We start from the raw sequence: 221,431 nt of genomic DNA, 5'->3' as shown, positions 1-221,431 counted from the left end.
CTGCTGGAACAGCCGGAGTTCGCCGCACTGTCGGCAGCTTGGTACTGGTGGGATCGAGGGCTTAACGAGTTGGCCGACGCCGGCCTGTTCGACCGCATTACGCGGGTGATCAATGGCGGCACCAACGGCCAGGTCGAGCGCCGTGAGTTTTGGGCGGCGGCCAAGGGGGTGCTATGTCCGTCCTCGATCTGATCCCCGCGCCGGTGCGCCCGTGGGCGGTAGCCCTGGTGCTGCTGTTGGTTGCCGGTGTCTCTGCTGCTGGTGCTTGGCAGGTTCAGAAATGGCGTTACGGGAAGCTACAGGCGAATCAGGCGATGCTCTCTGCCGAGAGTGCCGAGGCTCGCGCTAATGCCGCGCTGGCGGCCTTGGAGGTTGAGCAGGGCAAGCGCCTGGCCCTTGAGGCGAAGCTAAAAACCAATGATGACACCCATTACAAGGAACTGTCCGATGCAAAAAAAGGCCAGCAACGCCTGTCTGATCGCCTTGCCACTGCTGATGTCCGGTTGTCAGTCCTACTCGCCACCGGTCCCGGATGCTCGAGCGGTAACGGGTTGCCAGCCGCTGCCAGCGCCGGCAGCGTGGTTCATGGAGGCGCGCGAGCCGAACTTGACCCAGCGCATGCTCAGCGAATTGTCGCTATCACCGGTGACGGCGACCAAGGATTGATCGCGCTGGCGGCGTGTCAGGCATACGCCAAAGAAGTCTCAACACCGAAGTAAAAAAGAGCGGCCGGGGTGGATGCGTCAACATCCAACCCGGCCGCCGTCCCTGCAGATTGTCCCTGCAAGTCCAGCCAAGGCTCTCGCTTCGTGCACAAAGCGCGGCGAGCCTAGCACCTGTTCATCCATACAGTAAAGGTCTTGCTTTTTATGTCTACACCCATCATCCCTTGGATGGGCGGCAAACGCCGCCTGGCCGACCGCCTCATCCCACTTTTTCCGCCTCACGAATGCTACGTCGAAGTCTTTGCCGGCGGTGCTGCGCTGTACTTCATGCGACCCCAGGCCGCGCCCGTGGAAGTCCTCAACGACATCAACGGCGACCTGGTGACGCTGTACCGCGTCGTGCAGAACCACCTGGAAGAGTTCGTGCGCCAATTCAAATGGGCGCTGAGCTCGCGGCAGGTGTTCGAGTGGCAGAAGATGACCCGCCCCGAAACCCTCACCGACATCCAGCGCGCCGCACGATTTTTCTACCTGCAGCACCATGCTTTTGCTGGCAAGGTCACAGAGCAGTCCTTCGGCACACGAACCACGGCCCCGGCCATCAACCTGCTGCGGATCGAGGAAAACCTCTCGGCCGCCTGGCAGCGCCTGTCTGGCACCTACGTTGAAAACCTGCCCTGGCTTGAATGTGCGGAACGCTACGACCGTGCCCACACCTTCCACTACATGGACCCGCCTTACTGGCAAACCGCCGGCTATGGTGTGGACTTTCCGTTTGAGAATTACGAGCGGATGGCCGACTTCATGCGGCGTTGCAAAGGTAAGGTGATGGTCAGCATCAACGACCACCCGGATATCCGGCGCGTGTTCGAAGGCTTCCACTTCGAGACCTTGGATATCCGATACACCACTACGAATCAGCGGCAAGGGAGGGCTGAGATTAGTGGTGAACTGGTGATCATGAACTGGAAGCCAGCAGACCTAGGTGGATTGTTCTAAGTCTTCAGTGATGGTGTACGTGGTCTACGCTCAGTGACTGTGGTTGAAGAAAACCACAGCCACTGTTAATAGGAGCGTCAAATGCCAGCGAACAAACGTGGGAGAGATTCAGGGAATGGGCAGTTCATACCGGTCGAAGAAGCAAAACGCCGGCCGAAAACAACAACCGTGGAGACAATACCTCCACCAAATAAGCCGAAGAAAAAGTAGCTTGCTTGATTAGCTGCCAGACGTGACATCTAGAGGTGGTTGCGCCTATGGGAGTAAACAGGAGTCAAAGAAACAAAGGCCTGCATTGCTGCGAGCCTTTGTTTTTGGCGGTTCAGGAACCCATCCCACCGCTAACGCCTTACCTGTCTTTCTTTTTATTAAGGGCAGTTTCTTCAGATTTTCGGAAATATTCAGTGGTTGGGGGTGGAGGAGGGGGGGGCGTATTATTGTTGTTCTGAGGTTTTTTTTCGTCAGTCATTTTGAGAGCTCCTGATAGGTTGCCATTATTGCTACCAAACCTATACACCATGCGCTATATACAAGTTCATTATAGGCTAGTTCAAGGTCGCGAGACTTTTTATTGATTGCTTTTGTTAGCTTTTCTAAGGTGTCAATGTAACAGTTATAGATATGTTTGGTTTGTGCTTCGGAATCAACCTCGATGAGGTATTCGGTAGTTTGCCGTCCTTGCGGTATTGTTGGGCAATCTCCGATCCGTAAGGCTAACAATGCATGCCCCCAAGAGCAGGTAATGCAAAAGGCACTGGATATGTATGCAGTGATTATGAGGTGGCTTAAAGGCGTGCTTATAATAAAAAGTGCACCGTTTTTCATTCCTGCGACAGCGGTAAGTGTAGCAATAACAATAGATACGGCCGTCAGGAATTTGGAGCACTTATTTTCGAAATGATCGAAGCGGGATTGTTCTTCACTGTAGCGGTCCTTCAAGTACTCTAATGCTACTTTCATATTTTTCTGAGCCAGTATTTTTTATGGAGAAGTCCGCCTCTGGCCTAAGCCGAGGCGGATTCACCTGAGCGCCAACTATGGAAGGTTGTCGAAACGGTCTCGCAGAAACTCATAAGCGTGATAAACACGGCTTAGGTTCACTATAAGAGACCATGTGCGTCGAAAAAATCGATGCATCGGACTACTCCTAGTTGAGCCTTACCTCCAATGCACGTACCGGAACATGTGCATTTTCGGGAACAGTCGAGCGCTCCCTGTGAGGCGGCAAGTTAATGGCCCTCTGAGCTGGTCCGGCACGGGATCCTACTCCGTGTCAGAGGGGATTCAAACGCTGCACCAAGGACCTGACTCAGGCCAATTCTCTGCGTGCCATTAAGGTAATACTTCAAAAGCTGTGACAGGAAAAAGCACTTTTTCGTTTTTTTGAAGTTTATTTTTAAAGGTGACGAAAAACTCTTGTGGTTGTCATGAAAATGTGACCTGGTTAAATGGTCTTCTGTGCTGAGCTTTCGCTACAAAGCGGAGCTTGGGGTGATGTACCGTTATTAACGATTATTTTTGTTTGCCACCTGAGCCGCGCGGTAATAGTATCGGGTCGTCGAGCGCTCCCTGTGAGTGATGCAAGCGTGGTTTTCAACCCGTTTGCGACGAAAACCGCCTCCCTAAGGCGGTTTTTTTTACCCTCGATAACTCCAGTTCCATCATTTAGGCAGGATGGAGGAGCGCCGGGGGGGGGCAGTGCAAAGCTTGGAAAATCAGGGCAAAAAAGAGAGCTCTGCATACCGCTAGAGGCTTAACAGGGGGAGGTGTTTCCCGATTTCGGCGGCCTCTGGTGGCGTCCTTTCTGGAACTGATCGTGTAATAGAGGATGGAGAGATGATTGCGGCCCCTGCGCGACGACATAGACCGGCCCCATCCTCTGCAATTCCAGAAAAACGGGGCCGGTACCGGCAATGTTGCCGGTCACATGTTGCGAATGTCTTCGTTTGCTTTAAGCACGAACTCAAACCCGATTCCCACTTCCTTCAATGTCTTTGCGACTCGGTCAATGAAGAACTCGGCTTGCTCTGGTAGTTCGTACAGGCCGTTAATGCGGATGATGGGCAGCTTGCCTTCGGATGGCGGATAGCTTTCCAGAATCTCGCCGCTTTCGATGAAGGCAATGTAGGTATTGATTTTCTCTTGCAGCAACAGCAGGTGCTCGCCCTGTTGGGCTTTGTGGCCCCATTTGAGGTGGTCGGTAATAACCAGGATTACGTTTTTGGGCTCCCACTCTGGTACGGCAATAATATCGACGACTTTCGTTTCTACGATGGACATGTCTGCTCCCTCAGAGGGTAGGATCAGGTCGAAGGATTTCGACTCTGGTAGGGGGGATCTTGGTGCCTCCGGGGAAGCCCGGCTTACCTTTGCCTACTACGGTAGCACCAGTTTTCTCAATCTCAGGGAAGGCCGCTTTCTGATTCTTGGTCAGTGGTGCTGTATCGGATGACTTGCATTCAACACATGAAAGCTCACCGTCAGCGTCTCGCCCCATCATATCAATTCGGGTCTTAACCCCGCTGTCGGTTTTAACCGTGACCTCGCGGGCTGCTTCTGGCTTGGTTTTACTGTATTCGTCGAAGGATTTGTCTTCAAACGCTTTGCCTTTCTTCTTGTTCTGCTCCAATTGAATACTGAGCACGATGTAAATCGGCTCAATGCCCGAGTCCGGGAACCAGATAATTGCATCTTGGAACTCGGGCGGATGCGCAGGATTCGCCAACACCATGTCAGATTGTGCAGTCGGCGGATACACCCAAACAGGTGGCAACGGTGGGGCGCCTTCCAGGGCAGGAATACCCAGCACACCGTCAATATCTGCCGCTGGCGTCCAGGTGAGGCCAATCCCGTTGCCGATGTCAGCAACATATGTCTCACCGACTTTATCGCCCTTGATGACGGGGACATTTTCCCATTCCGCTTTACCGCCCGTGTAGAAGCCGTAAGCGTTAACGGAACCATCCGGCAGCGTCTTCACGTTGACGCGGACACGTGTGCGGCCAGCGTCAAGAGTTGCGTATTGATCATTGGTGTAGAAGGCGCTGTCGGGTGAAATGCTGGTGTTCGGTATCAGCATCCCAACTGTGCCCATCGCAAAGCCAGAAGCAACAACGCTTGATCCTTTCAGTAGACGCAGTGACAGCGATCCGCCGAGACGTTCAGCAATTGCACTGCCAGTAGCAGACCCGCCCACCAGTTGCAGTGGAGTGCCTTCGGCGGTAATCGCTGCCCCGGTGCCAAGCACAGCCCACAACCCGTAGTCGGCCAGTTTCTCAACTGGCACAAACCCGGCTGGGTTCTTGTGATTGATTACGCCGTCAGGGAGGTTACAGCTCTTGGCGAACACACAGCCCATGGTGTCGGGCTTGTCTTCTGGCTTCGGTGCAAGATCTTTGTATTCCGCCCAACGCTGGGCATTGATATCAACAGGCTCTATGCCGCTGTTGTTACTAGTCGAGTTGGGCAAAGCTGGTTTGGGCACATAACCGGACATGCAGCTTCCTTTCGTCCTTGGGGAATTCCAGCCTGTAGCTGGGCAGCATCGACGTTACGGGGAAGCTTAAGCACTGGCTGTAGGGCAATTCCTAATTGCAGTGCTGAATGTTCCCTGATCCATGTTGTCGCAGAGAACGGATGGTAACCGCATTAGCATGAGGGTTTGAGCGATGGCATTTTGCTCACCCGCTGCCGTCGTTACGAAAGTTGGCTTTTGGCTGATTGCAATCGTCATCGCAGGGCGGGCAGGGGTGGGTGATCATGAACTGGGCGCCATCAGCTTTGGGAGGGCTGTTCTGATGCAGCTGGCCGATGTTCAGGTTTATTGCGGAGAAGGGAGAGTCTCGTCGAAGCTCTGGTGTCTGTTTCGATTCGTTCGGAGTCTTAGAAAAACAGAAACAGACACCTGAACAGACACCTAGTTGAAGCGGGTAAGGCTGGAGGTCTTGAAAATAGTGGAGCGGGTGAAGGGAATCGAACCCTCGTTATCAGCTTGGGAAACTGGAGCACACCACATTGCGCCACGAATTAGATTCGAAGTTTGTTGTGACGAAACTATTTCACCCTTCGAAACAAAAAAACGCGCCTAACCCACCATGTGCGCAAGTTTGGCGCTTTAAAGTATTAATATTCACTCTTTAAGAGAGTATCGCTTGTGAAGAGAATTCCGCTCCTTTAGCTTGGCTTCAAACGAATTAAATATTGTTATCCCAATTTCAGTAGGAGCGGTACTGCATAGGGCGGCGAGCGCGGAGCCAGCCCTTGTCGTAATTACTCCGGGAAAGCTACAGTTTGTTGGGGGAATTGCTGCAAGTACATCGTCGTGGTATCTAAATTGTGCTAGGGAGCCTGCTTTTAAATTGACTCCTAAAGCATCGTCATGTATCAACAATCCCGTGTGCTGCAATTGGTAAAGGATGTTGCCTATGTCGTGCTCTGCGCCGTGCACGTCGATTTTTAATGCGAAGGTGTTTTCCTCTATTGGCAGGAAGTAAACTTCATAAAGTTTTAATGAGTTTGAAAGAACTGCGTCAAAAAAATAGAATGATCTTTGGTCTAGTCTGGCAATCGTGAATAGCGTATCTAAATCGATTGTTCCAGGTTTGTCCGCCTCCACAGCAAAAGATTTGGCTAACAGATCTTGGCGCCAATCTTCGTTAAGCTTGCTAGCGAGATCGTTGAATCGGTCAAGCCATGTTTCATTGATGCTAATGTTTTCTTCAGTAGAGGTACTGGAGTCTTGTTCTTTTTCTCCTTCAAGATAGCGTACATGCGCAGGTACTTTCGAATAAACGAGTAGCCTATTTATTTCTTTTGTTATTAGCGCAACATTTTCTTCGGCTTTTAGTCTCTCCAAGCCGGTTTTGTTGAGTGAGTCACGTATTTGTTCAGTTTTCAGGTCAACAAGGGACCGAGCTTCTGCTAAGAAGTACTCGGCATATCCAGCTGTTTGTGCTTGTTTGGTTTTAAAGTCTAAATATTTAAACTTAGCATAGTCGAACTGTGATATAAAAAACGGGCCGACAGCTTTGGCTAAATTTACGCAGATTTTAACAGCGCTTCCTATTCCTTTAGTAGTGGTTACAGGTTCCATTATCAATTATCTCTTACGATATAGTTGGCCCCATAATGTTAGTTATGAGCGTGGTGTCAAGGAAGATTTCTTTCCCCGACGAGAAAATTTAGAAGGGAATTCGGGTTATGCAAGTCATCGACTCCATTTGAGATGTCAAAATCATAGCAGTCTGGCCTCTAGGTCATGCTGGATGACCACTTTCGAGGCCGATATGCGCTGGGTTGGTTCCCCGAATTCCACCTCGACATGACTGTCGACTGGCCTTTGGTGTGAAATCGATTAACCGATGTCCAATTTCTTCAAACGAGCCAAGCCTTGTTTGATATGGCCGGCGTTTTCACCCATGGTCCACAATGCTCCACGGACATTTCCGCCCACTTCCTGCGCCCCTTGTTCCTCAACCAGGAGGGTCAACTCCATAATGGCCGCCTGCAGAGCCTCCTGGTTTTCGTACAGCCTTTCCAGTACATCCGACAGTGAATAATCACCAAGCATGACGTCGACTCCTTTCGAGAAAAAATACAAGCATAGTACCGGCAGTGCCGTGTCAGGCAGTAATTGCAGCTTGCTTAGAAATTGCTACAAAGTGAAGAGGTTGCAGTGGATTGGCCCGTCTGGCTGGGGCGCAGGGGGAGGGCTACGCCCAATCCATCATTGGGGCCACACTGAAGCTCCGGGAGACGTGTTGGACGGTGATTGGAACATTGGATATCTGAGCGGTGAGGCCAAGGAAAGGTCGAAAGTTTATCAGAAAGGGGGGCGGGGGCTCTTGGTGAGGATCGTGGGCAGAGGTGGTGGCCTGTCCTGTTGGTGCTTGTACAACGCCGGTGTGTCAGGTCGCGTTAGCTGCTATGTACTACGCTAACCGACAGGCTGTACTGGGCAAGAACCAAGGGAGGATGCTTGCTATGCTTACTGAAGCCAAAAGGAAATGGGTCATTTGTATATTCCATGCGTGTCCCGCGCCTGAGGTTTTTGAAGATCCTGATAACTTTAGAGCCCTTCAGGATGCAGTCATCCAATCAATTTTCAACATGCACTCAAATAAACCATTTGAAAGTTTTAGCTTCTTTGATCAGTGGGTCATGCAAACCTACTGGACGTACCCCGAGCGCGCTGACGGTGACATAATTGGCGATTTTGAACCAGGATCCGAGCTGGTACAATATGCGACTGGTCTTTACAAGCTACATAAAGATGGAATCTTTGAGCCTCAGGTGGTCTTAGATCTGATTGGCAACAATCCAAATATTCATCCCGTTCTTGAGATAATGTTGCTGCGAGGTCCAGCCTTGCCGCTGAAAACACAAGCTACACTTGCCATGACATGCAAGGGGTTTCGCGATGGATTCGGCTACGATCCTTTCCAAGGAGGGCATAGAAAAATCGACTCGACTCTTTCGAGAGATGATGTGGTAAATCAGCTGTCATTGCATGCGTATCAATTCATCACTAACGCAATAGCTCCTGCTGTTTCCAACGCAAAGTTCCGCTCCGGTGATCTTGAAGTCAAGAAAATCTCCTCAGAGACTGCATATTCAACGAGTAGTGGTGACCGAACATTACTATTTACTAACTGTTTAGCTAAGACTGAAGATGGAAGCTTTGCAGTTAATTTTCTCGATGGCTCAGGAGCCTTAGCTGAGAAGTTCAAACTGAAAAAAAGTAATTATTCAGGAAGAGATTCACTTGTACATGCTGAGATTCGGCATCTTGAGAGTCAGCTTGATGCAGGAAAGCGTACCTTCATGAATGTATATATTGATAAGTTTTGTTGCACCTTCTGTGCGATCCAGTACATAGTCTTCGGTGCCATGGATAAAACTGCTGGGGCGGTATTTAATACGAATTTGCATTGGTATACTTTCTCACCATATGTTGTGTATTTTAAGTCGAATAGAATTAAGATGTGGGGTGCGGAGGTGGAAAGAATATTCGCTATCTTACCGGCAAGCGAGAAACTGAACTTTCTTAAGTGTTTGTTTGTGGCGTCAAAGAAGGGCAGTAGCCCACAAGTACCAACGATAAGTCTCAGCATTATTGAAGATACGATTTATGGGTTAGGTTAAACATACTCTCGTTCATGGGAATACGTGACACGATCAAAGGTAACCCAGACCACCGGAGGTTAGCTGGGGCCTCAATCTGAATCCTGAGCTTAAACGATCGTTTTCGGGCGATCTATGAGGCCGCCCAGTATTCCGCGAAGCTGGTCGGCCTCGCGCTTGTGGGCTCTTGCTGAGATGTCGAGGTCGTACAGTTGCTTTCGAACTGTAGCCAGCTGTCCGGACCTTTCCCGAAGGTTTTTCATTGCTTCATCACGCTGCGCAGAGGCGTCGGTGTACATCTGCACCAGGCCGAAAATATTTTCACGAGCTGTTCGAAGCTGCAGGTTCAGTTCCTGGACTTCGTTTTCCAGCAGGTGCAAGTAGTGGCGGCAGGTTTCAAGCTCGGTTGGGCATCCGAGCCAGTCGCTGGTGTCTTCGATGTCGAAGGAGTCCACGGTGATGCCTTGTATGTACTGTTCATACATACAGTAATCGAGGCGTAAAGGTCGGGCCAGTGTGAGGCGACGAACTGTAGTATGTGGGAGAAAAACAGTTCCGCAACCAAGAGACACCCCTATAGCCCGCTTGGGTTGCAGGCCTTTAAAAATCAGTAGCTTGCGGAACGCATGTCATGCTAACCTATTGATCTACTTAGCTTTGTGGGTGGATTGCAAATCCGCCTACGCCGGTTCGATTCCGACCTCGGCCTCCACTATAAATAGCTCCGTAGATCACTGATTTACGGAGCTTTTTTATTTGCAGTAGACGGCAAGATTTTGTCTTGAATTTGACGTCAGCGAACTTGCTTAGAGGGGAAGGGGTGTATATATTTCTTCCCCTGCTGCACCGCACCAAAAGAGTAATCGTTCATTCGATTGTTCTTGAAGGCTTCACCGCGCTACCGCCCGAATGGCGAAACTGGTAGACGCATGGGACTTAAAATCCCCCGTTCGTAAGGACGTGCCGGTTCGATTCCGGCTTCGGGCACCATGAATATCAAGGGCTTGCGTGAGATACCTCATGCAGGCCCTTATCAATTCCGCTCCGCAAAATAATAACCCGCTCCGCAATTCACTTGGTTGGCGTGACCTTTTTGCCTATGCGTTTACGGATGTAGTTTTCAGTCATAACAACAGTCGTATGACCAAGCTGATCCCGTGCTTGCCGGATATCTCCGCTCGACTCTGCCTTATCAGTGCCAGCTTTTGCTCGCAAGTCACGCATCTGGAAGTCGGCCTTTTCAACTCCCGCCGCTTCTCGCGCCGCATCAAACCTCCCTCGCAACATGCTGGTGGTCATAGGTTGGCCGTTATCCATAACAATTAGTTTGCTGGTGCGGATCTTATGACTGGCCTTTCTGGCAAGAATTCGGTCAATCACAACCTTCAACTCTCCAACAATCTCAATCCGCCTTTTTGCTCGGGTTTTTCCCTTGCTGCACCGCCAGTCTATCGTCGCGGATATCTCGTTCGTCCATTCTCAACGTATCGGCGATTCGTTGCCCTGTCAGATAAAATAGGTCCAGGGCATCTTTGAGCGGCTGATCGGCGTGCTTGGCTGCTGAGATGAAGACCTTCTTCGGCGTGTCGATTGAACCGAAGCACTGGAACAGAGACTGGCTCGAGCTATGGGAATCACTGAAGGAGGTCATTGCTGAAGTGGATATTCAGGCGCTAAAGCCTGTTTGGCAGGTGATTCACTCGGAAAATGATGATGAGGCAGCATAAAAATATTGACATGGTGGGGTTTTGTGCGTGCTTTTCCCATAGTGCACAAGTAACGCGAAACGCACACAAATAAAGAACCCGGCCATAGAGCCGGTTTTTTGCGTTATGGCTGCTCGATGAACGCCACGTCGGTGTAACCCGCCGCAATGCACATCGTCTTGTGAGTTTGCGGCGCTTTATCTTCTCTGTGCTGATCCCTGATAGGGATATGAAATCGCTGTGCGACCAATCGCCACTCATCGTTCTCATAGAAATGGTCGACCTGCTCAATGAAGGTCTTTCTCTTTCCGTCTTTGGTGTAGCTGATTTCGAATGTTCTTGGCATTACACGCTCCTTGTTTGGCGCCTGATCGGCGATGAGAAAGTCCAATTTAGTTCAAGTTCCACTGAGCACAGGATTTTTTGTACCTCGATTTTACCTGTAGCCAGGACAGCCTTTGGGAAGGCCTGGACGTCGATAGCCGGATAGAGCGACGTTAGCCGAAGTTCTTTTTGCAAAACTCCGACTCTGTGATTTTTTTTGCTCGATCAACCCAGTCCTGCAATGGGGATCCTGGGACGCCCATTATTTCTTTTTGTGCTTTGTCTGTAAGAACGGTTAACTCCGCAAAACTCATTTTCAATCCATGCTCTTGTTTGTATTGCGCTATCGCTTGGCCCGTTCTCGTTGCCAATGACGGATCGGAGTAGCCATCAATGGCGCCTGCCGCACCGCATCTTACGATCTGGAAAACGTGATCTTCCTTGCTCTCGCATCCCTGCAAGAAGAGAAAGGTCGTTGCGATTAGTGCTGAGCAAATTCTGCCTCTCTTCATTTTCAATCCTTGTGTTCCGGTTGTTCAGCTAATTTTCGGCCGGTGTTATACCTCGCGCGCTTCAAATGCGCACTCACTCTAGGCCTCGGCACTCGCCGAGGCTTTTTCGTATCTGGAGTATCAAATGGCTGAACCAGCGAGCACCACAGTCGGTGGCATGCTGCTTGTGAAGTATGGCGCGTTTATCGCGGGCTTCGCTGGAGCCCTTCTGTCGCTGACCTTCTTGCAGGGACTGACCAGGAAGCAGGCCGCAAGCGCGTTCTTCACTGGTTTTGCGTCTTCTGTTTTCACCACGCCGCTTGCCTTGCATTACTTCGCGCTGCCGGCCGACGTGGCGATCCAGTACGGCGTTGCCTTTCTGATTGGCCTGCTGGCGATGAACATCATCCCCGGCATGAAAGCGCTGGCTGGAAAGTTCGGCGTAGCCGGGAGTGCCTGATCATGAGTCCTATCTTGGGAGGTATTGACGCATTCCTGTGTGTGCTGGTGGTTGTTGCGGTAGTCGACTACTTACGTCGTGTGCGCCCGATTGAGCAACCGATGCTCAGTATCTCGTTCTACCTGGTCGCCATCGGTGCGTTTGGCGATTTTGCCGCAGCGATTCATGGGCACTACGTGAGCCCGTTCACCGTGATGATCCATGCTGGAGTGGTGGCTTATGCGCTGACCGCTATGGATATGGGCTTATCTGCTGGCGAGACTGTCGGGATGGTCAAGAGGCGTGAGTCCGGGACTGGCGGCCAGGTTCGAATGCTGACCATCAAGGAAGAGAAGTAGAGTGAAAGTGCCATCACTTGGTCTATGCTCTCTAAAATTTCCACATGGAAGGAAGTGGGCATGGTGATAAGGATCATTTCAATCGCGCTGCTTTTGAATGCTTGTGCAGGTATTGTTGAGGCCAAGCCTGACGCTGTATTAGCTCCGCTTCCTCAGAATGTACCCAATCTTTCAAATTATCCGGAAGCGGTCTCGAAGAATTTAGATGCTCAGCACCAGAGCGTTGCTGCGCTTCTCGACTATCAAACCGCTGCTGCACATTGCCGGACAGTACACAATTTCTATGAAAGCCGAGCGAAGACGGCTGAAGCCGCGAAACTTGGAGTAGGCGTGGTTGGCGGTGTTTTCGGTGTTGTAGGGGGCATGCTTGCCGCGGCGGGAACCGGGGGATTGTGGCCAGGAATAAGCGCTGGAGTTGCGGGCGTTGCTAGTACGACACTTGGGACAGCTGAGAAAGGGCCGCTCGGAACAGCTTCTTATTCGACAAATAGGGAGCTTGTGGCTAAAGCCATAGCAACGTCGGCTGCAAAACTGGATGGGCAAAAAACTGGCGATAGTATTTATCGGAACGCAGTGGTGTTGCTCGCCGCATGCCCTGTTCCGAGTGAGTGAGTGGAGACAAGGAATGTGCCGCAGATGAGTGCGGCACCTGGCCTCACTTTACTTCTAGTGCGGCTTGAATCTGATCAGCATATATAGATAGGTTTCCCATCTCCCACTGAAGCTGACCTCCTGCCGCAGGAGCGTTTGAGACCTTGGCCTGAATCAGTGTCAAGGCTGCTGACACCGCAAGCTCCCGAGCATCGGCCGGGCTGCCAGCCCCAAAAGATGTGTTGCCTCGAAGGTTTTTAAAGTTTTCAAACATGATGCCTTCCTTGCGATTGAGTTGATCCTTACCAATACTGGCAACACGCCACCATTTCAAGTCCTGCTTTAGCATTACCGAGAACACCTATGACAACCAAGCAACCCGACTGGGAGGCAATCGAACGCGCCTATCGGGTGGGGCTATGCTCTGCTGAGTCCCTTGCAAGCTCGACGGCCGCGGTGATTGCTGCTCTGGCTTGAGGACTGTTCTTCCAGCAAGTCGAACCTAATGCCGCGGATGCTTGAACCAGGATGTCACCAATATCCGATTTTCGGAGCTCGGCGAACGATTCGATACCCATCTGCTCAAGCCGAGTAATGACGGTTGGTCCTACGCCCTTGAGGGCGAGCAAAGCGGTTCTTTCTTCCGGTGAGAATGGCATCCGTAAATTCCTTTTTTAAATGAGTCAGTGGAAGTGTGCCCGACGCTATAAGACGCCTCAAGAGACCGGCGTCATCGTTTTGAGTATCAGCGGTAAAGAGTCTCCGGGGAGAGCGCGTGAACAGACCAGTGCCGCCGTCATCATTGCTTGAGCTGTCCGAACTGAGCGATTTCGGCATTCGCCTAACACCCGCCCCTGAGGTGTGGGAGTGGCTCCAAGCCGAGATCCTCTCCGGCACCGGCAGCATTCACAACGAAGATCATGCCCACCTACTGGATGCAGGCATCCGGATCATGTGGGCGTCCTCCAGCTTTGAGAAGCAGGGCCGGACAGTTCTGGGCCAGGCTGAGCAGGTAGCGTTCCGCGCTGGTGATTGGCAGAAAGCCCGGATGGAGCAACAGATGCGCGATTGGTTCGGCGACGTGCCGGCCTTCATCACCACCCTGGCTGCCGATTACTGCGCCCAGTGTTCCGACGCCGACTTCTGCGCGCTGATCGAGCATGAGCTCTACCACATCGCCCTGTTGGCGATCGGGATCTCGGCCGTCTCTTCACGGAAGCGCTTGCGGGTGTCGTGGAACAGGGTCACCCATTTCTTTGCCAGGTTGACGCCGGACCGCTTGGTAGGATGCCCGCGCTGATCGATGCGTTCATGTCCGGCATGGCCACGAACGCTTTTACGATGAGCGGTCTGGAAGAGGTCGACGGATGTCTGTATGCACAGTCGTGGTGGTGCAGGAGTGTGTGATTGTGTTCGGTCGGCAGAACGCCGGAGGAAGGGGCTGTAGATGGCGCAAATTCTGCACCGCAATTACTTTTGAGGTATTGGATTTAAAGGCCTGCAAGCTGAGTGTTTTTCTCTATTTGCGGTGCGGAAAGCCACTCATCTTATTGATTTTAAAGAAAAAATACGCGGACTTAAAATCCCCCGCTCGTAAGGGCGTGCCGGTTCGATTCCGGCTTCGGGCACCATATATATCAAGGGTTTGCGGGCGAAAGCTGATGCAAACCCTTGTTTGTTTCTGGTCCGCTATTTTGGAGTTGGTCCGCAATTTACTTGGTAGGAGTGACTTTCTTGCCTAGGCGATTTCGGATGTATTGCTCTGTCATAACCACGGTCGTATGCCCAAGTTGACCTCTCGCCTGCATGGGTGTGCCATCCTCTGTAACGATCAGCTGCGTCGAGCGGACCTTGTGTTCTGTTTTTCGGGACATGATTCGATCAATCAAAACCTTCAGCACACCGGTCACCTCAATTCGTCGCTTGGTCTTTGTTTTTCCCTGAAGCACCAAATTTGGCCGTCGCGGACATCCCGTTCGTTCATCAGTCGCGTGTCGGTCACCCGCTGACCGGTCAGATAAGCCAAGTCCATGGCGTCTTGCAGGCCGGCATCAGCCTTGTTGTGCACACGCTTGAAGAGCTCATCCTCGACGTATGTGTCCCGCCCCGTCTCTTTATTGCCCTTGATGCCAGCGCAGGGGTTGGCCAGGGATGTGTAACCCTTGTCCCTGGCGTAGTTCCAAATTGCGCTGAGCAGTGCCTTTTCACAATCAGGGATCAGCTACAGTTGAATGGTCATTCGCAAGGAGGTGGTTATGAGCATTGCTGTCTGTGTTGTATGTAGTGGGAGCTCCGATAAAGCTTTTCCAGTAGGCAACTTTTATGAGTTCAAATGCCCTGCTTGCGGACGTTATTCTGTGAACCGACAGCTACTTGAAGAAATGGAGAAGGCGAATCGGGTTTTTCATACGGCCCGCACACAGCAGTACCTGGTGATTCAATCCAGGTCCGGCCAAGTGCCGTCTATTTCCCAGCCCGAGGCATCAATTCATCAGCTGATCGTTGAGAGATCAAGCAATAGGTGAGGGTGGGTTGGTCCATCTGTGGGAGGAGTCTCGATTCAGAGGGGAGTGAGCTGCCCATCTTAAAGTGACCGATGCCGATATTCCGGCATCGTCAGCCTTCGATCTGCCGAAGAAAAGCAAAGCCTGGCGGACTTTCATGCCGTCGGCAATGTATCGCTCTGGCGTTTCCAGGATCTTGCGTGCCGTGCACAACCAGCAGGCCCGATTCGGCGTCCTGCTGAGTGTCCCGGCCACTGTGCCGGGTTTTTCATTTGGGTTTCGTCTTTATTTGACTAAACCGTTGTACACCTCGGTGGATGCACCCTCTTTCTTAATGATGAGCTTGTTCCCATCAGCCAGTGAGTCAACTGTTTCCGAGCAGCCGTCAATTGATGTCTTGCCGTCGACAGATTCTGTTTGGGTATCGAAGCTCACGGCGTAGGTCGTGGCAGGACAGCTGTTGCCGCCTTCGCCTGTAGAGATGACTAATACGAATTTATTGGGGCCAAATGCGTAGGCTTTTTCGATCCCAACATAGGTAGCGTACTCGGGCTCGTCGATCACTTGCTCCATGATATCCATGACGCCAGCGCGAGACTGGTAGTTGATTTCATGGCCGCTGATGGTAAATGGGCCAATTTTTTCACCCGAGATCAGTATTGGCTGATAAGCGATGCTGGGTGCTGGTGGGGTTAAATTCACAGGAGGTTTTGGATTAGCTGTGAGACTTATTTGTGTGTTCGGGCTAGTGCACTGGCCACTCTCACAGATGCGGTCGCCTTTGCAATCGGTATCCTTGGAGCACTGCGCGGACACCTGATTTGTCTGGCTGGTATTTTCTGCCGGTTTATCGCAAGCGGTGAGGGAGAGTGTGAGAAGCGAAAGTGCAAAAATACGCTTCATAAGCGAATTCCTTTTCATGGATGATGGCGTAACAGTATCGCCAATCGTTCCGCGAATGTCTTCTGGCCTTCGCCTCCCTTAACCTGACTCAATCTGAAATCGACGGGATGAACGCCATCAAGGCGCTTGAAGCTGACGCCGGCGAGTTGTTCAAGCAGATCGGCCTGATTGAAGGTGTTGATCCGCGGCTGTTGGCTCTGGCCAAGACCAACTTGCAACAGGGCTTCAGGTGGTTCGTGCATTCGATCGCGAAGCCTGCCGATCCGTTCAGTTGAGGGGTAACGTTACACGGCTCCGTCACGCTCTACCGCTGAACGGTGCTGTGCTCATCGATTACAGTTGAGTTTTGCTCCTGATATGATCGGCGGCTTATTTCTCTCTTGTTCAAGGTCGAATCAATGAAAGTGTGGCCCAAGGTAAAAAGTTCGGCACACACTCAAAGAGGCCATGTGAATTGTGCGCGCAGGAGGATTATTAATGACAGATCGACTTACCCATACGCGTATAAAAGCTCGTCGATCAGGTCCAGTTCTGGTTGCGTAAATTGCACATTGTTGAATTTTCTAATGTGCTCAAGTACTCCTCTGATGGGCACTTGGCGCGAAGGATTCTCAACTATCTCGATCAGGCGATCGTGCTCAGGATCTTTGCCTTTCAGGTATTTATGAATCAATTCCTTGAGCGATAAGCGGGCCTGCTGGTTGGTCAGCACTTTTATTTCTCCGGCAACATAGTGACTTCATCCACTTTAATGTAAGTGGGATCGCCCGGTTTTTGGAATAAGTTGCCTTGAACCACCGGTACCGTACTCGGGGTAGGCCTTGGTGAAAGGCTTCAAATTCGGGCCGGTGCCACCTAACTCGTGCGGAACAGTAACGTTCGGCGTTCCGTCCTTGTAGAGCTGCAACGTGTCGAACTTCAAGCGCAGACGGCCATCACTCCACGCTGGAGACGGATCGGCTGCAGTAACGTGTTTAGGTGCTCGAACCTGAAAAGCTTTTGTCGCAGCGTATCCAGTATCGAATTTGTCAAAACCAGGGCTTCCTGGGTGTCGATGGTCTTCTGCGCATGAGCGTTGAGACTTCCATCTGCGTTCTTATAACCCATGTACCGGTAGCCGATGGCTGGCAGTGTCGAGTCCGGTCCGGATGGACCTACGTAAAAGTCAGCTTTAAATTCGGTGACAACCGGCGGGCGTGGGGATATTTCCTGAGCCTATAAGGGCGGGGCAAAAGGTTATTAGACGTGCCGAAGCTGCTTTGTTAAAAAAATAGTGCATAGCACGCTGTCGGCGTGCTCATGCATCTCCATTTGGCTAAATGGAAATCGCCCAACATTGAGCTGGGCAATGATCAATGAGTCTGATTGCCGATACAGGGAAAAGTAGCTGCGACTTTGGCCAACTGCTCGCGCACCAGTGCATTGGGCTCATTGATCCCTCTTCTTTTCGGCTGCTTGACCCTCTCACCCAAAAAAACTTTTCGCCGGCTCGGCGGGGCCGACAGACACATCCGATGTACGACTCCTTGCCGATTGGCGCACCAGTGGTTGCAGGTCAATACTTCTTACCTGTCCTTGGAGCCCCCCCCTATGAACCGGCAAGAAGAGTTTTTGGCGAAAGCGTTAGAGGTTCATCATGAATATGAAGAAGCTACGGTCGCTGTTCATAAGATGATGCGTGAGAACAGGGCTATAGGCGCGGAATGGGATGCGGCTGTAGCGCGGCAGATCGCATCTCTTGATGCCTGGATGGAGCTGCCCCACGAGTTCGGGGACTTCAAGGCGGATGAGTGACAGGTTTCGATTTCAGTGGCGCGGGGTCTTCGGCAATCGGGCGTTTTGAACCTCCTCAATGTGAGGACATCAAACGACTATAACGTCAGGCACGGGCCTGCCCGGAGAAGATCAAATGAAACGCACAACTGCTTTGATTTTTGTGGTGTCAGCGGCGTTGTTACTGGGTGGTTGCTGGCCGTATTGGCATGACCATGACCGTCGCGGACATGATCGTGGGCGTTACTACGGTGACTATCATCAGGCACAAGAGTATCGCCGTGCATGAGTTCGAAGTAGCAGAGCCAGGATAGATTCGTCTCGAGCCCGGCAGTTCAATCGACTGCCGGGAGGAGGGCGTCTTATAGCCAATAGCGGTGGTTGGAGCGAATCCGGTGAAGGGAAAAGCCCGACACGAGATCGGGCTTGAACGTGCACGTCAACTCAACCGTTTAATCGTGTTTGTACTTATTCTTGTATTTATGATGGTGTTTACCGTTGTAACCTCTGCCCTCTGAGCCACGATTGCGATTATCGTCGGACAGGTTATTGCCGAGTGCGCCGCCCGCGGCACCGCCAAGACCTGCGCCAATGGTGGAACCGGTTGAGCCACCCAACTGATGACCAATCACCGAACCACCCGCCGACCCGAGCCCACCGCCGATCGCTGCGTTGGTTTTGTTGCCCCTCGGCGCAGCGACAGCGCTGCCTGCAGCTCCTCCTACACCCGCGCCGATCGCTGCACCGGTGCTTCCGCCCATTTGCTGACCAACTATGTTGCCCAGTGCGCCGCCAAGGCCTCCGCCAACGGCTGTGGTGCCATCTCCAGCGGCCATTGCTCCTTGTGTGATCAGGGCACCTAGAGCAAGGGTAAGCAGTGTGATTCGCATGCTGTGCACCTCAATAAATAGTTTTTGTGTTCAGACTGCTATTTTGACTATTGAGCATTTTGAAACGTGCGTACTTGTTTCCTATCGCCAAGCTGCTCTCGTCACTTCATTCAAGATGGAGCACTACAACTGTAGAGGACGCGGCAAAGCCAAAGTTCGACCTGCGATAATGGCACGTCGTCGAGGGTTTACACAGGAGCAATAAAAAACCCGCACAGAGCGGTTTTTTAGTGCGGGGTACTCGACTATCAACCACCAGAGGGATGCAGCAATGACTGAGCGCCATATGATCCACTCGGAAACGCTTTCGAACGGACGCAAGATCGAGGTCAAGGCCAAGATTTTGAGGGACGGCTCGTTGCAGATGTTCATCGGTGTTTACCAGCCTGACGGCACGGTCCTCTTTGAGGATCGCGACCCAAAACCGCATCTGCTGGACATGGAAGACGCGCTGGACTGGGGGATCGAAATCGCGAGACGCACCGGTAACGCCCCTGAAATCAATAAGACTTGATGATCACCGGATCTGCTTTCTTAATGTGTCGTCTCTCACTAGTGAATCATTGATCCGCTTCATGGTCGTAACTATGGTTGAACGCTCTCCAGACTAAACTGGCGGATAGCGACATTCCTTCTCCGTAGCACTGACCCTTGCTTTTAGGATGTTCATATGAAGCGCACAGCGATAATGATCCTGGCCATTTCAAGCTCTCTCCTGCTGGGAGGCTGCTGGCCTTACTGGGAAGATGGAGACGGGTACGGTCGAGATCACGACCGTGGTCGAGAGTATCACCGTCGTTATGATCGCCATGATGACCGTGGATACGAGCGTCGTGACAACGATCAGGGCGAAGGTCGTTACCACAAACGTGATCATGACGACAGAGACGACTGATGCTTGAGGTCTGGTCGGGACGAGGAAAGGTCATGCAGACTCTGACAGCAAGGACGGTTCGCCCCGTCAGCCAGTGGCTGATGGCGGCGGGTATTGGTCTGATCGTAATGATGACCAATGCCCAGGCTCAAACCACGCCACAAGCCGCTCAAGAGATAAAGAGCTTGCTGGATTTTGTCGAACACAGTGAGTGTCGGTTTGTGCGTAACGGAAGCGAATATCCGGGCTCCCAGGCTCGGGCGCATCTGGAGAAAAAGCTGAACTATCTCGAAGGCAAGAACATGATCAGCAGTACAGAAGACTTCATCGATCTGGCGGCCACTAAAAGCAGCATGAGTGGCAGCCTCTATGAAGTGCGATGCCCTGCAGGCGTACAACCTGCAAGTCTCTGGCTGAAGACCGAGCTACAGAGGCAGCGTCAGCTTCATTGAGTCGATCTGAAATCAAGAAAGCCCAGCCTGATGCTGGGCTTTCTCGTTTTCGGGCGTCGTACGGGTGGACTGGATCGGTCGGTCAGTCACTTCGAGGCTATCCTGTGATTTCAAGCCACGGGCGCAGTGACGTATGGGTGCGACTAGAGTGAATAAATCCCGCCCTTCGATTTAGAAACAGTAGTGCGCGTTGCTCCGATGGTAGGCCCCTTCCTGGTCTGAAGGTTCTTATGACGCCTCACACGCAGCCAGGGATGGCGGGCCGTGGTGGCATTGGCAAAGTGGCGATTATGGACACGAGAGTCAGACTGGCGAGCGGTGAAGAGGCAGAAGACTTTTTCGTGCAAACACTGGAGCAGGCTGTCGATGCCGTGGTGGTCATTGATGACCAGAACAACGTGGTGTTTTTCAATGCGGCTGCCGAACAGTTTTGGGGGTGTTCCCGTGTAGAAATACTGGGAAGCAATGTCAATAGATTGGTTCCTCACGCCATACGCCCCCACCATGACGGTTATGTCGGCGCAAACCGGGAGACCGGGGTCAACAAGATCGTGGGCGCTAGCCGGGATATCCATATCACGCGCAAGGATGGTGAGGCGCGTTGGGGCGCGATGTCGATCTCGAAAATCACCTTGCAGGGCCGAATCCTTTATGCGGCCTTCCTCAAGGATGTGACGCAGACGCGCATGAAAGATATCGAACACCGATTGCTGTCGATGTCGGTCAATATCACCAGTTCTGCCACCTGTATTGTCGACGCCGATGCGCGTCTCATCTATGTCAATGATGGGCTCATTCGACTGCTCGGGTATTCCCGTGAAGAGGTCATCGGGCGGTCGCCTTTGATGTTCTTTGTCTCCGATATTCAGGCCGAAACGCGTGCGCAAGCAGTGCTGGAAAGAGTCCTGCGTGGTGAGCCCAGTGAAGCGAGTGCACTGATCAGCAAGCGTAATGGTCAACGGTTGTGGGTGCATATTTCGTCGACCCCCGTGTTCGATGCTCAAGGGAAGGTCGACAACATTGTCATAGTGCTGACTGACATCACCCGGTCAAAGCTGCACGAGGTGTTACAGGACAAGGTGATAGGGGCTCTTTTGAAAGAGCAGTCTTTGGAAAGCGTATTGACCCTGATGTGTCAGGAGATCGAACGCATCGCGCCAGAAGTCATCGTTTCGATCCTGAGCGTGGACCCGGAAGGATTTCTGCACCCGCTGGCCAGTCCTGGTTTGCCGACCGATTACTCGAGAGCGATCGAGGGGTTACCGATAGGTCCTGTTGCCGGGTCTTGCGGGACGGCGGCCTACAGGGGCGAGCCGGTACTGGTGACGGATATCAATCACGATCCGCTCTGGGCGGATTACAAGTCTCTGGCCGAGAAGGCTGGTTTGCGAGCGTGCTGGTCTATTCCCGTGCGCAACGGCGCAGGCCGGATTGCTGCCACCTTTGCACTCTATTTCAGGGAATGTCGCGGTCCCGATACCTTGCATGCACACCTGGTGACGGCGGGAACGCACCTGTGCATGTTGGCGCTCGAGCGGGAAGAGGCGCGTGAATCGATTCGAAGAATGGCGTTTTATGATGCATTGACCGGCTTGCCCAATCGCAGTTTTTTGCTGGCACAGGCGGATCGGGCCATTGCCGAAGTTGCTCAAGAGCAAACCGGGCTGGCGGTACTGTTTATCGACCTGGACCGCTTCAAGCAGGTCAATGATGCACTGGGGCATGCTTCGGGCGACGAGTTGCTGCAAGTTATCGCGCAACGGCTACGCAGTGTGCTCCGGGAAGCGGACATCGTCGGACGGTTATCCGGCGATGAGTTCGTTCTGGTGCTTCCAAGGATGAATGCCACGCAGGTCACGACCTTTCTCGAGCGGTTGAAGATGACCCTGAGTATTGCGGCCAATATAGCCGGCACCTCCGTGGTCCTGTCGGCCAGTATCGGTATAAGCATGTTTCCAGTTGACGGGCAGGATATGGAAAGCCTGCTGCATTGCGCCGATATTGCGATGTACCAGGCCAAACGTACCGGCCGTGGCAGCTTCAGTTTTTTTCTCGAAGAGATGAACAAGATCGCTCAGGAACGTTTGATACTTGAGACGGCGCTGCGTGTGACCCTGGCTGACAATGCTCTTCACCTGGTTTATCAGCCACAAGTCGATCTGAGGAACGGGCGTCTTGTTGGCGTAGAGGCGCTGGCACGCTGGGAACACCCAACACTGGGCAGTATCTCGCCAATGCGATTCATCCCCTTGGCCGAGGAGTGCGGGTTAATCAATGAGTTGAGCCAATGGGTGTTGCAAGAGGCCTGCGGGCAATTGGCGCAGTGGCGCCAGCAAGGACTCATGGTCCCGTCCATGTCGATCAATCTGTCACCGATCAACTTTCACAATCTGAATCTGGTAGGGCTGATCGCCGAGCAGTTGCAGCGATATGAATTGCAGCCTGCCGATTTGTGCGTGGAGGTGACGGAAGGCGTATTGCTTTGCAACAGCCCTGGTTCAGAGCAAACCATCCAGGACCTGCATGCCTTGGGTGTGCGTCTGGCGATCGATGACTTTGGCACGGGTTATTCCAGCCTGGGGTACTTGCGGCGGTTGCCGATCAGTGAGCTGAAACTGGACAAGAGTTTTGTGGATGACCTGGAGCACGATGCTTCCTGCCGCGCATTAAGCGAGTCTGTCATCGGTATTGGCAAGGGGCTTTCCTTGCATGTTGTCGCTGAAGGCATTGAGCACGCTGCCCAGCGTGACATTCTCAGAACGCAGGGTTATGAGGTCGGGCAGGGATATTTCTTCTCTGTCCCATTGTCTTCCGGTGCGTTCATGCAATGGATGCTGAGCAGCCCGAGCGGGCGATAAACGGCGTAGAAATTACCCTGGCCAGCCACGGCCGTCGATCAGGTCCTCATCCCTGACATCTATACTCTTTGTCATGCATTCAGCCATGGGATCCCGATCCCGGGACCTATCCTGTTCACTCGCTGGTGATAAAGCCTTGGCCTGGATTTACGAGGGCTCAACATGCGGATTTTGATAGGGGTTGCAGTCTTCTTATTCATTTCAGGGTGCATGACTTCTCCAGTTCCAGCAGAAAAAGCCGCTCGGGTTCCAAGTGATCGGGTTTTTGCGTTTCAGCAACCTATCGAGGGAAACAGCGGAACGATTTTTGTGACGCGTGATGGCGGTTTGCTGGGTTCGGCCTGCTACATCGGTGTTTATGTGAACGGTGATTTTGTTGCGCGAGTGGGACCTGGTGAAGGAGCAAGGTTTTTCACCAAGCCCGGGGAAGTCTTTGTTGGCGCAGGAGAAGACCTGAAGGGTAACGGCCTGTGCTCGATAGGTATTTCCTTGCGCGAGGTCGTAACGACCATGGATGCCGGAGAGGTCAGGCATTTTCGAATTTACGGTGATGCGAGCGAGGGCATTTCAATAGCGCCAAGCTCTCGCTGAAGTAGCGACGTACGAGCTTCGACCTTTAAAAAAGTGTGGTTATTTAAGGACTTAGGTGATTTTTTGTGTGGAAAGAGGATGTAAATATCTTGTTACATCTCGAGTGGTGAGCTATTATCGCGTCCGTGTTCACCTACCACGGTTTACGCATTTTTAAGCCCCAAGCGTCCATCAGCTGCTTGGGCTTTTTTTTGCCTGAAATTTGCCGCTGGTTGGTACTGGTTTTGAACATGGGGCGTTTCTAAACTTCTAATACGTATCGACTGCAGGGCGTACGAGAGGTGAGCCATGAGGACCGATCCGCAAGCACCACGTATTAAAAAACCAGCTGAGCCAAGCCGCTCAGGTGAAGCTCGGCAGGACCGCGACGAGCTCCTGCCAGATAATCCGAAAAAGTGGAAGGATGTTCAAAGCGCGGTCGAGAGCGAGCTGGAAACACTGCACGATAAAGCCAGGCCCCTCTAAGTGGCGCTCGCCAGCGAATACAAGCGATGCATCTCACCGTCGGGTGAGATGCATCGTGCGCCATCAGGCAATCAGATCCACTTTGCCGCTGGCCAGGCGATAGATGCCCCCGACAACTTTCAATGTGCCCTTGCTCAGCGCTTCAGTCAGCACAGGTGAGGCTTTCTTGAGGTTGTTTACCGTGTCTTTGACGTTTTGCACGGTCGCATTCTCGAGCAGATTTCCCGGATCCTTGAGTACCTTCTCGATAGAGGGCCTCAGTGCGTCAGTCAGTTTCTGGATTTGACCGGGGAAAACCGCATTGTCCTTTGTTGCCTTGATGCCGGCATTGAGTGCGCCGCAGTCTTCATGCCCCAGCACCAGAATCAGTGGTGCGCCGAGCACCAGGACCGAGTATTCCAGGCTTGCCAGGCCTTCCTCCGTGACGAAGTTGCCCGCGACACGCACCGCGAAAACGTCGCCACGGGCCGTGTCGAACGCGTACTCGGGGGCAATGCGCGAATCAGCACAACTCAATACTGCTACGAACGGGTTCTGGCCGGTGACCAAGGCTTCACGCTCGGCCTTGAAGTCGTGCGTCTTTGAGGTGCCGTTGATATATCGCTTGTTACCGTTTATCAGTCGTTGAAGGGCCTTGTCGGGGCTGATCGCATTTTGTGGTTTTGGAGGCGGGGTCTTTTTCTCGGCGGCCTGGGCGATGCTGTCGGGCAGCACACCGGCAAGCAGCAGGGCGCTGGCGCCTAGTCCTGCAAGCCGGAGAAAACGACGCCGTCCGTCTGCCTCCGGCGCGGAGCTTGAATCACAAGATTCACACATGATTTGTGTACTCGGTATTTGGATGGGAGTGGCTCGCTATCAAGGGCTAATACTTGCGGGAACCTTCAGCACTTCTGCGTTGGAGTCTAGATGGTTTGCCGGGGCTCGTTTCAGGGGGGGCGCACGATTACAAAGTGCGAAATACCTAACACTTTGAGCTTAATCCGTTCGCTTTTGCCGGGGTCGGCTAACCTGTAAAGGTTAGGTAACACTCCCGCACACTATCTCCCCATGGACGGAATGCCATGTTTCCTCTTCTTCAGCTTTGCCAGATTGTGGAGTCCGGTTTCTATCCACTCTCGTGCACCTGCACGGTGAATCCCGACGGATCGTTGAGGGTCACGATTGTCGATCCCGAATCCGGACGTGTTGCACTGCTGATCACTGGCGTGTCGACATCGACGCTGTCCAGCGTCCGTGAGATCGCCAATTTTATCGGTGAGCTGCGTACTGAGTTGAAAGCCGGGCGTAGAGCGTTCGCAGGCTGAGACAACGATCAGGTCAAGCCGCAGTCCGACGATTGGACTTGTACCGAATGATCTGGCGGCAGGCTTGATTCGCCGCGCAAGCGAGGTGCCAAATCTGGGAGTTGCATCCAGTGCACAAGAGGGTTATCAAGTCTTTTGCAGTGGAAACGATTTTCAGAGCGTCGCATCGAGAGATGCCGTGACGCGGAGGGAATTGCCATGTTACTCAACAAACCCGAGCACGAACTGCGCAGCGACTTCCAGAACCTTGCGTCTGATTTGCGATGGTCGGCGGTGGAGCTCAAAGCCATTGCCGAGCGGCTGAGACAGACCGGTAATGAGGTCGATGCCCAGTCATTGCTGAAGACGTGTCAGGTGTTGGAGACCGCCGAAGAACGGCTGGCCCTCTACGCAAGTGAAGTGAAGTCTCATCGAATTCACCTTGAATAAGCGCGGGTCGCCAATACAGCTTGCTCAGGACTGCCAGTATGGCTCTGCGGCAGCATTGCAGATTTCCCGGAGCAATGGAGATTTCCAGGCGTCTCACATGAGGTTGCCGCACAGAGTCAGGAGATATACCCAGTTGAAGGAAAGGCTTTCAGATTTTGCAGTGCTCATATTGATGGTGCTTGGCGGCATTGCGTTGCTGTTCGTTGCTAAATACTGCATTGAATACTTCGTAGGCCCCATTGCTGAATCATGGATCGATCTCGCGCTCGTCCTCTCGGGCTATGTACTGTTCTTTCTTCTTGAACCCATTCGCAAGTCGGTAAGTAAAAAATGGAGTAAAGGGGCGAGACGAAAAAGACACAGTGAGAGAGTGTGAGGGGCGTTGATAAGGCGCTGGCATGCGTAGGCGGCGGTGATATTTCCGTAACCATGACAACCCTTTCACGAAGTCTTCACCCTGACCGGCCTAGATTGATCTGACTCCTTTGTGATATCCCCTTCAAGCCCGCCCGCATGCGGGCTTTTTTTCGTCCTCAATATTGTCCATTCGTCGACAGGCTCTCCAATGAGTCTCCATAGATTACTTTTGCCGAGGCCTGACAAATTCTATAAAGTTAACCATTAGGTCAGCTTTTCGGCTTTTCAGCCCTTCGCATTGCGAGGAAGGGCTCCTGAGGTTTTCCCTGTACACCATAACGACATGGGCGGAATTCATAACCGTCCAGAGGATGATCCATGTCCAACCGTGAAATATCCCGGCGCTCCTTCTTGCAGGGCGGGTTGATTGCTGGTGTCAGCGTGACGCTGACACCGCTCAGCTCCCAGGCGCTGGCTGCCTTGATGGAAAACAGCGTGACCGTGCCGTCCGAGCAATGGCTCGGCAACAACGGCAAGGCACGCATGCGCAACGACTCATTGTCCAAGGTTTGCGGCAGCAAGGTATTTGCCCGCGACATCCGCGCCAAGGACATGCCGGGCTGGCCACAGCAACAAGGCCACGCGATGTTGCTCAAAACCATTCGCGCCGACCGTATTTATGACGGATTCGACCTGTCGTTGCTGGGGGCCGAATTGCAGCCTGATCGCATCGTCACCGCTGAAGACCTGGACAAGGACGGCATCGTTTTTCCTGAAGACCACGCCCCCGATCCGCTGCTGCCAATCGGCAAGGTGCCGATGTTCATCGGCCACCCGGTAGCGATCCTGATCTGGAACGATTTCGAGCGTTTCCGCCAGGCCAAGAACACGCTCAAGTTCAACGACAAAGCGATCCGCTACGGCGCCGAGGCGCCGTTTTACACGCGCGATCCTTATGGCAGTTTCCGTTACGTGCGGGTCGGTGGGGCGACCTCGGCAGATGAAGATGAATTCGCCAGCCTGAAGGACTCGATCCTGTTTCCGATGATTCGCGAACGGCGTCCGGTGTGGAACACCCAGCCGAACCTGCATGGCAACCTGACCGAGCGCGGTCTGTTTTATGCCGATCGCATGAAGCAGCAACTGGAAACCCCGCCAGAAGGCTGGATGGTTTTCGACGAGCGCTACAAGACGCCGTCGATTGAACCGGCTGCAATGGAACCGGACAACGGCAACGGTTGGTACGACCCGGCGACCAAGACCCTGCATTTTGTCGTCGCGACCCAGTGTCCGCTGGAGGCTGCGACTGAAACCGCGAAGATGATCGCGCCGTCGCGTTTCGGCTTGAGCACGCTGAACATGCATCCAGGCTACACCGTTGGATACGGCTCCAAAGACCACAACATCTTTGTCTACTACGCGGCGCTGGCGGCGTTGTATGGCGGCGGTGTGCCGGTGCGTCTGGCCAACGACCGCTACGAGCAGTTCCAGAGCGGTATCAAGCGTCATCCGTTCGACATTCGCTACCAGTTGGCCGTCGACAAACAGGATCACAGCTTCAAGATTTTCCGCGCGGACATGAACGTCGACGGTGGTGGGCGAATCAACTACAGCCCTTCGGTGGCGGCGGTTGGTGCGACAGCCGCACAGTCGATTTACTACATGCCGCAGAACGACCTGCAAGTGACCGCGTACCATTCACGTGGTGTTGAAGCCGGCTCCATGCGGGGTTACGGCACCCTGCAAAGCATGGCCGCTACCGAGATGATGGTGGATGAAATCGCTGATCGGCTGGGCATTGATGCCATCGACCTGCGCAAGAAAAACGTGCTGCTGTCGGGGATGAAAAACACCCAGGGCGCGGTGCCGGCAGGTGCATTGCGCCTGCATGAAATTCTCGAAAAAGCGGCCGGCAACGAGCTCTGGAAAAACCGTCACGCGTTGAAAAAACAAGAGGACGCCAAGGACCCGGACAACTGGTACGGCATCGGCTTCGCCATTTGCCAGAAAGACTTCGGCACCGGTTCCGAAGCGCCGATGGCCAGTATCGAATTCAGCGCTGACGGGCATATCACGCTGCGCCATATCGGCATCGAGATTGGCACCGGCATGTCCACTTCCCAGGCCTTGGTGGTCGCCGATTTCCTCGGTAACCCGGCCAGTGAAGTGAAGACCGGTGAAACCGAATGGAAAGAGCTGCAGCTGACCAGCAGCGGCAACCCCTACCTCATGAGCCAGGCCGAGCAGGACACCGTGCTGCGCAACCCGCGTTGGGTCGGCAAAATTGCCTCGGCGTCGTCGGCAACCAACTCCGCCTATTACTTCAGCCATGCGACCCGTGAAGCGGCGCGTGTGTTGTTCAATCACGGTCTATGGCCGGCCGCCGTCGAGATCTGGCGTCAGGGGCCGTTCGGTGGTCAGGCCAACCCGTATGTGCTGCGCCGCGAAGACGCGCATTGGGTGGACGGCAAACTGACCGCCAACGGCATGGAACCGCTGCCATTTGCGGTGCTGGCCAAACGTGCCCATGAGCGCGGTCTGGTGACTGGCGCGACGGTGCACGGTTTCAACCGCTGGAGCTGGGCCGAGGCGGAGTACAGCATCAATGGCGTGCGCGAGCGTCTACCGCTCGACGGTCTCGCCGTGAAGTATGGCGACGGTGCGCCGAACGCGATCAAGGCGCAGATGAACAGCGCCGGTTTCCACCTGCTGGATCGGCAGAACATTGCCTACCCGGCGACCCAGTTGAACAACGCGGCGGTGACCTATTACAGCCCCGTGGCGACGCTGGTTGAACTGAAAGTGAACAAGGGTTCGGGCGAGGTGAAAGTCCTCAACCATCACTCCTGGCTTGAATGTGGCCGGGTGCTGGTGCCAGAACTGGTCAAGGGCCAGCTCGAGGGCGGGATTGCCATGGGCATCGGCCACGCGCTGCTGGAAGAAATGCCGCTGTACGAAGGTGGACCGGGGGAGGGTGACTGGAACTTCAACCGTTACCGTTTGCCGCGTGCCAAGGACGTCGCGGTCTGGACGCAGACTTCGGAAATCCTCCCGCCATTGTCGCCGAGCGATCCGTCCAAGGGCATCGCCGAAGTGGTGATGATTCCGGTGGTGGGCGCCATCGCCAACGCCGTGGCCCATGCAATCGGCAAACGGGTCCGTGACCTGCCTATCACTCCAGCACGCATCAAGGAGGCCCTCAATGGCTAACTGTCCGCTTCAAATGACCCTCAATGGTCAATCCGTCGGTCCCGTCGAGGTCCCTGATGATCTGCCGATGATCGACTACCTGCACGAATACCGAAACCTCACCGGCTCGCGCCTGGGCTGTGGCCAGGGCATTTGTCACGCCTGCGTGGTGATTGTCGACAACCCCGACGGCACCAGCGAAGAAGTACGCACCTGCATTACCGGCGCGCATTACTTCGAGGGCAAGAAAGTCCGCACCATTGAAGGCCATGCGCGCCGCGATGAAAGCGGCAAGGTCACCGAGCTGACCCCGATTCAGCAACGCTTCGTCGATGAATTCGCCTTCCAGTGCAGCTATTGCGCCCCGGGCTTCGTCAACGCCGCGACCGTACTGGTTGAAAAACTCCAGCGTCAGCCGATCAGCAAAAGCCAACTGGAAGCAGTTATCGAAGACAGCCTCGGCCACCACATTTGCCGCTGCACCGGCTACGTGCGCTATTACAGCGCCACGCGCCACGTGTTGACCGATCTCGGCCTGGTCAAGGAGGGTTGAGCATGAAGCGACTACTTTCCAGCCTTGGCACGGCGGTTGGCCTGGCCGTTTCGCTGATGGCGATCCAGCAGGCCCAGGCAGCCGATCAGCAGCAGATCAAGCGCGGTGAATACCTGGCGCGGGCGGCGGACTGCATGGCTTGCCACACCGCACCCGGTGGCGCGCCTTACGCGGGCGGCCTGCCGATCGTGTCACCGTTCGGCACCATTTATGGCACCAATATCACCCCGGACAAAGACCACGGGATCGGCCAGTACAGCGACGATGAATTCTTCGCTGCGCTGACCGAAGGCAAGCGTCGTGATGGCGCCAACCTGTACCCGGCGATGCCGTACACCTCGTATCACTTGATGCCGCGTGAAGACTCCGACGCCATTCACGCGTACCTGCAGACGGTCGCGCCGATCAACCGTGCTGCACCGGTCACCCGCCTGAGCTTTCCGTTCAACGTGCGTCTGGGGTTGATGGGCTGGAACATGCTCTACGGCAAGGACGTGAAACTGACGCCGGCTGAAGGCAAAAGTGAAGACTGGAAACGCGGCCAGTACCTGGTCGACGTACTCGGTCACTGTGGCGAATGCCACACGCCGCGTGGTTTGCCCGGCGCGATGCAACAAGACAAACGCTTGACCGGCGGCCTGCTCAATGGCTATCTGGCGCCGAGCTTGCTCGCCAACGATTTGGCGGCACGCGGCTGGACGCATCAGGACCTGAGTTCTTTCCTCAAGCACGGCATGAGCGCTCAAGGTACGATGTTCAACGAGATGTTTCCGGTGTTTCATAACAGCACCCAGAACCTCAATGAGCCGGACCTGGCGTCCATGGCGACTTTCCTGCTCGGCGACCCGCCACCGCAAGCGCGGGTGTTGAGCGAAGTGCCGTTGGACAAAATGACCGAAAGCGCCCGGCGCGGCCGTCAGGATTACCTGAACGTTTGCGCCGGTTGCCATGGCGTCAACGGCGAGGGCAAGCCGCACATCGCGGTGGCGATGCAAGGCAACACCACGTTGCGCCTGGAAGATCCGCGCAACCTGTTGCGGGTGATCGAAGACGGGATTGGCGAGCAAAAATTTGCCGGCTTCGAGCGCATGCAACCGATGCCGGGTTTCGCCGACAAGTTGAGCAATCAACAAATGACGGACCTGATCAGCTATTTGCGTCAGGCCTGGGGCGGTCAACCGGCTGATCTGCTGATCGGCCAGATCGAGCAATTGAAGGCAGATGCTCCCGTTGAGCACAAGGCACACTGATATGCAGCATCTTGACCTGCAAGTGGTTCGGCGAGCGTTGGCCTGGTCCAGCGCTGGTCAGCATGTATGGCTCTGCAGCGTGCTCGGCACCTACGGCTCGGCGCCTCGTGCGCCGGGCTCGATGTTGGCGGTCAACGACAGCGGGCAATGGATTGGCTCGTTGTCGGGCGGCTGCGTCGAGGACGACTTTCTGGCGCGCATGGCCGAAGGGGCGTTCCTCGACGCCGTTTCGGTGGTGCGTTACGGCGAAGGTGATGATCCACGTTCCACGATAAAACTGCCCTGCGGCGGGTTACTCGACGTACTGGTGGAAAAGCTTGAACCTGAATGCGAGGTCCAAGCCCATCTGCGCGAACTGGAGTCCGCGTTGCTGGGGCAGCGTCGTTTGATTCGCGAAGTGAATCTGGCCAGCGGCGCACGCAGTCTACTGGTTGACCGTGAACACGGGCCGCGTATCGAACGGGAAATCGACCGGGTGCGTGTGCGTATCGGTGCGGCCCAACGCTTGTTGCTCGCCGGTTATTCCAGCGTGTCCCAGGCGTGTGCCGAGTTTGCCGTGGGGCTGGGTTTCGAAGTGATTCTGTGCGATCCGCGTGATGAAGTCCTCGATGGTGTGGTCCTTGAGAACGTGGAGATTCGTCGCGAGTTGCCGTCGATGTTCATCGCCAATGGTGGTTGCCACAGCGATACCGCCGTGGTGGCGCTGACACACGATCCGCGCATCGACGACCTGGCCATGATGGAAGCGGTGCGCACCGAGGCGTTTTACATCGGTGTGATGGGCTCGATGCAAACCTCGCAAAAGCGCTTTGAGCGTTTACGGCGTATCGGTGGTTTGGGCGAAGCTGAGCTGGCCCGTATTCACGCGCCGATCGGGCTTAATCTGGGCAGCAAGACACCCGCGGAAATCGCCTTGGCGGTGCTCGCCGATATTCTGCGTATTCGCAGCGGTATAGCTCGGGATCAACTCTGAAAAACAGCGTGTCGGTGTGCTGCCGATCCCTGGCGAGTCCCGACTTCAGCGTATGAATCGGGACTTGCTTAGCGGAATCGAGGCAGTGGCCGGTCGACAGGTTTGAGTGATGTCAGCGCGTTCTGAATCAGCGGGGCATCTTTCTCGATGTCTTGCAGACGGTCGCGAATTTTCATCGCGGTGGGGTGGCCGCCATGGATATCGACCCAGTCGGCGATTTCCTTGCAGGCAGCCGCCAAGCGCGCCTGACGTGAGTCGAGCAGGGTCAGCAAGGTAGTGATGGACTCTTTTTCGGACATGAGAAACACCTCCGTATCAGAGAAGCTTTTGATCGAGCAACAAAACGCTCGCCGGGCGCGAGCGTTTGCCGATGAAGTCGCCGATCCTTCAGCTGGAATCAGTATAGACCCGCAATGCCAATGGCAGCGGAGCCGCGTGCAGCCTGGGTTTCAGACTTTACGCGAGACCCGCGAGCTGGCGGCATTGAGCCGTCGGCACTCCTTCATGGCATCTTCCATACGCTCATAACCGTCACCTATAAAGCCGCCACCCGTGCGTGTATCGGCGATCCGGTACCAGACCGCCGTTATCGGCTGCTGACCAGACACTTCACCCGCACGGCGACCCTGAACGGTGGCCTTGTTGCAACGCTTCACAACGAATATGTCTTCCATGGCGTCACCGGACGCTCCAGTCATGTACACATCAACTATAGAAGCAAGTTGAAAAGGTGCAAAAGCGGTCTGTGCTGTTCGTCGCTTGATTCAATGCTCAGACCGCGCTTCGACACGTTGCAGGTTCCACCCCGTAGGCTGCCAGTGCAAGGTATGGGTGGGCGCCAGGGCCCGCAGGAATTCGGTGTCATGGGAGGCGGCAATGAGCGCTCCGGGAAAGTCGCGTAATGCCTGTTCCAGCGCCTGCACAGACACAAGGTCGAGGTGATTGGTCGGCTCGTCAAGCAACAGCAACTGGGCCGGGTTTTCTCGCCATAACGCGATGGCAATAGCCGCTTTCAAACGTTCGCCACCGCTGAGCAGGCGAGTCGGCACGTTCACCCGCACAGCGTCCAGTTGCAGCTGGGCCAGCCGGCTGCGCACCGAGCCTTCCGATAGCGGTGTGTCGAGCAGGTTCAACTGCTCGACGATGGAGCGTTCTGGATCGAGCAACTCCAGTCGTTGGTCAAGGTAAGCGTTGGGCACGTGGGTCAGGCAATCACCGCTGACAGGGTTGCAGTGCGCTGCGAGCATTTTCAGCAAGGTGGATTTTCCGCAGCCGTTCGGCCCACTGAGCGCAATGCGCACAGGGCCTGCAAGTGAAATAGTGAGGAATGTCGTTGGCGCCTCGGGTGCCAGCCAGGGCAGTTGCGCGTCGATCAGCGTGATCACCTGTCGGTTGGCCGGCACAGCGGTTCCCGGCAGGGTCATCAGCACCGGCTCTGACGGTTTAATCCGTGCGTTGGCCTCCCGTACCTGCTCATTCATCGCTGATTTCTGGGCCTGATGAGCGTGACGTACGTGGCCCATGATCTTGGTGGCCGCACCTTTCATCCTGGCGCGTTCGAAGCGTGAGACGTTGGCGGTTTCAGCGTTTTTGCGTGATCCGGCAGCGCGTCGCTGAATGGTGTCGTGTTCGCGCTGTAGCCGTTTCAGCTCGCGACTGCGCAGGGTGCGGTTGTGCTCAAGGGCTGCATGCGCCGCAGCTTGCTCGACTTCGCGCTGCTCAAGGTAAGCCGCATGATTACCACCAAAGACCTGCACACCCAGTGCGCTGAGTTCGACGATGCGTTGAAGGCTGTTGAGCACCGTTCGATCATGGCTGACCACGATCACCCCTCCGCGCCAGTGGTCGAGCCGGTCCATTAGCCAGCGGCGGCCGTCAGCATCCAGATGGTTGGTCGGTTCATCCAGCACCAGCAAATCGGCCTGGCTGAGGAATGCGCCGATCAGTGCGATGCGGGCACGTTGGCCGCCGCTGAGGGCGTCCATAGGGTGTTGCGCCATCAGCTCTGGCAGGCCGGCTTCATCGAACAACAGGCGCAATTGTTCGGGCAGATCCCAGCGTTCAGCCGCCTGTTCAAGGTCTTGGGTGGATGCGCTGCCGCTGGCCAGCCGGGCGAGCGCATCGAGTGTCTCGGCGATACCCGCCGCTTGCGCAACGCTCTGGCCGCTGATCGCAATCGGCTCTTGCGCCACATAGGCGACGCTGCCAAAGCGGCTGAGTGTGCCGGAAGCGGGCGTCAAGTCGCCGGCAATCAGTCGGGCAAGCACGGATTTGCCGACGCCGTTACGGCCAACAATGCCGGTGGGACGATGATCGAAGTGCAGGTTCAGGGAGTCGAACAGTGTTTCGCCATTGGCGAGCTGATAGGACAGTTGGTTCAGGGTTACGAGCACAGGCAGACGCGTGACGTGAGTCATGGCACCTCCAAAAAATGTCGAAAAGACCAACAAGTGCCGGTGGCAGCTTGTTGCGCATACATTTTTGAAAGGCTTAGTTGTTCACGTCGAAAGGTCATCCGGCATAGGGGAGAGGCGGCTAGCCTAGCTCAAAAGACTTTCCCCTTACAACGCTTATGGTCTTGTTGCACGCCCCAGCCGTTTACGCGAGGACCGCCACCGCCTTGATTTGCGCCCATAGTTGCTGGCCGGGATGCAGTTGCAAGTGATCGCGGGAATAGCGGGTGATGCGCGCGAGCAACGGTGTTCCCGCAGCGTCCAGGCGTACCAGCACATGGGCGGCGTTGTCCGCGGAAATTTCGCTGGTGACCGTCACTGGCAAGCGATTGAGGATGCTGCTGAGTTCACCGCCCTGAAGACTCAGGCTGACATCGCGAGCCTGGACTTTGATGCGCAACAACTTGCCCACGGCCATAGGCGAATGCGCGACCCGCACATTCAATTGGCTGCGGGGCAGTTGCAGGGCCAGCAGTTGGTAATGGGCGTCGTAGTCCGTCACCTGACCCTCGATCACTACGCCGGCGTCGTCGCCCAAGGCCAGTGGCAGGTCGAGCCGCGCCAGCGTTTCGCCGATGGGCCCGCTGGCCAGGGCTTTGCCGTAGCTCAGCAGGACAATGTGGTCGGCCAGTCGTGCGACCTCATCCTGCGAGTGACTGACGTACAGCACCGGGATTTCCAATTCGTCGTGCAGTCGTTCGAGGTACGGCAGGATTTCGCTTTTGCGCTGCGAGTCCAGCGCGGCCAGTGGCTCGTCCATCAACAGCAGTTTCGGGCTGGTGAGCAACGCCCGGGCAATACCGACCCGTTGGCGCTCGCCGCCCGAGAGGTGTTGTGGATGTCGGCCGAGCAAGTGGCCGATTCCCAGCAGTTCGGTGGCGTGGGCCATGTCGACCCGGCGTTTCTGGCGTGGAATACGCCGCAGGCCAAATTCCAGGTTGGCCAGCACCGACAGATGGGGAAACAGACTGGCCTCCTGAAACACATAACCCAGCGCCCGTTTGTGCGGGGCGACAAAGAGTTTCTTGTCGCTGTCCTGCCAGATTTCATCATTGATCTGGATAAAGCCTTGTTCGGCCTTTTCCAGTCCGGCGATGCAGCGCAGGCAGGTGGTTTTGCCCGAGCCGGAATGACCGTACAGCGCCGTGACGCCGCGGCCGGGCAGGTGCAGGTCGACGTCCAGGGAAAAATCCGGGTAGCTCAGTTTCAGCCGAGCGTGAATCGTTGAGGTCATCGATCAGCTCCAGCCGGCTTTGGTTTTGCGGCTGGAGTACAGCGCCAGCAATACCAGGAACGAGAACGCCAGCATTGCCCCGGCCAGCCAGTGGGCCTGGCCATATTCCATGGCTTCGACATGATCGTAGATCTGCACTGACACCACGCGGGTTTTGTCCGGGATATTGCCGCCGATCATCAGCACCACGCCGAACTCACCGACGGTATGGGCGAAGCCGAGAATGGCCGCGGTGATAAAGCCTGGCCTGGCCAACGGCAAGATCACGGTGAAAAAAGTGTCCCAAGGGTTGGCGCGCAAGGTGGCGGCCACCTCCAGCGGACGCGGACCAATCGCCGAGAAGGCGTTCTGCAGTGGCTGGACGACAAAGGGCATCGAGTAGATAACCGAACCGATCACCAGCCCGGCAAAACTGAACGTCAACGTGCCCAGCCCCAGTGCCTGGGTGAACTGGCCGATGACCCCGTTAGGACCGAGGGTCAGCAGCAAATAGAAGCCGATCACCGTCGGCGGCAGCACCAGGGGCAGGGCGACAATGGCGCCGATGGGCCCGCGCAACCAGGAGCGGGTGCGCGACAGCCACAACGCAATCGGAGTGCCGATGACCAGCAGGATGGCCGTCGTCAGGGAGGCCAGCTTGAGGGTCAGCCAGATGGCGGAAATATCGGCACTCGATAGCGTCATTTAGAGTTGATAACCGTAGGACTTGATGACGGCAGCGGCTTTAGGCCCTTTGAGGTAAGCAACCAGCGCCTTGGCGGCCGGGTTGTCTTTGCCTTTGTTGAGGATCACTGCGTCTTGTTTGATCGGGTCGTGCATGTCGGCTGGAACGATCCACGCCGAACCGCCGGTGACTTTGCCGTCTTTATAGATCTGCGACAAGGCGACGAAGCCTATTTCCGCATTCCCGGTGGAGACGAACTGGTAGGCCTGGGTGATGTTCTGGCCTTCGACGATCTTGCCCTTGACCTTGTCGGTCAGGCCCAGTTTAGCCAATACCTGGGTGGCCGCGAGACCGTAAGGGGCGGCTTTCGGGTTGGCGATCGACAGGTGCTGATAGGTGTTGTCGCTGAGCACTTTGCCTTTGGCGTCAACGTAACCGTCCTTGGCCGACCACAGTGCCAGGGTGCCGATGGCGTAGGTGAAACGCGAACCTTTGACCGTGTCGCCTTCGTTCTCGAGTTTTTGCGGGGTGCTGTCGTCAGCCGACAGGAGCACTTCGAACGGCGCACCATTTTTGATCTGGGTGTAGAACTGGCCCGTGGCGCCATAGGCGGCAACCAGTTTGTGCCCGGTGTCTTTTTCGAAATCGGCGGCAATGGCCTGGATCGGTGCGGTGAAATTGGCTGCGACCGCAACCTGGACTTCATCGGCCTGGGCTGAGCCAAACGCGAACACGGCGAGCAAGGATGCCAGGCAAGTGGGGGCAAAACGTGAGGCACGAATAGTCATGAAGCGGCTCCGGGGTAGGCAGGTGCAGTGGGCAGTTTTTATGGGGGGTGGACTGCACCGGTGCGAAAGAATGAAACGCTATATAGGTGAATATATAGCGAATTGCCGACAAACGGAACGTATCAAATACCACTCAATGAGCCGACACGCGCTCTGTTCCCCGTTACCCCCGTTACCCCCGTTACCCCCGTTACCCGTACCTCGTAGCAGCTGCCGAGCCCGCGAGGCTGCGTTCGAGGCGGGCCGCGTTCGGACGAAGTCCTCGCAAATCCTGCAAACGCGGTTTGCCTGAAAGAACGCATGGCCTCATTCAGCGACTGCTGCGCAGCCGAACGCAGCCTCGCGGGCTCGACAGCTGCTACGTGGCCGAACGAGCTGCTACGGGGTTTTTGATCGTTACCACGCAAAGCATGGGAACGATCAAATGGTGTTTAGCGACGCGCCATCAAGGCCAGCGCCTCGTCAGCCAGCCGCCGGGTCAACTCAGCGGTCGGTAATTCAATCCCAAGCCGTAGCGCTTGTCCGGCCCAGAGGTTGCTGAAGTCCGCTTCATCCTTGGCACGCAGTGGCATCAGCGCGCCGCCGGCCAATGGGAAGGCCGGAGCTTGCGGGCTGATCGGGCCGAGTTCGCGCATGACCCGATTGAGAATCCCTCGCGCCGCACGCCCGGTAAAAATATTGGTCAGCGCCGTCTCGCTTTCCTTGGCGCTACGCAAGGCCCGGTGATGGGAGGCGCTGACCTTGGCTTCCGGGGTAAACAGGTAGGCGGTGCCCAGTTGCACTGCCGAGGCCCCCAAGGCGAAGGCGGCGACAATCCCGCGTGCGTCGCCGATCCCGCCCGCAGCGATCACCGGTACGCTGACGGCATCGACGATCTGTGGTACCAGGGCAAAGGTACCGACCTGACTGTTCAGATCATCGCTGAGAAACATCCCGCGATGGCCTCCGGCCTCGTAGCCCATGGCGATAATCGCGTCGCAGCCATGCTGTTCCAGCCAGATGGCCTCATCGACGGTAGTTGCCGAAGACAGGACTTTCGCGCCAGTGGCTTTGACCCGATCGAGCAGGGATTTTTCCGGTAGGCCGAAGTGAAAACTCACCACCTGCGGACGGAACTCTTCGACCACCGCGCAGGCGGCGGCATCGAACGGCGCACGATTGGAAACCGGGGTCGGTGCGTCGAAGTCAGCGCCCAGCTCGCGGTAATACGGTTCCAGCAGGTTTTTCCATTGCTGAGCGCGTTGCTCGTCGGCCACGGGTGGTTGATGGCAGAAGAAGTTCACGTTGAACGGGCGCTGGCTGTGTTGCCGGATGACCTTCAGCTCTTCGCGCAACTGTTCGACGCTGAGCATGGCCGCGGGCATTGAGCCCAGGGCGCCGGCATTGCTGGCTGCAATGACCATGGCCGATCCGGTGGCGCCGGCCATGGGAGCCTGGATGATCGGCAATTCAATGCCGAGCAGATCAAGAATACGGGTGTCAGGCCACGGGTTCATCGCAACGTCCTCCTTATGACAAGAGCGGCTTTTGTAGCAGGAGTCAGCGTCACAAGGCCAGTGGCCTTTAGGCGCAGATGCCGAGCGCAACAAAGTTGTAGCGTCCGGTTGTGCCAGCGCTCACGCCAATGGCATGGTGGCCGCTTGTGGTGGATGTGAATCGTTAACGACGGAGAAACTGTTCCATGGATTTGAAACAACTTGAGGTTTCGCCATTCCGCGTATCGGGATTGCGTGTACGTACGTTTAACAGCGCCGAGCAGCAGGCAGCTACCGCCAGAATCGGTCCGATGTGGCAGCGATTTTTTGCCGAAGGGCTGTTTGACAAGATTGCCAATAAAAAGCCGGACTCACCGGCTTACGGGGTGTACTCCCACTATGAGTCCGATGTATCCGGGGCTTTCGACGTGACAGCCGGGGTGGCGGTCAATGAAGCCGCCCCCGGTTATGAAACCATTGAGGTGCAGGGCGGCCAGTATCTGGTTTTCGAGGCGAAGGGGGCAATGCCCGGCAGTGTGATCGAGGCGTGGGGCAGGGTCTGGGCGTATTTTGAGGCCAATCCGCAGGTCAAACGCCGATTTGCCACCGACTTCGAGGCCTATACCGGCCCTGAGTCAGTGGCCGTGTATATCGGCATTTTCTGAGATTTAGTTTCACGCGCAAGCAACTGACGCTTGCGCTCCACCCCCCAGCGGTAGCCCGAGAGATCGCCATCGCTGCGCACCACCCGATGGCAGGGAATGGCCACCGCGAGGTTGTTGGCACCGCAGGCCTGGGCCACGGCACGGAAGGCTTTTGGCGCGCCGATGCGCTGGGCAATTTCGGCGTAGCTGGCGGTGCTGCCCGCCGGAATATCCCGCAGCGCCATCCACACCCGCTCCTGAAACGCCGTGCCGCGCACATCCAGCGGCAGGTCCAGGCCAAGCGCCGGGGCTTCGATGAAACCCACCACCTTGGCAATCAGCTGTTCGAAGTCATGGTCGGCGCCAATCAGGTTGGCCTGGCGGAACCGGTCTTGCAGGTCGCAGACCAGCGCGTGGGGATCGTCCCCCAAGAGGATCGCGCACACCCCGCGTTGACTCTGTGCCACCAGAATCGCCCCTAATGAACATTGGCCAACGGCAAACCTGATGTCGGTGTTCTGGCCCGCAGCGCGGTAGTCGCTGGGCTTCATGCCAAGCAGATGATCGGCGGACTCGTAGAAGCGGCTGTTGGAATTGAAACCTGCCTCATACAGCGCGTCGGTCACCGAACCGGCGACTTCCAGGCGTTCACGAACCCTGCGTGAACGTTGCGCAGTGGCATAGCCCTTGGGCGTCAAGCCGGTGACAGCCTTGAACACCCGGTGAAAGTGGAAAGCGCTCATTCGTGCGGTCTCTGCCAGTTCGTTCAAGCTGGGCAATGTCTCGGCAGCCTCGATCTGCCGACAGGCTGCAGCGACCAGTGTGGCGTGCTGCACGGCGAGATGAGTCTGGTCTGTTGCTGCGCGTTTGCTCGGGCGATAACCGGCCGCCTGAGCCTGTTCCTCGGTGTCGAAAAACTCGACGTTTTCCGGTTTTGGCAATCGCGCCAGGCTGCTCGGGCGGCAGTAGATCCCGGTGGTTTTCACCGCGTAGACAAACTGGCCGTCAGCGCGCGGGTCGCGCGCCAGCACCGCGGACCAACGGGGATCTTGTTCTGTGGTGGGTTTGGCAGTGGTCATGGGGGATACCGGTAGAAGGTTTATTCATACGCAGCCTAGCGAGTGTGGGCGCTGAGGACACTCCGGCGCTTGCGGTCAAATTCCGGATGTCATCCCGCCGTGCGGAAGGTGAAGTTGATTCGCTGTCCGCCCAGTTGCGGGTGATGACCGTCCTTGAGCGGCAGCACGCCGTGATAACGCAAGCGATCCACGCCGCCCCACACCACGATGTCACCGTGAAACAGCGGCACTCGCAGACTCTCGTCGCTGCGCTTGAAACCGCCGAACAGGAACATCGCCGGCAGACCGAGGGACACCGAGACAATCGGCGGATCGTAGGACCGTTCATCCTTGTCCTGATGCAACGACATCTTGGCGCCCGGCAGGTATCGGTTGATCAGGCAGGCATCGGGCTCGAAGTGATGGAAACCGGCTTCTCGTGCGGCGGCCTGTGCCAGTTCCCGAAAGACCTCGGGCATCGCCGGCCAGGGCTGGCCGCTGACGGGATCGATGCGAGTGTAGCGATAGCCACTGCGATCGGTGGTCCAGCCCAGCGTGCCACAACTGCTCAAGCCTACAGACATGGTGAAACCGCCAGGGGTGACCATCTGTCGAAACGGTGCGGCCAGTAGAATCTTCTCCAGCGCCGGTAGCAATTGCACCACCCAGGGCAGGGCGAAACCTCGCAGAACGAAAGACTGTTCGCCGATTTTCTCGGTTCTGGCCGGTTGCCGGTCTTCATCGGCAAACAGCTCGAAGGTCGCTGGAGGCATCGCTTTACTGCGCATCGTGAAAGATCACTCCAAGGGTATGCCGTTTGCCGCTGTGCAGGCGACTGACGCCGTGGCGCAGGTTCACCCGGTAATCGCCGCGAACACCTTTGACCGGGCGCTGATGCACGGCAAAAATCAGCGCATCGCCTTTTTCCAGGCTCATCACCATGGGCCGTGATTGCATCCGTGGGCGTTGCTCGGTGAGCACGAATTCGCCGCCGGTAAAATCTTCGCCGGGAGTGGACAGCAGAATCGCCACTTGCAGCGGGAACACATGCTCGCCGTACAGATCCTGATGCAAACAGTTGTAGTCCTGTGGGCCATATTGCAGCAACAGCGGCGTAGGGCGCTCCTGTCCCGCGTCATGACAACGTTGCAGGAAGGCTGCGTGTTCCGTGGGAAAGCGCCCGGGCAAGCCCATCCGTTCATTCCAGCGATTGGCCAGCGGGACAAGCCTTGAGTAGAGGGTGCTGCGCAGGCAAGCAACGATATCCGGCAGCGGGTATCTGAAATATTTGTACTCGCCGCGCCCGAAACCATGCCGGGCCATTATCACGTGCGAGCGGAAAAGCGCAGGCTGAGCATAGAGCGCGCTGAGGTCTGCACATTGCTCGGGGTTGAGCAGTCCTTTGATTGTCGCGCAGCCGTCCCGGTCGAGGTCTTGCTCCAGGGAAGGCCAATCCAGTGCATTGATGCGCGAGGCCAGAGGCTGTTCGCCCATTGCACGGACACCGTCGATATAACGCGCTACCGAGGTGTTGTGCGGCAAAGAAATCGACATGTCCGGCTCCTGAACTCAAGGTTGAGGTGTGCCAGTCTGGGGAGTACGAAGGCGGGCGACACTCCGGTGCTTGCGGTCGAACTCCGGAGTGGTTGTGCCAGGGGTTACAGCGCTTTGCTGACCTTTATATCGCTGATTCCGGACAAGTCGCCGTGAATCGCTTCAAGTGCCGCTCTGGCTTCTTCTTCGGTGCCGGTTTCAAGCTGGGCAAACTCGAAGCGGCGTTCTTCGTTGAGTTTGTATTTGATGACGTATTTAGTCGTTTGGGCCACGGTCGTACCTGTCTGTCGCAGTGCGGGCCGAGGTCTCAGCTGAGTTTCGAGCTGGACCGGCGGATGATTTTGATCGAGTGGGTCAAGGTCGGTTTGCGGGTCACGCTGATCGGCCGGCGGTTGACCGTGTCGATGGTGATGTTCCAGAAGCCGGTGCTTGGCGCGGTGATTTTCGCAGGGAAGGTGTCAAACGCGCCGCCGTGGTAAGTGTGGCGGCCGCCGTTCTTGAAGCTGCGAAAATTGGCGTCGTTCATCAAGCGGATGTTGCACATTTGAGAGCATTGAATGACGACGATGTCATCTTCATTGAGGTGCTCGCGCTGGTGGATAAATTTCATGGGGGCGCCTCCAGAAGGGCTTTTTCTACAAAATCAAAACGATAGCATGGGCGATGGCGCAGTTTATCAGCCCGAACGGTTTATTATTGGGCTACCGCGAGGTGCTTTGACAATTAAAAACAGCTATTCGGGTTTTTATGGGTGATAAAGCAGCGGTCTCCGGAGAAAAACAGTATTTGCGCTGTCGGAGCGTCTTTAAGGGAGGATTAGTATGAAGCGGGGTGTTTTGGTACTGGCGTTGGCGATGAGTGGTTGCGCGACTGTCTCGGACATTAGTCAGACGCTGCCGACCATGAATGTGATCTCGGGGAAAAAACCTCAAGCGTACGCCGACTGCGTGGCCAAACATTTGGCCAGTACCCGAGGGGCTGTGCAAATGGAGCCCTACAACAAGGACGGTGTCCGGGTCATTGTTGCAGGAAAACTGTCTGCGAGCCCGTCTGCGGTGTTTGACATCGAAGAGCGATCCGGCGGAAGTAGCATCAAGCTCCACGAAAGCATGTCCAATGTGCCAATTCGGCCTGGAGATGTGCAGGATGCGGCCAACACATGCATTTCTGGCTCATAGTTTTTTCGGTGATTCTCTCTCGCTCGCTGAATTTGAAATTGGCTGATTGACCGTATCGTCCGATAAACTATCGTCAATCAGCAGGAGTGCCGTCCAGCTTCGGGCTTGGGCGGCACTGTCATTTCTGGAGTGGTCAATGAAGCGAGAGCAAGTAAGAGAGCGGCATGCAGAGGGGCACATCTCTGCGACGCATGTGATTCAAAACCCGGCAAACTCCGGGGAGTGGATTGTGTTCTTCAAGAAAAGTGCAGGGCGCAGCTATTTCCTGGTGGATGAAAACGACGAGGTCGAATCATTTAGTCGGCTGGATGATTTGATCGAGACAGTACGCGGGCTCGGGATCAAATTCGCCGAAATTCACATGTAACGGCTATAGCGTCCTGCCGGTTACTTGCACACCACTACGACGCTGCGGCTCTTGTAGTTGCCAACGTCGACGCCCAGGGTCTTGTCGCTTTCCTTGGTGGCTGGCGTGCCATCGGTGCCAATGATCCGATAGCCGGTACCCGCGCAGGAATCGTCAGCCATTTGATAACATTTGGCCCAAGAGTTGGCTTCACCCGAGCAGTCGATCGACAGGCCTTGCTCGCCATTGTTCAGATAGGTTTTGGATGCAGTAGCGCAACCGCTCAAGGCCAGCACCGCAATCAGAGCCAGATATTTTTTCATGTTTGGGTCGTCATCGAGTGAACAGTGTGTAAGGGGCGCGAGTCGCCCTGAAGCCAGATGCTATAGCGAACAATCATTTCGGTACAGACAAACACAAAAAAGCCCTGCGCGTTAGCAGGGCTCTTTCGAGGGCGGTGTTACTCAGGTTTGGCGCCGCGCCGCTTGGGTGCAGGCGGGGTGTCTTGCAGCACCGAGGCGACTTCAATTGCCAACGCTTCCGTGGGGAAAGGCCCGGCGATGTTTTCGCCGCTGACGCTGTCGACCCACCACTGGCGATCTTTGGCTTGATTGATCAGGTAACCGTTTACGCTTTTTGCTGCCGACATCTATCTGCCTCGTTGGCTGGTTCAATCGCACAATGATAACTGGAAACGTGCCCCGGCGCGTTCACTGGTCTAAAGTGACGTCTTTGCGTTGTTCCGTACGCCTTGGCCTGGAGGCTAATCTGCGTCGTTGTGGAACTATCCGCCGAAATATTTCTCTATGATGGCATCGGTTAGCCAGTGTGGGGCATTGTAAGGTGCTCGCCGGCTGATTAGACTGCGCCGAAACTCGTACACACAGCCCTTTTAAGGACTTTTATGATCAAGAAATGCTTGTTCCCAGCAGCCGGTTACGGTACTCGCTTCCTGCCAGCGACTAAAGCCATGCCTAAAGAAATGCTGCCGGTGGTGAACAAGCCACTGATCCAGTACGGCGTTGAAGAAGCGCTGGACGCTGGTTTGACAGAAATTTCCATCGTGACCGGTCGTGGCAAACGCGCCCTGGAAGACCACTTCGACATCAGCTACGAGCTGGAAAACCAGATCAAGGGTACTGACAAAGAGAAGTACCTGGTCGGCATCCGTAAACTGCTCGACGAGTGCTCGTTCTCCTACACCCGTCAAACCGAAATGAAAGGCCTGGGTCACGCCATTCTGACCGGCCGTCCGTTGATCGGTGACGAACCGTTCGCGGTCGTGCTGGCGGACGACTTGTGCGTCAACCTGGACGGCGACGGCGTACTGACCCAGATGGTCAAACTGTACAAACAGTACCGTTGCACCATCGTCGCGATCCAGGAAGTCGACCCGCAGGAAACCAACAAATACGGCGTGATCGCTGGCGATTTGATCGGTGACGACCTGTACCGCGTCCGCAACATGGTCGAGAAGCCAAAGCCGGAAGATGCTCCATCCAACCTGGCGATCATCGGTCGTTACATCCTGACCCCGGACATCTTCAAGCTGATCGAAGAAACCGAGCCAGGCAAAGGCGGCGAGATCCAGATCACCGACGCCCTGATGAAACAGGCGCAAGACGGTTGCGTGATTGCCTACAAGTTCAAAGGCACGCGTTTCGACTGCGGTGGCGCTGAAGGCTACATCGAAGCGACCAACTTCTGCTTCGAACACTTCTACAAGACTGGCAAGGCTTACTAAAAGCGCTTCGCTGTTTTGTTCTGAAAAGCCACCTTCGGGTGGCTTTTTCGTTTTCCGGCCCCATGTCATTCGCAGCGCTGACCGAGAAAGCTGCAGCGGGTATGCTTGTGGCCTGCCGAGGAGATTGAAAATGGCCTACGATTTTGACCTTTATGTGATTGGCGCCGGTTCCGGCGGTGTACGAGCAGCACGTTTCGCAGCAGGTTTCGGCGCGAAAGTGGCAGTGGCCGAGAGCCGCTATCTGGGCGGGACTTGCGTCAACGTTGGCTGCGTGCCGAAGAAGTTGTTGGTTTACGGGGCGCATTTTGCCGAAGACTTCGAGCAGTCGCAGGGCTTTGGCTGGTCGTTGGGCGAGGCGAATTTCGATTGGGCAACGCTGATCGCCAACAAGGATCGCGAGATCAATCGGCTGAACGGTATCTACCGCAATCTGCTGGTCGGCAGCGGCGTAACCTTGCATGAAGGTCACGCCAAAATCGTTGGCCCGCATGAGGTCGAGATCAACGGCGAGCGGCATACCGCCAAGCACATTCTGATTGCCACCGGCGGCTGGCCGCAGATCCCCGAGATTCCGGGGCACGAGCACGCCATCAGCTCCAACCAGGCGTTTTTCCTCAAAGAGCTGCCCAAGCGCGTTCTAGTGGTCGGTGGCGGCTATATCGCCGTAGAGTTCGCCGGGATTTTCCACGGGCTGGGCGCCGAAACCACCTTGCTGTATCGCGGTGAGCTGTTCCTGCGTGGCTTCGACGGCTCGGTGCGCAAGCATTTGCAGGAGGAACTGACCAAGCGCGGGATGAATCTGCAATTCAATGCCGACATCGAGCGCATCGAAAAGCAGGCTGATGGCAGTTTGAACGTGACCCTCAAGGATGGTCGCGAGTTGCAGGCAGATTGCGTGTTCTACGCCACGGGGCGTCGTCCAATGGTCGACAACCTGGGGTTGGAGAACACCAAGGTCACGCTCGACAAGAAAGGCTTTGTCGAAGTCGACGAGTTGTATCAAACCGCTGAGCCATCGATTCTGGCGATTGGCGATGTGATTGGTCGCGTGCAATTGACGCCGGTAGCCCTGGCTGAAGGCATGGCGGTGGCGCGTCGGTTGTTCAAGCCTGAGCAGTATCGTCTGGTCGACTACAAGATGATTCCCACGGCGGTATTCAGCTTGCCGAACATTGGCACCGTTGGCCTGAGTGAAGAGCAGGCGAGGGAAGAAGGTTATGAGGTGCAGATTTTCGAAAGCCGTTTCCGGCCGATGAAGCTGACCATGACCGAGTGCCAGGAGCGCACATTGATGAAATTGGTGGTGGACGCCAAGACCGACAAGGTTTTGGGTTGCCACATGGTCGGCCCGGAAGCGGGCGAGATCGTTCAGGGCCTGGCGATTGCCTTGAAGGCTGGCGCCACCAAGCGCGATTTCGACGAAACCATCGGCGTGCATCCTACCGCTGCCGAAGAGTTCGTCACCATGCGCACACCGGTAGCGGGCTAATCTCCCCATTCTCTCTGAAACGGTATCTGGCTCTGCGTTGATCGCGCAGGCCAGCCCGTTTCTCGGGATGGCCTGGATCGCTGAACAGGCTGTTGGCGAATTGATACGGTTTTCTTCTATTGAGAGTGCTGGCTAATAGCGAAAACCAATGAGTAGCATCAGGTTTGCCAATGAGCCATCCGTCGGTCGAGTGGGTAGGATTCACTCCATCAACTTCTCAACCCCTGACGGAGAGTCAACGATGCCTATCATCAACAGCCACGTAAAACCGTTCAACGCTACCGCATTCAAAAACGGCGCATTCGTCGAAGTGTCGGACGCCGATCTGAAAGGCAAATGGTCCGTCGTGTTTTTCTACCCAGCCGACTTCACCTTCGTTTGCCCAACCGAGCTGGAAGACCTGGCTGACAACTACGATGCATTCCAGAAGCTTGGCGTAGAAATCTACAGCGTGTCGACCGACACCCACTTTGCCCACGCTGCATGGCACAACACTTCGCCAGCGATCGAAAAAATCAAGTACACCATGATTGGCGATCCGACCCACGTGATCTCCCGTAACTTCGACGTGCTGATCGAAGAAGTCGGCCTGGCTGACCGTGGCACCTTCGTGATCAACCCTGAAGGCCAGATCAAAATCGTCGAGCTGAACGACGGCGGTGTAGGCCGTGACGCTTCCGAGCTGCTGCGCAAAATCAAGGCTGCCCAGTACGTTGCCGCTCACCCGGGCGAAGTCTGCCCAGCCAAGTGGAAAGAAGGCGAGGCCACCCTGGCTCCGTCCCTGGACCTGGTCGGCAAGATCTGAGTCTGTGAGCCACTCAAGAGCGCTAATCCGCACTTAAGTAAGCTGCACCGCCCAAAAAACGCCCGGGCGAGATTCGCTCGGGCGTTGTTTTTTCTACCGTATACAAAATGGAAATCGCCCGTATGTTGGACGCCAATCTTAAAGCTCAGTTGAAGTCATACCTGGAACGGGTCACCCAGCCGATCGAGATCGTCGCCTCCCTCGACGACGGCGCGAAATCCCAGGAAATGCTCGCGTTACTCAAAGACGTTGCCAGTCTTTCCCAACAAATTACCTTGCTCGACAACGGTACCGATGCGCGCAAGCCATCGTTCTCGTTGAACCGCCCGGGAAGCGATATCAGCCTGCGTTTCGCCGGTATCCCCATGGGGCACGAATTCACTTCGCTGGTGCTGGCCTTGCTGCAAGTTGGCGGTCACCCTTCGAAGGCCAGTATCGAGGTGATCGAACAGATTCGCTCGCTCAAAGGCGAGTTCAACTTCGAGACCTACTTCTCGCTGTCGTGCCAGAACTGCCCGGACGTGGTCCAGGCGCTGAACCTGATGGCGGTGCTGAACCCGAACATCCGTCACGTCGCCATTGACGGCGCGCTGTTCCAGGACGAAGTCACTGAACGGCAAATCATGGCCGTGCCCAGCATCTACCTGAACGGCGTGAATTTCGGTCAGGGGCGCATGGGCCTGGAAGAAATCATCGCCAAGATCGACACCAGCGCCATCGAGCGTCAGGCCGAGAAGATCAGCGCCAAAGACGCCTTTGACGTACTGGTCGTCGGCGGCGGCCCAGCCGGTGCTTCGGCAGCAATCTACGCCGCCCGTAAAGGCATTCGTACCGGCGTTGCAGCCGAGCGTTTTGGTGGTCAGGTGCTGGACACCATGGCGATCGAGAACTTTATCTCGGTACAGGAGACGGAAGGGCCGAAGCTCGCCGTCGCGCTGGAAGAACACGTCAAGCAATACGACGTCGACATCATGAACCTGCAGCGCGCCGACAAGCTGCTGCCGGGTAAAAACGGCGAGCTGCATCAGATCCAGTTCGCCAGCGGCGCTTCACTGAAAGCCAGGACCGTGATCCTCGCGACCGGTGCTCGCTGGCGTGAAATGAACGTTCCGGGCGAGCAGCAATATCGCAACAAAGGCGTGGCGTACTGCCCGCACTGCGACGGCCCGCTGTTCAAAGGCAAGCGCGTTGCGGTGATTGGTGGCGGTAACTCGGGGGTCGAAGCGGCCATCGACCTGGCCGGTATCGTTGCTCATGTCACGTTGCTGGAGTTCGATGTGCAGTTGCGTGCCGATGCGGTGTTGCAGCGAAAGTTGCACAGCCTGCCGAACGTGACCGTGATCACCAGTGCGCAAACCACTGAAGTGACCGGCGATGGGCAGAAGGTCAACGGCTTGCGTTACAAGGATCGTCAGTCAGGCGAAGTGCTGAGCATCGAGCTGGAAGGGATCTTCGTGCAGATCGGTTTGCTGCCGAACACCGATTGGCTCAAGGGCACCGTCGAGCTGTCGCCGCGCGGCGAGATCATCGTCGATAACCGTGGCGAGACCTCGATACCGGGTGTGTTCGCCGCCGGCGATGTAACGACCGTGCCGTACAAGCAGATCGTGATTGCGGTAGGCGAGGGTGCCAAGGCATCGCTGAGCGCCTTCGATCACCTGATTCGCACCTCTGCGCCAGCATAAGCGTCAACGCTGAAAACACAAAACCCCATGAGTGATCATGGGGTTTTGTGTTTGTAGCAAAGGCTAGCGTAGGAGCAAAGCTTGCTCGCGATGAACGATGACCCGGTAGATCAGGCCATCCGCATTGTGCCTATCGCGGGCAAGCCTTGCTCCTACAAAAGGCGGGGCTTACAGCGGTGCCGGCTGAATGATCTCAACCCAGTACGCATCCGGGTCCTTGATGAAGGCCAGGCTCTTCATGCGGCCGTCGTTCAGGCGTTTCTGGAAATCACAGCCCAGTGCTTCGAAGCGCTCGCAAGCCGCGCGGATGTCTGGCACCGAAATGCAGATGTGGCCGAAACCGCGAGGGTCGGTGTTGCCATTGTGGTAGGCGAAATCCGCATCGTTCTCGGTGCCGTGATTGTGAGTCAGCTCAAGAATGCCGGGAATCGATTTCATCCACTGGGTACGTGCAGCGGCGTCGGCCGGGATCTGGTTCTTATCGACCAGCGCGAGGAAGTACAGGCTGAACTCGGCTTCCGGGAAGTCGCGTTTTTCCACCAGCGTAAAGCCGAGGATACGTGTGTAGAAGTCCAGGGATTTGCTGATGTCCTTGACCCGCAACATGGTGTGGTTGAAGACGAATTGCTGCGTGGCGGTGTCAGGTTGGGCGGTAACGCCGGGGAAGGTGTTCAGTTCGTGCAGGCTCATGGGCCCTCCGGAAAAAAGTGGGGCAAACGGCGCTCAAGACAAGAGCTGTCCCTTGGCTTGCAGTTGATGAGGCTTGCTTGCAGTACGCCAATAATACGCAAGGCGGTGTATTGCACCAAAGCAAAACCTTCAGCTATTGCCTGGCGGCGTGGTGGGGCTCAGACTTTAACGTTCGCCCCGTCAGTGTTGAGTGAAATGTTTCGACCGTATCGCTACCTGCTTGTTTTGACCTGCCTGTTTTCGGCTGTTGCCCGCGCCGAGACTGTGCTTCCCGAGATTACCTGGCCCAGCGGCTGGGCAGTGCAAGTGTTGCCACAAGAGGAGGCGACAACTCAAACACCGCCCAGGGTTTCAAGGCAGCGTGCGGTGAAAAACGACGCAAACGGTGATCCGGTGCTGGTCATGGAGTTGACCATGAGCCAGGTTGAGCCTGGGCATGAAGTCAATTTGCAAGGTGTGCTGCTGGAAATGCGCAAGTCCGTGCAAAAGGATTTTTTTCAGGGCGGCTATCAAAGTGTTTGCAACAAAATTCATCCCGCTACATTGAGCAGGCTGCAAGCGCTGGAAACCACCTGTACGGTCACCCAGAATGGACGACATGTGTTGTCGCAAACATTAGTCGCAGCGCTAGATGCTGATAAGGCCTATGTTTTTTCCTACGCAGGCCAAGCCGAGGCTTATGCCGCAAGTCAGGAAGAAATACGCAGTGCGCGAAACAGTTTGAGACTTTAGTAGTGCGCGATGTCTGCACGTTAGCCGTGCCGAGGGGTGTTGTTTAATACCCAAAGGGATTAAGCAGAAAGTTGTACCGGATGCCCATGGTATTTGGCCGGCGTTTCCAACTAGATCGACGATCATCGTTGCATTAAGTATAGGTGAGCATAAAAAAGCCCTGCACAGGCAGGGCTTTTGGAGGGGCGCAGGAAAGCTTAAGTGCGCAGCCAGGAGTCAACGGTGCTTGCACCATATTGTTCCTTCCAGGCTTTCAGGCCACGGTGATTGCCGCCCTTGGTTTCAATCAGTTCACCGGTGTGCGGGTTTTGATAAACCTTGACCACGCGGGCGCGGCGAGTTTTAGGTGCGGCGGCCTGCAGCAGGCCGGATTTTGGGTTCGGGTTGAGAATGGCGATGATGTCGCGCAAGCTCTTGCCGTAGGTTTTCATCAGCCCCTGGAGCTTTTCTTCGAATTCGATTTCTTTCTTGAGCCCGGCGTCGTTCTTCAGCGATTCCAGCTGCGCGAGCTGTTCTTGAAGGGCCTTTTCAGCGGCACGAAATTCAGCGAGTCTGGACAATATCTTTACTCCAATAGTGTGTTTGGCTGATACCAACCGCCAACAAAGCTATAAGCCAAGAGCCTTGTAGCGACTCGGTGTTAATGGCTCACCTGTCAATCTTGTGCAGGCAAGAAAAATTGTAGTAGTTAATTCGCTCAGAGTAAATCACGTCTTTTTCATGATGTAACGCACGTTGCTGTTTGATGCAATTTGCGGCGTGGATCCTTTTGTTGAGGATGTCCATGGAACGCGCAAAGTGGCTAATTAATGGCTGTTCAACGCAATAATGAAATCGGCGCCCGGCATCGGTCGTCCAAATAGGTAGCCTTGCAGGAAGTTCACCCCGTGACGGGCAAGATAATCACTCTGTTCGAGGGTTTCGACACCTTCGGCAACGATACCAAGGTCCAGCTTGGCCGAGAGTTCGATGATGCTGTCGAGTATGTGGCGGGACAAGGCATCAACACCGATCATCGCCACAAAGCTCTGATCTATTTTCAGAAAGTCCACATTGAACTGGCGCAAATAGCCCAGGCTAGAATGCCCGGTGCCAAAATCATCGATCGCAATCATCACCCCCAACGCATGTAACTGTTCGAACAATTGAAGGGTGATGGCGTTGGGTTCGATCAGCTCGCGCTCGGTCAGTTCCAGAACCAGTGCAACCTTGCCGGGCGGGAAGGCGGCGAGAAACTCGCGGCAATCGTCTACCAGCGCAAGGTCACGGCAGTGGCTGGCGGTGATGTTGATGCCGATATGAAAGCGCTCATGGAACACAGGCGCATGCAGGGCGAGCAACGCGGCAGTCTGGCGCATCAACGAGCGGGTCATCGGCACGATCAATCCGGAATGCTCGGCGAATGGAATGAACAGGTCCGGACGCACCAGGCCTTCTTTTGGGTGTTGCCAGCGCATCAGGACCTCGACGCCTGCCCACTCTTTGCTGTCACCATGAACCACAGGCTGGAAGTAAGGAATGAACTCATTGGCTTCCAGTGCCCGTTGCAGTTCGTGAGTCTGTGATGAGGAGCGCTTCTGTAGCCAATGACCAATGGCCCCGGCAATCACCCCAAAGAAGATCAGCAGGCTGAACAGCGGCGGGTATTCGCTTTTCATGTAGCGCCAGACTTCGCCCTCGGGAAAGCCGGCCTCTACTTCAAAGGCATACCGCGAAGACGCAAGGTTGCTTCGGGCTACCGGGAATACGGACAGGGCGCCCTCGTGGACCTGGCCATCGGTAGATAACCAGTGGGGGCCGACGTGCAGTAACAGTAGAGTCTGGCGACCAATCAGCCGCAGGACGTTGCTCAGGTGATAGCCGTCAAGGGCGCTCAGGGCGCCTTGCTTGCCTTCGCTGAGGCGATACACCAGCACCGCGGTATTGGGTGTGACCGGGTTGCCGTTCATCAACCACAACTTGCCTTGTGTGTACTCGCCAGGATCAACCGTTGCCTGATAGTCGCCAAATAGTGAACTGCAATATATGTTGTTGTCCCACACAAGATTGGTCGAACGCACGAAGGGCCGGCGCGTGACTTGTTCGCGCAGGGCCAGTTTGACATCGGCGCAAGGCTGTCCGGCCAGCGGCAGCAGTTCTTGTGCCGCCAGCGCGGTGTCATCGAGCATCAAATCGAATTGCCGCACCGCTTCTTCGGCCGTTTGGTGGGTGCTTTGCTCCAGCACCCGTCCGGCTTGCATGTGCAGAATGACGAAACCCAGTAGTACAGGCACCAAGCCGACCAACAGCGTGATGAGGTTGCGAGTCCGTGGCGTGCGGCGGGCTTTGAAGGTCAAGGGCATGTGTGGAACCTGCGGCGACGGAGTAGGGCTCTCAGAAGAGTAGGGCTCTCAAATGCAGGCAGGACGACGGCTTGCCTCTCAAAAAGAGTACAGACAAGGGCCATGATAGATGGGGTAAAGGCTTTGCGCTTTTCAGCGGTAGTCCAGACTTATGGCCAATTTGATAAACGCGAGGGTCGCCGGTGATGATTGGCGCTGGTCGAGTACTGCCAGGCCAACCTGACGTTTGACCGGTGGTTTAAGGGGCTTTTTCACGTAGCGCGCGTGTTCCGCGTTCGGCAGCGAAAGTTCGGCGACCAGCGTCAAGGCGTCGCCACGGCTGACGGTTTCCAGTGTGCTGAGCAATTGCGAGCTGCGATAGCGAATGTCCGGGGTCAGCCGGGCAGTGCTGAACAGGTGCGAAACCAGCTCCGAAGAGCCTGCTTCAGTGAGAATGAACGGGTCGTGACACAGATCACTCAAGCTCAGGCTGTCGCGTCGGGCGAGTTCATGAGTAGCCGGTATCAGCGCGACCATCTGGTCTTCCACCAGCGCAAACGTATCGAAACGTTCTTCGGGCAACACCACAAAACCGATGTCGATACGCCGCTCTTCAAGCCATTGCAGCACTTGCCGATCCGGGCCTTCGTCAACGTGGACCTCGATTCCGGGATACGCCGCGCGGTAGTGCTGCAAAATCTTCGGCAGCAGTTTGATCGACGAGGTCGGTCCGAATGAGCCGATACGCAGCGTGCCACGTTTCATTCCGCGAGCATCCGCTGCTTCCTGGCGCAGGGTGCTGGCCAGCCCGAGCATGGCGCGGGCGCGCAACAGCAATTGTTGACCGATATCGCTGAGCTCGATGTGGGCCTGATGCCGTCTGAGCAACTCGACACCGAGTTCCTGCTCCAGCGACTTGATGGCATGGGACACCGCCGATTGGGTGATGCCCAGGCGGTTGGCCGCGCTGGTGAAACCGTGCAGCTCGGCCACCAGCGAAAAGATCTCGAGTTGGGTAAGGGTCATGAGCATTTACTCATTTTACGATGATCAGACATTACGCAAAGAATACGTTATCTAACGTCCTTCTCAGCGTGGAGATTTATGAAAAGCCTTGTCCAAAGTGGCTCCCGTGATTCAGATGTTCCGGTCTACCTGAAACTCGCCACTGTCACCATGATCTGGGGTGGGACCTTCGTGGCCGGCCGGTTTCTCGCCGACTCACTCAGCCCGCTATTTGCGGCGAGCTTGCGTTTTCTGCTGGCGAGCCTGGCCTTGCTACTGTTTATGGTTCTGGCGCGCATCCCTTTGGCGCGCCCGACCTTCAGGCAGTGGTTGCAGTTGGGGGTATTGGGTTTTTTCGGGATCTTCTTTTACAACGTGTGTTTCTTTTACGGCTTGCACTACATCAACGCCTCTCGTGCATCGCTGATCGTGGCGCTGAATCCGGCGGTCATCGGGTTGGCGTCGTGGCTGCTGTTCAAGGAGCGCTTGAGTCGAACCAAAATTGCAGGCATCGCGATCTGCATCGCTGGGGCAGGGGTGGTCATTTTCAGTCGCAACCAGCCGGTGTTTGATGGCGGCGCCGCGAACAGCTGGATCGGTGATCTGCTGATTTTCGGTTGCGTGTTGGGTTGGGGAATTTACTCTTTGTTTTCCAAAGGTCTGAACCAGGCGTTGGGCCCGCTGCATACCGTGACCTACTCGATTGTGCTGGGCACACTGATGTTGTGCACGACCAGCGCCGTGCGCGGTGAAGTGAGTCTTGAGGTCCTGGACGATTTGCAGGTGACGCAGCTGTTGAGTCTGTTGTATCTGGGGGTACTCGGCTCGGCGCTGGCCTACATTTGGTACTACGACGGTATTCGTAGAATCGGCGCCACCCGCTCGGGGGTGTTTATCGCCCTGAATCCGCTGACGGCAGTGATACTTGGCGCGCTGTTGCTGGGCGAGCAGTTGAGTGGGGCGATGTACCTGGGAGGCGCGGCGATTTTGCTGGGCATTTACCTGTGCAATAAACCCCTTGCACCGGCGTCAAAAAGGGGGATTTTATAGAGAAGGCGGACAAACATTGTTACGCTGTGTAGAATCAGGTTACGCATATAAGAATAACGTCTTCTGGCAGCAGAAGCCTCGCCCGCAAGAGCCTTGGGTCGACAATGAAGATATTTGGGTTCCAATTGATCTACGGTGATTTTCTCGCCCGCAGTGTGCGGGGTATCTCCTGCGCGCCACCCGCCGCTCTCAGCAGTGCTTGTAACTAACGTTCCGTTAATTCCAAAAGCATCATGATGAGGCGCCAACCATGGCAGATTTATACGAAAACCCAATGGGCCTGATGGGCTTTGAGTTCATCGAACTCGCATCGCCGACCCCGAACACCCTTGAGCCGATCTTCGAGATCATGGGCTTCACCAAGGTCGCGACCCACCGCTCCAAAGACGTGCACCTGTATCGTCAGGGCCAGATCAACCTGATCCTCAACAACGAACCCCACAGCGTGGCGTCGTACTTCGCGGCTGAACACGGTCCGTCGGTATGCGGCATGGCGTTCCGGGTCAAGGATTCGCAAAAGGCCTACAAGCGAGCCCTGGAACTCGGCGCCCAGCCGATCCATATCGAAACCGGCCCGATGGAACTGAACCTGCCGGCGATCAAAGGCATCGGCGGCGCGCCGCTGTACCTGATCGACCGTTTCGGTGAAGGCAGCTCGATCTACGACATCGATTTCGTGTTCATCGAAGGCGTTGACCGTCACCCGGTCGGGGCTGGTCTGAAGATCATCGACCACCTGACCCATAACGTGTACCGCGGCCGTATGGCGTATTGGGCGAACTTCTACGAGAAGCTGTTCAACTTCCGCGAGATCCGTTACTTCGACATCAAGGGCGAATACACCGGCCTGACCTCCAAGGCCATGACTGCCCCGGATGGCATGATCCGCATCCCGCTGAACGAAGAATCGTCCAAGGGTGCCGGGCAGATCGAAGAGTTCCTGATGCAGTTCAACGGCGAGGGTATCCAGCACGTTGCCTTCCTCTCCGATGACCTGATCAAGACCTGGGATCACCTGAAAAAGATCGGCATGCGCTTCATGACCGCGCCGCCAGACACCTACTACGAAATGCTCGAGGGCCGTTTGCCGAACCACGGCGAGCCGGTCAACGAACTGCAAGCGCGGGGGATTCTGCTGGACGGTTCGTCAGAGGCGGGCGACAAGCGTCTGCTGCTGCAAATCTTCTCGGAAACCCTGATGGGGCCGGTGTTCTTCGAATTCATCCAGCGTAAAGGCGACGATGGTTTCGGCGAAGGCAACTTCAAGGCACTGTTCGAATCCATCGAACGTGACCAGGTTCGCCGTGGTGTGCTCTCGACTGAGTAATTTGCCACTGCTGTAAAACTGTAGGAACTGAGCTTGCTAGCGATGGAAGCGCCGCGGTCCGCCGGGATGTTGCGGCGCTGCCATCGCTAGCAAGCTCGGCTCCTACACGGTCAAGGTCAAGGGCGGCGATGCCGCATCAAATGCTTGAAGCCCTCAAACACCAACACCAGCACCGCCAGCCAGATCGGAATGTAGGTCAGCCATTCTCCCGCCTTGATACTTTCCCCCAGCAACAACGCAACCCCCAGCAACAGCACCGGTTCGACGTAGCTCAGCAGCCCGAACAGGCTGAACGGCAGCAAGCGGCTGGCGATGATGTACACCACCAGCGCCGAAGCACTGATCACCCCGAGCATCGGGATCAGCAGCGACAACCACGGGTGTTGATCAAATACGGCAAAGCCTTGTTCACCGCTGTGCACGAACCCGTACGCCACCGGCAGCATCAGCGTCATGTCCAGCCACAAGCCACCGAGGTTGTCCGACGCCAAGCGTCGGCGCAGCACGAAGTAGGTCGGGTAACCGATGGCCACCAAGAGAGTCGCCCAGGAAAAACTGCCCACCTGATACAACTCGTTGAGCACGCCGAGGGTGGCGAAAAACGCGGCGATCTTCTGCAGGTACGAGAGCTGTTCGCCATAGACGATGCGCCCGGTCAGCACCATGGTCAGTGGCAACAGGAAGTAGCCCAGCGAAACGTCAAGGCTGTGGCCGTTCAGCGGCGCCCACATGAACAACCAGAGTTGCACGCCGAGCAATGCCGAGGAAACCAGCAGGCCACCGAACAATGCCGGTTTGCTGCCCACCCGACGGAGGATCTCGACCACGCGCCGCCATTCGCCGGAAACCACCATGAACACGGTCATGCACGGCACGGTCAGCAGCATTCGCCAGCCGAAGATTTCCACGCCGCTCAGGGGCGACAGCAACGAGGTGTAGAAATACATGACGGCGAACAGCACCGAGGCTGTCACCGATAGAGCAATACCTTTAGACAAACTGTCCTCGCGAGACGTGGCGGTAATTCAAGGGGCGCAGAGGATAACGTGGATTGCTCAAAGAATATCGTTCATCTGACTGCACGCTGATCCTGTGGCGAGGGAGCTTGCTCCCGCTCGGCTGCGCAGCTGTCGCAACCCAAGCAACTCGGTTCATCAGTGAGAACGCGATACCTGGGTTTGGGGCCGCCCTGCGGCCCAGCGGGAGCAAGCTCCCTCGCCACATAGGAATGATTCAGGTATTGCGCGGTTTACGACCCGAGACGAAATGACTCACGTCATTGAACCCCGGCGTCGACGAGTGTCCCGGCGTTACCAGCGAGTCAATGAAGGCTTCGTCTTCAGCCGTGATCTTCACTGCCAGGGCCTTGGTGTAGGCATCCCATTGGGCTTCGGTGCGCGGACCGACGATGGCCGAGCTGACGGCAGAGTTGTTCAGCACCCAGGCGATCGCGAACTCGACGATGCCGACGCCGCGCTCTTGGGTGTACGCCTGAATCTGCTGGGCAATGCGCAGCGACTCGACCCGCCATTCGGTTTCCAGGATGCGCTTGTCCTGGCGACCGGCACGGCTGTTGGCGTCCGGAGTGGCGTCTGGCGCGTACTTGCCGCTCAACACGCCACGGGCCAACGGGCTGTAAGGCACCACGCCGAGTCCGTAGGCGTTGGCGGCGGTGATTTGTTCGGTTTCGGCCTGGCGATTGACGATGTTGTACAGCGGCTGGCTGATCACCGGTTTGTCGACGCCGAGTTTCTCGGCGACGCGGATCACCTCGCTGATCCGCCAGCCACGGTAGTTGGACAGGCCCCAGTAACGGATCTTGCCTTGGCGAATCAGGTCGCCGATGGCCGACACCGTGACCTCCAGCGGCGTGTTGTGGTCTTCGCGGTGCAGGTAATAGATGTCCAGGTAATCGGTGCCCAGGCGGGACAGGCTGGCATCGATGCCATTGAACAGGTGCTTGCGGCTCAGCCCGCTGCGATTCGGCACACCGTCCACCGGGCCGAAGCCGACCTTGGAAGCCACCACCCATTCGTGGCGGTGACTGGCAATGGCTTCGCCGACGATCTCCTCGGAGCGGCCGCCGGTGTATACGTCTGCCGTGTCGATGAAGTTGACGCCTTGATCCCAGGCCTTCTCGATGATCCGCAGCGAGTCTTCGGTGCTGGTCTGCTCGCCGAACATCATGGTGCCCAGGGTCAGGGTGGACACTTGCAGTCCAGAGTGGCCCAGTGTGCGGTAGGTCATGTGCGAAATCCTTTTGCCGGTAGGAAAGGCTCAATCAAATACCAGAACAACCGCACGGGGCAAACGGAATTATCGAACACCTCAGATCAATTGTCGGGTATCAAGCGCGCAACGTGCGCGTCATACGCAGCGCCAACAGACTGCCGCAAACAATCACCCCCGCCAGCAGGTACAACGCCGCGTCGGTCGAGCCGGTGCTGTCCTTGACCCAACCGACCAGGTACGGGCTGAGGAAACCGGCCATCTGGCCCATGGAGTTGATCAACGCCAGGCCACCGGCAGCAGCGCCGGCGCTGAGCATGGCGGTAGGCACTGGCCAGAACATTGGCAAGCCGGTGAGGGCGCCCATGGTGGCGATGGTCAGGCCAAGAATTGCAATGGCCGGGTTGGCCGCAAAGTTCACGGCGATCAACAGACCCACCGCGCCCATCAGCATCGGTACCACCAAATGCCAGCGGCGTTCTTTATGCAAGTCAGCCGAGCGACCGACCATCAGCATAAACACGGCTGCCAGCAGGTACGGAATCGCACTGAGCCAGCCGATCACCAGGTTATCGGCGAAACCGAGGTTCTTGATGATCGACGGCAACCAGAAGTTGATCGCGTAGACACCGCTTTGAATGCAGAAATAGATCAGCCCGAACGCCCAGATCGCCGGGTTCTTGAACACGGCGAGCAGCGAATCGGTGGCGGTTTTCGGTTTGCTGGCCCAATCGATGGCTTGATCCGCCTCGAGCACGGCACGTTCTTCTGGCTTGAGCCATTTGGCGCTGGCGAAGTTGTCGCTGAGCAGGAAGAACGCCAGTGCACCGAGGGTGATGGTCGGAATGCCTTGCAGCAGGAACATCCACTGCCAGCCGGCGAGTCCACCCTGGCCGGCGGCGAAGTGGTTGAGAATCCAGCCTGAGAACGGGCTGCCGAGCAGGCCGGAGACCGGAATCGCCGACATGAACAGCGCCATGATGCGGCCACGGCGGAAGGTCGGGAACCACTGCGAGAGGTACAGCACCACGCCCGGGAAAAACCCGGCTTCGGCGGCACCGGTGAACAGGCGTAGGGTGTAGAACCCGGTCGGCGTGGTGACGAACAGCAGGCAGGTCGACAGCATGCCCCAGGTGACCATCATCAGCGCGATCCAGCGCCGTGGGCCAAATCGGGTCAGCGCCAGGTTGCTCGGTACGCCACACAACACGTAGCCGATGAAGAAAATCCCGGCCCCGAGGCCGTACACGGTTTCGCTGAATTTCAGCGCATCGAGCATCTGCAGTTTGGCAAATCCAACGTTGACCCGGTCGAGGTAGTTGAACAGGTAGCAGACAAAGATGAAGGGGATCAAGCGCAGGGTAACGCGCTTGTAGACGGCGTTTTTATCGTCATCGGTGGCCAGGGTGGCAGCGGCGCTCTGTGACATGGCGGGACTCTCTTTATTATGATTTTTTGCGAGGCAAGGGTAACGTTGGTCGCCTGGAGAGTCTCGGTCACCCCTACGCGGAAGTCTTTGTGCCTGAGCACAGGGTTTGCGCCAACAGCCTGTGCGGGTGAACAATCAATCGCCGCACGTTTTCAAGGATTAGCCGCATGTTCGAACTCGATCACGACCTGGCGCAGGATATCGTCGACCGGGCGATGGCCATTCTGCCGTACAACGTCAATGTCATGGACAGCCAGGGGCTGATCCTCGGCAGTGGCGAGCCGGAGCGGATCAACACCCGGCACGAAGGTGCGCAACTGGTGCTGGCGAATGGGCGCGTGGTGGAAATCGACGCGCAGACCGCCGTACACCTCAAAGGCGTGCAGCCGGGGATCAATTTGCCGTTGCTGCTCGATCAGCGTTTGATTGGCGTGTTGGGTATTACCGGTGAGCCCGAGCAACTGCGTACCTATGCGGAGCTGGTGCGCATGACTGCCGAGATGCTGGTCGGCCAGCGCAACCAGCAGGCCGAGCAGCAATGGCGTCGCCAGCGTTGCGATGACCTGTTGGCGTTGCTGCTCAGCGAGGCCGGGGATTCGCCACGGCTGATCGACGAAGCTCAGCAAATGGGCCTCAAGCCGCAGCTGTCGCGCACACCTTATTTGTTCGAGTTGGGCCTGGAACATGGAGCGGGGCAATCCGCCGAGGCCTTGAGTGCCTGGCTGATCTCACGCTATCCCGACAGTTGGTGCGTGAGCTCCGCGAAGTCGTCGTTGCTGTGGTGCCGGCCGACCACGCAAGTGGTGGACAACGAGCGCTTATTGGAAAAACTCGAGGGCCTGGGCTGGAACATTCTGCGTATTGCCGTGGGTGGCCAGGCCGATGGTTTGCAAGGCTTGCGCCGCTGCTATCGACGGGTCGGCGACTTGCTGGCCTATGGGCGCGATGTGCTGCCGAAAACCCGTTTGCTGATACTTAATCGCTATCGATTGCCGGTCATGCTCTGGCGTCATCGCAACGACGATGCGCTGGACGAGTTGCTCACGCCTCTGCGCAAAGTCATCGCCAAGGACAGCAACGGCCAACTGTTGGCAACGTTACGAAGCTGGTGCGAACACGATGGCCAAAGCCAGGCCTGTGCCGATGCGTTGGGCATTCACCGCAACAGCTTGCGTTACCGCATGGAGCGCATTGCCGAACTCAGCGGCGTTGATCCGCTGCGCCTCGACGGCATGCTCGCGCTGTACCTGGGCGTGCAACTGCTGCCACAAACCGAATAGCCACTCACGAACCTGTAGCAGCTGCCGAGCCCGCGAGGCTGCGTTCGGCGGCGTAGCCGTCGTAATTCCTGCTGGCAACTGTTCCCTTACACACCGCAGCGATTGATTTCACGACGGCTGCGCCGCCGAACGCAGCCTCGCGGGCTCGGCAGCTGCTACGTCGGGCGCGCAGGTGTTTGTGAGAATGAACAATAAACCCATGCTGCACTTGTGCAACGGACCGGCGTTATTGTTCATATCAACTGGCAGCATGGGCTCCATTGGAACTGGAGAATTCACATGAAAATCGTCATCGCCCCCGATTCGTTCAAGGACAGCCTGAGTGCCGAAGCCGTGGCCACTGCCATTGCGCTGGGCCTGGCCGAGGTCTGGCCGGATGCGACGCTGGTCAAGTGCCCGATGGCTGACGGCGGGGAAGGGACGGTCGAGTCGATTCTCGCTGCCTGCGAAGGCGAGCTGCGCAGCGCCAGCGTGCAGGGGCCGCTCGGTATACAGGTCGACGCGCACTGGGGCTGGCTGCCCCACAATCACACTGCGATCATCGAAATGGCCGAAGCCAGCGGATTGCAGTTGGTGCCGGTGGGTCAACGCGATGCGTGCATCAGCAGCACCTTCGGCACGGGCGAACTGATCCGCGCGGCACTCGACGCAGGGGCGCAGCGGATCATCCTGGCCATTGGCGGCAGTGCGACCAACGACGCAGGTGCCGGTGCGTTGCAAGCACTGGGCGTACGACTGCTCGATGCCCAGGGCCAGACATTGCAACCGGGTGGCCTGGCGTTGGCGCAACTGGCACGGATCGACCTGAGTGAAATGGACCCGCGTCTGGCCAGCGTGCGCTTCGAAATCGCCGCCGACGTCAACAATCCACTGTGCGGTCCTCATGGTGCCTCAGCGATATTCGGTCCACAGAAAGGTGCATCGGTCGAGCAGGTTCAACAACTGGATCAGGCCCTTGGGCATTTCGCCGGGATCTGTGCCCAAACGCTGGGAAAAGATCTGCGTGACGAACCGGGCAGTGGGGCTGCGGGCGGTCTGGGTTTTGCGGCCAAGGCGTTTCTTGGCGCGCAATTTCGCGCCGGTGTAGAAGTGGTCGCCGACCTGGTCGGCCTGGAAGAGGCGGTACGTGATGCGGACTTGGTGATCACCGGCGAGGGCCGCTTCGATGCCCAGACCTTGCGCGGCAAAACCCCGTTTGGCGTGGCGCGTATCGCCCGGCAGCAGGGCGTGCCGGTGATCGTGATTGCCGGCACGCTCGGCGAGGGCTACCAGCAGATGTACGAACATGGCGTGGACGCGGCCTTCGCCCTCGCGTCCGGGCCGATGACGCTGGAGCAAGCCTGCACCGACGCTCCGCGCCTGCTGCACGATCGCGCCCGGGACATCGCCCGCGTCTGGCGCCTGGCGGTACATAAGCACTGAACACGGTCCTTTGTGGCGAGGGAGCTTGTCGGAACGCCGCACCGTCCCGCTGGGACGCGAAGCGGCCCCGAAATGGAAAAAAATAAAGCAAAGGTTTACGGCGGCTTCGCCACTGAGCGGGACGGTGCGGCGTTCCGACAAGCTCCCTCGCCACAGGTAGGAGCAGTGTTTCACCACTGAAACACTTCTCCTGCCCAGAAATATATTTCGCTCAACCCTCCATAAAATCTAAAGCCCTGCCGATACAGGGTATAGGCGCACACATATCTCAAATAACAGTCGCCTACCTGCATGCCGGGCGTAACTGTCTGCCTGCCAGCGTTCACTGCATGGATGCTCGAAGACTTCACCACCCGAGAGTCATCCTATGTCCATACGTAATATGAATATCGCGCCTCGAGCGTTCCTGGGTTTTGCTTTCATTGCGTTGCTGGTGATCGTGCTCGGCGTCTTTGCCGTGAACCGCATGTCGATCATCCGCCAGGCCTCCATCGACATGGAAAGCAATCAGCTACCCAGCGTAGCCTTCCTTGGGAACATGACCGAGAGCGTCTTGCGCTTGCGTATCCTCTCGTTTCGCGTGCTGGTAAACCGTGACGCCGCCGGACTGCAAGACGCTGAAACCCGCATCAACGTACTCACTGACAAGGCCAGACAAGCTCAAAAGAGCTACGCAGCCCTGCCGGCCGGCCCGGAAGAAGCGGCGCTCTACAAAACCTTTGCCGCTACCCTGGACAGCTATCTGCAAGCCCAAAGCCAGATGATGGAGCTGTCGCGGCAGAACAAAGTCGATGACCTGCGCAACCTGATCAATACGCGGATCAAGGACGGTACCGATCTGATGGGTGTGCAGTTGAACAAGCTGATCGACATTAACAAGGCTGGCGCAACTGCGGCCGACGCTGTCGCTGGCGACCAATATTCTTTCGCTACCAACGGCATCATCGCGGTTTCGGTGTTTGCCGCATTGGTGACAGTGTTGCTGGCCTGGTTGTTGACCCGAAGCATCGTCACACCGCTGAACCGTGCGGTTGCCGCCGCCGAGTCCATTGCTGGCGGTAACCTCGCCAAACCCATCGAAGTCGATGGCAAGGACGAACCGGCGCGTTTGCTCGGCGCCTTGTCGACCATGCAGGCCAACTTGCGCAAAACCATCGAACAGATCGCCGGTTCCGCGAACCAGCTGGGGGCTGCCGCAGAAGAGCTCAGCGCCGTGACCGAAGAAGCGTCGCGCGGTCTGCAACAGCAAAACAACGAGATCGAACAGGCTGCGACCGCCGTCAATGAAATGACCGCCGCCGTGGAAGAGGTCGCACGTAACGCGGTGTCCACCTCCGAAGCGTCGAATCAATCGACCCAGGCCGCCCGTGAAGGTCGCGACCGCGTGGTAGAAACCGTCAACGCCATTCAGACCATGACCCATGACGTACAAAGCACCTCGCTGATGATTGAAGGCCTGGCCACTCAGGGCCGTGATATCGGCAAGGTGCTGGATGTGATTCGGGCGATTGCCGAGCAGACCAACCTGCTGGCACTTAACGCGGCCATCGAAGCGGCGCGTGCCGGTGAAGCCGGACGCGGTTTTGCGGTGGTGGCAGACGAGGTCCGCGCCTTGGCGCATCGCACCGCGCAATCGACCCAGGAAATCGAAAAAATGGTCGCCGGGATTCAAAACGGCACCGGCGAAGCGGTCGACTCCATGCAGCAAAGCAATCAGCGCACGCACACGACCTTGGAGTTGGCCCGTGCAGCCGGCGTGGCGCTGGAGCAAATCACCCAGTCGATCCACCAGATCAACGAGCGCAACCTGGTGATCGCCAGCGCCTCGGAAGAACAGGCGCAGGTGTCGCGCGAAGTGGACCGCAACCTGGTGAACATCCGCGACCTGGCTACCCAATCGGCCGCCGGTGCCAACCAGACCAGCGCCGCCAGCCATGAGCTGTCGCGCCTGGCAGTTGATTTGAATGCCATGGTGGCGCGTTTCGTGATTTGAGATAGGGTTGAATGTGGAGTTCGCGCGACAGGAGAAGTACATGCGCTATTCAGCCTTGACCCAACGAATCGCCGGTGACGGAGCCGACGCCTGGCAGATTCACTACCGAGCGCTGGAATTGCGCGAGCAGGGCGTCGATGTCCTGCTGCTGTCGGTCGGCGACCCGGATTTCGATACGCCAAAACCGATCGTCCAGGCGGCCATCGACAGCTTGCTGGCCGGTGATACGCATTATTCGGAGGTACGCGGCACGCGGTCGCTGCGCACCAGCATCGCCCGTCGTCACACCCGGCGCAGCGGGCAGGTGGTCGATGCCGATCATGTGCTGGTGCTGCCGGGCGCGCAGTGTGCGGTGTATTCGGTGGTGCAATGCCTGCTCGACCCGGGTGACGAAGTGCTGGTCGCCGAACCGATGTACGTGACCTATGAAGGCGTGTTCGGTGCCTGCGGGGCGAAGGTGGTACCCATCGCGGTGCGACCGGAAAACGGATTTCGCGTTGACCCGACGGACATCGCCGCACGGATCACTCCCAGGACGCGCGCCATTCTGCTCAACAGTCCGAACAATCCTTCCGGGGCAAGCCTGTCGCTGGCGATCTGGCAGGCCTTGGCGCGTTTGTGCGTCAAGCATGACTTGTGGCTGATCAGCGATGAGGTCTACAGCGAACTGTTATATGAGGGTGAGCACATCAGTCCGGCCAGCCTGCCGGGGATGGCCGAGCGTACGGCGACCGTGAACAGTCTGTCGAAATCTCACGCCATGACTGGCTGGCGAGTCGGTTGGGTGATCGGCCCGAAACGCTTGACTGAACACCTGGAGAACCTTTCGCTGTGCATGCTCTTTGGCATTCCCGACTTCGTGCAGAACGCAGCGCGGGTGGCACTGGAGGCTGATTTGCCGGAGCTTGCGCTGATGCGCAACGAATACCGTGCGCGGCGTGATCTGGTGTGCGCGCGCCTGGGCGACTGCCCGGGCATCAGCCCGGTGATTCCGGATGGCGGGATGTTCGTGATGGTCGATGTGCGCCAGACCGGGGTCGGTGCGCAGGCATTCGCCGAAAAACTGCTGGAAGGTTATGCCGTGTCGGTGCTCGCCGGCGAAGCGTTCGGGCCGAGTGCGGCGGGGCATATCCGCATTGGCCTGGTGCTCGACCAACAGCGGCTGGCCGAAGCCTGCCGCCGGATTGTGCACTGTGCAACGGAGCTGCTGAAAGCCCACCGGAGCTGACGCGGTACCACCTCCTAATTCGTAGGAGCAAGGCTTGCCCGCGATGGCGCCCGCAAGATCGCCATCGCCGGCAAGCCGTGCTCCTACAGGTTTTGTGTCTCCCAGACCTGGCCATTCACCAGATTCGCCGGGCGCTCACCGGCCAGTGCCGCCAGCAGGTTGTCAACCGCACAGCGGGCCATGGCTTCGCGGGTTTCGTGGGTTGCAGAACCGATGTGCGGAGTCGCCACCACGTTGTTCAACTGCAACAACGGCGAGTCGTAGGCCAGCGGTTCACGCTCGAACACATCCAGCCCCGCCGCACGAATCTGCCCTTGGCGCAACGCTTCGATCAACGCCGTTTCATCGACCACTTTGCCTCGGGAGATATTGATAAAAATACTCTCCGGGCGCATCAGTGCAAACTGCTCGGCACCGATCAATCCTTCGGTTTCAGCGGTCAGCGGTAATGTCAGGCAGATGAAATCGGCCTGCTGCAGCAGCGCTGGAAGGCTGCGGTACTGCGCGTTGAAGCGTTGCTCCACCGCGGGTTTCACGCTATGGCTGTGATAGAGAATCGGCATCCCGAAACCGAAATGCCCACGCTGGGCCAACGCCTCGCCGATGCGGCCCATGCCGATAATGCCCAAGGTCTTGCCATGTACATCGGTGCCGAAATGCGCCGGGCCGATGTTGCGGTTCCATTGTCCGGCGCGCACCAGATTGGCCAACTCGACCACACGCCGGGCCGTCGCCAGAATCAGCGCAAAACCGGTGTCGGCGGTGGTTTCGGTCAACACGTCCGGGGTATTGCTGAGCAGGATCTGTCGGCGGTTCAGGTAGTCGATGTCGTAGTTGTCGACGCCGACCGAGACGCTGGCAATGGCCTCCAAGCGTGGCGCCAGGTCGAGCAGTTCGGCGTCCAGCTTCAGGCTGGCACCCAGCAGACCGTGGGCCGAGGGCAGCGCTTCGCGCAAGCGTTTCAGGCCCTCGGCGTCAAGGCTGTCGATCAGCGTCACCTCGGCCTGTTCGTGCAAGCGAGCCATGAGTGGCGCAGAGAGTTTTTTGTACAGCACGACCTGCTTTTTCATCCGATCAGTCTCTTGTTCAATTCAGGAATGTGCCGCTACGGGCCGGGCCGTTGCACGCGAGGGTTGGGCCCGGTCGCTGGCGCCGGGCTTGAGGAAAATCGTCAGCACTACCGAGAGCATCAAGGCCGCGCTCATCAGCAGGTAAGAGGCGCCGGGCGAGCCGGTGGAACTGTTCAAATAGCCGACCAGATACGACCCGCCGAACGAGCCAAGGGCGCCCATGCTGTTGATCAGCGCCATGGCACCGCCGGCGACGTTGACTGGCAGGATCTCCGGGACGATGGCAAAGAATGGTCCGTAAGGGGCGTACATACAGGCGCCGGCAATCACCAGCAGCGCGTAGGACCACCAGAAGTGTTCAGCGCCAAGGGCATAGGAGGCGTAAAACGCGATGGAGGCAATTAACAACGGCGGCCAGACAAACCGTTTGCGCCGCTGAATCCGGTCCGAACCCCAGGACACCCCGAGCATCGCAATCACCGCCGCCAGATACGGCAGCGCCGACAGCCAGCCGGCTTCGATCATGTTCATCTGCGCACCGTGTTTGAGGATCGACGGCAGCCACAGCACAAACCCGTAGACGCCGATGCTCCAGCAGAAAAACTGCAAGGCCAGGATGATCACTTTGGGGGAACGGAACGCTTCGGCGTAGTTTTTCACCGCTTTGATCCCGACCTGTTCAGCGGCCAGGGCGCTTTGCAAGTCTTGCTTCTGCTGGTTGCTCAGCCACTTGGCGTCGGCAGGACGATCGTCGGCCAGGCGCCACCAGATAAATGCCCAGAGCACCGCCGGTAACCCTTCGACGATAAACATCCAGCGCCAGCTGAAATGCTCCACCAGATACCCCGACACCACCGACATCCAGAGCATGGTCACCGGGTTGCCGAGAATCAGAAACGTATTGGCTCGCGAGCGTTCGGCGCGAGTGAACCAGTGGCACAGGTAAACCAGCATCGCCGGCATCACGGCGGCTTCGACCACCCCCAGCAGGAAACGGATGGCGACCAGCATGTAGGCGTTGGAGACGATGCCGGTCAACGTGGCAAGGCCACCCCAGAGGATCAGGCTGACGAAGATCAGTTTCTTCACGCTGTGCTTTTGCGCGTAGATCGCCCCCGGCACCTGGAAGAAAAAGTACCCGAGAAAGAACAGCGCACCGAGCAGCGAGGACAGCCCCGGTGTGATCATCAGGTCGGCGGCCATCCCGGAGGCGGCGGCAAAACCGTAGTTGGCGCGGTCCAGATACGCCAGGCTGTAGGTGATAAACACCATCGGCATGATGTACCACCAGCGGCGGGTGGCGAGGTTCAGCGTTTGCATGGTAGTGCTCCTGAGCTTGTTGTTTTTGTCGCAACAGGTAACGGTTCAAAACATCAGTAACGATTGATCTCGTTCCCATGCTCTGCGTGGGAACGATGGGTGAGTCCATGGGGCAATTCACTGCGCTTGGGCAAACCTTCCATATCCCCACGGCTCTGCACCGCGCGGCTGCCAATCCAGTTGGCGCGCTGTACGGCGTCCGGGACACTGAGGTTCTCCAGCAGGGCGCTGATCATCCCGACCGCAAAACCATCGCCGGCACCCACCGTGTCCACCACGGTGGTCACGGGCACACCGGGTACAAAACCCTGATCGTGTTGGGTGCGGTAATAGGCGCCGTCAGGGCCGAGTTTGATCACCACCGCCTCGGCGCCCTGATCCAGATAAAACGCCGCAATGTCGGCCGGGTCCTCGAAGCCGCTGAGCAAGCGTCCCTCGCTCAAGCCCGGCAGCACCCAATGGGCCAAGGCGGCGAGGCGATTGATTTCGCCGATCATCTGCTGTTCGCTGCCCCACAGCGTCGGGCGCAGGTTGGGGTCGAACGAGACGCTGCGCCCGGCCTGACGCATGCGCGTCATCAATTCGAAAGACATCTGCCGCGCCGACTCGGACAGCGCCGGCACAATGCCGGTAGCGTGCAGATGTCGGGCTTCAAGCTGTTCAGGCACGATCGACTGCACGGACAGAAGACTGGCCGCCGAACCCCGGCGGAAGTATTCGACGTGAGGGTCGCTGCCATCGTCGGCACGCGACTTTAGCTGGAAACCGGTTGGGTGTGCGTGATCGGTCTCGACGAAACGACAATCCAGACCTTCCTGTTCCAGGGTGTCGACCACAAACCGGCCCAGCGAATCCGCACCGACCCGGCTCAGCCAGGACACCTTGAACCCCAATCGCGACAGGCCAATCGCGACATTACTGTCGGCACCGGCGATGCGCTTGTGGAACTGCGTAACGTCGGCCAGATCACCGCTCTGTTCGGCGACAAACATCGCCATGGTTTCGCCAAACGACAGAATATCGATCTCAGACATGAGCACTCTCCAGCCGTACTTGACCCAGGCGGGCGAGGGTGGCGACATGCTCGGCGGTCAACTGCACCAGGTCGGCACCTTGCAACGGATATTCCACCGCCCGCATCACCCCTTGGGGCATGTGCTGCAGGTGCTGTGCCCATTCGTGCAAATCATCAAGCGAGGGCGGTATGGCGACCAGCTTGCCGTCGGCACGGCGACGGACCGCTTTGCAATGCACATAGCCGACGTGCCGGCCCAGCAGGTGTGCGGCGCTGGCGGCGGATTGGTCCTGCCATTGCCAGTTGCCGATATCGAAGGTCATCTGCACTGGCAGCGCATGCGCTTCAACTGCGCTGAAAAACCGTTGGAACGGCTCGATGCGTCCACCCTGCAAGGTCTGGTCATTCTCCACCAGCAACTGCACCGGGCTTTGGGACAAGTAGCGGGCCAGCGCCGACAGAGAGTGAGTGTCGGTGAATTCACCCAGCGAGACTTTCAGCCACTTGGCGCCAAACGCCCGGGCTCGCCTTAAGGTGTCGGGCAATTCTGGATGGGGCTGCTCTTGCCCGGCGAGCCACAGTTCCAGCGGTGAGGAAAACACGCAACCCAAGCCGCTGTGTTCGATGGCCGCAGCCACTTGCGCCGGCACTTCATCGGTGAGCAGTTCTTCACGCAGTTCAATGCGATCAGCGCCGGCAGCGGCCAGCAACTCGACAAAGCTCAACTGCCCACGCTGGCGAACCAGTTCGGCGCCGTAGCTGGAAAGGCTGATGGAAACGGGTGGTTTATTCATTGTTTTGCACCTCTGAAACCGGTTTCATTTTTGTTCAAATTTTTTTGCTGCCATTCACAACCTGTGGCGAGGGAGCTTGCTCCCGCTCGGCTGCGGAGCAGCCGTAAACCAGCACATGGGTTATGCCTGATACAACGCAGTCAGCCGTTTAGGGCCGCTTCGCAATCCAGCGGGAGCAAGCTCCCTCGCCACAAAGTTTCAGCGCGGCCGTGTCGACCCACGCTCAATCAGCCGCGCCGCAAAATCCAGGGTCCGCGCCGGCCCGGCATCGCCGCGCAAGCGCTTGAGCAAACACTCGAACGCGCTCGCGCCAATCTCTGCGGTTGGTTGGGCGAGGGCAGTAATACCGCTGCCCACCAGCGGGTACCAGTCGAGGTCATCGAGGGCGATCAAGCCGATGTCTTCAAACAGCCTGCAACCCAACTCGCGCAAGGCGCGGGTGCCGGCCAACGCGGCAATACCGTTGGCGCAAAACAGCGCTTTCGGACCGGGGCCGGGGGTGGCCAGGAAGGATTTCAGCTGTGCGTTCAGTTCGCTGCCGGTCTCAACCACCGCACCGCTCAGCAGCGTGCGTCGCTCGATCTGCGCCTTGAAGCTGTTCACCCGCTCAATCCGTGAGCTGGTGCCGTCGAAGGGTTCGCTGAGCAACACAATGTCGCGATAGCCGCGTGCTTCAAGATGATCCAGCGCCATCTCGACCGCTGCCGGGTTGTTCAGCCCGACCAGGTCGCTGTCCAGCAGATCGACCTTGCGATCCACCAGCACCATTGGCAGTTCACGGTGCAGCTCGCGCAGCTCATCAAGGTGATGGCCGAGGGTGTTCACGATCAAGCCTTCGATGTTGTACGAGCGCAGTGCCGCCAGATGCTGGCGTTCCTGCTCATCGTCGCGGTCGGTGTTGCACACCACCAGGCTGTAGCCGTGCTGACGGCAGGCGGTTTCCACGCCATGCATCACGGCAATCGAATAGGGGTTACGGATATCGGCCACCAGCATGCCGATCAGACGGGTACGCCCGCGTTTCAAACCGCGAGCCATCTGGTTCGGACGATAGCCCAGTTCGTTGATCGCGTGCTCGATGCGCTTGGCAGTGGCCTCGGACAGCAAGGCGCGGTCTTCGCCAATAAAACGCGACACGCTGGCCTTGGAGACCCTGGCGTGCTCGGCAACATCGAGCATGGTGACGCGACCGCGCTGGGCGGCGGAAAAAGTAGTCACGGTGTGAAGCCTTGTTGTTTGAGTTGTGGTGGCTGCTGCTGAAACCGGTTTCAGAAAACACCAAGCGCGGGTGAACGTCAAGTTCATCGGCGAAGGAAGTTGTAGGAAAAGTCGGATTTAACCGACAGGCGGTCTTCAGACCTGTCAGATCTGACAGTAGCCGGTGTTGGGGATAGGGCGTTTAATTTCTTGCAGGCATAACAGGTCACCGCCTGTTATTGAAGAACGATCCCCAACATCGCCTGTTCGGGCGCGCATCAATTCAACTGTGATGGAGAACGTGAAATGACTGCTAATGAAAAGCTGACATCGAAACTGACCAACCAACAAATTGCCGAGAAGGCTCGTGACAAGAGCCGCTTTTTCAGTTTGCCAAATGCGGATGAAAAGCATCCGGCCCCTAGGATTGAAGGGATGTTGGATGACGGATTACTGCCTGCCAAACTTCTGGATAACGACCTGAAGATTTCGGTGGTGAAGCTGAATGAATACCATGAGGGTGATAAGGCCAGAGTGTATTTATATAAAAGCGGATCTGAAGCTCCGGTTTATGTTGGGGGGCTTATTGATTTGCCTAAGGCTGAAACGGACTATCCTGTAGACTTGCCTCTGCCGAAAGAGTACCTGCTTGACGATGAAGAGCTTGAATCGGTAACTCGTTATTACGTGACGTTGGAAATCGTTGATGGCAGGAGCGGCAATGAACTGTTTACAGATGATCTCCATATCAACATTGATCTCCACGGGCCTTACCGAAGCAAGCTTGACGGTACCTTCATTCGACCTCCTAAAGTTATCATTATTGATGCGCCCGATCTCATTGACACACCGTGGCTTGAAAAAGAATTGCCTCTCAAAGTAAAGATTGACACCGAGTATCAATTTTATTCTGGAAGTGATGTGTTTTCGGCAGCGATCTCCAATGCCGAGCCAGGGGCAGACGCCCCTCTTGCGGATCTGGTATTTACCGGCGTGTTAGCTGTTGATGGACGGGTGGATATCCCGCTTGATAAATTTGCAGATAAAGTTTCGAAGGATGGCACCATTTATGTGAATATCTTAATTACGGATAGGGCTGGCAACGAAAGTAAGGTTTCATTTCCTGTCTCTATTCCGGTGAAGTTGCAAGTGAAACCGGTATTGCATGAGCTCGATATGCCCATCGTCGGAAAAAATGGGGTGCTTGATCTAAAAACGCTTCAATTCAAAATTTATGTTTACGTAAAACATCCTGACCACGCTCTTGCTACAGACAAAATTCGGCTGCTTCTGAATGGCACTATTCCAGTGGCGGAGAAAACCGTAGGCGCCGAGCCGAACCCGATGCGGTTTCTGCTCTCCTATCTGGAACTGAAACAACTGGCGGGCCATCGTGATCAACCGATTCCCACGAAACTTTCTTACCAGTTAATACGAGGGATTGAGTCTCCGACTCCATCGGCTGATTACCCGTTCACTTTTGATGGGTCGATCGCCGGCCTGCCGCACCCCGATTACCCGAGCTTGACCAATCCGAAGATGATCAATGTCGGGCTTAAAGGGGAATCCGATACATTGAATCATATCATCGGCACGGATCGTGGAAAGACGGTCACCATCAGTACACCGATGAGCGATCCGCTCTTTTCGATAATGACCGATGAAATTGCTATACTCCGGTACGATGGGATAGATATTTATTCGAAGGGATTGATCGGTGACGAGACAGAGCTTACATACGATATACCTGCAGCCGATATTGATAGCGCTGGTACGGGTATCAAGGACGCCTGTTGGGCTATTCGGGTCAATGGTAGTGCCAATATTCTGATGTCGGAAATCACTAAGGTTACCGTTGATGCCGCGATAGTCGAATTTTCAGAGCCGTCGGCAGAAACCTTTCCGGTCATGGACAATGGCGTCCAAAAATATGTCATTAACTGTAATAGTGTCAAAAACAGTGCGCCACCGGGCACGCCGGCGAAAGACCTATATCAGCGGCTGGCAGTGACTATCCCTATCAACAAGCTCTGGATGCCGAAAGACACGGTTGTTACGGTGCACTCCGTAGGCACAATAGATCGGGAGGGCCATGAGGTCATCGTTGGTACCGAGTTCTCAGAGCAGTACACGATTCAGGGCAATGAGATCGATGACAAGTTTGTAGTGTATGTCCGAACCTATTTGGATAAGCTGAAACCGATTCAGCCGAGCTTCGCGTCTGGACAAGATAATGGTGCTTTCAAATGCTGGTACACAACACCAGTTGAGGGTACACCCACGTCGTCACTTGTGTTCTTGCGTGAAGCAAGGTTTTTGGCTTCTCGCGTATATTGTGAAGATAGATAAGCACATCAATCAAAGCTGACCGAAAAAAAGAGAGAGGCCAGCACCTCTCTCTGTTTTTTATACTCTGACTCATCAGAGGGAAAAGTCTGATTGAACTGATGAAAAGTCCTACATACGCGAATCGTTTACGCACGTAGTCTCCCGCGGATTCCGGGACGAGAACTCCCTTGTCTAATTACCGGATCTTTCCTTCAAGGAAGGATAATTACCTGGATACCTCACTATGTCGTTAACGCAACTATTTAATCTGAGCCCGGTTGTCATCGGGCTCAATATGTCATCACTGGTCCTTATGTCGATGATCGCGCCCGATGCCAGCGCCCAGCGCCTGGACGGCACCAGCCTTACAATCAGTGCGCCGGGGGTGACCCGGGATTGGCAGCTTTACAGCGGCGCCAAGTTGACGGTCGACGGTATGTCGACTTTTGCTATAGACGCAATCAGGTCGACGCTCAATGTCAATGCAGGCACGACACAACAAATTTCAGCCCGCCAAGGCTCGACGGTCAATCTGGTCAATACGACAGTCAACGCTGCTGACGGCAATACGGCAATCGTACTGGTCGACAGCGTCGCGATCATTACTGACAGTACGATCAACAGTAACCAATTGGGTATGCGCATCGCCCGCAATGCGGGCGGCGACATCGGCTCTACAGCAACGGTGAGCGGCAGCACGATCACTGGCGTGACGGGCGGGGCGTGGGTCACCGGCCTTAGTGCTCTGAATCTTTCGAACTCTACGCTGCAAGGCACTGGCACCACGAGTTACGGACTTCGGTTGACCAATGGCAGCGTTACTGCCAGCAATGGCAGCCATATCATCGGCGGCCAGAATGGCTTGATCCTCGGGCTGGATCCCAATGTTGTTTCTCAACCTAATACAGTGGTTCTGAACAAATCGAGTGTGGTCGGTGGATCGGGTTCGGCGATCCTTGTCGATTACGCCAGTAAGGACAGCACCCCGACACAGATCGATATTCTCAACGGTTCCACTCTCAACGGCGGTAACGGCATCATTCTGGACGTGACGGGAAAGGCGTTGGTCAACATGAACGTCGGCAACAGCGCACTGAACGGCAATGCTCAAGTGGCCGGCAACAGCATCGCGAACCTGACTTTCAAGCAAGGCTCGCTGACCGGTGACGTGATCGCCGAGTCGGGTAGTACAGCGAATGTTCAGTTGCAGCAAGGTTCTCTATTGACCGGGCGCCTGGAGAACGTGGCCACGGTCGGCATCGATCGTCAATCCGAATGGACCATGACCGGCAACAGCCAGGTCGGTGACCTGCACACAGAGGGCACTGTCAGGTTTGGTGCCGATCATGGCAATGACTACAAGCAACTGGATGTAACCAACCTGTCGGGCGACGGCCTGTTCCTCATGCGCACCCATTTCACCACGGGTGAGACTGATTTGTTGAACGTCACCGGCACCGCTACCGGCGATCATCGACTGCTGATCACCAGCAGCGGTGTCGATCCGGCCAGTGGCGAGCCGATCACTGTGGTGCACACACAAGGTGGCGATGCTCAGTTCAAGTTGGCCAATGCCGATGGTACGGTCGATCTGGGGACGTATTCCTATGGGCTGACTCAGGATACAACCGGTAAAAACTGGTTCCTCGACCCGAGCAAGCTCACCGTCAGCCCCTCCACTCAGGTCGTCAGTGCCTTGTTTGGTGCACCGCTCACCGTGTTATACGGCGAAGACGCCTCGCTACGCACGCGCATGGGTGAAGTGCGCTTCAACCCCGGCAAGTCGGGGGCCTGGAGCCGCGCTTTTGGCAGCAAGTACAACGTCAATGGGGACTACGGCAATAGCTTTCAGCAAACGCAGAAGGGTTTTGCGTTGGGTGTCGATACACCGTTGGGCGACAGTCGGTGGATGCTGGGGGTGATGGCTGGTTATAGCCAATCGGACCTCGCTCTGAACCATGGCAGTTCGGCCACCGTCGACAGCTACTTCCTGGGCAGCTACCTGACCTGGTTGGGTGAGCAGGGGTATTACATCGATAGCACTCTCAAGCTCAATCGCTTGGAGAGCAAGGCTGATGTTGCGATGAGTGATGGGGAAAAGTCCAAGGGGGATTACGGTAATACCGCCGTGAGTGCGTCTGTGGAGGCGGGTCGGAAAATCGAACTCCGCAACGGATATTTCATCGAGCCCTCCACTCGGTGGTCGACCGCCTACATTCAGGGCAAGAATTATGGTCTGGATAACGGCATGGAAGTCGAGGGCGACGGGACCTATTCATTGCTGGGCAAGGTTGGGGTAACGGCGGGTCGTGACTTGCAGATGAAGAACGGCAGCGCACTGCAGCCTTATGTCCGTGCAACGCTGGCGCATGAGTTTTCCGCAAGCAATGAGTTCAAGGTCAACGACACTCGGTTTAAACATAAACTCTCCGGGTCGCGCCTGGAAGTGGCGACGGGGGTTGCCGTGAAGCTGACCGACCGCTGGAGTGCACACGCCGAGTTCGAGTATATGAACGGCAAGAACATCGAAATGCCGATTGGCGGGACGCTGGGCGTGCAGTTCAAGTTTTAAGGGGCGATTGATTGCGGATCGCCCAATCCGTGGTCAACTGAACAACCCCGCGGCAATGTTGATCGAAAACCCCAGGATGGCCGTGTTAAACAGAAAGCCGATCAGTGACTGGGCCAGCACGATCTTGCGCAAACTGCGTGTGGCCACCCCGACATCGGCGGTTTGCACGGCCACGCCGATGGTGAACGAGAAATACAGGAAGTCCCAATAGTTGGGGTTTTTCAAGCCTTCGGCAAAGCGCAGCGCCGGCTCCTTGCCGTCCCAGGTGTAGAACAGCCGAGCGTAGTGCACGCTGAAGATCACCCCGACCAACAACCATGAACCGATCACCGTCATCCCGGTGAAGCCGTAATGCAATAGCCGTCGGCTGGTCTCCAGATCCTTGCTGCCGACCAACTCCAGGGTGATGGTGGCGAGGCTGGCAATCGCCGCGATACAGACGATGAGCAGTACCATGCCGGCGTTTTCATCTTCGACTTCGGCGATACGTTTTACATCATCGGCCCGCGCGCGGATGGTGAGCCAGAGCATCAGTACCAGATAGGTCCAGACGCCGGCATTCCAGCCAATAAGGATTTTGCTGATGATCGAACTGGCCGGAGCCAGGAGGCTGACCGTCACCCCCAGCAGGGCGGCGGCGGTCAGGCGAGGGTGGGTGCGCAGGAGGTGTGGCATGGTCACTCGATAGGACGGGTTTTAACCACCATAGCGCAGCGCGGTCCATTGTGGCGAGGGAGCTTGCTCCCGCTCGGCCGCGCAGCGGTTGTAAACCAGTCTATGAGTTTTATCTGGCGGATAGCGGCTGCTGATATTGGGACCGCTTCGCGGTCCAGCGGGAGCAAGCTCCCTCGCCACAAGGTTGTGTCTGGTTCAGGGTTTTGCTTGGCGTTTCCTGACCAGTTTCATCACCACTACAAAAAACACCGGCACAAACACCACCGCCATGGTCGCGGTGATCATCCCGCCGATCACGCCAGTGCCGATCGCCTGCTGACTCGCCGAGCTTGCGCCGGTGGCAATCGCCAGCGGTACCACGCCAAGGATGAATGCCAGCGAGGTCATGATGATCGGTCGCAGGCGCAAGCGTGCGGCTTGCACGGTGGCGTCGATCAGGTCATGGCCTTCGTCGTACAGGCTCTTGGCGAACTCGATGATCAGGATCGCGTTTTTCGCTGACAGCCCGATGATGGTGATCAGCCCGACCTTGAAGAACACGTCGTTGGGCATTCCGCGCAAGGTCACCGCCAGCACCGCGCCGAGCACACCCAGCGGCACCACCAGCAGCACCGAAGTCGGAATCGACCAGCTCTCGTACAGCGCTGCCAGACACAGGAACACGATCAGCAATGACAAGCCAAGCAGCATCGGTGCCTGGCTGCCGGACAGGCGCTCTTGCAACGACAACCCGGTCCATTCCTGACCCAGACCTGCCGGGCCTTGGGCGACCAGACGCTCGATTTCCGCCATCGCTTCGCCGGTGCTGTGACCGGGCGCCGGCTCACCGGAAATGCTGATCGCCGGGTAACCGTTGTAGCGCGTCAGCTGCGCCGGGCCCTGGGTCCATGTGGCCTGGACGAACGCCGACAGTGGGACCATTTTATCGGCATTGTTGCGCACGTGGATCTTCAGCAAGTCGTCAACCTGACTGCGTTGATCGCCTTCAGCCTGAACCACCACCCGCTGCATCCGCCCCTGGTTGGGGAAATCGTTGATGTAGGCCGAACCGACAGCGGTGGACAGCACGTTACCGATATCGGCGAAGGAAATGCCCAAGGCATTGGCCTGTTTGCGGTCGACCTCAAGTTGCACTTGCGGTGCTTCCGCCAGGGCACTTTCGCGCACGTTCATCAGGATCGGGCTTTTCTCGGCAGCCGCCAGCAAGGCACTGCGCGCTTGCATCAGCGCCGCATGACCCAGGCCACCGCGGTCTTGCAGGCGGAACTCGAAACCGCTCGACGTACCGAGGCCGTCAACCGGAGGTGGCAGTATCGAGAAGGCCACGGCGTCCTTGATCTGACTCAAGGCACCGTTGGCGCGATTGGCAATCGAGGCCGCCGAGTCGTCGCTGCCGCGTTCAGACCAATCCTTGAGCGTGGTAAACGCCAGGGCTGCGTTCTGACCGCTGCCGGAGAAGCTGAAGCCGAGAATCACTGTGCTGTCGCCGACACCGGGTTCAGTGGCGTTGTGCGCTTCGATCTGCTCGACCACCTGCACCGTACGGTTCTTGCTGGCACCCGGTGGCAGTTGAATGTCGGTGATGGTGTAGCCCTGGTCTTCGACCGGCAGGAAGGACGAGGGCAGGCGACTGAAGCAAAACACCAAACCAATCAACAACACGCCATAGACCAGCAGATAACGACCACTGCGTTTCAGGGCGTAGACGACCCAGCGCTGATAGCCCTCGGTCATCTGCTCGAAGCGCTGGTTGAACCAGCCGAAGAAACCGCCCTTGGCATGATGTTCACCTTTGGCGATCGGTTTCAGCAGCGTGGCGCAGAGTGCCGGGGTGAGTGTCAGGGCGAGGAACGCCGAGAACAGAATCGATGTGGCCATCGACAGCGAGAACTGCTGGTAGATCACCCCGACCGAGCCCGGCATGAACGCCATCGGGATAAACACCGCCACCAGCACCAGCGTAATACCGATGATCGCCCCAGTGATCTGGCTCATGGCTTTGCGCGTTGCTTCTTTGGGCGACAGACCTTCGTTGACCATGATCCGCTCGACGTTCTCGACCACGACGATAGCGTCGTCGACCAGAATGCCGATCGCCAGGACCATGCCGAACATGGTCAGTACGTTGATCGAGAAACCCAGCGCCATCATGGTCGCAAAAGTGCCCATCAATGCCACGGGCACCACCAACGTCGGGATCAGCGTATAGCGGATGTTCTGCAGGAACAGGAACATCACCGCGAACACCAGCAGCATCGCCTCGCCGAGGGTGTAGACCACTTTGGTGATCGAGACTTTGACGAACGGCGAAGTGTCGTACGGAATCTTGTATTCCACACCGGCCGGGAAGTAGCGCGCCAGCTCGTCCATCTTCTCGCGCACCAGCGTTGCGGTGCTCAAGGCGTTGGCGCCGGGCGACAGCTGCACGCTGACCGCTGTCGACGGCTTGCCGTTGAGGCGGGTGGAGAACTGGTATTCCTGGCTGCCGATTTCGACCCGCGCCACGTCACCCACGCGCACCGTGGAACCGTCGGGATTGGCCCGCAGCACAATGTCGGCGAACTCTTCGGGGGTCGACAGTTGACCTTTCACCAGCACCGTCGCAGTGATTTCCTGGGTGGTACGGGTCGGCAAATCGCCGATGCTGCCGGCCGAGACCTGGGCGTTCTGCGCGACGATCGCCGCGTTGACGTCGGCCGGGGTCAGGTTGAAACCGATCAGTTTCTGCGGGTCGATCCAGATCCGCATGGCCCGTTCGGCGCCATACAGCTGAGCCTTGCCGACGCCGTCCAGACGCTTGATCTCGTTCATCACGTTGCGCGCCAGATAGTCGCTGAGCGCCACGTCATTGAGCTTGCCGTCGCTGGAGGTGAGGGTGATCAACAGCAGGAAGCCGGCCGAGACTTTCTCGACCTGCAAACCTTGTTGGGTCACCGCTTGCGGCAGGCGCGACTCGATCACCTTGAGGCGGTTTTGCACATCGACCTGAGCCATTTCCGGATCGGTACCGGGCTGGAAGGTGGCGGTGATGGTCGCGGTGCCAAGGCTGCTCTGGGATTCGAAATACAGCAGGTGATCGGCGCCGTTGAGCTCGCCCTCGATCAGGCTGACCACGCTTTCGTCGATGGTTTGCGCCGAGGCGCCCGGGTACACCGCATAGATCTCGACCTTCGGCGGTGCAACGTTGGGGTACTGCGCGACAGGCAGCTGCGGGATAGCCAGCGCACCGGCCAACAGGATAAACAGTGCGACCACCCAGGCGAACACCGGGCGGTCGATAAAGAATTGCGGCATAAAGTCTGCGTCCTGCCTACTGCCCGGTGACCTGGGCAAGGGGAAGAGGGGTGTCGTCGATTTCTACTTTTTCGCCGGGACGGGCGTGCTGCAGGCCTTCGATGACAATGCGGTCGCCGGGCTTGAGGCCGCCGGTGACGATCCAGCGATCCTTCTGCACTTGGCCGAGCTGCACCGGTTGCTGGCTGACACGGGCGTCGGCGTCGAGCAAAAGCACCTGAGCAATGCCGGCGCTATCACGCAGGATCGCCCGTTGCGGCACGCTGATACCGTGCTGATTCACCGCTTGCTCCAGGCGCACCCGGATGAAGCTGCCCGGCAGCAAGTCGAGGTCCGGGTTGGGGAACTCGCTGCGCAGAATGATCTGGCCAGTACCCGGGTCGACACTGATGTCGGCGAACAGCAGCTTGCCGGGCAATGGGTAGAGACTGCCGTCGTCCTGAATCAGCGTGGCTTTGGCCTGATCCTGGCCGACCTGCTGCATCTGCCCGGCACGAAACGCCCGGCGCAACTCGTTGAGTTCGCGGGTCGACTGGGTCAGGTCGGCGTGGATCGGGTCCAGCTGCTGGATCAGTGCCAATGGCGTGCTTTCGTTCTGCCCGACCAGCGCGCCTTCGGTGACCAAGGCACGGCCAACCCGCCCGGAAATCGGTGCGGTGACAGTGGCGTAACCGAGGTTCAGTTTCGCCCGTTGCACAGCCGCCTGATTGGCCGCGACATCGGCGGCGGTCTGCCGGACGGCGGCGCGGGCGTTGTCGTAATCCTGGCCGCTGATGGCATTGCCTTCGATCAACTGCGCGTAACGCTGCTCTTGCAAGCGCGCCTGAAAGGCATTGGCCTCGGCTTTGCGCAGCGCCGCCTGGGCGCTGTCCAGATCAGCCTTGAACGGTGCCGGATCGATGCGAAACAGCACGTCGCCCTGTTTGACGTCGCTGCCTTCGCGGAAGGTCCGTTGCAGGACCACGCCGGCCACCCGGGCCCGGACTTCGGCGATTCGCGGCGCGGCGATCCGCCCACTCAGTTCGCTGCTGATCGACAGTGGCCGGGCTTCGATGGTTTCGATCCGGACCGTGGCCAGCGGCGCTGTTTCTTCGGCAGTGGAGGACTTGTCGCACGCACTCAGCGTCATTGCCAAGGCAATCAGGCCGAGCTTCGCAAACAGGTTCTTTGACATGTAAATACCCCAATAATGACCCCGGCATCCTACGGGGAGGGGACGAGCGTAGCGGTGAAGCTTTGTAGGTGCTGTGTGAAATTGTGTAATGGTTTTACTCATGCCTGTGCGAGGGCGTATATCCTTGGCGCCTGCTTCGCAGTCGATCGCGGACACGCCTTGCTCCTACAGGTATCGAGCCGGACGCAATATTTGCGAACGCCCGCTGTCCGTAGGAGCAAGGCTTGCCCGCGATAGCGGTCCACTGCTCACCATTGCATTCCCTGGAAACACCCATGCCCAACATCCTCTTGGTCGAAGACGATTCCGCACTCTCTGAATTGATTGCCAGCTACCTTGAACGCAATGGCTATCAGGTCAGTGTGATCAGCCGTGGCGACCATGTGCGCGAACGGGCGCGGGTCGATCCGCCGGATCTGGTGATCCTCGACCTGATGCTGCCAGGCCTCGATGGTTTGCAGGTCTGTCGCTTGCTGCGCGCCGATTCGGCGGCTCTGCCGATTCTGATGCTGACCGCCCGCGACGACAGTCATGACCAGGTGCTGGGCCTGGAGATGGGCGCTGACGATTACGTCACCAAGCCGTGCGAGCCACGGGTATTGCTGGCGCGGGTGCGGACCTTGCTGCGGCGCAGCAGCCTGAACGAGCCGCAGACCGCCAGCGACCGAATCCTCATGGGCAACCTCTGTATCGATCTGTCGGAGCGCACCGTGACCTGGCGCGAGCAACTGGTCGAACTGTCCAGCGGCGAATACAACCTGTTGGTCGTGCTGGCTCGCCACGCCGGTGAAGTACTCAGCCGCGACCAGATCCTGCAACGCCTGCGCGGCATTGAATTCAACGGCACCGACCGCTCGGTGGACGTGGCGATTTCCAAGCTGCGGCGCAAATTCGACGATCATGCCGGCGAAGCGCGCAAGATCAAAACCGTGTGGGGCAAGGGTTATCTGTTCAGTCGCTCCGAGTGGGAATGCTGAACATGCTGCGCATTCTGATCCGCCTCTACCTGATCACCGTCGTCACCTTTAGCGCGGCGATTTATTTCATCCCGGATCTGGTGATCAAGGTGTTTCACGAGCGATTCGTGAACTACAACCTTGATCACTCCCGAGGCTTGCAGAAGCTGATCACCCAACAGTTTCACGGAGTGCCGACCGAGCAATGGACCCATCTGGCCGCGCAGCTGGACCAGGACTTCAGCCCGTTGCACGTGGCACTGGTGCGCAACGACGACGCGGATTTCACCCCCTACGAACGTGAGCGTCTGGAGCGCGGTGAAAACGTTATCCGCATGGGCGACTGGGGCTGGCGCACGCTGGCGGTCTCGCCGCTGGATCAGCAACTGTCGGTGAAACTGGTGGTGCCGCCGGATCCGCTGGACGTCAATTTGTTGTACTGGAGCATCAACGTACTGATCGGCGGCGCGCTGCTGGCGTGTCTGTTGATCTGGCTGCGGCCGCACTGGCGCGATCTGGAACGTCTGAAAAATACCGCCGAGCGCTTTGGCAAGGGCCACTTGAGCGAGCGCACACAGATCCCGCCGAGTTCGAACATTGGCAGCCTGGCCAACGTTTTCGACACCATGGCCGGCGATATTGAAAACCTCCTGAACCAGCAACGTGATTTGCTCAACGCGGTGTCCCACGAATTGCGCACGCCGTTGACCCGACTGGACTTTGGCCTGGCACTGGCCTTGTCCGACGACTTGCCGGCCGCCAGCCGCGAGCGTTTGCAGGGCCTGGTTGCACATATTCGTGAACTGGATGAGCTGGTGCTGGAATTGCTTTCCTACAGCCGCCTGCAGAATCCGGCACGGGTGCCGGAGCAGGTGGACGTGTCGCTGGATGAGTTTATCGACAGTATTCTGGGCAGCGTCGATGAAGAGCTGGAGTCGCCGGACATCGTCATCGACGTCTTGTTGCACGGCCAGCTCGAACGCTTCAGCCTTGACCCGCGCCTGACCGCCCGAGCGATCCAGAACCTGCTGCGCAACGCCATGCGCTACTGCGAAAAACGCATTCAGATCGGCGTGCAGGTCTGCGCAAAAGGCTGTGAAATCTGCGTCGACGATGACGGCATCGGCATTCCGGAAGACGAACGCGAGCGGATCTTCGAACCTTTCTACCGCCTGGACCGCAGCCGCGACCGCGCCACGGGCGGGTTTGGCCTGGGGCTGGCGATCAGCCGCCGAGCCCTGGAAGCCCAGGCCGGCACACTGACGGCCGAAACCTCGCCGCTGGGCGGGGCGCGGTTCCGGTTGTGGCTGCCGACCCCGGTTTGATCTCAGGCTTTTTACTGACACTCAACGGTAACTCGAGCTTGCACTGACCTTGTGGCGAGGGAGCTTGCTCCCGTTGGGCCGCGAAGCGACCCCAAAACCTGCCAATGCATATATTCAGACACACTGCATTCGGCAGCTTTACGACTGCTTCGCCCGAACGCGGACCGGCCGACGGGGGCAAGCCCCCTCACCACAAGGTCGGGGTTCAAACGGATACTTCAGCCGCCGTGATCAACCCCACCCCAGCCTGGTCCATCCGTTCCATGGCCGAGGCCAGCGAGCCGTTCAGGTCGATCGCCCGGCACGCATCCAGCACCACCGTGGCATTGAACCCGGCTGCGCGGGCGTCCAGCGCCGAGAACATCACGCAGAAATCCAGCGCAAGTCCGACCATGAACACCGTATCGATCCCGCGCTCCCTCAGATACCCGGCCAAGCCGGTGGGGGTGGTGCGGTCTGCTTCCAGAAACGCCGAATAGCTGTCGATGTCCGGGTTACAGCCTTTGCGGATGATCAACTGGGCGTGGGGCAGGTTCAGTTCGGCATGCAGTTCGGCGCCAGTGGTGGCTTGCACACAATGTTCAGGCCACAGGGTCTGGGCGCCGTAAGGCAGTTCAATAACATCATAGGGTTGGCGTCCGGGATGGCTGGACGCGAACGAGGCGTGCCCGGCCGGATGCCAGTCCTGGGCAATGATCACCTGGGTGAACTGACCGGCGAGGCGATTGATCAAGGGAATGATCCGGTCGCCCTCGGGTACCGCCAGTCGGCCGCCGGGAGTGAAGTCGTTTTGTACATCGATGACTAATAAGGCGCAGTGTGATTGAGCGGATGTGGACGTCATGACCGGTTACCTCCCTGGAAGTGGAAACGCAAGCATAGCGTCAGGTTCAGACTCTTCAAACGCTGAACCGACTCCTGAACAGCGTCCCCACTCCCCCGCAGCAGGCTACGCCAGCTGCGGGGGGAGTGGGCGCTATTAGTCGGCGGGCAGTAAATGCTGGCGACAGTCGAGTGTCAGGCGGGCGCCGCCGAGTTCGCTGCTGCCGACGTCCAGGGCGAATCCGTGCAGGTTCACGATGGCCGCGACAATCGATAAGCCGAGGCCGAAGCCACCGTTCTTGGCGTTGTCGTCGACGCGATAGAACCGTTGAAACACCGCTGTGCGTTTGTCCGCCGGGATGCCGGGGCCGGAGTCGAGTACTTCAATACGTGTGGTGCCGGCATTGTCGATTGCCCGCACGATGACCTGACCGCCCGCCGGGGTGAACTTGATCGAGTTGCTCAGCAAGTTCGACAGGGCTTCAAACAACAACGCCCGGTCGCCGGTCAGCGCCGGCAAGGTCTGCGGTGTTTGCAGGCTCAATGTCAGCTGACCTTCTTCGGCCAGCGGCAGGTAAAAATCGTACAGTTCCTGCAGCAACGGCAATGGATCGAACAGCACAAAGCCTGAACGCCGTTGTTGATCCTCCAGCTCGGAGATCCGCAGCAATCCGCGAAAGCGCGCCATCAGGGTGTCGGTCTCGGCGATCACCTGATCCAGCTGCAACGCCTCGGCAGAACCTTCGACGGCCTGCTGTTGAATGCGGTAAAGCTGCGCGCGTAGCCGGGTGAGCGGGGTGCGCAGGTCGTGGGCGATGTTGTCACAAACCCCCTTGACCTCGTTCACCAGGCGCTCGATGCGTTCGAGCATGGCGTTGACGATGGCCGCAAGCATGTCCAGCTCATCGCGGCGGCTGGACAGCGGCAAACGGTGGTTGAGGTTGCCGGCGACGATGGCTTCGGCGCTCGCCTGCAAGGCGCGAATCCGTTGTAACGGTCGACGGCGCAACAAATGCCAACCGGCGATGCCGGGAATGATGGTCAGCGAGACTCCCCAGAACAGCGCATGCAGGATGATCCGTGTGACCGCAAACAACGAACCGTTGTCACGCACCAGGACCAGCCAGCGGCCATCCAGTGTGTGGGTCGCCACCGCGTCGCAACTGTCGGATGGCAGGCTGGCGTCATCCGGATCGGCGCAGTCGCCCAGTGAATGGATCTTGCCGTCCAGCGGCAGGCCAGCGGGGATCCTGCGAATCAGCCCGTGCAGCGGCCGATGCTGTTCGTCGAACAGCCCATAGGCGTCGATACCGCGCTGGTCGAAGGTGATGCTGGCAATCAGCGCCTCATCCAGCTGATCACCGTGGAAGCGTGAAAACAGGTGCTGGCGCTGCATCAGCGAATGTTTGGCAAGGTTCTCCAGGTAGCTGGAAACCTCGTAATACATCACCCCCATGAGCAGGCCGCTCCAGACCACGAACAGCGAACTGTAGAGCGCCAGCAAGCGGCTGCTGGAGGAGCGCCAGCCTTTAGACGGGTTCAGCAATGACATAACCCGAGCCTCGCACAGTCCGTATCAGCGGCAGTTGGCCCGGCAGGTCGATTTTTTTGCGCAGACGTCCGATGTGCACATCGATCAGATTGGTGCCGGGGTCGAAGTGATAGCCCCAGACCTCTTCGAAAATCATCATCCGCGTGAGGATCTGCCCGGTATTGCGCAACAGAAACTCCAGCAGTTTGTATTCGGTCGGCAGCAGGCTCAGCAACTGTCCGCTGCGGCTGGCTTCGCGGCTGATCAGGTTGAGCTCCAGGTCAGCCACGCGCAGCGTCGTTGTGTAGTCCTTGACGGTGTTCTGGCGTCGCAGCAGGACTTCGACGCGGGCGGCCATTTCGTCGGTGGCAAAGGGTTTGGTCAGGTAATCGTCACCGCCGGCGCGCAAGCCGCGAACACGCTCGTCGACGTCGGAGAGGGCGCTGATCATCAGAATCGGCGTCGACACGCCCATGGTTCGCAAGGTGGTGACAATCGCCAGGCCATCGAGCTCCGGCAGCATGCGGTCAAGGGTGATCAGGTCGTAGTCACCGCTGACCGCCCGCGCCAGGCCTTCTCGACCATTGGCGACCCAGTCCACCTGCAGACCATGGCTGCTCAGTTCGGCAACGATCTCCCGTGCAGTGACGGCGTCGTCTTCAATGGTCAGGATTCGGGTCATGGGGCCTGCCTGAGAATAAGTGAAATACACGGGTGGCAGTGTGCCAAGAAATGCCGGCAAGGGTTCTAAAAAAACTTTCATGCAGGGTAGATCGCCTTCAGGCAGACACGACTTTTCATCGCGTGTGACAGGAGGAGGCGCGGCACGGTTCACTGGCCTGGATCAATATTTTGCTTTGGCATATCACGTAACGTAAAGGAATCAGGGCCTTGTAGCACCGTCAGTTACATTGTCCTGGCGCAGCGATGTTGCCTCATTGCACGACAGCAACAGGATGCTGACACCCCTTAATGACTTTTCACGGATGAAACATGCCATGCAACGCCTAGACCGTACCTTTGATATCCAGCCGCTTATGCGGGCAGATATGACCATCGAACTCAATGGCCAACGGGTCAGCGCCGCGATAGGCGAAACAGTGCTGACGGTCATTCAAGCCCTCGGCGTGCGTCAGGTCGCACGTAACGATCACGATCAGATCGGCGGGGCCTATTGCGGCATGGGCGTGTGCCAATGCTGCCTGGTGAAAATCAACGGCCGACACAAACGCCGCGCCTGCCAGACGCTGGTGCAGCCGGGAATGCGGGTCGAAACGGCGGTCAACCGCATTGCCGAGCAGGAGGCACTATGAGCCTGCATCCGGTCATCGTCGGCGGTGGTCCGGCGGGTATGGCGGCGGCCATTGAACTGGCCAGGCACGGCGTGCACTGCACCTTGCTCGAAGAAGCTTCGCGGCTGGGCGGCGTGGTGTATCGCGGGCCGTTGCGCGACGGCGTGCAACTGGACTATCTGGGACCGCGTTACGCCGAGTCCCTGGCCAAACTGCATGGCGACTTTCAGGACCGTTGTGCGCTGATCGATGTGTGTTTGAACACGCGGGTTGTCGGTGCAGAAGGGACTCGGGCGCTGGTCATGCTGGACGCTGACGAACGCGTGCAGGAAATCACCTACCCGCAATTGTTGCTCGCCGCCGGATGCCATGAGCGTAGCGTACCGTTCCCCGGCTGGACATTGCCGGGGGTGATACTGCTGGGCGGCCTGCAACTGCAAATCAAGAGTGGCGTGGTCAAGCCGCAAAGTCCGGTGGTGATCGCCGGTACTGGTCCGTTGTTGCCGTTGGTTGCCTGTCAATTGCATGCCAGCGGGGTGAAGGTCGCCGGAGTGTTCGAGGCCTGCGCGTTCGGCAAGATCGCCAAGGAAAGCCTGGCACTGCTGAACAAACCCCAATTGTTCCTCGACGGGCTGAGCATGCTCGCCTATCTGAAACTGCACCGAATCTCGATGCGCTACGGTTGGGGCGTGGTCGAGGCGCAAGGCGAGGGCGAGTTACGCAGCGTGACGGTCGCACCGTATTCCAGCAACTGGCAGCCAGACCTGAGTCGCGCCGAACAGGTGCCGGCGCACACCCTGGCGGTGGGCTATGGCTTTATTCCGCGTACTCAGCTGAGTCAGCAAATGGGCCTGGAACATGGCTTCAGCGATGACGGTTATCTGCGCGCCACAGCCAATATCTGGCAGCAAAGCAGCGAACCGCACGTTCACCTGGCCGGAGATATGGGCGGGATTCGCGGTGGTGAGGCAGCGATGCTCAGCGGCCGAATCGCTGCGCTGTCGATCCTTGTGCAGCGCGATGTGCTGAGCAGTGAGCAGGCACTGCACTTGCGCGAGCGCTATCTGGCGAAGCTCAAATCCATCGTGCGCTTTCGTGCAGCAGTGGATCGCTACACCGAACGCGGTGCCGGGCAAACGGCGTTGCCGGCTGCCGATACGCTGATCTGCCGCTGTGAAAACGCCACCCGGGCGGACATCGATCGCGCGCTGTCCCAAGGCGTTCAAGACATGGCCAGCCTGAAAATGCGTACGCGGGTGAGCATGGGCGATTGTCAGGGGCGGATGTGTGTCGGCTATTGCAGCGACCGCTTGCGTGAGGCCACCGGGCGCCAGGATGTGGGCTGGTTGCGCCCGCGTTTTCCCATCGAGCCGATTCCTTTTTCGGCTTTCCAGAACCTCGGCACGGATGCGTTGAATCATGAGTAAGTTCTACGATGTGGTGATTGCCGGTGGCGGTGTGATCGGGGCTTCTTGCGCCTATCAACTGTCGAAACGCAAGAATCTGAAAGTCGCGCTGATCGACGCCAAGCGTCCCGGCAACGCGACGCGCGCGTCGGCCGGCGGCCTGTGGGCGATCGGCGAGTCGGTGGGGCTGGGCTGCGGGGTGATCTTCTTTCGCATGATGTCGGCCAACCGCAAGCGCGAAACCCAGGGCACGGCGGTGGCGGTTGATTCCAGTACGCCACACATCCTGCCGGATTCGTTCTTTGACTTTGCCCTGCAATCGAATGCGATGTACCCGGACCTGCACCGCGAGTTGCAGGAAAACCACGGCATGGATTTCAAGTTCGAAAAAACCGGGCTGAAGTTCGTGATCTATGACGATGAGGACCGCTTGTACGCCGAGCACATCGTCGCCTGCATTCCGCACCTGGCCGATCAAGTGCGCTGGCTTGACCAGGCCGCATTGCGCGAGGCCGAGCCGAGCGTCAGCCATGAAGCGCGCGGGGCGCTGGAGTTTCTCTGCGACCATCAGGTCAGTCCGTTCCGCCTGGCGGACGCCTACACCGAAGGTGCCCGGCAGAATGGCGTCGATATGTACTTCAACACCAACGTCACAGAGGTGTTGCGCCAGGGGTCGCAGGTGGTCGGCGTGCAGACTGCCGAGGCCGGCGAGTTCCGTTGCGACACCTTGATCAACGCCGCCGGTGCCTGGGCTGCGGAGCTCAGCCTGAAAGCCACGGGCATCAGCATTCCGGTGAATCCGGTCAAGGGCCAGATTTTGCTGACCGAGCGCATGCCGAAGATCTTGCGCGGTTGCCTGACCACCAGTGATTGCTACCTGGCGCAGAAGGACAACGGCGAGATTCTGATTGGTAGCACCACCGAAGACAAAGGTTTCGACGTGACCACCACCTACCCGGAAATCTTTGGGTTGGTGCAAGGCGCGATCCGCTGCATTCCGGAGCTTGAACACATCAATCTCAAGCGTTGCTGGGCGGGGTTGCGGCCGGGCTCACCGGATGAGCTGCCGATTCTCGGGCCGATGAAAGGGGTTCAGGGCTATCTCAATGCCTGCGGGCATTTCCGCACCGGCATCCTGACCTCGGCGATCACCGGGGTGTTGCTCGACAAACTGGTGAACAACGAAGCGTTGCCGCTGGACATCACACCGTTCCTGGCGGACCGGTTTGAGGTGAAGAAAGCGGCCGTGGTCAAACAGGCAGAAATGGCCTGAGACGGCTCAGGCGTTCTGCGAGCAGCGGCAATAGCTGTTCGCAGGACGCCTCGATTTTCATGTCCAGCAACGCATCGGCGCGAGTCTTGCCCAGGTTGATGGCGATCAACGGTTTACCGCGATCGGCGATCACCCGGCACAGGCGAAACGCCGAAAACGCCATCAGCGATGACCCCACCACCAGCAAACCCGCTGCCTGTTCGGCAGCGGCCATGGCCTTGGCGGCGGTGGCGTGTGCGACGTTTTCACCGAAAAACACCACGTCCGGTTTCATTCGCTCACCTTCGCAGTTTGGGCAGCGGGGGACTTGAAAGTGCGACTCGAAGGCCGGGTCGAGCAGGGTGTCACCATCGGGTGCCTGAACCGCATCGACACCCGCCAGATAGGGGTTTTGCGCTTCCATGAGGCGCTGGATCGAGTCCCGGTCACTGCGTTGGCCGCAATCCAGGCACAACACCCGGTGCAAGCTGCCATGCAACTCGATCACGTCCGGGCTGCCAGCCTGATCGTGCAAGGTGTCGACATTTTGGGTGATCAGCCCGGCAATCTGCCGCTGCGCTTGCAACGTGGCCAAGGCTTTGTGGGCGGTATTGGGCCGCGCTTGCCGAACCCGTGGCCAACCGAGCATCGCCCGTGCCCAGTAACGCTGGCGTGACTCGGGGGCTTTCAGGAACTCCTGATACATCATCGGCTGCCGGCCGCGCCGCACGCCATCGGTGTCGCGGTAATCGGGAATGCCCGACGCCGTGCTGATACCGGCGCCTGTGAGCACCAGCAACGGCTGCTCGGCCATCAGGTTCTGAAGATAGTCGAGCTGTTCGCGGATGGGGCTTTCGAACATGGTCAGCGCTCCAGTTGCCGGGTTTCACAACACGATGCAGGATAGTTGTTATTCGGTCTACTGCGAGGGGTTGGCAGTTGAGCGAAAAACTGTGCTCTGACGTGCGTTTGTGACGTCTAGCGTCTGTGTCCCCGCGGTCGCACGGGGCGTGAATTCGGAAGCCGGCATGCAAGCGTTGTTGAACGAGATTCTTGACACGGTTCGCCCCCTGATCGGACAGGGCAAGGTGGCTAATTACATTCCTGCGCTGGGCAGTGTGCCGGCCGATCAGTTGGGCATTGCGGTGTATGGCAATGACGGCGAGCTGTATTGCGCCGGCGATGCCCACACGCTGTTTTCGGTGCAGAGTATTTCCAAGGTGTTCAGCCTGGTGCAGGCCATCGAGCATTCCGGTGAAGCGATCTGGGAGCGACTCGGTCACGAGCCGTCCGGCCAGCCGTTCAATTCGCTGGTGCAGCTGGAGTTCGAACGCGGTCGACCGCGCAATCCGTTCATCAATGCCGGGGCGTTGGTGATCTGCGATATCAACCAGTCACGCTTTGCCGCGCCAGCGCTGTCGATGCGCGATTTTGTGCGGCGGTTGTCCGGCAACCCGCAAGTGATGGTCGACAGCAAAGTCGCCGAGTCGGAATACCAGCACCGTGCGCGCAACGCGGCCATGGCCTACCTGATGCAATCGTTCGGTAACTTTCATAACGATGTAGAAGCAGTGCTGCGCAGCTACTTCAGCCATTGTGCGCTGCGCATGAGCTGTGTCGATCTGGCCCGGGCCTTCTGTTTCCTGGCCAATGACGGGTTTTGCAAACACAGCGGCGAACAGATCCTCACGGCGCGCCAGACCAAACAGGTCAACTCGATCATGGCCACCAGTGGTCTGTATGACGAAGCCGGCAACTTTGCCTATCGCGTTGGTCTACCGGGCAAGAGTGGTGTAGGCGGTGGCATCGTGGCCGTGGTGCCGGGGCGCTTTACCGTGTGCGTCTGGTCACCGGAACTGAACCCGGCAGGCAACTCACTGGCTGGCATGGCAGCGCTGGAATTGCTGAGCCAGCGCATTGGCTGGTCGGTGTTCTAGTGCTCGAGCTTGGCCCAATGTCGGTCAGTTAAGTGAACACAAAGTTCGAAACAGCAAGGATCGAATGTGGGAGCGAGCCTGCTCGCGATAGCGGTGTGACAGCAACCATTGATGCTGAATGTAAAACCGTCATCGCGAGCAGGCTCGCTCCCACAAGATCCCCACGGCGTTGGGCGCTATTCCGGTGGATCGAGGTGGTCGAGTGCGCGATTTACGGCGAGTTCGGCCAGCGAAATCATCTGCTGAATCGCCAGCGCGGTGTTGCGTTTAGGGCCTTCGAGGTCGAACGCCAGATCGCTGGCCATGACATTGGCCGAGGCGAGGGTTTCGCAGGCGTGGGCCAGCAGGGTTTCAGAGTTAATGTCGGGGGCGATGACGAAAATGCAGCCGGGGCGTCGGTCGGTTAACAATGCCTTGGTCTCGGGCAGCACCAGGTAATGATCGAGCGCACGGTGTGCGGCGGCGTGGAGTTCTTTTGAATCGAGGGAGGCGTAGGGGGAAACCGGATCGGTTTCGGGAGGGTTCGGCGTAGGTTTGAACATTGGGGGTCATCCATAAGTAGGGCTGCAACCATTGCGCTACTAAACGAAAGGGTGGCAGCTGTGCGCAAGTTAGTAGACCGGGTAACCCACCAAAACCGGCGCGCCCGAGGGCGCCATGCGCACAGCTACCATCAAGTGCAGGGAAGCCCTGACTGGATGATGCTCGTGCAGCCGTTGGAAAGTTAACGCGGGCTACTAAACCCGATCACTGATGGGCAGTGACACGGAAACAATAGAGGCGAGGACCAAAGCGCACAAGCCGGCGGATTCTGGCGTAGGTGTAGGCCGTGACGCAAGGCGCTGTAGCCTCCGATGGGCACTGCGTAGGCAAGCTTAAACACCCGTAGCAGCTGTCGAGCCCGCGAGGCTGCGTTCGGCTGCGAAGCAGTCGTAAAATCAAGCAACACGTTCGTTCAGGAAAACCGCGTACGCCGGAGTGGCGAGGACTGCGTCCGATAGCGACCGCCCGCCGTCGTAGGAGCATGGCTTGCCAGCGATGGGGCCCGTGAGATCGCCATCGCCGGCAAGCCGTGCTCCTACAAGGTGGGTTTTGCTTTGCGTTTGGTGGCAGGTGCGGTTTTACGCTTGGTGGTCTTGCGTTTGTTCTTCCAGGGCGCGGCCCCTTTGCCGGCCGGGCTTGCCGGGCCGCTGATAGTCAGGCGCAGGCCGGTGCAGCGGCCGACCTGTTTGCTCATCCAGGCGGCTTGTTTGGTGACGAACTCTTCAAGGCTCATTTCGCCGCTTTGCACCATGTCCAGGGCTTGTTCCCAGATCGCGGTGGTGCCGGGGTCGGCGATGGCCCGGGGCACGGCGTCGATCAGGCTGAAGGCTGGCGGTGTGGCGGCCAGGGCCTTGCCGTTCTTGATCAGATAACCTCGGTCCAGCAACCCCTGAATGATTCCCGCGCGGGTTGCTTCGGTGCCGATGCCGGTGGTGTCCTTGAGCTTTTGCTTGAGCAGCGGATCTTCCACCAGTTTGGCGACATTCTTCATCGCCTTGATCAGGTCGCCTTCGGTAAATGGCTTGGGTGGCTGGGTCCAGAGGTCCTTCAGCGTCACGTTGGCGACGGCGTAGTCGCACCCTTCAGCCAGTGCCGGCAGCGTCTGCGGCGCCGGAGCTTCCCGTCCTTTCGCCGGCGCCAATGCTTCGGGCAGTGCGCGCTTCCAGCCCGGCTCGACGATCAGTTTGCCCACCGCACGCAAGGCTTGCCCGGCGCAGTCGAAGTCAGCCTGGGTGCGGTCGTATTCGTGATTGGGCAGGAACTGCGCCAGATACCGCGCCCGGATCAAGGTGTAGACCGCACGGTGCTTGCCGGTCAGGCGTTCGAGGTTTTTCGCCGCCGCCGTGGGGATGATCCCGTGGTGGGCGCTGACCTTGGCGTCGTTCCAGGCCCGCGACCGGCGTTGTGGCTCAAGGTGCTTGAGCAACTCGCCAAGGCTGGGGTCGGCACGCCCAAGGGCGGCGAGAATGCCCGGTGCTTCGCTGTGCTGGCTCAGCGGCAAGTAGCCACAGTCACTGCGCGGGTAAGTGATGACCTTGTGGGTTTCGTACAACGCCTGGGCCACATCCAGGGTTTCCTGGGCACCGAGGCCGAGCTTTTTCGAGCAGATTTCTTGCAGCGTGCCAAGGTCGAACGGCAGCGGTGCAGCTTCGCGGACCCGCTCGGTGCGCAGCTTGACCAGCCGCGCACTGGCAGCGTTGCGCATGGCCATGGCCGCTTCCTGAGCCAGCGCCTGATTCAGGCAGCGGTCATGCTCGTCGCAGACCTCCGGTGCGGCGCGCCATTGGGCGGTGAACGGGATGTTGTCATGCAGCAGTTGTACGTCGATGGCCCAATACGGCACGGGCACGAAGTCAGCAATGCTGCGGTCGCGATCGACCACCAGACGTAAAGTCGGAGTTTGCACCCGGCCCACCGGCAGCACGCCTTGATAGCCGGACTGACGCCCGAGCAGGGTGAACAGGCGGCTCATGTTCATGCCGATCAGCCAGTCGGCACGCGAGCGCCCGAGTGCCGAGTGATAGAGACTGAAGGTTTCTGCGCCGGGTTTGAGCGCCGCCAGGGCCTTGCGAATCGACGCATCGTCCAGCGCCGACAGCCACAGGCGCTTGATCGGCCCGCGATAGCGGCAATGCTCCACCAGCTCGCGGGCAATCATCTCGCCCTCACGGTCGGCGTCGGTGGCGATCACCAGCTCATCCGCTTCGCCGAGTAGCCGCTTGACCGCTTTGAACTGGCTGGCGGTCTTGGGTTTGACCAGCATCTTCCACTTCTCGGGAATGATCGGCAGGTCTTCCAGGACCCAGCGTTTATAACGGGCGTCATAGGCATCCGGCGGTGCGGTTTCCAGCAGGTGGCCGATGCACCAGGTCACTGTGACGCCCGTTCCCAGCCAGCAGCCGTCGCCGCGCCGGCTGGCACCGAGCACGGCCGCAATGTCTTTGGCCTGGGAAGGCTTTTCACAGAGAAACAGCTGCATAACCACCATCAGTCATCAGGGTTTGAAGGTGCACAGCATGCGGGGTACAGCGGCGTGGATCAACCTTTATCTGTATGGATGTACAGTTAAGGCGGGTTAAACCCCTTCGTTCATCTGCAACGTTTGAATACCGGCTGCCCTGGCTTGCGCGATCAGCTCTTCGGTGTCCTCCCCACCGGGTAGCGCAATGACGAGGTCGGGTCGGCTGTCTTGCAGCATGAAGCTGTTGCGCAGGCGCTCCGCCAGCTTGCCGTGCAGTTGCCAGTTGGCGGGGTAGCGCACGATGTTCGCGCCCAGTTCCCGGGCCCAGTCTTCGATTTCGCCGCCCAGAAACTGATTGCCGCCGTGGATCAGCACACGCACTTCGTGCAGGCACTGGAAGGCTTCCAGCACTCGGCGGCAGGTACGGGTGTCAGCGTAATAACGCCCGGCACAGATCAGGACGCGCATGGCAGTTGATCCTTGTCGGCAGACGGTTGCGGATGGCTATCTGTCAGGTCATTGCTCTCGATATCGCGTTCCCCGGCGCGTTCGAGTACCGGGTAGGCCAGCGCCGCGATGTGGTGATGCACGCGTCGGTAGTCGCGCAGCAGCCGTTGAAAAATGTCACCGGACTCGGCCCAGGCGCTTTTGTCTTCGCGCAGGGCACGAAAGTGCGCCCGGCTGGCGGCAGCTTCGAGCCTTCTGACCGACTCTTTGCGGTTGACCAGATAGTGGGCGGTTGCAAGGTCTTCGCGAAGAAACACGGTAATCGCCAGGCTCAGGCTTTCCAGCAGTTCGTTGTGCAGCGGATAGAGCGTGCCCAGTTCGAAGGCCGAAAAGTTTTCACCGCGCCGCAGTCGGCGCGCTGCCAACTGCGCAAGGCTGGTGGACAGGATGTCGGCGGCGTGCTCCAGGTTGATCACGAACATCAGGATTTCCTGCGAGCGATCGGCGTCGCTGTCACTGATGCCTTCCTGGCCGATGTCCGCCAGATAGGCACGAATCGCTGCGCTCAGCAGATCCAGGGACTGGTCGATCTGCCGTACCTCATCGACGTTGCGCTGGTCAGAGGTCTGGAACAGTTGCAGCACGCGGTTGAGCATGATCGAGAGCATGTCGGCCAGCCGCAGGGCTTCACGCGCCGCGTTGGACAAACCGATGTTCGCCACCGCGAGGCCGGCTTCATCCAGATAGAGCGGCATGCCGGGATCAACATCCCGCGCAGGTGACGGCAGCAGGTGCGTCAGCAGTTTCGCCAGCGGTTCCGTCAGGCCGATGAACACCAGCGCCAGCAGCAGATTGAAGCTGGTGTGCAAGCAAACCACCCGTAGCGCGGGTGTCAGCTCTGCAATCGGGCTGCTCTGAGCCAGCATCGGCACGAACGGCAAACACACCAGCGCCCCGATGACCCGCACCAGCAGGTTGCCGACCGGCAAGCGCCGGGCCACGGCGGAACTGGTGTTGAGCACCGAGGGCAGGGCGCCACCGATATTCACCCCGAGCACCAGCGCCATGCTGGTCACCGGCGAGAGCAGACCAGTGGCGGCGAGCGAGGCGATCAGCAACACCACCGCGACGCTGGAATGGCAGATCCAGGTCAGCAGCATCGCCACCAGCAAGGCAATGATCATGTCGCCATCGAGGCTGTGCATGAGTGCATGGAAGATCGGCGTGCCTTCGACCTCTCCCAGCGTCGACCCGAGCATACGTAGCGCCAGCAGCATCAAGCCCAGGCCAATCAGCGCGCAACCGACACTCTCGTAGCGTGAGTCATCGCGCAGGCGGAAGACGATGAACCCGGCCAGCAGGACGATAGGGGTGACGATTGAAATATCGAAACTGAGCAGTTGCACCACCAGCGTCGAGCCAATATTGGCCCCGAGCATCACCGCCAACGCTGGCGCAAGGCCCAGCGCTCCGGCGGCAGTGAAGGAGGTCGCCATCAGGCTGACGGCGGTGCTGCTTTGCAAAATGCCGGTGATCCCGACGCCCGAGAGCACGGCCATCCAGCGGTTGTTGAGGTTTTTGCCCAGCCATTGGCGCAGAGGCGTGCCGAAGCCGCGCAACAGCGCCGAAGAAATCATATGGGTGCCCCAGAGCATCAGTGCGATGGAGCCGGCGAGGTTGATCAATAGAGTAGTTCCCGACATGAGGACTCTCCCTTTGCTATTTCATTGATTGATGGCACGAAAGCCGGATCGCGGCGTATAGAGGCGGCGAACACAAAAACCTGTGGGAGCAAGCTTGCTCCCACAGGGATTGTGGCGTTCAGACGATCAGAACCATTGCTTGAAGCGGCGGATGTAGAAGGTCTTCATCAACTGGGCGAACACGCAGTAGCTGAGCAGAGTGCCCACCAGCCATGGGAAGTACTGCCATGGCAGCGGTTGCAGACCGACCAGGGTGCCGAGTGGCGAGAACGGGATGTAGATGCCCAGCACCATCACCAGCCCGGTCATCAGGATCACCGGCAAGGCCGCGGTGCTCTGGAAGAACGGGATCTTCTGGGTCCGCAGCATGTGCACCACCAACGTTTGCGACAGCAAGCCTTCGATGAACCAGCCGGACTGGAACAGGGTCTGCATTTCCACACTGTTGGCCGAGAACACGTACCACATCAGGGCGAAGGTGGTGATGTCGAAGATCGACGAGGTCGGCCCGATCCACAGCATGAAGCGCCCGATGTTCTTGGCGTCCCACTTGCGCGGCTTGCGCAGGTATTCCTTGTCCATCTTGTCCCACGGCAGCGCCAGCTGAGAGATGTCGTACATCAGGTTTTGCAGCAGCAGGTGGATCGCCAGCATCGGCAGGAACGGGATGAAGGCACTGGCCACCAACACTGAAAAGACGTTGCCGAAGTTCGAGCTGGCGGTCATGTTCAGGTACTTCATGATGTTGCCGAAGGTCTCGCGACCTTTGATCACACCTTCTTCGAGCACCATCAGGCTCTTTTCCAGCAGGATGATATCCGCCGATTCCTTGGCAATATCGGTGCCGCTGTCGACCGAAATACCGACATCGGCGTCGCGCAGGGCAGGGGCGTCGTTGATGCCGTCGCCGAGGAAACCGACGGTGTGACCGTTCGACTGCAGCGCCTTCAGTACCCGGGATTTCTGCAGTGGCGTGAGCTTGGCAAACACCGTGCGTTCTTCAACCCGCAACTTGAGGGTCGACTCGTCCATCTTCTCGATGTCTTGGCCGAGCAGCGGGGTGCCAGGCTCCAGGCCGACTTCGCGGCAGATCTTGCTGGTGACCACAGCGTTGTCGCCGGTCAGCACCTTGACGGTCACGCCCATGTCGCGCAGCGCGGCAATCGCCGGGCCAGCGGTTTCTTTCGGCGGATCGAGGAAGGTCAGGAAGCCGCGAATTACCAGCTCGCGTTCGTCACTGGTTTTGTACTGGTTTTTGCTCTGGGCTTTCGGGATCTCGCGAGTCGCCACCACCAGCACCCGGAAACCGTCTTCGTTGTACTCGTTGGCCATCGCCAGCAGCGCTTTGCGACGCTGCTCATCCAATGCAACTACCACGCCGTTCTCGTGGATGTGGCTGGAAATGCTCAGCATCTCCTCGACCGCGCCTTTGCAGACCAGCAGATGATCGTCGCGGCTGTCCTTGACGATGATCGACAGGCGCCGACGAATGAAGTCGAACGGCAGCTCATCGATCTTGCTGTAGGCGAACGGGATCTTGAACGTCGGGTTGCGCTCGGCGAATTGCACCACCGCCTGGTCCATCAGGTTGCGCAGACCGCTCTGGTGATGGCTGTTGAGCCACGCCAGTTCAAGAATCGAGTCGTCGCGCCGGCCATTGATGTCGACGTGGTGCTCGAGGATGATTTTGTCCTGGGTCAGGGTGCCGGTCTTGTCGGTGCAGAGCACGTCCATCGAGCCGAAGTTCTGGATGGCGTTGAGGCGCTTGACCACGACTTTGCGTTTAGCCATCGCCATCGCGCCTTTGGCGAGGTTGGCGCTGACGATCATCGGCAGCATTTCCGGGGTCAGGCCGACCGCGACGGCCAGGGCAAACATCAGCGCATCAGCCCAATCGCCTTTGGAAAAACCGTTGAGCAGGAAGACGATCGGCACCATGACCAGCATGAAGCGGATCAGCAGCCAGCTGACACTGTTTACTCCCCGGTCGAAAGCGGTCTGCACCCGTGAGCCGACGATGGCTTTGGCCAGCGATCCAAAGTAGGTGCGTGGGCCGGTAGCAACCACCACCGCTCGGGCGGTGCCGCTGACCACGTTGGTGCCCATGAAGCAGATGTTCGGCAGGTCCAGCAGGTTTGACTGGTCGGCGGCTGTTGCGGAGGCGGACTTCTGTGCAACGTTGCCCAGGGTGTCGTATTTCTCCACCGGCAAGGCTTCGCCGGTCAGCACCGCCTGGCTGATGAACAGGTCGCGGGATTCGATCAGGCGAATGTCAGCCGGGATCATGTCACCGGCCGACAGCTGAATGACGTCGCCGGCCACCAGTTCACGCATCGGCACTTCGCGCAGTTTGGGCTTCATGCCCATTTGCTCGCGACGCAGCACGGTGGCGGTGGTGCGGACCATGGCCTTGAGCGCTTCTGCCGACTTGGCCGAGCGGTGTTCCTGCCAGAACCGCAGCAGGCTGCTGAGCGACACCATGGTCATGATAATGATGACTTTGGTGAGGTCGATTTCTTCGCCTGCCTGGAGTGGGAGCCAGTAATCGGTCACGAAGCTGATGCCGGCCAGCGCCAGCAGCACATAGATGAACGGATTGTTGAGGGCCTGGAGAAACTGGACGATGGCGTGAGGTGGCTTGTCATGGGCCACTTCGTTGAAGCCTTCGCGTTGCAGGCGGCCTTCGGCATCGAGCTCGGTCAGGCCGTCGGCGGAAGTCTTGACGTTGGCGAGGGTAACTGCGAGGCCGTTTTGCGCCTCACGGGCGGCGCGCATCGACAGCTTGGTGTCGTCGTTCGTGGCGCCCCGGACGTGCTTTTTCGGATCTTTTACAAGGGTCATTGCGTGTGCTCCTGCCGCAGTCTTGCGGCACGACACACTGCAAACTCAGCTAATTAAAGGCGAGCGAATGTAGGTCGAGTCGCAAGTAAGCGGTCGATTAAAGTTATTGTGTTTTTTAGTGTTTAACGTTCGCTGCACGCCCAATAAAAAACGGCATGCAGCGAACCTACTACTGGCCTCGTCCATAACGAACCTCATGAAGTCTGTGTGTTAAATAGGCAATAGAAAGTTGCCGAATTCCTTATTAAGGAAAACGCTGGTTATACACCCTTGGAAGTACTTTCAGATCAACTGAAAGTGCGTGCCCCGAGGTGCAGGCCGAGCCATACGCTGGCCTGCTGCAGGAGGTGCGCAAAGCACCAACTCGGTGGTTCCTGGCTTTCGTCGAGGCTCCAGCGTTGCTGAAGTTGGCCGGTCGACGGGCAGACGCGCCAAGTGGCACGCAGCTGAGCCTGAGTGCGCGAAGAAGGGGAGGAAAACGGCGAGTGAGCCGCCACAGGGCGCTCACGGCAAGGCTTTACGCGCATCGTCGAGGCGAAGGCGCGTACACCTGGCATTACAGTAGATTTGAAGTTCATAACATGCCTCGCAACCGGACTGACGCCGGAGAGGCAAGTTACGATGGAGCGTCAAGCCCTAGCGCAGCTCACCCGACCGAGGAGTCGAGTCCCGTCATTTTCTGGGTTAAGTGCCCAGCTCTGCGAAAACGCATCAGCCAGACAGCGTCTAGATACTGTGTCCATTGGATTCTTTTGTGAGTTGAAAAAAGGCCTGAGTTACCGGCCCGGGCAATGTACTCAGGCAGGCCGCTGACGTCAACCTTAAATCCATGTTGTTAAGGCATTAGACAGATAAGGACAGTGCAGAAGGGACGGTCAGAATAATTGCAGTCGACAGTGATCGATATTAAGGCGCGAAGTGCTCATGACATTCAGTCGTCATGAGCACAAGGGATTACGCTGTAACGCTTAATGATGCATGTGTCGGGAAATATCCCGGTAAGTATCGCTGTCCGTTGCCGCCAACAGCTTGCGACCATCCTTGAGCGTGGCGATGAACGTAATCTCGGTCTCCTTGCCCGCCATCAGGTAGCCGGCGATTGCCCCGATGGGGCCGAGCAGCATGGCGCCGGCGATGCTGTAGCCAATCGCATCCTTGTTGGTCACGCTGTCCTCGGTTGCCACTTCCAGGGTTTTGAATGCCGAGGGCCGCACTTTGATTTCCTGGTTAGGGTTGAAAAGGGTTTTCAACTGCAACGCCCCTTCACGGTACTCGCTATCGCCTTGTTGAAAATCTCCTGCCAAAACGGTGACATTGACCATGTTGAACTCCCCTTGTTCGAACATTGCTGAACCTGTTATCTCGCGCTTGCAGGGGGCAGACGTCAATCAGCTGGCGATGAAGGGGCGTACCATCAGTCCGGTCAAAAAAAGAGGCATGACGCTTCGCCCTTGAGCGGTGGCTATCTAAAAATTCAATAGCCCCGCTGCTTCAAACTGTGTCAGTTTCGTTACGCCTTCAACAGGGCGAGTGATAGGACGATCTCGCGAAGGGGTCGCCGTGGTCTATCGGAACCGACTATTTGAAACAAGGACGTAAGTGATGTCACAGGCCAAAGCAAAAGCGCTCATTTCTTCAGGGCAGGTCAGTTCGGCCTACAGTCAGGTCGATGCCTTCAGCCATTTGTATGATCGCGGTGGCGCTGAGCTGATTAACGGCAAACCGTCGTTCACCGCGGATCAGGCGGCTGATCAGATTCTGCGTAAAAACCTGTCCTGGCACGACACGGACGGCAATGGCAAAGTCGAACTGAGCTTCAGCTTCATGACGTCGGCGCCGGCTAACTACAACACCAAGCTGGGTCATTTCAGCGAGTTCAGCGATCTGCAGAAAGCCCAGGCGAAACTCTCTCTGCAATCCTGGTCGGACGTGGCCAATGTCACCTTCAAGGAAGGGGTCGCAGGCGGTGACGGGCACCTGAGCTTCGGTAACTACGATGTCAGCACCGGTGGCGCGGCGTTCGCCTACTTGCCGTCGGGCGGTAGCTACGACGGTCAGTCCTGGTACCTGATCAACGATCAGTACCGGGTCAACGAGACGCCGGGCACCAACAACTACGGGCGTCAGACCCTGACCCACGAAATCGGTCACAGCCTGGGCCTGTCCCATCCGGGCGTCTATAACGCGGGTAGCGGCAACCCGACCTATAACGACGTGACCTACGCTCAGGACACGCGCGGCTACAGCCTGATGAGTTACTGGAGCGAGAGCAACACCGGTCAGGACTTCAGCAAGGATGGCAGCGGTGCGTACGCCTCGGCACCGCTGATGGATGACATTGTCGCGGTGCAAAAACTCTACGGTGCCAACCTCGAGACCCGTGCCGATGATACGGTCTATGGCTTCAACTCCAACGCCGGTCGCGATTTCTACAGCGCCACGTCGGCTGAATCGAAAGTGGTGTTCTCGGTGTGGGACGGTGGCGGCAACGACACCCTGGACTTCTCGGGCTTCAGCCAGAACCAGAAGATCAACCTCAACCAAGGCTCGTTCTCTGACGTTGGCGGCCTGGTCGGCAATGTGTCCATCGCCCACGGCGTATCCCTGGAAAACGCTATCGGTGGTTCGGGCAATGACCTGCTGATCGGCAACGCGGTGGCCAACCTGCTCGAAGGCGGTGCCGGCAACGACATCCTCTACGGCGGCGGTGGCGGCGATAGCTTGTGGGGCGGGGCAGGGGCGGACACCTTCGTGTTCGGCGCGGCATCCGATTCGACCATGACCGCGCCGGACTGGATCATGGATTTCACCAGCGGTGAGGACAAGATCGACCTGTCGGGCATCGCGCAGTTCGCGTCTGGCGCCGCCACGCTGAACTTCGTCAGTGGCTTCACCGGCCATGCCGGCGACGCGATCCTGACGTACTTCGCACAGACCAACCAGACCAGTTTGTATATCGATCTCACCGGCCACGGTGCGGTAGATTTTGCCGTGGGAACGGTCGGTCAGGCGGCAACCACTGATATTGTCGCCTAAACTCTGCTGACAGGAACCGCCGATGCGGTTCCGTGCAGTGAAATGAAAGTCCGCCCAGGGCCAACATGGGCGGACTTTTTTTATGCCGTCAGTTTTTCTCCAGGTCCACGTCCTTGGTTTCGCGCAAGCAGAGCATGCCCACCACCAGGCTCACCCCGGTGATCAGTATCGGGTACCACAGTCCGTAGAAAATATCCCCGGTGTAGACCACCAGCGCGAACGATACGGTCGGCAGGAAACCACCAAACCAGCCGTTACCGATGTGATACGGCAGGGACATCGAGGTGTAGCGGATGCGCGTCGGGAACAGTTCGACCATCAGCGCCGCCAGCGGCCCGTAGCACATCGCCGAAATGATGATCAGCGCGACGATCAGCACGACGATCATCGGTTTGTTGATCTGCTGGGTGTCCGCCTGTTGCGGGTAACCGGCCAGGGTCACGGCACCGCGCAGGGCGGCGTCGTCGTAACCATCGATAGTGACATCGCCAACGCTGACCTGCACCGCGCTGCCAGCGGGGGCGGCTTTGCTGCTGTAAGGCAGGCCTTGTTTGACCAGGAAGGTTTTGACTTTGTCGCAGGGGCTGTCAAACCGCGCCTTGCCGACCGGGTCGAACTGGAAGGTGCAGGTGGCCGGATCGGCCAGCACGCTGATCGGCGCTTGTTGACTGGCGCGGTCGATGGCCGGGTTGGCGTAATGGGCCAGGGTTTTGAAGATCGGGAAGTACAGCACGGTGGCCAGCAACAGGCCAATCATCAGGATCGGTTTGCGCCCGACCCGGTCCGACAGCCAGCCGAAGAAAATGAAGAACGGCGCGCCGATCACCACACTGACAATCAGCAGGGTGTTGGCCAGGGCCGGGTCCATTTTCAGGAACTGGGTGAGGAAGAACAGCACATAGAACTGTGCCGCATAGAAGGTCACCGCTTGCCCGGCGTTGATGCTGAACAATGCAATCAGCACGACTTTGAGGTTTTCCCAGTTACCGAAGGATTCGCGGATCGGTGCTTTGCAGGACTTGCCTTCTTCTTTCATTTTCAAGAAGGCCGGCGACTCGTGCAGGCTCAGGCGAATCCAGGTCGAAATGCCCAGCAGGACAATCGACAACAGGAACGGAATGCGCCAGCCCCAGACCTCGAACTGATCACCGGTGAAGTAGCGGCAGCCAAGCACCACCAGCAGCGAGAGCAGCAAACCGAGGGTCGCGGTGGACTGAATCCAGCTGGTGTGGAAACCGCGTTTGCCGACGGGCGCGTGTTCTGCCACGTAGGTCGCGGCACCGCCGTACTCGCCGCCGAGTGCCAGGCCCTGAAGCATGCGCAGCACCACCAGAATGATCGGTGCGGCAATGCCGATACTGGCGTAGGTCGGCAGCAGGCCGACGGAGAAGGTTGCCAGGCCCATCAGGATGATCGTGGCGAGGAAGGTGTATTTGCGCCCGATCATGTCCCCCAGTCGACCGAACACCAGTGCGCCGAACGGCCGCACGATGAAACCGGCAGCAAAGGCCATCAGCGCGAAGATGAAGGCTGTGGTGTCGTTGACCCCGGCGAAGAACTGTTTGCTGATCACCGCCGCGAGGGCGCCGTAGAGGAAGAAGTCATACCACTCGAACACCGTCCCGAGGGACGAGGCGAAGATGACTGTCCGGGTTTCCTTGCTGGTGCCGGCGCTGAGCGTTGCGGCGATGGCTTGAGCCTGTTCTGACATGTCGGTATCCCTCACAGTGTTTATTTATTGTTGTTCCACTGTCAGCGCCGGCCGTATGGGCTGGCGCCGCTCCTGCTGGTATTGCGCGGTCCTCGTAGGAGCCCAGCTTGCTCGCGATGCAGGTGACGCGGTGTATCCGGTGATCTGCGTCATCGTTCATCGCGAGCAAGCTCGGCTCCTACAGGTGCGGCTCGGTGACCCGTTCTATTTCCGCGGTAGCGTTCCAGGTCGATGCGGCGAGAATCAGTTGCGCCGCTTTTTCGGCGATCATCAGTGTCGGTGAGCAGGTATTGCCCGAGGTGATGTGCGGCATGATCGACGCATCGGCGATGCGCAGGCCGGGAATGCCGTGAACCCGCAGCTGGGCATCGACTACGGCATCGGCATCGTTGCCCATGCGGCAGGTGCCGACCGGATGGAAAATCGTCGTGCCGATACGCGCGGCGGCTTCGTGCAGTTGTTCTTCGCTTTGCAAGGCCGCGCCCGGCAGGTATTCGACCGGGTTGAACGGTTGCAAGGCCGGTGCGGCAACGATGCGCCGGGTCAGGCGAATCGCCTCGGCGGCTACGCGCAGGTCTTCGGGATGGCTCAGGTAATTGGGTTGAATCAGCGGCGGCTGTTGCGGGTCGGCCGAGCGAATCTCGACGCGGCCACGGCTTTGCGGGCGCAGGTCGCAGACCGACGCGGTAAACGCCGGGAACGCATGCAAGGGTTCGCCAAAGCGTTCGAGCGAGAGCGGTTGGACGTGGTATTCGAGGTTCGCCGAGGTTTGTTCCGGTCCGGAGCGGGCGAAGGCGCCGAGTTGACTGGGGGCCATCGACAGCGGGCCACTGCGGTCGTACAGATAGCGCAGGCCCATGCCGATTTTACCCCACAGGCTGCCGGCGATCTGGTTCAGGGTCCGGGCATTTTCCAGCTTATAGATCAGCCGCAACTGCAAGTGATCCTGCAGGTTGCGACCCACGCCATTGAGCTCGTGGGCGACGCCGATACCCAGGCGTTTGAGCAGGTCGCCCGGGCCGATGCCGGAACGTTGCAGGATGCTCGGCGAACCGACTGAGCCGGCGCTGAGGATGATCTCCCTGCGGGCAGCAAAGATGTTTACCTGGCCTTGCCAGCGGGCGCTGACCCTGGATGCCCGGCCGTTTTCCAGCAGCACGCGGTCGACGTCGACACTGGTCAGGACGGTGAGGTTAGGCCGATGGCGAACCGGTTTGAGAAAGGCTTTGGCAGCATTCCAGCGCACCCCGGCTTTCTGATTCACCTGGAAGTAGCCGCAGCCTTCGTTGTCGCCCTGGTTGAAGTCATCGACGCTGGCGATGCCGCTTTGTTCGGCGGCGCTGCGGAAGGCGTCGAGAATCGGCCACGACAGCCGCTGGCGCTCGACGCGCCATTCCCCGGCGGCGCCGTGAAATGCCGAGTCACCGGCAAAATGGTTTTCGCTCTGTTTGAACAGTGGCAGTACGTCGTTCCAGCTCCAGCCGGGGTTGCCTTCGGCGGCCCAGCGGTCGTAATCGCCGGCCTGGCCGCGCATGTAGATCATGCCGTTGATCGATGAGCTGCCGCCCAGCACCTTGCCGCGTGGATAACTCAGGCTGCGGCCTTGCAGGCCGGTTTGCGCTTCGGTCTTGAAGCACCAGTCGGTGCGCGGGTTGCCGATGCAGTACAGGTAACCGACGGGTATGTGAATCCACGGGTAGTTATCGCGCCCGCCGGCTTCAAGCAGCAACACCCGGTGCTGCGGGTTGGCGGAGAGTCGATTGGCCAGCAGGCAGCCGGCCGGTCCGGCGCCGACCACGATGTAATCGTATGCATCAACGGCAGGTTGCATCCATGACCTCGCAGCGTGTTGTTCTTATTGGGATCCATCCTAGTTGTTAGTTTTCGGCAAAAGAATGTTAGTTTTTGCTCAGCTGCTGTGCGTTTTTAAACAGTGATCAACTCCCACGCATGCAAGGAAGGCTGATGTTCGACTGGAATGACTTGCGGTTTTTTCTCGAATTGCAACGCAGCGGCCGTTTGCTGACCGCCGCCCGGCGCTTGAAAACCACCCACGCTACGGTGGCGCGACACATCGAGGCGATTGAAACGAGCCTCGGCACCGCGCTGTTTGTCCAGCAAGCCCAGGGTTACCAACTGACCCCGGCTGGCGAAGCGCTGCTCAAACATGCTGAAGCCATGGAGAATGTCGCCTTGCTGGCGCAGGAGGAGATCACCCAGTCCAGTGCGCCGCTGGGCAAGATTCGCGTCGGGGTGACCGAAGGCTTGGGGATCATGTTTCTCGCCAGTCGCATGCAGGGTTTGTTTGACCGGTATCCGGGACTGGAAGTGGAGTTGGTGGCGGTGCCGCGTTTCGTCAGTATCCTCAACCGCGAAGCCGAGATCAGTATTCATCTGGAGCGCCCGGCGGCTGACATGCTGGTCACTCGCAAGCTCACTGATTACCGTTTGGCGCTTTACGCCAGTCAGGCTTACCTCGACCGTTCGCCGCCGTTGCGCAGTCGCGAGGACCTGGCGCGGCATGCCTGGATCGGTTACGTCGACGATCTGTTGTTCAGTCAGGAATTGATGTTTCTCAACAGTTTTTGCCGCAGTCCTCAGGTGGTGTTTCACAGCACCAGCGTGATTGCCCAGCAGCAGGCGGCGCGTTCGGGGTTGGGGATTGCGGTGTTGCCGTGTTACATGGCCAGCCATGATCCGGAGCTGGTGCCGCTGTTACCGGCTGAAAGTATTCAGCGCAGTTACTGGATCAGTACCCGGCGTGAGTTGCACAAGTCGGTGCGGTTGCGGGTGTTGTGGGATTATGTGGTGGGGTTGTGTGATCGCGAGCAGGCGCTGCTGCTTGGGCCCGGCTCTTAAGTGTAGGCTGCGATCTTTTGGTCCAGGCGGCCTGATAGCCGGCCTATCTCTCGCAGGTGTACATATCCATTTCTGCGGTAACGGCCACTTAGGGTTTCGCCCTTACGGCGACTCACTTTTTTTACAAGCGCCTAAAAAAAGTAAGCAAAAAAACGCTCGCCCCAAGCGTACGGCACCTCGCTTAGGCTCGGCGTTCCCTCGCTACGGTATTCATCAGGAGGCATCGCCTACGGTCTGCTTCGCGACGACCTCCTCTCGATGTGTCCGGCTACGCCGTACGGCGCTACGCGCCAACCTCCTGATGAACACCTCCACTCGGCCTCCCGAAGGGGCGGGTGGATCAAGATCAACAGCGGCAGGCGAGCTAACGCTCGGCCTGTTGAGTGGTGAAGGCGACGGTATGCGCTGCTTTGCCTTTTTGCCTTTTTTGTGGGAGACGGGCTTGCCCGCGATGACGACCTGACAGTCGACCTATCTTTTGCGGATGTACCCCAATCAAAAGTGTGGGAGCTGGCTTGCCTGCGATGGCAGCCTGACAGCCGACCCATCTCCCGCAGATGTACACCAATCAAAACTGCGGGAGCGCGGCTTGCTGGCGGTAGTGATTTTACCGACCCCATCGCTGGCTAGGGCTAGGCGCGTGCCTGCTCCGGGATTACGGGGTAATTTCGAACGCGGTGCTTCCCAGCCGTTCACCATTAATCATGATGTGTACCGCATGCGTGCCCGCGTAATGTTTGCGGGTGGTCAGCTCGCGGATCTGCTGGGTGCGGCTGAGGGTTTGGCGGGCGTGGGCGGGCAGGGTGAGGCCCTTGAGTTTGAAGACTTTCGCCGAGGTAGCGCCTGAGGCTTTGACGTAGTCGATGGCGTAATCGACCACCAGTCGCTGGTTGTCATTGGCGGTTGAGTGAAGGTCGAACGAGAGCTTTATGGTCTCGCCGAGACTGATCACTGGCGGTTCAACCTTGAGGTTATGGATCTCGACCTCGGGTTTACCGCCAGCGCCGATGATCGCCAGTGCCCGTTGGTTGCCCTGTTTGATCAGGCTGCGCAGGGCGTGTTTGGCGATCCACGCGGTGCGCGGGTCTTCCAGCGACCAGCCTTCGATCAGGCTCAGCACCCACTCGGGGTGGTCCTTGGTGATGTCGTTGAGGTGGTTGGCCACCGACTTGCGCACATAAAGGCTGCTGTCGGCCTTGAGGTTGTCGAGGATTACTGCTGCCAGCGTCGGGTCGGCTTGCACCGGTTCCAAACGAAATGACCACGGCAGGCGCGGGCGACTGCCTTCGCTGGCCAGGCGGCGGACGTGTTCGTTGTCGTCCAGCGACCAGTCGTGCATCAGTGCCAGTGAGCGTTCGAAGTCGCTGCGCAGGAAATGCCGGATCGCGAACTCCGAGGAACCGAACGTGGTGAAGTACTTGAGCGCGTCCATCGACAGCTCGAACGCGTGGGCACCATAAGTGGCGACGTACTGAGGCAGGAACATGCTGACGAAGCCGCTGTTCAAGCGTGGTGCGAGCGGGCGCAGGATTTCCAGTGTCTGCTCATAGCTCAGCGGCAACACCGCGTGCAGGCATTCACCGACCCGCGCCATGCGCTGCATCACCGACAACTCGGCCAGGCCTTCATTGGCCAGTTTCAGGAACGCCCTGGCGTTGAACGCCGGGTACACCGCGTGCATTTCGCTGGCGATGTGTTGCAAGCGCTCGGCGTTGAAGATTTCCTTCAGGGCGGGGGAAGACTGGTCGGTGCTACTCATCGTGGATTCCTTTCAACATTTCAGAGCAAAAGATCGCGGCCTGCGGCGGTTCCCACGGGGAACGCGATCTTTTTTGGCTTCAAGGTTTGACCGTCTCTTCCTCAATCCGATCCGCCTCGAACAACCGCGCCAGTTCGGCTCGGGCTTCCTGGGCGCTTTGCATGACTTTCGCGGCATCGTCGTAGATCGCGTGCTGGGCTTCGAGCACTTGTTCGTCGTGATGCTTGAAACGCTCGATGCGGGCGTCGGCCTGGGTCTGGCTCAGGCCAAGACCGATCAGGGTCCGGCGACTCATTTCCAGGCTTGAATAATAGGTTTCGCGGATCGCCTCGGCGCCGAGGTCGACCAACCGGTGCACGTGCTGACGGTTACGCGCACGGGCGATGATTTTCATGTGCGGGTAGAGCTTGCGCACCAGTTCGGCGGTCTTGATGTTGGTGTCCGGGTCATCGGTGGCAATCACAAAGTATTCCGCCTGCCCGACCTTGGCCGCGTGGAGTATTTCCGGGCGCATCGGATCGCCATAGAACACCGGCACACCGCCAAAACTGCGCGACAGCTCGATGGTTTCCACCGATGTATCGAGGGCGACGAACTGGATTTTCTGTGCCCGCAGGATCCGCGCGACGATCTGTCCCATACGGCCCAGGCCGGCGATGACTACGCGCGGGGCGTCGGTGTCGATTTCACGCAGGTGCGGCGGCACGGCAACGGGCTGGACTTTCGATTTCACCAGTCGGCCGCACATCAGCAGCAACAGCGGGGTCACGGCCATCGACAGGGTGATGGTCAGCACCTGAAGGTCGTACATCCGTGGGTCGAACAGGCCTTGGTCGCGGCCGATCTTGAACACCACGAACGCAAATTCACCGCCCGCCGCCAGCACGATACCCAGGCGCAACGCACTCAGCCGATTCAAACCGCCGGCCAGTCGCCCGACGACAAACAGCATCGGCAGCTTGAGCATGATCAGCAGCAGGGTCAGGCCCAGCACCGTCGCTGGGGCGCTGAACAGCAGGCTGATGTTGGCGCCCATGCCGACGCTGATGAAAAACAGCCCCAGCAGCAGGCCTTTGAATGGTTCGATTTGCGCTTCCAGTTCATGGCGGTATTCCGAGTCCGCCAGCAGCAGGCCGGCGAGGAATGCGCCGAGTGCCATCGACACGCCGACCAGGTCCATCAGCCATGCAGTGCCGATCACCACCAGCAGCGCGGTGGCGGTCGAGACTTCCGGCAGGCCGGTTTTGGCGACCACACGAAACACCGGTCGCAACAGGTAACGCCCGCCAATCACCACCACTGCGATGCTGCCGAGCACCCGCAGGACATGGTTCAACTCTTCAGCGGCGGTCGAGGTGTGATCACCGCCGGCGAGCAGCGGCACCATGGCGATCAGCGGGATCGCGGCGATGTCCTGGAACAGCAGAATCGCAAACGCCAGCCGCCCGTGCGGGCTGGTCAGTTCCTTGCGCTCAGCCAGGCTTTGCAGACCGAACGCGGTGGACGACAACGCCAACCCCAGGCCGAGCACGATCGCGCTATTGAGCGCCTGGCCGAACACGTAGAACGCCAGCACGCCGATCACCGAACCGGTCAGCAGCACTTGCGCCAGACCGACGCCGAACACCGCCTTGCGCATCACCCACAGCCGTCGTGGCGACAACTCAAGGCCGATGATGAACAGCAGCAACACCACGCCAAGCTCGGAAATATGGCTGACGCTTTGCGGGTTGCCGATCAATCCCAGCACCGACGGCCCGATGATGACGCCGGCCAGCAGATAGCCCAACACCGCGCCCAGTTGCAGGCGTTTGGCCAAAGGCACGGTGAGCACCGCCGCGAACAGAAAGACGACAGCGGCTTGCAACAGGTTGCCTTCATGGGGCATGGCTGACTCCTGGGAAAACGTCGAACAACAAAAATTGCAGACAATCATGGGTTGGAAAGGCGACAAGGATAAAGGCTGGGCCGGCATCAGTCAGTCATGAGTGCCGTCTATGGCGGATTTTTGCGTTACATTTTGCATCAATTTGTTACATCCATAGGATAAGCTGATCAATTCGTTTGCCGCTGAGTGCGCTTCATGGCCATCAACTTCGACCTGAATGACTTGCAGGCTTTTCGCGCCGTGGTCGAGCAGGGCAGCTTTCGCAAGGCCGCCGACGCGGTGCGCATCTCCCAGCCGGCGCTGAGTCGACGGATTGAAAAGCTCGAAGACGCACTGGGCGTCAAACTGTTCGAGCGCACCACTCGCCGCGTTAGCCTGACCCAGGCAGGGCGCGCGTTTGCGCCGAGTGTCGACCGGTTGCTGGATGACCTGGATGTGGCGTTGCTGGGGATCAGCGACGTGGCGTCGACCCGTTTGGGCTACGTCACTGTGGCCTGCGTGCCGTCGGCGGCCTATTACTTCATGCCGCGGGTGGTCGCTCAATACCATCAGCGATTTCCGCGAATCAAGGTCAAGGTGCTCGACTCCAGCGCCCATGACGTGCTGAGCGCAGTGGTCAATGGCGAGGCGGATTTCGGCTTGAGTTTCATGGGCACGCTGGAGGCCGACGTCGAGTTCGAACCGCTGGTGCAGGAACGTTATGTGGTCGCTTGCCGACGCGATCACGCCTTGGCCAACCGCGCAAGCGTGAGCTGGAGCGAGCTGTACCAGCAGGATTACATCTCCCTCGACAAGACGTCGGGCAATCGTTTTCTGCTGGATCAGGCGTTGAGCGGGATTGTGCCGGCGCGTCAGAGCATCTGCGAAACCCGACACGTCACCACTATGATCGGTCTGGTTGAAGCCGGGCTGGGGATTGCTGCGGTGCCGTTGATGGCCATGCCCGGCAATGACCACCCGATTCTGACTCACGTACCGCTGACTGACCCGCAAGTGATGCGCAGCGTCGGCCTGCTCAAGCGTCGGGGGCGGACGCTGACGCCGGCGGCGCTGGAGCTGGAACGGCTGATTATTGAAATGAAGGTCAAACCGGCCTCAGCCTGGATCGGCTGAGGCCGGCGCCAGGCTTAACGGCTGACCGAGTCCAGTCCGGTTGCCTTGACATCTGGCTGGGCGGCCGGGGAGGCGAGGTAGTCGAGCAAGGCTTTGGCTTGCACCGGATGTTGCGCACCAACCGGAATGCCGGCGGCGAAGCGTGTCACTGACTGCACGGATTCCGGAATCTTGCCGACGAAGGTCACGCCGGGCACCGGGAGCAATTCACTGACCTGTTGAAAGCCCAATTGGTAGTCGCCCGTGGCAACCACCGAAGCCACCGGAATTTTCGGCACCATGGTCGATTTGGCTTTGAGCTGCGGCTCGATCCCCAGGCGCTTGAACAGCTGATCCTGGATGTACACGCCGCTGGCGCTGTCGGAGTAGGCCACGGATTTGGCATTGAGCAATGTCGTCTTCAGCCCTTCGACCGAGCCGATGTCCGGCTTCGTCGCGCCCTCGCGCACCACCAGACCAATCCTCGAATCGGCCAGTTCAACTCGCGATTCGGGCAAGACCTTGCCTTGCTTGATCAACTCATCCAGGGCGTAGCCGACCATGATCACCACATCGGCGTGCTCGCCACGGGCCAACCGGTTGGGGATCGCTTCAGGCGCCTTGCCCATCGACGGGCCAAGCGCCGTATCGAGCGTGTTGCCGGTGGCGGCGGCGAACTTCGGACCTAGCACTTTATAGGCGGCTGTGAAGCCACCGGAGGTCATCACGTGCAGCTCTTCAGCCTGGGCAACGCTGCTCAGGCCCAGGGCGCCGATCAGGGTCAGCGCCGCAAGGTTCAGTAATTTTTTCATCGATACCTCTCTGTCTGGGGTTGGCTTATTGCACGGCGACTTGTAAACGACCGGTCGAGCGCCGGTACAGGTACAGCGTTGCGCACAACGCACACAGCGCAGCGAAACTCATCCAGTAACCGGGGGCGGCTTTGTCGCCGGAGTACTGAATCAGGAAGGTCGAAATCGCTGGGGTGAAGCCGCCGAATACTGCGGTCGCCAGGCTGTAGGCCAGGGAGAAACCGGCCACGCGGACTTCCACCGGCATGATTTCGGTCAGCGCTGCAACCATGGCGCCGTTGTACAAACCGTAGATGAACGACAACCACAGCAGCACCAACAGCATGTTGATGAAGCTCGGTGCCTGGACCAGATACGTCAATGCCGGGTAGGCCGTGGCCAAGGTCAGCAGGGTCATCGCCACCAGCACCGGGCGCCGACCGATGCGGTCCGACAGTGCGCCACCCAGTGGTAGCCAGCAGAAGTTCGACACGCCGACCAGCAAGGTCACCAGTAGCGCATCGGAAGTGCTCAGGTGCAGCACGGTTTTGCCAAAGGTCGGCGCGTACACGGTGATCAGGTAAAACGCGGTGGTGGTCAGCGCCACCATCAGCATCCCGGCGATCACGATCTGCCAGTTTTGCAGCAAGGTGCCGAACACCTGACGCATGCTTGGGCGGTGGCGGCGGGCGGTGAACTCTGCGGTTTCTTCAAGACTGCGCCGCAGCAGGAAAATAAACGGCACGATCATGCAACCGACGAAAAACGGAATGCGCCAGCCCCAGTCGGCAACCACTGTCGCCGGCATCCATTGGTTCAGCGCATAGCCCAGCGCCGCAGCAACGACGATCGCCACTTGCTGGCTGGCCGACTGCCAACTGGTGAAAAAGCCCTTGCGGCCCGGCGTGGCGATTTCCGCCAGGTACACCGACACGCCGCCCAGTTCCGCACCGGCGGAGAAGCCTTGAAGCAGACGGCCGATCAACACCAGCGCCGGAGCGAACAGACCGATGGTCTCGTAGCCGGGCACCAGCACAATCAGAATCGTGCCGCTGGCCATGATCGACAGGGTGACGATCAACCCTTTGCGGCGGCCGACATCATCGATGTAGGCACCAAGAATCACCGCGCCCAAAGGACGCATCAGAAAACCTGCGCCAAACACTGCGAAGGTCATCATCAGCGAGGCGAATTCGCTGCTGGCAGGGAAGAACGCCGCCGCAATATAGGTGGCGTAGAAACCGAAGAGGAAGAAGTCGAACTGTTCCAGGAAGTTGCCCGAGGTGACCCGGAAAATTGCACTGACTTTGCTGCGAGCGGATGTCGCTGGCGGATGGGTTGTAGCCTGCATGTTGTGTCTCCCGCGCTTTTATGACATGCGCAACGTGGCGCATGGATATTATTAAGGCCGGATACTGGGGCAGGTCGATCGATATGATAAGTGCATATTTAACATCCATTGATGCGTATGGATTATCACTGCGGTGAGATCAATCGCAGAATCATCGCTACAGTGAGGTGTGAGCGTTTCGAATGACCGGACGCAATGGCGGTCCTAGAGCGGGTGTCACCCATTCACTGGAGAAATACCGATGCTGCGTCAAAGAAATCTGGCTGCCATGGCGGTGCTTGTGAGTCTTGCAGTTATCTGCCCGACGGTCCTGGCCGCCGATACCCGGCAAACCATCGTCCAGTCGGCGCCAATCAATGCCCGCAACCTGCACGTCGGCGACCAGGCGCCGGACGTCTACACCCGCAGCGAAAAAGCCCTGGTCGACTGGAAAAGACGCGGCTTGAATACCCCGCCAAGCCAGAGCCAGTGGGTACAAGTCAATGACAAGTACATGCTGGTGCACACCGGCAACGGGCAGATTCTGGCGGTCATGCCGATTGAGCGTTGAGCTTGCGCCTGCATCAGTGTCTTCAACAGGATTGCCCTGCAGCGCGAAATCTGAGAAAACGCGGGCCGTGTTTAGTGTCATCGCGAACGAGAGAGAGTAATGAACGAAGAATTGCAGGTCATCGACCTTGAACTGGGCGATGGCAAAGCCGCCGTTAAAGGCGCCTTGATTACCACCCAGTACCGCGGTTTTCTGGAGGACGGTACACCGTTCGATTCTTCCTGGGAGCGCGGTAAACCCTTTCAATGCGTGATCGGCACCGGCCGAGTGATCAAGGGTTGGGATCAGGGCTTGATGGGTATGAAGGTCGGCGGCAAGCGCAAGCTGCTGGTGCCAGCGCACTTGGCATATGGCGAGCGCTCGATGGGCGCCATCCCGCCCAATTCCAACCTGGTTTTCGAGATTGAATTACTCGAAGTGCTGACTCGCGACGACTGACCGCTGTTACGCCTCGAACCCCGGTAAATGGCAGATTCGCTCGCTGAGAAACTCGGTGAGCAACCGCGCACGCAACGGTCGGTAGCGGCGTTCGGGGTAGAGCGGATTTCAGATCGGCCCTTGAAGTCCGGCATAGTGAAAGGCAACTCCGTTTGTAAGAGGCAGAGGCAGAGGCATGGCGAAGCACGTCAGTGCGCAAACGCTTCAGGGTATTTGTCCAGATAGGCATCATTGAGCTGCGTATCCTGGGAACGCATGAACGTTTTGAAGTCGGGTACCAGAAAGACCAGCAGAGACAACAGCAGCACCATGACGCCCAGCAGCGTGATTGTCAGTGCAACCCCCAGATAGGCGATCAGGGTATTCATCGCGAAACTGCCCAAGGGGCTAGCCGCCGCAGACAGAAATGAAACCGTGGCAAAAATCCGGTTGCGATGGAGCTTTGGCGTCGCCAGCAACCTCACAGCGGAGGTGGGGATGTTGATCAACATCAGGCCGACGCCGCCGCAGAAGAAGGCCACGGGCACGATGAACGACGATGAAACGGTGCCGACTGCCACCAGATTGCCCCCCAGTAATGCAAAACCTGCGGACACACACATGTCACGGGGGACCCGGTCGGATAACCAGCCGATGATCTTGTAACTGCCCGCCAGAATGCCCAGCCCGAAGCACGAATCCAGAAGACCGATGTAAGTGACCGGGTACTGGATGACGTCCTTTACGTACAGAGGGATCAGGATGGTGAAGAACGGAAACAGGGCAAAGTTGATCAGCATTGCAATGATGGCCAGGTAAAACTCGACTTTCACTCCGTAAACCACTTTGAAGCCGGAATAGATCATGCTGAAGCCGCTGGCACCCGGGGCTTTTTCGTCTTGGCCAGTGGCACCGATGTGGCTCGGGATGGTCGCGATCAACGTCCCGGCGATGAGAATCGCAAAAAAGTCGGCGGCAAAGGCGAAGGTGATACCGAACCTGTAAATCAGCCCGCTGGCCAACACCGGCCCCAGCAGAATGGAAAAGGACGACATCACGCTTTTGGTCCGAAAGGCCAGAGAGACTTTATCGTCGTCTGCAAACAAAGAAATGATCGACGCCTGGAGAGGGTCTCGCACGCCGACGATCGCACTGCTGATCATCATCAGCGCGCCCACCGTCCAGGGGTTGAACGACCCCGTGGCGGACAGCACCACCATCAACAGCGCTGTCAGCAGGCTGATGCATGAGGCCAGCTTGATTATCAGGATTTTGTTGTACTTGTCCCCCAGCCATCCCAGCACGGGTTTGGCTAACACTTCCGCCGCGATGGAACAGGCAATCATGTTGGCGAAATAGAGCGCAGAGCCTGTTTCCTGCAAGGTCCACCAGGCCACCGCCAGTTGATTGCACCGTCCTCCCAGAACCATCAGCAAAAAACTGAATTGCACTTTCAGCAGACGCCGGTCGATGCCGGGAAAGCCCCACGTAATGCCTGAAAAATTTGCACTCATTGACATTCCTTTGATCGGGATAGGGCGACTGCGCAAGCAGGAACGTTCAAGAGTACAGGTCGACGCGGCCCCTGAAACAAACTCAACTTGTTCTAGCGCTGTTCCGCGGCATATCCCATGACCATTGGGTGAATGCAGGGTTGCCAATATTGACGTGATCGACGACTATTCTTTCCGTAGATAGGTATAGGGGGTATGGGTATGTCGCACATTCACGAACACAAGGACGATCTGCTGAAGCGGGTTCGTCGTATCGCCGGCCAGGTTCAAGCCGTCGAGCGGGCATTGGAGTCGGAAGCCGACTGCGCCAAGACCCTGCATCTGGTCGCGGCAATCCGTGGCGCGGTCAACGGTCTGATGGACCAGTTCATCGAAGCCCACGCCCGTGAACACGTGGCCAGCCCCGAGCTCAGCGATCAAGAACGCGCCGAAGGTCTTGAAGAGTTGCTGCAAGCCATTCGTCGTTATTCAAATTGAAGGTCATGCAACCCATGCGCAGTACACCTCAGGTTTCACGTTATTCCCACGATCACATGTTCCTGGGGGCCACCCACGATGAGAATGCCAGACGCACGTTGTGGGTCGTTGCGCTGACGTTCGTCATGATGGTTGGCGAGATCATTGCCGGTTACATCACCGGTTCCATGGCGCTGTTGGCGGATGGTTTCCATATGGCCACCCACGTCGGTGCGCTGGGCATTACCGCAATTGCCTACGGGTTTGCCAGACGCAACGCCGGTAATGCGCGCTACAGTTTTGGTACGGGCAAAGTAGGGGATCTGGCGGGCTTCGCCTCGGCCATGGTGCTGGGGCTGGTCTCGATCTTCATTGCTGTAGAGTCCGTCATGCGGTTGTTTCAACCGACTACCGTGGCCTTCACCGAAGCGACACTGATCGCCGTGCTGGGCCTGGCCGTGAACATCGTCAGCGCGCTTTTACTGGCCGGCAACTCTGCGCATCATGACCACGGTCACGGTCACGGTCACGGTCACGGTCACGGTCACGGTCATCATCACGACAACAATCTGCGTTCGGCTTATGTTCATGTGCTGGCCGATGCGATGACTTCCGTGCTCGCAATCGCTGCGTTGTTGGCTGGCCGCTATCTGGGTTGGGTCTGGCTGGACCCGGTGATGGGGATCGTCGGCGCAATCGTCATCGCCAATTGGGCCTATGGCTTGATGCGAGACAGCGCCGCAGTGCTGCTGGACACGACCGATGAACACGTCGCCGCCGAAGTTCGTGAGCTGCTGGAGTCGACAGGCGATGTCAGCATCACCGACCTGCATGTCTGGCGCGTAGGCCCACAGGCCCGGGCAGCGATTGTCAGCGTGGTGACCTCGGCAGCCGTCACGGCCGATACCATCCGCGAACGGCTGGCCCCGGTTCATGAGCTGTCACACCTGACGGTTGAATATCGCAACGCTTGAGGACCCTGCTACGGGCATTTATCTGGCAATACGTCAGTAAATAGCTTGACGTCTTCAAGGGTGTCCGAGATGACAGGTTCAAGAGAGGGGAATCGCGCCTTCGCATGCTCAAAGGCCGCGAGTACCTTCTCTAGCTCCAGTTGACCGTGTCGGCGTGCCACATGACCAAGGGCTGTGATGGCCGCTGATGCAACATTTTCACTCTCACTGTCCAGATAGTGCAGGCAAGTGTTCTGAGCCCACGCTCCATCTGGCTCGTTAAGACCGATGGAGATCAGGGCGGCGATGACATCCGTTTCCTTTCCTTCAGCAAGAAGAGTGTTCACTTTGTCATGGTTCATCGAAGGATCTTGATAGAGCAGGCTCACTTTTTAACTCCCTGAATGTTGCCTTTGTTGTCGACCGTTCCGGCTTTGATCAGAGCATGTCTTCATATGCCTGCTGTCGAGACTCACGCTCTGCAAGCTCGGTTGGCGTCATGTATCTAGAGGTGCGGTGATGACCGTCACCCGACGGAGGGTTCCAGACTTTTGGTATGTCCTTTTTACGAGCCATGCGCATCCTTGTTTCGCCTGTTAAGTACGACGAGACGCTATCTCAAGCGGAGTGCCATGGCTGTAGGACGGGGTCTGAAAACGCTGACGATGTTCCGGCTTCGAAAATCACCACGATCATCACTGAACCTCCTACCGCTCGGTAAACACCGGAATGCGCCCGTTCAATGACGGGCGGTACTCCCAGGCAAGCTGATCGAGCAAATCGTTGTGCGTCAGGATTTCGCTGAGCGTGGCGCTGGCGATGTTCAAGGCCAGTGCCTGGCCGGGGCACTGGTGGCGGCCGGCGCCGAAGGTGAAGCTGCGGCGGGTTGGGCGGTCGAGGAGCAAGGCGTCCGGGTTGTCATTGAGCTGTGGGTCGCGGTTGGCCGAGGCCAGCAGTACCAGGATGACATCGCCGGGTTTGAGACTCACGCCGGCGATTTCACAAGGCGCGCTGACGAAGCGACGGGTGTTCTGCACCGAAGGGTCATGGCGCTGGACTTCCGCCAACAGATCGTTGACCCGCGCCGGGTCGCACTGCACTTCAGCCTTGAGCGGCGGATTGCGGATCAATGCCAGCATGGCGTTACCGATCAATCCGGCAGTGGCCTCATAGGTCTGGGAAAGCAGGCCAATCAGGTTGGCGAGCAGGGTGTCGGGGTTTGCCAGGCGTTGACGAATCCCTTCAAGTAGAGGGCTTTGGTGATCCTGCGCGCTGAGGCGTTCTATGAAGTAACCGTTCAACTGTTCCGCCGCTGCATGGGCCGTGTCCAGTTGAACCGGGTTGCTCAGCGGCGACAGGCACGCGACGAAATCAGCCGTCAGATTGCTGAGGGTTCGACCTTCGGCTGGCGTAAAGCCGAGCAACGCAGCGACCACGCACACCGGGCCCATGAACATGGCCTTGTGTAGTCCGTCAGCAGATGGGCTGATCAACCGGGCGCGCACCAGTGCGCTGACTTCATCGGTGTCGATCACTTCAAGTCCCGGCTGTATGGCCGACCTCGGGCAGCGCTGGCGTTCGCCATCGTTCATTCGCATCAAGTGACCAAACACCTTGCCAGCCGCGCCGTGCGCAATGGCGTTAGGCACCGGTTCGTGGGCCGGCCGGACTTTGCAGTCAGGATGAGCCAGCACGGCGGCAACGGCCTGGGCGCTGCTGGCCACCCACAGACTCAGTCCTTGATGAAATGAAAGTCCGCCGTCGGCGCGCAGGCTGGCGTAATAAGGGTAGGGGTCGGTATGTGTCGCGGCGATGATCGGGTCCATGAAGCGCTGCCTTATTCGTGGGGGGAAAGTGTTGCTACTATCTGCAGTCGGGCAGGGCGACGATTCGTCAGGGAGCGAAATATGAACGTAGAGCAGCACGACATCGGCGTCTCGCAAGTGGCGGCAGCCATTGCCGAGCCGGCCCGAACGAAAATCCTTTGCTCGCTGATGGACGGCCACGCGCGCACCAGTACTGAACTGGCCGTGATCGCCGACGTCAGCGCCTCTACCGCCAGTGCCCACTTGGCGAAACTCAAGGAACTTGCCTTGGTGCGGCTGCATGTTCAGGGGCGTCATCGTTATTACAGCCTGGCGGACCAACGGGTCGCCCAGGCCCTGGAAGCGCTGATGGTGATCGGCCAAAACGCCGCGCCAACCTTTACTCCCCGAACCCCGGATCGCCTGCAATTTGCTCGCACTTGCTACGACCATATGGCCGGCACCTTGGCCGTGCTGCTGCATGACCGGATGCTGGAAGCGGGTTGGTTGGCAATGTCGGAGCAGGGTGATCAGCAGCACGCGCTGAGTGAACCCGGTGAGCGGTTTTTCGAAGGGCTGGGCATCGACGTGAAGTCCTTGAGCAGCCTGCGTCGACGTTTTGCCTGCCCTTGTCTCGACTGGAGCATGCGTCGCCCGCATCTCGGCGGCTCATTGGGCGCGGCGTTGTTGCAAACGGCGATCAAGCGCAAATGGCTGACACAGGATCTGGACAGTCGAGCGCTGGCGTTGACGGCGACCGGGCGTAAAGAGATCACGGCCAGATTCGCGATTGAACTGCCGGCGCTGGCGAAGGTGAACCTGCGGAGTGCCACTGAGTCAGGCAGTCGCGCGGTTGTCAGTCCTTCGCCATAACGGCGTATTCGCTATCGACTGGCCGAGGCCATCAGCACGCCGAAGCTGGCGAACGTAACGCCTGACACCTTCGCCGCCAGCCAGGAACCTTTTTGACTCGACAGCCAGCCTTTGGCTGCATTGGCGAGCAGGGCATAGCTGCTGTGGATCAGGATCACCAGCACGCTGTAGGAGCTGACCAGGGTAAAAAACTGGCGGTAGTAGTGCGTCGAGGTGTCGATGAACTGCGGGAACACCGCGAGAAAGAAGAACACCGCTTTTGGGTTCAACAGCTGCAGCGATGCCGCTTCGACGAAGCGATACCCAGGACCCGACGAGTTCACTTCGCGCTCAGGAATGAAACGATCAGTGCGCCAACTTTTGTAACCCAAGTACAAGAGGTACGCGGCACCAGCATACTTCAGTACGGTGAACGCACTCGCGGAGGTCGCGAGTATCAGGCCCACGCTGGTCGCGCTGATCCCGGCGACGACAAACGCCCCGAGGGCGATGCCCAGGATACCCGGCAGCGCGCCGGTCCAGCCATGGCGCAGGGAATTGGTCAGCGTGAGCACCACGCCGGGCCCGGGACTCAGAATGGTCAGGGCGGCGAACAGTAAAAACAATCCGTAGCTATTCATCTCTCACTCCATCAGGTGGCATCGGCTGCATGCCCGCAGATTGGCGTGACGATGGAGGTGTGACAAACGCTTTAATTGCACGGCATATGTGACTAAATTAGACGCATGATTAATCAACTCCCTCCCTTGAATGCGGTTCGCGCTTTTGCGGCCGCCGCTCGTCATCAGAGCTTCAGCATCGCGGCCGAGGAACTGCATGTCAGCCACAGTGCCGTCAGCCGTCACATCAAACGGCTTGAGGAACATCTGGGCGTGCTGCTGTTCGAACGGCGCATCCGGCAATCGCTGCTGACCCCGGCGGGACAGAGCTTCTATGAACAGGTCAGCGCGGGCCTGTCACAGATTGCCAACGCCGCCGTAGCGCTCAAGCAACACGCCTCGCTGCGTACCGTAAAGATCAACGTCCGTCCGACCTTTGCCCAGCGCTGGCTGACACCCAGGCTGGCGGAGTTCATGGCGCTGCACCCGGAGATCAAACCCGAGGTGGTCACGTCCACGCTGGCGCCCGATCACGCACGAGACAGGTTCGACGTCGTTATTCGACGGGGCCGCGACGGCTGGGCGCCGGACATTTATGCTCAGGTACTGTTTGAAGACGAATTGCTGCTGGTCGCGGCGCCTGCGCTGATCAAGCGTCTGCCGCTCGACGACTTGAACGCCCTCAGCCGACATACCTTGCTGACCGCCAAGACTCGCCGTGAGGATTGGCACAACTGGGCCCTGTTGTTCGGCGAAACGCAGTCAGCGACTCAGATGACGCTGCAGTTCGATCACATGCAGCCGGTGCTTCAGGCTGCCGTGGAGGGACAGGGCATAGCGTTGTGTCCGGCCTCGTTGCTGGGCGATGACCTGTCGAGCGGCCGGCTGATTTGTCCGTTGCCCGATTTGCGTATGCCGTTGCCGCGTTACTACTACGGTGTTGCGCCGGATGTGACAGAGCAGACCCAGGTGTTTCTGGAGTGGTTGTTTGCCAGGCTCGATGTAGATGCCGGCCAATAAAAAGCCCACCCACCGCGTAAGCGATGGGTGGGCTTTTCAGTGCCGCAAGCGCTGGATCAGACCTTGACGATCCAGCCCTCTGGCGCTTCGATGTCGCCGGTCTGCACACCGGTCAGCTCTTTGTAGAGCTTCTGGGTGACCGGGCCGACTTCGGTTTCGCTGTGGAACACATGCAGTTTGCCGTTGTACTCGATGCCGCCGATTGGCGTGATCACCGCAGCAGTACCGCAGGCGCCGGCTTCCTTGAAGTCGCTGATCTTGTCGATGAACACGTCGCCTTCAACGACTTCCATGCCCAGGCGCGATTTTGCCAGCTCGATCAACGACAGACGGGTGATACCCGGCAATACCGAAGGGGATTTCGGCGTGACGAATTTGTTGTCCTGGGTGATACCAAAGAAGTTCGCAGAGCCGACTTCTTCGATCTTCGTGTGGGTCATCGGGTCCAGGTAGATGCAGTCGGCGAAGTGCGCCTTCTTGGCCTGGGAGCCAGGCATCAGGCTGGCGGCGTAGTTGCCACCGACCTTGGCCGCGCCGGTGCCTTGTGGCGCGGCACGGTCGTAGCTGGAGATCAGGAAGTTGTGCGGGGTCAGGCCACCTTTGAAATAGGCGCCGACCGGGATGCAGAAGATCGAGAAGATAAACTCGGGAGCGGTACGCACGCCGATGTTGTCACCCACGCCGATCACGAACGGACGCAGGTACAGCGCGCCGCCAGTGCCGTACGGCGGAATGAAACGCTCGTTGGCACGCACCACGGCCTTGCAGGCCTCGACGAATTGTTCGGTGTCGACCTGCGGCATCAGCAGGCGAGCGCAGCTGCGCTGCATGCGTGCGGCGTTCTGGTCCGGGCGGAACAGGTTGATCGAACCATCCTTGCAGCGGTAGGCCTTCAGGCCTTCGAAGCATTGCTGGCCATAGTGAAGGGCAGTGGAGCCTTCGCTGATGTGCAGCACGTTATCGGAGGTCAGGGTGCCTTTGTCCCAGGCGCCATCGCGCCAGTGCGACAAATAGCGCTTGTCTGTCTTGATGTAGTCAAAACCCAGCTTGTCCCAATTGATGCTTTCGTTACCCATGACACCCTCTATCACTTAACAATCGCCTGAATGGTTCAAGGCTTCTGACGTTTTTCTGGATGGGGACAACAATACTTCATTCCAGGCCTAAATCGCAGCCCGGACTATCGGGTGATTGGCAGATTTCTTAGCCCGCTCACGAAACTTGCCGCCGACCCTTCATTATTCGAAACCCTGTGGCGAGGGAGCTTGCTCCCGTTCCAGTGCGCAGCACTGGTAAAACCGGACACTGCGGTGTATCAGGCAGATCGCAGTGACGCGATTGGGGCCGCTTCGCAGCCCAGCGGGAGCAAGCTCCCTCGCCACAGTTGAGCGGTTACAGATGTAACGCGTGCCCCAAGGCGCGCAACGCCGCTTCCTGCACCGCTTCACCCAATGTCGGGTGGGCGTGGATGGTGCCGGCGATGTCTTCCAGGCGTGCGCCCATTTCCAGGGACTGGCCGAATGCCGTCGACAACTCGGACACCCCGACACCCACCGCTTGCCAACCGACAATCAGATGATTGTCACGCCGCGCGACCACCCGCACGAAGCCGCTTTTCGATTCCAGGGTCATCGCCCGGCCGTTGGCGGCGAACGGGAAGTTCGACACGATGCAATCCAGGCCAGCGGCTTTGGCTTCATCCGGGGTTTTACCGACTACCACCAGTTCCGGGTCGGTAAAGCACACGGCGGCGATGGCGGTGGGATTGAACTCGCGGTGTTTGCCCGAGATCAGCTCAGCGACCATTTCACCCTGCGCCATGGCGCGGTGGGCGAGCATCGGCTCGCCACTCAGGTCACCGATGGCCCAGACGTTGCGCATGCTGGTCGCGCAGCGGTTGTCGATCTTGATCGCCGAGCCGTTCATGTCCAGGTTAAGCGCTTCAAGGTTCCAGCCCTGGGTGTTGGGTTTACGCCCAACCGCCACCAGCACCTGATCGGTGGCCAGGTTCAGGATTTCACCGTTCGGGTCGCGCACTTGCAAGGTATTGGCTTGTGAATCAAAGCCTTCGACGCTGTGCTTCAAGTAAAGCTTCACGCCGAGTTGCTTGAGCGCTTCGTTGACCGGCTGGGTCAGTTCGGCATCGTAGGCTGGCAGAATCCGATCCTGCGCCTCGACCACGCTGACCTCGGCGCCGAGCTTGCGGTAGGCAATGCCCAACTCAAGCCCGATGTAGCCGCCACCCACCACGATCAGCCGTTTTGGCACGCTTTTCGGCGCCAGGGCTTCGGTGGAAGAGATGATCGGCCCGCCAATTGGCAGCATCGGCAGGTTGACGCTTTTCGAACCGGTGGCCAGCAGCAGGTGCTCGCACTGGATACGGGTGTCGCCAACCTCGACGGTTTTACCGTCGATGACCTTGGCCCAGCCTTGAATGACCTGGACCTTGTGCTTTTTCAGCAGCGCCGCGACGCCGGTGGTCAGGCGATCAACGATGCCGTCCTTCCACTCGACGCTTTTGCCGATGTCCAGGGTCGGCGCCGAGACGTTGATCCCGAGGGCCGAATGCTGGCTGTGGTGCTGAGTCTGATGGAACTGCTCGGCCACGTGGATCAGCGCTTTCGACGGAATGCAGCCGATGTTCAGGCAGGTGCCGCCGAGCGCCTGGCCTTCGACCAGAATGGTGCTGATGCCCAGCTGACCTGCGCGGATCGCCGCTACATAACCGCCAGGGCCGCCGCCGATAATCAGCAGCGTGGTGTTCAGAGTCTGTTGCATGCCTTACTACTCCACAAACAGGGTTGCGGGTTGTTCGAGCAAGCCACGAATGGCCTGGATGAATTGCGCCGCGTCCATGCCATCGACCACCCGGTGATCGAAGGAGCTGGAGAGGTTCATCATCTTGCGAATCACGATCTGGCCTTTGATCACCATCGGCCGCTCGACGATCTTGTTGACGCCGACGATCGCCACTTCGGGCAGGTTCAGCACCGGAGTGCTGACGATGCCGCCCAAGGCGCCAAGGCTGGTCAGGGTGATGGTCGAGCCGGACAGTTCATCGCGGCTGGCTTTGCCATTGCGCGCAGCCGTGGCCAGACGGGAGATTTCCGCAGCGCTGTCCCACAAGCTGCGAGCCTCGGCGTGACGCACCACCGGCACCATCAAGCCAATGTCGCTTTGGGTTGCGACGCCGACATGCACCGCACCGAGGCGGGTGATGACCTGGGCTTCGTCGTCGTAACGGGCGTTGATCTGCGGGAAGTCGCGCAGGGCGACGACCATGGCGCGAACCAGGAACGGCAGCAACGTCAGCTTGCCGCGAGTTGCGCCGTGCTTTTCATTCAGATGCGCACGCAGTTCTTCCACCGCTGTCACGTCGATTTCTTCGACGTAGCTGAAGTGCGCCGCACGCTGAGTCGCATCCTGCATGCGTTGGGCGATCTTGCGACGCATGCCGATCACCGGGATCTGCTGTTCGTCGTTGCGTTCGGCGTATGCGGCCACAGTGCTCGATGCGTTCGACTGACCTTGTGCCAGATAAGCCTCGAGGTCTTCGTGAAGAATCCGCCCGGCAGGGCCGGTGCCACGGACCAGACGCAATTGAATGCCGGCATCCAGCGCGTGTTTGCGTACGGCCGGGGAGGCCAGCGGACGTTCATCGGCTTCGCGAGCGATCATCGGGCCTTGCGGCGCAACTGGGCGAGCCGGGACGGCGGATTTGCTTTCAATCGCGGCTTCGACTTTCGGTGCGGCGACTGGCGCAGGCTTCGGTGCTGGTGCAGCCGGCGCTGGCTGAGACGACGCTTTGACGTTGCCTTCACCTTCCACTTCGATACTGATCAGAATGCTGCCGACGGCCATGACTTCACCTGGCTCACCGCCGAGGGAGATCACCTTGCCATGCACCGGGGACGGAATGTCGACCATCGCCTTGTCGGTCATCACATCGGCCAGCACCTGATCTTCGACGACCATGTCGCCGACCTTGACGTGCCACACCGACAGTTCAACTTCTGCAATGCCTTCGCCAATGTCCGGCATTTTAATAACGTGCGTGCCCATTCAGACCTCCATGACCCGTTTCAACGCCGCGCCCACACGGGACGGACCTGGGAAATACGCCCACTCTTGCGCATGCGGGTAGGGAGTATCCCAACCGGTCACACGCTCGATTGGCGCTTCCAGGTGGTGGAAGCAATGTTCCTGAACCAGCGCGACCAGTTCGGCGCCAAAGCCGCAGGTGCGGGTGGCTTCGTGGACGACCACGCAACGGCCGGTTTTCTTCACCGATTTGACGATGGTTTCCAGGTCCAGCGGCCACAGGCTGCGCAGGTCGATGACTTCGGCGTCGATGCCGGTTTCTTCAGCGGCCACTTGCGAGACGTACACGGTGGTGCCGTAGGTCAGGATGGTCACGTCCTTGCCTGGACGGGTGATGGCGGCGAGGTCCAGCGGAACGGTGTAGTAGCCGTCCGGCACTTGCGCGGCCGGGTGTTTCGACCACGGGGTTACCGGGCGGTCGTGATGGCCGTCGAACGGGCCGTTGTACAGGCGCTTTGGCTCAAGGAAGATCACCGGGTCATCGTTCTCGATGGAGGCGATCAACAGGCCTTTGGCGTCGTAGGGGTTGGACGGCATCACTGTGCGCAAGCCGCAGACCTGAGTGAACATCGCTTCGATGCTCTGGCTGTGGGTCTGGCCGCCGTAGATGCCGCCGCCGCAAGGCATGCGCAGGGTCATCGGGGCGGTGAACTCGCCAGCCGAGCGATAACGCAGGCGTGCCGCTTCGGAAATGATCTGGTCCGAGGCCGGGTAGACGTAATCGGCAAACTGGATCTCGGCCACTGGCCGTAATCCGTAGGCGCCCATGCCAACTGCAACGCCGACGATGCCGCTTTCGGAGATCGGCGCATCGAACACCCGCGAGGTGCCGTATTTGCTCTGCAGGCCTTCGGTGCAACGGAACACGCCGCCGAAGTAGCCGACGTCCTGGCCGAACACCACGACGTTGTCGTCACGCTCGAGCATCACGTCCATGGCCGAGCGCAGGGCCTGGATCATGGTCATGGTGGTTGTGGTCATGGCGGTTTCCAGCTCGATATTATTGTTGTGATCGTTCATGTCAGATCCCCAACTCTTGACGCTGGCGCTTCAAGTGCTCCGGCATCTCTTTATAGACGTCTTCGAACATGGTCGCAGCGCTCGGAATCTGGCCACCGGCCAGGGTGCCGTACTGTTCGGCTTCTTTTTGCGCGGCGATGATTTCGGCTTCCAGTTCGGCGCTGAGGGCCACGTGTTCCTCTTCGGACCACTGACCGATTTTCACCAGATGCTGCTTGAGGCGCGCAATCGGGTCGCCCAACGGGAAGTGACTCCAGTCGTCGGCAGGGCGGTACTTGGAAGGATCATCGGACGTCGAGTGCGGGCCGGCGCGGTAGGTGACCCATTCGATCATGGTCGGGCCGAGGTTGCGGCGGGCGCGTTCGGCGGCCCAGGCAGAGGCGGCATACACCGCGACAAAATCGTTGCCGTCGACCCGCAGGGAGGCGATGCCGCAGCCGACGCCGCGACCGGCGAACGTAGTGGCTTCACCACCGGCAATCGCCTGGAACGTCGAGATCGCCCACTGGTTGTTGACCACGTTGAGGATCACTGGCGCACGGTAAACGTGAGCGAAGGTGAGGGCGGTGTGGAAGTCGGATTCGGCGGTGGCGCCGTCGCCGATCCAGGCCGAGGCGATTTTGGTGTCGCCCTTGATCGCCGACGCCATGCCCCAGCCCACGCCTTGTACGAACTGGGTGGCGAGGTTGCCGGAAATGGTGAAGAAGCCGGCGTCTTTAACGGAGTACATGATCGGCAACTGACGGCCCTTGAGCGGATCGCGCTCGTTGGACAGCAGTTGGCAGATCAGGTCTACCAGCGGCACTTCGCGAGCCATCAGAATGCTTTGCTGACGGTAGGTGGGGAAGCACATGTCGTCGATGTTCAGGGCCAGGGCCTGGGCGCTGCCGATGGCTTCTTCGCCAAGGCTCTGCATGTAGAACGACATTTTTTTCTGACGTTGGGCGACCACCATGCGGTTGTCGAAAATCCGCGTCTTGAGCATGGCGCGCATGCCTTTGCGCAGAATCTCCACAGGCACGCCTTCTGCCCACGGACCGAGGGCATTGCCCTGATCGTCGAGCACGCGAATCAGGCCCTTGGCCAGATCAGCCGTGTCGGCAGGTTCTACATCGATTGGGGGTTTGCGCACCGTACCGGCATCGGTCAGGCGCAGGTAGGAGAAGTCGGTTTTGCAGCCGGGGCGGCCCGAGGGTTCGGGAACGTGCAGGCGCAGGGGTTCGTACGCTTGATTCATGGCTTTCTACGCTCGATCTTGTGAATTTCTTGTAGTGAGCTGACCGTCATCCTTCGGGTAGAAGAAATCTTGTCCTACAACAATCATAGGCCGGGGCAAGAAGAATATTTATCTCTGTTTCGTTGCAGTTGAAGCCATTTGAGGATAAAAAATCTGCATAAACATAAAAAACAGGTTGTTTTGTCTCATGCGCAAACTGGACCGTACCGACATCGGCATTCTCAACAGCCTTCAGGAGAACGCCCGCATCACCAACGCCGACCTCGCACGCTCGGTGAATTTGTCACCGACACCGTGCTTCAATCGGGTCAAGGCGATGGAAGAATTAGGGCTGATTCGCGAGCAGGTTACGTTGCTGGATGCCGACCTGCTGGGGCTGCACGTCAACGTGTTCATCCACGTCAGCCTGGAGAAACAGGTGGAAGAGGCGTTGGCGCAATTCGAGGCCGCCATCGCCAACCGTCCGGAGGTAATGGAGTGTTACCTGATGGCCGGCGACCCGGACTATCTGATCCGCGTACTGGTGCCGACCATTCAGTCGCTGGAACGCTTCATGATGGACTTCCTGACCAAGGTCCCGGGCGTCGCCAACATCCGCTCAAGCTTTGCGCTCAAGCAGGTGCGCTACAAAACCGCGCTGCCATTGCCAGCCAATGGCCTGACCCTGGCCAACTGAGATCTCCGCACATACCCGTAGCAGCTGTCGAGCTCCGCGAGGCTGCGTTCGGCGGCGCAGCCGTCGTAATCCGGCTGATACGGTCTGCCTGAATGAACGCGGTGGCAGGTTTCGCGACGGCTGCGCCGCCGAACGCAGCCTCGCGGGGCTCGGCAGCTGCTACGAGATAAAGTGTGGGGTCCCAACGTGTTGGGGTCAGAACTGGTTGATGGGGATCTTCAGGTAGACCACGCCGTTGTCTTCAGCCGGTGGCAAATTCCCGGCCCGCACATTCACCTGAATCGCCGGCAGTATCAGCGTCGGCATGCACAAGCCCGCATCGCGCCGGGTGCGCATGTCGACGAATGCCGTTTCGTCGATGCCGTCATGCACATGAATATTGTTTTTGCGTTGCTCGCCAACGGTGGTCATGCACTGGGAAGTGCGGCCGGCTGGCGGGTAATCGTGGCAGACATAGAGACGGGTGTCGGCGGGGAAGGCCAGCAACCTGTGTATCGAGGCGAATAGCTGGTTGGCGTTGCCGCCAGGGAAGTCGCAGCGGGCGGTGCCGACGTCGGGCATGAACAGCGTGTCACCCACCAGAATCAGTTCATCGTCGATCAGGTAGGCCATGTCTGCCGGAGTGTGACCGGGAACATGCAGCGCCTTGGCCTTGAGGTTGCCGATGGAAAATTCCTCGTCCGGCGCAAACAGATGGTCGAACTGCGAACCGTCGCTGCGAAACGCCGGCTCAAGGTTGAACAGGTTCTTGAAGACGTCCTGCACCTGACTGATGGCCTGGCCGATGGCGATCTTGCCGCCCAACTCGCGGCGCAGGTAAGGCGCGGCGGACAGGTGATCGGCATGGGCGTGGGTTTCCAGCAGCCATTGGGTTTGCAACCGGTGCTCGCGAACGAAAGCAATCACCCGGTCAGCCTGAGTGGTGGCGGTTCGACCGGACGCCGGGTGGTAATCGAGCACTGAATCGACAATGGCGCACGGGCCGCCGTCGTGTTCATAGATCACATAGGTGTAGGTCTTTGATGCGTCGTCAAGGAAGGCTTGGATCAACGCTGGCATGGCGGCGGGTCCTGGCTGGGTGGCAGAAAGACATAAAGGCTTGCAACACTTTATGTTTAAACATAATGTCCGCAGCTTAAGTGACGACCAAGGTTATCTGCAAATGCAATCCAGTCTAAGCGAAGGTGAAGTGGCGCAATTGCGCGCCTCGGCCTCGAAGGCCTGCGCGCTGCTCAAGGCATTAGCCAATGAGGACCGTCTGCTGATCCTCTGCCAGTTGACTCAGGGCGAGCGCAACGTCGGCGAATTGGAAACCATGACCGGTGTTCGTCAGCCGACGTTGTCCCAACAATTGGGCATTCTGCGCGATGAAGGCCTGGTGGGCACCCGACGTGAAGGCAAGTACATTTTCTACGGTCTTGCCAGCCACGAAGTGATTCAGGTGATGAAAACACTCTCGGGCCTGTATTGCGGCGCGGTGCTAAAAAGCTGGGCGTGAGCCTTTTCGGGCAGCCCCCCTTGTAGAGGCAATAACTTATGCAGGACCAACACTGGGGCCAGACCATCAGTGCCGACATCGTGGTGATAGGCGGCGGTACCGCGGGTATCGGCTTCGCTGCCAGCCTGCTCAAGCGCGATCCGCACTTGAACGTCACCGTCATCGAACCCAGCGCCCAGCACTATTACCAACCGGCCTGGACGTTGGTTGGCGGCGGCGCGCATGAACTCAAGAACACCGTACGACCAATGGCGGCGGTGATGCCGCGTCAGGCTCACTGGGTGCAGGCTGCGGTCAGCAGCGTCGACCCCGAAAACCGTCTGCTGACGCTTGATGATGGGCGCAGCGTCGCTTATCAGAACCTGATCGTCTGCCCTGGCTTGCGACTGGCCTGGGAGAAAATCGAAGGTCTGCAAGAAGCCCTCGGGCAGCACGGTGTCACGTCCAACTACAGCTACCGGCATGCGGCCTACACCTGGCAACTGGTCAAAGGTCTGCGCGGCGGCAAGGCAATCTTTACCCAGCCGGCGGTGCCGATCAAATGCGCCGGGGCGCCGCAAAAGGCGTTGTACCTGTCGTGTGATCACTGGCTCCGACATGATGTGCTAAAGAACCTCGACGTCGAGTTCAACCTGGCCGGCGCCGCGTTGTTCGGCGTGGCGATCTTCGTTGCGCCGCTGATGAAGTACATCGAGAAATACCGTGCGCGGTTGGCATTCAACTCCAACCTGGTGAAGGTCGACGGGCCGGAGCAAACCGCCTGGTTCGAGGTCAAGGACGCCGCCGGAGCGGTCACGCTGCAAGCGAAAAAATTCGATCTGTTGCATGTGGTACCACCGCAGGTGTCGCCGGACTTCATCCGCCAGAGTTCGCTTGCCGATGCCGCTGGCTGGTGCGAAGTGGACGTCCACAGTTTGCAGCATGTGCGTTATCCGGACGTGTTCGCCCTCGGCGATGTCTGCTCTACCAGCAACGCCAAGACTGCCGCCGCGGTGCGCAAGCAAATCGTCGTGGTGGCGGAGAACGTGCTGGCCTTGCGCAAACAGCAACCCTTGCCGCTGAAATACGACGGTTATGGCTCCTGCCCGCTGACGGTGGAGAAGGGCAAGGTGATACTCGCCGAGTTCGGCTATGCCGGTAAGCTGCTGCCGACTTTTCCCCTCGAGCCGACTGTGGCGCGGCGTTCGGCATGGTTTCTCAAGGCGACGCTGCTGCCGTGGTTTTACTGGAACGGCATGCTCAAAGGTCGTGAGTGGCTGACTCGTGTGTCCAAGGTCGATTGAGAAAACCCTATGCTGCTGGCGACATTGTTTGGTGTGGTGATGGGCCTGATCCTGGGACTGACCGGGGCCGGCGGGGGCATTCTTGCAGTCCCGGCCCTGGTGCTCGGGCTGGGCTGGAGCATGACCCAGGCAGCGCCGGTGGCGTTGTTTGCGGTGGGCAGTGCCGCGGCGGTCGGTGCCATCGACGGCTTGCGCCATGGGTTGGTGCGTTACCGTGCGGCGTTGTTGATTGCGTTGCTGGGGGCGGTGTTCTCGCCGGTGGGCATCTACTTCGCCCATCAGTTGCCGGAAAAAGTCCTGATGATCCTGTTCAGTCTGCTGATGATCATGATCGCCTGGCGGATGCTGCGGCGAGAAAAGCCGCAAGCGGGGCCGAGCGATCACGGCCACGCCAACTGGGGCCAGAAGAACTGCATGCTCGATCAACAAACCGGGCGCTTTTCCTGGACCGCCAAATGCACCGCAACCCTGGCTGCATTGGGGGCGGTGACCGGCGTGGTTTCAGGCTTGCTCGGGGTTGGTGGCGGTTTCCTGATCGTGCCGGCATTCAAACAACTGACCGACGTACAGATGCGCGGCATCATCGCCACTTCATTGATGGTGATCAGTTTGATCTCGGCAACCGGAGTGATCGGCGCCTTTCATGCCGGGGTGACCATCGATGCCCAGGGCGCGGCTTTTATCGCCGCGAGCATCGCCGGGATGGTCGTGGGGCGGCGACTGTGCGCCCGGGTTCCGGCCCGGGCTCTTCAAGTGGGGTTTGCCAGTGTGTGCCTGATGGTGGCCGGCTACATGCTGCTCAAGGCTTGAAATCGGTGGTTGCCGTGCGGCGAACTGGCAAGAAATCTCTGGCTCAGGTTTACTGCCTTCATTACCGATGACAAGGCCACGCCATGGATCACTACGCCCCGCGCAACTGGCAGCCCCACGAACGGCCAAGCTTGCCCGGTTCCCCCTCGACCCCTTTACACCCGACGCCAAAGCGCTTGGCTTATGCATTGGTCGGGTTGCTGGTGGCATTGACCGGTGGTTTGGGCAACGCGTTGGTGGTCGCCAACCTGCCTTACCTGCAAGGGGCGCTGGGGGCGACGACCGCCGAGATGGCCTGGCTGCCAGCGGCTTACGTGATGACCAACGTCTCGATGAACCTGCTGCTGGTGAAGTTTCGTCAGCAGTTCGGCTTGCGGGCGTTCACTGAAGTATTCCTGGTGTTGTATGCGCTGGTGACCTTCGGCCATTTGTTCGTCAACGACCTCAGTTCGGCGATTGCGGTGCGCGCCGCCCACGGTATGGTCGGTGCGGCGCTGAGTTCGCTGGGCCTGTATTACATGGTGCAGGCTTTCCCGGCGAAGTGGCGCATGAAGGCGCTGGTGCTGGGCCTGGGTACCTCGCAACTGGCATTGCCACTGGCCCGGTTGTTCTCCGAAGACCTGTTGCAGATCGCTGAATGGCGCGGGCTCTATCTGTTTGAACTGGGCATGGCGCTGACCTCACTGGGCTGTGTGTTCATGCTCAAGTTGCCGCCGGGTGACCGCTTCAAAACTTTCGAAAAACTCGATTTCCTGACCTTCGCCTTGCTGGCGGGTGGAGTGGCGCTGCTTTGTGCGGTGTTGTCGTTGGGCCGTATCGATTGGTGGCTCGAAGCACCGTGGATCGGCGTCGCCTCGGCCGGCTCGATCGTGTTGATCATGGCCGGCCTGGCCATCGAACATAACCGCAGCAACCCGATGCTGATGACCCGCTGGTTGGGCAGCGGGGTGATGATTCGCCTGGCATTGGCGGTGATCCTCATCCGTATGGTGCTCACCGAACAGTCCACCGGGGCCGTGGGTTTGCTGCAAACCCTGAACCTGGGCAGCCAGCAGATGCACAGCCTTTACGTGGTGATGCTAGTGGGCAGCGTCGCTGGCCTTGCCACCAGCGCGCTGACGATCAATCCCTCGCACCTGTTGATGCCGTTGATCATTTCTCTGGCGCTGATGGCCACAGGTTCCGTGATGGACAGTTTCTCGACCAACCTGACACGCCCGGAGAACATGTACCTCAGCCAGTTTCTACTGGCCTTTGGCGGGACGTTTTTCCTCGGCCCGACCATGGTGCTCGGCACCCGCAACGTGTTGACCAATCCGCGCAATCTGGTGAGTTTTTCCGTGCTGTTCGGGATTTGCCAGAACCTCGGTGGCTTGATTGGTGCTGCGTTGTTGGGGACGTTCCAGATCGCCCGGGAAAAATTCCATTCCAGCCATATCGTCGAGCGCCTGACCCTGGTCGACCCGCAAGTGGCCAGCCGTGTGCAAGGCAGCAGCGCGAGTTATGTATCGAGTATCGCCGACCCGTCGGCCCGCACTACCCAGGGCATTCGTAGCCTGGCAGCGGCTGCGACCCGGGAGGCGAATGTCATGGCCTACAACGACGTGTTCATGCTGATCGCGGTGATCGCGATGCTGACCATGCTCTGGATCTTCATTCGCAGCCTGTGGCTGCTGAGCACGACCAAGGCTGTCGCTTCCGCGCCAGCCAGTCCGACTTCCGTTCCTTCCAGCGGTGCCTCTTCTTCATGACCGACCCGATCACCACAACCACCAACGCCATCGCCTCGACTCCCGAGGGCGTGGCACCGCCTAAAACTTCTGGCACCGAGCCGCGTTCGCTGCCGGTGCGGATTATTTCGTCGCTGGGCTTTGCTGGCATTGCCATCGTCGGGGTGCTGATCGTGCTGTATGCCTGGCAGTTGCCGCCATTCGGCAGCGCCATCGAAAGCACCGAAAATGCGCTGGTTCGCGGTCAGGTAACGATCATCGGCCCGCAGCTCAGTGGCTACGTGTTTGAGGTGCCGGTGCAGGACTTCCAGTTCGTCAAGACCGGCGACCTGCTGGTGCGGCTGGATGACCGGATCTACAAGCAACGTCTGGATCAGTCACTGGCGCAACTGGCGGTGCAGAAAGCTGCGCTGGCCAATGCGGTGCAGCAACGCAACAGCGCCGAGGCGACCATCAAGCTGCGTCAGGCGGCGCTGACCGACAGCCAGGCCCAGGCGCAAAAAAGCGCAGCGGACTTGCGGCGTAATGAGGCGTTGATCAGCGACGGCTCGGTCTCCAAGCGCGAGCTGGACGTGACCCGTGCCGCTAATGCGCAAACCATCGCTGCGGTGGCACAGGCCCAGGCCAGTCTGGAAATCGCCCGGCAGGACCTGCAAACGGTGATCGTCAATCGCGGTTCGCTGGAGGCGGCGGTGGCCAGTGCCGAAGCGGCGGTCGAGCTGGCGCGGATCGATCTGTCCAACACCCGTGTGGTCGCCCCGCAGGACGGCCAGCTTGGGCAGATCGGCGTGCGTCTCGGCGCCTACGTCAACTCCGGCGCGCAGTTGATGGCCTTGGTGCCGAGCCAGTTGTGGGTGATCGCCAACATGAAAGAAACCCAGATGAACAACATCCACATCGGCCAGCCGGTTACCTTCACCGTCGACGCCCTGAACCACCAGAAATTTCACGGTCGGGTGCAGCGTATTTCACCGGCCACCGGTTCCGAGTTCAGCCTGTTGCAGGCCGACAACGCCACCGGCAACTTCGTCAAAATCGCCCAGCGTGTGCCGGTGCGCATCACCGTCGACGCGAACCAGGCGCAAAGCGAACGCCTGCGACCCGGCATGTCGGTGGTGGTGAGTATCGATACGTCCGGGCAAGGCAATGCCGTCGCTGACAATCCGTAGGCGCCGATGATCGTTCCCATGCGGGAACGATCAGTTACCGGCCACCATCGGCGGCAATGTACCCAACAGGGAAACTGCCGCCACGGCCGCTATCCCCAGCAACCACTCCAGCATCACGCTGGTGCGCAGCGTCGACAGGCGTTGCTCGCAATGCTTGATTCTCAAGCGATTGAACAGCGCCAGGCCAAGCATGGCGCTGACCAACAGCACCTTGATCAACAGAATCAGCGCGAACCCTGACAGCAGCGGTGTCGGCCAGAAAGCCCCGGTCAACACCCGGACGTTGATCAGGCCGGTTACCAGCAAACCCGCCACCAGCCCATAACCGATCCCGCTGAAGCGTTGCAGTATCGGCTCGACAGCGTGGGTCGTCGGTCGCCGCAGAATCATCATCAGCAGCATGAGTCCGCCCAGCCAGGCACCGACGCAGGTCAGGTGAATCACTTGATTGAGGATCAGCAACTGGCCATTCAGGCCATCGAGCATCGCGCCATGACCGACAGGGGCGAGGGTCATCAGCAGCAGGCTGCTCAGGAGCATACGCAGCGCAAACGAGTTGCTCAGCGGGCTCAGCAGGCAGACCACCAACAGCCCGTTGAACAGCAAATGCCAACGCCAGACCTGCCCGAAGAAGGTGTTGCTCAACACCAGTTGCACGGTTGGCCAATCAAACGCCGCCGACAGCGAGCCGGCCATGCTGGCAGTGATCAACAGCAGCCAGCAAACCCCGCTGAACAAGGCGAACCCGGCGAGCAGCCGACTCAGCCCGGCGAGGCGTTGATCGAGTGTCGCGAGCGCTTGGGTCAGCGGTTCATGGCGCAACAGCAGGGGCCTGAACAGACAGGCCCCAAACAGCATCAGCACGACGGTGAAATGCAGGAAGCGGCCCAGGACCAGCGCGCTCGACATCGATTACTGACTCACCTTGAAGCTGTAGTCGCCAGCGCTTTTATGGGTGTCGACCGACACTGCATGCCATTCGACCTTGTAGTTACCGGCGCTCAGAGGGGCGGCGGGTGTGACGACCAGGGTCTTTTTGTCGGCGCTTTCGGTGGCGATGCTTTTCACGGCAACGGCTACGCCATCCTTGCTGATATCGACTTTGGTGAAACTGGCTTCAACCCCTTCGGAGAACACCAGGCGTAATTCGGCAGGTGCGGCAACGCTGCTGTCGGCGGCCGGCGTCGAGCTTTTCAGGTGGGCGTGAGCTAACACCGAGGAGGCGGTGAACAGCGAGCCGAGGAGGGCAGTCACAGTCAGGGCTTTTTTCAGCAACATCGGTCAGCACCTATCAGGCAAATTGGAAGGTGCGACAGTTTACCTATGCCTCGGACCCTGTACGACGTTTCGTTTCGCAGGTGGCGAATGCTAGTCTTGACCCATGCCGCTGTCAGGGAGCCCTTATGGGCAATCACAAGATCGAGATCCGTCGCAGTAACGTCGAGAAAATCCTCCTGGCCGCCGAGAAGGTCTTCGCCGAGAAAGGTTTTGGCAGCACCGCGATGGCCGACATCGCTAAGGAAGTGCAACTGCCGCGCTCCAATCTGCATTACTACTTCAGCACCAAGGCTGAGCTGTACAGCGCGGTGCTGTTCGATTTGCTGGAAGTCTGGAAGCAGGACGCGCTGTGCTTCGAGATGTTCGATGACCCGCGGGTGGTGCTCAGCAGTTACATCCGCGCCAAGATGAACCATTCCCGCAGCCGGCCTTACGGCTCGAAAGTCTGGGCCAATGAAATCATCCACGGTGCGCCGACATTGGGTGAGGCGCTGGACGCCAGCCTGTACGACTGGGCCAAGATGAAGGAAGCGAAAATTCGCCAATGGGTGGAGGACAAACGCATCCTGCCGGTGGAGCCTTCAAGCCTGCTGTACATGATCTGGGCCTCGACCCAGCATTACGCTGACTTCGATCACCAGATCAACATCCTCAACGACCATCAACCGCTGTCGGACATGCAGTTCGAGCGTGCGGTGCAGACGGTGACCAGCGTGATTTTGCGGGGGATCGGGTTGGAACCGTAGGATTGTCATCGCGGGCAAGCCTTGCTCCTACGGGTTTAGTGTCGATCACCTATTTGTGGCTCGACACAAATCCGTAGGAGCAAGGTTTGCCCGCGAAGGCGTCAGTTCAGGCGACGCGGATCTCAACCCGCGACATGATAGGGATTCCTCGGATCATGGTCCCAGTCCAGAAACGGTTTCCCGTTATCGACCGGCACCATCGCGATGCAGTCCTGCACTGGGCAAGTGATCTGGCACAGGTTGCAGCCCACGCACTCGTCATCGATCACTTCATATTTGTGGGTACCATCCGGCTGTTTCAGGCTGGCGATGGCCTGGTGCGAAGTGTCTTCACAAGCGATGTGGCAACGGCCGCAACCAATGCAGGCTTGCTGGTCGATCTTGGCGATCACCTGATAGTTGATGTCCAGGTACTTCCAGTCCGTGGTATTGCCCACCGCACGCCCGGAAAAATCCTGCACGCTTGAGTAGCCTTGGCTGTCCATCCAGCGGGACAATCCGTCCTTCATTTCCTCGACGATCCGAAAACCATGCAGCATCGCCGCCGTGCACACCTGCACCGCGCCACTGCCCAGCGCCATGAATTCGGCCGCGTCACGCCAACTGCCAATGCCGCCGATGCCACAAATGGGCAGGCCTTGGGTCTGCGGGTCGCGGGCGATTTCGGCGACCATGTTCAATGCAATCGGTTTGACCGCCGAACCGCAGTAACCGCCGTGGGTGCTTTGGCTGCCAACCATCGGATGCGCAACCATGCGATCCAGGTCGATGCTGGTGATCGAGTTGATGGTGTTGATCAGCGACACCGCATCGGCGCCACCACGGTGGGCCGCCCGGGCGGCGACACGGATGTCGGTGATGTTCGGCGTGAGTTTGACGATTACCGGCAGCGAGCAATAGGTCTTGCACCAGCGAGTGACTTGCTCGACGTATTCCGGCACCTGACCCACTGCCGCGCCCATGCCACGTTCCGGCATGCCGTGGGGGCAGCCGAAGTTCAGCTCGATACCATCGGCGCCCGTGGCTTCTACCAGCGGCAGGATGTTTTTCCACGACTCTTCGACGCAAGGCACCATCAGCGAAACGATCAGCGCACGATCCGGCCAGTCTTTTTTGACCTGGGTGATTTCCCGCAGATTGATTTCCAGCGAGCGGTCAGTGATCAGCTCAATGTTGTTGATGCCGATGACTTCGCGGTTGGCGCCAAAATGCGCGGAGTAACGCGACGAGACGTTGACCGCCGCCGGGTCTTCACCCAGGGTTTTCCAGACCACGCCACCCCAACCAGCCTCGAACGCACGGACCACGTTGTAAGCCTTGTCGGTAGGCGGCGCGGAGGCCAGCCAGAAGGGGTTGGGGGCTTTGATACCGGCAAAGACAATCGAGAGATCGGCCATTTACGCAGCCTCCACGTTGAGCATGAGTTGGGCATGGATCGCTTCAGCGGCGAGTTTGCCGTGCTGCACGGCCTGCACGGTGAGGTCCTGATCGAGACTGGTGCAATCGCCACCGGCATACACGCCGGGGATGCTGGTGCGCATCTGCTCATCCACCTGAATCCGCTCGCCCTGGCGTTTCAGCTCGCGGGCCAGCGGATCGCTCAGCGCGCAGTCGTCGAATTTTTGACCGATGGCTTTGAAGATCGCATCGGCGGCCAGCTCGAAGGTGTCCCCGGTGCTGATCAGTCGGCCATTTTCCATACGTGTGCGGGCGAAACGCATGCCGCGCACCTGGCCTTTATCGTTGAGCAAGACGTCCTGCGGTTGCGCCCAGGTCATCAGCCGTACCTGATTGGCCTTGGCAATGTCCTGCTCATGAGCGGTCGCGCCCATGTCCTCAAGGCCCCGGCGATACACCAGATTCACGTCGCGCGCACCGAGGCGGGCCATTTGCACGGCCATGTCGATTGCCGTGTTGCCGGCGCCGAGGACGATGCAATGATCGGCCAGCGGCATTTGGCTCAGGTCATCGGCCTGGCGCAGTTCGCGAATGTAATCGGTAGCGGCCAGCAACCCAGGGGCGTCTTCGTCAGCCAACCCCAGCTGTTTGCTGGCGGCCAGGCCAAGGCCGAGGAAAACCGCGTCAAACTGCTGATGCAATTCGCTGAGGCTCAGGTTCTCGCCGAGTTTTTGCCCGTGGCGGATTTCGATGCCGCCAATTTCCAGCAGGAAATCCAGTTCGCGCTGGGCAAAGTCATCCACCAGTTTGTATTTGGCGATCCCGTATTCGTTGAGGCCACCGGCCTTTTCCCGCGCCTCGAAAATCACCACCTCGTGACCATGCATGGCACTGCGGTGCGCACAGGACAAACCGGCAGGCCCGGCACCGACCACGGCAATTCGTTTGCCGGTGGCCGCTGCGCGTTGGAATGGGTGTTCGCTGAAGTGCGCGTTGTCGATGGCGTAGCGCTGTAACAGACCGATCAGCACCGGCGCGCATTCCTCGGCGTTGTTGCGCACGCAGGCGTGCTGGCAAAGGATTTCTGTCGGACAGACCCGGGCGCAACTGCCGCCCAGGATGTTCGCCGAGAGGATGGTTTGCGCAGCGCCCTGGACGTTCTCTTGATGGATGTTGCGAATGAACGACGGGATATCGATGTCGCTCGGGCACGCATTGACGCATGGCGCGTCATAGCAATACAGGCAGCGCGAGGCTTCCAGATGTGCCTGACGGTCGTTGAGCGGCGGCGCCAGATCGGTGAAATGGCCGGCGAGGGTGGCCGCATCCTCGGCGGGATGGGGCAAGTGGCTCAGAGTCTTGATCACGGTGTTGGCCTCACGGTTATTTGAGGTACTGCCTCTGATGGGCATTGTTTTTTGTACATGACGCAAATAGGTGGTTGGCAATGCCGCACCTGTGGCGAGGGAGCTTGCTCCCGCTCGGGTGCGTAGCGCCCGTAAACCAGACAACTCGTCACGCAGATAGGACGCAATCGACCGGTTTGGGAGCGCTTTACACTCCAGCGGGAGCAAGCTCCCTCGCCACAGGGGTAGCGTCAGCGTTTCACGGCAGTCGGCTTGTGCAACTCAGCGCGCTTGCTCAGCAAATCGAACACCGCCGGATACGCCGGGCGTTCGATGTAGCGCCCGGCACCGCGTTCGGCACGCAGGTCGCCATCGGCCCAGACCAGTCGACCCTGGCTGACGGTGTGGCTGGGTACGCCGCGCACGGTCTTGCCTTCAAAGATGTTGAAGTCGACGTTTTGGTGATGGGTCTTGGCGGAAATGGTCCGCGTACCTTGCGGGTCCCACAGCACAAGGTCGGCATCGGCGCCGACACGGATCGAGCCTTTGCGCGGGTAGAGGTTGAAGATTTTTGCGGTATTGGCAGAGGTCAGCGCAACGAAGTCCTGCATCGACAGGCGCCCGGTGTTGACCCCTTCATCCCACAGCACCGCCATGCGATCTTCGATGCCGGCCGTGCCGTTGGGGATTTTGCTGAAGTCATCACGGCCAGCGGCTTTCTGTTCGGCGCAGAAACAGCAGTGGTCAGTCGCGGTGGTGTGCAGGTTGCCCGATTGCAGGCCGTGCCAAAGTGCTTCCTGGTGGCCGCGCGGACGGAAGGGCGGGCTCATCACGTAACCGGCGGCGGTTTGCCAGTCCGGGTGCTGGTAGACGCTGTCATCCAGCAGCAGATGCCCGGCCAGCACTTCGCCGTAGACCGGTTGGCCTTTGCTGCGGGCGTAGGTGATTTCATCCAGCGCTTCCTTGGTCGAGACGTGGACCAGGTACAGCGGCGTGCCAAGCGTTTCTGCAATACGGATCGCCCGGCTCGCGGCTTCACCTTCAACCTGGGACGGCCGCGACAGCGGGTGCGCTTCAGGCCCGGTGATGCCCTGGGCCATCAACTTGCGTTGCAGGTGATAGACCAACTCGCCGTTTTCCGCGTGCACGGTCGGCACGGCACCGAGCTCCAGGCAGCGCTCGAAACTCGCGACCAGCGTGTCGTCGGCGGCCATGATCGCGTTTTTATACGCCATGAAATGCTTGAAGCTGTTGACCCCATGGTGGCTGACCAGCTCGGCCATTTCTTCGCGAACCTGTTCGCTCCACCAGGTGATGGCGACGTGAAAGCCATAGTCGGAGGCTGATTTTTCAGCCCAGCCACGCCACTGATGGAAAGCTTCCAGCAGCGATTGCTGCGGATTGGGAATCACGAAGTCGATGATCGACGTGGTGCCACCCGCCAGACCCGCCGCCGTGCCGCTGAAGAAGTCTTCGCTGGCCACGGTGCCCATGAAGGGCAATTGCATGTGCGTGTGCGGGTCGATGCCGCCGGGCATCAGGTATTGGCCGCTGCCGTCGAGCACTTCGCAGCCGGCGGGAGTATCGAGGTTGTTGCCGATGGCTTTGATCACGCCGTCGGCGCACAAGACATCGGCGCGATAACTTTCATCATGGGTAATAACGGTGGCGCCACGGATCAACAGAGACATTCCGAGTTCCTCGCAGGCTTGACTGGCTTATGCCGGTTCTAAGTGTTTTATATGTAGCAGGCTAAGGAAGTTGTATTCCTGTCAGCGCTGTCAGGAATAAACGCTAGCTGGAGATATAGGATTGGGCAAGAATATTTTTTATAAGCTTATATCGATATTAACTTATTGAAATTAAACGATTAAAAGTGCAAATCACCAAAATGGTGAGGTCTCTCACCATTTTGACGCACTTGACAGGATCGAAATATGGTCAAGATTTCCTATGTGAAATCAGCTATTTGAGGTGCGCCTGTGGCTGACAGAAAAAATACAAAATAAATGTAACGCACCAGATTGAGCCCTGACGGCTCGGACAACTTGCCCGGCATTTTGCCTGAGTGCCCGGACAAGTCTTCGCGGGCTTGATTGTTGTTTGAATAAAACTGATGAACATCAGTTGTTTACATGGATTTTACCGACGCGCAAAGGTCGTCAGCAAAGCCTCCGGCATGCTTATTGATTGCTGCCGCTGACACCTTGGCCGGTCGGTAAAAGTCGTAAGTTCTCCGGCCATCGTCCGGCTCGTGGTTTAACCGCAGGCCAGCCCGATGAGCAAAATAATCAAAAAAACAGTGGAGCGGCCATGCAACAGAACAGATCGCACGTCACCGAGCGCGAAGGGTTGTACGAACTGGACGCCGGCAGCGACGTCCTCGACAGTCCCCGGTACAACCACGACATTGCGCCGACCAAGGTGCACGAACGAACCTGGAACAAATGGCACATCACCGCGTTGTGGATCGGCATGTCGGTGTGCGTGCCGACCTACACCCTTGGCGGGGTGCTTACCGCGTACTTTGGCCTGAGCGTTGGCGAAGCGCTGCTGGCGATTCTGCTGGCCAACGTCATCGTGCTGATTCCACTGACCCTTAACGCCTTTGCGGGCACCAAGTACGGGATTCCGTTTCCGGTGTTGCTGCGTTCCTCGTTCGGGGTGATCGGTTCCAACGTGCCGTGCCTGATTCGCGCGCTGGTGGCCTGCGGCTGGTTCGGTATCCAGACGATGTTTGGCGGGCTGGCGATTCACCTGTTTCTCGGCTCGGTTTTCGAGGGCTGGAAATCCCTCGGGGGCACCGGCGAAGTGATCGGCTTCATGATGTTCTGGACGCTGAACCTGTGGGTGGTGCTGCGCGGTGCCGAGTCGATCAAATGGCTGGAAACGCTCTCGGCACCGCTGTTGGTGGCGGTGGGGCTGGGTCTGCTGGTCTGGGCCATGCCGAATGTGTCGCTGACCGAGTTGCTGGCCCAGCCGCCGAAACGTCCTGAAGGCGCCAGCGTGACCGGTTACTTCCTTGCCGGGCTGACCGCGATGGTCGGGTTCTGGGCGACCTTGTCGCTGAACATCCCGGACTTCAGCCGTTACGCCAAAAGCCAGAAAGACCAGATCCTCGGACAGATTTTCGGTTTGCCGCTGACCATGTTCCTGTTCGCCTCGCTCGGGGGGGTGATGACTGCCGCGTCGGCGAAACTGGTGGGTGTGACCGTGTCTGATCCGGTTAGTCTGATCGGGCATATCCAGAGCCCGGTGTGGGTGGCGTTCGCCATGGCGCTGATCATTATCGCGACGCTGTCGACCAACACCGCCGCCAACATCGTTTCGCCGACCAACGACTTCCAGAACCTTGCGCCCAAACTCATCAACCGTACCAAAGCGGTGATGTTGACCGGTCTGGTAGGGCTGGCGCTGATGGGCCACGAACTGCTGAAGAAGCTTGGGCTGATTGTCTCCAATGTCAGCCTGGAAACGGTCTATTCCAACTGGTTGCTCGGTTATTCGAGCCTGCTCGGGCCGATCGCCGGGATCATGGTGGTGGATTATTTCCTGATCAAGAAACAACAACTGGACCTTGCTGGCCTATACCGCGATGACGTGTACCCGGCGTGGAACTGGAACGGCTTCATCGCCTTCGGCGTGCCGGTGGTGTTGACCTTGCTGTCGCTGGGCAGCGATGCCTTCAGCTGGTTCTACAGCTACGGCTGGTTCACCGGCTCGGCCCTTGGTGGCCTGATGTATTACGGGTTGTGCACGATGCGTAGCAGCGACACGGCTGTGGCCGATACCTCGATATAGGAAAAGGGTGATCGTTCCCATGCTCTGCGTGGGAATGCAGCCGGGGACGTTCTGCGTCCCAAGAGCGTCCAGAGATGAATTCCCACGCAGAGCATGGGAACTATAAAAATCAGCCTGAAGGAGATCACCATGAACGCTGCCGTAGACGTTCTGCAGTCCAGCCATCAGCACATCGACCGTGACCGGCTCTGGCAGTCGCTCATGGAGCTGGCCAAACTCGGTGCCACGGTCAAGGGCGGCGTCTGTCGCCTGGCCCTGACCGACCTCGATCGCCAGGCCCGCGACATTTTTGTCAGGTGGTGCGAGGAGGCGGGCTGCACGGTGAGCATCGACGCCGTCGGCAACATCTTCGCCCGCCGCGCCGGACGCAATCCGCAACTGCCACCGGTGATGACCGGCAGCCACATCGACACCCAACCCACCGGCGGCAAGTTCGACGGCTGTTTTGGCGTACTGGCCGGGGTCGAAGTGCTGCGCACCCTCAACGACCTGGGCGTGGAAACCGAGGCGCCACTGGAAGTGGTGGTCTGGACCAATGAAGAGGGCTCGCGCTTCGCCCCGTGCATGATGGGCTCCGGGGTGTTTGCCGAAAAATTCACCCTTGAAGAAACCCTGGCCAAGACCGACGCCAGCGGCGTGACCGTGGGTGAGGCGCTGAACGCCATCGGCTATGCCGGTTCGCGCAAGGTCAGTGGCCACGCAGTCGGTGCCTACTTTGAGGCGCACATCGAGCAAGGGCCGATTCTGGAAGACGAGCGCAAGACTATCGGCGTGGTGATGGGCGCGTTGGGGCAGAAGTGGTTCGACCTGAAACTGCGCGGTGTCGAGGCCCACGCTGGACCGACGCCGATGCATTTGCGCAAGGATGCATTGGTCGGTGCCGCCGCAATCGTCGCCGCCGTGAACCGTACCGCTCTCGGTCATCAACCTCACGCCTGTGGCACTGTCGGATGTCTGCAAGCCTATCCGGGTTCACGTAACGTCATCCCCGGCGAAGTGCGCATGACCCTGGACTTCCGTCATCTTGAACCGGCCCGGCTGGATTCGATGATCGCGGAAGTGCGGCAGGTGATCGACAGCACCTGCGATGAGCACGGCCTGACTTATGAACTGACGCCAACTGCCGACTTCCCGCCGCTGTATTTCGACAAGGGCTGCGTCGAGGCTGTGCGCAGTGCGGCACAAGGTCTTGGGCTGTCGCACATGGACATCGTCAGCGGGGCGGGGCATGACGCGATCTTCCTCGCCGAGCTGGGGCCAGCCGGGATGATCTTCGTGCCGTGCGAGGGCGGCATCAGCCACAACGAAATCGAAAACGCCACACCGGATGACCTGGCGGCCGGTTGTGCGGTGTTGTTGCGGGCGATGCTGGCAGCTTCGGCGGCGATTGCCAGTGGTGAACTGGCGGCCTGAGGTCTCGCCGCGTATGGGGGGAGGGGTAAGACCTCTCCCCATTCGAGCACTTACTTAATATTCCATCGCTTTGTCACATTTACGTCATGTCCCTGTGAGATTCTGCGCGACCTGATTATCAGGTAACAACTGCAGCGGGGTGGACGCCCTGTTACGTAATGTGAATATGGATGTGGACATGTGATGTTGATTTACGGATTTGCATACGCCCTGGACTTGCCTTGCCCAAGTGAGCGACACCCCAGGCTGGCGGTAGACCTGTCATGAGGGTAGTGACCTCCGGTTCGGCCTATCTGGATATCGATGCTTATGCGTGCTGCATCGCTTATGCCGAATGGCTGAATCTTACCGGCGTCGATGCCAGGGCCGTGAGCAGCGCACAGCCCAACGCCAGTGTCTCGGCAACGGTGTTGGGGTGGAACAAACACTTTGATGATTACATCCCGCGAGCCGATGACGAGTTCGTGGTAATGGACGTGTCTGACTATCACTACTTCGACCCGATGGTGAAGCTCGATCGGGTGGTGGAGGTGATTGATCATCATCCTGGCTTCGAGGCCTATTGGGCCGAAACCTTGGGGCCGAATGCTGACATTCGGCCTATCGGCGCGGCAGCGACTCAGGTTTTCCAGCGCTGGGAAAGCTCGGGCTTGCTGCCTCACATCAGCGCACAGAGCGCGGCGTTGCTGGCTACGGCAATTCTGGATAACACCTTGTGTTTCACCGGATTGCGCAGCACTGATGAGGATCTCAGAGCCTTTGAGGTTCTGAGGCCGCTAGCGGGGTTGGCGTCTGATTGGCCTGAGCGTTACTTTCTCGAATGTCAGGCGGCGATTGAAGCCGACTTGCCGGTGGCTTTGGTCGCGGACCTGAAAATAATGCGGCCGCAGAGCAATTTGCCCCAGGTGTTTGCGCAGATGGCGGTTTGGAACGCCGAGGCTCTTGTACAACAGCACCGATCAGCGATGAGCCGATGGCTCAGTGCACAAGGGGATGACTGGATACTCAACATCATCAGCATCGGTGAGGCTAAAAGCTACTTACTGGTCGAACCCGTGGTCAGCCAACATAAGCTTAGCCGCCTATTACAGGTCGACTGTCAGCCAGGGCTGGTCGTTGTCGAGCCGCCACTGCTCAGAAAAGAGCTACTGTCGATGGGGCTCGCGCTCAACCGCTAAATGAAAACGCTTCTGCTCAAGACCAATCCGGGCGATCAGGCGGGGCCGCAACACATTCGCGGGCTCAACGACGGGTCTGCAGGACGTTGAAAATGAGCATGCCCGCCAGCATGGCAATCACAAATACCCAGGCTTGCCAGTGTCCGGTGGGCAGCAGCACCAGTGCCGGGCCCGGGCACATACCGGCAATGCCCCAGCCGACGCCGAACAGCAGACTGCCACCGATCAGGCGCCGATCCAGTTCACGGCTTACCGGCAGTTGCATGGGTAAGCCCAGCAGGGATGTTTTCTGTTTCATGGCCCAGTGAAACGGCACCCACGCCACGGCAATGGCGCCGATCATGACCAGGGCCAAGGAAGGGTCCCAAAGTCCGGCGATGTCCAGAAACCCCAGCACTTTGGCCGGGTTGGTCATGCCCGACAGTAACAGGCCGATGCCGAACAACAAGCCGGCAATAAACGCAGTCAGTTTTTTCATGTTCAATTTCCCAGCAGATGGCGCAAGACGAACACCGTCATAAAGCCGGTGGACATGAAGCACAGCGTGGCGATGATCGAGCGCGGAGAAAGCCGTGAAACACCGCATACGCCATGACCACTGGTGCAACCTGCGCCATAGCGGGTGCCGATGCCCACCAGCAGCCCTGCCACGATCAGGCCCAGGGCGCCGGTCTTGAACTCGATACCTGGCGGTCCCCAAAACAGCATCCACAACACAGGTGCCGCTAGCAATCCCAGGAGGAACAGGGCTTTTTCTCCCGAGGCCGAATCTCTGGGGCCCAGCAGGCTGCCCAGCAACCCGCTGATGCCTGCGATACGACCGCTGGCGACCACCCACAAACCGGCGGCGAGACCGATCAGCGCGCCTCCAGCCAACGCGGACCATGGGGTGAAGTGAAGCGAATCGAACGTCATGACAACTCTCCGGGTGGGTAACGGGCGGCACTTAACCACTCTTTTTACCTTGAGCATAGGTCCGTTTGTGCGGACCAAGGGGAGGCAACCAATCGGGTGTAGACGCCTGCAAGGTCTGCGGACTTCCAGTCCCGTTTTTGGCCGATGCGCTGCCTACAGCCACACGCGATGGCTTGTTATAGTTCTGGCCTTATTTTCAGCGCCAGCAAGGATCACTGCCATGTCCGAATACCAAGCCTTTCGCGTCGAACTGAGCGACAACATCGCCCATGTGCAGATCAACCGTCCAGAAAAGATCAACGCGATGAACGCGGTGTTCTGGACTGAAATCATCGAGATCTTCCAGTGGATCGACGACACCGATGAAGTCCGTGCGGTAGTGATCAGCGGCGCCGGCAAGCATTTCTCTTCGGGCATCGACCTGATGATGCTGGCTTCGGTGGCCAATGAAATGGGCAAGGACGCGGGTCGCAATGCGCGCCTGTTGCGGCGTAAGATTCTGGCGTTGCAAGCGTCGTTCAACGCTGTCGATAATTGCCGTAAACCGGTGCTGGCGGCGATTCAGGGCTATTGCCTGGGCGGAGCCATCGATTTGATTTCTGCCTGTGACATGCGTTACGCGGCAGAAGACGCACAATTCTCGATCAAGGAAATCGACATGGGCATGGCCGCCGATGTCGGCACTTTGCAACGCTTGCCGCGGATCATCGGTGACGGCATGCTGCGCGAACTGGCATACACTGGTCGCACCTTCGGCGCAGAAGAGGCGCGCAGCATCGGCTTGGTCAACCGGGTCTACCCGGACACGACCAGCCTGCTGGACGGGGTGATGGGCATTGCCCGTGAAATTGCTGCCAAATCGCCGATTGCGATTGCCGGGACCAAAGAGATGATCAGCTACATGCGCGATCACAGCATCAACGATGGCCTGGAATACATCGCTACCTGGAACGCCGCGATGCTGCAATCCACAGACCTGCGGGTCGCCATGGCGGCGTCGATGAGCAAGCAGAAACCCGAATTTCTGGACTGAGCACACATGACTTCACGCTGGACCACTGCAGTACTCGACACCGACTTGCCCGGCGGCTGGGCCGTGGCCCGCAGCCCCGAAGGTTTTTTGTTCGACGATAATGGCGCGCTGTTTCCGCGGGAATGGCTGAAACGACAGGACCTGTCGATTCTCGCCGAACACGGCATCGGTCATCTCGACGGTGAGCCGGTGTATTTGCTCGAGCTCAAGGCTCACAGCGAGGTGCCGGGCTGTAACTGGAAAGGCCTGCGGGCGTTCATGCTCGATGGCGATCACACCGTCTATAAAGTGCTGGGTTATGCCGCGCAAGTCGGCACCTGGGCGCGCGAGCACCGGTTTTGCGGCAACTGTGGCCAGCGCATGACGCAGATTCCGCGTGAGCGGGCGATGTACTGCGAACCCTGTGATTTGCGCTTTTATCCGCGGATTTCACCGAGCATGATCGTGTTGATCACCCGCGGTGACGAAATCCTGCTGGCGCGCTCGCCGCGCTTTGTTCCGGGGGTCTACAGCACCCTGGCGGGTTTTGCCGAGCCGGGTGAGTCGGCCGAGGATTGCCTTATTCGTGAAGTGCGCGAAGAGGTGCAGATCGAGGTCAGGAACATCCAGTACCTGGGCAGCCAGTGCTGGCCGTTCCCGCATTCGATGATGCTTGGGTTTCATGCCGAATACGCCAGTGGCGAGATTGTGCCGCAAGCCGACGAGATCGAAGACGCCCAGTGGTTCAACATTCATGCGCTGCCGCCGTTGCCGGCGGGGCGCTCGATTGCCCGCTACCTGATCGACATTTATGTGGCGCGACGCTTAGGTCATGCTGAACCAGTGTTGCCAGGCTAGACGCACGGTCAAGCCCAGCACCACGGTGATGAATACCGGGCGAATGAACTTCGCCCCACCGCTGATGGCGGTGCGTGCCCCAAAGAACGCGCCGACCATCACCGACAGGCCCATGCTCAGGCCGATGATCCAGTCCACTTGCCCGGAAAAGATGAACACCGACAGCGCCGCGATGTTGCTGACGAAGTTCATGCTGCGCGCCACACCGCTGGCCTTGACCAGATCGATGGGGTAAAGCAGCAGGCTGCTCACGGTCCAGAACGCGCCGGTGCCGGGACCGGCCACGCCATCGTAGAAGCCGAGGCTGAAACCCTGGCTCGACTGCCACTTCTTCTTGATCGGCGCGTTGCTGTCCAACGGTGCTTTCGGCGTGCCGCCAAACAGCAGATACACGCCACAGGCGAAGACGATCACCGGGAGCATCTTGTTCAACCATTCAGCCGGCAGGTAGTGCGCAACGGTTGCGCCGGTCAGTGCGCCGACCAGGGTTCCGATAATCGCGTGTACCCACTGCCGCGGGTGGAATAGCTTGCGTCGGTAGAAGGTGAAGCTGGCGGTGGCCGAGCCGAAGGTTGAGCTGAGTTTGTTGGTACCCAGCACCAGGTGCGGCGGCAAACCGGCAGTGAGCAACGCCGGGGTGGTCAGCAGACCGCCACCGCCGGCAATCGCATCGATGAAACCGGCAATGAACGCGACGATGGCCAAAATGGCCAGAGTGGTGAGGTCTACGCTGAGTTCGAAAGGCATGAGGTCGACTTATTCGGCGGGGCAGAGGGCAAGGCGGGGCGCCATCTTACCCATAACCGCCGCCCCCTGCGACCGCCCTAATACCCGGCATGATCGTTCCCACGCAGCATGGGAACGATCAACAACCGGGTTACAAGCCCAGGTCAGACAGGCCCGGATGATCATCCGGGCGCCGGCCCAGCGGCCAGTGAAACTTGCGCTCGCTTTCCTTGATTGGCATGTCGTTGATGCAGGCGTAACGGTTGGACATCAACCCCTGCTCATCGAACTCCCAGTTTTCATTGCCATACGAGCGATACCAGTTGCCCGAATCGTCGTGCCATTCATAGGCGTAACGCACAGCGATACGGTTACCGGTGAAAGCCCAGAGTTCCTTGATCAGCCGGTAATCCAGTTCCTTGGCCCACTTGCGGGTCAGAAAAGCCTTGGCTTCTTCGCGGTTGTTGGCGAACTCGGCGCGGTTACGCCATTTGGTGTCCAGAGTGTAGGCCAGGGATACCCGTTGTGGATCGCGGGAGTTCCAGCCGTCTTCGGCCAGGCGAATCTTTTCAATGGCTGACTCGCGCGTGAATGGTGGAAGTGGCGGACGAACTTCGGCATTAGATGACATTTAAAGTCTCCAGGGAAAGTGAGTGTCAAAACAGCCAGTTGATCTTGCTTGAACAGTTACAGGTCCAATAACTTTCGCGCCATGCATTGCGCATTATCGGCGGCACTGTGATCGCCCATGACAAGTGCAACGGTAATGGCGCCATCGATCAGGATCAGCAGCTGTTTGGCCAGCGCTTTCGGGTCGTGTACGCCATGTTCGGTACAGAGCTCGCACACGTAGTCGAGCAGTTTCTGTTTGTGTTCCTTCGCCACCACGCGCACCGGGTCTTGCGGGTCGCCGGTTTCGCCGCTGGTGTTGATAAAGGCACAGCCGCGAAAGCCTTCGCTGGCGAACCAGCCCTTGAGCACGGTGAACAGGTTGAGAAGTCGCTCGGCCGAGGTCGGGGCCTTGTTCACTTCGTTTTTGAACCAGTTCATCCAGCGCACGTCGCGCCGCTGCAAGGCCGCGACAGTCAGTTCCTCCTTGTTGGCAAAGTAGCGGTAAATACTTTTTCTGGAGACACCGGCGGTTTTCACCAGGAGATCCATGCCCGTGGCAGCAATACCACTTTTATAGATCAACTTTTCGGTGACATCCAGAATGATGTCGCGTGTGTCGTTGCGAGTGATTTCGTTCATGCGGCAAAGAGTAGAACGATCATTCTTCTTGGTCAACTCGCTATTCAATAATTTATTGTGGCGAGGGGGCTTGCCCCCGTTGGACCGCGAAGCGGGCCTGAAAAATACTGGAAGCGGCAAATGGAAAACCACATTTTCGGCACTTTCGGCGACTATGCAGTCCACGGGGGCAAGCCCCTTCGCCACACATGGTGTAAGCTCGTGCGTTCTTCGGATTCGACCTTTTGCGAGCCCTATGCCGTCGCTTTTCAAACGCTCTCTACTGCCCAAGCTGCGCAGTTTTCCGCTGACCGCCGATGCGGTCTCCATTCTTTCTGGTGCTGCCGAGTTCCGTCGTTGCCTGCTGGAGAAAATTGCCCAGGCGACACAGCGCATCTACATCGTCGCGCTTTACCTGCAGCACGACGAAGCGGGACAGGAAATCCTCGATGCCTTGCACGCCGCCAAAGCTGCGCGCCCGGAACTGGACGTGGTGGTGGTGGTTGACTGGCTACGGGCGCAGCGCGGTTTGATCGGTGCCGGCAAACAACCGGGCAATTCGGCGTGGTATCAGCAGCAGACTCGCGAACACGCCAGCGAAGTGCCGGTGTATGGCGTGCCGGTGCAAACCCGGGAACTGTTCGGTGTGTTGCACCTTAAAGGCTTCGTGATCGATGACTGCGTGATCTACAGCGGCGCCAGCCTGAATAACGTCTATCTGCATAAATTCGACAAATACCGTTACGACCGTTATCACGTGCTGCGCAACCGGGCACTGGCCGATTCCATGCAGCACCTGGTGCAGCACGGGTTGATCGCCTCTAAAGCCGTGCATCGTCTTGACGTGCCAAACCTGCCAACCACCCGCAGTCTGCGTAGCGACATCGGTGACCTGCGCAGTCGACTCAAGCACGCGGTGTATGACACCACGGCGGGTACGCTGGACAAGGGTGGTCTGACAGTCAGTCCGCTGCTCGGGGTCGGTAAAAACAACCCGTTGAGCCGGGTGATCTGTGAGTTGATTGCAAGCGCCCAGCATCAGCTGACTATTTGCACACCGTATTTCAACCTGCCGTTGCCGGTGACCCGTGAAATCAATCGGGCGCTGGCACGCGGGGTGAAGATCGACATCATTGTCGGCGACAAGACTGCCAACGACTTCTACATTCCGCCGAGCGAGCCGTTCAAGGTCATTGCCGCGTTACCGTACCTCTATGAAATCAGCCTGCGACGCTTCGCCAAGCGGCATCAGCGGGTGATCGACAGCGGTCAGTTGAACCTGCATCTGTGGCGCGACGGTGACAACACCTATCACCTCAAAGGCATGTGGGTCGACGAACGCTACACCTTGTTGACCGGCAACAACCTCAACCCGCGTGCCTTCCGCCTGGACCTGGAAAACGCTTTGCTGATCGACGACCCGAAAGGTGAGTTGCAGGAACCCCGTCGCAGTGAGCTGGCGGAAATTTTCCACAACACCCGCCGCATCGAGCGCTATCAGCAGCTGGAAACCTTGCTTGAATACCCGCCGGCAGTGAGCAAGTTTCTGCGTCGGGTCAGCCGGGTACGGATTGAGCGCTTGCTCTATCGCATCCTGTAGCCAAAAACACAAAAGCCCCGTCACATGGACGGGGCTTTGTTTGACGCTCGCAGCTTGAAGCTTAAGGCTACTTAGAACACCACGCCCTGGCTACGCAGGTAGTCATCGTAGGTGCCGCTGAAGTCGATCACGCCGCTTGGGCTCAGCTCGATGATTCGAGTGGCCAGCGACGATACGAACTCGCGGTCGTGGCTGACGAAGATCAGCGTGCCCGGGTAGTTTTCCAGCGCCAGGTTCAGCGCTTCGATGGATTCCATGTCCAAGTGGTTGGTCGGTTCGTCCATCACCAGCACGTTCGGCTTTTGCAGGATCAGCTTGCCGAACAGCATGCGACCTTGCTCACCACCGGAGATGACCTTGACCGACTTGAGGATCTCGTCGTTGGAGAACAGCATCCGGCCCAGGGTGCCACGGACCAGTTGCTCGCCACCTTGAGTCCAGCGACCCATCCAGTCGAACAGGTTGGATTCATCTTCGAAATCCGAAGCGTGGTCCTGTGCGTAGTAGCCGATTTCTGCGGCGTCGGTCCATTTCACGCTACCGGCATCCGGGCTCAATTCATTGACCAGGGTACGCAGCAGAGTGGTTTTACCGATACCGTTCGGGCCGATGATCGCCACGCGTTCGCCTGCTTCAACGTTGAAGCTGAAGTCCTTGAACAGGGTCTTGCCATCGAAGCCCTTGGCCATGCGCTCGACGATGACCGCCTGGCGATGGAGCTTCTTGTTCTGTTCGAAACGGATGAACGGGCTGACGCGGCTCGAAGGCTTGACCTCGGCCAGCTGGATCTTGTCGATCTGCTTGGCGCGGGAAGTAGCCTGCTTGGCTTTCGAGGCGTTGGCCGAGAAGCGGCTGACGAACGATTGCAGTTCCGAGATTTGTGCTTTCTTCTTGGCGTTGTCCGAGAGCAGTTGCTCGCGGGACTGGGTCGCCACGGTCATGTACTCGTCATAGTTGCCCGGGAACAGGCGCAGCTCGCCGTAGTCCAGGTCGGCCATGTGGGTGCAGACACTGTTCAGGAAGTGTCTATCGTGGGAGATGATGATCATCAGGCTGCTGCGCTGGGTCAGAATGTTTTCCAGCCAGCGGATGGTGTTGATGTCCAGGTGGTTGGTCGGTTCGTCGAGCAGCAGCACTTCCGGATCGGAGAACAGTGCCTGAGCCAGCAGAACGCGGAGTTTCCAGCCTGGCGAAACTTCGCTCATCGGGCCGAAATGTTGCTCGATGCCGATACCCAGGCCCAGCAGCAGTTCACCGGCGCGCGATTCGGCGGTGTAACCGTCCATCTCGGCGAATTCGGTTTCAAGCTCGGCGACGGCCATGCCGTCCTCTTCGGTCATTTCCGGCAGCGAGTAGATGCGGTCGCGCTCGGCCTTGACCTTCCACAGCTCTTCGTGACCCATGATCACGGTGTCGATAACGCTGAATTCTTCGTAGGCGAACTGGTCCTGGCGCAACTTACCCAGACGTACGTTCGGCTCGAGCATGACCTGACCGCCGGACGGATCAAGGTCGCCACCGAGGATTTTCATGAAGGTCGACTTGCCGCAACCGTTGGCGCCGATCAGGCCATAGCGGTTACCCGCACCAAATTTGACCGAAACGTTCTCGAACAACGGCTTGGCGCCGAACTGCATCGTGATATTTGCTGTGGAGATCAAAGAGCTTACCTATCAATAACTTAGCTGAGGCTGGGTTCTGCTGATACCGATTTGATACCAATTTTCAGTTTTTCCAGCTCGCTCCAATCGGAGCTTGAGTTTATCCAGCGGGCATAGGTCGACAGCAACATCTGCACGCTATGGCCGAGCTGCTGTGATATGAATGCGGGGTTCATGCCAGACATTATGCATATTGTCGCATACGTATGACGACAGTTATATGGCGGGCGGTAGCGGATACCCAGCTTTTCCAGGGCGGGGCGCCACTGATGGTGTAGGTCTGAGGTTTGTTTGATGTACTCGCTCATCTTGGACGGAGGAAAGACATAAGGCAGCTCTGTAAGAGCACCAGCACCTTTTAGCCGGCGATCCGCATATTTTTGAGCGAAGTCGAGCGCATGTAACGCTCGCTCATTGAGCAGAACGAAACGATCCTTCTTCGTTTTTGTGCGCTCTTTGATCTCCCGCTCAGCGCTGGCCCTGCAGATATGGACCTGGCGGTTCGGGATGTCGACAGCATCCCAGCGAAGAGCAATCGCCTCTTGTAACCGCAAGCCGGTGAAGAATGCGAACTCGAAAAACGCCGCAAAAATACTGCTTGGCCAATGTTCGACCTGGTAAAGGTGATCAACGATCAGATTGGCTTCGGCAAGGGTGAAGGGGTCGGGCTCCTTTTTCTTACGCTTTGGCACGTCCAGCAGCTCAGCCGGATTTTTGGCGATCAGCCCCTCTTTTACTGCCGCCTCCAGAATCGTCCGCAGTCGCACCAGCGCATTGCGCTTCACGTCCGGTGAAAACCATTCGATATCGCCGATGATCCGGCGTAGGCTCATGGTTGTAATCATATCGAGCCTAGTCAGTGCCAGATAAGGCATCCAGTAGAGGTTAAGCGCGCCCTTGTAGTTGATGCGCGTGCCTGCCTCGATCTCCCTCCCGTCCAGCCACAACTGGGCGTATTCCCCGAAAGACACTACCCCTCCAGCGGATGCTACTGAGCCAGGAAAAAGCTCGGCGTACTTCGCGTCATCCATCAGTCCTAACTTGATCAAGCCAATTACTTGATCTCTAAGTTGGGATGCAGCTTTAATCCCTTTCTGCGTCGTGGGATAGGCGAGCGTTTCGCTCCGTCGCTCACCGTTCCAGGTGAAGCGAATTCGGAGTGATTTGCGGAAAATTTCCACTCCGGTGGGTAAATCCATTGGTTCTCGAGCCATTCGTCATACTTCCGTCTGCTGTAAATAATCCGGCTGTTGATCTTGTTCCAGACCCCAAGAGGGATCTGTCCGCGACCGCGTTTCGCTTCAAGGGCGCGCTTTGTGATTCCGAGTAGCTCGGCCATCTTTTCCTCGGGGACTTTGTCTTCGTATTCCTGGGCAAGGTTTTCTGCTGCACCCATGATGTTTTCCTCTACCCCGTTTTGGGGTGGTAATGGTTCTCCATGCCGCGCGTGGCGGCAGAAGGTGGGGAGGGTTACGCCGAGCGTTTGCCGTCGGCATCCAGGCTGTAGTAGTTGCGGCAGTTGCAGCGCGGGCAGACCAAGTCACGCATGCCGCTGATTGTGGCATTCGGCATGCTTGTGCGGTCGCTGTGCAGGTGCTTGTTTCGGCAGCGGGTGCATTGGACTTTCTGTTCTTTGGGCATGAGTGTTCCTCGCCCGCCGTTCACCGGCAGGCTGGTAGGTGGAAGAGGGGTTAGAGCAGTGCGCCTTGGCTTAGCGCGACTTCAGGGATGTTGTAGGTCCAGCGTGGTGGCGAATTGTGCGACTCGATGCGGCTGCGCATCACGGAAGCTCGAGCCTCCTTGGTCGGCGGTGAGTACGTCCCGCGCCAAGCCTGATCGATGCCTATGTTCCGGCCAATGTTCGTGCTGTCGGCGCTGGAGAGCGGAAGGTGGCCAAAGATTGCCGGGTCAAGCATCCGTAAGCCGTGAAGCTTGCACATGGGACGGCCGTCATCGTCGCAAACTACCCGCATGGCTTTTCCCATTTGAACCCACCAAGCGGCGCTGCCCGGTTGCGAGTAATCGCCTGAGCTGCCGATGCAAACTCTTGGCCATTCGCTGGCTAAACGCTCTAGTCGTTCTAGGCTTTCATGCATGTGCCAAACCGGAGCGCCAAACCATCGAGGCAGTGGCCAGTCTTCGAGTAATGCGTCGTTGGCCTTCTCGTCACCGTCAATCACGTCGGGTATCACGGCGAAGTCGCATGCTGGAATCAACTTCGCGTCCGCTGCCCAGCGGTAGAAGGGTTGCCAGTCGGTGATGGGTTTTCCTTGTTTCCAGGCAGAAAACGCGCCGTTGTCGATGGCAAACGACTGGCAAACCTGCGCCGCCAGTGCGAGTTGCCGAGGATCGCTAAAACTCACAAAGGCGTGGCCGCCACCGATTGCCGCGGCTGCCGCTGTCTCTGGGGTGATCGGCAAGCCGTGGTAATGAATCATCCGCTGAGCCTCACTGTTTCGATCTCGACGCCCTGGTGCGTGGCGATGAGGGTTTGATCGCCGCCAATGTCCTCAGCCAGACGATCGGCGATCTGTTCGTGCCAGCCTTCTTTGATAATCGCTGTAGCCGCCTTGATGTGTTCGACCCAGATCATCTTTGGCGAGCGCACTTCCAGTCGGTAGATGATCAATTCACCATCTGACGGGCAGACGGCTGCGAAGGTGTGCCGGTAGGTATTCATCATCGTGGCCCCGTGTAGATGAGCCAGGCCATATAGGCGAGGGCGATCATGGCGTCACCAGTTCGTCAGGAACTTCGAAGAAGTTGAGCTGACCTTTCAGCCGCACGAACGGTAAAGGCTTCGGGTCGCGCAGAAGGAACCCCACCGACCCCATATACCAAGGGGAAAGACAATTGCCCACGCTGTCCACCAGCTCAACTGAGCCGATGATGCCGCCGCGCTGTAGCTCGTTGAATGGAGGGATCTTTACGCCGCACTCAAGGTCAGCAAAAACCGCTGCGTCGGCGTACTCCTGCTGGATCATACCCTTGGCCGCGTGCACCAAGAGCCTGCCCCGGTACTTCGTGTGCCAGCTTCGGTTCTCGACGTCCTTGCCGCCGTGGATGATCATCCAAGCCCAGGGCTGGCGGATAGACAATGTTTTCATTTCGTCACTCCGTCCCGGCAAGCCAGGTTGGTTCGGTTGCTGCTGCCAGCCACTCACGCAGGTTGCCAATGATCTTGGTGCGGTCATCTTCATTGCACCACGGCTTGTCGAGCTCTTCCTCGCTGACCAGTTCAACGTCCCAAGCTGCATAGTTGATCGGCTCATCACCGTTCGTGTTTGCCAGTACAGCAATGGAGCCGGCTTCGTCGTAGGCGGCGACAAAATCGCAATCGCCGACGGCATAGCACTTCAGTACGTTTTCTTCAGGCATGACTGTTCCTTTGCCGCTATAGCGGCTGACTTTGAAAGGGGAGGGAGTTACTGTGGTCTAGTTGCAGTGCTGCTTCAGCCTGATATATTCGGTGTGAGCATAATTGCTGAAGCTTCTAATGGAGAGCGCGATCTATGAAAGAAGAGTATGAAAGAGTGCTGCGAGATTGTCGGCTTGGTATAAAAGCTTTTCAGAACTTTAATGCGTCGGTGATGGGGCTTGATCGAATGTTAAAGCTGGAGGGGGAAGAAGATCATGTCATACTTCCCTCTTTGTTTTATTGGTCGGTGATTAGGTATGCAAAACCTTTTCTAACTTCTGATTTTGATGGTTCAAAATTTACTTATCCGAGCAGGCAGCTAAAGAAAGTAGAAGGCTATTCTGAGGGTATGCATAATCACCTGATTTTGGTTAGAAATAAACTTGTTGCTCATGACGATTTTCATGAGGTGCTCCCAAAAATACTAACGTTTTTTATGAGGCATGAAGAGGAAAAATTTAACATTCCTTGCTCTATAACGGTGTCTAATAAGATTGTCTCATTTCCTCGGAGTAGTGAAACGCTATCTTCGATGTGTTGTCATGTTCAAGCTTGTTTAAAAGGTGCGCATGAAAAGATCATAGTTGATATGGGGCGCCTTAGATCAATGATGCTAGAAAACCAGGAGTTAGCCATGGAGTTGGCTCGTTATACCCAAGATTATGGAGGGGTAAAATCTGATAGTGACGGAAATTTTGTCAAACCATCTCCACTCAATGATCCTTGGTTAGATGTTTCTGTACCTGATTATTCAGTGCTTCACGACGGATATCAATATGAGGAGGCAAGGATGAGTCAAGAGTACAATGGACCTGAAACACTAATTACTCCATCGGGGAATAATTTTTTTTACCATATATTTCCATCTGAGACCAATTGATATACAGGCTGATAAGTCGGGGTGGTTTGTATCGTCTGATAGGCCATTCATTGGCCCGCTGAGGTAGATGCGCCTCATGCGGCCACCTGCTGTCGCTCCTGGCGCAGTGCCTGTTGCACCGCCTCGACAGCGCGGTGCAGATAGGTGAGCTGATAGTTCTCCTCGACCGCTTTGTCACCTACCGGGTAGTGCCACTCCTCGCCGAACAGCTCGGTGAGGATCTTGTCGTGGTGTCATGTCTCGTTGGGCGTCTCGATGCTGCGCAGAGCATCGATGTCATGCCAAAGCTCGCAGGCTTCACCTTTGCTCAGCTCGCCCAGATCCCAGTCGTGGCGCCCGGTCTGCTGCCGACGGCGCTGGACGATGCACTTCTTCGCCAGGGTGTGCAGCGCGTCACCGCTGAAGACAGTGGAACTGATACTGCGATCCAAGCAGTTCAGGACGTAGTCCCAACCGCAGTCGGCGACGAACTCTGCGACGGTGCGCGGCCCCATTCCGCCCCAGTAAGCGTTCCAACTCTTGTCCCAGCAGTTGATCGTGATCTTGCCCTGGGCGGTCTGGTAGTTCGGATTGGACTCGGTTGGGCAGTCGCGACGCCCGAAGTCCTCGAGGAATACGGTGATCGGGTCGAGCCGCAGCGCACCTGTGATCACCAGCTTCGTGACTGTCGAGCGCTCGACCTTCAACGGCTCGGCCGGTTTGTTTTCTGTGGGCATGGGGACTCCTCGCTGATGTAGCGTGAGGGTTAGAAGTGGGCTATTAATTGATGATCTGCACTAGGCCGGAGACCAACATGGACTTAGTCAACGAAAGGCCGCATCCCGTGGACTACGTTCATCCGAATGGTAGGAAAGCAACGATCGACTTCATTTGGGGCGAGCCGGGTAGTTCGACGCAACGAGTCATTATCGTCTGGCTCAATGAATGTGGACGCTACACGAGGATTGGCGAAGAGCTTGGCGCCTGGATTACATTTGACGACGCACGAAAGTGCGGTATTGATCTTGCTACTAGGTTACTTGGACGCTGACCCGCCCAATCCTTTTGAGGTGCTACGATGCGGTCACCTCAAAGAGATCACCACATGACCAAGCACGATATTTATGACGAGCACGAAGGATTTCGGCTCTGGAACTACATGGAGTGCGAAACACTGGAGAGCGGCCAGGAGGTCTGGCGGATCAACGTCGAGGTGAAACGCGTTGATGAGGTGGTGATTCCGGTTGTGGCCGGTGACCAGACTTTCGCTGACCGCGGGCTGGCGCAGGTGGCGGGCCGGGAGCTGGGGGCCAAGAAGGTTGCTGAACGAGGCCTATAGGTTTTCTGTGGGCGCGGGAATAATTCGTTTGGCGGTGTGAAGAGCAGTTCATGAGGCTGTGAGCTATGGTTTGCTTTCAGGAATCAAAAAGTCAGAACGGAGGCCTCATGAGCGCAAATGTCCCTTTCAAATGCCGTTGTGGATCTGAACAGTTTGAAACCAAAAAGCCGGTCAGGAGTATTGATGACCTTGTGGGCGCCGAGTGCTCAAAGTGCAAAAGGGTTATGACTCGACGCGACATTGAAGATCAGGCAAAAAAAATCGCTGAAAAAGCCATCAAATCGGCTTTAAAACTGCGTTAGTTAAGATGCAGCCGCCTGCCGCTCAGTCATCTGCCATGGGGATCGCTGCACGGGCCAGCGCTGCCATCAGCGGTGGACTGACGCTGTTGCGGTCGGGTAGTGGTATCAATATGCTCCCAACCTCAAACATGGAGGTGAGCAGTGAGCAAATACGCGCCCTTAGCAGACTTTCTAAGAGTCCAGCCCCAAGACTCCCTTAAACTGACATTTGAGCAAATCGATATTTTAGTCGATGGATTGCCACCCAGTGCAAGAAACCATGACGCTTGGTGGGGGAACTCACGAACAGAGGACAGTCACTCGTGGGCTCACCTATGGATTGCGGCGGGATGGGAGTGCGAGGCAATTGACCGGGTGAATGAAGTCGTCGTTTTTCAGCGCACCTCAAATGGTTCGACAAAGCCAGCGCAGCGTTTCTGGTGGGTCAATCACAAGCAGACCTTCAAGTCAGAGTTCGAAGGCGGCTACATTTGGTCGCCAAAGGCCAATAAAAATGGAGCGCGTAATAGGACATATGACAACTTGACCCTGGTTCAGCCTTGCGATGTTGTTGTGTCCTACGCCGACGGGAAAATCAAAGCGATCGGTGTTGCAACCCAACACTATTCAGAGACAGTGAAGCCTGAGGAGTTTGGACAGGCGGGCGCCAACTGGGCTAACAACGGTTGGTTGGTGCCGATCGAATGGGCAGCTCTACCGTTTCCGGTTTCTCCTAAAGCCCATATTGAACATATACAGCCACTGCTGCCGAAGAAGAGCTCTCCTCTACAAGTAAACGGTAACGGCAACCAAGGCTGCTACCTGGCAGCCATTTCTTCTGAGTTGGGCAGACTGATCCTTGATATCGCCGGCCAGCGCAGTCCTGATGTAGTTCAAGCCATTCAGGACCTTGAGCAACAGATCGAGACAGATGTAGCCGAAAATGACATTCAGACCGCAGAGAATATTCCCGAAACAGAGAAGGAGCAGCTGATTCGCTCTCGCCGTGGACAGGGCGTGTTTCGGCAGCGCGTTTTGGCGCTCGAACCTCAGTGCCGTCTCACGGGGGTTAATGATCAGAGCTTCCTTATTGCCAGCCATATTAAACCTTGGAAGGACTGCAGCAGCGCCGAGCGCTTGGACGGGAATAACGGTCTGATGCTGGCACCACACGTCGACAGGTTGTTCGATCGGGGTTGGATATCTTTCCAGGATAATGGTGACCTCCTTGTTGCTTTTACTGCTAGGACCGTAGTCTCAGCTTGGAGCTTGAACCCTAATATCAGTGCGGGAAGCTTTAACAATGAGCAGAGAAAGTATTTGAAACACCATAGATCGGTTGTCTTTAAAGACGCTCAATCGCCACAAAAGCAGACAATTGCCTCATCGTGTTCCGCGAACATGTCGAATTGAGTATCTGAGTAGTCGAGCATTTGCTGATAGCTGGGGCGGTCACTGCGGAACCTCGCGCCATCACCGGTGAACTTTCCACCGGATACCACCGAGCTTTCCATGCGGGCCCACCAGTAGCCTTTGGGGCGGTCGCTGGCGATGATCGAATAGACCTGTTTGGCGCCTTTCAGGAAGCACAGGTCGCAGTTACCTTCTAGCGTCCGGCCGTTGATCGTCGGCAGCATTAGGTCGAATGGTTGGCTTGCCCAGAAGTCCGTCACGTCCTGCACGCCGACGCTCGCGTCTGCCAGGGGCATCACCATCGTGGCCCACTTGCTTTCGCTGGTGCTCTTCCGGCTCCGGATCTTCACCACACGACGGGGCTCATCGGCGCGGATGCCGGTCATCATGTCCACCGGCATTTGTTCGGTCGACAGACCTCGGCTGCGCAGGTATTTGTGAATGATCCTGATTTTGAGATCGATGGTGCAAAACCTGGTTACCGGGTTGGGCAGGTACTTCCGTTTTCGAATCAGCGCCTCGAACGGCTGGCCTTGGCGGCTGGCGCTGGCAAAGTCAACGACCTCAAATCCGGCTTCATTGTCCCGGAATTCAAGCCATACAATCGGCACAGCCCAGCGCTCGGCACACTCCCGGACAAACTCGAGCGTGGCGGGGTGTTCCTTACCGGTGTTGGCGAAGGTGACGACCAGATCGCTCTGGTCTTCGTTGTTATCCAGCACCTGGCGCAACATAAAGGCACTGGTTCGGCCACCGGAAAAGCTGACGACCGTCGTCCCGGACAATTTGTAGGGAGACATAGGGGATCCTCGCCGGCTGGCGTGATTCGTTGAGGTGGGCTATTGGTTTATGTTCAATGCAGCCTGACGGGAGACTGACATGAGATTGCAAAGCGATATCGATGCACTCGCGGCGATCGAGGAAGACGCCCGAGCGATGCTGAAGCGAATAGGAATTCCTGACGACAAGCAGAAGCTTGAGGTCGTTATTGGCTTGCGGGAGATAATTGAGCTTGCCACCTACAGGCAGTCGATTGACCTATTTACAGATCATTCAGCGTAATAGGTGAGGGTGGGTCAGGCGCGCCTGGCTTTGAAGTAGCACATGGCCTTCGAGCTATAGCAATTGTCTTGCAGGTCTTCGTAAGCCTTGTACTTGGCTTGACTGCGCGTGGCTGCCCAGACTGTCTTCACCCAGTTGCGGGCGTCGCCGATGTAATGCTCAACATCGAACCAATCGACCCATGGAGGGATGACTTTCCACTCCTTGAGCGGCAGAGTCTCGGCCATTTCGCCGTACTGCATTTCGTGGGTTGGGTGGTAGTTCCGGATGCGCTTCTTCGGATCGTCATCCAGGACTACGCCGATGTAGTGGCCGCGATCAGCGAGGATGACGCCGGGTTTTCCGTAGGCGATGACACGGCGGCCGACTTCAGCGGGCACCTGATAGTGCTGCCGGACGTATGCGCAGTTGTAGTTCATGATTATCTCCAGTCAGGCGCCGCCCTCCGTGACCGGATGCGATGGCGAGATGTGAATTTGTAGGCTATTGGTTGATGACCCGGCATAAGCCATGAAGACGGGAAACTACTAATGAAAACGCTGATAGTTGATCACTCTTGGACCAAAATCATCGAGCGAGATGAGTTCGCCAAAGTCGCGCTGGTGGCAAAGATTAAGCAGATCGAAGAAATCGAAGCTGCCATTCGAGCGGTTGAAGGTGAAGAGGCAGCCCGCAATGCTCTAAATAATGGCCTGATAAAGCATGCATTAGCGCGCTGCCTGGAGAACTTGCAGGGATTTGCATCCGTAACGGAGCAGGACTTCTGGATCTGTTACGAGTTTGCGACAACAGCTGCGAAGAGTGCTGAGCGAATCATTGACGAAGAGCTTTCGCACGTAGGGTCGTGATCGTAGGCGCCGCCCGCCGTGACCGGATGCGAAAAGAGTCTGAGTGTTATCTGTGCGCAGTTGGCTTGCGACGAAGCACAAAAAATATGCTGTGTTATGGCAATTTAATTTCGTTGTGCTATCACTGTATTTGAACAGACTCTGTTCAATCTCAGCGAATGGACTCGACGCATGATTAAAAAAATTATTCTCGCGCTTGCTTTCTTTGTTTTCGCTGGATGCGGTACGTCGCCACTTAGCGAAAAACAGTTATTAGCCCTTTCGCAAACTCAAACAGGTCGAGCGGATAATGCGATTGCAGAGCCAGTCATTCAGGCTGCAATTGACGATGCGAACTTGGTATGCAGTGAGGTAATAGGTTCAAGAAGCACCCTAGCCGAGAAAAGATCGAAAAAAAACTTATGGATATCTCTTGGTGGACTCGTAGCTGGCGCCGTGGTGGCTCCAGCTCTGATTAGTGCAAATGCAGCAGCTAATGCGCCATGGATCGCGGCCTTCAGCGGGATGGGCGGTGCAGCTAACATGGCCACGAGAACCATTGATGAAGCGGGATTTAGTGGAGCAGCTGATGCTCAAGTTATGAACAGTATTAGCGCGAGCGTTAAGGAAAAAATGATCGTGGCTATGATAGAGCCAAACGGTCCCAAGGTCAGGTATGAGGCCGCGATTGCTGCCAAAGCGGAATGTCTTTACTACCCCAGGTATGTATACAAACTGCCATCAGAACCTTCACCTGCCCCACCGGTTAAGTAAAGGCGGGCTATACAGCTCATCAGTATGAGGTATGACATCAGTTCGGAGGGAAGTCCTCGTCGCCCGGGTCTTTGCGTAATTCGCGCAGGCTTTCATTCAAAAAAGTACGCGAAACGTTTTCGCTAAAAACGATTTCGTGTCGCGGACTTTCTATCGCCTGGTATGACAGGGTAGGTCCGAGCGCATGAGCGTTCAGGATCAGGTTCTGCACCGCCTCACTTATCTCATCGATACTGTTCCAAGCCATCAGCTCGTCAAGCTTCTGTCGGGTGCCAAGCCTGAGCCGGTGCCGCAACTCTTTCTCGTCGTACTCGATCCGCTTCTGCGCCGCCTTGGCTGAACGCGCCTTTCCATCCATTGCCATGGTCAACCTCTTCTATGCCACTAGCCGGTAGCGCCAGCCAGGTTTGTCGTTTGCGTTGTTGTGTGCGGAAGCGCCTCACGATCAGGCACCTAGCCGATAGGCTTGCGCGCGAGCTTTGTCTGCGACTTCATCAACCATGCGATTCAGTTCCAGGTTGAACTGGACCAGCTCTTTGTGCAGGTTGGCGATGTAGTCTTCGTCGCGGTGAATCGTCTCGATGTAGAGCTGACACTCTTCATCTTGGCGAGAATCGAACGACAGAAAGTCCCACCATTTCCGTCCCGTAACGAACATGCAGCCCTGAACCTGCGGCATGTGTTCCTCAGGCATACCTTCGAGCCATGTCTTGACGTGTATTGCCTCGTTGAAAGGGCATTTCGATTCGGTTCCCCCGTCATCGTTGATCAGGCCGTCTGGCGAGCAGCCGAGCCAGTCGTACTTCGGGTGGACGATGAACTCTGACGGCATGACGATGTTGCCGGTCAACATCTCGTAGGCGTCTTGAGCCTTCTGTTCTTCGGTGTGACCCCACTTTATGGAAGCGCTGCTGACGTTGTGCTTTGATTTCTTTGCCAGTCGCTCGAAGCACAGCTCCCGCATGTATGAGGTCCGCGCGCCCATAGGCTCACGTTTCCCATTTTTGTCAGGCTTCCCCCAGGCAATCACATCTTTAAACCGGCTGGCTGTCACGCGACCAGATCGGTCTGCATGCCACTTTTCAGTGCCCTGAAGTTCTGTTCTCACTATGCCGCTTCCTCGGCCTGATTCAGGTCGTCGTTGGTGCGGGGCATATCGGTAAAGTCGACATCAACGGTCGCCGCCATGTTCTTGAGCGCTTCGTGGCACTCCAGACCGATCGCAGCGCGCTGCTTAGGCTTGAGACCTGCCCAGGCTGTCGCATAGGCTTCGATGTCCTGACGCTTTGCGACGACCAAAAGGTCTGCGAATACCCCATCGATTTCCGGTGACGGGGATTTCGGGCCGAACGACACACCAGTAGCAGCAGCGATGTTTGAAGCCTGCTTAGCTGGGGTGATATCGATTTCGCCGCCGTACGAGTCTTCGAATTCATCGGGCGTATAGACGCCAAGGATCACATCAGGGCAGAAGAGTCGCGCCCATTTTTTGGTCACCAAGTAGGCAATCTGCTGCTTGGGATCTTCCGCCCAAAGCGTAGAGTTCCGCGTGCGGACCTGAGTGAGCAGAAGTTCCAGAATGCGTGGCTCGTCTTCGCCTTTGAAGGTTGCCCAGACTTTGATCCCGAGACCTTTCTCGTCGTCAAAGCTCCAGTCTGGAACCCGGTACTTTTTGGGCTCGCCAGTATCCTCGTCCTTCTTGGTCTTGCTAGTGACTTCTCGCATCTTCCCGATGACGTTTTCCCAGGTGCCGAACCACTCGAAATTCAAGCGACCTTTGACTGGTGCCTTGGCGGTGATTACTGCATTGACGAGCTGCGCCTCATAGCTCAGTGCTCCGCCGTTAACGATGAACGTCTTCTGCGCAACAGCGAATGGGTTCATCTGCCACTGCATTGCTTGTAGCACTACCGCCATGCAGTCAGCTTGATTCCCCTTCAGATGCTTGGGGACTGTTGTCACGCCTTTCGACATCATCAGCGCGAGGTCGCTCATCGACTTCATGGTGCCTGGATCGAGAATGAGCGCTGCCGCGTTGTGCGATGGATCGTGATACGTGGCAAGGCCGGTTTGTGCTTGGGTGTCTGTATCGGTCATTGCGCTCTCCGTGGCCAACATGGGATTGGTCGGTCTTCAGATGGAAAGGGTGCTTAGAAGCGGATGGCGCGAAGCCAAGCGCGAGCAGTGTCGAGGTCCACGTCGAAGCCCAGGGCTACAACCTCGACAATGTCGTCAACCAATGGTGCGGTCGTAGTCACGTCGTCGGGTTCAGCTGCGGCCGCATGTGCGCTAACTTGTACGACTTCGACCTTCTCCGTGACCACGGGCGCAGTTACGGAAGCGGCTGGAGCGGGTGCGGCAGCCTGGGCACGCAGACGGGCCAATTCTTCCTGATCGCGCTGATACTGAGCGTCGCGTTCACGCTGTTGGCGTTGCTGTGCTTCCATATCGCGGCGCTGCTGGTCCAGCTCGTCCTGCTGCTTCTTCAAGCGCAGGCGGTCTTCCTCGGCCCGCTGCTTGCGCAGCTCCTCAGCTTCAGCGTCGGCAATGCGTTGCTTCTCGCGCAGCTCGTCCAGTTCTTTCTGCTGGGCCAGCAGCTTGGCGGCAGCTTCTTCTCGCTCACCGGCAGACTTGTGCAGTGTTTCCAGCTGCTCGATAGCGTTGTCGCGAGCGATGGTGCCTTCAGCTTCGAACTCGGCATATTCTTCGGGCAGGATCACCGACACCTTGACGCCTTGCAGAATGTCGGCGATATCGGCAGCGCTACGGCTTGCATATGCGGCAGCGATAGAGCTGAAGCGGGTAATCTTTGCCCTGATGGCTTCGACGCGTTCAGCCTCGACACGTTCGCGCTCGGCTTTGGCGTTGGCTACGCGTTTTTCCTCGGCCTTAATTGCTTCGTCGACAGGCGCTTCAATCGCCAACACGCGATCCTTCAACGCGTCGCCGAACTCCTTAACCTGGTTGACGCGAGCCTGGGCATCTTTGACTTTCTGTTGATAGGGCACGAGTGCAGTCTTGGTGGTATTCGCCAGGGCATAGCGCACGTCGCGGATATCGACGCGAACTTCTTTCGCATTAGCCAAGCCTTCGCTGGTCGAGCAGTCAACGACCAGCTTCGCGTAAGTCGTCTCCAGACGAACGATCTGTTCTTCGTGCGGCCGATATTCGGCGATGTCGGTGACGGCTACCGCAGGGGCTATAGCGTTAGATTTTTGTGCATCGTCGGTTTCGCTCATTTCGAGCGATTCTGTACGAGAGTTTGTTTAGTATTTGCGGACATGACAATTCCTCGCCGCGCCACGCGCAGCCTTGAAAGATGTAGTTATTGGGTTACGCGATTTGTGAAGGCGGTTAGCAACATCGCGGCGGTACAGAGGGTGTGAGCTACGAGCGAACTTCGCCAGAAGACGATCTGACGGATACTCTGGCGGCTTGTCATGCAGACTCAACCAGTGACAGAAGGCGCTCGCCCAGCTTTATCTTGGCTGCGACTTGCTCGCGAGTGACACCGGCGATCTGGGCGACTTCGGTCAGCGGCAGACCTTCTCGCCGAAGCTTTGCGCAGCGCTTGGCCAGGTTTTGGCCGCGCAAATGCGCGCCATGGCCGCTCATCGCTCACGGTCCAGTTGAGCAACTCGGTAACGCAGCACCTGTAGGACGTGACCGCCATCGCCAGTCTCGGTGTACTGCTCAATCGGTGCGTCGAAGAACCCGCGCCGTTCGGCCAAGCCATAAGCTTCGCACTGGTTGTGCGCGGTGATATCTTCGAGCTGTTCATCGACTAGGGTTTTCACTGGTGAAGTAGTCATGCGGCAGCTCCTTGCTTGAGCGATGCGTTGTAGGTGGCGTAGATCTGGTCAATTCGAGCCCGGTACTCCCGGTGTTCGTCTTCGCTGATGACGTGAAGCAGGAAGGCTAGGGTGATCGCTGATGTCGCCGCTGAACTGGCGTTGGCCTTGCCGAGGTCGCGGACCATGTTGCCGATCTCGCCCTCGATCCAGGTGATTGCGGTTTGGTGGTTGCGTTGCTGGACGTTCACTTTGTGCCTCCTACTGGCGGGCAGATCGCCTCCATCTGCGTCATGGCTAAGCCAATGCGACGCTTGAGCCTGGCGCGGTCGGCTACTTCTTGCTCACGCCTCGCAGCGAGATCTGCCTCGTTGTTGTAGTCGTGCGCGATCTCAGCCAGGGTGGTTCGCGGCTTACCCCAGTCATCGAAGCGCTTATCCCACTCCCGGGCTTGGGCGCTATCGGCGTAACTGGTTGCCATCGCAGCTACTCCTTTTGTTCAAGCTGGCGCGCCAGAGCGCACGCTTCATTGTGATCGCGGCGAAAGCCCCGGACCTTGCCGGTGCGACTGTCCACCACATGGAAGAAAGCTTTACCCGCCAGCTTCACAACGAAGCGCGGCGGTGCGCCGGGCACCGGTTGGCCGATCAACTCGTAGAAGTCGGCGATCGCTATATGTGAGCGTTGACGCAGTGCCTTGCGAACATCGTTTGCGAGCTGAATGGCTGGGTGCATGGTTGCTTCCAGAGTGGTGAGGGGGGAGTGATGTAGTGAGGATTTACGTCTAATATCGTCGGTTGAATTGAGTGACCAACCAGGGAGGGTGATATGAAGCCAGCAATCAATGCGGTGATCATTTATGCGAAGGATGTCGCGAAAACATCTGATTTCTACACTCGGCATTTTGGGTTTTCCGCATTGCCGGAACTCAATGGCATCACGGAGCTGAGCTCGCCGGCAGGTGGTATCAAGCTACTTCTGCACAAAGCAGCTAAAAGCGTTAAGACCGGCCAAGCTTGCATCAAGCTCGTTTTCGATGTGGGTGATGTTCAGGCTTTCAAAGATGCCGCCGCAGCAAAGGGGCTGCATTTCGGGGCTACGCATGAGGCCGAGGGATACAGCTTTTCCAATGCCAAAGATCCGGACCAAAATAACGTCAGCATCTCTAGTCGCGCTTTCAGGTCGTGATCTGATTCAAAACCACTCGGCTGCACTCATCTGTTCCGCTGCTTACCGTTGGGCGCGGAGGGGAATGTTGGTGTATTGGGTTTTGGGCAGGGGTAAAGCCGAGAAGCTTTCGGCCGATAAGGCCTCGGCCGTACTTATTTATTTGAACGTCTAGGAGCTGTTGAGTGTTTTCATTAAGGAACGCAACACTGTGCCTGTCCCTGGTGAGCTTTGGCTTTGCCAGCAGCACTTTCGCGAATCAAGCCGTTGATACGCATCAAGTTGCCGTAACGCTCGTTGCAATGGGGCAGATCTGCAATAAGGCAAACCCTGGCTTAAATGGCTCTATCGAAAATGCTATGGTCAGCGATCCTAAGATGGATGAAGCAACCAAGGCCGAAGTCCGAAAAGTGAGCTCAGACCCCGCTTACAAAGGCGAAGTCGGGGTTATGGTGCAGGCCCTCAACAGCTCAGGCATGGCGGCCATGGGACAGGATATGTGCAAAAGCTACGCCGCAAAGTAGTTCGTTTCGCCTTGCCGGCTCGTCGCTCACGGTTCGCATTGGTGATGCAGGTGGGCGGTTATAGGCCGCAGTTTCGTCCGCATCGGGGTGTGATCTGGCGAGAGGGGCTGGCTACCCTCCAGTCGGAAGCGCCGGTTGCACCCAGCGCAACGTTCTGTTTAGCCGGGCGTGCAAGCCAGTCACACGCCAGATCACACTCCGATGCAGCCTGGTGCTGGGGAGTACCAGGTGCTCGGGCAGTTGTCGTCAGGCTGACGTGGCGCTGGTTGGTCAGTCGTACAGCCCGTAGCTGAAGTCGTCTTCTTCGCAGTCCACCAAGATCTTGGAGGCGCCAAAGTAGAGACTGGCGAGCAGCTTCTCGAACTTCGACCTGAAGCGCAGGGTTTGGCCGATCTTCTCGTTATCGATACGGGCGGCGTATACGGTGCCAACCTGACGACCTTTATCATCGCGGTCATTGCCGCGCTTATCGAACGAGATATGGATCGCGTTATCCAGGCTGTATTCGCTGCGCTCGCGGCTGGTATAGGGGGACTCTTCCTTTGGCTTCTTGTCGAAGTAGATGTGCAGGCCGCCGTAATCGGATTCCTGGAAGCGAACATCCGGCTGCTCCCAGCGCTCTTCCGCGGCACTTTCCTTGTGCTCATCAACGAATGCTTCGAGCAGCTCTTGCAAGCTGACCACCTCCGGCATTTGGTCCTTGTTGAGGACTTCGTCGATAGCCTGTTGTGCACGACGGACCATGTCGGCCTCGACACCGCTGTTTTCCCACTTTTCCTGCAGCGCTTTGGCGATCATTGCGTTGTAGCGCGTCAACTCGAAGACGCTGCTGAGGTTGGCGGGCAACGCTGCTTTGATCGCTTCCTCAACCAGCTTGGCCATCTCGCCATAACGGCCAAAGCAGTTATCGATCACCTTGGTGAACATGACTTTTACATGTTCGTCGATGATGGCTGCGGGCTGATCACTTGCTGCAAACGCAGTGACTCGCTCAGCCAGTAGCGCTTGAAGTGTTTGTTCGCTCATTTGGTGCTCCGTGCAATTTCGTTGATTTCCCGTCTGGCCCTGCTGCCAAGGCCAACCAGTGAAAGCTGTGTTTCGGTCATACGGTCAGGGCAGGGCATTCGGCTCGACGCACCATCCGAATCTGAGCCGTGCGCCTGTCTGGCACTCGGCGATCACGACGCATCGATTCGTCATCAAGCATTGAATGGATGGCGACCAGCGCCGCCAGGACAAAACACATCGGCGTGATGATCTGCCGCTTCATGGCCTCGGCCACCAGGGCGGTGCGCCGCGTAACGCCAAGCTTGAACATCGCGTTAGTGAGGCGCTTTTTGACGGTGCCGGCTTCGATACCAGCCTCTCTGGCGATCTCTTTCGAGGTGAATCCCTGGGCAATCCAGAGAAGGAACTGAAGCTCTCGCGGCGCAAGGCCACGACCGAGGTGGCCCTTCCATGCGCCGTTGATGATTGTTGCTTCCATCGTCATGACTCCCGGTTGGTTTCCCGCTGCACCCGGCAAGCCAGGTGCAATGGTGAAACTGTTCGTAAAACACCCGGTCACGCTACTGGCGTCAGACCGGGGCTACTTCGTCGGCGATGTGGTGTTGCCTGAGGCCTAATCCCCGCTTGCTGATTACAGGTTTCGGTATATAGGTGCGGCGGTGGGCTTCCCTGTTCGCGCCAGCTCGATCAGCGTTGCTGGTGCGGTCATCGGGTATCTACAACATGCGGCGTACAGCCCTGTGCCTGAGTGATTTTTACGGCACACCGCATGAGGTCCGGCGCTCCTCATAGCCGAGGCTCAGAGCGCTAATTTTTGAATCTGTCTCGCTACGCATGTCTGGGTCATTCGCCAGTTCGGTATCCCTCGTCCGCCGCAGGTTCTCCCTGCGTTTCCTTCCATCGTCCCAGTCACTCCCGGGGCGGTAGGTCAGATCGGATCGCCGGTCTCCAGTAGAGGCGTAGCGGCCAATCGTTAGGGTTTGTTGAGAGCCTTTGCATCGACCCTCCCTGTCCTTGCCGGACAGGAGGCCCCGCTGTTATTTCCGCAGCAGGATCGTGTTCTGAATTTTTAAAGAGCGGTCGCGGCTTTCGCTGCTGGGCCGGTGATGTCTCGGCTTGGAATAAACAATACCAATGGCAATGTTATTCGTCAATGCCATTGGTATTATTATTTTTGAAAGGCAACAAAAAGCCCGCACGTGGCGGGCTCTCGATCGGCGAGGGGGGTTATTGCTGTTGGGAGACCCTCAGCCTTGCCAGCCCCTGCTTGATGTGCCCGGCATTCTCATCGATCGCATACAGTGCCCCGCGAACGTTCTCGCCGACGTCTGCCGATCCGCGTTGCTCAACCCACAGAGTGAGCTCCATGATGGCTGCTTCTAGGGCGAGCTGATTCTCGTACATTCTTTCGAGGAGGTCGGGGAGGGTGTATTGATCAGACATGAGGTCGATTCCATTCGGGGAATCGAAAGCGTAGCAGTTAGGGAGAGCAGACAACAAAAAGCCCACAGATGGCGGGCTCTCTATAGATGGAGCCAAATCCCTTTGGCTGACCGCATTGTGCTTGGTGGATGTGACGAAGGCGTGACGGGGGAGGGGTAAGCAAAAAAACGACATAAGCTGAAGCTTTCGACAGTTCTGGCTATCAAATTTCAACGATGGATGAACTATTGCTGCATGAAGTCATTATCTTCTTCGACGGGACGGGGATACCTGCTTTCGTCAAGCATCGCGTGAAGTCGTAGTGAATGTCCGAATTGCTCAAACGCCACCTGGCATTTGGTCTTGTCGAAGAACGATCTGAGGTGTGAGAGGGCGAGCTCAAAATCAGGGCTCTCCACACGTAAACAGATAAGCGTGAGATCGAGCTGATCGGTTAGGTCTCTGTACATATTGACGGCGAGTATGCTGCCACCATTATTTTCGGCATGGTAAACATGGACGTCGCCGGTACCGTTGTACGAATGGGCAAAGTACAGGTTATGTAGATCGAGAATGTTGGCTGGTATGCCAAGGATATTGAATACCGCCTGCAGATCGATGTCGGGGGTCTTTTCGCCGTCTTGCCAGGTAACGACATCAGACATTGATACGCAGATGTCGAATTCTTTGGCGCAGATGATTTTGGTCACTGGAGACTCTTCCGCTGAGCGCTTGGGTTGCCGATCCTATCATCAGATTGAGCCTTTTTCTCGGAGCGGCTGGTGGTGGCGGGGTTGACGAAGAGATAGGTAGGGAAGGGCGGAACGAAAAGCCCGGCACAGGGCCGGGCTTGGGTTCAAAATGTTATTGAGGTTTGTAAATCAATCTCTTTAGAGGGCTTTACTGTTTCTACGAACATTAGTCGCGGTCTCCCGGACGCATCGCATTCGTACTGACCTTCAACCAAGACTTGAGCGCCGAGAAGCTTCTGCCCTTGTTCACTAGTGACCGCTGGCATTACGCACCTGACCGTTCCGATGTCGAGCACATTTCGCAGATGGAACCTTCCGGAGTCGAGGTCAATTTCGCGAACCTCACCGACAAAGCGCCCAAATTTTTTGGTGTTCGTTACGGGTTTCTGAAGTGCATCTCTAAGGACTACGCGCTCTCGCGTTGTAAGCGAGGCTACTCTTGCATCGGGAGAGGAGATGTCGACAGTATGGATACCTGCCCTCCCAGTTGGAGACAACTTGAACACGGTTTCCAAGCTAGCATCACGCATTGCGGGGTCGGGAATCAGCTCGTTTATCGCACCGCTTACTCGCTCATCACCGATAAACTCAGGTATTGCTGGCAGCTGTCTGATGGCCTGTTTCAGAACCGAAAAAATCAATTCCGGCTCGTCGCTATCTAGAATCGATGGGATTTCAGAGAGAGTGAATCCTGCATAGATGCTGCCTGGGGCAAAGCCAGTAAATCTCAGATCCAGATTGTTCGAGAGCTTCTTTGCATCACGATCTGAAAGGTCAAAAATGGAGCGGGCTAGCATCTTTAGTTGCTTCTCAGCCGATCCGCACAGCCAGTTAAAAGCATGGAGGCCGGGGGTTGCAGAGGCAGTAGATGGCCCTTCGGCATGGAACACCAAATCTGATGTGTCGTAAATTTTGGCCAAAGGCATCTCTTCTTCGTATAAATCACGAAGTTTGCTTTGTAGGAATTCGATCATTTGCCCCAATTCGACGCCGTGTGCAATCTGGGTCTGCTTGGCTGCGACGATCTGATCCTGAAAAACTGATGCCCTTTTGTGGACCTGTTCTACCCAAGTTCCCATGCTTCCACCTCAATTACGCCGCGCGCATCCTTTTCGTGAAGCCCCTTGTCATGTGCTGTTTTGGGGCCGACGTACTGAAAAAACTGACCAAGGTTCATGCATCCTGCAACCATCAGACTGACATAGAAGTCAGCCCTGAAGGAATTCTTAATGCGACTGTTCTCGTGCCCATTGTTGAGCGCCATTAATGGCCCGTGCGCGATCACCATGGGTGATGGTAGGTACACGGTGGCCTCAATGTCGGCAGGATGCTCCTTGTCGGAGAAAAAGCTCCCGCCGAGCACGAGCTGTAGACCGAAAGCCTTATCTCTGAGTTCGCCGTCTAAAAAATTCTTTACCTGATAGTAAAGGTCGGACCTGTATTGATTGAACAAAAAGCGCTGCTCAATATCTCGCAAGGTCCCGATGTGGACGCCACCAGGAAGCAATCCTCTGGCGTCTAATGCGGGTATAGGCATCCACTTCCCTCAAGTTAGTCCCTGTCGACCTTGAATGTCACGTTATTCAAAGTGAAATTCAAGGTCGTGACCGTTAGCGCGCAAACATTCTTCACCAGAGCACGCGACATGGTTCGCGACCTGTTATTCCTTGCTCCGCAAAATCTTTCCCGCCTTCACCTCATCCGCAGACCCCAAGCCTCACCCGACCTCTGCGTAGAAATGGCTCAGCGTCATCAGCTCAAGCACAGCCACCATAACGCAGAATGCGACAAATCTCCGCGTGAAAACCCTGCGAGGCTTTTCGTAAGGCTGAATATTGCCGAGGGCGCCGAGAAGGTCGGATAAAAATTCAAGAAATCCCATAGATGTCTGCCTTCGTTCCGTCAATTTCACCAGCCTACAACTCGGCGGTCGGCTGACTCGTACATCTCTCAGTGAAGTGTCGTAACCCTGCGACTCTCTCCAATTCTGATCCGATCAAGCGCCCGGTTTAATGCATCCAGAGCATCGAGGAGGGCTTTTGCCTCAGCTTCTCGGCCATCACCCCAAAGGCGTTCAGCCATTTTGTTCAGGGCCTGGATAGAGCGCTCAATTTCAGCAGCAGTCACTGCTGACTTACATTCCGGCTTTTTCTCGGCATTCAGTAACCCTTCTGCAGGGCATTGCACTGTCTTTCAATTGTTAGCACGCTATTCAGCTTTAGCCCGCGCAATCCTTCCCGCCTTGACCTCATCAGCGAGTGCTGCAAGCCGATCCGCATCCTCATACAGCTTTGCAATTAGCTTTAGGACGGTTGTCACCTCTTCGCCCTGGCAGCCCTTGGTGAGGCTGGGCACTTTACTCGCAGCTTGCTCAAGACCAGACGCTATGTCCTTGAGCTCACGGCGCAGCTCTTGATTGGGTTTATCGAGTGACATGGCTACCCCCTACAGATCCCCACCGAACCAGATTTCAACCGCCGGCGAACCATTTCTTGAGTGTTGAAAAAAGGGTAGTGCGGGCAGACTCGCGATCGCTCGTCAGGACATCAAGCGCACATGTGGCTTTCAGGGTTCGCTCCCTTAGTACACTGAGCCGAGTATGCAGCTCTTTCTTCAGGCGCTTTTGTTCGCTGGGTGGCGATAGCTCTATAAGCTTACCGGCCATGAAAAAATTCAGTTCCATTTGCTGATCTAGAGCTTCGGTGATTTCTCTGATCGCGTCGTTCATGCCTGATTCCAAATCAATTCATGTGAGTCGCGCCAGAAGGGGGCTGATTACAGCTTCCGCGCATTCCAAACGAGCAGGACGCGAGCCTGAATGTGGACCCGATCAAGTTGTGCACCCTCGATCATGATCGCTGGGTAAACAGGGTTATCCGAAATCATGCGTAGCGATCCGCCTGTCATGCGCTGGAGTCGCTTAATGAACAAGTCGCCGTCTAGGGTAAAGACGTAAACAGCATCGGTGCGTATCTCAGTGATACCGCGATCAACCAGCAGGGAATCACCGTTTCGGAATGTCCCTTCCATGCTGTCGCCGTCGCCATCAATGATCGCAAGATTCTCTGGATTGGAGTAGGAAAGCCCTTGGGTCTTGAGCCAGTCGAGGTGAACGGTCATATCTCGGATCACCTCAATGTGGTGTTCCGGCGGCGTACGACCGCTTCCCATGGAGCCAACGATATCTAAGTGGGGGATGGTGATGAAGTTTGAGTCTGGAGCTTTCCTGCGTGAATCAATTGCAATCACATTGCTTTCCTTGGCACTGCTCGATCCTATGGCTTGGGCAATTTTTGCCATTTCATCCGCTAGCCGCTCGCTGAACTCGCGGACATCTACTTTCAATATGCTCGCGAATGAGGCGGCTACAGATGAATTGAGAGGATTCACGCCATTGAGGTAGTGACTCACTGAGCTCTGGTTCATTTCCAGAGCGTGCGCCAGCTTCTCCTGGGTCAAGCCGAGCTCATTTTTTTTCGAATTGAAGATGGCCTTCAGTCGAAGGCACTCATCTTTCTTGTCTTGCGGTAAGGGCTTTTTGCTCATCCCCGAATCGTATTCCCATCGGTAATATAGCCACAAATGCCAATGGCATTTACTTTCAAAAATGCCATAGGTAATATCTTCGCATGAAGAACCGCGGAGAGCTCTCCCATGAACCGAATTCACATTACTGATTTTGCCCGCTGTCTTGGGCAGTGCGAGGCAGCCAACCTGCTGAATATGACGCAGGGTGCGCTTAGCAAGGCGATAAGAGTGGGGCGCGATATTTACGTCACGCCTTATCCGGACGGGCGATGCGAAGCCGAAGAAGTTAGGCCGTTTCCATCACAGAACCAGACAAAAAAGCAGGCAGCGTAACTGGCAAATCTGCCCACCGATTCATGTAGCCAGTATCGGCTTTACCGGTCTGCACGGATAGAAACCTGAAGTCGCTGTTGATTCATCCAGTACCCAAATCCCAGACACAAAAAAGCCGACGGAGAAGGTCGGCTGATTCGCAAAACTAGAGAGGGCCAATTATGCAGAGCCAACCCATTTCAAGCAATACCCCGCTCCATGTCGCGACACGTTTTCATAATTCGCAAAACGTGTCGCGTACCACCATGTCCTCGCGCGAGATCGCAAACGTCACCGGAAAGCGTCACGCCAACGTGAAGCGTGACATCGTGGCAATGCTGAAAGAGCTGAAGGTAGATGTACTCAATTTTGAGCACATCTACCTGGATGGACAAAACCGCGAGCAGGTCGAGTACATGCTCGACCGCGAACACACCGACTGCCTGCTCACCGGCTATAGCGCGCCGATGCGCATGAAGGTGATTCGCCGGTGGCGGGAGCTGGAGCAGCAGCAGGGCGCCCGCGAGCAGGTAATCGCCAATGGCACCAAAGTCGTCGGAGAGATCGCCATCATGGAGTGCTTCACGCGCCTGCTGAAGCCTGCCGCGTCCTGCCAGATGGCCATGCTCACCAAGATCGCCGAGAACAATGGGCTCAACCCGAAATTCCTCCCGGGCTACGCCGTGGATGCTGCACCAGATGCCATGGGCAGCAGCTCCATGCCGACCAAGGCTGTCACCGCGCTGATCAAAGATCATGGCATTGCCAGCACCGCGGCTGCCTTCAATCGTCTCTTGGCGAAGCATGGCTACCTCAAGCAGCAAAAGCGCAAAAACTCCAAACAGCAAATCGTCGACTTCTGGTCCGTGACTGAAAAGGGCCTCCAGTACGGCAAGAACCTCACCAGCCCTCAATGCCCTCGCGAAACGCAGCCTCATTGGTACGTGGATCGCTTTCTTGAATTGGCCGCACTGGTCGGGAAGGCCTGACATGCAATACACCGTCACGATCAATCAGGCGAAGGCATTGGAGTGGGGCTTGAACGCACAGCAAGCCCTGCTGTTTGCCTTCGTCTATGAGTGCCCGAGCTGGGCCAATCCAATCAAGACGGACACTGGGATCTACTTCGCTCTGAGCAAGAGCAAGATCGTCGATGAGCTGCCGCTGTTGACCGATAAGCCGGACACCGCATATCGCCTTCTCAAAGCACTGAAAGACTCGGGCCTGATTGAGCTTTCCAGTACTTCCAGCATCACCTTGATTCGCCTGACCGAGAAAGCCAAAGAGTGGAACCGTAAACTGGATGGGTCGGAAAAATATCCGACCTCTGATGCACTCGATGGTCGGAAAAAAATCCGATCTACCTCGGATAAATCTCCGAGCAAGGTCGGAAAAAAATCCGAGCCAGGGTCGGAAAAATCTCCGACAAATCAGGGTACCAATAATCAGGGTACCAATCAGGAAACCAGTAATCAGGATTTACAGGACAGCGGTTCGGGCAAGCCGATCCGGTCCGGCGGATTGGTGCTGGTGGTTGATCGCACCGAAGCTCCACGGGTTGAAATTCCAGCCGACATGCCAGGGCCGAAAGACCAGGCCTGCAAAACCTTCAAGGCATGGGCCAACTATGCGATGGCATATCGCAAACGCTACAGCACCTGGCCGGTGTGGAACGCAAAGGTCGGTGGCCAGCTCGGCCAGCTTGTTGACCGCCTCGGCGCCGACGTTGCTCACCACGTTGCCGCTCACTTCCTGAAAACCAATGATGCCTCCGTCCTGCGCAAATGCCACAGCCTCAACGAACTGCTGGCGAACGCCGAGAGCTATCACACCCAGTGGGTGACTGGTCAGCGCATCAACGGGACCACCGCCCGCCAGCAGGAACGCACTGAGGCCAACCTGTCCGCCGCCGAGCAAGCGGCTCAAATGGTCTTGGCCAAGCGCCAGGCAGGAGAGCGCAATGAGTACCTTTGAGATGAACGACGCTCAGGTCGCTGGTCTGGCCGCTGCCATCTGTGCCACGGCTGAGGCTATGGGTCAGGAGATGAATCCTGGCACCGCGGCGATGATGGCCGAGGATCTATCTGTTTATCCAGTGCCGGCCGTTCGTGTCGCGCTGAAAGCCTGTCGTAGCGAAGTGAAGGGCAAGCTGGCCATGGCTGACATTCTGTCACGCGTCCAGCTCAAGGATGGCCGCCCAGGCAAGGACGAAGCGTGGTCGATCGCGCTATTGGCGGGCGACGAGATCGAAACCGTGGTGATGACCACCGAAATCCAGCAAGCCATGACCGCCGCCTCGCCGATCCTGCGGCTTGGCGACAAGGTTGGTGCCCGTATGGCGTTCATGAGTGCCTATGAGCGACTGGTGGCCGCCGCACGTGCTGAGGCAGTCCCAACGACCTGGAGCGTTTCCCTCGGATTCGATCCGGCACGTCGGGTCATGGCCATCGAATCAGCGGTCCGTATGCAACTGATCACCCAGCAGGCCGGCATCCAGTACCTGGCCGACCTGCGCATTGCACCAATCACCGCCGACGGTCAGGCCATTGCCGGGCTGCTCACCGGTTCCACCGCGCAACCGTCGCCACACCTGCGCGAAAAGCTGGCTGAAGTTCGCCAGATCGTCGATGCGGCGAAGGCTCGGCAGGACCGCCAACGACTCAAGAAGGCCCAGGCCGATCGAGTCGATACGTATCTGCGTAAGCGGAAGGTCCGCGTGGCCATCGCTGCCGTACAACACAAGGAGAGTTTCTGATGGCTATGAATGAATCCCGGCAAGCCCAAATCCTAGCCGGCCAGTCTTCGATCGCCCAAAAGGTCTTTGGCTACGTCCCAATTCAAACGAGCTGGAGCAATCACGAAATCCATGGCGCGGCATCGACAGCCAAGGCGACCGGCGCATCGCCGTATGCAGTCCGCCGGGCCTTGGGCGAACTCAAAGACGCCGGGCTTATCCGTGAGCCCGTAGGTGGAAAGTTTCAACGTGATGCCGCAACCCCAAAACCCAAGAAGGAGCAAGTCATGACCCAGGCAGCCAAGCAGGCCGTAGTAGCAATCAAGAAACCAGAGGCTGGCGCCCTCGACGTATTGGCTTCGTTGTCCAGTGAGGTAATCAGTCTTTCTGATGAGGTCGGCCGGCGTATGAAGAAACTGGCTGAGCGCATTGAAGAGGTCGCTCTATCCGTTGAGGCGGAGCGGGAGGGCAATGCTGAAGCAGTCGGCAAGCTCAAGCAGCTGCAATCCCTTCTGAAAAGTCTTTAAGGGGCGCGTCATGGCTGAGCTCGCGCTGATTCGCACTGCCCAAGGCTTGGTGCCGGCCACCGAAGCTGATCGCGAAACCGTCCAGAAGTGGAAGGCTGGCCAGGTCATTCATGGCAAGTTCACCCGGATGCGCAACGGCAAATTCCACGGCAAGTTCTTTTCCATGCTCGATCTGGCCTGGGAATATTGGGAACCGGTTGGTGGCCTCATTCCTCGGCAGGAGATGCGCGGCATTCAGGGGCTGGCCAAGTTCTTCGAGGCACAGAGCGGTAAGCCGGGGCAGCTTTCGAATGCGGTCGCCGCGTACATCACCGGACTGGAGCAGGCGCGGGCCGAGCGCTTCCCGGCAGTCGACAAGAGCCGTGAGGCGTTTCGCGAGTGGGTAACGATCGAAGCCGGCCATTACCACTTGGTGCATACGCCCGAAGGCATCCGCAAAGAGGCCAAGTCCATCAGTTGGGCGAATATGGACGACACCGCTTTCGAGCCGCTTTACCGCGACGTCTTCAACGCCTGCTGGCGGTTGGTGCTGTCTGTGATTTTTGAGAGTGAAGCTGACGCTCTGGCTGCTGCTGATCAGTTGGGGAGTTACGCATGAAGCGCACAGAGCTGAAGCGAACAGCGCCATTTACCTCCGGCGGAATCAACGCACGCGAACGCCGCAAGAAGCGCTGCAAAGTGTGCGAAGCCATGTTCACTCCGGTACGCAACTTCCAAGCAGTGTGCGGGGAGATCGCTTGCGCTATCGCTCACGCGCCGGCCAATCAGGTCCGCGCACGCAAGGCGCTGGCCGACATCGAGCGCAAGGACATCAAGGTCCGCAAGGAGAAGCTGAAGAGCCGGGCCGACCATCTGCGCGAAACACAGGTCGTGTTCAACGAGTGGATCCGCCTGCGTGACGCCGCATTGCCGTGTGTGAGCTGCGGCCGCCACCACGAAGGTCAGTACCACGCCGGACACTACCGCACCGTGGGAGCGAACCCGGAGCTGCGCTTCGAGCCGCTGAACGTCCACAAGCAGTGCGCACCGTGCAATAACCACAAGTCCGGCGACATCGTGAACTACCGCATTGAGCTGGTTAAGCGCATCGGCGCCGACAAGATGAATTGGCTTGAAGGGCCTCATGTGCCCCAGCGTTACACCATTGAAGAACTGAAAACCATCAAGGCCGATTACCGGGCAATGATCAAAGAATTGAAGAGGGCAGCAGCATGAAGCTGATCAATGCAAGACAGGTGTGGACTGAGTCGCAGCACGAATCGAACGCGTCAATCAGCGCTGTGGCAATCGAGAAAGCGGAATCGGCACCAGTAAAGGCCGGTAACCGTATGCGCCGTCACGAGGCCGTGTTTGCCGCACTGGGCGAGGACAAGGAGGAACGCATCCGGATCGTTCGGCAGAAGATCAGTATCAGCGAGACGCGCCGCACGCCGATTGGCCGGTCTACCGCTCGTGCCGCGCACCTGGCCACCATCGGCAAGGTGTTGCGCGCCATCGACACGCTACCGTTTCAGGTGCAGCAGTTCGGACACTATCTCTATCACCCAGCAATGACCATGCGCCACGTCATGAACGCGGTGCTGCTGATCACCGCCAAGGCCAGGCTGCCAGACCTGACATCGGCCAAGCGCGTGAAGGCGCAGTACCTGGTCTCCCTGGCCCTGCAATCGTACAAGGGGGAAGTGGTCGGGGCTGTTGAATGGGGTCCGGCCCGGGTCGCCGCCGAGATGAAGACCTTCTTCGGTGTGACTATTGATCCGAAGAACTGGACGCGTGACTGGCTGGACTTGTGGGAATCCCTGAAAGAAGTCATCAGGGAAGTGGATATTCAGGCACAACATCCGGTGTGGCAGGTTATTCACGCGGAAAAAGAAGAAGATGCGGCATAAACATATTGACATGACGGGGAGTTGCGTGTACTTTTCCCATAGTGCGCAATTCACGCAACACGCACACGAATAAAGAAGCCCGGCCATTGAGTCGGGCTTTTTCGTTTTTGTCTGATGTGGCACTCTGATGGCGTCAATTCATAAGAGGGACGCAGATGACAAGGTTCGCGCAGTTACAGGAAAAGTACCAAAGTGAGAAGGCAGCCGATCAGACCTATTGGGCCAATCTGCATGGCATGGTCGATAACATCCGTTGCAATCTCGCGCATTATCTCGGTGTCTCGCCCGATCAGACGGTCACCGTTGACGGGTCTGAAATAACCGTCGTAACCGCGGGAGTCATCAACGATCGTGGGCAATTTGATCGCTGTAGCGTGGATAAGCTGCCTCGGAGCGAGCGGAGTGTCACCTTCGGCTTGAGGCTTGCGTATGGGAGTGAAGCCACGCAGTGCGTAGAGCCAAGCAAGGCCTTTAAGTTAACCATGTGGTCGGCAGGCGATATGTACTTCGCGAAGGTCGATGGGTTTCCAGAGGCCTTTAAGGGGCCTACCTTCGAAACTCTCTACGAAGCTCTTTTCAGCCAGGCAATCAGCAAGATCAGATCTGCGTAGCCTTTGGTGCTACTTTGCCTCCGCAAACCCGCCACTCGGCGGGTTTTTATTACCTCGAATTTACCTGTAGCCAGGACAGCCCTCGGGAAGGCCTGGACGTCGATAGCCGGATGGTGCGACGTACGGAATCAAAACCGGCACCCCGCGCATCTTGACCTGGCTTGTGCTTCCAAGGTGGTGCGATATGGATCGACGAGACTGGCACAGAAGGGCGCCGGCGTCGTGAAGGTCTTTGGCGGACAATGGGGAAAACTGCGCCCCCACTCAGGACCTCAGAAATCTTTTTTCTTGAAGGTCTGGTCGCCCGACTGATCATTACTTATCGTTAAAAGTCCATTAGACACAGAGTAAGTCGTAGACGCGTCACCCTCTGAGTAACGGTTTCGCCAGCGGCCCCATTCGCTTGTATCGTTCATGAAGGCCGACCAGATCACGCGATCTTCAGTCACCTGGCACCGATATCGGAATGAGTCTCCGTCTGGACGTCGATAGGAAATCTCCGGGTTTGGCTCGGAATGTTTGGTTTTCATCGTTTTGGTTGGTCGGCCCATTTCTACTGAAATTGCCGCCTTGCAGATGTCGGCACTTGTGAAAGAGTCTGCGTGTGGGCTGGTGATCACGCCGAAGGATGCGAAGAGTCCAGCCACAATTTTTTTGTTCATGCCCTTGTCCTTGGATTATTGACGAGAGAATTCTACATGGCTGAAGGCCAAGTTCTCATGCATGTCACGGAGTCGAGTGTATGGAGAGCCACCTTACTCACTTGGGGTTATTACTCTTCTTGTCCGTAGTCTGCAGATCGAGCTCTGCTCGACGGATCCTGACGTGTTTTGGGGCCTCGAGTCCTAGAATCACCTTGTTGCGATCAATTTCAAACACCTTGATTTGAATTTCGTCATCAATGCGTATGGCTTTGCCGACATACCGGGTGATCTCTAGCATAGTCTTCTCTTTGGCTGGGGGAGGGGCTCGGGAGCCTTGTCGCTCTGGGAGTTGAGCTAATTGTCCTCACATGCTCAGAGCTAAAGATCTAAGGGTTATCTGAATTTTCTACTGATCTATCTGTTTTGTTCCCTTGCCTCGCCATCTGCGGGGCTTTTTCATTTTCTGGAGTATCAAATGGCTGAACCAGCATCTACAGCTGCGGCTGCGCTTGTTGCGAAGTACGGCGTAGCTGTGGCTGGTTTCGCGGGCGCTTGCGTATCGTTGACCCTATTGCAGGGACTGACGCGTAAACAGGCATTCTGGGCGGTGGCCACCGGCTTCCTGTCCGCGATTTTCACCACGCCCCTGGCTGTTCACCAGTTCGGGCTTCCACCAGATAGTGACACTCAGAATGGTGTCGCTTTCCTGATTGGCCTGCTGGCGATGAACATCATCCCCGGCCTCAAGGCGTTGGCGGGACGTTTCGGCGCAACCGGGAGCGCCTGATCATGAATCCTATCTTGGGAGGAGTAGATGCCTTTCTGTGTGTGCTGGTAGTGATTGCCTCGATTGACTACTTGCGCCGTGTACGCCCGATCGAGCAACCGATGCTCAGCATCTCGTTCTATTTGGTAGCCATTGGTGCATTCGGTGATTTCGCCGCGGCGATCCAGGGGCATTACGTGAGCCCGTTCACTGTGATGATCCATGCGGGTGTGGTGGCTTATGCCTGGGCTCGGCGCGGGCATGTGTTTGAGGTGGCAGGGTAGGCCGCGACACGTTTCGCGAATTATCAAATTGTGTCGCGACACTGGAGAAGAGCATGAGCGATCAATCAGGGGAGCATGTCCACTGGGCTGGTGATGGCCGAGGTCCGCGCCTGGTCTTCATCGACGGTGTGCGCACCAGGTGGGTTGCTTACTCGGACATCAAGGCCGGCATCGCTGTCGCGTTGGTGAGCGTATCGGCTTCCACCCTGTATGGGGTGACATCACCGTGGTTCCAGTGGAGGGCGCATGACCGTCAAGGTTCTGGAGTTCAAGCGTGAGGGCTGGCGAGACGCTGTTCGCTCGCTGCGCAAGATCGCTGATGACCTTGAGTCAGGTAGGCGAGAAGCCTGCTCGGTCGGTGTGATTGGTCTGCGGTCTGAGCGTGGCGGTATCGATGTGTTCGGGTTTGGCCCGATGGCCAATGACATGCAGTCGCTTGCTCTGTTTCGGCTGGGTGAGCAGAAGCTGATTGATGTGCTGCTTGAGGGCGGCGAGACTTGAGTCGACCGCCCAATACAGCGTCTCAGTGCAGGGGGGGATTTTCAGTGTGCAGGAGGTGCTCAGCACCAATAACCTGCATCCGAGCAAGGTTGTACTTTTCGTCCAGCGCGATGTACTCGTCCTTTTCTTCCAGGGGCGAACTTCTCAGTGGATCGCTGAGCAGGAGATATCTCTCTGACTCTTCGCGGGTGAGCCCCACGAAAATCTCTCTACCTTTTAAGTCGGTGGAGAGTGCGCATATCTCATTCAGAAATGCTCTGTTGCTATCTGTGAGGTTAAGCATTTATTCGTCCTCGTTCAGTTGGTCGCACGCAGCCTTAGCTTCTGCCTCAGTTGCGTAAGGGCCTCCTATGTAGTCACCGTCCGCAAGGGAGTCCTCGATTTGGAAACAAAACTGGTCGATCGGGATTCCGGGCTGTGGCTTGCCGAGCTCTAGTGCAATTAATTCAACGCGCGGGCGATGCACAACGCTGTATCTCTTGGTCATAACCGTCTTCCTTGTAAGTTGACCTTCACCAATACCGGCAACCCTCCACCATTTCAAGCATCTGAGAGTTCCTATGACAATTAAGCAACCCGACTGGGAGGCAATCGAACGCGCCTACCGGGCTGGATTGCTTTCACTGCGTGGCATCGCCGACAAGTACAGCTCTAGCGAAGGTACGATTCGCAGTAGAGCCAAGAAGCACGGATGGCAGAGAGACCTGACTGATCAGGTGCGAGCAGCTACCAACGGCAAGCTTTCACGCACAGCTTCACGCACTGCCGTCACGCAGCGCGAAGTGCGTGAAGACGAACAAATTATCGATGAGGCATCCGATGAGGCCGCTTCAGTGGTGTTGGCTCATCGAGCCGATCTGGCTCAGTGGCGTGGCATTGCGAACAAGCTTTGCGACGCGCTATCCGATATGGACGTGAACAAGGAAAACATTGGCGACTTCGCCCGATCCTTGAATGCCGGCGTCGACGCTCAACTCAAGGTCATCAAAGGCGAGCGACAGGCCTACAACCTCGATACAGAGACAGGTGACAAGACAGTCGACGACCTGGCTGCACTGATGGACGAATTATCTAAGGAAGCCTGACATGAAGCCCGAGCACATGAAGCTGCTCAGGGATAAGCGCTTCCGACTCAACAATCTCTATTTCATCACCGATAAGCAGGGCAAGAAGGTCCGCTTCCGGATGACGGACGAGCAGATCGAATACTTCGACGGGATGCACACCCGCAACATCATCCTAAAGGCTCGACAGCTTGGCTTCACCACCGAGTGCTGCATCATCCAGCTGGACGCAGCGCTGTTTGAGTCGGCCAAGTGCGCGCTGATAGCTCACACCCTGAACGATGCTAAGCGCCTGTTCCGCGAGAAGGTGAAGTACGCCTATGACAACCTGCCTGCCGAGATCCGCGCCGCCAATCCGGCGAGCAACGATTCCGCCGGCGAGCTGGTGTTCAGCAAGGGCGGTTCTGTCTACGTCTCCACGTCTTTCCGGGGCGGTACACTGCGCTACTTGCATGTGTCCGAGTTCGGGAAGATCTGCGCCAAGTTTCCACATAAGGCCCGCGAGATCGTCACCGGCGCCTTCGAGGCTGTCGCCACCGACTGTTTCGTCACGATTGAATCAACGGCGGAAGGCCGAGCCGGTTACTTCTTTGATTACTCGCAGAGTGCGGAGCGTCAGCAACTGGCCGGCGTGCCTCTCGGTCTGCTGGACTGGAAGTTTTTCTTCTTCTCCTGGTGGAAGAACAAGGCGTACTGGCTTGATCCGACTGACGTGGTCATCCCGCAGCGCCTGACCGATTACTTCAACGAGCTGCACGCCAAGCACGGGATCGTCACGAACGACGGTCAGCGCGCCTGGTACGCGGCCAAGGAAAAGACACTCGGCGACGACATGAAGCGGGAATACCCGTCGATACCAGTCGAGGCCTTCCAGCAGTCGGTAGAGGGCGCCTATTACGCCCAGCAGCTCACCAAGCTTTATGCGCAGCAGCGCATTGGCGCGATCCCGGACAACAGCCACCAGCCGGTGATGACGTTCTGGGACATCGGTGTCGGCGACTCCACGGCCATTTGGTTCGTGCGCCAGATCGGTACCGAGTACCACGTTATCGACTACTACGAAAACTCAGGCGAAGGCCTGCGGCATTACATGAAGGTGCTCAAGGACAAGGGTTACACCTATTCCGAGCACTGGGGGCCGCACGACATCGATAACCGTGAGTTTGGTAGCGATGCAAAGACCCGCCGCGAGCTGGCCAGCGAGGGTTACGAGATCGACGGGCAGAAGTACTGCATGACGTTCCAGGTGGTACCGAAGATCGGCATCAACGACGGTATTGAGCAGGTCCGGGAAATACTTCCGCTGTGCGTGTTTGATGAGTCGAAGTGCGAACAGGGCATCAACTGCATCGAGAACTACCGCAAGGAATGGGACGACAAGCGCGGCTGCTGGAAAGACAGGCCGCTTCATGACTGGACCTCTCACGGTTCCGACGGTTTCCGGTACTTCGCTGTAGCGAAGAGCGCCAGGAAGCCGGCCACTTCTATCAAAATGGGATACGCCCGATGAGCAACGACGTCTCCTTCAAGCGGGCGGACTACATCGAAGTGCTGGACCGCTGGGCGACTGTGCGTGATGTCTGCGCCGGCCAGCACCGGGTGGTGTCGCGGCTTCCGTACATCAATACACACGACAAGTCGCCGGAGAACGCCGATCGCAACAAGGCATACCGCGAGCGTGCGGTGTTCAAGAACGCAACCGGTCACACTCGCAACGGCTTGCTGGGCTTGGCCTTCCACAAAGACCCGACGCTCACTGTGCCGAAGAAGCTGGAGTACTTGCAGGACAACGCCAACGGCTCCGGCGTGAGCATCTATCAACACTCACAGGGCACGCTTGAAAAGGTGCTTGAGGCTGGACGTCACGGCCTGTACGTCGACTACCACCAGGACGAAGGCGTCGGCGGTCATTCGGTGATCTTGTCGTACTGCGCGGAGAGCATCATCAACTGGCGCACCGGGATGGTGAATGGTCACAACGTTCTGACTCTGGTCGTGCTCCGTGAGACTCCAGAAGTCGAAGATGGATTCGGTTTCAAGACGATTGAGCAGTACCGCGAACTGGCATTGGAAACAGAAGGTTTCGTCTGCCGAGTTTGGCGCCGATCCGGACCGGAGAATGGCGGCCCGCTTACCGTAGTGGAGGAGCATTTCCCTACTGGTGCTAAAGGCCGCCTGAAAGAGATTCCATTCACCTTCGTCGGTGCGCAGAACAACGACCCAACCATCGACGAGTCTCCGCTCTACGACATCGCCATGATCAACCTGGGCCACTACCGCAACAGCGCGGACTATGAAGACAGTGTCTTCTGGTGTGGCCAGGCTCAGCCCTGGATTTCCGGCTTGACTGAATCATGGGTGAAGTTGTTGGAGGAAAAAGGTGTCTATGTCGGTTCCCGGGCACCAATGCTGCTTCCGGTCAACGGAGCTTTCGGCTACGCGCAGCCACTGCCGAACACCTTGGTTAAAGAGGCGATGGCCGACAAGAACCAGATGATGATCGAGTTGGGCGCTCGTATGGTCGTTGCGTCACTGGCAGCTAAGACGGCTACCGAGTCACGCGGCGATCAGTCAGCGTCCACCTCGGTGCTGGCTGGCTGTGTAGCGAACGTGAGCGAGGCATACACCAGGGCAATCATGTGGTGCTGCGATTACATGGGTGTCAGCGGAAAAGTCGCGTACCAGGTCAATCAGGAGTTCGTTGAGCTGACGGCTGATCCGCAAATGATCACCGCCTTGGTTGGGTTGTGGCAGAACGGCGGCTTCGCGAAAGCTGACCTGCGCGCTTACCTGCGCAAACTGGGGTTGATTGCTCCGGAACGCACAGACCTGCAGATCGACGGCGAGCTGCAGGAACAGACTGATGGCCTCGGCCTGGACGATGTGGGGGTGAACAGTGGCAGTCAACCAGGCAATCCTTGATGCCACGATCCGGCACGCGGTATTCCTCGAGCAACTGAAGGCCGGCGAGGTCGGCAAGTTCGCTCCGTTCCTCAAGGAGATTGATCGCTCGATCCGCGACCGGCTCACTCAGTCGGACCTGACCGAGTACAACGTCAAGCGGCTGGAGGCACTGCTGAAGGAGGTCGACAGCTTGTTGCTGGGTATCTTCGACCGCTACAGCGCGCAGCTGAATCTCGATCTGATCGACATCGCCAACTATGAGGCCGAGTTCGAAGCGACCAGCCTGGCAAGATCGGCGCCGGTTGGCGTTTCGCTCGATGTTGCGGCGCCAACGGCGGCAGCCATCAGGGCGGCAGTGCTGACGAATCCACTCAGCGTTCGCGGTACCGGTGGTGGCAAGCTGCTGAAGGCCTTCATCAAGGGCTGGACCACGGCAGAGCGGGAGCGCGTCACCGGCACGATCCGGCAGGGTTTCTTCGAAGGACAAACGAACTTCCAGATCATCCGCAGCATTCGCGGTACCAAGGCTGCTGGCTACAAAGACGGCATTCTGGCCACAACCAACCGCAACGCCAGTACGGTCGTGCACACTGCGATTCAGCACGTGTCGTCGCAGGCGCGGATGGAGGTGGCCAAGGCCAATATTGACGTGGTGACCGAGATCGAAATGGTCGCCACCCTGGACAGCAAGACCAGTCAGCTCTGCAGGTCGATGGATAAGCGGCGGTTCCTGGTCCACTCCGGACCGAGGCCTCCGTTTCACCCGAACTGCCGCACAACATTCATCTTCCTGACCAAGCTGAGTGAGGTATTCGCCAAGGGCGCTACACGGGCTTCGGTCGGGGAGGATGGTCCCGGGCAAGTCAGTGCAAGTCTCGACTATTACCACTGGCTCCAGCAGCAGCCTGCGTCATTTCAGGATGCGGCTATCGGCCCGAAGCGGGGGAAGTTATTCCGCGAAGGCGGATTGAGCATCGAACGATTCGCCGAACTGCAGCTTGATCGCAATTTCTCACCGCTAACCCTGGTGCAGATGAAGGCACTGGAGCCACTGGCGTTCGAGCGAGCCGGGATTTAACCGAACACATTCAATCAGCCGCCTACGGGCGGTTTTTTTATGCCTGCAAAGCGGGCGAACCATACCCAAGGGGTGCATCAAGTGGCAGAAGAAAACGAAATCGACCTGGAAAACCCGGCAATCAAGGCCGCTATCGCGACTGCCGTTGAAGCCTCCGTTACCGGGCTGAAAACCAAGAACACCGAGCTGCTAGGCAAGCTCAAGGACACTACCGGCAAGCTGAGTCAGTTCGAGACTCAGTTCGAAGGCATCGACATTGATGCGGTGAAAGGGCTGCTGGCCAAAGCGGGTCAGGATGAAGAAACCAAGCTGCTGACCGAGGGCAAGATCGACGAAGTCTTCGGCAAGCGCACTGAACGTCTGCGTGGCGAGTTCGAAAAGCAGCTGGCCGGCGAAAGAACTCGGGCGGAAAAGTCCGAAGCGTTCGCCAACAAGTTCCGAGACAAGGTACTCGGCGACTCGATTCGCGCCGCTGCAATCAAGGCCGGTGCGCTGCCTGAAGCGACAGACGATCTGATCCTTCGCGCCAGAGGGCAGTTCACGCTGAACGAAGAGGGCGATGCTGTCGCAGTCGACAAGGAAGGCCAAGCCATCCTCGGCAAAGATGGCAAAACACCTCTGACACCGCTCGAATGGGCGGAGTCTCTGCGCGAAAGCGCACCTCACTTGTGGCCGAGGGCTACAGGAACAAATGCCCCGGGCGGGGGTGGCGGCCAGGCTGCATTCAAGCGCTCCGAAATGACCTCCGAGCAGAAGCGCGATTACCAGCGCAAGCACGGCCAAACCGCATATCTGCAATTACCCAAGTAAGGGGATTGACCCATGGCTACAACCGTAAACAGCGACCTGATCATCTATAACGATGAGGCGCAAACCGCATACCTAGAACGCGTTCAGGACAACTTGGACATCTTCAACGCATCGTCCAACGGTGCGATGGTGCTCGACAATGAGCTGATCGAGGGCGACTTCCGTAAGCGTGCGCTCTACAAACTGAACGGCTCCTTGGAGCACCGTGACGTCAACTCGGAAGGCAAGGTCGTTGCGAAGAAAATCACTGCTGGTGAAGTCGTTGGCGTTAAGGCACCTTGGAAGTACGGCCCATACCAGACCACCGAAGAGGCCTTCAAGCGCCGCGGTCGTCCGGTAGAAGAGTTCTCCCAGATCGTCGGTGCCGATGTGGCTGATGCAACTCTGGAAGGCTTTATCCAGTACGCCACCGCTGCACTGCGCGCGGCGATCGGCTCGAACCCAGGCATGGTGGTTTCGGCAAATATCGAAACCGATGGCAAAAAGACGCTCACCCGCGGCATGCGTAAATTCGGCGACAAGTTCGGCCGCATCTCTCTCTGGGTCATGCACTCGAGCGCCTACTTCGACATCGTTGATGAAGCGATCACCAACAAGATCTACGAAGAAGCGGGCGTGGTGATTTACGGCGGTCTGCCGGGCACTCTCGGCAAACCAGTGCTGGTGACTGACACCGCGCCGGCGGATGTGATCTTTGGTCTGCTGCCGAACGCAGTGGCGATCACTGAATCCCAAGCGCCTGGCTTCCGCTCCTACGACGTGAACGATGAGGAGAACCTCAGCCTTGGCTACCGTGCTGAAGGGACGGTGAACATCGATGTACTGGGTTACAGCTGGAAGGCCGACACCGGTGGTTCGAACCCGACACTGTCTGCTGTGGGCTCACCAGCCAACTGGGTCAAGCATGCCGGCAGCGACAAGGTCACCGCTGGCGTGATGATCAAGCTAACAGCCACTCCGCCAGCTACTGGCGGCTAACCCACACATCAAGCAGCGGTCAGAAATGGCCGCTCTGGAGAGCGTTATGGAACTCATCTACACCAATCAGCTGGACGGCTTCGATCCGAACAAGCGCTACCGTAATGCCGATCTATTTCGCTCCGTTGAGAGCGGGGTGACAAAGGTTATCGTCGTTGGCGATCACCCGGTGATCGTTGACGCATACGAGGCCCTGGGAGTGGACGTGATCGTCTCCGAGTTGCCGGCTGTGCGGGGCGAGTCGGAAACCGACCCTGCGGAAATGGGTGTCGGTGCTCTGCGTGAATGGCTGACGGCTCAGGGCATTGACTATGATGCCAAGGCCTCCAAAGCTGAAATTCTGAAACTCATTCCAGCGAGCTAACTCATGAGCCTGATTGTCGAGGACGGTACCGGTAAGTCAGACGCCGAAAGCTATGCAAGCGCCGCGGACTTGGTCATGTACGCGAAGAAGTTTGGCGTGACTATTCCCGCGGACGAGTCAGCACAAGAAGCACTGCTTCGTCGGGCGGCCTTGGCGATGGATGGCATGACCTGGAAGGGGCGAAAGTCCAGCAGTGACCAGGCTCTGGCATGGCCGCGCAGGGAGGTGCATTTGGATGGCGAGAACAAGCCACACAACTACCTGCCGGCGCGTATCCAGTACGGCCAGATGGCCTTGGCTGCCGAGATTCATCAGGACGATATCGACCCTGTAGAGAAGCGCAAAGGGGCGGTTCTGCTGGATCGCGTCGAGGGGGCGGTGACGCGGCAGTACGCTGCAATCCCAAACACCAGTAACCGGCTACTGCCGGCCGCGCCAGATCAACCGAGCGCTACGCAGTTCGCCGATTACCTACAAAAGCGGGGCTTGTTCGCCGTCCGCGCATAACTGAAACGGAGTTTTCATGGCCGACTTCTACGATGAGATGGCCGTGATGGCTCTGGAGATGATTTCAGAGTTCGGCCAGCCGGTGACTATCCGGGACATCGTCAAAGGTGCGTACGACCCGAGTACCAGCAAGACGCGGCCTGACACCGTCGTCGAGCGCACCGCCCAAGGCATCCTGCTCGACTTTACCGGGCAAGAGTTTCAGACCAACTCACTGATCAAGGTCGGCGATAAAAAGCTGAAGATCGCAGCAAGCGGGCTGACCTCGCCGCCGACGCTGCTCAGCAAGGTCGTTGCCCAAGGGCGCACCTGGACCATTGTTCCACCACTAAAAGAGAACAACCCGGCCGGCACGCCGATCCTGTACGAACTACAGGTGCGGTCATGAGCAAATACGCCGGCATGAACGGCAGCTTCGCCGAGAACATCCGGCAGTTTGCCGAGCAGGCGAAGTCGGGCATCGACGCGACGTTCCGCGAGATCGTCATCGAAATCGGCAGCAGCGTTATTCGCATGTCGCCGGTGGGCAATCCCGAGATCTGGGCAGCCAACGTTGCACATCGCCAGGCAAACACCCGGGCGGCCGACGACTACGACTTCAAGGTCTCCGTGCGCAATACGGTCATCAACCTGACCGACAGCAACTTCACCAAGGCCGGCAAGCTGAAGCGCGGCGTGAAGTACGCCAAGCCACTGACCAAGACCGAGCGCGAACAGAACTTCAATGTGAACGGTCTGGTGGCGGGGAAGGGCTACATTGGTGGGCGCTTTCGCGGTAACTGGCAGTTCTCGATTGATACCCCGGCCGAGGGTGTTCTCGATCAGGTCGATCCGTCGGGCAATGTGACGATTGCGGTACTGCGGGCCCAAGTGCAGGCACTGACCATTGGCCAGACGGCCTACATCGTGAACAACCTGCCTTATGGTATCGCCCTCGAATATGGCCACTCCAAGCAAGCCCCAGGCGGGATGGTCCGCGTGACCTTGACTCGCTTCCAGCAGATTGTTGAAGAAGCCATCAGGAACAACCAGGTATGAGCCACGCAATCATTCGACAACTATTTGAGGCGCGCCTGACAGATTGGGCAGCGGCTCGCACACTCACGCTGCGCATTGCCTATGAAGGTGCGGCCTTTACTCCGGCAGATGGCGAGACCTATCTGAAAGCTTTTGCCATTCCGGCCGGTACGGGCAGCAACACGCTGGCCGGCGATCATCACGTTTACACCGGCGTGTTTCAGGTGAGCATTGTCACCCCTTCGGGTTCTGGTCCGGGCGAGGCGGAAGGCCTGGTAGACGAGATCGCCGCGTTGTTCCCGCTGTACGAGCGGAACACGAAGGGTGCGCTGACCATCGTGACCATGACGCCGGTTGACCCCGGCCCCGGCATTCCGGACGACACAACTTTTACGGTACCCGTGTCGTTCATGTACCGCGCGGACACGGGTCTATAGCTGATTTGTTACCACCCCGAGCTCTAATCCGCTCCATTGCCTATGCGGCTATAATCGCTTCCTTTTCCCAAGGATCGGTAGATGAAAAGCTTGGAAGATTTGATAGATAGCCGCGACCCCGCGCTGCCTCTCATTGAAAAAATGCTGGTAGAAGCCACCCTAAACTATCAGTTACTACCCCCATCCACCGAGAACGACCGAGTTCTTTCTGGCCTTCAGGTTACGACCAGATCGACTTTGGGTGCGATCGCCTACGGGACTGGTGGTTTGCTTATCGACCATGGCTGGTTACGCGTGCTCGGCTCCGGGCATCCTCAGCTGTCACGAAACCTTGTTGATTGGAACGACGGCCGAGCTGGTGCTTATTTGCTGGTCGCCGACGATGCCGCCGGAGGGTTCTTTTCCATCAACGGCGGCGGTTTGGGGGATGATGTAGGAGCGATGTACTACTGGGCGCCCGACACACTGCGGTGGGAGCAGTTGGACATCGGCTATACCGACTTTCTTGGCTGGGCCTTGAGCGATCGGCTTGCAATCTTTTACGACGGCCTGCGCTGGGATGGCTGGTGTAGTGACTTGCAGGCACTGAAAGCCGATCAGTGTTTTTCATTCTTCCCGTTTCTCTGGACTCAGGAAGGGTCAATCGAGGAAAGCCGCCGCACGATGATCGATGTTGGCGAACAGTTCGAGATGAATGTCGAACTGGCTCGCAAACTCGACACTGGGCCTGCACAACCAGTCTGAAGCCAAGCCGAAACGCCTGGATTATCCACCCACCATTTCAATCGATTACCAATGAACCCGCCACTGAGCGGGTTTTTTCATTTCTGAAAAAAGGAAAAACCCATGGCCGGCATTCAAATGCCTAACGGCGCAACGCTCGAAATTGCTTCCGCCTATGGCGCTGCGATCCCATTTACTGCACTGACCAACGCGAACCCAGCGGTGGCCACGGCCGCGGCTCACGGATTGGCGGAGGGCGACATCATCGCTGTCAGCTCCGGCTGGACGCGGCTGGACGGTCGCGCTGTGCAGGTTGGCGAGATTGCCAGCGGCACCTTCGCGCTGGGAGGCGTCAAGACCACTAATGTTCAGCAATACCCAGCCGGCTCCGGCGTTGGCTCGGTGCGCGAAGTCGCTTCCTTCACCGAGATCTCGCAAGTTACCGAATTGAATTCGAGTGGCGGTGATCAGCAGTTCCTGACCTTCGGCTTCCTGGCTGACGATGATGATCGTCAAATGCCAACTACCAAAAACCCCGTCACGCTGGCCATTACGGTTGCTGATGATCCGTCGAAACCGTATGTCGCTGTCTGCGAGGCTGCGGACGACGATAAACAGGAGCGAGTCCTGCGCCTGAACCTCCCAGGTGGTAGCAGCATTATCTACAACGGCTATGTGTCGATCACCTCGACCCCGACCATGTCGCGTAACAACTTGATGACCCGCGTCATCAGCATTGCACTGACCGGCCGCCCAACTCGTTACTCGGCGGTGTAACCCATGGCCAAGTTCAAGCTGATTCAAAACCCAACCTTCAAGGCTGACGTGATGATCCCGCGCGTTGGCGGTGATCCAGTGAAGGTGCCGTTCGAGTTCAAGTATCGAGACCGGACTGACCTGGCGGCGCTGTATACCGAATGGAGTGAGCGTAACAAGGCGCTCGGCCTGAAAGTCGAGGAAATGGGCCTCGAAGAGTTCACCGCAGCGCAAATCGACATCCAGGTCGAGCAAATCAAGGCAGTGGTCGTCAGTTGGGACTTCGACGTGAAACTCACCGACGAAAACATCCGCATTCTGGTCAGCTCGATCGCCTCTACGCCCAGCGCAGTGTTATCGGCGTACTCAGAGGCGTTCAGCCAGGCTCGCCTGGGAAACTCCTAAGCGCTTCGCGCGCCCTGTATGAGGCCGGTCCGTCAGATGCTGATTTGGCAGCGTTCGGCATGTCGCGCAATGACATCCCGGTCGAGCAAGTCGATATCTGGCCGGACAACTGGGCGGCGTTCACTGTATTTGAGGCGATGAGCACTCAGTGGCGTACAGGCGCGTGTGGCGCAACAGGATTGGACTACGGCGTTCTGCCCAACGTGATTCGAATGTGTGGCGTGCCTCTCGGTGAGCGGCAAAGCATCTTCAGCGATATCCGTCATATGGAAGCTGAAGCCCTGCAGGTGATGGCGGAACAGAGAGAGCACAAATGAGCACCACCTTTGCATCGCTGGGTATTGCAGTTGAGTCGTCGCAAGCCGTCAAAGCTGCTGATGATCTGGACAAGCTGGTCGATGCGGCTGAGGACGCCGGGAAAGCGATCGACGATCTCGGCAAGACCGGTGACGGCCTGGCCAACACCGGCAAGAAGATCGTTCAGACCGAGACAGAGGTCGTGCAGGGCATCGACAAAACCACTGGTGCGCGGGAGCGGCAGGCCGGCGCGACCCGCAAGGCTACCGAAAGCGCAACCAGCGAAATCGCGATCATCAGCCGTCTCGATAAGGCGATGACGGGCAACCTCGACAGCATTGAACAGCTGATTCAGGCTGAAGGACTGCTGGAGCGCGCGCGTAAAGGCGGCCTGGTTACCATCGAGGAGCAGGCTCGCTATCAGGATCAGTTGGGCAAGGCCTATGACAAGATCGAAAAGGCCGAGGCCAAGGAAACGGCACAGAAACAGCGCCTGATCGACGCGGAAAATCGCCAGATCGAGGCGTTGAAACGCACGGTCAACAGCATCGATCCTGTTACTGCGAAGCTGGCCAAGCTCGAGGCGCAGGAAAAGGCGCTGGAGGCTGCACACAAGGCTGGCGTGGTCGACGCGAATCGCTATAACGAGGCGCTGGCGAAGATCGGCAAGGACCGCTCTTCGCTCACCGCCACAGAAACTGCATTCGACAAACTGAAGCTCGGCACCCGCCAGGCTCAGGAAAACGTTGTGCAGCTGGGGAACGCGTTGTCGTCCGGTGACTGGGGGAGCGGCGTTCGCGCTGTCGCTCAGCTCGGTGCGGGCGCCGGCGCATCGGCAGCAGGGCTTCTGGCAACTCTCGCTCCGCTTGCTCTGGCAACTGCGGCGGTGGGTGGTCTTGGGTATGCCTATTACAAGGGCAGCGAAGAGCAGGATGCGTTTAATAAGTCTCTAATCCTGACTGGCGGATCGGCGGGATTCACCTCGTCCCAGCTTGGCGTCATGGCTCGCCAAGTGAGTGATACGGTCGGGACAACGGGGCAGGCCGCTGAGGTTCTGGCAACGCTGGCCGGCAATGGAAAGATTGCAGGCGAGAGCTTTCTGGGGATCACTCAGGCTGCCGTCTCTATGCAGGAAGCCACCGGCAAGGCCGTTGGCGAGACGATCGCTGAGTTCGTAAAGCTGTCCGATGAACCGGTCAAGGCATCCGCAGCGCTGAACGCTGAGTATCACTACCTGACTGCATCGGTTTACTCGCAGATCGTGGCCTTGGAGGAGCAGGGTAAGCATGCGGAAGCAGTAAAGCTGGCGACCAATCAGTACGCCGATGCCATCAACGATCGGACTCCTAAAATCCTGGAGAACCTCAGTCTCTGGGAAAAAGGTTACAACCTCGTCGCCAAGGCCGCAGATGGTCTTAAAAACGCTGGACGCGCTCAAACCAATGCGGAGCGCATTCAAACAGCTAAAGAAGCGCTTGAGCGGCTTGAAACGCGTGGGGGCAGTGAAAGGATACCCGGCGAGGACCCTGTCTATATTGGTGAGAAGGGGAAACAAAGCCTCAAGGATTACATCAAGGGGCTGGAGGTAAAGGACGCCGCCGAGACCGACTACGCAAAGAAACTGAAAGAGCGAGACGATGCGGAACTGGCTGGTCAGAAGGCTATCGACAAGCTTGATGCCCGGAAAAAGTCCAACAGGTCCAACGCAGATAAGCGCAAGGATGAGCTTGAGGATCTGGAAAGGGAGATTGCCGCTCTTCGAAAGTCCGATCCGGCAAACAGTCGCCTTACCCAAGCGAGCATTGATCTGCAAAAGTCCGCGATCAATGACAAGTACAAGGACCCCAAGTCTGCATCTGGCGCTGTCGACCTGACCGGCTTCAACAACTCGAAGAACGCCCTCGCTGAAACGCTGAGCTACTACAAAAATGCCGAAAAGGAACTCGAAGCGTCGCAGCGCGCCGGCGTGATCTCGCAAGCCAGCTACACCGAACAGCGCGTCAGCCTAATCAAGCAGCAAGCCGTTGAGGTTGAGCAGAGCTACCAGGCCGAGATTGCTGCGCTCGAGGCAACAAAGGGCAAGTCCAGCACCACGGCAGCGCAACGCATCCAGCTCGACCAGAAGATCGCCGATGCACGCACCGCAATGGTCAAGGCGCAGAAAGATGCCGACAGCCAGCTTGAAGTGCTCGCAACAAACGAAACCGGCCGACTGGCCAAGCAAGAGCGCGCTATCACTTCATACGCTCAGGCGCTGAGTCAGCAACAGAAGGCGCTGGAGCTGGCCGGGCGGCGAGCGGTTATCGGCGTTGGTCAAGGCGATCGGCAGAACGCACTCAGCGGCGAACTGAACAGCCAGCAAGACCGTTTCGCTCAGCAGTCTCTGGAGCTGGAAAACCAGCGCTCAGACCCGTCACGCAACATGTCCGACGAAGAGTTCACTCGCAAATCCCAAGCCCTCGCAGACGCGAACAAGGCAGCGACCGACCAGATCCGGCAGAACTATGTCGATGTCGAAGCGGCGCAGGGGGATTGGACGAAGGGCGCAACATCAGCCTGGGCCAACTACCTGGATTCGGCGCAGAACGTCGCCGGCCAGACCAAAAGTCTGTTCGGCAACGCCTTCAGCTCGATGGAAGACGCGGTCGTCAACTTCGCCATGACCGGGAAGCTGTCGTTCGCCGACTTCACCAAGTCGATTTTGGCGGACATGGCGCGGATTGCGACGCGGCAGGCCAGCTCCGCACTGCTGAGCAGTTTGGTCGGCGCTGGCATCAGTTATTTCACCGGCAGCGGTACCGGAGCAACAGGTGCTGCAACGGCCGGTGGCGCTGAAGCTGGCGCGCAGAGCTTCGGCAGTCAGTTTGATGCGAGCTCCGCCTCGGTGACCTTCGGCGGCGGCCGTGCCTCGGGTGGCGGCGTTGATCCCAACACTTTGTATGAGGTGAACGAAAAGGGGCCGGAGCTGTTCAGTCAGGGAGGGCGCTCGTATCTGATGACCGGCGCCCAAGGCGGTAGTGTCACGCCGCTGACTACCGGTGGTAGGCCAGGCATCGCAGCAATGGGCGGCGGCAATGGTGGCAATACTTACAACTTCCCAGTTGCTGTTTCGGTACAGACGTCTGGCGAAGCGGGCGGCACAGCCTCTCAAGAAGCATCCAATCAGTTCGGCAAAGGTATTCAGCAGGCCGCAAAAGTCGAGGCTGAAACAGCAATCGCCAGAGCACTGCAACCTGGCGGCTCGATCTGGCGCCTGACAAATGGGAGGGGTTGATGGCGATCGAGACATTCACATGGCCAACCGAGCGCGGTGGTTCACCCGAGATCACGTATCGGGTGCGCACCGCGCAGTTTGGCGACGGCTACAAACAGCAGATTGGCGATGGACCGAACAATAAAGAGGACTCCTACCCAATCACCTACAGCGGCCAAAAAGCCAAAGTACTGGAAATCATGGCGTTCTTTGACCGGCACGCTGGGGCGAAGGCGTTTCTCTGGACAACGCCTCTCGGACAGCTTGGTCTGTTCACCTGCAAGAACCCCGCACCCACTCCAATGGGCGGCGGCGTTTTTAAGCTCACGGCTACCTTTGACCGTGCTTTTCAACCATAAGGGGCAACTATGCCGCTGATCAGTGACATTCAGGTTCTAGAGCCCGGCAGCGAAGTGCTGCTCTTTGAATTGGACGGCTCGGACTACGGCGCAGATGTTTTGCGCTTTCACGGACACTCGATACCGCACACACCTGCAGAGATCATTGCCGCCGGCGCCGATGCGGATCTGTTGCCAGCCAAAGCCATCTGGTGGCAGGGCAACGAGTACGGTGCCTGGCCAATGCAGATCGATGGCATCGAGGCGAACGGCGACGGCACTGCGGTGCGGCCCACTTTGTCGGTCGGCAACGTTAATGGCCGGATCACGGCGTTGTGTCTGGCGTTCGACGATCTACTCGAGTTCAAGCTGACGATGCGTCACACGTTGGGCACGTACCTGGACGCGCAGAACTTCCCGGCCGGCAACCCGACGGCAGACCCAACCCAGGAGACGATCGAAGTCTGGTATATCGACCAGAAGACGAACGAGGACGGGGAGACGGTCAGTTGGGAGCTGGCCAGCCCCGGCGATGTCGGCGGAGAATCAATAGGCAGGCAGGCGACCACGCTGTGCCACTGGTGCCTTACTGGTGGTTACCGCGGGCCGAACTGCGGCTACACCGGCCCTTACTTCACGAAGGATGGCGTGCAAACCGATAACCCTGAACTGGATGAGTGTGATGCAACGCTGGGTCGGGGCTGTATTCCTCGCTTCGGCGAAGGGAATCCCTACCCGTTCGGGGGCTTCCCTGCGGTTTCCCTCATTGCCAGGAGCTGACCATGCGCAAACACATCTTGAGTGCGATACAGGCTCATGCGGCAGCCGAGTACCCGAAAGAGTGCTGCGGGCTGCTGCTGGGCATTGGCCGAAAACAGCAGTATTACCCATGCCAAAACATCGCCAGCGAGCCCAATGAGGAGTTCCGGATTGACCCGGAGGAGTACGCGGCAGCCGAGGACATCGGTGAAGTGATTGGTGTAGTTCATTCGCACCCGGACGCCACCAGCAGACCGTCACCGCGCGACCTGGCCATGTGTGAGGCCACGGCTTTGCCCTGGCACATCCTCAGCTGGCCGGAGTGCGACTTACGCACTGTCATGCCTACAGGTGAAGCGCCGTTGCTTAAGCGTCCGTTCGTGCACGGTGCCTGGGACTGCTGGCAGGTCTGTGCGGATTGGTACAAGCGCGAGTGGGGACTGGAGTTTGAAGCCTTCAAGCGCGATGACGGATGGTGGGAGAGCAACGCCAACGCCAGCCTGTACGAATCGAACTACGAGGCGGCTGGGTTCTACCGAGTCGATCAGCCGCAGCGCGGCGACATGGTCGTTATGGAAGTAGGGCGGACAGTGCACCCGAACCACGCCGGGATATTCCTCGGCGCCGATCCGGCATTGCCTGGCGAGGACGCCGCGACCTTCGGACCTGGTCCTTTCCTACTGCACCACCTATACGGCCGCCCGAGCGAGATCATCGTCTTCGGCGGCCCATGGCTGGACCGAACACGCCTGATCCTCAGGCACAAAGATGCACAATCAACCACATAATGCGGCAGGGTCGCGGGAGAAGAATATGAAGAAGCAAATTGAGGATGTTGGAAGTACAAGCGGTACCGCCCAAGAGAATGGACGGACCGAAGTTTCCAAGCAGAATCTGGCAGGCTGCTGGCGCGTCATCATGAAAAAATGCGAGCGCAGTGGCCGGCTTTACGCTGCTGGATTTGGGGTGATCAGCTAACCCCAACTATAAGACTGTCAACATATTGGTCATGTAGGCCTTTGTCGATGCCGCTATAGCTGCGAGCCTTCAGATCCGCCAGGTCGCGGATAAGAGCATCTGCAATGGCTGGATTGCCTTGGGTGACTCACCGGCTAACAGTGGCGATGGCGTTTTGGTTGAAGAGAATCAAGGTCTGACGACGATTTCAAGCTCGCACAAGCGCTGCTCAGCTGTTTTAACTTCGCTCATTTCACTTTCCTTGCGTTATCCGCGCCGAAATTGGCGCAATCCCAGTCCATGGGCTTGCAGGCAAAGGACTGGGGTATCCGTTGCGTGAAAGCGGGAGGCTAACTACGGAGATTGTCGGGGCGTTACTGGGGATTCGTACAGGCGGGATGGACAGGAAGGAATGCTTGCGTTGTGATGTCGTAAGGTCGTGATGGCGAATTGACTCCTATCTAAGAGCCACTGTAGATTCGAGCGCGCTGCCAGCTCGACTCTCATGTGCAGGCGAGCTATCAGTCACGTAATTAAGGGAATGAAATTGGCCAAATTCATGTGGATTGTCACCGTGTTCATGTCATTGATCGGTGCGGTTGTTGGTTTCGGCGGGATGATATTGGCGAAAAGTGCTCCTCAGGAGGCAGCTGCGGCTGCGATGGGACTGACCTGCGCAGTGATTCCATACTGTATTGCTCGGGCGTTCACTGAGCTTCGCTCTCTGTAGTGGCGAAGCGTATAGAGCCCAGCCATCCGCTGGGCTTTTTCGTTTGTGCGACCCCCAGTGATACCTTGCATCCTTTCCAAAGGAGTGACCTGCATGAAACTTTTCGTAGGAGCGTTGGCTCTGGCGCTGCTTTCTGGGTGTACGGATAGTGGCCCAATAAAAGTAGGGCCGGACACCTACACAATTTCTACACGTGTTCCTTTCGGTGGTCCTGCGTCTGCAAAAGGCCAAGCCCTGAAAGAGGCGAACGTATTTTGTGAATCCCAAGGTCGGGAAATCCTACTCGACCACATGCAGGCTAGCGAGTGCGCGTTGCATGGCGGATGTGGCGAGGCCGAGATCTATTTCTTCTGCCTGGCTAAAGGTGATCCGCAGCTGAAGCGCCAAAAATACAGTGCCGATCCTACCCAGAAGATCGAAATTGATCAGAGGTAAGCTTCCTCTGGAGGTCACCCGCGGGGTTTTTCGTGCCGATTCCTCGATGGTGATAAAGTTGCGCCAAATCTCAATAAGGGAACGACATGAAATTGTTCGTAGGCGCTTTGGCGGTTGCGATGTTGGCGGGGTGTTCGACTTTTTCCGAAACCTTTGGTGATCGCCCACGCTGCGGCGCTCACCCCTATTGCGGATCTTCCACTGATATTGAGCTGATCAAGGCCGCAACGGACGAAAGCGCTGGAGCCTTGCGCGCCCTGGTACCGCTGGCAGTGATTGATCTACCATTCAGCATGGTCGCCGATACGTTATTTCTGCCATATACCGCCTTCCATACAGAACCTGTTCAGAAGTAGCTGACTTGATCAGACGTGAAAAAGCCCAGTCTAGTGCTGGGCTTTGTCGTTTCTGGGGGGGGCTCAATACATGCTGGATGTTGTCACAGGCCTTGTGCCCGATAACCCAGCCACTAACCACTGTGGTTAGCCCGCGTTCCAGTCAAAAGGTTTGTTTTCGACTCGGTGCTTGGCGAGGGTTTGCATGCAGCTATTCCTGGTTTTTTCAGTGATCATGGCGGGGGCTTCCCCTGGATAAGCCATGAACACCATCTTGGTGACCATCTCCAGATCGGGTGGATTGCTGTAGTTCGGCAGTTTCGACAACTCGATCAATTTGCGGTAAGTAAGGTCAGGCGATTCGCCACGGTCTCTCATGGATGCGGCGTGAAAGTACCATCTGGAATACAAAGCACAGCGATCGCGGTCATCTTGAGTCAGGAGGGAATAGCCAGGATACGGTTCCTTCGGTTTTGGGGCTAACACTGGTTGAGGAATCGGGAACTTTTCCTTTGCGGCAATCGCCATCAAGAAACTGCCACTGTCTGAACGCAGCAGTCTCAGGAAGCTGTCAACGCCCGTCAGGGCCGGTTGAAACTGGGTAGCATTGCACATCAACTCCAGTACGTTTCGGTCATTTCTCAAGTCCTGCTGCGCTGCCTGGTGCAAGGCTGCGATTCGTGCCGGGGCTGATTTGGGCTCGATATATTCGGGCTTTAGATCTTGCAGCGTCGAGGCGACCAGCGTTGGGTAAAGAAAGACCACAGCTGCGCCGCAGGTTTCATTGCTGGGTTCGAACGCGGACTTCAGCGAGCTTTCCAGCGCGTAAGTTCGAAAACTATCAATATTCTTCAACGCCAAGGTGTCTGTTTTGTATTCAGGAATATAAGAGGCGCCATTCTCTTTTACGATCTGAACATAGATGTCGCTGAGTTGGGATAGAAACGCGTGATTGTCAACCGGCGAGCCCGCCCGGACTGCGGCGAGGTTCTGGAAGTTTGCAAGATGACCTAACTGATCGAGCAACGCGTTGTAGTGTTTGAGTTCACTGCCATCGCTCACTTGTGCACCGAAGGAACCATATTCTTCGTCAGCCGCGGCCAGGGTCGTCTGGCATGAAATTATCAGCAAGGTTGCCCAGAGTGCGTGTTTTACTGCCATCGCCATTTCCTTAGTGCCAGCCTTGGCACATCTATGCATTGAGGCTTTTATCGTCCGCTGGGTCTATGGCTGAAGCCCGACCTGTCTATTTCCTGCCAGAAGCATCGGCCATCCGTGAAAAAGCTTGAGACGGATACTCTCGATTTCCCATAGTCGCCGCTCCATGTTTATACAAATTTTGGTGTATGCCTTAAGACCATTGAAGACGAAAGCTCTTAAGCAGGGGACGTACCAAGGCTCGATACAGGGTTGCACGATGTACATTCAGAATACGTGTAGCCTCAGTGACAGGCCGCAGGGGAATGGCCGCCGCGAGGTGCCGGCGACGGCTAAGAACATAGAGAAACCGGATGAATTGGGTGTTCTGGATCGATTGGCTACTCTCAAAAAACGGCGGACGCTGAAGTCGACCAGAAATACGCGACTACTTCAGACCATCTCTAGAGGTTTGCGAAGGAGGGGCATGTTCGTAAGATGGGAACCTGAAATCACACATGGAAGACTTGGAATGACACGAATTGTTGAAATCCTGATGTACACCTTGAAGCCCGGGTCGGGATTGGATTTCCATCGAATAATGCAAGAAGCAAGTGTTCCGCTTCACTTGAAGGCTGGCATCGATGTCGTTTCTTATGGCCGTTCTTTGCATGACGATGACAGCTATCACTTAATTCGCTCCTATGAAAGCGAGAGCCATCGCGTAGCATCTCAAGATGCTTTTTACGCAAGCACTGCGTGGAGACAAGGCCCGAGAGCAGATATCATCAGTCGGATTGAAGTAAGCACAGTGACAGTTATGGCGCTTACTCAAGACGCGATTGATGCCATCAGGGTTTCCCGTAAATCTGCCTAGAACTGATGTGGAAAAGCCCAGTCTAGTGCTGGGCTTTTTCGTTTCTACCCCCCTCAATGCTAAAGTCTCGCTATATCTCAACGAGGGAACGATATGAAATTGTTCGTAGGAGCTTTGGCGATGGCGATACTGGCGGGGTGTGCGACCTCATCAACGCCATCTAGTGAGGCTCGACAGGCACCACAAAGTCAGCTGTTGGCCTATCAAAACAAGCCATCTGGAGCCTACGGCACCCTTCAAGTAATTCGCGACTCTGGCCACACCGGCAGCCTTTGCTCGATGGCAGTTTTCATTGACGGTAAGCAGGCGGCCAAGCTCGACCCAGGTCAGAAGGCATCGTTCTATCTGCCGCCTGATTCCGTGTCAGTGGGAGCGGCTTATACCGGCTCAGGTATCTGTTCGATGGGGGCCGACCGCGTTGAGCGCGAGGCAATCGTAAAAGACGGTGCAGTTAAAAAATATCGAGTGTTTACCGGCGGTGATGGGCAGATAGATATACTCCCCACAACGCTTTGAATTGACCGCCTACGGGCGGTTTTTTATTGTCTGGAGAATGGCATGTGCCCAGCTATAACCTATACCCCCACGACGAAAGTCATGCTCTCGGGCTCGTTGGCGAAAAAGTTTTTCCGCAGTAAGCCATACCTCTTGGATGGTGGCTCGGCCGTGGAAGTGTTCCGCGCGCTCAATGCAACGATCGAGGGCTTCTCGGAAGAAATAAAGCGACTCGAGCGGCTGGGGTTGAAGTTCGCGATCTTTCGTAACCGCAAGAATGTCGGGATGGATGGATTCGATCTCGGTGGTACAAGGGAAATCCGCATCGTCCCGGTGATCGGCGGCAGCAAACGCGCCGGCGGCTTGCAGACGATCATTGGCACGGTAATGATTGTCGCTGCATACGTGCTTTCGTTCACTCCCTTTGCGGCTGCATCACCGTTTCTGTATGCGGCGGGTACAGCCAGTATCGCCGGAGGCGTGATTCAGATGCTCAGTCCTCAGCAGGGCGGTTTATCGCAAAGCTCATCCCCCGAGAACGCACCGTCCTACGCCTTCGGCAGCGCCAAGAACACCACTGCCAGTGGTAACCCGGTGCCGATCTGCATCGGCGACCGGCGCTGGGGCGGGATGATCATCTCGGCTTCGATCTACGCTGAGGATAAGACCTAACGCCAAAAACCCTCACTACGCGAGGAAGGATCGGCCTTCCTCGTCAAAGGAGGGTTTTTACTGATGAAGAAATGGTTTTCACGGATCTTCGTGGTTGTTTTTACTCTGGTTCGCGTTGCTGAATACGCGATGAAACTTTACGCGAGCCTTCATGGCTCATGACCAAGCCGCCTCCGGGCGGTTTTTTTATGCCTGGAGGAAAGTATGGGCGCAGCACAAAAGATCGATATCTACGGCGAGAAGGGCGGCAGCAGCAAGCCAAAGTCGCCGGTTGAAGCCAGCGACAGCCTGCGCTCGACGAACCTGGCGAAAATGTTGATTGCCGTGGGTGAGGGGGAATTCGACGAGGTGCCGACGGACTACAGCATTTTCCTCGACAACACGCCGATCCGAGATGCGAGTGGTAACTACAATTTTCCGAATGTGAAATGGGACTGGCGATCGGGTTCCGTCGATCAGTCGTACATTCCCGGTATCCCGGCGGTTGAGAATGAAACCTCGCTGAATGTGGAGTTGCGCAGTGACAGCCCGTGGGTGCGCTCGATCACCAACACCCAGCTTTCCGCTATTCGCATGCGGTTCGCGTGGCCTGCTTTGCAGCGCCAGGATGATGAAGGGAATGTGGTTGGCTACCGAATCGACTATGCCATCGATTTGGCCACTGATGGCGGAGCATATCAGCAGGTGTATCCCGGCGCCGTAGACGGAAAGACCACCACGCGTTACGAGCGGTCCGTCCGCGTTGATCTACCGGACGCCACCAGCGGCTGGTTGATCCGTGTACGCCGTCTGACGCCAAACCAGAACAGCAACAAGATTGCCGACACCATGTTGATCGCCGGCATCACCGAAGTGATCGACGCAAAGCTGCGCTACCCGAACACCGCGCTGCTCTACATCGAGTTCGATGCGGAGCAGTTTACCAACATCCCGGCCGTGACTGTGCGGTGCCGTGCCCGTAAATGGCAGGTGCCAAGCAACTATGACCCAATGTCCCGGACCTACACCGGTACTTGGGACGGCACCATGAAGCAGGCCTGGACCAATAACCCGGCCTGGATCACTTACGGCATCTGCACAGAAGACCGTTTCGGCCTGGGCAAGCGCATCAAGTCGTTCATGGTCGACAAGTGGGAGCTTTACCGGATCGCTCAATACTGTGATCAGTTGGTGCCGAACGGCCTCGGCGGGACAGAGCCGCGTTTTCTGTGTGACATGAATCTTCAGGGCAAGGCTGATGCCTGGTCGCTGTTGCGCGATATCGCCGGCATCTACCGGGGCATGACCTATTGGGCCCAGGGCCAACTGGTGATGCAGGCCGACATGCCGCGTGCGCAGGACTTTGACTATGTCTTCACTCGTGCCAACGTCATCGACGGCAAGTTTTCGTACGGCAGCGCTTCGGCGAAGACCCGTTACACCCGGGCTCTGGTCAGCTACGACAACCCGGCCAACAACTACGACACCGACGTCATTCCGTTCGCGGATCTGGCTCTCCAGCGCCGTATGGGCGATAAGCCGACCGAACTGAGCGCTATCGGTTGCACTCGGGCGTCTGAGGCCCAGCGTCGCGGCAAGTGGGCGATCCTGAGCAACAATCAGGACCGCACTGTGTCGTTCAAGGCGGGCATGGAAGGGGTGATCCCGCTTCCTGGCCACATCATTCCTGTGGCGGATTCGCTGCTGGCGGGGCGTGAAGTTGGCGGGCGCATTTCTGCTGTTGCTGGTCGCGTTGTGACGCTGGACCGTGACACCCAGGCCAGGGCTGGCGACCGGCTGATCATCAACTTGCCGGGTGGGCGCGCTGAGGGGCGTACCGTGCAGAGCGTCAATGGTCGCGCCGTAACGGTGACTGTCGCCTACAGCGAGCCACCGATCGCACAGCTGCAATGGGCGCTCGACGCCGATGATCTGGCGATCCCGCTGTATCGTGTGCTTCGCACCAGGCGCACCACCGAGGGCGACTTTGAGATCAGCGCGCTGCAGTATGAGCCGAGCAAGTTCGCTTACATCGACACCGGCGCCCGCCTGGAAGAGCGTCCGATCAGCGTGATTCCGATCACCGTTGTGCCAGCACCGGCCAGCGTCACGGTTACGTCGAGCTCTGTTGTTTCGCAGGGCATCGCTGTCGCCACCATGACCATTACCTGGCCGGCGGTGAACGGTGCTGTCGGGTATGACGTTGAATGGCGCAAGGACAGCGGCAACTGGATCAAGCTGCAACGCACGGGCATGACCAGTGTCGACGTGGTAGGCATCTACGCCGGCGCCTATCTGGCTCGAGTGCGGGCGGTGAGTGCCTTCGACATCTCATCGAGCTGGCGCGCCGCGATGCTGACCCAGCTCAAGGGCAAGGAGGGGTTGCCGCTGGCGGTCTCGTACCTGAACGCCACCAGCCAGCTGTTCGGCATCGGCCTCAAGTGGGGTTTTCCGGCTGGCGCCGAAGACACCCAGCGCACGGAAATCTGGTACGGCCCGAGCACTAGTCTGGAGTTGGCAACGAAGCTGGCGGACCTGGCCTACCCGCAAAGCGACTACACCATGCAAGAGCTCAAGGCCGGCGCCACGCTGTTCTTCTGGGCGCGGCTGGTGGATCGGACCGGCAATATCGGCCCGTGGTATCCAGTTGGAACGGGGGTGATGGGGCAAGCGAGTTCGGATGCTGGGCCGATCCTCGACATGCTCGCTGGCAAGATCTCGAAAACGGAGCTTGGTGAGGACCTGCTGGGCGAGATTGAAAAAATCCCCGGCCTGCAGGACCAGCTCGACGCGCTCGACGAAAGCTACGACCCGGCCAAGACCTATATTAAGAACGCGATCGTGCGTTCCGGACAGTTGCTCTATCAGGCCAAGGGGCCGGTTCCGATCAACACGCCGCCGCCGAACGCCACTTACTGGCTGGACGTGGGGCAGTCGGTCGAAACGGCTAATGGCCTGGCTCAGCAGGTGGCGTTCAACACCGCAGATATCACCGAGCTCGACGGAGTGGTCACCGCTCAGGCCACAGCGTTCCAGGCGTTGCGGGCATCCTCGCGGGACGACGGCGGGGAGGGGGATCTGGCCGGCGCGATTGACGGGTGGAACGGTACGGCGGCTATCGCCTCGGAGCGCAGCGTTAGGGCTTCCGAGACAGAGGCGATAGGCCGTGAGCTTGTAACTTTCGACGCGAAAATTGGCGCGAACGCTGCAAATATCACCGAGCTGACAGAGGTAGTGGCCACCAACGACTCCGCATCGACGAAGAAGATTGATCAGCTGAACGTTTCGGTTGGGCAGAACACCGCAGCCGTGCAGCAAACCTCCAGTGCGCTGGCAGACACTAACGGCAAACTGGCGACGCTCTGGTCCGTGAAGATGGAGACCACGGCCGGCGGCCAGAAGTACGCAGCCTCCTTTGGCCTGGGTCTTCAGGTTGACCCGTCGGGCGTCTCGTCTCAGTTCGTCGTTCGGGCCGACACCTTCATGTTGCTGAATCTGGCGAACGGAACGCCGGTTTCTCCCTTTGCGGTTACGGACGGGCAGACGTTTATCCGTGACGCGTTCATCCAGGACGGCACCATCACCAACGCGAAGATCGGCAGCTACATCAGCTCGACGAACTACATCCCCGGCCAGCAGGGCTGGATTCTCAACAAGGATGGGACCTTTGAGATCAATGGTTCGGTGCCTGGACAGGGTAGATCGATCCAGACGCACCGATCTCTGCGCTTCTGGGATAACAACAACATGAAGCGTTTGCAGCTGGGAGACCTCACGGAATGAGCTATGGAATGCGGATATGGGGCGCCGACGGGGCGCTCCAACTCGATGAGAACTCTTTCACCATCCGAGTGGCCCTGTCGACACTGGTGACTTTCTCTGTAGGCGGCAGCAAGGCCAATCAGGACTTTTCGGTGCCGGGCGTAGGCCCAGGTAATGGTTCGGCGATTGTTGTTCCGGTTGGGGCCTACAGCGATAGCCAGATGCAATTCGAAACAGAGCTGATCGATAACGTCACTCGGGTTTACAACCACACGCGTGGTTTTGCGGCGAGCACTGTCGCAAGCGGAACCATGCGGTTGATTGTGATGAGGTGGAATTGATGGCGTATGGACTTCAGTTCACCAACAACAGCAACACCGTGGTACTCGATTCGGAATATGCCAGGCTGATGGTCATTTCTTCCGGGAGGTTTGCGCCAACGGAAGAGTCAGGCATGGGGTCAACCACCTATTTCGCCAGGCCAGTGACGTCACAAGAGCCTCCGCTGGTCTTCGTCCGCCCCGATACGGTCAATGGCGTGGCCGGGCTTTGCATGATGAGGCTGATTGGCTCAGCGGGTAACTGGACGGGGTTCTATGTCCGCGCCTACAACGTCAACACAGCCCAGCCGAATGGCCGGTATTTCGTTGCGGCGTTTGGGGCGCAGCCGGTTGCGCAGTACGGCATGCGCTTATGGGGTGGGGCGGGCAATCTACTATTCGACTCCGGAACATCGTGCGCCACGTTCACCAGGGCGTTTCAAAACTGGAGCTATGTCAGGGATGACAAGGACCCACAAGGTCTGACAAGGATCTATTACACGGTTCCCTTCAACTTCCCGCAGAACGAGTATCTACTGCTCAATAACTTCGGCATGAACATGACCTCGGGTAGTGGTATCCCTCGGAACCTCTATTGCTGGTGGGACTTCCCCAACAACACGCTGTACGCCATCACAATTGCCGCATCAAACCCGATTGCGTTCTTTCTCCCGGCCGTGTTCGCAAAGATGAACGCGTAGCCTCAACACTCTGCAAGGATATCGCTTATGCCCTGGTACAAGGCCGGGACGGTTTCGGTCGTCCAAAATTCCAACGCCGTGATTGGTGCTAACACCGCGTTCATTGCCAATAGCCGGGTCGGTGATGGCTTTCGCGGCCCCGATGGTGGCTGGTACGAAGTGACCAACATTGCCAGTGATACGGCGATGTCGATTGATCCGCCTTACAAAGGCACAACGAACAATGCCGGCGGCTATGCGCTGGCTCCGCTTCAGGGTTACGTCAAAGACTCTGCTGATGCTTTGCGCAGCATCGTCAATCAGTATGGTGCCAAGCTGGCGTCTCTGGGCACCACGGGCAACTACGACATCCTGCCGGTCAGCAAGGGGGGAACCGCCGGAACTGACCAGGCATCCGCCCGAACCGGGCTGGGCCTTGGTACCGCCGCAACGCGGAATGCAGGGACAGCCCCAGGGCAGTTGATGCTGGTGGGGTCGGGGGGGCTGCTGGGGCTGAACACCCCGGCAATCAGTAGCACGGGCACGGTTCCCGGGTTCAGCTCGCAGTATTACGCCTCTGGCACTCAGTACGTCGCCTTTGACGGGGCGATCAATCAGCACTTCACCAACCGCTACGACGACGGCGTCAATGCTGTGATCGGAATCATCGCCATAGGCGGTGGTGGCGAGAACGGAACAGAGCCCAAGGTTGGGGTAAAGCTGGCGAAGATGACGCCAGGCACCGTGAACTCAACCGGTTCAACTGTCTGGCGTTATCTCTACCACACTGGCAATACCACTCGTGCTGCTGACGGCACATTGAAGGCGATCTGAGCATGGCAAGAGCAGCAATCAACGTACTGGGCGCTACTGGCGCGACCTATGACTTCGTGACTCAGGGCGTGAGCGAGGTTTCCTCAACCCGCCTCTCGAAAGGCATCTACCAGATCGCCGGCAGTTTGGGTTTGGTACCGTTTCCACCAGTCAACGATGGCTGGGGTTACACGGTGAACCAGATGGACAGCCGCGCGGATGTGGAAACAGAGTTCGCCGACGGCTTGCTGACGGTGACGGTGACCAAGTACGGCCAGCCCTATGACCTGAAGCACATGATCACGTTGCACATCCTGGTGCCGGATGCGCCAGCGGTCGAGATGCCGGCAATCACCGAAACGCCTGCCATCGAAGCCTGACACCCAGCCGAACACCGATACCCGCCTAGAGCGGGTTTTTTTATGCATGGAGAAAAGCATGATCACCACCGAAACGCGCGGAGTGCGCAACCGCAACCCCGGAAACATTGACTACAACCCGGCCAACCAATGGCAGGGCCAACTGAAGCCAGACCCGGCTATCGAGAAGCGGTTCGCCCGCTTCGACACCGCCGAGAATGGTATCCGCGCCCTGGGCAAGCTGCTGATCAACTACCGCGGCAAAGATGGTATGCCCGGTGTCGGCGGCAAAGGTATCGACACCCCTCGCGAGTTTGTCTCCCGCTGGGCGCCCGGGAACGAGAACAACACCGAGGCCTACATCGCCGCAATCGCTAAGCGCCTGGGCGTGCAGCCGAACGACGTGATCGACATCAAGAACCCGGCGACCCTGCGCTCGGTGATGCTTGGGATCATCGTTCACGAAAACGGCAGGAATCCATATCCGGATGCCGTGTTCGAGGAAGGGCTGCGCAGGGCTCTGCTGTGAATACCGCGGCGTGGAAGCTGGCCGGTATCGTTGCAGCGCTGGCCATTGTGGCTGGCGGTGCAGCGGCGTTGGCCTGGCAGCTTCAGGACTGGCGCTACGGCCGGCAGTTGGCCGAGCAATCGAGGCTCCACGGCGAGACGCTGAACGAGCTGACCCTGGCCGCCGCAGCCCAGCAGCGCGCCGAACAAGACAAACGCTTAGCGCTCGAGCAGCGCCTAGCGGCCAGCGACCAAACCCACCACGAGGTTTTGACCAATGCTCAAAAGGACCAGGCTCGTCTGCGCGATCGCCTTGCTACTGCCGATCTACGGCTGTCAGTCCTCATCGACGCAGCGGATTCAGCCGGTGGTTGCGCAGTGCCAGCCGCTACCGGCGCCGGCGGCGTGGTTCATGGAGGAGCGCGCGCCCGACTTGACCCGGCGCATGCTCAACGAATTATCGGCATCACCGATGACGGCGACCAAGGATTGATCGCGTTGGCGGCGTGCCAGGCGTATGTAAATGAAGTCTCCGATAGGAGATAAGTAATAAAAATCAAAAGGATTGCATAATCCTAAATACATGCTCTTTGCTATGTTGCATTCCAAAATAAGTAGCCATTGACGTTATACGGTCTAGATCTATGTTTTTTTGCGCGCAAATAGCTTTCTGACTATCGTGCCGACTAATTAGCGTCATGGCAGTGTTTTTTAGATTTGCTTGTTTCACAAAATCAAACGTATCATCTTCGTGGCTTAATACATGAAAAACTACAGGTCCTATCTTAAGTGCGGTTGATATTAGTTTTGCAGCTAAGGGGGCTTCAGATGTTCTTCCGATATACATGACTCTGTGGAAAGCCTGTATGTCATCTCCGTCGCTTCGGCCTATCCATACTCGGGTGTTTTTTGGGGTATTTCTATCTGAAAATATTGGATTCCAATGTTTTTCTGAGTAACCAAGTGTGTTGTTTTCAGTATGTGCCCACTTGATTGAAATCAGTGTTGCCCATACGGATAGCATTTTTTGTTCTTCAGGTTGTAATTGCTGATCTTCGTTGTTGATAAGGCTTTCATATATAGGGATTATCTTTTCTTCGAACTGGCTAAGCCATTCTCCATTGCAAGGCTGACAGACTTTTTTTATTTGAGTGGTGCCAATAGGGTTGGATGATCTTTTTGGATAATGGTCTCTAGTTTTTTGACCATTTTTTGTTGTGGTGAAAACCTCCCTATTATATACGGAATGGGTGTTGGGGAGGTCTAGTTTTGTTCCAATCCACTTGGGGAAAACGTGTTCATAGGTTGTTGAGCTATCGCCGCAGAATATGCAAGTGTTTTTAAATTGTTTTTTAGGCATGTTGTTGTCCGTTATGTTTTATATTGACGATCTCTACAAGGTATTTACCTTGGCTCAGAGCCCGAATAGTGGGGTTGGAGTGTGAAGATGCCTACGTATCAGGTAGGAAAAATTAACATGCCCTACGAAAGCATGCTCAACATGGCGTCTCGGAGCGAATTCCGTTATCTGGAATTCACGAAGAAAAATCCCGTTAAGAAAGCAAAGCCCCGAAGGTTCGCGACTTCGGGGCTTCTATTTTCACCGGCATCCCTTAATGACAGGTGAACGTGGCGACGAGAATACCAGCGTTGAATCGGCGATTCACTACTGCGATAGATGGATTGTGTTCGTTCGGCAGGACGTCGGAGGTGGGATTTTACTGCAGGAAAATCTTCCCCAAAATGCAACCGTTTGGACCAATGTTTATTGGGTTCTAAAGAGTCGCAAAAGGTGCTGCTTTTTGTGATCTATTTGTAGATCAAGATCTTGATTATAAAGGCCTTTGTCGATTTCTATGCGGCATCCCAGGCTTCGATCCCCGGTTATCGCCGGCCTGCCATTCGGAGCAATGCGATCTGACTTTGCGACGTCGGCGCCTCAAGGTAGGCTATGCCGTTCAATTGGAGGGTAGTGATGTTGAAGTTTTTGGGTCTGGTGTGCTTGATTTCGTTGGTGGTTTGGGGGGGATGGTTGGTGGTAGACGCCATTGCGCACAAGGATAATGCCGTTGCCACTATCGCCATATGCGATGGCTACAGCGGGGAGAAGTCTGAAACCTGCAAGAAAGATGAGGAAGGAAAGCCCAAATCTGCTGAAACGGTGAGTAAGGCAATCAACGCGCAGAATTGATCAACTACTGCAGGAATATACAACGCTAAGTTATTGATTCTTTCTTATAGGGTGATTTGTCTGTTTTGCATCTCGTCAAAAACGACAATATTCCTTTGTTATCAACAGCTTGTGCAGGTCTAAGGGGCGCCTTGACATGGCGGTTCCTTAAATCACCTATTGGCCGATTGCAGTCAGATATAAAGGGCTGCAATCGACCCAAAGCTGCCGTGGGCCAAAGGCATAATACGGCCAGAAACGGACAAACCTAAATTTGCCGTTCTCGATGGCCAGGCCCGTTTGCCATTGCGGTCGCTTCGGTTGGTGCGATTTGAAGATCCCAATACTGGATACAATCTTTCGAAGGGGGCGATGCTGGAAGTCCAGTTGGTTATGCGATCTGCTGGCGGTTGCTTTTTACCGTTTTCAGGCGACTCTGCAACGGTAGTAAGTATTAACTGAGCGTGTCCTAGTTAACAATTTATTGGTCTAATAAGGCAGAGGAGGCCAAATTTGACACCCCCCCCCTCCGTGCAAAATCATCCATACTTTTCAGACGAAGACTGAGAATCACATAGTGCGTCAATGACCAACTTATTGGTTAGTCAGGGCTTTGGCCTTTGTGTAGAACTCAACCTTCGCCTCATCACCATACATATTGATTTCCGTCAAATTCGCTCTGTACGTAGCAACACAGCCTTCTGCCATAGGTCTAAACATGGCCTCGACATTTACGAGGTTAGCGCTGATTTCAGTGGTGTATTTATCTACCCATGGCTGCGTATTGTTTAGGAGATAGTCAACATTGGAATACACTACGCTGGCGATAGCCATGTCTATCCCTCCATCGGTTACGGCTGGGTTTCCGGGTTGTCCGTGCGACTGAATAACTTGATTGAATGACGTAAAGAGAGCAGAACACGAAGCGAATTTCATCGCTTTTGGTAGATCAAACGGACGAGGGGGACGTGTCTTTGGTTGAGGTAAGGATTGTTGTTTGGCTACGCTAGCTAAGTAGTTTTGGTCTACTATCGGCAAAATGATCTTGATGTCAGTTTGCAAGTTCGTAAAAAAATTTATATAGCCATTGTAGTAATTTATATCTTTTTGATTGGCGCACAATGATTTAAGATAATAAAGGTCAGTAACTCCCTGTTCTATCCGTTTTGATCTGAGTTTCTCCAGGATATCATTGGACTGGCGTATGCCATATACGTATGTTGGCCTTGTGTCACTCAAGAGGTCTGCGATCTGGCGTGGAAATACAAAGGTCATAGCCGCAGAGCATGTGTTTTCATTTGGAGTAAATTTTTTGTCATATTGCACTCGCGATGCGAATGCACGAAATCCATCTATATCTTTTAAATTAAGAGAGTCGACGGTATATGTGGGGACGACGGGCTCACCGTTTTCGACAATCAGTGGCGAATAGATTTCGCTTAATTTTTGGTAAGCTAGTAGAGATTTAGCGACTCCTCCATCTCTAGCAGAACCGAGAGACTCCCATATTTCAACAGATTTAAGCTGTTCTAATAGGAGGCCATAACTTTTCTGAGTATTAATGTCTGCGCGTTTGGATTTAAATACGCCATCATTCGCGGCTAAGGCGATGAGAGAGTAGCCGGATAACCCGGCCAAAAAAACTGATAGGACTAAACTCTTTGCTATGTTATTCATTGCTATCCTTTCGAATGAATGCTGTGTGACGGAAAAACCAGCAGGATTATTTTTAATTTTCTTCCCGCTATATCGGCTACAGGCATAAAATCTTGACAGGTAGCTTTTGGCCGATGGCCGTCACTCGGGTGCCATCATCATCGCGAGCGTCATCTTGATGAACTCCTCGTTCCGGTCGATTGCTTCTAAGGCACCGCGCACGTTGCCAGCAACGTCGGCTGAGCCTCGCACCTCCACCCAGTTTGAAAGCTCCATGATGGCGGCCTCTAGGGCGAGCTGGTTTTCGTTGAGTCTGCAGAGCAGGGAAGGGAGCAGGTCTGAGTTTGGCATCGCAATTCCTCCGTGGAGGTTACAGCGTAGCAGCATGAGGTCTGAGGGGACGTGAGGGAGTTGGTCGGCAGGCAGGATAATGATGTTTGAGCAACCACGCACTGCCGAAGCAGTGCGCGCAGCTGGAGGGCGTGCTCCCTACTGTCTTTTCTTGTCTCGTACTAGTGGAATCGACATCTGGTGTCTGAAGAGATTTTTAGGGTCTACCTGGTTTTTCAAGAGAATTAGTTCCTCTACCAGCCCTGTATTTCCGTAGTACAGCTCGAGCCAACTGTCATTGGGTACGCCGTTTACTAATAACATGTCTACATCTGGATAGTTGATGTAACAGCCTTCATATCTATCATCGACGCCGGGTCGTTTGTTAGGTTGATTTGCGTAGACGTCTTCGTAAATTTTACTGATCCATGCGAGTTGAACGTCATCTTGTGCAGGGTCGGTCCAGTACGTTTGGTACTGAGACTTCAGTAGGGATTTGCGCTGCGGTACGGCAGTATCCCCTTGGCCAAGGCTATTGATCTTTCCACCATAAGAGTCAATTTGAACAAGCGATTGACTGAAGGTCCCATCTTTAGATCGGACGCTGAGGTTGTCGTAAAAGGCGTCGCACTCAGCATCGGTGAAATTATCTACTTGGTAGGCAGATTTGTATTTGCCCCTTTGGTTGTTGCCTGATGTATTAATCATCTGAGTGATGTAGAACCAGTCCATGAGAAGCCCTGGCGAAGCTTTGGTGATAGTGCTGCCAGCCATGCTGTGAGGTCTTGGCGCGATGTTTGGTAATACGAAACCGTCATACAGCTTGCCGTGACCTGGTGCTGCGCTGTTTATAGCCGCGAGAAAGTCGTTAAACGGTGCATCTCGCTCATGATCACCCACCATGCCGTCACGTCCTGTGTATTGGATGGCTAGAATGACTTTCGGATTGGAGTCGATGTGATTCAGTTTCAGCAGGGTGAAGAGACCACCGTTTGCTTTTGACAAAATATTGGAGGTTGCGTCTGAGTCATTTTTGGCGAACCAGGCGTAATAGCCACGCAAGAATTTTCTAAAGCTGACTTTATCGAAGTCCGACCACTCCCAAGAGAGGGTTGTCCAGTAGGCTTTTTGTGGGGCCTCGGGTAGATCGTTGAAGTAGTATCGAATAATTATGCCGAAATTGCCGCCACCCGCACCGCAGCAAGCCTTGAAAAGCTCGCGATGTATTTTAAGTCTTGAGTTTGGGCTAACGTGGATAGGAATCAACATTTTTCCGGTATTGGCTGGATCGGGGATTAATATATCCACTCCACTCACCCAGTCGACAGTCAAACCCTGAAGACGGGACAGTAAGCCGTATCCACCGCCGCTAATGTGACCTCCGACCCCCACGGAGTAACATGAGCCGCCAGGTATTGTCTTGCCACTTTGTTTGTACATTGCCACATAGCCGTCCCAGTTCTGATTACCTGTGAAGGCGGCGTATTTATAATGTGTAGGTCTGTTACTGTCATGCTCATACAACGGCTGAATCTCACCGTCAGCATTATGAGAAAAACCTCTGAGTTCACCTACGTCAATAATTGCAAGGTTTTCATTGTTTAACTTGTTTGATACAAAGCCTTCATAGCAGTGCGCTCCGCTCCTTACGGTGATCCGAAAGTCTTGCGATAGCGCTTCATTCGCAGCGTCCAGCACTTCCTCTGGTGTTTTGCATACATAGATTCGCTTAGCACCCGTTTCGGCGCTTGGAGGCCAGCGGAGATTGAACCCTTTTTGTAGGGTCGAAAATGTCTTGCTATCTTCAGTTATTGTAATGAAGCCCGAACTACCCTTTGTTGTTTTCATAGTCGTATGCATCCTTGCAGAAAGATTGTGCGCCTATTCTTTGCGCAAATGTCCTGAGATCTTCTCGCCCAAATGGCGTTGAAATGCATGCCTCATTGGGAGTTATCTCACCTTAGCCGACATTTTCATGCTGTCCATGCCTCTAGTTTGCGAATTAAGGTTATGTTGCTTCTAGGTTTATATTTCGAATGGTTATAGATGGTTGCCAGGTTTGATGGTGGCAGATTATGGCAGGGTGTACTACATGCCTGTCTCTCTGGAGTGGGGCGGTTCGACAGGCTCAAGCGCCAGTTGAAATTTATGAGCGTGAATGTTTCAAAATGTTTTTAGTAGGAGTGGTTGTGTTTGTTAGTCTCGGCTAGGAATACATGGTCATCTTCCCAGTGTTTCGGGCGGAGGAGGCGACGCGGCGGGCGTTTGGAAGGCTTGGTTAATTTGTGTTTTTTTGCTTTTGTAATCGTATTCGTTTTTTGTGGTGGACAATCTAAGACGTTGCGCTAGCCTAAGAGCTCTCCTCTAGGGGGAGATCAATTAATCAAAGGAGTGATTGTAATGAATAAGCCAGAAGCCAAGCCTCAGCTGAAACATGGTCGTGTAGTTTCCCCTCCTAGTCGTTCTGCTATTGCCACAGAGGAAGGGCTTATCCTTGACTGGCAAGCTAATGAAATGGAAGGCGGAAAGAACTTTCCATCGTTAACGGCTGGTCCATTCCCTAGACCTTATGAAACTGATAGCGCAAGCCAGGTTCCACCGGCCGATGGTTATATTCTCAGCGGTGGCAGAACCGATGCTCGCGACTGCGTTAACTTCACCAACGAGGAAATGAGCGATAAGCTAAATCGCCCATTTGCTTGGCCACTGTTGGATGTCGTTCCAGGCCAGACGTTTCATGTCAAATGGGTATACACCATGCCTCATGTGACTCGGGGTTACAGCTGGTTTATTACCAAGGATGGCTGGGATCCGAAGAAACGTATTAGTCGTGCTCAGCTTGAACCAAAACCCTTCCATGATGATTTTTATACTCAAGTTCCGTTCTACGAGCATACCGCCGAATTGAAAGCGAAAATTGAGCATGAAGTAAAGCTGCCGCAGGGTAAGCAAGGTCATCATGTCATTGTCTTGCTTTGGGTGGTTGCAGATACCGGTAATGCGTTTTATCAGGCATTTGACGTGAATTTTAAATAACTCCGGGCCAAGTATGGCTCCCAGCACAGTTCTGAAGGAATAGAACAATGTCTAAAATCAATTTTTCATTGCTGAAATCTAAAGTAAGTGACTCCGCATCTTTGATGCCGAGCATTGCCAATAAAAAAATCCTGATGGGTTTCTGGCATAACTGGCCGGCCGGCCACAGTGACGGCTATCAAGGTGGGCAGTTCGCCAATATAGATCTGGTGGATGTACCCAAGGACTACAACGTTGTTGCTGTGGCTTTCATGAAAGGCCAGGGCATTCCTACCTTCAAACCCTATAACCTCTCCGACGACGAGTTCCGCCGCCAGGTAGGTGTACTGAACAGCCAGGGAAGGGCTGTGTTGATCTCGTTGGGCGGTGCCGACGCTCATATCGAGCTGCACAAAGGGGATGAGCATCCACTGGCGAATGAAATCATTCGCTTGGTTGAGGTCTACGGTTTCGATGGGCTTGATATCGACCTCGAGCAAAGCGCCATTGATTTTGCTGACAACAAGACGGTGTTGCCTGCAGCCTTGAAACTGGTGAGGGATCACTACAAGGGCGAGGGGAAACATTTCATCATCAGCATGGCGCCTGAGTTTCCCTACCTCAGGGTTGGCGGTAAGTATGTTGGTTACATTCAGGCGCTCGAGGGGTACTACGACTTCATCGCGCCTCAATACTACAACCAGGGTGGCGATGGGATCTGGGTTCAGGAGGCCAATGGCGGTCAGGGTGCCTGGATTGCGCAGAACAATGACGAGATGAAAGAGGATTTCCTCTTCTATCTGACCGAAAGTCTGGTAACTGGCACTCGGGATTACATCGCCATTCCCTCGGATAAATTTGTCATTGGCTTACCGGCCAA

Annotated in this window: 240 protein-coding genes, 1 tRNA gene and 8 pseudogenes (2 of these 249 running past the window's edge); 127 read left to right on the top strand and 122 right to left on the bottom strand. The window is 57.5% G+C overall.

What is annotated here, in order from left to right; all coding sequences use genetic code 11:
• The 3 genes from AO353_RS27250 to AO353_RS27240 all read left to right on the top strand — a co-directional run.
• Positions 1-192, top strand: partial view of a glycoside hydrolase family 19 protein gene (locus AO353_RS27250; protein ID WP_054597770.1) — the 3' portion only. Its footprint begins 468 nt before the window's first position; only the last 192 of its 660 coding nucleotides appear in the window; its start codon lies beyond the left edge, outside the window; it ends in the stop codon at positions 190-192.
• Positions 174-719 (top strand): lysis system i-spanin subunit Rz, encoded by a 546-nt coding sequence (locus AO353_RS27245; protein ID WP_054597769.1) that lies wholly within the window; start codon positions 174-176, stop codon positions 717-719. Before AO353_RS27250 ends, AO353_RS27245 begins: the two co-directional genes overlap by 19 nt.
• A gap of 150 nt (positions 720-869) precedes the next feature.
• Positions 870-1,664, top strand: coding sequence for a DNA adenine methylase (locus AO353_RS27240; RefSeq protein ID WP_054597768.1), 795 nt, complete (start codon positions 870-872; stop codon positions 1,662-1,664).
• 465 nt (positions 1,665-2,129) lie between these two features.
• Here the strand turns inward: AO353_RS27240 and AO353_RS30250 are convergent, their stop codons facing one another.
• The 5 genes from AO353_RS30250 to AO353_RS27215 form a co-directional block, all read right to left on the bottom strand.
• Positions 2,130-2,624, bottom strand: a complete 495-nt coding sequence (locus AO353_RS30250) for a hypothetical protein (RefSeq protein WP_081013835.1) — start codon at positions 2,622-2,624, stop codon at positions 2,130-2,132.
• Positions 2,625-3,587: 963 nt separating this feature from the next.
• Positions 3,588-3,944: a DUF6572 domain-containing protein gene (locus AO353_RS27235; RefSeq protein WP_054597767.1), complete on the bottom strand. Its 357-nt coding sequence runs from the start codon at positions 3,942-3,944 to the stop codon at positions 3,588-3,590.
• Between the two features lie 10 nt (positions 3,945-3,954).
• Entirely contained in the window at positions 3,955-5,160 is a 1,206-nt protein-coding gene (locus AO353_RS27230; protein WP_054597766.1) for an S-type pyocin domain-containing protein, read from the bottom strand.
• 633 nt (positions 5,161-5,793) lie between these two features.
• Complete coding sequence (locus AO353_RS27220; protein ID WP_054597764.1) at positions 5,794-6,756, bottom strand: DUF2806 domain-containing protein; 963 nt, start codon at positions 6,754-6,756, stop codon at positions 5,794-5,796.
• A 261-nt stretch (positions 6,757-7,017) separates the two neighbouring features.
• A complete protein-coding gene (locus AO353_RS27215; protein ID WP_054597763.1) occupies positions 7,018-7,233 on the bottom strand; it encodes a hypothetical protein in 216 nt (71 codons plus the stop codon).
• A gap of 413 nt (positions 7,234-7,646) precedes the next feature.
• On the opposite strand from AO353_RS27215, the gene AO353_RS27210 reads away from it, so the two are divergent.
• On the top strand, positions 7,647-8,807 hold the full coding sequence (locus AO353_RS27210) for a hypothetical protein (protein WP_054597762.1): 1,161 nt from the start codon (positions 7,647-7,649) through the stop codon (positions 8,805-8,807).
• Between the two features lie 89 nt (positions 8,808-8,896).
• Here AO353_RS27210 and AO353_RS27205 read toward each other — a convergent pair whose 3' ends face one another.
• Entirely contained in the window at positions 8,897-9,271 is a 375-nt protein-coding gene (locus AO353_RS27205) for a hypothetical protein (RefSeq protein WP_054597761.1), read from the bottom strand.
• A 418-nt stretch (positions 9,272-9,689) separates the two neighbouring features.
• Between AO353_RS27205 and AO353_RS27200 the strand changes: the two genes are divergently transcribed.
• Positions 9,690-9,776, top strand: a tRNA-Leu gene (locus tag AO353_RS27200).
• A gap of 81 nt (positions 9,777-9,857) precedes the next feature.
• Here the strand turns inward: AO353_RS27200 and AO353_RS27195 are convergent.
• A pseudogene (locus AO353_RS27195) lies at positions 9,858-10,338 on the bottom strand (tyrosine-type recombinase/integrase); the annotation flags it as partial.
• 13 nt (positions 10,339-10,351) lie between these two features.
• Between AO353_RS27195 and AO353_RS31775 the strand changes: the two are divergent.
• Positions 10,352-10,513, top strand: coding sequence for a hypothetical protein (locus AO353_RS31775; RefSeq protein ID WP_237143015.1), 162 nt, complete (start codon positions 10,352-10,354; stop codon positions 10,511-10,513).
• Between the two features lie 103 nt (positions 10,514-10,616).
• Here AO353_RS31775 and AO353_RS27190 read toward each other — a convergent pair whose 3' ends face one another.
• A complete protein-coding gene (locus AO353_RS27190) occupies positions 10,617-10,838 on the bottom strand; it encodes a hypothetical protein (RefSeq protein WP_054597760.1) in 222 nt (73 codons plus the stop codon).
• Positions 10,839-10,989: 151 nt separating this feature from the next.
• Positions 10,990-11,328, bottom strand: a complete 339-nt coding sequence (locus AO353_RS27185; protein WP_054597759.1) for a hypothetical protein — start codon at positions 11,326-11,328, stop codon at positions 10,990-10,992.
• 124 nt (positions 11,329-11,452) lie between these two features.
• Here AO353_RS27185 and AO353_RS27180 point away from each other — a divergent pair, with 124 nt between their 5' ends.
• The 3 genes and pseudogenes from AO353_RS27180 to AO353_RS27170 all read left to right on the top strand — a co-directional run bounded on the left by AO353_RS27180 (position 11,453) and on the right by AO353_RS27170 (position 12,717).
• Complete coding sequence (locus AO353_RS27180) at positions 11,453-11,767, top strand: hypothetical protein (RefSeq protein ID WP_054597758.1); 315 nt, start codon at positions 11,453-11,455, stop codon at positions 11,765-11,767.
• 2 nt (positions 11,768-11,769) lie between these two features.
• A pseudogene (locus AO353_RS27175) lies at positions 11,770-11,991 on the top strand (hypothetical protein); the annotation flags it as partial.
• Positions 11,992-12,165: 174 nt separating this feature from the next.
• Positions 12,166-12,717: a hypothetical protein gene (locus AO353_RS27170; RefSeq protein WP_102667331.1), complete on the top strand. Its 552-nt coding sequence runs from the start codon at positions 12,166-12,168 to the stop codon at positions 12,715-12,717.
• A gap of 43 nt (positions 12,718-12,760) precedes the next feature.
• On the opposite strand, the gene AO353_RS27165 is transcribed toward AO353_RS27170, so the two are convergent.
• On the bottom strand, positions 12,761-13,045 hold the full coding sequence (locus AO353_RS27165; protein WP_173860026.1) for a hypothetical protein: 285 nt from the start codon (positions 13,043-13,045) through the stop codon (positions 12,761-12,763).
• A gap of 55 nt (positions 13,046-13,100) precedes the next feature.
• A complete protein-coding gene (locus tag AO353_RS31770; RefSeq protein ID WP_054597755.1) occupies positions 13,101-13,355 on the bottom strand; it encodes a hypothetical protein in 255 nt (84 codons plus the stop codon).
• 116 nt (positions 13,356-13,471) lie between these two features.
• Between AO353_RS31770 and AO353_RS27155 the strand changes: the two are divergent.
• Positions 13,472-13,876 (top strand): annotated as a pseudogene (locus AO353_RS27155) (putative metallopeptidase); the annotation flags it as partial.
• Here AO353_RS27155 and AO353_RS32290 read toward each other — a convergent pair.
• The 3 genes and pseudogenes from AO353_RS32290 to AO353_RS27145 all read right to left on the bottom strand — a co-directional run.
• Positions 13,873-13,983, bottom strand: a pseudogene (locus tag AO353_RS32290) (DUF2280 domain-containing protein); the annotation flags it as partial. The pseudogenes AO353_RS27155 and AO353_RS32290 sit on opposite strands and share 4 nt — an antisense overlap.
• 425 nt (positions 13,984-14,408) lie before the next feature.
• Positions 14,409-14,902, bottom strand: a pseudogene (locus tag AO353_RS31760) (tyrosine-type recombinase/integrase); the annotation flags it as partial.
• A gap of 583 nt (positions 14,903-15,485) precedes the next feature.
• A complete protein-coding gene (locus AO353_RS27145) occupies positions 15,486-16,103 on the bottom strand; it encodes a hypothetical protein (RefSeq protein WP_054597753.1) in 618 nt (205 codons plus the stop codon).
• Positions 16,104-16,165: 62 nt separating this feature from the next.
• On the opposite strand from AO353_RS27145, the gene AO353_RS27140 reads away from it, so the two are divergent.
• Positions 16,166-16,378, top strand: a complete 213-nt coding sequence (locus AO353_RS27140) for a DUF7681 family protein (RefSeq protein WP_054597752.1) — start codon at positions 16,166-16,168, stop codon at positions 16,376-16,378.
• A gap of 215 nt (positions 16,379-16,593) precedes the next feature.
• Here the strand turns inward: AO353_RS27140 and AO353_RS27135 are convergent, their stop codons facing one another.
• Complete coding sequence (locus AO353_RS27135) at positions 16,594-16,815, bottom strand: hypothetical protein (RefSeq protein ID WP_054597751.1); 222 nt, start codon at positions 16,813-16,815, stop codon at positions 16,594-16,596.
• A gap of 878 nt (positions 16,816-17,693) precedes the next feature.
• Between AO353_RS27135 and AO353_RS27125 the strand changes: the two genes are divergently transcribed.
• Together AO353_RS27125 and AO353_RS31255 are read left to right on the top strand one after the other, a co-directional pair.
• Positions 17,694-17,897, top strand: coding sequence for a hypothetical protein (locus tag AO353_RS27125; RefSeq protein ID WP_054597749.1), 204 nt, complete (start codon positions 17,694-17,696; stop codon positions 17,895-17,897).
• Positions 17,898-18,012: 115 nt separating this feature from the next.
• Positions 18,013-18,165: a hypothetical protein gene (locus tag AO353_RS31255; RefSeq protein WP_158246536.1), complete on the top strand. Its 153-nt coding sequence runs from the start codon at positions 18,013-18,015 to the stop codon at positions 18,163-18,165.
• A 163-nt stretch (positions 18,166-18,328) separates the two neighbouring features.
• Here AO353_RS31255 and AO353_RS27120 read toward each other — a convergent pair whose 3' ends face one another.
• The gene (locus AO353_RS27120; protein WP_054597748.1) at positions 18,329-18,766 is read right to left on the bottom strand and encodes a glycine zipper domain-containing protein; all 438 of its coding nucleotides are present in this window, start codon (positions 18,764-18,766) and stop codon (positions 18,329-18,331) included.
• 271 nt (positions 18,767-19,037) lie between these two features.
• Between AO353_RS27120 and AO353_RS27115 the strand changes: the two genes are divergently transcribed.
• The 4 genes from AO353_RS27115 to AO353_RS27100 all read left to right on the top strand — a co-directional run bounded on the left by AO353_RS27115 (position 19,038) and on the right by AO353_RS27100 (position 23,541).
• On the top strand, positions 19,038-19,280 hold the full coding sequence (locus AO353_RS27115) for a hypothetical protein (protein ID WP_054597747.1): 243 nt from the start codon (positions 19,038-19,040) through the stop codon (positions 19,278-19,280).
• Between the two features lie 413 nt (positions 19,281-19,693).
• Positions 19,694-20,092, top strand: a complete 399-nt coding sequence (locus AO353_RS27110; protein WP_054598359.1) for a DUF5329 domain-containing protein — start codon at positions 19,694-19,696, stop codon at positions 20,090-20,092.
• Between the two features lie 230 nt (positions 20,093-20,322).
• Positions 20,323-22,950 (top strand): EAL domain-containing protein, encoded by a 2,628-nt coding sequence (locus tag AO353_RS27105; protein WP_371917652.1) that lies wholly within the window; start codon positions 20,323-20,325, stop codon positions 22,948-22,950.
• Positions 22,951-23,112: 162 nt separating this feature from the next.
• Complete coding sequence (locus AO353_RS27100; protein WP_054597745.1) at positions 23,113-23,541, top strand: hypothetical protein; 429 nt, start codon at positions 23,113-23,115, stop codon at positions 23,539-23,541.
• A 528-nt stretch (positions 23,542-24,069) separates the two neighbouring features.
• Here AO353_RS27100 and AO353_RS27095 read toward each other — a convergent pair.
• Complete coding sequence (locus AO353_RS27095) at positions 24,070-24,822, bottom strand: carbonic anhydrase (RefSeq protein WP_054597744.1); 753 nt, start codon at positions 24,820-24,822, stop codon at positions 24,070-24,072.
• Between the two features lie 245 nt (positions 24,823-25,067).
• Here AO353_RS27095 and AO353_RS27090 point away from each other — a divergent pair, with 245 nt between their 5' ends.
• The 7 genes from AO353_RS27090 to AO353_RS27060 all read left to right on the top strand — a co-directional run bounded on the left by AO353_RS27090 (position 25,068) and on the right by AO353_RS27060 (position 32,061).
• The gene (locus tag AO353_RS27090; protein ID WP_054597743.1) at positions 25,068-25,310 is read left to right on the top strand and encodes a DUF1652 domain-containing protein; all 243 of its coding nucleotides are present in this window, start codon (positions 25,068-25,070) and stop codon (positions 25,308-25,310) included.
• Between the two features lie 198 nt (positions 25,311-25,508).
• Complete coding sequence (locus AO353_RS27085) at positions 25,509-25,739, top strand: hypothetical protein (protein WP_054597742.1); 231 nt, start codon at positions 25,509-25,511, stop codon at positions 25,737-25,739.
• 97 nt (positions 25,740-25,836) lie between these two features.
• Positions 25,837-26,115 carry a hypothetical protein gene (locus AO353_RS27080; RefSeq protein WP_237142941.1) on the top strand — a complete coding sequence of 93 codons (279 nt, stop codon included), beginning with the start codon at positions 25,837-25,839 and terminating at the stop codon, positions 26,113-26,115.
• Between the two features lie 359 nt (positions 26,116-26,474).
• Positions 26,475-29,306 carry a xanthine dehydrogenase family protein molybdopterin-binding subunit gene (locus AO353_RS27075; RefSeq protein ID WP_054597741.1) on the top strand — a complete coding sequence of 944 codons (2,832 nt, stop codon included), beginning with the start codon at positions 26,475-26,477 and terminating at the stop codon, positions 29,304-29,306.
• Positions 29,299-29,838: a (2Fe-2S)-binding protein gene (locus AO353_RS27070; RefSeq protein ID WP_054597740.1), complete on the top strand. Its 540-nt coding sequence runs from the start codon at positions 29,299-29,301 to the stop codon at positions 29,836-29,838. Before AO353_RS27075 ends, AO353_RS27070 begins: the two co-directional genes overlap by 8 nt.
• A gap of 2 nt (positions 29,839-29,840) precedes the next feature.
• Positions 29,841-31,088, top strand: coding sequence for a c-type cytochrome (locus tag AO353_RS27065; protein ID WP_054597739.1), 1,248 nt, complete (start codon positions 29,841-29,843; stop codon positions 31,086-31,088).
• A 1-nt stretch (position 31,089) separates the two neighbouring features.
• Positions 31,090-32,061, top strand: coding sequence for an XdhC family protein (locus AO353_RS27060; protein WP_054597738.1), 972 nt, complete (start codon positions 31,090-31,092; stop codon positions 32,059-32,061).
• A gap of 68 nt (positions 32,062-32,129) precedes the next feature.
• On the opposite strand, the gene AO353_RS27055 is transcribed toward AO353_RS27060, so the two are convergent.
• From AO353_RS27055 to AO353_RS27025, 7 genes are all read right to left on the bottom strand, one after another.
• Complete coding sequence (locus AO353_RS27055; protein ID WP_054597737.1) at positions 32,130-32,360, bottom strand: hypothetical protein; 231 nt, start codon at positions 32,358-32,360, stop codon at positions 32,130-32,132.
• A gap of 150 nt (positions 32,361-32,510) precedes the next feature.
• Positions 32,511-32,735: a hypothetical protein gene (locus AO353_RS27050; protein ID WP_054598357.1), complete on the bottom strand. Its 225-nt coding sequence runs from the start codon at positions 32,733-32,735 to the stop codon at positions 32,511-32,513.
• Between the two features lie 90 nt (positions 32,736-32,825).
• Positions 32,826-34,478: an ABC-F family ATP-binding cassette domain-containing protein gene (locus AO353_RS27045; RefSeq protein ID WP_054597736.1), complete on the bottom strand. Its 1,653-nt coding sequence runs from the start codon at positions 34,476-34,478 to the stop codon at positions 32,826-32,828.
• A 181-nt stretch (positions 34,479-34,659) separates the two neighbouring features.
• Positions 34,660-35,748 carry a molybdenum ABC transporter ATP-binding protein gene (gene modC / locus AO353_RS27040; RefSeq protein WP_054597735.1) on the bottom strand — a complete coding sequence of 363 codons (1,089 nt, stop codon included), beginning with the start codon at positions 35,746-35,748 and terminating at the stop codon, positions 34,660-34,662.
• Between the two features lie 3 nt (positions 35,749-35,751).
• Positions 35,752-36,432 carry a molybdate ABC transporter permease subunit gene (gene modB, locus AO353_RS27035; RefSeq protein WP_054597734.1) on the bottom strand — a complete coding sequence of 227 codons (681 nt, stop codon included), beginning with the start codon at positions 36,430-36,432 and terminating at the stop codon, positions 35,752-35,754.
• The gene (gene modA, locus AO353_RS27030; RefSeq protein WP_054597733.1) at positions 36,433-37,200 is read right to left on the bottom strand and encodes a molybdate ABC transporter substrate-binding protein; all 768 of its coding nucleotides are present in this window, start codon (positions 37,198-37,200) and stop codon (positions 36,433-36,435) included. It abuts the gene before it with no gap.
• A 431-nt stretch (positions 37,201-37,631) separates the two neighbouring features.
• Positions 37,632-38,696 carry an NAD(P)H-dependent flavin oxidoreductase gene (locus tag AO353_RS27025; RefSeq protein WP_054597732.1) on the bottom strand — a complete coding sequence of 355 codons (1,065 nt, stop codon included), beginning with the start codon at positions 38,694-38,696 and terminating at the stop codon, positions 37,632-37,634.
• Between the two features lie 185 nt (positions 38,697-38,881).
• Here AO353_RS27025 and AO353_RS27020 point away from each other — a divergent pair, with 185 nt between their 5' ends.
• On the top strand, positions 38,882-39,340 hold the full coding sequence (locus AO353_RS27020) for a GyrI-like domain-containing protein (protein WP_054597731.1): 459 nt from the start codon (positions 38,882-38,884) through the stop codon (positions 39,338-39,340).
• Here AO353_RS27020 and ada read toward each other — a convergent pair.
• The 5 genes from ada to AO353_RS27000 form a co-directional block, all read right to left on the bottom strand.
• Positions 39,295-40,398, bottom strand: coding sequence for a bifunctional DNA-binding transcriptional regulator/O6-methylguanine-DNA methyltransferase Ada (gene ada / locus AO353_RS27015; RefSeq protein WP_054597730.1), 1,104 nt, complete (start codon positions 40,396-40,398; stop codon positions 39,295-39,297). The genes AO353_RS27020 and ada overlap by 46 nt on opposite strands.
• Positions 40,399-40,487: 89 nt before the next feature.
• Entirely contained in the window at positions 40,488-41,150 is a 663-nt protein-coding gene (gene alkB / locus AO353_RS27010) for a DNA oxidative demethylase AlkB (RefSeq protein ID WP_371917665.1), read from the bottom strand.
• Between the two features lie 4 nt (positions 41,151-41,154).
• Positions 41,155-41,871 carry a 2OG-Fe(II) oxygenase gene (locus AO353_RS27005; protein ID WP_054598356.1) on the bottom strand — a complete coding sequence of 239 codons (717 nt, stop codon included), beginning with the start codon at positions 41,869-41,871 and terminating at the stop codon, positions 41,155-41,157.
• A 164-nt stretch (positions 41,872-42,035) separates the two neighbouring features.
• Positions 42,036-42,203, bottom strand: a complete 168-nt coding sequence (locus AO353_RS31435; RefSeq protein ID WP_019690028.1) for a hypothetical protein — start codon at positions 42,201-42,203, stop codon at positions 42,036-42,038.
• A 35-nt stretch (positions 42,204-42,238) separates the two neighbouring features.
• On the bottom strand, positions 42,239-42,541 hold the full coding sequence (locus AO353_RS27000) for a DUF1883 domain-containing protein (protein ID WP_019690029.1): 303 nt from the start codon (positions 42,539-42,541) through the stop codon (positions 42,239-42,241).
• A 211-nt stretch (positions 42,542-42,752) separates the two neighbouring features.
• Between AO353_RS27000 and AO353_RS26995 the strand changes: the two genes are divergently transcribed.
• Both AO353_RS26995 and AO353_RS26990 read left to right on the top strand, forming a co-directional pair.
• Positions 42,753-43,109: a hypothetical protein gene (locus AO353_RS26995; protein WP_054597728.1), complete on the top strand. Its 357-nt coding sequence runs from the start codon at positions 42,753-42,755 to the stop codon at positions 43,107-43,109.
• Positions 43,110-43,245: 136 nt separating this feature from the next.
• On the top strand, positions 43,246-43,476 hold the full coding sequence (locus tag AO353_RS26990) for a hypothetical protein (protein WP_054597727.1): 231 nt from the start codon (positions 43,246-43,248) through the stop codon (positions 43,474-43,476).
• Between the two features lie 20 nt (positions 43,477-43,496).
• Here AO353_RS26990 and AO353_RS26985 read toward each other — a convergent pair whose 3' ends face one another.
• Together AO353_RS26985 and AO353_RS26980 are read right to left on the bottom strand one after the other, a co-directional pair.
• The gene (locus tag AO353_RS26985) at positions 43,497-43,778 is read right to left on the bottom strand and encodes a hypothetical protein (protein WP_054597726.1); all 282 of its coding nucleotides are present in this window, start codon (positions 43,776-43,778) and stop codon (positions 43,497-43,499) included.
• Between the two features lie 137 nt (positions 43,779-43,915).
• On the bottom strand, positions 43,916-44,104 hold the full coding sequence (locus AO353_RS26980) for a hypothetical protein (RefSeq protein WP_054597725.1): 189 nt from the start codon (positions 44,102-44,104) through the stop codon (positions 43,916-43,918).
• Between the two features lie 255 nt (positions 44,105-44,359).
• Between AO353_RS26980 and galU the strand changes: the two genes are divergently transcribed.
• The 4 genes from galU to ahpF all read left to right on the top strand — a co-directional run bounded on the left by galU (position 44,360) and on the right by ahpF (position 49,178).
• Positions 44,360-45,199, top strand: a complete 840-nt coding sequence (gene galU / locus AO353_RS26975) for a UTP--glucose-1-phosphate uridylyltransferase GalU (RefSeq protein WP_054597724.1) — start codon at positions 44,360-44,362, stop codon at positions 45,197-45,199.
• 130 nt (positions 45,200-45,329) lie between these two features.
• Positions 45,330-46,688 carry a glutathione-disulfide reductase gene (gorA, locus tag AO353_RS26970; RefSeq protein ID WP_054597723.1) on the top strand — a complete coding sequence of 453 codons (1,359 nt, stop codon included), beginning with the start codon at positions 45,330-45,332 and terminating at the stop codon, positions 46,686-46,688.
• A 241-nt stretch (positions 46,689-46,929) separates the two neighbouring features.
• On the top strand, positions 46,930-47,493 hold the full coding sequence (gene ahpC, locus AO353_RS26965) for an alkyl hydroperoxide reductase subunit C (RefSeq protein WP_054597722.1): 564 nt from the start codon (positions 46,930-46,932) through the stop codon (positions 47,491-47,493).
• Between the two features lie 122 nt (positions 47,494-47,615).
• Entirely contained in the window at positions 47,616-49,178 is a 1,563-nt protein-coding gene (gene ahpF / locus AO353_RS26960; protein WP_054597721.1) for an alkyl hydroperoxide reductase subunit F, read from the top strand.
• Positions 49,179-49,346: 168 nt separating this feature from the next.
• Here ahpF and gloA read toward each other — a convergent pair whose 3' ends face one another.
• On the bottom strand, positions 49,347-49,868 hold the full coding sequence (gloA, locus tag AO353_RS26955; protein ID WP_054597720.1) for a lactoylglutathione lyase: 522 nt from the start codon (positions 49,866-49,868) through the stop codon (positions 49,347-49,349).
• A 195-nt stretch (positions 49,869-50,063) separates the two neighbouring features.
• Here gloA and AO353_RS26950 point away from each other — a divergent pair, with 195 nt between their 5' ends.
• Positions 50,064-50,600, top strand: a complete 537-nt coding sequence (locus AO353_RS26950; protein WP_054597719.1) for a DUF4946 domain-containing protein — start codon at positions 50,064-50,066, stop codon at positions 50,598-50,600.
• A 197-nt stretch (positions 50,601-50,797) separates the two neighbouring features.
• On the opposite strand, the gene AO353_RS26945 is transcribed toward AO353_RS26950, so the two are convergent.
• The 3 genes from AO353_RS26945 to AO353_RS26935 form a co-directional block, all read right to left on the bottom strand.
• On the bottom strand, positions 50,798-51,160 hold the full coding sequence (locus AO353_RS26945) for a histone-like nucleoid-structuring protein, MvaT/MvaU family (protein ID WP_054597718.1): 363 nt from the start codon (positions 51,158-51,160) through the stop codon (positions 50,798-50,800).
• Between the two features lie 246 nt (positions 51,161-51,406).
• Positions 51,407-52,942, bottom strand: coding sequence for a cyclic diguanylate phosphodiesterase (locus AO353_RS26940; protein ID WP_054597717.1), 1,536 nt, complete (start codon positions 52,940-52,942; stop codon positions 51,407-51,409).
• A gap of 132 nt (positions 52,943-53,074) precedes the next feature.
• On the bottom strand, positions 53,075-53,947 hold the full coding sequence (locus tag AO353_RS26935; RefSeq protein ID WP_054597716.1) for a LysR family transcriptional regulator: 873 nt from the start codon (positions 53,945-53,947) through the stop codon (positions 53,075-53,077).
• A 78-nt stretch (positions 53,948-54,025) separates the two neighbouring features.
• On the opposite strand from AO353_RS26935, the gene AO353_RS26930 reads away from it, so the two are divergent.
• Together AO353_RS26930 and hppD are read left to right on the top strand one after the other, a co-directional pair.
• Positions 54,026-54,976, top strand: a complete 951-nt coding sequence (locus AO353_RS26930; protein ID WP_054597715.1) for a DMT family transporter — start codon at positions 54,026-54,028, stop codon at positions 54,974-54,976.
• Between the two features lie 250 nt (positions 54,977-55,226).
• Positions 55,227-56,303 (top strand): 4-hydroxyphenylpyruvate dioxygenase, encoded by a 1,077-nt coding sequence (hppD, locus tag AO353_RS26925; RefSeq protein WP_054597714.1) that lies wholly within the window; start codon positions 55,227-55,229, stop codon positions 56,301-56,303.
• A gap of 116 nt (positions 56,304-56,419) precedes the next feature.
• Here hppD and rarD read toward each other — a convergent pair whose 3' ends face one another.
• From rarD to AO353_RS26910, 3 genes are all read right to left on the bottom strand, one after another.
• Positions 56,420-57,301, bottom strand: coding sequence for an EamA family transporter RarD (gene rarD / locus AO353_RS26920; RefSeq protein ID WP_054597713.1), 882 nt, complete (start codon positions 57,299-57,301; stop codon positions 56,420-56,422).
• Between the two features lie 235 nt (positions 57,302-57,536).
• Positions 57,537-58,550 (bottom strand): aldo/keto reductase, encoded by a 1,014-nt coding sequence (locus AO353_RS26915; RefSeq protein WP_054597712.1) that lies wholly within the window; start codon positions 58,548-58,550, stop codon positions 57,537-57,539.
• Between the two features lie 100 nt (positions 58,551-58,650).
• Positions 58,651-59,961: an MFS transporter gene (locus tag AO353_RS26910; protein WP_054597711.1), complete on the bottom strand. Its 1,311-nt coding sequence runs from the start codon at positions 59,959-59,961 to the stop codon at positions 58,651-58,653.
• Positions 59,962-60,128: 167 nt separating this feature from the next.
• On the opposite strand from AO353_RS26910, the gene AO353_RS26905 reads away from it, so the two are divergent.
• The 5 genes and pseudogenes from AO353_RS26905 to AO353_RS26890 all read left to right on the top strand — a co-directional run bounded on the left by AO353_RS26905 (position 60,129) and on the right by AO353_RS26890 (position 65,884).
• Positions 60,129-61,241 (top strand): sugar diacid recognition domain-containing protein, encoded by a 1,113-nt coding sequence (locus AO353_RS26905; protein ID WP_054597710.1) that lies wholly within the window; start codon positions 60,129-60,131, stop codon positions 61,239-61,241.
• A 279-nt stretch (positions 61,242-61,520) separates the two neighbouring features.
• Entirely contained in the window at positions 61,521-62,663 is a 1,143-nt protein-coding gene (locus AO353_RS26900) for a glycerate kinase (protein ID WP_054597709.1), read from the top strand.
• 367 nt (positions 62,664-63,030) lie between these two features.
• A pseudogene (locus AO353_RS32285) lies at positions 63,031-63,798 on the top strand (MCP four helix bundle domain-containing protein); the annotation flags it as partial.
• Positions 63,793-64,656 (top strand): methyl-accepting chemotaxis protein, encoded by an 864-nt coding sequence (locus tag AO353_RS32280; RefSeq protein ID WP_371917664.1) that lies wholly within the window; start codon positions 63,793-63,795, stop codon positions 64,654-64,656. The pseudogene AO353_RS32285 and the gene AO353_RS32280, both read left to right, overlap by 6 nt.
• A 40-nt stretch (positions 64,657-64,696) precedes the next feature.
• Complete coding sequence (locus AO353_RS26890; RefSeq protein ID WP_054597707.1) at positions 64,697-65,884, top strand: pyridoxal phosphate-dependent aminotransferase; 1,188 nt, start codon at positions 64,697-64,699, stop codon at positions 65,882-65,884.
• 83 nt (positions 65,885-65,967) lie between these two features.
• Here AO353_RS26890 and AO353_RS26885 read toward each other — a convergent pair whose 3' ends face one another.
• From AO353_RS26885 to AO353_RS26865, 5 genes are all read right to left on the bottom strand, one after another.
• Positions 65,968-66,954 (bottom strand): NAD(P)-dependent oxidoreductase, encoded by a 987-nt coding sequence (locus tag AO353_RS26885; RefSeq protein WP_054597706.1) that lies wholly within the window; start codon positions 66,952-66,954, stop codon positions 65,968-65,970.
• Positions 66,955-66,975: 21 nt separating this feature from the next.
• Complete coding sequence (locus AO353_RS26880) at positions 66,976-68,274, bottom strand: MFS transporter (RefSeq protein ID WP_054597705.1); 1,299 nt, start codon at positions 68,272-68,274, stop codon at positions 66,976-66,978.
• Between the two features lie 53 nt (positions 68,275-68,327).
• Positions 68,328-69,308: a sugar kinase gene (locus AO353_RS26875; protein ID WP_054597704.1), complete on the bottom strand. Its 981-nt coding sequence runs from the start codon at positions 69,306-69,308 to the stop codon at positions 68,328-68,330.
• Positions 69,301-70,083 (bottom strand): sugar phosphate isomerase/epimerase family protein, encoded by a 783-nt coding sequence (locus AO353_RS26870; protein WP_054597703.1) that lies wholly within the window; start codon positions 70,081-70,083, stop codon positions 69,301-69,303. The genes AO353_RS26875 and AO353_RS26870 overlap by 8 nt, the downstream gene beginning before the upstream one ends.
• A gap of 198 nt (positions 70,084-70,281) precedes the next feature.
• Positions 70,282-71,301, bottom strand: a complete 1,020-nt coding sequence (locus AO353_RS26865) for a LacI family DNA-binding transcriptional regulator (RefSeq protein ID WP_102667276.1) — start codon at positions 71,299-71,301, stop codon at positions 70,282-70,284.
• 285 nt (positions 71,302-71,586) lie between these two features.
• On the opposite strand from AO353_RS26865, the gene AO353_RS26860 reads away from it, so the two are divergent.
• Both AO353_RS26860 and AO353_RS26855 read left to right on the top strand, forming a co-directional pair.
• Entirely contained in the window at positions 71,587-73,629 is a 2,043-nt protein-coding gene (locus AO353_RS26860) for a hypothetical protein (protein WP_054597702.1), read from the top strand.
• A gap of 298 nt (positions 73,630-73,927) precedes the next feature.
• Positions 73,928-76,180, top strand: coding sequence for an autotransporter outer membrane beta-barrel domain-containing protein (locus AO353_RS26855; protein WP_158246526.1), 2,253 nt, complete (start codon positions 73,928-73,930; stop codon positions 76,178-76,180).
• Positions 76,181-76,213: 33 nt separating this feature from the next.
• On the opposite strand, the gene AO353_RS26850 is transcribed toward AO353_RS26855, so the two are convergent.
• The 3 genes from AO353_RS26850 to AO353_RS26840 all read right to left on the bottom strand — a co-directional run bounded on the left by AO353_RS26850 (position 76,214) and on the right by AO353_RS26840 (position 81,323).
• On the bottom strand, positions 76,214-76,855 hold the full coding sequence (locus AO353_RS26850; protein WP_054597701.1) for a DUF1345 domain-containing protein: 642 nt from the start codon (positions 76,853-76,855) through the stop codon (positions 76,214-76,216).
• A 195-nt stretch (positions 76,856-77,050) separates the two neighbouring features.
• On the bottom strand, positions 77,051-80,149 hold the full coding sequence (locus AO353_RS26845; RefSeq protein ID WP_054597700.1) for an efflux RND transporter permease subunit: 3,099 nt from the start codon (positions 80,147-80,149) through the stop codon (positions 77,051-77,053).
• Between the two features lie 16 nt (positions 80,150-80,165).
• Positions 80,166-81,323 carry an efflux RND transporter periplasmic adaptor subunit gene (locus AO353_RS26840; RefSeq protein ID WP_054597699.1) on the bottom strand — a complete coding sequence of 386 codons (1,158 nt, stop codon included), beginning with the start codon at positions 81,321-81,323 and terminating at the stop codon, positions 80,166-80,168.
• Positions 81,324-81,598: 275 nt separating this feature from the next.
• On the opposite strand from AO353_RS26840, the gene AO353_RS26835 reads away from it, so the two are divergent.
• A complete protein-coding gene (locus tag AO353_RS26835; protein WP_054597698.1) occupies positions 81,599-82,300 on the top strand; it encodes a response regulator transcription factor in 702 nt (233 codons plus the stop codon).
• 2 nt (positions 82,301-82,302) lie between these two features.
• Complete coding sequence (locus AO353_RS26830) at positions 82,303-83,604, top strand: ATP-binding protein (protein WP_054597697.1); 1,302 nt, start codon at positions 82,303-82,305, stop codon at positions 83,602-83,604.
• Positions 83,605-83,809: 205 nt separating this feature from the next.
• Here the strand turns inward: AO353_RS26830 and pncA are convergent, their stop codons facing one another.
• The 3 genes from pncA to AO353_RS26815 form a co-directional block, all read right to left on the bottom strand.
• The gene (gene pncA / locus AO353_RS26825) at positions 83,810-84,448 is read right to left on the bottom strand and encodes a bifunctional nicotinamidase/pyrazinamidase (protein ID WP_054597696.1); all 639 of its coding nucleotides are present in this window, start codon (positions 84,446-84,448) and stop codon (positions 83,810-83,812) included.
• A 135-nt stretch (positions 84,449-84,583) separates the two neighbouring features.
• Entirely contained in the window at positions 84,584-85,978 is a 1,395-nt protein-coding gene (locus tag AO353_RS26820) for a sensor histidine kinase (RefSeq protein WP_054597695.1), read from the bottom strand.
• Positions 85,956-86,639, bottom strand: coding sequence for a response regulator transcription factor (locus AO353_RS26815; RefSeq protein WP_054597694.1), 684 nt, complete (start codon positions 86,637-86,639; stop codon positions 85,956-85,958). Before AO353_RS26815 ends, AO353_RS26820 begins: the two co-directional genes overlap by 23 nt.
• A gap of 316 nt (positions 86,640-86,955) precedes the next feature.
• On the opposite strand from AO353_RS26815, the gene hcnA reads away from it, so the two are divergent.
• Genes hcnA through hcnC form a run of 3 tightly spaced genes read left to right on the top strand, consistent with a single transcriptional unit; the run spans position 86,956 to position 89,928 of the window.
• On the top strand, positions 86,956-87,270 hold the full coding sequence (gene hcnA / locus AO353_RS26810) for a cyanide-forming glycine dehydrogenase subunit HcnA (RefSeq protein ID WP_054598353.1): 315 nt from the start codon (positions 86,956-86,958) through the stop codon (positions 87,268-87,270).
• Positions 87,267-88,676, top strand: coding sequence for a cyanide-forming glycine dehydrogenase subunit HcnB (hcnB, locus tag AO353_RS26805; protein WP_054597693.1), 1,410 nt, complete (start codon positions 87,267-87,269; stop codon positions 88,674-88,676). The genes hcnA and hcnB overlap by 4 nt, the downstream gene beginning before the upstream one ends.
• The gene (hcnC, locus tag AO353_RS26800) at positions 88,669-89,928 is read left to right on the top strand and encodes a cyanide-forming glycine dehydrogenase subunit HcnC (protein WP_054597692.1); all 1,260 of its coding nucleotides are present in this window, start codon (positions 88,669-88,671) and stop codon (positions 89,926-89,928) included. Before hcnB ends, hcnC begins: the two co-directional genes overlap by 8 nt.
• Here the strand turns inward: hcnC and AO353_RS26795 are convergent.
• Positions 89,906-90,769, bottom strand: coding sequence for an NAD-dependent protein deacetylase (locus AO353_RS26795; RefSeq protein WP_054597691.1), 864 nt, complete (start codon positions 90,767-90,769; stop codon positions 89,906-89,908). The genes hcnC and AO353_RS26795 overlap by 23 nt on opposite strands.
• A gap of 166 nt (positions 90,770-90,935) precedes the next feature.
• Between AO353_RS26795 and glsB the strand changes: the two genes are divergently transcribed.
• The gene (gene glsB, locus AO353_RS26790) at positions 90,936-91,844 is read left to right on the top strand and encodes a glutaminase B (RefSeq protein ID WP_054597690.1); all 909 of its coding nucleotides are present in this window, start codon (positions 90,936-90,938) and stop codon (positions 91,842-91,844) included.
• Positions 91,845-92,020: 176 nt separating this feature from the next.
• On the opposite strand, the gene AO353_RS26785 is transcribed toward glsB, so the two are convergent.
• The 7 genes from AO353_RS26785 to AO353_RS26755 all read right to left on the bottom strand — a co-directional run bounded on the left by AO353_RS26785 (position 92,021) and on the right by AO353_RS26755 (position 101,161).
• Positions 92,021-92,386, bottom strand: coding sequence for a DUF6124 family protein (locus tag AO353_RS26785; RefSeq protein WP_054597689.1), 366 nt, complete (start codon positions 92,384-92,386; stop codon positions 92,021-92,023).
• A gap of 536 nt (positions 92,387-92,922) precedes the next feature.
• Complete coding sequence (locus AO353_RS26780) at positions 92,923-94,866, bottom strand: DNA topoisomerase III (protein WP_054597688.1); 1,944 nt, start codon at positions 94,864-94,866, stop codon at positions 92,923-92,925.
• Between the two features lie 96 nt (positions 94,867-94,962).
• On the bottom strand, positions 94,963-95,316 hold the full coding sequence (locus AO353_RS26775; protein ID WP_054597687.1) for a DUF2493 domain-containing protein: 354 nt from the start codon (positions 95,314-95,316) through the stop codon (positions 94,963-94,965).
• Positions 95,304-96,998 carry a Na/Pi cotransporter family protein gene (locus AO353_RS26770; RefSeq protein ID WP_054597686.1) on the bottom strand — a complete coding sequence of 565 codons (1,695 nt, stop codon included), beginning with the start codon at positions 96,996-96,998 and terminating at the stop codon, positions 95,304-95,306. Before AO353_RS26770 ends, AO353_RS26775 begins: the two co-directional genes overlap by 13 nt.
• Positions 96,999-97,124: 126 nt before the next feature.
• A complete protein-coding gene (gene mgtA, locus AO353_RS26765; protein WP_054597685.1) occupies positions 97,125-99,839 on the bottom strand; it encodes a magnesium-translocating P-type ATPase in 2,715 nt (904 codons plus the stop codon).
• A 287-nt stretch (positions 99,840-100,126) separates the two neighbouring features.
• Positions 100,127-100,417, bottom strand: coding sequence for a hypothetical protein (locus AO353_RS31750; protein ID WP_054597684.1), 291 nt, complete (start codon positions 100,415-100,417; stop codon positions 100,127-100,129).
• 390 nt (positions 100,418-100,807) lie between these two features.
• Positions 100,808-101,161 carry a hypothetical protein gene (locus AO353_RS26755; protein WP_054598352.1) on the bottom strand — a complete coding sequence of 118 codons (354 nt, stop codon included), beginning with the start codon at positions 101,159-101,161 and terminating at the stop codon, positions 100,808-100,810.
• A 280-nt stretch (positions 101,162-101,441) separates the two neighbouring features.
• Here AO353_RS26755 and AO353_RS26750 point away from each other — a divergent pair, with 280 nt between their 5' ends.
• Positions 101,442-102,875, top strand: coding sequence for a serralysin family metalloprotease (locus AO353_RS26750; RefSeq protein ID WP_054597683.1), 1,434 nt, complete (start codon positions 101,442-101,444; stop codon positions 102,873-102,875).
• A gap of 88 nt (positions 102,876-102,963) precedes the next feature.
• Here the strand turns inward: AO353_RS26750 and AO353_RS26745 are convergent, their stop codons facing one another.
• Together AO353_RS26745 and AO353_RS26740 are read right to left on the bottom strand one after the other, a co-directional pair.
• Entirely contained in the window at positions 102,964-104,586 is a 1,623-nt protein-coding gene (locus tag AO353_RS26745; protein ID WP_054597682.1) for an MFS transporter, read from the bottom strand.
• A 178-nt stretch (positions 104,587-104,764) separates the two neighbouring features.
• Positions 104,765-106,417: a GMC family oxidoreductase gene (locus tag AO353_RS26740; protein ID WP_054597681.1), complete on the bottom strand. Its 1,653-nt coding sequence runs from the start codon at positions 106,415-106,417 to the stop codon at positions 104,765-104,767.
• Positions 106,418-106,551: 134 nt separating this feature from the next.
• On the opposite strand from AO353_RS26740, the gene AO353_RS26735 reads away from it, so the two are divergent.
• Complete coding sequence (locus tag AO353_RS26735) at positions 106,552-107,445, top strand: LysR family transcriptional regulator (RefSeq protein WP_054597680.1); 894 nt, start codon at positions 106,552-106,554, stop codon at positions 107,443-107,445.
• A 655-nt stretch (positions 107,446-108,100) separates the two neighbouring features.
• On the opposite strand, the gene AO353_RS26730 is transcribed toward AO353_RS26735, so the two are convergent.
• Together AO353_RS26730 and AO353_RS26725 are read right to left on the bottom strand one after the other, a co-directional pair.
• Positions 108,101-109,204, bottom strand: a complete 1,104-nt coding sequence (locus tag AO353_RS26730; protein WP_054597679.1) for a DNA alkylation repair protein — start codon at positions 109,202-109,204, stop codon at positions 108,101-108,103.
• A 79-nt stretch (positions 109,205-109,283) separates the two neighbouring features.
• Positions 109,284-111,092 (bottom strand): monovalent cation:proton antiporter-2 (CPA2) family protein, encoded by a 1,809-nt coding sequence (locus tag AO353_RS26725; RefSeq protein WP_054597678.1) that lies wholly within the window; start codon positions 111,090-111,092, stop codon positions 109,284-109,286.
• A gap of 195 nt (positions 111,093-111,287) precedes the next feature.
• On the opposite strand from AO353_RS26725, the gene AO353_RS26720 reads away from it, so the two are divergent.
• Complete coding sequence (locus AO353_RS26720; RefSeq protein ID WP_054597677.1) at positions 111,288-112,205, top strand: LysR family transcriptional regulator; 918 nt, start codon at positions 111,288-111,290, stop codon at positions 112,203-112,205.
• A gap of 14 nt (positions 112,206-112,219) precedes the next feature.
• Here the strand turns inward: AO353_RS26720 and AO353_RS26715 are convergent, their stop codons facing one another.
• Positions 112,220-112,996 carry a substrate-binding domain-containing protein gene (locus AO353_RS26715; protein WP_054597676.1) on the bottom strand — a complete coding sequence of 259 codons (777 nt, stop codon included), beginning with the start codon at positions 112,994-112,996 and terminating at the stop codon, positions 112,220-112,222.
• A gap of 25 nt (positions 112,997-113,021) precedes the next feature.
• Positions 113,022-114,326 carry an MFS transporter gene (locus tag AO353_RS26710; protein ID WP_054597675.1) on the bottom strand — a complete coding sequence of 435 codons (1,305 nt, stop codon included), beginning with the start codon at positions 114,324-114,326 and terminating at the stop codon, positions 113,022-113,024.
• Positions 114,327-114,567: 241 nt separating this feature from the next.
• On the opposite strand from AO353_RS26710, the gene AO353_RS26705 reads away from it, so the two are divergent.
• On the top strand, positions 114,568-114,876 hold the full coding sequence (locus tag AO353_RS26705) for an RcnB family protein (protein ID WP_054597674.1): 309 nt from the start codon (positions 114,568-114,570) through the stop codon (positions 114,874-114,876).
• Positions 114,877-114,975: 99 nt separating this feature from the next.
• Positions 114,976-115,314, top strand: a complete 339-nt coding sequence (locus AO353_RS26700) for an FKBP-type peptidyl-prolyl cis-trans isomerase (protein WP_054597673.1) — start codon at positions 114,976-114,978, stop codon at positions 115,312-115,314.
• A gap of 188 nt (positions 115,315-115,502) precedes the next feature.
• On the opposite strand, the gene AO353_RS26695 is transcribed toward AO353_RS26700, so the two are convergent.
• The gene (locus tag AO353_RS26695; RefSeq protein WP_237142940.1) at positions 115,503-116,954 is read right to left on the bottom strand and encodes an MFS transporter; all 1,452 of its coding nucleotides are present in this window, start codon (positions 116,952-116,954) and stop codon (positions 115,503-115,505) included.
• Between the two features lie 54 nt (positions 116,955-117,008).
• Between AO353_RS26695 and AO353_RS26690 the strand changes: the two genes are divergently transcribed.
• Positions 117,009-117,284, top strand: a complete 276-nt coding sequence (locus AO353_RS26690; RefSeq protein ID WP_054598351.1) for a metal/formaldehyde-sensitive transcriptional repressor — start codon at positions 117,009-117,011, stop codon at positions 117,282-117,284.
• A 14-nt stretch (positions 117,285-117,298) separates the two neighbouring features.
• On the top strand, positions 117,299-118,237 hold the full coding sequence (gene dmeF, locus AO353_RS26685) for a CDF family Co(II)/Ni(II) efflux transporter DmeF (RefSeq protein WP_054598350.1): 939 nt from the start codon (positions 117,299-117,301) through the stop codon (positions 118,235-118,237).
• Positions 118,238-118,245: 8 nt separating this feature from the next.
• Here dmeF and AO353_RS26680 read toward each other — a convergent pair whose 3' ends face one another.
• The 3 genes and pseudogenes from AO353_RS26680 to AO353_RS26675 all read right to left on the bottom strand — a co-directional run bounded on the left by AO353_RS26680 (position 118,246) and on the right by AO353_RS26675 (position 120,042).
• Positions 118,246-118,605 (bottom strand): hypothetical protein, encoded by a 360-nt coding sequence (locus AO353_RS26680; RefSeq protein WP_054597671.1) that lies wholly within the window; start codon positions 118,603-118,605, stop codon positions 118,246-118,248.
• A 52-nt stretch (positions 118,606-118,657) separates the two neighbouring features.
• Positions 118,658-118,792: pseudogene (locus AO353_RS31745) on the bottom strand (S-type Pyocin); the annotation flags it as partial.
• A 131-nt stretch (positions 118,793-118,923) separates the two neighbouring features.
• Positions 118,924-120,042 carry a cytochrome P450 gene (locus AO353_RS26675; protein ID WP_054597670.1) on the bottom strand — a complete coding sequence of 373 codons (1,119 nt, stop codon included), beginning with the start codon at positions 120,040-120,042 and terminating at the stop codon, positions 118,924-118,926.
• Positions 120,043-120,123: 81 nt separating this feature from the next.
• Here AO353_RS26675 and AO353_RS26670 point away from each other — a divergent pair, with 81 nt between their 5' ends.
• A complete protein-coding gene (locus AO353_RS26670) occupies positions 120,124-120,894 on the top strand; it encodes an ArsR/SmtB family transcription factor (protein WP_054597669.1) in 771 nt (256 codons plus the stop codon).
• 11 nt (positions 120,895-120,905) lie between these two features.
• Here AO353_RS26670 and AO353_RS26665 read toward each other — a convergent pair whose 3' ends face one another.
• On the bottom strand, positions 120,906-121,514 hold the full coding sequence (locus AO353_RS26665) for a LysE family translocator (RefSeq protein ID WP_054597668.1): 609 nt from the start codon (positions 121,512-121,514) through the stop codon (positions 120,906-120,908).
• A gap of 105 nt (positions 121,515-121,619) precedes the next feature.
• Here AO353_RS26665 and AO353_RS26660 point away from each other — a divergent pair, with 105 nt between their 5' ends.
• Entirely contained in the window at positions 121,620-122,513 is an 894-nt protein-coding gene (locus AO353_RS26660) for a LysR substrate-binding domain-containing protein (protein ID WP_054597667.1), read from the top strand.
• Between the two features lie 56 nt (positions 122,514-122,569).
• On the opposite strand, the gene AO353_RS26655 is transcribed toward AO353_RS26660, so the two are convergent.
• The 5 genes from AO353_RS26655 to AO353_RS26635 form a co-directional block, all read right to left on the bottom strand.
• The gene (locus AO353_RS26655) at positions 122,570-123,589 is read right to left on the bottom strand and encodes a branched-chain amino acid aminotransferase (RefSeq protein ID WP_054597666.1); all 1,020 of its coding nucleotides are present in this window, start codon (positions 123,587-123,589) and stop codon (positions 122,570-122,572) included.
• 316 nt (positions 123,590-123,905) lie between these two features.
• The gene (gene lpdA / locus AO353_RS26650; protein WP_054597665.1) at positions 123,906-125,291 is read right to left on the bottom strand and encodes a dihydrolipoyl dehydrogenase; all 1,386 of its coding nucleotides are present in this window, start codon (positions 125,289-125,291) and stop codon (positions 123,906-123,908) included.
• A 6-nt stretch (positions 125,292-125,297) separates the two neighbouring features.
• Positions 125,298-126,575 carry a dihydrolipoamide acetyltransferase family protein gene (locus tag AO353_RS26645; RefSeq protein WP_054597664.1) on the bottom strand — a complete coding sequence of 426 codons (1,278 nt, stop codon included), beginning with the start codon at positions 126,573-126,575 and terminating at the stop codon, positions 125,298-125,300.
• Positions 126,576-127,634, bottom strand: coding sequence for an alpha-ketoacid dehydrogenase subunit beta (locus tag AO353_RS26640; protein ID WP_054597663.1), 1,059 nt, complete (start codon positions 127,632-127,634; stop codon positions 126,576-126,578).
• 1 nt (position 127,635) lies between these two features.
• Positions 127,636-128,871 carry a 3-methyl-2-oxobutanoate dehydrogenase (2-methylpropanoyl-transferring) subunit alpha gene (locus AO353_RS26635; protein ID WP_054597662.1) on the bottom strand — a complete coding sequence of 412 codons (1,236 nt, stop codon included), beginning with the start codon at positions 128,869-128,871 and terminating at the stop codon, positions 127,636-127,638.
• 187 nt (positions 128,872-129,058) lie between these two features.
• On the opposite strand from AO353_RS26635, the gene bkdR reads away from it, so the two are divergent.
• Complete coding sequence (bkdR, locus tag AO353_RS26630) at positions 129,059-129,547, top strand: Bkd operon transcriptional regulator BkdR (protein WP_019690099.1); 489 nt, start codon at positions 129,059-129,061, stop codon at positions 129,545-129,547.
• A 195-nt stretch (positions 129,548-129,742) separates the two neighbouring features.
• Here the strand turns inward: bkdR and AO353_RS26625 are convergent, their stop codons facing one another.
• Positions 129,743-130,606: an MBL fold metallo-hydrolase gene (locus tag AO353_RS26625; RefSeq protein WP_054597661.1), complete on the bottom strand. Its 864-nt coding sequence runs from the start codon at positions 130,604-130,606 to the stop codon at positions 129,743-129,745.
• A gap of 103 nt (positions 130,607-130,709) precedes the next feature.
• On the opposite strand from AO353_RS26625, the gene AO353_RS26620 reads away from it, so the two are divergent.
• The 5 genes from AO353_RS26620 (at position 130,710) to AO353_RS26600 (ending at position 136,037) form a co-directional block, all read left to right on the top strand.
• Positions 130,710-131,045, top strand: coding sequence for an ArsR/SmtB family transcription factor (locus AO353_RS26620; RefSeq protein WP_054598349.1), 336 nt, complete (start codon positions 130,710-130,712; stop codon positions 131,043-131,045).
• Between the two features lie 38 nt (positions 131,046-131,083).
• The gene (locus AO353_RS26615) at positions 131,084-132,328 is read left to right on the top strand and encodes an NAD(P)/FAD-dependent oxidoreductase (RefSeq protein ID WP_054597660.1); all 1,245 of its coding nucleotides are present in this window, start codon (positions 131,084-131,086) and stop codon (positions 132,326-132,328) included.
• Positions 132,329-132,337: 9 nt separating this feature from the next.
• Entirely contained in the window at positions 132,338-133,138 is an 801-nt protein-coding gene (locus tag AO353_RS26610; RefSeq protein ID WP_054597659.1) for a sulfite exporter TauE/SafE family protein, read from the top strand.
• Positions 133,139-133,221: 83 nt separating this feature from the next.
• On the top strand, positions 133,222-134,889 hold the full coding sequence (locus AO353_RS26605; protein ID WP_054597658.1) for an MFS transporter: 1,668 nt from the start codon (positions 133,222-133,224) through the stop codon (positions 134,887-134,889).
• Positions 134,886-136,037, top strand: a complete 1,152-nt coding sequence (locus AO353_RS26600) for an HlyD family secretion protein (protein ID WP_054597657.1) — start codon at positions 134,886-134,888, stop codon at positions 136,035-136,037. The genes AO353_RS26605 and AO353_RS26600 overlap by 4 nt, the downstream gene beginning before the upstream one ends.
• Positions 136,038-136,067: 30 nt before the next feature.
• Here AO353_RS26600 and copD read toward each other — a convergent pair whose 3' ends face one another.
• Both copD and copC read right to left on the bottom strand, forming a co-directional pair.
• Positions 136,068-136,946: a copper homeostasis membrane protein CopD gene (gene copD, locus AO353_RS26595; RefSeq protein ID WP_054597656.1), complete on the bottom strand. Its 879-nt coding sequence runs from the start codon at positions 136,944-136,946 to the stop codon at positions 136,068-136,070.
• 3 nt (positions 136,947-136,949) lie between these two features.
• Positions 136,950-137,315: a copper homeostasis periplasmic binding protein CopC gene (gene copC, locus AO353_RS26590; RefSeq protein ID WP_054597655.1), complete on the bottom strand. Its 366-nt coding sequence runs from the start codon at positions 137,313-137,315 to the stop codon at positions 136,950-136,952.
• Positions 137,316-137,440: 125 nt separating this feature from the next.
• Between copC and AO353_RS26585 the strand changes: the two genes are divergently transcribed.
• Entirely contained in the window at positions 137,441-138,061 is a 621-nt protein-coding gene (locus AO353_RS26585; protein ID WP_054597654.1) for a TetR/AcrR family transcriptional regulator, read from the top strand.
• 122 nt (positions 138,062-138,183) lie between these two features.
• Here the strand turns inward: AO353_RS26585 and preA are convergent, their stop codons facing one another.
• From preA to hydA, 3 genes are all read right to left on the bottom strand, one after another.
• The gene (gene preA / locus AO353_RS26580) at positions 138,184-139,458 is read right to left on the bottom strand and encodes an NAD-dependent dihydropyrimidine dehydrogenase subunit PreA (protein WP_054597653.1); all 1,275 of its coding nucleotides are present in this window, start codon (positions 139,456-139,458) and stop codon (positions 138,184-138,186) included.
• Positions 139,459-140,826, bottom strand: a complete 1,368-nt coding sequence (locus tag AO353_RS26575) for an NAD(P)-dependent oxidoreductase (RefSeq protein ID WP_054598348.1) — start codon at positions 140,824-140,826, stop codon at positions 139,459-139,461.
• Positions 140,827-141,056: 230 nt separating this feature from the next.
• Positions 141,057-142,496 carry a dihydropyrimidinase gene (gene hydA, locus AO353_RS26570; protein ID WP_054597652.1) on the bottom strand — a complete coding sequence of 480 codons (1,440 nt, stop codon included), beginning with the start codon at positions 142,494-142,496 and terminating at the stop codon, positions 141,057-141,059.
• Positions 142,497-143,118: 622 nt separating this feature from the next.
• On the opposite strand from hydA, the gene AO353_RS26565 reads away from it, so the two are divergent.
• The 3 genes from AO353_RS26565 (at position 143,119) to AO353_RS26555 (ending at position 147,197) form a co-directional block, all read left to right on the top strand.
• Entirely contained in the window at positions 143,119-144,606 is a 1,488-nt protein-coding gene (locus tag AO353_RS26565; protein ID WP_054597651.1) for an NCS1 family nucleobase:cation symporter-1, read from the top strand.
• Between the two features lie 129 nt (positions 144,607-144,735).
• Entirely contained in the window at positions 144,736-146,019 is a 1,284-nt protein-coding gene (locus AO353_RS26560) for a Zn-dependent hydrolase (protein ID WP_054597650.1), read from the top strand.
• Between the two features lie 263 nt (positions 146,020-146,282).
• Complete coding sequence (locus AO353_RS26555) at positions 146,283-147,197, top strand: DHH family phosphoesterase (RefSeq protein WP_054597649.1); 915 nt, start codon at positions 146,283-146,285, stop codon at positions 147,195-147,197.
• Between the two features lie 64 nt (positions 147,198-147,261).
• Here the strand turns inward: AO353_RS26555 and AO353_RS26550 are convergent, their stop codons facing one another.
• Positions 147,262-147,675, bottom strand: coding sequence for a DUF6691 family protein (locus AO353_RS26550; RefSeq protein WP_054597648.1), 414 nt, complete (start codon positions 147,673-147,675; stop codon positions 147,262-147,264).
• Positions 147,676-147,677: 2 nt separating this feature from the next.
• A complete protein-coding gene (locus tag AO353_RS26545; protein WP_054597647.1) occupies positions 147,678-148,112 on the bottom strand; it encodes a YeeE/YedE family protein in 435 nt (144 codons plus the stop codon).
• 220 nt (positions 148,113-148,332) lie between these two features.
• Here AO353_RS26545 and AO353_RS26540 point away from each other — a divergent pair, with 220 nt between their 5' ends.
• Together AO353_RS26540 and nudC are read left to right on the top strand one after the other, a co-directional pair.
• The gene (locus AO353_RS26540; protein WP_054597646.1) at positions 148,333-149,145 is read left to right on the top strand and encodes a crotonase/enoyl-CoA hydratase family protein; all 813 of its coding nucleotides are present in this window, start codon (positions 148,333-148,335) and stop codon (positions 149,143-149,145) included.
• A gap of 6 nt (positions 149,146-149,151) precedes the next feature.
• Complete coding sequence (gene nudC, locus AO353_RS26535) at positions 149,152-149,982, top strand: NAD(+) diphosphatase (protein ID WP_054597645.1); 831 nt, start codon at positions 149,152-149,154, stop codon at positions 149,980-149,982.
• Here nudC and AO353_RS26530 read toward each other — a convergent pair.
• The 3 genes from AO353_RS26530 to AO353_RS26520 all read right to left on the bottom strand — a co-directional run bounded on the left by AO353_RS26530 (position 149,950) and on the right by AO353_RS26520 (position 151,959).
• Positions 149,950-150,729 carry a TSUP family transporter gene (locus tag AO353_RS26530; RefSeq protein ID WP_054597644.1) on the bottom strand — a complete coding sequence of 260 codons (780 nt, stop codon included), beginning with the start codon at positions 150,727-150,729 and terminating at the stop codon, positions 149,950-149,952. The two genes, nudC and AO353_RS26530, sit on opposite strands and share 33 nt — an antisense overlap.
• A 130-nt stretch (positions 150,730-150,859) precedes the next feature.
• Positions 150,860-151,339, bottom strand: a complete 480-nt coding sequence (locus tag AO353_RS26525) for a DUF1348 family protein (protein WP_054597643.1) — start codon at positions 151,337-151,339, stop codon at positions 150,860-150,862.
• A gap of 56 nt (positions 151,340-151,395) precedes the next feature.
• Positions 151,396-151,959 carry a TetR/AcrR family transcriptional regulator gene (locus tag AO353_RS26520; RefSeq protein ID WP_054597642.1) on the bottom strand — a complete coding sequence of 188 codons (564 nt, stop codon included), beginning with the start codon at positions 151,957-151,959 and terminating at the stop codon, positions 151,396-151,398.
• A 235-nt stretch (positions 151,960-152,194) separates the two neighbouring features.
• Between AO353_RS26520 and pssA the strand changes: the two genes are divergently transcribed.
• The gene (gene pssA / locus AO353_RS26515) at positions 152,195-153,538 is read left to right on the top strand and encodes a CDP-diacylglycerol--serine O-phosphatidyltransferase (protein ID WP_054597641.1); all 1,344 of its coding nucleotides are present in this window, start codon (positions 152,195-152,197) and stop codon (positions 153,536-153,538) included.
• A gap of 71 nt (positions 153,539-153,609) precedes the next feature.
• On the opposite strand, the gene AO353_RS26510 is transcribed toward pssA, so the two are convergent.
• From AO353_RS26510 to AO353_RS26485, 8 genes are all read right to left on the bottom strand, one after another.
• A complete protein-coding gene (locus AO353_RS26510; protein ID WP_081013829.1) occupies positions 153,610-155,199 on the bottom strand; it encodes an ABC-F family ATPase in 1,590 nt (529 codons plus the stop codon).
• Between the two features lie 20 nt (positions 155,200-155,219).
• Positions 155,220-156,353, bottom strand: a complete 1,134-nt coding sequence (locus AO353_RS26505; protein ID WP_237143009.1) for a tyrosine-type recombinase/integrase — start codon at positions 156,351-156,353, stop codon at positions 155,220-155,222.
• Positions 156,254-156,595 carry a hypothetical protein gene (locus AO353_RS31740; RefSeq protein WP_237142939.1) on the bottom strand — a complete coding sequence of 114 codons (342 nt, stop codon included), beginning with the start codon at positions 156,593-156,595 and terminating at the stop codon, positions 156,254-156,256. The genes AO353_RS26505 and AO353_RS31740 overlap by 100 nt, the downstream gene beginning before the upstream one ends.
• Positions 156,596-156,669: 74 nt before the next feature.
• On the bottom strand, positions 156,670-156,840 hold the full coding sequence (locus AO353_RS31430; protein WP_173859999.1) for a hypothetical protein: 171 nt from the start codon (positions 156,838-156,840) through the stop codon (positions 156,670-156,672).
• Positions 156,841-156,890: 50 nt separating this feature from the next.
• Positions 156,891-157,637, bottom strand: a complete 747-nt coding sequence (locus AO353_RS26500) for a hypothetical protein (RefSeq protein WP_054597638.1) — start codon at positions 157,635-157,637, stop codon at positions 156,891-156,893.
• Positions 157,634-157,882, bottom strand: a complete 249-nt coding sequence (locus AO353_RS26495) for a hypothetical protein (RefSeq protein ID WP_237142938.1) — start codon at positions 157,880-157,882, stop codon at positions 157,634-157,636. The genes AO353_RS26500 and AO353_RS26495 overlap by 4 nt, the downstream gene beginning before the upstream one ends.
• A 43-nt stretch (positions 157,883-157,925) precedes the next feature.
• A complete protein-coding gene (locus tag AO353_RS26490; RefSeq protein WP_054597637.1) occupies positions 157,926-158,306 on the bottom strand; it encodes an ASCH domain-containing protein in 381 nt (126 codons plus the stop codon).
• Between the two features lie 4 nt (positions 158,307-158,310).
• The gene (locus tag AO353_RS26485) at positions 158,311-158,577 is read right to left on the bottom strand and encodes a hypothetical protein (RefSeq protein WP_054597636.1); all 267 of its coding nucleotides are present in this window, start codon (positions 158,575-158,577) and stop codon (positions 158,311-158,313) included.
• Between the two features lie 134 nt (positions 158,578-158,711).
• Here AO353_RS26485 and AO353_RS31160 point away from each other — a divergent pair, with 134 nt between their 5' ends.
• Positions 158,712-159,497 (top strand): hypothetical protein, encoded by a 786-nt coding sequence (locus AO353_RS31160; RefSeq protein ID WP_146016079.1) that lies wholly within the window; start codon positions 158,712-158,714, stop codon positions 159,495-159,497.
• 233 nt (positions 159,498-159,730) lie between these two features.
• On the opposite strand, the gene AO353_RS26480 is transcribed toward AO353_RS31160, so the two are convergent.
• Entirely contained in the window at positions 159,731-160,213 is a 483-nt protein-coding gene (locus AO353_RS26480; protein ID WP_237142937.1) for a hypothetical protein, read from the bottom strand.
• A 77-nt stretch (positions 160,214-160,290) separates the two neighbouring features.
• Here AO353_RS26480 and AO353_RS26475 point away from each other — a divergent pair, with 77 nt between their 5' ends.
• The 4 genes from AO353_RS26475 (at position 160,291) to AO353_RS30215 (ending at position 162,509) form a co-directional block, all read left to right on the top strand.
• Entirely contained in the window at positions 160,291-160,527 is a 237-nt protein-coding gene (locus AO353_RS26475) for a hypothetical protein (RefSeq protein WP_054597635.1), read from the top strand.
• Between the two features lie 54 nt (positions 160,528-160,581).
• Positions 160,582-160,815 (top strand): hypothetical protein, encoded by a 234-nt coding sequence (locus tag AO353_RS26470; protein WP_054597634.1) that lies wholly within the window; start codon positions 160,582-160,584, stop codon positions 160,813-160,815.
• 107 nt (positions 160,816-160,922) lie between these two features.
• Positions 160,923-161,117: an ECs_2282 family putative zinc-binding protein gene (locus AO353_RS26465; protein ID WP_146016080.1), complete on the top strand. Its 195-nt coding sequence runs from the start codon at positions 160,923-160,925 to the stop codon at positions 161,115-161,117.
• Between the two features lie 141 nt (positions 161,118-161,258).
• Positions 161,259-162,509: an HNH endonuclease gene (locus AO353_RS30215; protein WP_203226133.1), complete on the top strand. Its 1,251-nt coding sequence runs from the start codon at positions 161,259-161,261 to the stop codon at positions 162,507-162,509.
• Here the strand turns inward: AO353_RS30215 and AO353_RS26455 are convergent.
• On the bottom strand, positions 162,452-163,309 hold the full coding sequence (locus AO353_RS26455) for a phosphoadenosine phosphosulfate reductase family protein (protein WP_054597631.1): 858 nt from the start codon (positions 163,307-163,309) through the stop codon (positions 162,452-162,454). The two genes, AO353_RS30215 and AO353_RS26455, sit on opposite strands and share 58 nt — an antisense overlap.
• 79 nt (positions 163,310-163,388) lie before the next feature.
• Here AO353_RS26455 and AO353_RS26450 point away from each other — a divergent pair, with 79 nt between their 5' ends.
• Positions 163,389-163,571 (top strand): hypothetical protein, encoded by a 183-nt coding sequence (locus AO353_RS26450; RefSeq protein ID WP_054597630.1) that lies wholly within the window; start codon positions 163,389-163,391, stop codon positions 163,569-163,571.
• 14 nt (positions 163,572-163,585) lie between these two features.
• Here the strand turns inward: AO353_RS26450 and AO353_RS26445 are convergent, their stop codons facing one another.
• Positions 163,586-163,990, bottom strand: coding sequence for a hypothetical protein (locus AO353_RS26445; RefSeq protein ID WP_054597629.1), 405 nt, complete (start codon positions 163,988-163,990; stop codon positions 163,586-163,588).
• 111 nt (positions 163,991-164,101) lie between these two features.
• Between AO353_RS26445 and AO353_RS26440 the strand changes: the two genes are divergently transcribed.
• The gene (locus AO353_RS26440) at positions 164,102-164,419 is read left to right on the top strand and encodes a hypothetical protein (RefSeq protein ID WP_054597628.1); all 318 of its coding nucleotides are present in this window, start codon (positions 164,102-164,104) and stop codon (positions 164,417-164,419) included.
• A 171-nt stretch (positions 164,420-164,590) separates the two neighbouring features.
• Positions 164,591-165,172, top strand: coding sequence for a hypothetical protein (locus tag AO353_RS26435; RefSeq protein WP_054597627.1), 582 nt, complete (start codon positions 164,591-164,593; stop codon positions 165,170-165,172).
• A 37-nt stretch (positions 165,173-165,209) separates the two neighbouring features.
• On the opposite strand, the gene AO353_RS26430 is transcribed toward AO353_RS26435, so the two are convergent.
• The 9 genes from AO353_RS26430 to AO353_RS26395 all read right to left on the bottom strand — a co-directional run bounded on the left by AO353_RS26430 (position 165,210) and on the right by AO353_RS26395 (position 169,698).
• Positions 165,210-165,536 (bottom strand): hypothetical protein, encoded by a 327-nt coding sequence (locus tag AO353_RS26430; protein WP_054597626.1) that lies wholly within the window; start codon positions 165,534-165,536, stop codon positions 165,210-165,212.
• Between the two features lie 81 nt (positions 165,537-165,617).
• Positions 165,618-166,280 (bottom strand): lambda exonuclease family protein, encoded by a 663-nt coding sequence (locus AO353_RS26425; RefSeq protein ID WP_054597625.1) that lies wholly within the window; start codon positions 166,278-166,280, stop codon positions 165,618-165,620.
• Complete coding sequence (locus AO353_RS26420) at positions 166,280-167,269, bottom strand: RecT family recombinase (RefSeq protein ID WP_054597624.1); 990 nt, start codon at positions 167,267-167,269, stop codon at positions 166,280-166,282. Before AO353_RS26420 ends, AO353_RS26425 begins: the two co-directional genes overlap by 1 nt.
• Before the next feature lie 53 nt (positions 167,270-167,322).
• Positions 167,323-168,411, bottom strand: a complete 1,089-nt coding sequence (locus AO353_RS26415) for a hypothetical protein (RefSeq protein ID WP_054597623.1) — start codon at positions 168,409-168,411, stop codon at positions 167,323-167,325.
• A gap of 199 nt (positions 168,412-168,610) precedes the next feature.
• Positions 168,611-168,787: a hypothetical protein gene (locus AO353_RS31425; RefSeq protein ID WP_173859998.1), complete on the bottom strand. Its 177-nt coding sequence runs from the start codon at positions 168,785-168,787 to the stop codon at positions 168,611-168,613.
• Positions 168,784-168,984 carry a hypothetical protein gene (locus AO353_RS26410; RefSeq protein ID WP_054597622.1) on the bottom strand — a complete coding sequence of 67 codons (201 nt, stop codon included), beginning with the start codon at positions 168,982-168,984 and terminating at the stop codon, positions 168,784-168,786. Before AO353_RS26410 ends, AO353_RS31425 begins: the two co-directional genes overlap by 4 nt.
• The gene (locus AO353_RS26405) at positions 168,981-169,214 is read right to left on the bottom strand and encodes a hypothetical protein (protein WP_054597621.1); all 234 of its coding nucleotides are present in this window, start codon (positions 169,212-169,214) and stop codon (positions 168,981-168,983) included. Before AO353_RS26405 ends, AO353_RS26410 begins: the two co-directional genes overlap by 4 nt.
• Positions 169,211-169,444: a hypothetical protein gene (locus AO353_RS26400; protein WP_054597620.1), complete on the bottom strand. Its 234-nt coding sequence runs from the start codon at positions 169,442-169,444 to the stop codon at positions 169,211-169,213. Before AO353_RS26400 ends, AO353_RS26405 begins: the two co-directional genes overlap by 4 nt.
• A 5-nt stretch (positions 169,445-169,449) precedes the next feature.
• Positions 169,450-169,698: a hypothetical protein gene (locus AO353_RS26395; RefSeq protein ID WP_102667289.1), complete on the bottom strand. Its 249-nt coding sequence runs from the start codon at positions 169,696-169,698 to the stop codon at positions 169,450-169,452.
• Between the two features lie 93 nt (positions 169,699-169,791).
• Between AO353_RS26395 and AO353_RS26390 the strand changes: the two genes are divergently transcribed.
• Positions 169,792-170,151, top strand: coding sequence for a VOC family protein (locus AO353_RS26390; RefSeq protein WP_054597619.1), 360 nt, complete (start codon positions 169,792-169,794; stop codon positions 170,149-170,151).
• Positions 170,152-170,315: 164 nt separating this feature from the next.
• On the top strand, positions 170,316-170,654 hold the full coding sequence (locus AO353_RS26385; protein WP_054597618.1) for a hypothetical protein: 339 nt from the start codon (positions 170,316-170,318) through the stop codon (positions 170,652-170,654).
• Positions 170,655-170,924: 270 nt separating this feature from the next.
• On the opposite strand, the gene AO353_RS26380 is transcribed toward AO353_RS26385, so the two are convergent.
• Both AO353_RS26380 and AO353_RS26375 read right to left on the bottom strand, forming a co-directional pair.
• Positions 170,925-171,680 carry a hypothetical protein gene (locus tag AO353_RS26380; RefSeq protein WP_054597617.1) on the bottom strand — a complete coding sequence of 252 codons (756 nt, stop codon included), beginning with the start codon at positions 171,678-171,680 and terminating at the stop codon, positions 170,925-170,927.
• A 76-nt stretch (positions 171,681-171,756) separates the two neighbouring features.
• Positions 171,757-172,140: a response regulator transcription factor gene (locus tag AO353_RS26375; protein WP_054597616.1), complete on the bottom strand. Its 384-nt coding sequence runs from the start codon at positions 172,138-172,140 to the stop codon at positions 171,757-171,759.
• Here AO353_RS26375 and AO353_RS31250 point away from each other — a divergent pair.
• Positions 172,124-172,279 (top strand): hypothetical protein, encoded by a 156-nt coding sequence (locus tag AO353_RS31250; RefSeq protein ID WP_158246529.1) that lies wholly within the window; start codon positions 172,124-172,126, stop codon positions 172,277-172,279. The genes AO353_RS26375 and AO353_RS31250 overlap by 17 nt on opposite strands.
• A 610-nt stretch (positions 172,280-172,889) precedes the next feature.
• Here the strand turns inward: AO353_RS31250 and AO353_RS26370 are convergent.
• The 8 genes from AO353_RS26370 to AO353_RS26340 all read right to left on the bottom strand — a co-directional run bounded on the left by AO353_RS26370 (position 172,890) and on the right by AO353_RS26340 (position 177,382).
• A complete protein-coding gene (locus AO353_RS26370; protein WP_054597615.1) occupies positions 172,890-173,105 on the bottom strand; it encodes a hypothetical protein in 216 nt (71 codons plus the stop codon).
• Between the two features lie 224 nt (positions 173,106-173,329).
• Positions 173,330-173,794, bottom strand: a complete 465-nt coding sequence (locus AO353_RS26365) for a hypothetical protein (RefSeq protein ID WP_054597614.1) — start codon at positions 173,792-173,794, stop codon at positions 173,330-173,332.
• 146 nt (positions 173,795-173,940) lie between these two features.
• On the bottom strand, positions 173,941-174,915 hold the full coding sequence (locus tag AO353_RS26360; protein WP_054597613.1) for a hypothetical protein: 975 nt from the start codon (positions 174,913-174,915) through the stop codon (positions 173,941-173,943).
• Complete coding sequence (locus AO353_RS26355) at positions 174,900-175,373, bottom strand: DUF6932 family protein (RefSeq protein WP_054597612.1); 474 nt, start codon at positions 175,371-175,373, stop codon at positions 174,900-174,902. The genes AO353_RS26360 and AO353_RS26355 overlap by 16 nt, the downstream gene beginning before the upstream one ends.
• A 413-nt stretch (positions 175,374-175,786) precedes the next feature.
• Positions 175,787-175,999, bottom strand: a complete 213-nt coding sequence (locus AO353_RS31735) for a hypothetical protein (RefSeq protein ID WP_081013887.1) — start codon at positions 175,997-175,999, stop codon at positions 175,787-175,789.
• Positions 176,000-176,044: 45 nt separating this feature from the next.
• Positions 176,045-176,272, bottom strand: a complete 228-nt coding sequence (locus tag AO353_RS26350) for a hypothetical protein (RefSeq protein ID WP_054597611.1) — start codon at positions 176,270-176,272, stop codon at positions 176,045-176,047.
• Positions 176,273-176,306: 34 nt separating this feature from the next.
• A complete protein-coding gene (locus AO353_RS26345; protein WP_054597610.1) occupies positions 176,307-176,564 on the bottom strand; it encodes a hypothetical protein in 258 nt (85 codons plus the stop codon).
• Positions 176,565-176,611: 47 nt separating this feature from the next.
• Positions 176,612-177,382, bottom strand: a complete 771-nt coding sequence (locus AO353_RS26340) for a LexA family transcriptional regulator (protein WP_081013828.1) — start codon at positions 177,380-177,382, stop codon at positions 176,612-176,614.
• Positions 177,383-177,490: 108 nt separating this feature from the next.
• On the opposite strand from AO353_RS26340, the gene AO353_RS26335 reads away from it, so the two are divergent.
• From AO353_RS26335 to AO353_RS26295, 9 genes are all read left to right on the top strand, one after another.
• On the top strand, positions 177,491-177,697 hold the full coding sequence (locus AO353_RS26335) for a Cro/CI family transcriptional regulator (RefSeq protein WP_054597609.1): 207 nt from the start codon (positions 177,491-177,493) through the stop codon (positions 177,695-177,697).
• A 245-nt stretch (positions 177,698-177,942) separates the two neighbouring features.
• On the top strand, positions 177,943-178,665 hold the full coding sequence (locus AO353_RS26330; RefSeq protein ID WP_081013886.1) for a Rha family transcriptional regulator: 723 nt from the start codon (positions 177,943-177,945) through the stop codon (positions 178,663-178,665).
• 1 nt (position 178,666) lies between these two features.
• A complete protein-coding gene (locus AO353_RS26325; protein ID WP_054597607.1) occupies positions 178,667-179,650 on the top strand; it encodes a hypothetical protein in 984 nt (327 codons plus the stop codon).
• Complete coding sequence (locus AO353_RS26320; RefSeq protein WP_054597606.1) at positions 179,637-180,431, top strand: hypothetical protein; 795 nt, start codon at positions 179,637-179,639, stop codon at positions 180,429-180,431. The genes AO353_RS26325 and AO353_RS26320 overlap by 14 nt, the downstream gene beginning before the upstream one ends.
• Entirely contained in the window at positions 180,431-180,937 is a 507-nt protein-coding gene (locus AO353_RS26315) for a hypothetical protein (protein ID WP_237142936.1), read from the top strand. The genes AO353_RS26320 and AO353_RS26315 overlap by 1 nt, the downstream gene beginning before the upstream one ends.
• A gap of 10 nt (positions 180,938-180,947) precedes the next feature.
• Positions 180,948-181,535, top strand: a complete 588-nt coding sequence (locus AO353_RS26310; RefSeq protein ID WP_054597605.1) for a DUF1367 family protein — start codon at positions 180,948-180,950, stop codon at positions 181,533-181,535.
• Complete coding sequence (locus AO353_RS26305) at positions 181,532-182,152, top strand: recombination protein NinG (RefSeq protein ID WP_054597604.1); 621 nt, start codon at positions 181,532-181,534, stop codon at positions 182,150-182,152. Before AO353_RS26310 ends, AO353_RS26305 begins: the two co-directional genes overlap by 4 nt.
• The gene (locus tag AO353_RS26300; RefSeq protein WP_054597603.1) at positions 182,149-182,826 is read left to right on the top strand and encodes a hypothetical protein; all 678 of its coding nucleotides are present in this window, start codon (positions 182,149-182,151) and stop codon (positions 182,824-182,826) included. Before AO353_RS26305 ends, AO353_RS26300 begins: the two co-directional genes overlap by 4 nt.
• A gap of 155 nt (positions 182,827-182,981) precedes the next feature.
• Complete coding sequence (locus AO353_RS26295) at positions 182,982-183,437, top strand: hypothetical protein (RefSeq protein WP_054597602.1); 456 nt, start codon at positions 182,982-182,984, stop codon at positions 183,435-183,437.
• 272 nt (positions 183,438-183,709) lie between these two features.
• Here AO353_RS26295 and AO353_RS26290 read toward each other — a convergent pair whose 3' ends face one another.
• Together AO353_RS26290 and AO353_RS26285 are read right to left on the bottom strand one after the other, a co-directional pair.
• Positions 183,710-184,099, bottom strand: a complete 390-nt coding sequence (locus tag AO353_RS26290; protein ID WP_237142935.1) for a hypothetical protein — start codon at positions 184,097-184,099, stop codon at positions 183,710-183,712.
• Positions 184,100-184,196: 97 nt separating this feature from the next.
• A complete protein-coding gene (locus AO353_RS26285; RefSeq protein ID WP_054597601.1) occupies positions 184,197-184,379 on the bottom strand; it encodes a carbon storage regulator in 183 nt (60 codons plus the stop codon).
• A gap of 177 nt (positions 184,380-184,556) precedes the next feature.
• Here AO353_RS26285 and AO353_RS26280 point away from each other — a divergent pair, with 177 nt between their 5' ends.
• From AO353_RS26280 to AO353_RS26270, 3 genes are all read left to right on the top strand, one after another.
• Positions 184,557-184,868 carry a hypothetical protein gene (locus AO353_RS26280; protein WP_054597600.1) on the top strand — a complete coding sequence of 104 codons (312 nt, stop codon included), beginning with the start codon at positions 184,557-184,559 and terminating at the stop codon, positions 184,866-184,868.
• 2 nt (positions 184,869-184,870) lie between these two features.
• Entirely contained in the window at positions 184,871-185,131 is a 261-nt protein-coding gene (locus AO353_RS26275; protein ID WP_054597599.1) for a hypothetical protein, read from the top strand.
• A gap of 246 nt (positions 185,132-185,377) precedes the next feature.
• Complete coding sequence (locus AO353_RS26270) at positions 185,378-185,632, top strand: hypothetical protein (RefSeq protein ID WP_054597598.1); 255 nt, start codon at positions 185,378-185,380, stop codon at positions 185,630-185,632.
• A 22-nt stretch (positions 185,633-185,654) separates the two neighbouring features.
• On the opposite strand, the gene AO353_RS31730 is transcribed toward AO353_RS26270, so the two are convergent.
• Entirely contained in the window at positions 185,655-185,915 is a 261-nt protein-coding gene (locus AO353_RS31730) for a hypothetical protein (protein WP_237142934.1), read from the bottom strand.
• A gap of 277 nt (positions 185,916-186,192) precedes the next feature.
• On the opposite strand from AO353_RS31730, the gene AO353_RS26260 reads away from it, so the two are divergent.
• From AO353_RS26260 to AO353_RS26155, 22 genes are all read left to right on the top strand, one after another.
• Complete coding sequence (locus tag AO353_RS26260) at positions 186,193-186,717, top strand: hypothetical protein (RefSeq protein ID WP_054597597.1); 525 nt, start codon at positions 186,193-186,195, stop codon at positions 186,715-186,717.
• 1 nt (position 186,718) lies between these two features.
• On the top strand, positions 186,719-188,206 hold the full coding sequence (locus AO353_RS26255) for a hypothetical protein (RefSeq protein WP_054597596.1): 1,488 nt from the start codon (positions 186,719-186,721) through the stop codon (positions 188,204-188,206).
• Positions 188,203-189,618, top strand: a complete 1,416-nt coding sequence (locus AO353_RS26250; protein WP_054597595.1) for a DUF4055 domain-containing protein — start codon at positions 188,203-188,205, stop codon at positions 189,616-189,618. Before AO353_RS26255 ends, AO353_RS26250 begins: the two co-directional genes overlap by 4 nt.
• Positions 189,593-190,678: a phage minor head protein gene (locus tag AO353_RS26245; protein WP_054597594.1), complete on the top strand. Its 1,086-nt coding sequence runs from the start codon at positions 189,593-189,595 to the stop codon at positions 190,676-190,678. The genes AO353_RS26250 and AO353_RS26245 overlap by 26 nt, the downstream gene beginning before the upstream one ends.
• Positions 190,679-190,759: 81 nt before the next feature.
• A complete protein-coding gene (locus tag AO353_RS26240; RefSeq protein ID WP_054598342.1) occupies positions 190,760-191,488 on the top strand; it encodes a hypothetical protein in 729 nt (242 codons plus the stop codon).
• A 12-nt stretch (positions 191,489-191,500) separates the two neighbouring features.
• Positions 191,501-192,466, top strand: coding sequence for a major capsid protein (locus tag AO353_RS26235; protein WP_054597593.1), 966 nt, complete (start codon positions 191,501-191,503; stop codon positions 192,464-192,466).
• Positions 192,467-192,512: 46 nt separating this feature from the next.
• A complete protein-coding gene (locus AO353_RS26230) occupies positions 192,513-192,830 on the top strand; it encodes a hypothetical protein (protein WP_054597592.1) in 318 nt (105 codons plus the stop codon).
• A gap of 3 nt (positions 192,831-192,833) precedes the next feature.
• A complete protein-coding gene (locus AO353_RS26225; protein ID WP_054597591.1) occupies positions 192,834-193,337 on the top strand; it encodes a DnaT-like ssDNA-binding protein in 504 nt (167 codons plus the stop codon).
• Between the two features lie 16 nt (positions 193,338-193,353).
• Positions 193,354-193,725 (top strand): hypothetical protein, encoded by a 372-nt coding sequence (locus tag AO353_RS26220; protein ID WP_054597590.1) that lies wholly within the window; start codon positions 193,354-193,356, stop codon positions 193,723-193,725.
• Complete coding sequence (locus tag AO353_RS26215) at positions 193,722-194,375, top strand: hypothetical protein (RefSeq protein ID WP_054597589.1); 654 nt, start codon at positions 193,722-193,724, stop codon at positions 194,373-194,375. The genes AO353_RS26220 and AO353_RS26215 overlap by 4 nt, the downstream gene beginning before the upstream one ends.
• On the top strand, positions 194,372-194,791 hold the full coding sequence (locus AO353_RS26210) for a phage tail terminator-like protein (protein WP_054597588.1): 420 nt from the start codon (positions 194,372-194,374) through the stop codon (positions 194,789-194,791). The genes AO353_RS26215 and AO353_RS26210 overlap by 4 nt, the downstream gene beginning before the upstream one ends.
• An 81-nt stretch (positions 194,792-194,872) precedes the next feature.
• On the top strand, positions 194,873-195,535 hold the full coding sequence (locus AO353_RS26205; protein WP_054597587.1) for a DUF2625 domain-containing protein: 663 nt from the start codon (positions 194,873-194,875) through the stop codon (positions 195,533-195,535).
• Positions 195,536-195,637: 102 nt separating this feature from the next.
• Positions 195,638-196,291, top strand: a complete 654-nt coding sequence (locus AO353_RS26200; RefSeq protein ID WP_054597586.1) for a phage tail protein — start codon at positions 195,638-195,640, stop codon at positions 196,289-196,291.
• A 3-nt stretch (positions 196,292-196,294) separates the two neighbouring features.
• Positions 196,295-196,675: a phage tail assembly chaperone gene (locus tag AO353_RS26195; RefSeq protein WP_054597585.1), complete on the top strand. Its 381-nt coding sequence runs from the start codon at positions 196,295-196,297 to the stop codon at positions 196,673-196,675.
• Between the two features lie 59 nt (positions 196,676-196,734).
• Complete coding sequence (locus AO353_RS26190; protein ID WP_054597584.1) at positions 196,735-196,992, top strand: DUF1799 domain-containing protein; 258 nt, start codon at positions 196,735-196,737, stop codon at positions 196,990-196,992.
• Entirely contained in the window at positions 196,989-200,246 is a 3,258-nt protein-coding gene (locus AO353_RS26185) for a phage tail tape measure protein (RefSeq protein ID WP_054597583.1), read from the top strand. The genes AO353_RS26190 and AO353_RS26185 overlap by 4 nt, the downstream gene beginning before the upstream one ends.
• Entirely contained in the window at positions 200,246-200,584 is a 339-nt protein-coding gene (locus tag AO353_RS26180; protein ID WP_054597582.1) for a phage tail protein, read from the top strand. The genes AO353_RS26185 and AO353_RS26180 overlap by 1 nt, the downstream gene beginning before the upstream one ends.
• Before the next feature lie 9 nt (positions 200,585-200,593).
• Positions 200,594-201,343: a phage minor tail protein L gene (locus AO353_RS26175; protein ID WP_054597581.1), complete on the top strand. Its 750-nt coding sequence runs from the start codon at positions 200,594-200,596 to the stop codon at positions 201,341-201,343.
• A gap of 2 nt (positions 201,344-201,345) precedes the next feature.
• Positions 201,346-202,110, top strand: coding sequence for a C40 family peptidase (locus AO353_RS26170; protein ID WP_054597580.1), 765 nt, complete (start codon positions 201,346-201,348; stop codon positions 202,108-202,110).
• 25 nt (positions 202,111-202,135) lie between these two features.
• Positions 202,136-202,300 (top strand): hypothetical protein, encoded by a 165-nt coding sequence (locus AO353_RS31245; RefSeq protein WP_158246528.1) that lies wholly within the window; start codon positions 202,136-202,138, stop codon positions 202,298-202,300.
• An 802-nt stretch (positions 202,301-203,102) separates the two neighbouring features.
• Complete coding sequence (locus AO353_RS26160; protein ID WP_054597578.1) at positions 203,103-203,444, top strand: hypothetical protein; 342 nt, start codon at positions 203,103-203,105, stop codon at positions 203,442-203,444.
• Positions 203,445-203,530: 86 nt separating this feature from the next.
• The gene (locus tag AO353_RS26155) at positions 203,531-203,800 is read left to right on the top strand and encodes a YceK/YidQ family lipoprotein (RefSeq protein ID WP_054597577.1); all 270 of its coding nucleotides are present in this window, start codon (positions 203,531-203,533) and stop codon (positions 203,798-203,800) included.
• Positions 203,801-203,926: 126 nt separating this feature from the next.
• On the opposite strand, the gene AO353_RS26150 is transcribed toward AO353_RS26155, so the two are convergent.
• Positions 203,927-204,940: a hypothetical protein gene (locus AO353_RS26150; RefSeq protein WP_054597576.1), complete on the bottom strand. Its 1,014-nt coding sequence runs from the start codon at positions 204,938-204,940 to the stop codon at positions 203,927-203,929.
• A 463-nt stretch (positions 204,941-205,403) separates the two neighbouring features.
• Here AO353_RS26150 and AO353_RS26145 point away from each other — a divergent pair, with 463 nt between their 5' ends.
• The 10 genes and pseudogenes from AO353_RS26145 (at position 205,404) to AO353_RS26100 (ending at position 213,926) form a co-directional block, all read left to right on the top strand.
• Positions 205,404-205,793, top strand: a complete 390-nt coding sequence (locus AO353_RS26145) for an NIPSNAP family protein (RefSeq protein ID WP_237142933.1) — start codon at positions 205,404-205,406, stop codon at positions 205,791-205,793.
• A 93-nt stretch (positions 205,794-205,886) separates the two neighbouring features.
• Positions 205,887-206,309, top strand: coding sequence for a hypothetical protein (locus AO353_RS26140; RefSeq protein ID WP_054597575.1), 423 nt, complete (start codon positions 205,887-205,889; stop codon positions 206,307-206,309).
• 42 nt (positions 206,310-206,351) lie between these two features.
• Complete coding sequence (locus AO353_RS26135) at positions 206,352-206,960, top strand: tail assembly protein (protein ID WP_054597574.1); 609 nt, start codon at positions 206,352-206,354, stop codon at positions 206,958-206,960.
• A gap of 204 nt (positions 206,961-207,164) precedes the next feature.
• The gene (locus AO353_RS26130) at positions 207,165-210,722 is read left to right on the top strand and encodes a host specificity protein J (protein WP_054597573.1); all 3,558 of its coding nucleotides are present in this window, start codon (positions 207,165-207,167) and stop codon (positions 210,720-210,722) included.
• Between the two features lie 8 nt (positions 210,723-210,730).
• A complete protein-coding gene (locus AO353_RS26125; RefSeq protein WP_054597572.1) occupies positions 210,731-211,042 on the top strand; it encodes a hypothetical protein in 312 nt (103 codons plus the stop codon).
• On the top strand, positions 211,042-211,722 hold the full coding sequence (locus tag AO353_RS26120) for a hypothetical protein (protein WP_054597571.1): 681 nt from the start codon (positions 211,042-211,044) through the stop codon (positions 211,720-211,722). The genes AO353_RS26125 and AO353_RS26120 overlap by 1 nt, the downstream gene beginning before the upstream one ends.
• Before the next feature lie 27 nt (positions 211,723-211,749).
• Positions 211,750-212,062 (top strand): annotated as a pseudogene (locus AO353_RS26115) (tail fiber domain-containing protein); the annotation flags it as partial.
• Between the two features lie 475 nt (positions 212,063-212,537).
• Positions 212,538-212,894 (top strand): hypothetical protein, encoded by a 357-nt coding sequence (locus tag AO353_RS26110; protein WP_054597570.1) that lies wholly within the window; start codon positions 212,538-212,540, stop codon positions 212,892-212,894.
• 58 nt (positions 212,895-212,952) lie between these two features.
• A complete protein-coding gene (locus AO353_RS26105; RefSeq protein ID WP_054597569.1) occupies positions 212,953-213,402 on the top strand; it encodes a structural protein P5 in 450 nt (149 codons plus the stop codon).
• Positions 213,399-213,926 (top strand): lysis system i-spanin subunit Rz, encoded by a 528-nt coding sequence (locus AO353_RS26100; RefSeq protein WP_054597568.1) that lies wholly within the window; start codon positions 213,399-213,401, stop codon positions 213,924-213,926. Before AO353_RS26105 ends, AO353_RS26100 begins: the two co-directional genes overlap by 4 nt.
• A 10-nt stretch (positions 213,927-213,936) precedes the next feature.
• Here AO353_RS26100 and AO353_RS31155 read toward each other — a convergent pair whose 3' ends face one another.
• Entirely contained in the window at positions 213,937-214,740 is an 804-nt protein-coding gene (locus tag AO353_RS31155) for a hypothetical protein (protein WP_146016094.1), read from the bottom strand.
• 615 nt (positions 214,741-215,355) lie between these two features.
• Between AO353_RS31155 and AO353_RS26090 the strand changes: the two genes are divergently transcribed.
• A complete protein-coding gene (locus tag AO353_RS26090) occupies positions 215,356-215,571 on the top strand; it encodes a hypothetical protein (RefSeq protein WP_054597566.1) in 216 nt (71 codons plus the stop codon).
• Between the two features lie 573 nt (positions 215,572-216,144).
• Here AO353_RS26090 and AO353_RS26085 read toward each other — a convergent pair.
• The 3 genes from AO353_RS26085 to AO353_RS26075 form a co-directional block, all read right to left on the bottom strand.
• Positions 216,145-217,227 carry a hypothetical protein gene (locus tag AO353_RS26085; protein WP_054597565.1) on the bottom strand — a complete coding sequence of 361 codons (1,083 nt, stop codon included), beginning with the start codon at positions 217,225-217,227 and terminating at the stop codon, positions 216,145-216,147.
• A 120-nt stretch (positions 217,228-217,347) separates the two neighbouring features.
• Positions 217,348-217,557 carry a hypothetical protein gene (locus AO353_RS26080; RefSeq protein ID WP_054597564.1) on the bottom strand — a complete coding sequence of 70 codons (210 nt, stop codon included), beginning with the start codon at positions 217,555-217,557 and terminating at the stop codon, positions 217,348-217,350.
• A 138-nt stretch (positions 217,558-217,695) separates the two neighbouring features.
• On the bottom strand, positions 217,696-219,384 hold the full coding sequence (locus tag AO353_RS26075; RefSeq protein ID WP_054597563.1) for a BBE domain-containing protein: 1,689 nt from the start codon (positions 219,382-219,384) through the stop codon (positions 217,696-217,698).
• Between the two features lie 552 nt (positions 219,385-219,936).
• On the opposite strand from AO353_RS26075, the gene AO353_RS30205 reads away from it, so the two are divergent.
• Positions 219,937-220,572 carry a lytic polysaccharide monooxygenase auxiliary activity family 9 protein gene (locus AO353_RS30205; protein ID WP_081013827.1) on the top strand — a complete coding sequence of 212 codons (636 nt, stop codon included), beginning with the start codon at positions 219,937-219,939 and terminating at the stop codon, positions 220,570-220,572.
• A 47-nt stretch (positions 220,573-220,619) separates the two neighbouring features.
• Positions 220,620-221,431, top strand: the 5' portion of a protein-coding gene (locus AO353_RS26065) for a carbohydrate-binding protein (protein ID WP_054597561.1). Its footprint extends 655 nt past the window's final position; the window shows 812 of its 1,467 coding nt (coding positions 1-812); its start codon is at positions 220,620-220,622; its stop codon lies off the right edge, out of view.

Source organism: Pseudomonas fluorescens (genome assembly GCF_001307155.1).
Taxonomy (GTDB): Bacteria; Pseudomonadota; Gammaproteobacteria; order Pseudomonadales; family Pseudomonadaceae; genus Aquipseudomonas; species Aquipseudomonas helvetica.
The sequence above is the reverse complement of the archived record's forward strand: the minus strand, read 5'-3'. Positions and strand labels throughout refer to the sequence as shown.

Coding starts and splice junctions, on each gene's coding strand:
- AO353_RS27245 (WP_054597769.1), top strand. CDS start 174: ATGTCCGTCCTCGATCTGATCCCCGCGCCGGTGCGCCCGTGGGCGGTA.
- AO353_RS27240 (WP_054597768.1), top strand. CDS start 870: ATGTCTACACCCATCATCCCTTGGATGGGCGGCAAACGCCGCCTGGCC.
- AO353_RS30250 (WP_081013835.1), bottom strand. CDS start 2,624: ATGAAAGTAGCATTAGAGTACTTGAAGGACCGCTACAGTGAAGAACAA.
- AO353_RS27235 (WP_054597767.1), bottom strand. CDS start 3,944: ATGTCCATCGTAGAAACGAAAGTCGTCGATATTATTGCCGTACCAGAG.
- AO353_RS27230 (WP_054597766.1), bottom strand. CDS start 5,160: ATGTCCGGTTATGTGCCCAAACCAGCTTTGCCCAACTCGACTAGTAAC.
- AO353_RS27220 (WP_054597764.1), bottom strand. CDS start 6,756: ATGGAACCTGTAACCACTACTAAAGGAATAGGAAGCGCTGTTAAAATC.
- AO353_RS27215 (WP_054597763.1), bottom strand. CDS start 7,233: ATGCTTGGTGATTATTCACTGTCGGATGTACTGGAAAGGCTGTACGAA.
- AO353_RS27210 (WP_054597762.1), top strand. CDS start 7,647: ATGCTTACTGAAGCCAAAAGGAAATGGGTCATTTGTATATTCCATGCG.
- AO353_RS27205 (WP_054597761.1), bottom strand. CDS start 9,271: ATGTATGAACAGTACATACAAGGCATCACCGTGGACTCCTTCGACATC.
- AO353_RS31775 (WP_237143015.1), top strand. CDS start 10,352: ATGAAGACCTTCTTCGGCGTGTCGATTGAACCGAAGCACTGGAACAGA.
- AO353_RS27190 (WP_054597760.1), bottom strand. CDS start 10,838: ATGCCAAGAACATTCGAAATCAGCTACACCAAAGACGGAAAGAGAAAG.
- AO353_RS27185 (WP_054597759.1), bottom strand. CDS start 11,328: ATGAAGAGAGGCAGAATTTGCTCAGCACTAATCGCAACGACCTTTCTC.
- AO353_RS27180 (WP_054597758.1), top strand. CDS start 11,453: ATGGCTGAACCAGCGAGCACCACAGTCGGTGGCATGCTGCTTGTGAAG.
- AO353_RS27170 (WP_102667331.1), top strand. CDS start 12,166: ATGGTGATAAGGATCATTTCAATCGCGCTGCTTTTGAATGCTTGTGCA.
- AO353_RS27165 (WP_173860026.1), bottom strand. CDS start 13,045: ATGCTAAAGCAGGACTTGAAATGGTGGCGTGTTGCCAGTATTGGTAAG.
- AO353_RS31770 (WP_054597755.1), bottom strand. CDS start 13,355: ATGCCATTCTCACCGGAAGAAAGAACCGCTTTGCTCGCCCTCAAGGGC.
- AO353_RS27145 (WP_054597753.1), bottom strand. CDS start 16,103: ATGAAGCGTATTTTTGCACTTTCGCTTCTCACACTCTCCCTCACCGCT.
- AO353_RS27125 (WP_054597749.1), top strand. CDS start 17,694: ATGAACCGGCAAGAAGAGTTTTTGGCGAAAGCGTTAGAGGTTCATCAT.
- AO353_RS31255 (WP_158246536.1), top strand. CDS start 18,013: ATGAAACGCACAACTGCTTTGATTTTTGTGGTGTCAGCGGCGTTGTTA.
- AO353_RS27120 (WP_054597748.1), bottom strand. CDS start 18,766: ATGCGAATCACACTGCTTACCCTTGCTCTAGGTGCCCTGATCACACAA.
- AO353_RS27115 (WP_054597747.1), top strand. CDS start 19,038: ATGACTGAGCGCCATATGATCCACTCGGAAACGCTTTCGAACGGACGC.
- AO353_RS27110 (WP_054598359.1), top strand. CDS start 19,694: ATGCAGACTCTGACAGCAAGGACGGTTCGCCCCGTCAGCCAGTGGCTG.
- AO353_RS27105 (WP_371917652.1), top strand. CDS start 20,323: ATGACGCCTCACACGCAGCCAGGGATGGCGGGCCGTGGTGGCATTGGC.
- AO353_RS27100 (WP_054597745.1), top strand. CDS start 23,113: ATGCGGATTTTGATAGGGGTTGCAGTCTTCTTATTCATTTCAGGGTGC.
- AO353_RS27095 (WP_054597744.1), bottom strand. CDS start 24,822: ATGTGTGAATCTTGTGATTCAAGCTCCGCGCCGGAGGCAGACGGACGG.
- AO353_RS27090 (WP_054597743.1), top strand. CDS start 25,068: ATGTTTCCTCTTCTTCAGCTTTGCCAGATTGTGGAGTCCGGTTTCTAT.
- AO353_RS27085 (WP_054597742.1), top strand. CDS start 25,509: ATGTTACTCAACAAACCCGAGCACGAACTGCGCAGCGACTTCCAGAAC.
- AO353_RS27080 (WP_237142941.1), top strand. CDS start 25,837: ATGAGGTTGCCGCACAGAGTCAGGAGATATACCCAGTTGAAGGAAAGG.
- AO353_RS27075 (WP_054597741.1), top strand. CDS start 26,475: ATGTCCAACCGTGAAATATCCCGGCGCTCCTTCTTGCAGGGCGGGTTG.
- AO353_RS27070 (WP_054597740.1), top strand. CDS start 29,299: ATGGCTAACTGTCCGCTTCAAATGACCCTCAATGGTCAATCCGTCGGT.
- AO353_RS27065 (WP_054597739.1), top strand. CDS start 29,841: ATGAAGCGACTACTTTCCAGCCTTGGCACGGCGGTTGGCCTGGCCGTT.
- AO353_RS27060 (WP_054597738.1), top strand. CDS start 31,090: ATGCAGCATCTTGACCTGCAAGTGGTTCGGCGAGCGTTGGCCTGGTCC.
- AO353_RS27055 (WP_054597737.1), bottom strand. CDS start 32,360: ATGTCCGAAAAAGAGTCCATCACTACCTTGCTGACCCTGCTCGACTCA.
- AO353_RS27050 (WP_054598357.1), bottom strand. CDS start 32,735: ATGGAAGACATATTCGTTGTGAAGCGTTGCAACAAGGCCACCGTTCAG.
- AO353_RS27045 (WP_054597736.1), bottom strand. CDS start 34,478: ATGACTCACGTCACGCGTCTGCCTGTGCTCGTAACCCTGAACCAACTG.
- modC (WP_054597735.1), bottom strand. CDS start 35,748: ATGACCTCAACGATTCACGCTCGGCTGAAACTGAGCTACCCGGATTTT.
- modB (WP_054597734.1), bottom strand. CDS start 36,432: ATGACGCTATCGAGTGCCGATATTTCCGCCATCTGGCTGACCCTCAAG.
- modA (WP_054597733.1), bottom strand. CDS start 37,200: ATGACTATTCGTGCCTCACGTTTTGCCCCCACTTGCCTGGCATCCTTG.
- AO353_RS27025 (WP_054597732.1), bottom strand. CDS start 38,696: ATGAACCCGTGGCCTGACACCCGTATTCTTGATCTGCTCGGCATTGAA.
- AO353_RS27020 (WP_054597731.1), top strand. CDS start 38,882: ATGGATTTGAAACAACTTGAGGTTTCGCCATTCCGCGTATCGGGATTG.
- ada (WP_054597730.1), bottom strand. CDS start 40,398: ATGACCACTGCCAAACCCACCACAGAACAAGATCCCCGTTGGTCCGCG.
- alkB (WP_371917665.1), bottom strand. CDS start 41,150: ATGCCTCCAGCGACCTTCGAGCTGTTTGCCGATGAAGACCGGCAACCG.
- AO353_RS27005 (WP_054598356.1), bottom strand. CDS start 41,871: ATGGGCGAACAGCCTCTGGCCTCGCGCATCAATGCACTGGATTGGCCT.
- AO353_RS27000 (WP_019690029.1), bottom strand. CDS start 42,541: ATGAAATTTATCCACCAGCGCGAGCACCTCAATGAAGATGACATCGTC.
- AO353_RS26995 (WP_054597728.1), top strand. CDS start 42,753: ATGAAGCGGGGTGTTTTGGTACTGGCGTTGGCGATGAGTGGTTGCGCG.
- AO353_RS26990 (WP_054597727.1), top strand. CDS start 43,246: ATGAAGCGAGAGCAAGTAAGAGAGCGGCATGCAGAGGGGCACATCTCT.
- AO353_RS26985 (WP_054597726.1), bottom strand. CDS start 43,778: ATGAAAAAATATCTGGCTCTGATTGCGGTGCTGGCCTTGAGCGGTTGC.
- AO353_RS26980 (WP_054597725.1), bottom strand. CDS start 44,104: ATGTCGGCAGCAAAAAGCGTAAACGGTTACCTGATCAATCAAGCCAAA.
- galU (WP_054597724.1), top strand. CDS start 44,360: ATGATCAAGAAATGCTTGTTCCCAGCAGCCGGTTACGGTACTCGCTTC.
- gorA (WP_054597723.1), top strand. CDS start 45,330: ATGGCCTACGATTTTGACCTTTATGTGATTGGCGCCGGTTCCGGCGGT.
- ahpC (WP_054597722.1), top strand. CDS start 46,930: ATGCCTATCATCAACAGCCACGTAAAACCGTTCAACGCTACCGCATTC.
- ahpF (WP_054597721.1), top strand. CDS start 47,616: ATGTTGGACGCCAATCTTAAAGCTCAGTTGAAGTCATACCTGGAACGG.
- gloA (WP_054597720.1), bottom strand. CDS start 49,868: ATGAGCCTGCACGAACTGAACACCTTCCCCGGCGTTACCGCCCAACCT.
- AO353_RS26950 (WP_054597719.1), top strand. CDS start 50,064: ATGTTTCGACCGTATCGCTACCTGCTTGTTTTGACCTGCCTGTTTTCG.
- AO353_RS26940 (WP_054597717.1), bottom strand. CDS start 52,942: ATGCCCTTGACCTTCAAAGCCCGCCGCACGCCACGGACTCGCAACCTC.
- AO353_RS26935 (WP_054597716.1), bottom strand. CDS start 53,947: ATGACCCTTACCCAACTCGAGATCTTTTCGCTGGTGGCCGAGCTGCAC.
- AO353_RS26930 (WP_054597715.1), top strand. CDS start 54,026: ATGAAAAGCCTTGTCCAAAGTGGCTCCCGTGATTCAGATGTTCCGGTC.
- hppD (WP_054597714.1), top strand. CDS start 55,227: ATGGCAGATTTATACGAAAACCCAATGGGCCTGATGGGCTTTGAGTTC.
- AO353_RS26915 (WP_054597712.1), bottom strand. CDS start 58,550: ATGACCTACCGCACACTGGGCCACTCTGGACTGCAAGTGTCCACCCTG.
- AO353_RS26910 (WP_054597711.1), bottom strand. CDS start 59,961: ATGTCACAGAGCGCCGCTGCCACCCTGGCCACCGATGACGATAAAAAC.
- AO353_RS26905 (WP_054597710.1), top strand. CDS start 60,129: ATGTTCGAACTCGATCACGACCTGGCGCAGGATATCGTCGACCGGGCG.
- AO353_RS26900 (WP_054597709.1), top strand. CDS start 61,521: ATGAAAATCGTCATCGCCCCCGATTCGTTCAAGGACAGCCTGAGTGCC.
- AO353_RS32280 (WP_371917664.1), top strand. CDS start 63,793: ATGCAGGCCAACTTGCGCAAAACCATCGAACAGATCGCCGGTTCCGCG.
- AO353_RS26890 (WP_054597707.1), top strand. CDS start 64,697: ATGCGCTATTCAGCCTTGACCCAACGAATCGCCGGTGACGGAGCCGAC.
- AO353_RS26885 (WP_054597706.1), bottom strand. CDS start 66,954: ATGAAAAAGCAGGTCGTGCTGTACAAAAAACTCTCTGCGCCACTCATG.
- AO353_RS26880 (WP_054597705.1), bottom strand. CDS start 68,274: ATGCAAACGCTGAACCTCGCCACCCGCCGCTGGTGGTACATCATGCCG.
- AO353_RS26875 (WP_054597704.1), bottom strand. CDS start 69,308: ATGTCTGAGATCGATATTCTGTCGTTTGGCGAAACCATGGCGATGTTT.
- AO353_RS26870 (WP_054597703.1), bottom strand. CDS start 70,083: ATGAATAAACCACCCGTTTCCATCAGCCTTTCCAGCTACGGCGCCGAA.
- AO353_RS26860 (WP_054597702.1), top strand. CDS start 71,587: ATGACTGCTAATGAAAAGCTGACATCGAAACTGACCAACCAACAAATT.
- AO353_RS26855 (WP_158246526.1), top strand. CDS start 73,928: ATGATCGCGCCCGATGCCAGCGCCCAGCGCCTGGACGGCACCAGCCTT.
- AO353_RS26850 (WP_054597701.1), bottom strand. CDS start 76,855: ATGCCACACCTCCTGCGCACCCACCCTCGCCTGACCGCCGCCGCCCTG.
- AO353_RS26845 (WP_054597700.1), bottom strand. CDS start 80,149: ATGCCGCAATTCTTTATCGACCGCCCGGTGTTCGCCTGGGTGGTCGCA.
- AO353_RS26840 (WP_054597699.1), bottom strand. CDS start 81,323: ATGTCAAAGAACCTGTTTGCGAAGCTCGGCCTGATTGCCTTGGCAATG.
- AO353_RS26835 (WP_054597698.1), top strand. CDS start 81,599: ATGCCCAACATCCTCTTGGTCGAAGACGATTCCGCACTCTCTGAATTG.
- AO353_RS26830 (WP_054597697.1), top strand. CDS start 82,303: ATGCTGCGCATTCTGATCCGCCTCTACCTGATCACCGTCGTCACCTTT.
- pncA (WP_054597696.1), bottom strand. CDS start 84,448: ATGACGTCCACATCCGCTCAATCACACTGCGCCTTATTAGTCATCGAT.
- AO353_RS26820 (WP_054597695.1), bottom strand. CDS start 85,978: ATGTCATTGCTGAACCCGTCTAAAGGCTGGCGCTCCTCCAGCAGCCGC.
- AO353_RS26815 (WP_054597694.1), bottom strand. CDS start 86,639: ATGACCCGAATCCTGACCATTGAAGACGACGCCGTCACTGCACGGGAG.
- hcnA (WP_054598353.1), top strand. CDS start 86,956: ATGCAACGCCTAGACCGTACCTTTGATATCCAGCCGCTTATGCGGGCA.
- hcnB (WP_054597693.1), top strand. CDS start 87,267: ATGAGCCTGCATCCGGTCATCGTCGGCGGTGGTCCGGCGGGTATGGCG.
- hcnC (WP_054597692.1), top strand. CDS start 88,669: ATGAGTAAGTTCTACGATGTGGTGATTGCCGGTGGCGGTGTGATCGGG.
- AO353_RS26795 (WP_054597691.1), bottom strand. CDS start 90,769: ATGTTCGAAAGCCCCATCCGCGAACAGCTCGACTATCTTCAGAACCTG.
- glsB (WP_054597690.1), top strand. CDS start 90,936: ATGCAAGCGTTGTTGAACGAGATTCTTGACACGGTTCGCCCCCTGATC.
- AO353_RS26785 (WP_054597689.1), bottom strand. CDS start 92,386: ATGTTCAAACCTACGCCGAACCCTCCCGAAACCGATCCGGTTTCCCCC.
- AO353_RS26780 (WP_054597688.1), bottom strand. CDS start 94,866: ATGCAGCTGTTTCTCTGTGAAAAGCCTTCCCAGGCCAAAGACATTGCG.
- AO353_RS26775 (WP_054597687.1), bottom strand. CDS start 95,316: ATGCGCGTCCTGATCTGTGCCGGGCGTTATTACGCTGACACCCGTACC.
- AO353_RS26770 (WP_054597686.1), bottom strand. CDS start 96,998: ATGTCGGGAACTACTCTATTGATCAACCTCGCCGGCTCCATCGCACTG.
- mgtA (WP_054597685.1), bottom strand. CDS start 99,839: ATGACCCTTGTAAAAGATCCGAAAAAGCACGTCCGGGGCGCCACGAAC.
- AO353_RS31750 (WP_054597684.1), bottom strand. CDS start 100,417: ATGAACTTCAAATCTACTGTAATGCCAGGTGTACGCGCCTTCGCCTCG.
- AO353_RS26755 (WP_054598352.1), bottom strand. CDS start 101,161: ATGGTCAATGTCACCGTTTTGGCAGGAGATTTTCAACAAGGCGATAGC.
- AO353_RS26750 (WP_054597683.1), top strand. CDS start 101,442: ATGTCACAGGCCAAAGCAAAAGCGCTCATTTCTTCAGGGCAGGTCAGT.
- AO353_RS26745 (WP_054597682.1), bottom strand. CDS start 104,586: ATGTCAGAACAGGCTCAAGCCATCGCCGCAACGCTCAGCGCCGGCACC.
- AO353_RS26740 (WP_054597681.1), bottom strand. CDS start 106,417: ATGCAACCTGCCGTTGATGCATACGATTACATCGTGGTCGGCGCCGGA.
- AO353_RS26735 (WP_054597680.1), top strand. CDS start 106,552: ATGTTCGACTGGAATGACTTGCGGTTTTTTCTCGAATTGCAACGCAGC.
- AO353_RS26730 (WP_054597679.1), bottom strand. CDS start 109,204: ATGAGTAGCACCGACCAGTCTTCCCCCGCCCTGAAGGAAATCTTCAAC.
- AO353_RS26725 (WP_054597678.1), bottom strand. CDS start 111,092: ATGCCCCATGAAGGCAACCTGTTGCAAGCCGCTGTCGTCTTTCTGTTC.
- AO353_RS26720 (WP_054597677.1), top strand. CDS start 111,288: ATGGCCATCAACTTCGACCTGAATGACTTGCAGGCTTTTCGCGCCGTG.
- AO353_RS26715 (WP_054597676.1), bottom strand. CDS start 112,996: ATGAAAAAATTACTGAACCTTGCGGCGCTGACCCTGATCGGCGCCCTG.
- AO353_RS26710 (WP_054597675.1), bottom strand. CDS start 114,326: ATGCAGGCTACAACCCATCCGCCAGCGACATCCGCTCGCAGCAAAGTC.
- AO353_RS26705 (WP_054597674.1), top strand. CDS start 114,568: ATGCTGCGTCAAAGAAATCTGGCTGCCATGGCGGTGCTTGTGAGTCTT.
- AO353_RS26700 (WP_054597673.1), top strand. CDS start 114,976: ATGAACGAAGAATTGCAGGTCATCGACCTTGAACTGGGCGATGGCAAA.
- AO353_RS26690 (WP_054598351.1), top strand. CDS start 117,009: ATGTCGCACATTCACGAACACAAGGACGATCTGCTGAAGCGGGTTCGT.
- dmeF (WP_054598350.1), top strand. CDS start 117,299: ATGCGCAGTACACCTCAGGTTTCACGTTATTCCCACGATCACATGTTC.
- AO353_RS26675 (WP_054597670.1), bottom strand. CDS start 120,042: ATGGACCCGATCATCGCCGCGACACATACCGACCCCTACCCTTATTAC.
- AO353_RS26670 (WP_054597669.1), top strand. CDS start 120,124: ATGAACGTAGAGCAGCACGACATCGGCGTCTCGCAAGTGGCGGCAGCC.
- AO353_RS26665 (WP_054597668.1), bottom strand. CDS start 121,514: ATGAATAGCTACGGATTGTTTTTACTGTTCGCCGCCCTGACCATTCTG.
- AO353_RS26660 (WP_054597667.1), top strand. CDS start 121,620: ATGATTAATCAACTCCCTCCCTTGAATGCGGTTCGCGCTTTTGCGGCC.
- AO353_RS26655 (WP_054597666.1), bottom strand. CDS start 123,589: ATGGGTAACGAAAGCATCAATTGGGACAAGCTGGGTTTTGACTACATC.
- lpdA (WP_054597665.1), bottom strand. CDS start 125,291: ATGCAACAGACTCTGAACACCACGCTGCTGATTATCGGCGGCGGCCCT.
- AO353_RS26645 (WP_054597664.1), bottom strand. CDS start 126,575: ATGGGCACGCACGTTATTAAAATGCCGGACATTGGCGAAGGCATTGCA.
- AO353_RS26640 (WP_054597663.1), bottom strand. CDS start 127,634: ATGAACGATCACAACAATAATATCGAGCTGGAAACCGCCATGACCACA.
- AO353_RS26635 (WP_054597662.1), bottom strand. CDS start 128,871: ATGAATCAAGCGTACGAACCCCTGCGCCTGCACGTTCCCGAACCCTCG.
- bkdR (WP_019690099.1), top strand. CDS start 129,059: ATGCGCAAACTGGACCGTACCGACATCGGCATTCTCAACAGCCTTCAG.
- AO353_RS26625 (WP_054597661.1), bottom strand. CDS start 130,606: ATGCCAGCGTTGATCCAAGCCTTCCTTGACGACGCATCAAAGACCTAC.
- AO353_RS26620 (WP_054598349.1), top strand. CDS start 130,710: ATGCAATCCAGTCTAAGCGAAGGTGAAGTGGCGCAATTGCGCGCCTCG.
- AO353_RS26615 (WP_054597660.1), top strand. CDS start 131,084: ATGCAGGACCAACACTGGGGCCAGACCATCAGTGCCGACATCGTGGTG.
- AO353_RS26610 (WP_054597659.1), top strand. CDS start 132,338: ATGCTGCTGGCGACATTGTTTGGTGTGGTGATGGGCCTGATCCTGGGA.
- AO353_RS26605 (WP_054597658.1), top strand. CDS start 133,222: ATGGATCACTACGCCCCGCGCAACTGGCAGCCCCACGAACGGCCAAGC.
- AO353_RS26600 (WP_054597657.1), top strand. CDS start 134,886: ATGACCGACCCGATCACCACAACCACCAACGCCATCGCCTCGACTCCC.
- copD (WP_054597656.1), bottom strand. CDS start 136,946: ATGTCGAGCGCGCTGGTCCTGGGCCGCTTCCTGCATTTCACCGTCGTG.
- copC (WP_054597655.1), bottom strand. CDS start 137,315: ATGTTGCTGAAAAAAGCCCTGACTGTGACTGCCCTCCTCGGCTCGCTG.
- AO353_RS26585 (WP_054597654.1), top strand. CDS start 137,441: ATGGGCAATCACAAGATCGAGATCCGTCGCAGTAACGTCGAGAAAATC.
- preA (WP_054597653.1), bottom strand. CDS start 139,458: ATGGCCGATCTCTCGATTGTCTTTGCCGGTATCAAAGCCCCCAACCCC.
- hydA (WP_054597652.1), bottom strand. CDS start 142,496: ATGTCTCTGTTGATCCGTGGCGCCACCGTTATTACCCATGATGAAAGT.
- AO353_RS26565 (WP_054597651.1), top strand. CDS start 143,119: ATGCAACAGAACAGATCGCACGTCACCGAGCGCGAAGGGTTGTACGAA.
- AO353_RS26560 (WP_054597650.1), top strand. CDS start 144,736: ATGAACGCTGCCGTAGACGTTCTGCAGTCCAGCCATCAGCACATCGAC.
- AO353_RS26555 (WP_054597649.1), top strand. CDS start 146,283: ATGAGGGTAGTGACCTCCGGTTCGGCCTATCTGGATATCGATGCTTAT.
- AO353_RS26550 (WP_054597648.1), bottom strand. CDS start 147,675: ATGAAAAAACTGACTGCGTTTATTGCCGGCTTGTTGTTCGGCATCGGC.
- AO353_RS26545 (WP_054597647.1), bottom strand. CDS start 148,112: ATGACGTTCGATTCGCTTCACTTCACCCCATGGTCCGCGTTGGCTGGA.
- AO353_RS26540 (WP_054597646.1), top strand. CDS start 148,333: ATGTCCGAATACCAAGCCTTTCGCGTCGAACTGAGCGACAACATCGCC.
- nudC (WP_054597645.1), top strand. CDS start 149,152: ATGACTTCACGCTGGACCACTGCAGTACTCGACACCGACTTGCCCGGC.
- AO353_RS26530 (WP_054597644.1), bottom strand. CDS start 150,729: ATGCCTTTCGAACTCAGCGTAGACCTCACCACTCTGGCCATTTTGGCC.
- AO353_RS26525 (WP_054597643.1), bottom strand. CDS start 151,339: ATGTCATCTAATGCCGAAGTTCGTCCGCCACTTCCACCATTCACGCGC.
- AO353_RS26520 (WP_054597642.1), bottom strand. CDS start 151,959: ATGAACGAAATCACTCGCAACGACACACGCGACATCATTCTGGATGTC.
- pssA (WP_054597641.1), top strand. CDS start 152,195: ATGCCGTCGCTTTTCAAACGCTCTCTACTGCCCAAGCTGCGCAGTTTT.
- AO353_RS31740 (WP_237142939.1), bottom strand. CDS start 156,595: ATGGGTGCAGCAGAAAACCTTGCCCAGGAATACGAAGACAAAGTCCCC.
- AO353_RS31430 (WP_173859999.1), bottom strand. CDS start 156,840: ATGCCCAAAGAACAGAAAGTCCAATGCACCCGCTGCCGAAACAAGCAC.
- AO353_RS26500 (WP_054597638.1), bottom strand. CDS start 157,637: ATGATTCATTACCACGGCTTGCCGATCACCCCAGAGACAGCGGCAGCC.
- AO353_RS26495 (WP_237142938.1), bottom strand. CDS start 157,882: ATGATGAATACCTACCGGCACACCTTCGCAGCCGTCTGCCCGTCAGAT.
- AO353_RS26490 (WP_054597637.1), bottom strand. CDS start 158,306: ATGAAAACATTGTCTATCCGCCAGCCCTGGGCTTGGATGATCATCCAC.
- AO353_RS26485 (WP_054597636.1), bottom strand. CDS start 158,577: ATGCCTGAAGAAAACGTACTGAAGTGCTATGCCGTCGGCGATTGCGAT.
- AO353_RS31160 (WP_146016079.1), top strand. CDS start 158,712: ATGAAAGAAGAGTATGAAAGAGTGCTGCGAGATTGTCGGCTTGGTATA.
- AO353_RS26480 (WP_237142937.1), bottom strand. CDS start 160,213: ATGCCCACAGAAAACAAACCGGCCGAGCCGTTGAAGGTCGAGCGCTCG.
- AO353_RS26475 (WP_054597635.1), top strand. CDS start 160,291: ATGGACTTAGTCAACGAAAGGCCGCATCCCGTGGACTACGTTCATCCG.
- AO353_RS26470 (WP_054597634.1), top strand. CDS start 160,582: ATGACCAAGCACGATATTTATGACGAGCACGAAGGATTTCGGCTCTGG.
- AO353_RS26465 (WP_146016080.1), top strand. CDS start 160,923: ATGAGCGCAAATGTCCCTTTCAAATGCCGTTGTGGATCTGAACAGTTT.
- AO353_RS26455 (WP_054597631.1), bottom strand. CDS start 163,309: ATGTCTCCCTACAAATTGTCCGGGACGACGGTCGTCAGCTTTTCCGGT.
- AO353_RS26450 (WP_054597630.1), top strand. CDS start 163,389: ATGAGATTGCAAAGCGATATCGATGCACTCGCGGCGATCGAGGAAGAC.
- AO353_RS26445 (WP_054597629.1), bottom strand. CDS start 163,990: ATGAACTACAACTGCGCATACGTCCGGCAGCACTATCAGGTGCCCGCT.
- AO353_RS26440 (WP_054597628.1), top strand. CDS start 164,102: ATGAAAACGCTGATAGTTGATCACTCTTGGACCAAAATCATCGAGCGA.
- AO353_RS26435 (WP_054597627.1), top strand. CDS start 164,591: ATGATTAAAAAAATTATTCTCGCGCTTGCTTTCTTTGTTTTCGCTGGA.
- AO353_RS26430 (WP_054597626.1), bottom strand. CDS start 165,536: ATGGCAATGGATGGAAAGGCGCGTTCAGCCAAGGCGGCGCAGAAGCGG.
- AO353_RS26420 (WP_054597624.1), bottom strand. CDS start 167,269: ATGACCGATACAGACACCCAAGCACAAACCGGCCTTGCCACGTATCAC.
- AO353_RS26415 (WP_054597623.1), bottom strand. CDS start 168,411: ATGAGCGAAACCGACGATGCACAAAAATCTAACGCTATAGCCCCTGCG.
- AO353_RS31425 (WP_173859998.1), bottom strand. CDS start 168,787: ATGAGCGGCCATGGCGCGCATTTGCGCGGCCAAAACCTGGCCAAGCGC.
- AO353_RS26410 (WP_054597622.1), bottom strand. CDS start 168,984: ATGACTACTTCACCAGTGAAAACCCTAGTCGATGAACAGCTCGAAGAT.
- AO353_RS26400 (WP_054597620.1), bottom strand. CDS start 169,444: ATGGCAACCAGTTACGCCGATAGCGCCCAAGCCCGGGAGTGGGATAAG.
- AO353_RS26395 (WP_102667289.1), bottom strand. CDS start 169,698: ATGCACCCAGCCATTCAGCTCGCAAACGATGTTCGCAAGGCACTGCGT.
- AO353_RS26390 (WP_054597619.1), top strand. CDS start 169,792: ATGAAGCCAGCAATCAATGCGGTGATCATTTATGCGAAGGATGTCGCG.
- AO353_RS26380 (WP_054597617.1), bottom strand. CDS start 171,680: ATGAGCGAACAAACACTTCAAGCGCTACTGGCTGAGCGAGTCACTGCG.
- AO353_RS31250 (WP_158246529.1), top strand. CDS start 172,124: ATGATTGTTGCTTCCATCGTCATGACTCCCGGTTGGTTTCCCGCTGCA.
- AO353_RS26375 (WP_054597616.1), bottom strand. CDS start 172,140: ATGGAAGCAACAATCATCAACGGCGCATGGAAGGGCCACCTCGGTCGT.
- AO353_RS26370 (WP_054597615.1), bottom strand. CDS start 173,105: ATGTCTGATCAATACACCCTCCCCGACCTCCTCGAAAGAATGTACGAG.
- AO353_RS26360 (WP_054597613.1), bottom strand. CDS start 174,915: ATGGGAACTTGGGTAGAACAGGTCCACAAAAGGGCATCAGTTTTTCAG.
- AO353_RS26355 (WP_054597612.1), bottom strand. CDS start 175,373: ATGCCTATACCCGCATTAGACGCCAGAGGATTGCTTCCTGGTGGCGTC.
- AO353_RS26350 (WP_054597611.1), bottom strand. CDS start 176,272: ATGTCACTCGATAAACCCAATCAAGAGCTGCGCCGTGAGCTCAAGGAC.
- AO353_RS26345 (WP_054597610.1), bottom strand. CDS start 176,564: ATGAACGACGCGATCAGAGAAATCACCGAAGCTCTAGATCAGCAAATG.
- AO353_RS26340 (WP_081013828.1), bottom strand. CDS start 177,382: ATGAGCAAAAAGCCCTTACCGCAAGACAAGAAAGATGAGTGCCTTCGA.
- AO353_RS26335 (WP_054597609.1), top strand. CDS start 177,491: ATGAACCGAATTCACATTACTGATTTTGCCCGCTGTCTTGGGCAGTGC.
- AO353_RS26330 (WP_081013886.1), top strand. CDS start 177,943: ATGTCCTCGCGCGAGATCGCAAACGTCACCGGAAAGCGTCACGCCAAC.
- AO353_RS26325 (WP_054597607.1), top strand. CDS start 178,667: ATGCAATACACCGTCACGATCAATCAGGCGAAGGCATTGGAGTGGGGC.
- AO353_RS26320 (WP_054597606.1), top strand. CDS start 179,637: ATGAGTACCTTTGAGATGAACGACGCTCAGGTCGCTGGTCTGGCCGCT.
- AO353_RS26315 (WP_237142936.1), top strand. CDS start 180,431: ATGGCTATGAATGAATCCCGGCAAGCCCAAATCCTAGCCGGCCAGTCT.
- AO353_RS26310 (WP_054597605.1), top strand. CDS start 180,948: ATGGCTGAGCTCGCGCTGATTCGCACTGCCCAAGGCTTGGTGCCGGCC.
- AO353_RS26305 (WP_054597604.1), top strand. CDS start 181,532: ATGAAGCGCACAGAGCTGAAGCGAACAGCGCCATTTACCTCCGGCGGA.
- AO353_RS26300 (WP_054597603.1), top strand. CDS start 182,149: ATGAAGCTGATCAATGCAAGACAGGTGTGGACTGAGTCGCAGCACGAA.
- AO353_RS26295 (WP_054597602.1), top strand. CDS start 182,982: ATGACAAGGTTCGCGCAGTTACAGGAAAAGTACCAAAGTGAGAAGGCA.
- AO353_RS26290 (WP_237142935.1), bottom strand. CDS start 184,099: ATGAACAAAAAAATTGTGGCTGGACTCTTCGCATCCTTCGGCGTGATC.
- AO353_RS26285 (WP_054597601.1), bottom strand. CDS start 184,379: ATGCTAGAGATCACCCGGTATGTCGGCAAAGCCATACGCATTGATGAC.
- AO353_RS26280 (WP_054597600.1), top strand. CDS start 184,557: ATGGCTGAACCAGCATCTACAGCTGCGGCTGCGCTTGTTGCGAAGTAC.
- AO353_RS26275 (WP_054597599.1), top strand. CDS start 184,871: ATGAATCCTATCTTGGGAGGAGTAGATGCCTTTCTGTGTGTGCTGGTA.
- AO353_RS26270 (WP_054597598.1), top strand. CDS start 185,378: ATGACCGTCAAGGTTCTGGAGTTCAAGCGTGAGGGCTGGCGAGACGCT.
- AO353_RS31730 (WP_237142934.1), bottom strand. CDS start 185,915: ATGCTTAACCTCACAGATAGCAACAGAGCATTTCTGAATGAGATATGC.
- AO353_RS26260 (WP_054597597.1), top strand. CDS start 186,193: ATGACAATTAAGCAACCCGACTGGGAGGCAATCGAACGCGCCTACCGG.
- AO353_RS26255 (WP_054597596.1), top strand. CDS start 186,719: ATGAAGCCCGAGCACATGAAGCTGCTCAGGGATAAGCGCTTCCGACTC.
- AO353_RS26250 (WP_054597595.1), top strand. CDS start 188,203: ATGAGCAACGACGTCTCCTTCAAGCGGGCGGACTACATCGAAGTGCTG.
- AO353_RS26235 (WP_054597593.1), top strand. CDS start 191,501: ATGGCTACAACCGTAAACAGCGACCTGATCATCTATAACGATGAGGCG.
- AO353_RS26230 (WP_054597592.1), top strand. CDS start 192,513: ATGGAACTCATCTACACCAATCAGCTGGACGGCTTCGATCCGAACAAG.
- AO353_RS26225 (WP_054597591.1), top strand. CDS start 192,834: ATGAGCCTGATTGTCGAGGACGGTACCGGTAAGTCAGACGCCGAAAGC.
- AO353_RS26220 (WP_054597590.1), top strand. CDS start 193,354: ATGGCCGACTTCTACGATGAGATGGCCGTGATGGCTCTGGAGATGATT.
- AO353_RS26215 (WP_054597589.1), top strand. CDS start 193,722: ATGAGCAAATACGCCGGCATGAACGGCAGCTTCGCCGAGAACATCCGG.
- AO353_RS26210 (WP_054597588.1), top strand. CDS start 194,372: ATGAGCCACGCAATCATTCGACAACTATTTGAGGCGCGCCTGACAGAT.
- AO353_RS26205 (WP_054597587.1), top strand. CDS start 194,873: ATGAAAAGCTTGGAAGATTTGATAGATAGCCGCGACCCCGCGCTGCCT.
- AO353_RS26200 (WP_054597586.1), top strand. CDS start 195,638: ATGGCCGGCATTCAAATGCCTAACGGCGCAACGCTCGAAATTGCTTCC.
- AO353_RS26195 (WP_054597585.1), top strand. CDS start 196,295: ATGGCCAAGTTCAAGCTGATTCAAAACCCAACCTTCAAGGCTGACGTG.
- AO353_RS26190 (WP_054597584.1), top strand. CDS start 196,735: ATGTCGCGCAATGACATCCCGGTCGAGCAAGTCGATATCTGGCCGGAC.
- AO353_RS26185 (WP_054597583.1), top strand. CDS start 196,989: ATGAGCACCACCTTTGCATCGCTGGGTATTGCAGTTGAGTCGTCGCAA.
- AO353_RS26180 (WP_054597582.1), top strand. CDS start 200,246: ATGGCGATCGAGACATTCACATGGCCAACCGAGCGCGGTGGTTCACCC.
- AO353_RS26175 (WP_054597581.1), top strand. CDS start 200,594: ATGCCGCTGATCAGTGACATTCAGGTTCTAGAGCCCGGCAGCGAAGTG.
- AO353_RS26170 (WP_054597580.1), top strand. CDS start 201,346: ATGCGCAAACACATCTTGAGTGCGATACAGGCTCATGCGGCAGCCGAG.
- AO353_RS31245 (WP_158246528.1), top strand. CDS start 202,136: ATGAAGAAGCAAATTGAGGATGTTGGAAGTACAAGCGGTACCGCCCAA.
- AO353_RS26160 (WP_054597578.1), top strand. CDS start 203,103: ATGAAACTTTTCGTAGGAGCGTTGGCTCTGGCGCTGCTTTCTGGGTGT.
- AO353_RS26155 (WP_054597577.1), top strand. CDS start 203,531: ATGAAATTGTTCGTAGGCGCTTTGGCGGTTGCGATGTTGGCGGGGTGT.
- AO353_RS26150 (WP_054597576.1), bottom strand. CDS start 204,940: ATGGCAGTAAAACACGCACTCTGGGCAACCTTGCTGATAATTTCATGC.
- AO353_RS26145 (WP_237142933.1), top strand. CDS start 205,404: ATGTTCGTAAGATGGGAACCTGAAATCACACATGGAAGACTTGGAATG.
- AO353_RS26140 (WP_054597575.1), top strand. CDS start 205,887: ATGAAATTGTTCGTAGGAGCTTTGGCGATGGCGATACTGGCGGGGTGT.
- AO353_RS26135 (WP_054597574.1), top strand. CDS start 206,352: ATGTGCCCAGCTATAACCTATACCCCCACGACGAAAGTCATGCTCTCG.
- AO353_RS26130 (WP_054597573.1), top strand. CDS start 207,165: ATGGGCGCAGCACAAAAGATCGATATCTACGGCGAGAAGGGCGGCAGC.
- AO353_RS26125 (WP_054597572.1), top strand. CDS start 210,731: ATGCGGATATGGGGCGCCGACGGGGCGCTCCAACTCGATGAGAACTCT.
- AO353_RS26120 (WP_054597571.1), top strand. CDS start 211,042: ATGGCGTATGGACTTCAGTTCACCAACAACAGCAACACCGTGGTACTC.
- AO353_RS26110 (WP_054597570.1), top strand. CDS start 212,538: ATGGCAAGAGCAGCAATCAACGTACTGGGCGCTACTGGCGCGACCTAT.
- AO353_RS26105 (WP_054597569.1), top strand. CDS start 212,953: ATGATCACCACCGAAACGCGCGGAGTGCGCAACCGCAACCCCGGAAAC.
- AO353_RS31155 (WP_146016094.1), bottom strand. CDS start 214,740: ATGCCTAAAAAACAATTTAAAAACACTTGCATATTCTGCGGCGATAGC.
- AO353_RS26090 (WP_054597566.1), top strand. CDS start 215,356: ATGTTGAAGTTTTTGGGTCTGGTGTGCTTGATTTCGTTGGTGGTTTGG.
- AO353_RS26085 (WP_054597565.1), bottom strand. CDS start 217,227: ATGAATAACATAGCAAAGAGTTTAGTCCTATCAGTTTTTTTGGCCGGG.
- AO353_RS26080 (WP_054597564.1), bottom strand. CDS start 217,557: ATGCCAAACTCAGACCTGCTCCCTTCCCTGCTCTGCAGACTCAACGAA.
- AO353_RS26075 (WP_054597563.1), bottom strand. CDS start 219,384: ATGAAAACAACAAAGGGTAGTTCGGGCTTCATTACAATAACTGAAGAT.
- AO353_RS30205 (WP_081013827.1), top strand. CDS start 219,937: ATGAATAAGCCAGAAGCCAAGCCTCAGCTGAAACATGGTCGTGTAGTT.